Origin of the sequence: Pedobacter terrae, assembly GCF_900100705.1 — a bacterium.
Taxonomy (GTDB): Bacteria; Bacteroidota; Bacteroidia; order Sphingobacteriales; family Sphingobacteriaceae; genus Pedobacter; species Pedobacter terrae.
The window spans coordinates 115,343-280,307 of the sequence record NZ_FNCH01000005.1; the positions used below are offsets into that span (position 1 = coordinate 115,343).

147 protein-coding genes (1 of these 147 only partly in view) are annotated in these 164,965 nt (G+C 38.8%); 80 read left to right on the forward strand and 67 right to left on the reverse strand.

The window, feature by feature from the left end; translation table 11 throughout:
* On the reverse strand, positions 1 to 716 hold the 5' portion of the coding sequence (locus BLR60_RS08385; protein WP_090498718.1) for an SDR family oxidoreductase. The gene continues 187 nt to the left of window position 1, outside the view; 716 of the gene's 903 nt are visible here — the first part of the coding sequence; its start codon is at positions 714 to 716; its stop codon lies beyond the left edge, outside the window.
* Between the two features lie 94 nt (positions 717 to 810).
* Here BLR60_RS08385 and BLR60_RS08390 point away from each other — a divergent pair, with 94 nt between their 5' ends.
* The 20 genes from BLR60_RS08390 (at position 811) to BLR60_RS08490 (ending at position 21,824) form a co-directional block, all read left to right on the forward strand.
* On the forward strand, positions 811 to 1,329 hold the full coding sequence (locus BLR60_RS08390; protein WP_090498720.1) for a hypothetical protein: 519 nt from the start codon (positions 811 to 813) through the stop codon (positions 1,327 to 1,329).
* A gap of 202 nt (positions 1,330 to 1,531) precedes the next feature.
* Positions 1,532 to 3,034 (forward strand): F0F1 ATP synthase subunit beta, encoded by a 1,503-nt coding sequence (gene atpD / locus BLR60_RS08395; protein WP_090498722.1) that lies wholly within the window; start codon positions 1,532 to 1,534, stop codon positions 3,032 to 3,034.
* Between the two features lie 81 nt (positions 3,035 to 3,115).
* Positions 3,116 to 3,361, forward strand: coding sequence for an ATP synthase F1 subunit epsilon (atpC, locus tag BLR60_RS08400; protein ID WP_090498725.1), 246 nt, complete (start codon positions 3,116 to 3,118; stop codon positions 3,359 to 3,361).
* A gap of 1,037 nt (positions 3,362 to 4,398) precedes the next feature.
* Positions 4,399 to 5,289: a branched-chain-amino-acid transaminase gene (gene ilvE, locus BLR60_RS08410; RefSeq protein ID WP_090498726.1), complete on the forward strand. Its 891-nt coding sequence runs from the start codon at positions 4,399 to 4,401 to the stop codon at positions 5,287 to 5,289.
* A gap of 105 nt (positions 5,290 to 5,394) precedes the next feature.
* Positions 5,395 to 5,973, forward strand: coding sequence for an O-methyltransferase (locus tag BLR60_RS08415; protein ID WP_090498728.1), 579 nt, complete (start codon positions 5,395 to 5,397; stop codon positions 5,971 to 5,973).
* Positions 5,974 to 6,217: 244 nt separating this feature from the next.
* Positions 6,218 to 7,900, forward strand: a complete 1,683-nt coding sequence (ilvD, locus tag BLR60_RS08420; protein WP_090498730.1) for a dihydroxy-acid dehydratase — start codon at positions 6,218 to 6,220, stop codon at positions 7,898 to 7,900.
* A gap of 47 nt (positions 7,901 to 7,947) precedes the next feature.
* A complete protein-coding gene (locus tag BLR60_RS08425) occupies positions 7,948 to 8,508 on the forward strand; it encodes an ORF6N domain-containing protein (protein WP_090498732.1) in 561 nt (186 codons plus the stop codon).
* 21 nt (positions 8,509 to 8,529) lie between these two features.
* A complete protein-coding gene (gene ilvB, locus BLR60_RS08430) occupies positions 8,530 to 10,281 on the forward strand; it encodes a biosynthetic-type acetolactate synthase large subunit (protein ID WP_394333565.1) in 1,752 nt (583 codons plus the stop codon).
* Positions 10,282 to 10,410: 129 nt separating this feature from the next.
* Positions 10,411 to 11,049 (forward strand): acetolactate synthase small subunit, encoded by a 639-nt coding sequence (ilvN, locus tag BLR60_RS08435; protein ID WP_090498734.1) that lies wholly within the window; start codon positions 10,411 to 10,413, stop codon positions 11,047 to 11,049.
* Between the two features lie 81 nt (positions 11,050 to 11,130).
* Positions 11,131 to 11,529, forward strand: a complete 399-nt coding sequence (locus BLR60_RS08440) for a glyoxalase superfamily protein (RefSeq protein WP_090499005.1) — start codon at positions 11,131 to 11,133, stop codon at positions 11,527 to 11,529.
* Positions 11,526 to 11,987: a DinB family protein gene (locus BLR60_RS08445; RefSeq protein ID WP_090498736.1), complete on the forward strand. Its 462-nt coding sequence runs from the start codon at positions 11,526 to 11,528 to the stop codon at positions 11,985 to 11,987. Before BLR60_RS08440 ends, BLR60_RS08445 begins: the two co-directional genes overlap by 4 nt.
* Positions 11,988 to 12,104: 117 nt before the next feature.
* Positions 12,105 to 13,586 (forward strand): ketol-acid reductoisomerase, encoded by a 1,482-nt coding sequence (ilvC, locus tag BLR60_RS08450; RefSeq protein ID WP_090498738.1) that lies wholly within the window; start codon positions 12,105 to 12,107, stop codon positions 13,584 to 13,586.
* 59 nt (positions 13,587 to 13,645) lie between these two features.
* A complete protein-coding gene (gene leuC / locus BLR60_RS08455; protein WP_090498740.1) occupies positions 13,646 to 15,052 on the forward strand; it encodes a 3-isopropylmalate dehydratase large subunit in 1,407 nt (468 codons plus the stop codon).
* Positions 15,053 to 15,084: 32 nt separating this feature from the next.
* Positions 15,085 to 15,429: an antibiotic biosynthesis monooxygenase family protein gene (locus tag BLR60_RS08460; protein WP_090498742.1), complete on the forward strand. Its 345-nt coding sequence runs from the start codon at positions 15,085 to 15,087 to the stop codon at positions 15,427 to 15,429.
* A 77-nt stretch (positions 15,430 to 15,506) separates the two neighbouring features.
* Positions 15,507 to 16,091: a 3-isopropylmalate dehydratase small subunit gene (gene leuD, locus BLR60_RS08465; protein WP_090498744.1), complete on the forward strand. Its 585-nt coding sequence runs from the start codon at positions 15,507 to 15,509 to the stop codon at positions 16,089 to 16,091.
* Positions 16,091 to 17,554 carry an ATP-binding cassette domain-containing protein gene (locus BLR60_RS08470; protein ID WP_090498746.1) on the forward strand — a complete coding sequence of 488 codons (1,464 nt, stop codon included), beginning with the start codon at positions 16,091 to 16,093 and terminating at the stop codon, positions 17,552 to 17,554. Before leuD ends, BLR60_RS08470 begins: the two co-directional genes overlap by 1 nt.
* A gap of 126 nt (positions 17,555 to 17,680) precedes the next feature.
* Positions 17,681 to 18,772 carry a 3-isopropylmalate dehydrogenase gene (gene leuB, locus BLR60_RS08475; protein WP_090499007.1) on the forward strand — a complete coding sequence of 364 codons (1,092 nt, stop codon included), beginning with the start codon at positions 17,681 to 17,683 and terminating at the stop codon, positions 18,770 to 18,772.
* A gap of 10 nt (positions 18,773 to 18,782) precedes the next feature.
* Positions 18,783 to 19,943: a 2-isopropylmalate synthase gene (locus tag BLR60_RS08480; RefSeq protein ID WP_090498748.1), complete on the forward strand. Its 1,161-nt coding sequence runs from the start codon at positions 18,783 to 18,785 to the stop codon at positions 19,941 to 19,943.
* 273 nt (positions 19,944 to 20,216) lie between these two features.
* Positions 20,217 to 21,467 carry a threonine ammonia-lyase IlvA gene (gene ilvA / locus BLR60_RS08485; RefSeq protein ID WP_090498750.1) on the forward strand — a complete coding sequence of 417 codons (1,251 nt, stop codon included), beginning with the start codon at positions 20,217 to 20,219 and terminating at the stop codon, positions 21,465 to 21,467.
* A 138-nt stretch (positions 21,468 to 21,605) separates the two neighbouring features.
* On the forward strand, positions 21,606 to 21,824 hold the full coding sequence (locus BLR60_RS08490; RefSeq protein ID WP_208600602.1) for a cupin domain-containing protein: 219 nt from the start codon (positions 21,606 to 21,608) through the stop codon (positions 21,822 to 21,824).
* 205 nt (positions 21,825 to 22,029) lie between these two features.
* Here BLR60_RS08490 and BLR60_RS08495 read toward each other — a convergent pair whose 3' ends face one another.
* Entirely contained in the window at positions 22,030 to 22,935 is a 906-nt protein-coding gene (locus BLR60_RS08495; protein ID WP_090498752.1) for a S24 family peptidase, read from the reverse strand.
* Positions 22,936 to 23,031: 96 nt separating this feature from the next.
* Between BLR60_RS08495 and BLR60_RS08500 the strand changes: the two genes are divergently transcribed.
* From BLR60_RS08500 to BLR60_RS08590, 19 genes are all read left to right on the forward strand, one after another.
* Positions 23,032 to 23,265, forward strand: coding sequence for a hypothetical protein (locus BLR60_RS08500; RefSeq protein WP_090498754.1), 234 nt, complete (start codon positions 23,032 to 23,034; stop codon positions 23,263 to 23,265).
* Positions 23,265 to 25,358 (forward strand): hypothetical protein, encoded by a 2,094-nt coding sequence (locus BLR60_RS08505; protein WP_090498756.1) that lies wholly within the window; start codon positions 23,265 to 23,267, stop codon positions 25,356 to 25,358. Before BLR60_RS08500 ends, BLR60_RS08505 begins: the two co-directional genes overlap by 1 nt.
* Before the next feature lie 51 nt (positions 25,359 to 25,409).
* Positions 25,410 to 26,261, forward strand: coding sequence for an AAA family ATPase (locus BLR60_RS08510; protein ID WP_167354705.1), 852 nt, complete (start codon positions 25,410 to 25,412; stop codon positions 26,259 to 26,261).
* Positions 26,261 to 26,491 carry a hypothetical protein gene (locus tag BLR60_RS08515; protein ID WP_090498760.1) on the forward strand — a complete coding sequence of 77 codons (231 nt, stop codon included), beginning with the start codon at positions 26,261 to 26,263 and terminating at the stop codon, positions 26,489 to 26,491. Before BLR60_RS08510 ends, BLR60_RS08515 begins: the two co-directional genes overlap by 1 nt.
* Before the next feature lie 2 nt (positions 26,492 to 26,493).
* Entirely contained in the window at positions 26,494 to 26,871 is a 378-nt protein-coding gene (locus BLR60_RS08520; RefSeq protein ID WP_090498762.1) for a hypothetical protein, read from the forward strand.
* Positions 26,868 to 27,158 (forward strand): hypothetical protein, encoded by a 291-nt coding sequence (locus BLR60_RS08525; protein ID WP_090498763.1) that lies wholly within the window; start codon positions 26,868 to 26,870, stop codon positions 27,156 to 27,158. Before BLR60_RS08520 ends, BLR60_RS08525 begins: the two co-directional genes overlap by 4 nt.
* The gene (locus tag BLR60_RS08530; protein WP_090498765.1) at positions 27,148 to 27,540 is read left to right on the forward strand and encodes a hypothetical protein; all 393 of its coding nucleotides are present in this window, start codon (positions 27,148 to 27,150) and stop codon (positions 27,538 to 27,540) included. The genes BLR60_RS08525 and BLR60_RS08530 overlap by 11 nt, the downstream gene beginning before the upstream one ends.
* Positions 27,541 to 27,587: 47 nt before the next feature.
* Positions 27,588 to 28,250 (forward strand): DUF3164 family protein, encoded by a 663-nt coding sequence (locus BLR60_RS08535; RefSeq protein ID WP_090498767.1) that lies wholly within the window; start codon positions 27,588 to 27,590, stop codon positions 28,248 to 28,250.
* A 4-nt stretch (positions 28,251 to 28,254) separates the two neighbouring features.
* Positions 28,255 to 28,479, forward strand: a complete 225-nt coding sequence (locus tag BLR60_RS08540) for a hypothetical protein (RefSeq protein WP_090498769.1) — start codon at positions 28,255 to 28,257, stop codon at positions 28,477 to 28,479.
* A 61-nt stretch (positions 28,480 to 28,540) separates the two neighbouring features.
* Positions 28,541 to 29,143: a hypothetical protein gene (locus BLR60_RS08545; protein WP_090498771.1), complete on the forward strand. Its 603-nt coding sequence runs from the start codon at positions 28,541 to 28,543 to the stop codon at positions 29,141 to 29,143.
* Positions 29,144 to 29,299: 156 nt separating this feature from the next.
* A complete protein-coding gene (locus tag BLR60_RS08550; RefSeq protein WP_090498774.1) occupies positions 29,300 to 29,518 on the forward strand; it encodes a hypothetical protein in 219 nt (72 codons plus the stop codon).
* Between the two features lie 40 nt (positions 29,519 to 29,558).
* Positions 29,559 to 30,302, forward strand: coding sequence for a phosphoadenosine phosphosulfate reductase domain-containing protein (locus BLR60_RS08555; protein ID WP_090498776.1), 744 nt, complete (start codon positions 29,559 to 29,561; stop codon positions 30,300 to 30,302).
* A gap of 7 nt (positions 30,303 to 30,309) precedes the next feature.
* A complete protein-coding gene (locus tag BLR60_RS08560) occupies positions 30,310 to 31,059 on the forward strand; it encodes a P-loop NTPase family protein (protein WP_090498779.1) in 750 nt (249 codons plus the stop codon).
* A 72-nt stretch (positions 31,060 to 31,131) separates the two neighbouring features.
* Positions 31,132 to 31,560, forward strand: a complete 429-nt coding sequence (locus tag BLR60_RS08565) for a hypothetical protein (protein ID WP_090498781.1) — start codon at positions 31,132 to 31,134, stop codon at positions 31,558 to 31,560.
* 1 nt (position 31,561) lies between these two features.
* Complete coding sequence (locus tag BLR60_RS08570) at positions 31,562 to 31,996, forward strand: hypothetical protein (protein WP_143009045.1); 435 nt, start codon at positions 31,562 to 31,564, stop codon at positions 31,994 to 31,996.
* A gap of 20 nt (positions 31,997 to 32,016) precedes the next feature.
* On the forward strand, positions 32,017 to 32,229 hold the full coding sequence (locus tag BLR60_RS08575; RefSeq protein WP_090498785.1) for a hypothetical protein: 213 nt from the start codon (positions 32,017 to 32,019) through the stop codon (positions 32,227 to 32,229).
* Positions 32,198 to 32,602: a hypothetical protein gene (locus BLR60_RS08580; protein WP_090498787.1), complete on the forward strand. Its 405-nt coding sequence runs from the start codon at positions 32,198 to 32,200 to the stop codon at positions 32,600 to 32,602. The genes BLR60_RS08575 and BLR60_RS08580 overlap by 32 nt, the downstream gene beginning before the upstream one ends.
* A gap of 12 nt (positions 32,603 to 32,614) precedes the next feature.
* Complete coding sequence (locus BLR60_RS08585) at positions 32,615 to 33,118, forward strand: DUF4468 domain-containing protein (RefSeq protein ID WP_090498789.1); 504 nt, start codon at positions 32,615 to 32,617, stop codon at positions 33,116 to 33,118.
* A gap of 91 nt (positions 33,119 to 33,209) precedes the next feature.
* Complete coding sequence (locus BLR60_RS08590; RefSeq protein ID WP_090498793.1) at positions 33,210 to 33,518, forward strand: hypothetical protein; 309 nt, start codon at positions 33,210 to 33,212, stop codon at positions 33,516 to 33,518.
* A gap of 34 nt (positions 33,519 to 33,552) precedes the next feature.
* On the opposite strand, the gene BLR60_RS08595 is transcribed toward BLR60_RS08590, so the two are convergent.
* The 6 genes from BLR60_RS08595 to BLR60_RS08620 form a co-directional block, all read right to left on the reverse strand.
* Positions 33,553 to 33,981, reverse strand: coding sequence for a hypothetical protein (locus BLR60_RS08595; RefSeq protein WP_090498796.1), 429 nt, complete (start codon positions 33,979 to 33,981; stop codon positions 33,553 to 33,555).
* Positions 33,982 to 34,482: a phage virion morphogenesis family protein gene (locus BLR60_RS08600; protein ID WP_090498798.1), complete on the reverse strand. Its 501-nt coding sequence runs from the start codon at positions 34,480 to 34,482 to the stop codon at positions 33,982 to 33,984.
* Positions 34,483 to 34,609: 127 nt separating this feature from the next.
* Positions 34,610 to 37,327: a phage portal protein family protein gene (locus BLR60_RS08605; protein WP_090498800.1), complete on the reverse strand. Its 2,718-nt coding sequence runs from the start codon at positions 37,325 to 37,327 to the stop codon at positions 34,610 to 34,612.
* Positions 37,328 to 37,339: 12 nt separating this feature from the next.
* Positions 37,340 to 37,753 (reverse strand): hypothetical protein, encoded by a 414-nt coding sequence (locus BLR60_RS08610; RefSeq protein ID WP_090498801.1) that lies wholly within the window; start codon positions 37,751 to 37,753, stop codon positions 37,340 to 37,342.
* 4 nt (positions 37,754 to 37,757) lie between these two features.
* Entirely contained in the window at positions 37,758 to 39,260 is a 1,503-nt protein-coding gene (locus BLR60_RS08615) for a hypothetical protein (protein WP_090498803.1), read from the reverse strand.
* Complete coding sequence (locus BLR60_RS08620; RefSeq protein ID WP_090498805.1) at positions 39,257 to 39,721, reverse strand: hypothetical protein; 465 nt, start codon at positions 39,719 to 39,721, stop codon at positions 39,257 to 39,259. Before BLR60_RS08620 ends, BLR60_RS08615 begins: the two co-directional genes overlap by 4 nt.
* A gap of 165 nt (positions 39,722 to 39,886) precedes the next feature.
* Between BLR60_RS08620 and BLR60_RS08625 the strand changes: the two genes are divergently transcribed.
* The 13 genes from BLR60_RS08625 (at position 39,887) to BLR60_RS08680 (ending at position 54,796) form a co-directional block, all read left to right on the forward strand.
* Positions 39,887 to 40,939, forward strand: coding sequence for a hypothetical protein (locus BLR60_RS08625; protein WP_090498807.1), 1,053 nt, complete (start codon positions 39,887 to 39,889; stop codon positions 40,937 to 40,939).
* 65 nt (positions 40,940 to 41,004) lie between these two features.
* Entirely contained in the window at positions 41,005 to 42,102 is a 1,098-nt protein-coding gene (locus BLR60_RS08630; RefSeq protein ID WP_208600603.1) for a hypothetical protein, read from the forward strand.
* 65 nt (positions 42,103 to 42,167) lie between these two features.
* Positions 42,168 to 42,680: a phage holin family protein gene (locus tag BLR60_RS08635; protein ID WP_090498809.1), complete on the forward strand. Its 513-nt coding sequence runs from the start codon at positions 42,168 to 42,170 to the stop codon at positions 42,678 to 42,680.
* A complete protein-coding gene (locus BLR60_RS08640; protein ID WP_090498811.1) occupies positions 42,677 to 43,195 on the forward strand; it encodes a CHAP domain-containing protein in 519 nt (172 codons plus the stop codon). Before BLR60_RS08635 ends, BLR60_RS08640 begins: the two co-directional genes overlap by 4 nt.
* A gap of 125 nt (positions 43,196 to 43,320) precedes the next feature.
* Positions 43,321 to 43,698: a hypothetical protein gene (locus BLR60_RS08645; RefSeq protein ID WP_143009046.1), complete on the forward strand. Its 378-nt coding sequence runs from the start codon at positions 43,321 to 43,323 to the stop codon at positions 43,696 to 43,698.
* Positions 43,695 to 44,186: a hypothetical protein gene (locus BLR60_RS08650; RefSeq protein WP_090498814.1), complete on the forward strand. Its 492-nt coding sequence runs from the start codon at positions 43,695 to 43,697 to the stop codon at positions 44,184 to 44,186. The genes BLR60_RS08645 and BLR60_RS08650 overlap by 4 nt, the downstream gene beginning before the upstream one ends.
* 83 nt (positions 44,187 to 44,269) lie before the next feature.
* Complete coding sequence (locus tag BLR60_RS08655) at positions 44,270 to 44,785, forward strand: hypothetical protein (protein ID WP_090498815.1); 516 nt, start codon at positions 44,270 to 44,272, stop codon at positions 44,783 to 44,785.
* Positions 44,785 to 45,258 (forward strand): hypothetical protein, encoded by a 474-nt coding sequence (locus BLR60_RS08660; RefSeq protein WP_090498817.1) that lies wholly within the window; start codon positions 44,785 to 44,787, stop codon positions 45,256 to 45,258. Before BLR60_RS08655 ends, BLR60_RS08660 begins: the two co-directional genes overlap by 1 nt.
* 38 nt (positions 45,259 to 45,296) lie before the next feature.
* The gene (locus BLR60_RS24825) at positions 45,297 to 45,458 is read left to right on the forward strand and encodes a hypothetical protein (RefSeq protein WP_167354706.1); all 162 of its coding nucleotides are present in this window, start codon (positions 45,297 to 45,299) and stop codon (positions 45,456 to 45,458) included.
* Positions 45,459 to 45,461: 3 nt separating this feature from the next.
* On the forward strand, positions 45,462 to 49,511 hold the full coding sequence (locus BLR60_RS08665) for a hypothetical protein (RefSeq protein ID WP_090498819.1): 4,050 nt from the start codon (positions 45,462 to 45,464) through the stop codon (positions 49,509 to 49,511).
* Positions 49,508 to 50,494, forward strand: a complete 987-nt coding sequence (locus BLR60_RS08670) for a hypothetical protein (protein WP_090498821.1) — start codon at positions 49,508 to 49,510, stop codon at positions 50,492 to 50,494. The genes BLR60_RS08665 and BLR60_RS08670 overlap by 4 nt, the downstream gene beginning before the upstream one ends.
* 2 nt (positions 50,495 to 50,496) lie before the next feature.
* Complete coding sequence (locus tag BLR60_RS08675) at positions 50,497 to 52,650, forward strand: hypothetical protein (RefSeq protein WP_090498822.1); 2,154 nt, start codon at positions 50,497 to 50,499, stop codon at positions 52,648 to 52,650.
* Positions 52,651 to 52,714: 64 nt separating this feature from the next.
* Positions 52,715 to 54,796: a phage tail protein gene (locus BLR60_RS08680; RefSeq protein ID WP_143009047.1), complete on the forward strand. Its 2,082-nt coding sequence runs from the start codon at positions 52,715 to 52,717 to the stop codon at positions 54,794 to 54,796.
* A gap of 725 nt (positions 54,797 to 55,521) precedes the next feature.
* Here BLR60_RS08680 and BLR60_RS08690 read toward each other — a convergent pair.
* The gene (locus tag BLR60_RS08690) at positions 55,522 to 56,082 is read right to left on the reverse strand and encodes a DUF4230 domain-containing protein (protein WP_090498826.1); all 561 of its coding nucleotides are present in this window, start codon (positions 56,080 to 56,082) and stop codon (positions 55,522 to 55,524) included.
* Between the two features lie 134 nt (positions 56,083 to 56,216).
* On the opposite strand from BLR60_RS08690, the gene BLR60_RS08695 reads away from it, so the two are divergent.
* Complete coding sequence (locus BLR60_RS08695; protein ID WP_090498827.1) at positions 56,217 to 56,612, forward strand: hypothetical protein; 396 nt, start codon at positions 56,217 to 56,219, stop codon at positions 56,610 to 56,612.
* 99 nt (positions 56,613 to 56,711) lie between these two features.
* On the opposite strand, the gene BLR60_RS08700 is transcribed toward BLR60_RS08695, so the two are convergent.
* The 4 genes from BLR60_RS08700 to BLR60_RS08715 form a co-directional block, all read right to left on the reverse strand.
* Positions 56,712 to 57,704 (reverse strand): ABC transporter ATP-binding protein, encoded by a 993-nt coding sequence (locus tag BLR60_RS08700; RefSeq protein WP_090498829.1) that lies wholly within the window; start codon positions 57,702 to 57,704, stop codon positions 56,712 to 56,714.
* Positions 57,705 to 58,079: 375 nt separating this feature from the next.
* The gene (locus BLR60_RS08705) at positions 58,080 to 58,865 is read right to left on the reverse strand and encodes an outer membrane beta-barrel protein (RefSeq protein WP_090498831.1); all 786 of its coding nucleotides are present in this window, start codon (positions 58,863 to 58,865) and stop codon (positions 58,080 to 58,082) included.
* An 89-nt stretch (positions 58,866 to 58,954) separates the two neighbouring features.
* Complete coding sequence (locus tag BLR60_RS08710; protein ID WP_090498833.1) at positions 58,955 to 59,710, reverse strand: hypothetical protein; 756 nt, start codon at positions 59,708 to 59,710, stop codon at positions 58,955 to 58,957.
* A complete protein-coding gene (locus BLR60_RS08715) occupies positions 59,691 to 60,260 on the reverse strand; it encodes an RNA polymerase sigma factor (RefSeq protein WP_090498835.1) in 570 nt (189 codons plus the stop codon). Before BLR60_RS08715 ends, BLR60_RS08710 begins: the two co-directional genes overlap by 20 nt.
* Positions 60,261 to 60,305: 45 nt before the next feature.
* Between BLR60_RS08715 and BLR60_RS08720 the strand changes: the two genes are divergently transcribed.
* Entirely contained in the window at positions 60,306 to 60,536 is a 231-nt protein-coding gene (locus BLR60_RS08720; protein ID WP_090498837.1) for a hypothetical protein, read from the forward strand.
* Positions 60,537 to 60,654: 118 nt separating this feature from the next.
* Here the strand turns inward: BLR60_RS08720 and BLR60_RS08725 are convergent, their stop codons facing one another.
* The 12 genes from BLR60_RS08725 to hemA all read right to left on the reverse strand — a co-directional run bounded on the left by BLR60_RS08725 (position 60,655) and on the right by hemA (position 72,894).
* The gene (locus BLR60_RS08725) at positions 60,655 to 61,812 is read right to left on the reverse strand and encodes a hypothetical protein (protein ID WP_090498839.1); all 1,158 of its coding nucleotides are present in this window, start codon (positions 61,810 to 61,812) and stop codon (positions 60,655 to 60,657) included.
* A gap of 184 nt (positions 61,813 to 61,996) precedes the next feature.
* Complete coding sequence (locus BLR60_RS08730; RefSeq protein WP_090498840.1) at positions 61,997 to 62,557, reverse strand: CopD family protein; 561 nt, start codon at positions 62,555 to 62,557, stop codon at positions 61,997 to 61,999.
* Positions 62,554 to 63,279, reverse strand: coding sequence for an ATPase (locus tag BLR60_RS08735; RefSeq protein ID WP_143009048.1), 726 nt, complete (start codon positions 63,277 to 63,279; stop codon positions 62,554 to 62,556). The genes BLR60_RS08730 and BLR60_RS08735 overlap by 4 nt, the downstream gene beginning before the upstream one ends.
* A 17-nt stretch (positions 63,280 to 63,296) precedes the next feature.
* Complete coding sequence (locus BLR60_RS08740) at positions 63,297 to 63,530, reverse strand: hypothetical protein (protein WP_090498844.1); 234 nt, start codon at positions 63,528 to 63,530, stop codon at positions 63,297 to 63,299.
* Between the two features lie 45 nt (positions 63,531 to 63,575).
* Entirely contained in the window at positions 63,576 to 64,601 is a 1,026-nt protein-coding gene (gene hemE, locus BLR60_RS08745) for a uroporphyrinogen decarboxylase (protein ID WP_090498846.1), read from the reverse strand.
* A gap of 205 nt (positions 64,602 to 64,806) precedes the next feature.
* Positions 64,807 to 65,322 carry a hypothetical protein gene (locus tag BLR60_RS08750; protein ID WP_090498848.1) on the reverse strand — a complete coding sequence of 172 codons (516 nt, stop codon included), beginning with the start codon at positions 65,320 to 65,322 and terminating at the stop codon, positions 64,807 to 64,809.
* The gene (locus BLR60_RS08755) at positions 65,322 to 66,026 is read right to left on the reverse strand and encodes a response regulator transcription factor (protein ID WP_025146905.1); all 705 of its coding nucleotides are present in this window, start codon (positions 66,024 to 66,026) and stop codon (positions 65,322 to 65,324) included. The genes BLR60_RS08750 and BLR60_RS08755 overlap by 1 nt, the downstream gene beginning before the upstream one ends.
* A gap of 8 nt (positions 66,027 to 66,034) precedes the next feature.
* On the reverse strand, positions 66,035 to 66,901 hold the full coding sequence (locus tag BLR60_RS08760; RefSeq protein ID WP_090498850.1) for a sensor histidine kinase: 867 nt from the start codon (positions 66,899 to 66,901) through the stop codon (positions 66,035 to 66,037).
* A 122-nt stretch (positions 66,902 to 67,023) separates the two neighbouring features.
* Positions 67,024 to 68,394: a glutamate-1-semialdehyde 2,1-aminomutase gene (gene hemL, locus BLR60_RS08765; protein WP_090498852.1), complete on the reverse strand. Its 1,371-nt coding sequence runs from the start codon at positions 68,392 to 68,394 to the stop codon at positions 67,024 to 67,026.
* A gap of 175 nt (positions 68,395 to 68,569) precedes the next feature.
* Positions 68,570 to 69,538 (reverse strand): porphobilinogen synthase, encoded by a 969-nt coding sequence (hemB, locus tag BLR60_RS08770; protein WP_208600604.1) that lies wholly within the window; start codon positions 69,536 to 69,538, stop codon positions 68,570 to 68,572.
* A gap of 197 nt (positions 69,539 to 69,735) precedes the next feature.
* Positions 69,736 to 71,316 carry a hydroxymethylbilane synthase gene (gene hemC / locus BLR60_RS08775; protein WP_208600605.1) on the reverse strand — a complete coding sequence of 527 codons (1,581 nt, stop codon included), beginning with the start codon at positions 71,314 to 71,316 and terminating at the stop codon, positions 69,736 to 69,738.
* A gap of 351 nt (positions 71,317 to 71,667) precedes the next feature.
* Positions 71,668 to 72,894 (reverse strand): glutamyl-tRNA reductase, encoded by a 1,227-nt coding sequence (hemA, locus tag BLR60_RS08780; RefSeq protein ID WP_090498857.1) that lies wholly within the window; start codon positions 72,892 to 72,894, stop codon positions 71,668 to 71,670.
* Between the two features lie 136 nt (positions 72,895 to 73,030).
* Here hemA and BLR60_RS08785 point away from each other — a divergent pair, with 136 nt between their 5' ends.
* Together BLR60_RS08785 and BLR60_RS08790 are read left to right on the forward strand one after the other, a co-directional pair.
* Complete coding sequence (locus BLR60_RS08785; RefSeq protein WP_244155622.1) at positions 73,031 to 73,420, forward strand: DoxX family protein; 390 nt, start codon at positions 73,031 to 73,033, stop codon at positions 73,418 to 73,420.
* 195 nt (positions 73,421 to 73,615) lie between these two features.
* On the forward strand, positions 73,616 to 74,440 hold the full coding sequence (locus BLR60_RS08790) for an alpha/beta hydrolase family protein (RefSeq protein WP_090498861.1): 825 nt from the start codon (positions 73,616 to 73,618) through the stop codon (positions 74,438 to 74,440).
* A gap of 113 nt (positions 74,441 to 74,553) precedes the next feature.
* Here the strand turns inward: BLR60_RS08790 and BLR60_RS08795 are convergent, their stop codons facing one another.
* The 6 genes from BLR60_RS08795 to BLR60_RS08820 form a co-directional block, all read right to left on the reverse strand.
* A complete protein-coding gene (locus BLR60_RS08795; protein ID WP_090498863.1) occupies positions 74,554 to 75,828 on the reverse strand; it encodes a mechanosensitive ion channel family protein in 1,275 nt (424 codons plus the stop codon).
* Between the two features lie 186 nt (positions 75,829 to 76,014).
* Positions 76,015 to 77,994 (reverse strand): (E)-4-hydroxy-3-methylbut-2-enyl-diphosphate synthase, encoded by a 1,980-nt coding sequence (ispG, locus tag BLR60_RS08800; RefSeq protein WP_090498865.1) that lies wholly within the window; start codon positions 77,992 to 77,994, stop codon positions 76,015 to 76,017.
* Between the two features lie 617 nt (positions 77,995 to 78,611).
* Positions 78,612 to 79,223, reverse strand: a complete 612-nt coding sequence (locus BLR60_RS08805) for an RDD family protein (RefSeq protein WP_090498867.1) — start codon at positions 79,221 to 79,223, stop codon at positions 78,612 to 78,614.
* 95 nt (positions 79,224 to 79,318) lie between these two features.
* Entirely contained in the window at positions 79,319 to 80,296 is a 978-nt protein-coding gene (locus BLR60_RS08810) for a LiaF transmembrane domain-containing protein (protein ID WP_090498869.1), read from the reverse strand.
* 11 nt (positions 80,297 to 80,307) lie between these two features.
* Entirely contained in the window at positions 80,308 to 80,997 is a 690-nt protein-coding gene (locus BLR60_RS08815) for a PspC domain-containing protein (RefSeq protein ID WP_167354707.1), read from the reverse strand.
* 19 nt (positions 80,998 to 81,016) lie between these two features.
* A complete protein-coding gene (locus BLR60_RS08820; RefSeq protein WP_090498874.1) occupies positions 81,017 to 81,706 on the reverse strand; it encodes an SDR family oxidoreductase in 690 nt (229 codons plus the stop codon).
* 147 nt (positions 81,707 to 81,853) lie between these two features.
* Here BLR60_RS08820 and BLR60_RS08825 point away from each other — a divergent pair, with 147 nt between their 5' ends.
* The 7 genes from BLR60_RS08825 to msrA all read left to right on the forward strand — a co-directional run bounded on the left by BLR60_RS08825 (position 81,854) and on the right by msrA (position 86,738).
* Positions 81,854 to 82,588 carry an MlaE family ABC transporter permease gene (locus BLR60_RS08825; protein WP_090498877.1) on the forward strand — a complete coding sequence of 245 codons (735 nt, stop codon included), beginning with the start codon at positions 81,854 to 81,856 and terminating at the stop codon, positions 82,586 to 82,588.
* Positions 82,588 to 83,340, forward strand: coding sequence for an ABC transporter ATP-binding protein (locus BLR60_RS08830; protein WP_090498879.1), 753 nt, complete (start codon positions 82,588 to 82,590; stop codon positions 83,338 to 83,340). The genes BLR60_RS08825 and BLR60_RS08830 overlap by 1 nt, the downstream gene beginning before the upstream one ends.
* A 23-nt stretch (positions 83,341 to 83,363) precedes the next feature.
* Entirely contained in the window at positions 83,364 to 83,609 is a 246-nt protein-coding gene (vapB, locus tag BLR60_RS08835) for a type II toxin-antitoxin system VapB family antitoxin (protein ID WP_090498881.1), read from the forward strand.
* A complete protein-coding gene (locus BLR60_RS08840; RefSeq protein ID WP_090498883.1) occupies positions 83,609 to 83,998 on the forward strand; it encodes a type II toxin-antitoxin system VapC family toxin in 390 nt (129 codons plus the stop codon). Before vapB ends, BLR60_RS08840 begins: the two co-directional genes overlap by 1 nt.
* On the forward strand, positions 83,995 to 84,876 hold the full coding sequence (locus BLR60_RS08845) for an RsmD family RNA methyltransferase (RefSeq protein WP_090498884.1): 882 nt from the start codon (positions 83,995 to 83,997) through the stop codon (positions 84,874 to 84,876). The genes BLR60_RS08840 and BLR60_RS08845 overlap by 4 nt, the downstream gene beginning before the upstream one ends.
* An 87-nt stretch (positions 84,877 to 84,963) precedes the next feature.
* Positions 84,964 to 86,013, forward strand: a complete 1,050-nt coding sequence (locus BLR60_RS08850) for a hypothetical protein (RefSeq protein WP_090498886.1) — start codon at positions 84,964 to 84,966, stop codon at positions 86,011 to 86,013.
* Between the two features lie 182 nt (positions 86,014 to 86,195).
* On the forward strand, positions 86,196 to 86,738 hold the full coding sequence (msrA, locus tag BLR60_RS08855) for a peptide-methionine (S)-S-oxide reductase MsrA (RefSeq protein WP_090498888.1): 543 nt from the start codon (positions 86,196 to 86,198) through the stop codon (positions 86,736 to 86,738).
* On the opposite strand, the gene BLR60_RS08860 is transcribed toward msrA, so the two are convergent.
* From BLR60_RS08860 to BLR60_RS08880, 5 genes are all read right to left on the reverse strand, one after another.
* Positions 86,739 to 87,827: an acyl-CoA dehydrogenase family protein gene (locus BLR60_RS08860; protein ID WP_090498890.1), complete on the reverse strand. Its 1,089-nt coding sequence runs from the start codon at positions 87,825 to 87,827 to the stop codon at positions 86,739 to 86,741.
* Positions 87,828 to 87,847: 20 nt separating this feature from the next.
* On the reverse strand, positions 87,848 to 88,507 hold the full coding sequence (gene pnuC, locus BLR60_RS08865; RefSeq protein ID WP_090498892.1) for a nicotinamide riboside transporter PnuC: 660 nt from the start codon (positions 88,505 to 88,507) through the stop codon (positions 87,848 to 87,850).
* Between the two features lie 354 nt (positions 88,508 to 88,861).
* On the reverse strand, positions 88,862 to 91,762 hold the full coding sequence (locus BLR60_RS08870; RefSeq protein WP_090498894.1) for a DNA gyrase/topoisomerase IV subunit A: 2,901 nt from the start codon (positions 91,760 to 91,762) through the stop codon (positions 88,862 to 88,864).
* Positions 91,763 to 92,586: 824 nt separating this feature from the next.
* Positions 92,587 to 94,269 (reverse strand): PNGase F N-terminal domain-containing protein, encoded by a 1,683-nt coding sequence (locus BLR60_RS08875; RefSeq protein ID WP_090498896.1) that lies wholly within the window; start codon positions 94,267 to 94,269, stop codon positions 92,587 to 92,589.
* 179 nt (positions 94,270 to 94,448) lie between these two features.
* A complete protein-coding gene (locus BLR60_RS08880; protein WP_090498898.1) occupies positions 94,449 to 94,937 on the reverse strand; it encodes a cytidine deaminase in 489 nt (162 codons plus the stop codon).
* Positions 94,938 to 95,085: 148 nt separating this feature from the next.
* Between BLR60_RS08880 and BLR60_RS08885 the strand changes: the two genes are divergently transcribed.
* From BLR60_RS08885 to BLR60_RS08895, 3 genes are read left to right on the forward strand one after another with little or no spacing between them, the layout of a single operon-like run.
* Complete coding sequence (locus BLR60_RS08885; RefSeq protein WP_090499012.1) at positions 95,086 to 100,074, forward strand: translocation/assembly module TamB domain-containing protein; 4,989 nt, start codon at positions 95,086 to 95,088, stop codon at positions 100,072 to 100,074.
* The gene (gene tamL, locus BLR60_RS08890; RefSeq protein WP_090499010.1) at positions 100,058 to 102,373 is read left to right on the forward strand and encodes a translocation and assembly module lipoprotein TamL; all 2,316 of its coding nucleotides are present in this window, start codon (positions 100,058 to 100,060) and stop codon (positions 102,371 to 102,373) included. The genes BLR60_RS08885 and tamL overlap by 17 nt, the downstream gene beginning before the upstream one ends.
* 7 nt (positions 102,374 to 102,380) lie before the next feature.
* Positions 102,381 to 103,403: a YihY/virulence factor BrkB family protein gene (locus BLR60_RS08895; RefSeq protein WP_090498900.1), complete on the forward strand. Its 1,023-nt coding sequence runs from the start codon at positions 102,381 to 102,383 to the stop codon at positions 103,401 to 103,403.
* A 505-nt stretch (positions 103,404 to 103,908) separates the two neighbouring features.
* On the opposite strand, the gene BLR60_RS08900 is transcribed toward BLR60_RS08895, so the two are convergent.
* Complete coding sequence (locus BLR60_RS08900; protein ID WP_090498902.1) at positions 103,909 to 105,780, reverse strand: DNA topoisomerase IV subunit B; 1,872 nt, start codon at positions 105,778 to 105,780, stop codon at positions 103,909 to 103,911.
* Between the two features lie 522 nt (positions 105,781 to 106,302).
* Between BLR60_RS08900 and BLR60_RS08905 the strand changes: the two genes are divergently transcribed.
* Complete coding sequence (locus tag BLR60_RS08905) at positions 106,303 to 107,646, forward strand: APC family permease (RefSeq protein WP_090498904.1); 1,344 nt, start codon at positions 106,303 to 106,305, stop codon at positions 107,644 to 107,646.
* Positions 107,647 to 107,924: 278 nt separating this feature from the next.
* Positions 107,925 to 109,259, forward strand: a complete 1,335-nt coding sequence (locus BLR60_RS08910; RefSeq protein ID WP_090498906.1) for an MFS transporter — start codon at positions 107,925 to 107,927, stop codon at positions 109,257 to 109,259.
* 436 nt (positions 109,260 to 109,695) lie between these two features.
* Here BLR60_RS08910 and BLR60_RS08915 read toward each other — a convergent pair whose 3' ends face one another.
* Both BLR60_RS08915 and BLR60_RS08920 read right to left on the reverse strand, forming a co-directional pair.
* Positions 109,696 to 111,408, reverse strand: a complete 1,713-nt coding sequence (locus BLR60_RS08915; RefSeq protein WP_090498908.1) for a RagB/SusD family nutrient uptake outer membrane protein — start codon at positions 111,406 to 111,408, stop codon at positions 109,696 to 109,698.
* 18 nt (positions 111,409 to 111,426) lie between these two features.
* Positions 111,427 to 114,657 carry a SusC/RagA family TonB-linked outer membrane protein gene (locus BLR60_RS08920; RefSeq protein ID WP_090498910.1) on the reverse strand — a complete coding sequence of 1,077 codons (3,231 nt, stop codon included), beginning with the start codon at positions 114,655 to 114,657 and terminating at the stop codon, positions 111,427 to 111,429.
* Positions 114,658 to 115,240: 583 nt separating this feature from the next.
* On the opposite strand from BLR60_RS08920, the gene BLR60_RS08925 reads away from it, so the two are divergent.
* A complete protein-coding gene (locus BLR60_RS08925; RefSeq protein ID WP_090498912.1) occupies positions 115,241 to 116,539 on the forward strand; it encodes a DEAD/DEAH box helicase in 1,299 nt (432 codons plus the stop codon).
* Between the two features lie 200 nt (positions 116,540 to 116,739).
* On the opposite strand, the gene leuS is transcribed toward BLR60_RS08925, so the two are convergent.
* The gene (gene leuS, locus BLR60_RS08930) at positions 116,740 to 119,568 is read right to left on the reverse strand and encodes a leucine--tRNA ligase (protein ID WP_090498913.1); all 2,829 of its coding nucleotides are present in this window, start codon (positions 119,566 to 119,568) and stop codon (positions 116,740 to 116,742) included.
* Between the two features lie 365 nt (positions 119,569 to 119,933).
* On the reverse strand, positions 119,934 to 120,362 hold the full coding sequence (locus tag BLR60_RS08935; RefSeq protein ID WP_143009050.1) for a hypothetical protein: 429 nt from the start codon (positions 120,360 to 120,362) through the stop codon (positions 119,934 to 119,936).
* A gap of 200 nt (positions 120,363 to 120,562) precedes the next feature.
* Here BLR60_RS08935 and BLR60_RS08940 point away from each other — a divergent pair, with 200 nt between their 5' ends.
* The 6 genes from BLR60_RS08940 (at position 120,563) to BLR60_RS08965 (ending at position 125,350) form a co-directional block, all read left to right on the forward strand.
* Positions 120,563 to 121,441: a cell division protein FtsX gene (locus BLR60_RS08940; RefSeq protein WP_090499014.1), complete on the forward strand. Its 879-nt coding sequence runs from the start codon at positions 120,563 to 120,565 to the stop codon at positions 121,439 to 121,441.
* Complete coding sequence (locus BLR60_RS08945) at positions 121,441 to 121,668, forward strand: DUF3098 domain-containing protein (RefSeq protein WP_090498916.1); 228 nt, start codon at positions 121,441 to 121,443, stop codon at positions 121,666 to 121,668. Before BLR60_RS08940 ends, BLR60_RS08945 begins: the two co-directional genes overlap by 1 nt.
* A gap of 80 nt (positions 121,669 to 121,748) precedes the next feature.
* The gene (locus tag BLR60_RS08950; protein ID WP_090498918.1) at positions 121,749 to 122,543 is read left to right on the forward strand and encodes an undecaprenyl-diphosphate phosphatase; all 795 of its coding nucleotides are present in this window, start codon (positions 121,749 to 121,751) and stop codon (positions 122,541 to 122,543) included.
* Positions 122,544 to 122,677: 134 nt separating this feature from the next.
* Positions 122,678 to 123,409, forward strand: coding sequence for a tRNA pseudouridine(55) synthase TruB (gene truB / locus BLR60_RS08955; protein WP_090498920.1), 732 nt, complete (start codon positions 122,678 to 122,680; stop codon positions 123,407 to 123,409).
* Positions 123,406 to 124,266, forward strand: coding sequence for a YitT family protein (locus BLR60_RS08960; RefSeq protein WP_090498923.1), 861 nt, complete (start codon positions 123,406 to 123,408; stop codon positions 124,264 to 124,266). The genes truB and BLR60_RS08960 overlap by 4 nt, the downstream gene beginning before the upstream one ends.
* 97 nt (positions 124,267 to 124,363) lie before the next feature.
* The gene (locus BLR60_RS08965) at positions 124,364 to 125,350 is read left to right on the forward strand and encodes a bifunctional riboflavin kinase/FAD synthetase (RefSeq protein ID WP_090498925.1); all 987 of its coding nucleotides are present in this window, start codon (positions 124,364 to 124,366) and stop codon (positions 125,348 to 125,350) included.
* Here BLR60_RS08965 and BLR60_RS25435 read toward each other — a convergent pair.
* Complete coding sequence (locus tag BLR60_RS25435) at positions 125,347 to 125,607, reverse strand: PIN domain-containing protein (protein ID WP_090498927.1); 261 nt, start codon at positions 125,605 to 125,607, stop codon at positions 125,347 to 125,349. The genes BLR60_RS08965 and BLR60_RS25435 overlap by 4 nt on opposite strands.
* 128 nt (positions 125,608 to 125,735) lie before the next feature.
* Positions 125,736 to 125,987, reverse strand: coding sequence for a hypothetical protein (locus BLR60_RS08975; RefSeq protein WP_090498929.1), 252 nt, complete (start codon positions 125,985 to 125,987; stop codon positions 125,736 to 125,738).
* A 539-nt stretch (positions 125,988 to 126,526) separates the two neighbouring features.
* Between BLR60_RS08975 and BLR60_RS08985 the strand changes: the two genes are divergently transcribed.
* The 4 genes from BLR60_RS08985 (at position 126,527) to BLR60_RS09000 (ending at position 131,433) form a co-directional block, all read left to right on the forward strand.
* Positions 126,527 to 128,740: a cation:proton antiporter domain-containing protein gene (locus tag BLR60_RS08985; protein WP_090498933.1), complete on the forward strand. Its 2,214-nt coding sequence runs from the start codon at positions 126,527 to 126,529 to the stop codon at positions 128,738 to 128,740.
* 114 nt (positions 128,741 to 128,854) lie between these two features.
* Positions 128,855 to 129,889: a DUF2157 domain-containing protein gene (locus BLR60_RS08990; protein WP_090498935.1), complete on the forward strand. Its 1,035-nt coding sequence runs from the start codon at positions 128,855 to 128,857 to the stop codon at positions 129,887 to 129,889.
* Positions 129,890 to 129,946: 57 nt separating this feature from the next.
* Positions 129,947 to 131,005, forward strand: coding sequence for a PDDEXK nuclease domain-containing protein (locus BLR60_RS08995; RefSeq protein WP_090498937.1), 1,059 nt, complete (start codon positions 129,947 to 129,949; stop codon positions 131,003 to 131,005).
* A gap of 5 nt (positions 131,006 to 131,010) precedes the next feature.
* Positions 131,011 to 131,433, forward strand: coding sequence for a secondary thiamine-phosphate synthase enzyme YjbQ (locus BLR60_RS09000; RefSeq protein WP_090498939.1), 423 nt, complete (start codon positions 131,011 to 131,013; stop codon positions 131,431 to 131,433).
* 2 nt (positions 131,434 to 131,435) lie between these two features.
* Here BLR60_RS09000 and BLR60_RS09005 read toward each other — a convergent pair whose 3' ends face one another.
* The 17 genes from BLR60_RS09005 to surE all read right to left on the reverse strand — a co-directional run bounded on the left by BLR60_RS09005 (position 131,436) and on the right by surE (position 156,451).
* Positions 131,436 to 132,404, reverse strand: coding sequence for a YihY/virulence factor BrkB family protein (locus tag BLR60_RS09005; protein ID WP_090498941.1), 969 nt, complete (start codon positions 132,402 to 132,404; stop codon positions 131,436 to 131,438).
* Positions 132,405 to 132,552: 148 nt separating this feature from the next.
* On the reverse strand, positions 132,553 to 133,872 hold the full coding sequence (locus BLR60_RS09010) for an alpha/beta hydrolase (protein WP_090498942.1): 1,320 nt from the start codon (positions 133,870 to 133,872) through the stop codon (positions 132,553 to 132,555).
* Positions 133,873 to 134,084: 212 nt separating this feature from the next.
* Positions 134,085 to 134,342, reverse strand: coding sequence for a DoxX family protein (locus BLR60_RS09015; RefSeq protein WP_244155623.1), 258 nt, complete (start codon positions 134,340 to 134,342; stop codon positions 134,085 to 134,087).
* Positions 134,343 to 134,792: 450 nt separating this feature from the next.
* The gene (locus BLR60_RS09020; RefSeq protein ID WP_090498944.1) at positions 134,793 to 135,182 is read right to left on the reverse strand and encodes a LiaF transmembrane domain-containing protein; all 390 of its coding nucleotides are present in this window, start codon (positions 135,180 to 135,182) and stop codon (positions 134,793 to 134,795) included.
* 266 nt (positions 135,183 to 135,448) lie between these two features.
* Positions 135,449 to 136,138 (reverse strand): ribose-5-phosphate isomerase RpiA, encoded by a 690-nt coding sequence (gene rpiA / locus BLR60_RS09025; RefSeq protein ID WP_090498946.1) that lies wholly within the window; start codon positions 136,136 to 136,138, stop codon positions 135,449 to 135,451.
* Positions 136,139 to 137,046: 908 nt separating this feature from the next.
* Positions 137,047 to 139,008 carry a c-type cytochrome gene (locus tag BLR60_RS09030; protein WP_090498948.1) on the reverse strand — a complete coding sequence of 654 codons (1,962 nt, stop codon included), beginning with the start codon at positions 139,006 to 139,008 and terminating at the stop codon, positions 137,047 to 137,049.
* Between the two features lie 11 nt (positions 139,009 to 139,019).
* Positions 139,020 to 140,423, reverse strand: coding sequence for a 3-keto-disaccharide hydrolase (locus tag BLR60_RS09035; protein WP_208600607.1), 1,404 nt, complete (start codon positions 140,421 to 140,423; stop codon positions 139,020 to 139,022).
* An 84-nt stretch (positions 140,424 to 140,507) separates the two neighbouring features.
* Complete coding sequence (locus tag BLR60_RS09040) at positions 140,508 to 142,796, reverse strand: GH92 family glycosyl hydrolase (protein WP_090498950.1); 2,289 nt, start codon at positions 142,794 to 142,796, stop codon at positions 140,508 to 140,510.
* 37 nt (positions 142,797 to 142,833) lie between these two features.
* Positions 142,834 to 143,505 (reverse strand): basic secretory protein-like protein, encoded by a 672-nt coding sequence (locus BLR60_RS09045; protein ID WP_090498952.1) that lies wholly within the window; start codon positions 143,503 to 143,505, stop codon positions 142,834 to 142,836.
* Between the two features lie 520 nt (positions 143,506 to 144,025).
* A complete protein-coding gene (locus tag BLR60_RS09050) occupies positions 144,026 to 144,901 on the reverse strand; it encodes an ROK family protein (RefSeq protein ID WP_090498954.1) in 876 nt (291 codons plus the stop codon).
* 66 nt (positions 144,902 to 144,967) lie between these two features.
* The gene (locus tag BLR60_RS09055) at positions 144,968 to 147,235 is read right to left on the reverse strand and encodes a GH92 family glycosyl hydrolase (protein ID WP_090498956.1); all 2,268 of its coding nucleotides are present in this window, start codon (positions 147,233 to 147,235) and stop codon (positions 144,968 to 144,970) included.
* Between the two features lie 493 nt (positions 147,236 to 147,728).
* Complete coding sequence (locus BLR60_RS09060) at positions 147,729 to 149,372, reverse strand: RagB/SusD family nutrient uptake outer membrane protein (RefSeq protein WP_090499019.1); 1,644 nt, start codon at positions 149,370 to 149,372, stop codon at positions 147,729 to 147,731.
* Between the two features lie 10 nt (positions 149,373 to 149,382).
* Positions 149,383 to 152,433, reverse strand: coding sequence for a SusC/RagA family TonB-linked outer membrane protein (locus tag BLR60_RS09065; protein WP_244155624.1), 3,051 nt, complete (start codon positions 152,431 to 152,433; stop codon positions 149,383 to 149,385).
* A gap of 327 nt (positions 152,434 to 152,760) precedes the next feature.
* Positions 152,761 to 153,765 (reverse strand): LacI family DNA-binding transcriptional regulator, encoded by a 1,005-nt coding sequence (locus BLR60_RS09070; RefSeq protein WP_090498958.1) that lies wholly within the window; start codon positions 153,763 to 153,765, stop codon positions 152,761 to 152,763.
* A gap of 294 nt (positions 153,766 to 154,059) precedes the next feature.
* Positions 154,060 to 155,163 (reverse strand): lipid-A-disaccharide synthase, encoded by a 1,104-nt coding sequence (lpxB, locus tag BLR60_RS09075; protein ID WP_090498960.1) that lies wholly within the window; start codon positions 155,161 to 155,163, stop codon positions 154,060 to 154,062.
* Between the two features lie 170 nt (positions 155,164 to 155,333).
* Positions 155,334 to 155,603, reverse strand: a complete 270-nt coding sequence (locus tag BLR60_RS09080; RefSeq protein ID WP_244155625.1) for a stationary phase survival protein SurE — start codon at positions 155,601 to 155,603, stop codon at positions 155,334 to 155,336.
* Between the two features lie 8 nt (positions 155,604 to 155,611).
* Positions 155,612 to 156,451, reverse strand: a complete 840-nt coding sequence (gene surE, locus BLR60_RS09085) for a 5'/3'-nucleotidase SurE (protein WP_090498963.1) — start codon at positions 156,449 to 156,451, stop codon at positions 155,612 to 155,614.
* 221 nt (positions 156,452 to 156,672) lie between these two features.
* Here surE and BLR60_RS09095 point away from each other — a divergent pair, with 221 nt between their 5' ends.
* Positions 156,673 to 159,606, forward strand: a complete 2,934-nt coding sequence (locus tag BLR60_RS09095; protein ID WP_090498967.1) for a M16 family metallopeptidase — start codon at positions 156,673 to 156,675, stop codon at positions 159,604 to 159,606.
* A 148-nt stretch (positions 159,607 to 159,754) separates the two neighbouring features.
* On the opposite strand, the gene BLR60_RS09100 is transcribed toward BLR60_RS09095, so the two are convergent.
* The 7 genes from BLR60_RS09100 to BLR60_RS09130 form a co-directional block, all read right to left on the reverse strand.
* Positions 159,755 to 160,435 (reverse strand): SOS response-associated peptidase, encoded by a 681-nt coding sequence (locus BLR60_RS09100; protein ID WP_090498969.1) that lies wholly within the window; start codon positions 160,433 to 160,435, stop codon positions 159,755 to 159,757.
* A 21-nt stretch (positions 160,436 to 160,456) separates the two neighbouring features.
* Positions 160,457 to 161,701, reverse strand: a complete 1,245-nt coding sequence (locus tag BLR60_RS09105; RefSeq protein ID WP_090498971.1) for a Y-family DNA polymerase — start codon at positions 161,699 to 161,701, stop codon at positions 160,457 to 160,459.
* Positions 161,685 to 162,113 (reverse strand): LexA family protein, encoded by a 429-nt coding sequence (locus BLR60_RS09110; protein WP_090498973.1) that lies wholly within the window; start codon positions 162,111 to 162,113, stop codon positions 161,685 to 161,687. Before BLR60_RS09110 ends, BLR60_RS09105 begins: the two co-directional genes overlap by 17 nt.
* Before the next feature lie 309 nt (positions 162,114 to 162,422).
* On the reverse strand, positions 162,423 to 162,911 hold the full coding sequence (locus tag BLR60_RS09115) for a hypothetical protein (RefSeq protein ID WP_143009051.1): 489 nt from the start codon (positions 162,909 to 162,911) through the stop codon (positions 162,423 to 162,425).
* Complete coding sequence (locus BLR60_RS09120) at positions 162,898 to 163,461, reverse strand: C40 family peptidase (protein ID WP_244155626.1); 564 nt, start codon at positions 163,459 to 163,461, stop codon at positions 162,898 to 162,900. Before BLR60_RS09120 ends, BLR60_RS09115 begins: the two co-directional genes overlap by 14 nt.
* The gene (locus BLR60_RS09125; RefSeq protein WP_090498979.1) at positions 163,380 to 163,754 is read right to left on the reverse strand and encodes a hypothetical protein; all 375 of its coding nucleotides are present in this window, start codon (positions 163,752 to 163,754) and stop codon (positions 163,380 to 163,382) included. Before BLR60_RS09125 ends, BLR60_RS09120 begins: the two co-directional genes overlap by 82 nt.
* 64 nt (positions 163,755 to 163,818) lie before the next feature.
* The gene (locus tag BLR60_RS09130; RefSeq protein ID WP_090498982.1) at positions 163,819 to 164,457 is read right to left on the reverse strand and encodes a DUF6266 family protein; all 639 of its coding nucleotides are present in this window, start codon (positions 164,455 to 164,457) and stop codon (positions 163,819 to 163,821) included.
* Positions 164,458 to 164,965: the final 508 nt, after the last annotated feature.

Consider the following 164,965-nt stretch of genomic DNA (forward strand, 5'->3'; position numbering starts at 1 on the left):
TTTCTTACTAAATCGGCAATGCTCATGTAATCTTCGCCAGAGATATGGTAAATCCCTCTGGCATCTCGCTCAACAGCTAACAGGCAGGCCTCAGCCAAATCTTCAGCTAGGGTTGGCATTCGCCACTGGTCGTTCACGACATTGATGGGCGATGCTTTTTCTAAGGCGGCCTTAGCCCACAGCACAATATTGCTCCGGCTCATATCATGGCTAATGCCATATACCAATATGGTCCTTAAAATGGCATAATTTGCTTTTGAATTTCTGATCAGCACCTCAGCCATCACTTTCGATTCGCCATAATAACTAACCGGATTTACGGCATCTTCCTCTCTATAAGGTCCGTTTTTGCCATCAAAAACAAAATCGGTACTCAAATGGATCAACTGGATATTTTTTTCTTCACAGACAGACAATAAGGTGGCGACCGAATCAACATTTAACCGATTACAAAGATCCTTATTGGCTTCGCAGGCATCTACATTCGTCAATGCAGCAGTATGGATAACCGAATCAGGGCGATATTTTTCAATAACCGCTTTTACCTGTTCAGGGTTTAAGATATCCATTTCCGCATATTCATATCCTGCCTTAACAGGATAACGGTTTGCCCCTACTGAAGTAGTGATCAGCTTTACCCGCCCTTCAGCCAGTACTTTTTCTGTTATTTTTTGCCCCAAAAGCCCGTTGCTACCGGTAACCAGTATTCTTTTCATCCTTTATATTAAATTGATATTTGTCATTTACGACTAATTGTAATAGGTTTATGATAAAATTCCAAACTAATCCATTCGAGAACCAAATATAACGATGAAACCCATCTTAACTGCTCTATTATTTCTGTTTAGCCTTAAAGCGATTGCTCAGGATTCAACATTGACTCAACCTCACCTCAAAAAAAACAGTATTTATGCCGAACTTCTAGGAAATGGCGGTGTATATTCAGTCAATTACGACAGGATATTTCAAGTAAGTAATCAAATAAAAATTGTACCCAGAGTTGGTTTTTCAACCCTCGAAGATGTTTTGATTTTTCCACTGGAGGTAAACCTGCTCTTAAGCAAAAGCAACACATCTAAAAATTTCTTCGAAACAGGCATTGGTTTAACCATATTAAAACCGTTAAATGGTTTCTCCGGACAATTACTTACCATTAACGGATATGATTATAATTTTGATAACAAAGCCGTTAATACCCCGGTAATGATAAGGGCTGGTTTCAGACATCAAAAACCCACAGGAGGATTGATGTACAGAACCGGCGCACTCCTGATAACAGGGGATGAAACCCTATTAACCATAGGTATTGGACTGGGTTATACTTTTTAATGTTTTCATTGCGATTTAATGATTTAAAAATAAAAGGTTTTTGAGCGAATTTTTCGCTTAAATATGATAACATTTCGTGTGTTAAAAAATTTTGTAATATATATTTAAAATTCAGCAAGAATAACTTAACTTTGCCAACCGAATTGGAGCCCCTATAAACAGCTTTAATTCATTGACTGTAATAAATTTACTCACAACAGATATGCCTAACTTAGGAAAAATAGCACAAATTATCGGCCCTGTGGTTGACGTTAGCTTTGCTGATGATGCCCATCTACCTAAAATTTTTGATGCGTTAGAGATAACGAAAGAAAATGGACAAAAAATTGTTTTAGAAGTTCAACAGCACTTAGGTGAAGACCGTGTACGTGCAATTTCGATGGACTCTACCGATGGTTTGGTTCGTGGTATGCAAGTAGTTGATACTGGCGCTGCGATTAAAATGCCAGTTGGCGACCAGATTAAAGGTCGTTTATTTAATGTAGTTGGAGAAGCAATTGACGGTATCAACACAGTTGATAAAACAGATGGTCGTCCTATCCATGCAACCCCTCCTAAGTTCGAAGATTTATCTACTGAAACTGAGGTGCTTTTTACAGGTATCAAAGTAATCGATTTATTAGAGCCTTACGCTAAAGGTGGTAAAATCGGTTTGTTCGGTGGTGCTGGTGTAGGTAAAACGGTATTGATTATGGAGTTGGTTAACAACATCGCTAAAGCTTATGCTGGTTTATCAGTATTCGCAGGTGTTGGTGAGCGTACCCGTGAAGGTAACGATTTACTTCGTGAGTTTATCGAGTCTGGTGTAATCAACTATGGTGACGAATTCTTACATTCAATGGAAAAAGGTGGATGGGATTTGAAAGCTGTTGATACTGAAAAATTAAAAGAATCTAAAGCAACATTGGTTTTCGGTCAAATGAACGAGCCTCCTGGCGCACGTGCACGTGTAGCATTATCAGGATTAACGGTTGCAGAATATTTCCGTGATGGTGATGGCGAAGGCGCTGGAAAAGACATCCTTTTCTTCGTTGATAACATCTTCCGTTTTACCCAGGCAGGTTCTGAGGTATCGGCTTTATTAGGCCGTATGCCATCAGCCGTAGGTTACCAACCAACATTGGCAACGGAGATGGGTTTAATGCAGGAACGTATTACTTCAACAAAACGTGGATCAATTACATCAGTACAAGCGGTATATGTACCTGCGGATGATTTAACTGACCCGGCTCCGGCAACTACTTTTGCCCACTTAGATGCAACTACAGTACTTTCGCGTAAAATTGCCGAGTTAGGTATTTACCCTGCGGTAGATCCATTGGATTCTACATCACGTATTCTTTCTCCAGCGGTTTTAGGTGATGAACACTATAACACTGCACAACGTGTTAAAGAAACTTTACAACGTTATAAAGAATTACAGGATATCATCGCCATCTTAGGTATGGACGAATTATCTGAAGAAGATAAATTAGTAGTATCAAGAGCACGTCGTGTTCAACGTTTCTTATCTCAACCTTTCCACGTAGCTGAGCAGTTTACAGGTTTAAAAGGCGTATTGGTTGACATTAAAGATACCATTAAAGGTTTTAACATGATCATGGATGGTGAAGTTGATGAGTATCCTGAAGCTGCATTTAACTTGGTTGGTAGCATTGAAGATGCCATCGAAAAAGGTAAAAAATTATTAGCAGAAGCGAACTAAGAGAGACGTGAGACACTAGATATGAGATATGAGAGAGACTTGGTCTCAAATCTTATATCTCAAATCTCAAATCTATTCAAAATGAATTTAGAAATATTAACTCCAGATAAAAAAGTTTTCGAAGGTGAAGTAACAGCAGTTACGGTTCCTGGTACTTTAGGTTCTTTTCAGATTTTAAGAGACCATGCGGCGATCATCTCAACTTTGGAAGATGGAGAAGTTATTATTAAAGCGAACAAAGCTGACGAGCAACGCTTTTTTATCAAAGGTGGTGTGGTTGAAGCTATCCATAATAAAATTGTGGTTTTAGCCGAAGGTATCGCTTAATCAAAATAATCAACTCATTTGGAAAGCCTTCTGATTTTAAAATCAGAAGGCTTTTTTTTGTTTTTCATATATCCAAAAACAACTGCTTATCTTTGGCGTTAGTCAGCACTCGAAATCATGATATTGTCATTTGGATCCAAAGACACAGAAAAAATATGGAATGGTATCAGGGTTCTTAAAATGCCGCTAGAAATCCAAACTATTGGGCGCAAAAATTGAGGATGATTAGTCATTCACAAAAACATTCATGACTTAACGATAACTCCATCCAATAAGTTGGAAAAGAAAGGCAATCAAAATGAACTAAATGAAAACAGAAGGCGTTCGAAAATATTAAACCATTTGCAATTGCCACGTAATTCTATCTTTATTACTTAATAAGCTGCCAACAGAAGCACAATGCTTTATTTTTATTAATAAGCGAGTATGTGCAAACTTGCTAACTGTACGACTTTCTGATTATAAATTTATAATCGTTATTAACCAATAAGCAACAAGCTGATTCAGGTATGCATTAATTTCCTACTTGGAATCATCAATAAATACCTCAATTTACCCTCAAAATTTTCAATTTTTAACGCACTTTTACTCATTTCAGGCAGAAAAATAGAAATTTTATAATGCAAGCATAACAAATAGACTATATACCGTTTTGATATTTAGTCTACATCAATCGGCATTAAATAACTAATTCAATCCCTATAAAGAATAATATTCCGATAAAAAAACAAATTAAAGAATAATATTCCGAATTAACTTTTTTTTGATTTCTCTTGCATATTAATGAACCAAAAACTAAATTGGTTTTATAAACAATAAGATAATCATGACGATTGAAAATCACACCTTTAACCCAAAAGCATTAGCCGCTACGGTTGTTAGCGTGGTGTTGTTTCCTGTCATTTTACTTAACCTTCTACTCCTAAATATTTTAGGCAGGAAGCGGACGCAGTTTAAATAGATTTAAAAAAACTAAATATACTTAAAGCGTCCCGATACAAACGGGACGCTTTTTTTAAATAACAAAACACAGTATTATGAAATACTATAATTCTAATACGATTATTTACCTTAATGGGGCTTTTGAAAAGGCGGTAAACAGTAGTACCGATCTTTACGGACAATCGTTGCATTACGGTTATGCTGCCTTCGAGGGTATTAGAGCCTATAAAACGCACAATGGTAACCGCATTTTCAAAGCTGCAGCCCATTTCGACCGCCTGGAGCGTTCCTGCCAATTGGCAAACATTCCTTTTCCATGGGATAAACAGGAATTAATTGCTGCAACCTATAAATTGCTTCAGTTAAACAAGCTGAAAGATGCCTATATCCGCCCCTTGGTGTTTTGCCACCCTAACATGAAATTAAATGAACCAAGTGGAGTTTCAATCTTAATATGCGCTTGGGAATGGGATGCCTATTCGGGTAACAAATTATTAAAATTAACTGTTTCTGATTACGAAAGACCAAATCCAAAATCGGTTCCGATGGAAGCGAAACTGAGTGGAAACTATGTTAATTCTATTTTAGCTACTACAGCAGCAAATATTAATGGTTACGACGAAGCTTTACTTTTAGATATGCATGGCTTTGTCGCTGAAGCCTCCGGAGCAAATATTTTCCTCGAGAAAGATGGCAAATTATATACCCCATCGCCAGGCAATATTTTACCTGGTATTACCAGAGCAACAGTTAAAGAATTGTGCAATGTTTTGGATATAGAATGTATCGAGAAAAAACTCACCATAGAAGACCTTAAAAATGCCGATAGTGCTTTTTTATGTGGAACAGCAACCGAAATAGCAGGCATTGCTTCTATCGATGATATTGTTTATCGCCCGTTATGGAGAGAATCTGTTGGTTATACCATACAACGTGCCTATAAAAACCTGGTGCTTGAAAAAGTAAATTACGAAGTGATCATTTAAAGTGGGTTAATAGTTTATGGTCAAATGGCTCATACCAGATGAGTATACATGCTATTAAAAGATGAGCCAAAAGAAATTGAAACAACAACGCGCAATTAAAAAAAGATGACTGAAGAAATCAATCAAAATTATCCAAAATCCTATCAGCAAATAAATGCTGCCACTAAGGCGTCTGGATTTGATATGGCTTCTGACGTGTTAACCTGCTCTTTACTTAAAACACTCGCCGCGTCTAAACCTTCGGGTAAATTTTTGGAACTTGGCACCGGAACAGGCTTATCTACTTCGTGGATATTGGATGGCCTGGATAAGGATAGCACGTTGATATCAATAGATAACGACGCTAAATTTTTAGCCATTGCGAAAGATTATCTTGGCCATGATGATCGTTTAAGCTTAGTTAATATTGATGGCGCAGTTTGGTTCGAAGAAAATGAAGGCAAAAAATTCGATTACATATTTGCAGATACCTGGCATGGAAAATACCTGCTTTTAGACGAAGCAATTGCTATGCTCAACAAAGGCGGCCTTTATATCATTGATGATATGTTGCCTCAACAAAATTGGCCTGATGGTCATCAGGAAAAAGCAATTAAGTTGATTAAGGATTTAGAATCCCGTGATGATTTGCATTTAACCAAACAAGTTTGGGCAACAGGAATTGTAATCGGGGTAAAAAAATAAGAGAAATACAGTAAAATAGTTCTTTGCATTTTTAAAGAAGTTAGTATGTTTGTAGTTCAGTCAACGACATGAATACAAATACAAACATCATTAGCAACTTAATTATTGTCATTTCTAAAAAAAGAGGTGGAAATCGTTGCGTATAATATAAAATATACAGTATCGAAACCGCCTCCTAAAAGAGGCGGTTTTTTTTTGCCTCAAAATATGATAACTAACAGAACCAGAATATACATTTTAAACAATGAGCGAATTAAACAAGTACAGTAAAACATTTACACAAGATCCAACCCAACCTGCTGCTCAGGCTATGCTTTATGGAATCGGTTTAACCGATGCTGATATGGCAAAAGCACAGGTAGGTATTGCAAGTATGGGCTACGATGGCAACACTTGCAACATGCACTTAAACGACCTTGCAAAAGACGTCAAAGCAGGGGTTTGGAAAAATGATTTAGTGGGCTTGGTTTTTAACACCATTGGCGTAAGTGATGGAATGAGCAACGGTACAGATGGTATGCGTTATTCATTGGTTAGTCGCGATGTAATTGCCGATAGTATTGAAACCATTTGCGGCGGGCAGTATTACGATGGCATCATTTCTATTCCTGGATGTGATAAAAATATGCCAGGCGCCATTATGGCCATGGCGCGTTTAGATCGTCCCTCCATTATGGTTTATGGCGGTACAATTGCTCCAGGCCATTACAAAGGTGAAGAATTAAATATTGTTTCGGCATTCGAGGCATTGGGACAAAAAATCTGTGGTAATCTTTCTGATGAAGATTATCAGGGCATCATCAAACATACCTGCCCTGGTGCAGGCGCATGTGGCGGGATGTATACCGCCAATACCATGGCATCAGCCATTGAGGCCTTGGGTATGAGCTTACCTTATTCATCTTCAAATCCAGCCATAAGCCCGGAGAAAAAACAAGAATGTTTAGATGCAGGTAAATACATCAAAATATTATTAGAAAAAGATATCAAGCCATCAGATATCATGACGCGCAAAGCATTCGAAAATGCTATTCGTTCAATCATTATATTAGGTGGAAGTACCAATGCCGTATTGCACTTTATTGCGATGGGTAAAGCTATCGGAGTAGAAATTACACAGGATGATTTCCAACGCATGAGCGATGTAACACCGGTACTTGCCGATTTTAAACCTAGCGGAAAATACCTGATGCAGGATTTACACCAATATGGCGGTATCCCTGCGGTATTAAAATATTTGCTGAATGAGGGTTTACTTCATGGCGATTGCTTAACCGTTACCGGTAAAACAGTGGCTGAAAATCTTGCTGATGTAAAATCCATTATGGATTACGATCAGAAAATCATTCAAAAACTAAACGAACCCATCAAAGCAACAGGTCACCTACAAATTCTTTATGGAAACCTGGCCGAAAAAGGTTCTGTAGCAAAAATCAGCGGTAAAGAAGGTGAAAAATTTGAAGGTCCGGCGCGTGTTTTTGATGGTGAGCACGATTTAATTGCTGGTATTTCGAGTGGTCGTGTTCAACCAGGTGATGTTATCGTAATTAAAAATTCTGGTCCGGTTGGTGCACCTGGTATGCCAGAGATGTTAAAACCAACTTCAGCCATCATTGGTGCCGGCTTAGGTAAATCGGTAGCTTTAATTACTGATGGCCGGTTTTCTGGTGGTACACATGGTTTCGTTGTTGGTCACATCACACCTGAATCTTACAAAGGTGGTTTAATCGGCCTTGTCGAAGATGAAGACCGCATTTTGATCGACGCGGTAAACAACATCATCAGTTTACAGGTGAGTGAAGAAGTAATTGCCGAACGCAGAAAAAAATATGTACAACCGGCATTGAAAGTAACAAAAGGTGTTTTATATAAATATGCTAAAACAGTTTCAGACGCAGCAAGTGGTTGCGTAACTGACGAATACTAAAATCAAAAAATCATCCCTGGATTAGTTGATTACTAAATAAACAGATTATGCAAATAATTAAGAGTATTCAAAATAGGATTTATGAAATCCGGGGAGAAAGAGCAATGCTCGATTTTGATCTGGCAGTACTTTATGAAGTGGAAACCAGAGTATTAAATCAAGCGGTAAAGCGCAACATCAAACGTTTTCCAGATGATTTTATGTTTCAGCTCACCAGACATGAGTTTGAGGGCATCATGACTCAAATTGAAAACCTAAATCTGGGTATGTCATCACAATTTGTGATGACATACCCAACCAAAAGACCAAACTCAGCTTTGCCATATGCCTTTACAGAGCAAGGCGTTGCAATGCTAAGTGGCATTTTAAAAAGTGACAAGGCCATCAACATGAATATTGCCATTATGAGGGCTTTTGTTGATGTCCGTAAAATATTGCTGAAACAAAGCAACATTAACGAACAGTTAACCGAGATTAATGAACGGATTGGGGAACATGATGTTCAGCTGAACGAACTTTATGATGCCATGGAAAACCTGATTGATGAGAAAATTGCTCAGATAAAGTGGAAAGACAGGGAAAGAATAGGGTTTAAAATTAAAGAATAATAGAACCGCAAAAACATAACTATGGAAACTGCACAAGAAACAATGCAACAAACCGGGGCGAAAGCAGAAACCTCAAAAACCTTATTTAAAGGTACAGGCTCTCAGGTGTTGTTGAATGGATTAATTGAAGAGGGTGTAACCACCATTTTTGGTTATCCTGGAGGAGCAATCATGCCTATTTATGATGCTCTTTATGATTATGCCGATAAATTAGAACATATATTAGTTCGCCATGAGCAAGGTGGTATTCATGCTGCTCAAGGTTTTGCACGTGCAAGCGGCAAAGTGGGGGTTTGTTTCGCCACCAGCGGACCGGGCGCAACCAACCTGGTTACTGGTTTAGCAGATGCACAAATAGATAGTACACCATTGGTTTGCATTACAGGACAGGTTTTTGCTCACTTATTGGGAACAGATGCCTTCCAGGAGACTGATGTGATTAATATTACTACTCCTGTTACCAAATGGAACTACCAGGTTACCGATGCCAAAGAGATCCAGGAAGTACTGGCTAAAGCTTTTTACATTGCTAAAAGCGGCAGACCAGGTCCTGTATTGATCGATATCACCAAAAATGCACAGTTACAGCTTGAGGAATTCCCTGAATATGTAAAATGCAACCACATTCGCAGTTACCGCCCAAAACCAAAAGTTAGGGTTGAATATATTGAGCAAGCTGCTGAAGTGATTAATGAAGCTAAAAAACCTTTTGTATTGTTTGGTCAAGGCGTTATTTTAGGAAAAGCTGAAAAAGAGTTTAAAGCCTTTATTGAAAAAGCTGGTATCCCTGCTGCCTGGACGATTATGGGCGATGGTGCCATTCCAACAGCTCACCCGCTAAACGTAGGCATGTTGGGCATGCACGGTAATTATGGTCCAAACGTTTTAACAAATGAGGCTGATGTAATTATTGCCATTGGTATGCGTTTCGACGACCGCGTAACCGGCCGTTTAGATAAATATGCTAAACAGGCTAAAATTGTTCATTTAGACATCGATCCTGCCGAAATTGACAAAAACGTTAAGGCTGAAGTGGGCGTTTGGGGCGATTGCAAAGAAACCCTACCCCTATTAACCAACTTGGTAAACGAAAACACACACGAAGACTGGTTAGCGAAATTCAGACAATATAACCAGGAAGAAATAGACCAGGTTATTACACCTGAGCTTTACCCTGTCGGTGATGAAATGACCATGGGCGAAGTATTGCGCAATATTAACGAAATCTGTGGTGGCGAAGCTGTAATTGTTACCGATGTTGGCCAACACCAGATGGTGGCCTGTCGTTATGCTAAATTTAACAATACCCGCAGCAACATTACTTCTGGTGGTTTAGGAACCATGGGTTTTGGTTTACCGGCCGCAATTGGTGCTAAATATGGTGCCCCAGATAAAACGGTTATCGCCATTATTGGTGATGGTGGTTTCCAGATGACCCCTCAGGAACTGGGTACTATTATGCAGTTTGGTGCAGCTGTTAAAATTCTGATCCTGAACAACCGTTTCTTAGGGATGGTTCGCCAGTGGCAACAATTATTTCATGATAAACGTTATTCATTTGTTAACATCACCAGCCCTGATTTTGTGGCTTTAGCAAAGTCATACTACATCGAGGCGGCTAAAGTTGATGAACGTGTAAACCTAAGACAGGCCTTAGAAACCATGATCAATCATGAAGGTTCTTACCTGCTTGAAGTTATGGTCGGCAGAGAAAATAATGTTTTCCCGATGGTGCCACAAGGAATGAGCGTAAGTGAAATCAGATTGAAATAAGCGGATAAGGTGAAAGCTGGCGTAATCGTCACCTCGACTGTAGCGCAGCGAAACGGAGAGATCTTCCTTTAGCCACATTTAAAGACTTCTTCACAAGACCGAAATGAAGAATAGATAAAAGAAATTATCATGAGTACTGAAAATACATTAGAACATAAAACAGCAAAAGCCGATTTTGACGGTAAGCAGGAGTATACCATTACGGTTTATGCTGAAAACCGCATCGGTTTATTAAACAGGATTGCGATTATTTTCTCGAAAAGGAAAATCAATATCGAAAGCCTTAACACCTCCCCTTCGGAAATTGATGGCATCCACCGTTTCAATATCGTGATTCAGGAAAGCTACGAAGTAGTACGGAAACTGGCCCGCCAGATTGAGAAGCAGATCGAAGTATTAAAGGTTTATTTTAATACCAACGATGAGATTATCTGGCAGGAACTGGCTCTTTATAAGGTTTCTACTGATGAAATTGCAGAAAAAGTAACCGTAGAGCGTCTGTTAAGACAATATGGTGCCAGCGCAGTCGTAATCCGTAAAGATTATACTGTTTTCGCCGTAACCGGTCACCGCGAAGAAACAGATGCTTTGGTAAAAGCTTTAGAGCCGTATGAGCTAATTGAATTTGTTCGCTCAGCAAGAGTAGCCATCATTAAAGATAGCAGTGGTTTTCACGAAAAATTAAAAGAGTTTGAAGCATTTGAACCAGGGGAAGAATTAGTAGAAAACGAGTTTTTAGATAAAGGAGAGAAAATTTTTACGATGTAGTAGAAAGGCGGAAGGGAAAAGTACAATACTTTGCGGCCTTTGCGAAAAAACTTCATGCCCTTTGCGGTTAAACTAAAAAATATGAAATGCAATAAAACCATACCGATTTTAAGAATATTCGATTACGATAAAGCAATCGAATTTTATGTAAACTGGCTTGGATTTAAAATAGACTGGGAATACCCCTTGGAAAAGAATTCCCCGGTTTATATCCAGGTTTCATTGAACGGTCTTGAACTTCATTTAAGCGAACACCATGGAGATAGTGCCCCTGGTGCGCACGTTTATGTTGACTGTGTAGGTTTAAAGGAATTTCATAAAGAAATAACAGCAAAGAATTACAAATATAACAGACCAGGCTTAGAAGAAACTTTTCATGGAACCTGGGCGGTAACCGTAAACGACCCGTTCTTTAACCAAATTACTTTTAACGAAGAGCGAAACGAAGCTGAAAATACAGAGATTAAAGAAAAAATATGAACGAAGTATTTGATTTTATCATAAACTCAAGAACGGCCTTCATTAAGCTGGTTGATAGCTTAACGATCGAACAGTTGAATAAAATTCCCGATGGTTACAATAACAACATCATCTGGAACTTTGGCCATATCGTGGTGAGCACGCAAACGCTTTGTTATGTTAGAACAGGTATTTTGCAAGATGCTGCTTCGGTAAAATTTAACGAGTTTTATAAAAAGGATACAAAGCCATCTTACCTGGTAACAGAACAGGAAGTAGCCGAATTTAAAGTCATCGCAATTGAAAGCATAGAAAAAATAAAAGCGGACTATGAAGCAGGAAAATTCGGCAGCATTACTCCTTTTACAACTGCAACTTATGGCGTGCAATTGAACAGTATAGAAGAAGTATTGATTACAACCATCGGTCATGATAACGTGCATTACGGATATGCATCAGCGCTGAAAAAGCATTTGTAAAATGGAAGATGGAAATAGATAAAAATCTGCGTTATCAAACCATCTGTGTAAATCAAACCGAAGGAAAAAAATAGAAATATAAAACGATAATTAAATAGAAATTAACCAATAAAAACAATGGCAAATTATTTTAACACATTACCTCTTAGAGAAAAATTAAACCAATTGGGTGTTTGCGACTTCATGGACAGTTCTGAATTTTTAGATGGCGTTAGCGCATTAAAAGGTAAAAAACTGGTAATTGTAGGTTGTGGCGCACAAGGCTTAAACCAAGGGTTAAATTTAAGAGATAGTGGTTTAGATGTAAGCTACACTTTACGTAAGGAAGCAATTGAAGGCAAACGCGATTCTTGGAAAAATGCAACTGAAAATAATTTCACCGTTGGCACCTACGAAGAACTTATCCCAAATGCAGACGTTGTAATCAACCTTACTCCAGATAAACAACACACAGCAGTTGTAAATGCAATTATGCCTTTAATGAAAGAGGGCGCTACTTTGTTATATTCTCATGGTTTTAATATCGTGGAAGAAGGCATGCAGATCCGTAAAGATTTAACTGTGATTATGGTTGCACCTAAATGCCCGGGTAGTGAAGTTAGAGCAGAATATGTCCGTGGTTTTGGTGTTCCTACTTTAATTGCAGTTCACCCTGAAAACGATCCGCAAGGTAAAGGATTGGCACAGGCAAAAGCATATTGCGCTGGTACAGGCGGTCACAGAGCTGGTGTATTAAAATCATCTTTTGTAGCTGAGGTAAAATCAGATTTAATGGGTGAGCAAACCATTCTTTGCGGTTTATTGCAAACAGGTTCTATCCTGTCATTCGATAAAATGGTAGAAAAAGGAATCGATGCAGGTTATGCTTCTAAATTGGTTCAATACGGAGTTGAGGTAATTACCGAAGCCTTAAAACAAGGTGGTATTACGGCTATGATGGATAGATTAAGCAATGTAGCTAAAATTAAAGCTTTCGAAATTTCAGAAGAATTGAAAGATATCATGCGTCCATTGTTTCAAAAACACCAGGATGATATTATGAGTGGCGAATTTAGCCGTACCATGATGGAAGATTGGGCAAACGGTGATCAAAACCTTTTAAAGTGGAGAGCTGAAACTGGAGAGACTGCATTCGAAAAAACACCTGCGGGCGATGTTAAAATCGGTGAGCAGGAATATTTCGATAACTATACTTTAATGGTGGCTTTTGTCCGTGCCGGTGTTGAATTGGCTTTCGAAACCATGGTACAAGCTGGTATCAAACCAGAGTCGGCTTATTACGAATCCTTACACGAAACACCACTTATTGCCAACACCATTGCGCGTAAGAAATTGTTCGAAATGAACCGTGTAATTTCTGATACCGCTGAATACGGCTGTTACTTATTCGACCAGGCTTGCAAACCACTTTTAGGTGATTTCATAAAAAAAGTAGATACCGATTTAGTTGGTAAAAACTTTAACGAGGGCAAAGACGGCGCTGTAGATAACAGACAATTGATCGAGGTGAACGAAGCAATCCGCTCCCATCAGGTTGAGCAAATTGGTGCTACATTACGTAAAGCCATGACGGCTATGAAAGCCATTAAAACTGCATAGTAAACTTACAAACTCGCAGGTTTTTAAAACCTGCGAGGTTTAAATAATTATATAAAAAGATGTCAAAAACATTAGTAGAAAAAATTTGGGATGCTCACGTTGTAAAAAGTGAAGAAGGATTTCCTGATATTTTATACATTGATACACACTTAATACACGAGGTTACCTCACCGCAGGCATTTGATGGCTTACGTAAAAGAGGATTGCCTGTTTTTCGTCCGAAACAAACGGTGGCCACTGCCGATCATAATGTGCCTACGTTAAATCAATTACTGCCGATTAAAGAAGAGCTTTCACGCTATCAGGTAGATATGCTCACTAAAAACTGTGCGGAATTCGGGATAGAATTGTACGGATTAGGCCATCCTTTTCAGGGTATTGTACATGTTATCGGTCCAGAATTAGGCATTACCTTACCAGGCAAAACAATGGTTTGCGGCGATAGTCATACCTCAACACATGGTGCTTTTGGTGCCATTGCATTTGGTATCGGTACCTCGCAGGTAGAGCAGGTTTTCGCTACGCAATGTTTACTGCAATCGAAACCTAAAACCATGAAAATTGAAGTAAACGGCGAGCTTGAAAAAGGTGTTGGTGCAAAAGACATTATCTTATACATTATCGCACAGATTTCTGCTGCCGGTGGTACCGGTTATTTCATCGAATATGCAGGTTCGGCAATCGAATCGTTAAGTATGGAAGCCCGCATGACCATCTGTAATATGAGTATCGAAATGGGTGCACGTGGTGGATTAATTGCACCAGATCAAACTACATTCGATTACATTAAAGGAAGAGAATTTGCTCCGGCTGGCGAAGAGTGGGATAAAGCTTTAGCTTACTGGAAAACATTATATAGCGATGCTGATGCAAAATTTGATAGCGTGTTAACTTTCGATGCTGCAGATATTGCCCCAATGATTACTTACGGTACCAACCCAGGCATGGGAATGGGTATTCAGGAACATATTCCGGCAACCACAGCACAACCAGAAACGGAAAAGGTATCTTACAAAAAAGCTTTGGATTACATGGGTTTCGACGATGATTCATCATTGATCGGAAAACCTGTTGATTATGTTTTCATTGGAAGCTGTACCAACTCACGCATTGAAGATTTACGTGAAGTGGCCAATTTTGTTAAAGATAAACGCAAAGCGGATAACGTTACGGTTTGGATTGTTCCAGGCTCAAAACAGGTAGAACAACAAGCTAAAAACGAAGGTCTGGATAAAATTTTCGAAGCCGCCGGTTTCCAGTTACGCGAACCGGGATGCAGTGCCTGTTTAGGCATGAATGAAGATAAAATCCCGGCAGGTAAATATTGTGTGTCCACTTCAAACAGAAACTTTGAGGGTAGACAAGGACAAAATGCACGTACCTTATTGGCCAGTCCACTTACAGCCGCAGCTGCAGCCGTAACCGGAAAAATTACCGATGTGAGGGAAATGCTCGAAAAGGTTTAACCCCAAAATCCCCTAAAGGGGACCTAATTGCGATGAAGAATGATATAGCCAATATACAATCAAAAGCCCCCTCAAGGGGGTTGGGGGTTCTAGAAGTTGCCATATTAAATGTAAAAGCCGGCTTATCGGCTGATTTTGAAAAAGCTTTCAGCGAAGCGCAAAAAATCATTTCTGATGGGGAAGGTTACATTTCACATCAGCTTCAAAAATGTGTAGAGGTAGAAGATAAATATATTCTGCTGGTAAACTGGGAAACACTGGAGGCACATACTGAAGGATTCAGAGGATCAGCAGCGTACCAGGATTGGAAAAAGTTATTGCATCACTTTTACGATCCTTTTCCAACAGTAGAGCACTTTACTAAGGTAGAAGGCTGAAAGTTTATAATAAATATTAAATCAATGAATCACCCCAATCGGTGAAATCATTTAAATCTGTGTAATCATCATTAATAATGAAAAAATTCACAAAATTAACATCGGCAGTAGTGCCTTTAAACATAGAAAACATTGATACCGACCAGATTATACCTGCCAGGTTTCTAAAAGCGACTACCCGCGAAGGTTTCGGTGAAAACTTATTCCGCGATTGGCGCTACAATGGAGATAATACACCAAAACCAGAATTTGTATTGAACAACCCCACCTATAGCGGTCAGGTTTTAGTTGCAGGCAAAAACTTTGGTTGTGGTAGTAGTCGCGAGCATGCCGCCTGGGCTATTCAGGATGCTGGCTTTGATGCGGTAATCAGCAGCTTTTTTGCCGATATTTTTAAAGGCAATGCCCTGAACAACGGCTTGTTACCTATCCAGGTAAGCGATACCTTCCTGGCACAAATTTTCAAAGCGGTTGACAGCAATCCAAAATCAGCCCTAGAAGTTGATCTGGAAAATCAAACCGTTACCATTGTAGAAACTGGTGCTAAAGAATCTTTCGAGATTAATCCTTACAAAAAATCGTGCCTGATAAATGGTTACGATGATATCGATTTCATCTTAAACCAAAAACAATTAATTGAAGAATTTGAACAAGCCAGGTAATGGATAAACCATTCGTTTACATACAGGATTTAAATTTGGGTTACCGCAACAAAGCGGTACTTAAGGATTTGTATTGGGAAATGAATATTGGTGAAAACTATGCTATAGGAGGCAAAAGCGGAACCGGAAAAACATCTTTGGCCAAATCCATTGCAGGCCTCGTCTCTTACCAGGGAAGCATAGAAATTAATTTTGATCAGCTGCGTGAACTTCCTCAAGAGGTACTTTATGTGGAAAGCTGGTACCAGTTTAAAAATTTAGAAGGTGTAGCCAATTTTTATTATCAGCAACGGTACACCAGTTTACAGGCTAATGATACTTTAACCGTTCATGCAGAATTGGTGAGTTATGGCAAAGAAAAAGACCTTCAATTCGATCAGGTTGAACCGATTTTAGAAGCTTTGGGCTTTGCAACATTTGCCAGTTCGCAATTAATCGAATTATCCAGCGGCGAACATAAAAAATTACAACTGGTAAAAGCACTTTGGTTAAAACCGCAATTGTTAATTATCGATCAACCTTATACAGGTTTAGATACTGCTTCGCGTAAAAACCTGAACATTCTATTGGATCAGGTAGCTGAAGAAGGCGTGCAATTGATATTGATCAGTAATGATAGCGAATTACCAAATTCCATTCATTCTTTTGTTGAAATAAGAGAGGGGAAATTGGTTGAAGCAGACACTTTAGAAAATTCAACTACCGAAATCCATTTAAGAGAAATTCCGGAATTTTTAAAAGCATCACCTCTTTACAGTTCTCAGGATATCGTTAAAATGGTTGATGTAAACATCAGCTATGGTGAAAAACAGGTATTAAAAAACATCAATTGGGAAATTAAAGCTGGAGAAAAATGGCTTCTACAGGGGCATAATGGTTCAGGAAAATCAACCTTACTAAGCCTGATCAACGGTGATCATCCACAATCTTACGCCAACGAACTTTATTTATTTGGCAACAGACGTGGAAGCGGCGAAAGCATTTGGGACATTAAACAACATATCGGTTTAATATCACCTGAGTTTCATTGGTATTTCGATACCACGGCTACTGTTTGGCAAAGCATTGCCTCTGGTTTTTACGATACTGTAGGTTTATTCCAGCAGTTGCCTTATACCAAAAGCACCCAGGTAGATGAACTGATAGCATACTTTGGCCTCACTGAAAGTAAAAATGAATTATTAACCGCGCTCCCACTTGGCAAACAACGGCTGGTATTGCTAGCGCGGACGATTATAAAAAACCCGGAGCTTTTAATTCTGGACGAACCCTGCCAGGGCTTAGACCAACAGCAGACAAAACATTTTAACCAATTGGTTGATGAATTGAGCAGCAATGGGATGACCTTAATTTACGTTGGCCATTTTGAATCGCAGCTGCCAACCTGCATAGAAAAAAGAATATTGTTAGAAAAAGGCGGGGTAAAAGTCGTCGAAAGTTTAAATACAGAAATATTAAGCTGATGCAAAATTAACCAGATTAAAAGGATGGACCCAGATTAAATTTAATGGTTTGTAAAGATACAACCATAGCAGAAATTAATCTTGAAAATTCATGGTAAAACTGTAACAGCAAAAGAGAAGTCAACAATGAAGAAGAACATTTTAGTAATACCTGGAGATGGTATCGGACCCGAAGTTACCACTTGGGGAAAAGCAGCATTAGAAAAAATTGCTGAGATTTTTGGTCACGAATTCGTATTTGAAGAGGCTTTAATGGGCCATGCAGCGATTGAAGTTACGGGTGAGCCTCTGCCGGATGAAACTTTAGAAAGTGCCAGAAAAAGCGATGCCATCCTTTTTGGAGCGATTGGCCACGCTAAATACGATAACGACCCCAGTTTAAAAGTTAGACCAGAACAAGGATTGTTAAAAATCCGCAAAGAACTGGGCCTATTTGCCAATCTCCGCCCGATATTACTATTTGATGAACTTCTTCAGGCATCAAGCATTAAACCCGAAATTTTAAGGGGAACGGATATTTTGTTCTTCCGCGAGTTAACCGGCGATGTTTACTTTGGTGAGAAAACACGTTCTGAAGACAGAAATACGGCTTCTGACTTAATGATTTACCATCGTTATGAAGTTGAGCGTATTGCGCACAAAGCTTATCAGGCGGCTCAACAGCGCAACAAACGGTTATGCTCAGTAGATAAAGCCAATGTTTTGGAAAGCTCACGCCTATGGCGTGAAACCGTTCAGGAAATTGCCAAACAATATCCTGATGTAGAAACGGAGCATATGTTTATCGATAACGCGGCCATGCAACTGATCAAAAATCCGAAAAAGTTCGATGTAGTATTAACCGCCAACTTATTTGGGGATATTTTAACCGATGAAGCTTCGCAAATTGCAGGTTCGATGGGGATGCTGGCTTCGGCTTCTGTTGGCGAGAGCACTGGTTTCTTCGAACCCATCCATGGTTCTGCGCACGATATTGCCGGTAAAGATTTAGCTAATCCGCTAGCCTCTATCCTATCGGCAGCACTGATGCTGGAAATTGGTTTCGGACTAAAAGAAGAAGCCAAATTATTGGTTGACACCATAGACCAGGTATTAAAAGAAGGCTTTAGAACGCACGATATTGCCGACCAAAGCACTAACCGTTTTAAAGTTTTGGGTACCGCCGAAATGGGTAAACTGGTACTTAAATTCTTATCTCAAAAATTAATCAACTCCTAAACGCAAGATTATGATTCACGACCCAAACAAAGTTTATATTTTCGACACGACGTTACGTGACGGTGAGCAGGTTCCAGGCTGCCAGTTAGATACAAACCAAAAAATAGAAATCGCAAAATCGCTCGAGCTTTTAGGTGTTGATGTGATTGAGGCTGGTTTCCCGGTATCAAGCCCAGGCGATTTCAACAGTGTAATTGAATTATCAAAAGCAGTTACCAACCCGATTATCTGTGCTTTAACGCGTGCAAATAAAAACGATATCGATGTTGCTGCAGATGCTCTGCGTTATGCCAAAAGGCCACGTATTCATACCGGTATCGGCTCATCTGATTTCCACATCAAGCATAAATTTAACAGTACCCGCGAAGAAATTTTAGAACGCGCTGTTGAAGCCGTAAGGTATTCGAAAAAATTCGTGGAAGATGTGGAGTTCTACGCAGAAGATGCCGGCCGTGCCGATATTGAATTTTTGGCCAAAATGGTTGAAGCGGTAATTGCTGCCGGCGCTACTGTGGTAAATATTCCAGATACCAATGGGTATTGTTTGCCAGATCAATATGGTTCTAAAATCCTTTATTTAAAAGAAAACGTAAAAAATATCGATAAAGCCATTATCTCGGTGCATTGCCACAATGATTTAGGCTTAGCTACGGCAAATTCTATTGCCGGCTTACAAAATGGTGCCCGCCAGGTAGAATGTACCATTAACGGCATTGGTGAGCGTGCAGGCAATACATCAATGGAAGAAGTGGTCATGATTTTGAAAACGCACAAAGTTCTAGGTTTGAATACCCAGATCGATACCACCCGTTTTTACGAAATGAGCCATATGGTGCGAAACCAGATGAATATGCCGGTACAACCCAACAAAGCGATTGTTGGCGGAAACGCATTTTCGCACAGTTCGGGTATCCATCAAGATGGCTTCTTAAAAAACCGCGAAAACTACGAGATTATTAAACCGGAAGATGTTGGTTTTCCTGATGCGACTATTGTTTTAACAGCAAGAAGCGGTCGCCATGCTTTAAAACATCATTTAGAGCGATTAGGGCATCAATTGGAAAAAGAACACTTAGATATTGTTTACAAACAGTTTTTAATTTTAGCCGATAGCAAACAAGGCATTAACGACCAGGACTTAAATCAATTGGTTGCGTTGCATTTGGCCTAAAAGCTGAAAGGTTAAAGACTAAAGCTTAAAGCGACAAACGAACGGCCTAAAGGCTCAGGGTTTGGCGTTGAGCGGTAAGCGTCTAACTTTATTGCACTGAATAAGCTTCTTAAACCTGATCCGATAGCTATCGGATGAAATGAGCATGAAGCGCAGCGGAATAAAATGTAAAGCAGGACAGCCGCAACCGATGAAATACCGAACCCTGCTTTACAAAAAATATAAGAGAAGACCAGTCTAGATACCTGATTCTCTCTACTTGATACTAAAAAAATGAATACGACAACACCACATACATTAGATTTTAAATCTGCATCAGAAAGACTCAAAAACGTGGTAAAACGTACCCCACTTGAGTTTAATGCCGGACTTTCTTCTTTCTATAATGCCAATATTTATTTAAAAAGGGAAGATTTGCAGATTGTACGTTCTTATAAACTTCGTGGTGCTTACAATAAAATCAGTTCCTTGCCTCAGGAATTGTTGATAAACGGAGTGGTTTGTGCAAGTGCCGGAAACCATGCACAAGGTGTGGCTTACTCTTGCAAAAAACTGGGCATTAAAGGGGTAATATTTATGCCCGAAATTACCCCCAAACAAAAAGTAAAACAAACTTATATGTTCGGTGGCGAAAATGTGGAAGTAATTTTAGTTGGCGATACTTTTGACGATTGTTTAAAAGAAGCTTTGGCTTATAGTGCCGAAAAATCGGCCACTTTTATCCCTCCATTTGATGATGAAAAAGTAATAGAGGGACAAGCTACCGTAGGCGTAGAAATTTTTGAAGATCTGCCAGATTTAGACATGGTGGTAATGCCTGTAGGCGGTGGTGGCCTGGCATCAGGCGTGAGTGCTTATTTGAAAACTGTAAAACCAGAGGTAAAACTGGTTGGTGTGGAACCCCTGGGTGCACCATCCATGGTTACAGCTATGGAACATGGTGGCCCGTATACATTAGATGAAATAGACCGTTTTGTGGATGGTGCTGCTGTAAAAAGGATCGGCCATATTACTTACGGGTACTGTAAGGACCTGCTTGATCAGATGCATTTAATTCCTGAAGGAAAAATCTGTACTACTATCTTAAAACTATATAATGAGGATGCCATTGTGGTAGAACCTGCCGGCGCACTATCTGTGGCTGCATTAGATCAGCTTAAAGACCAAATTGTGGGTAAAACAATAGTTTGTATTGTTAGCGGCGGAAACAACGATATAGAGCGCATGCAGGAGATCAAAGAGAAGTCTTTACTTTTCGAAGGTTTGAAACATTACTTTATTGTTCGTTTCCCACAAAGACCAGGTGCTTTAAAATTATTTGTAAATGAGGTTTTAGGTCCGAAGGACGATATTACCCGTTTTGAATTTATTAAAAAAACCAACAGGGAAAATGGTCCGGCGCTGGTGGGCATAGAACTTTCTAACAAAAACGATTACGCCAGTTTATTGCAGCGCATGAAAGATTTTAAATTCGAAATTATTGAACTAAACCAGGATCAGACTTTGTTTGAGTATTTGGTTTAAGGGTCTAACATTTAACCCCAAAGGGCGTAAAGTTTTTCGCAAACAGAATTAAGCCTAGTCCGTCATTTCGAGCGGAGTGCAACAAAGTAGCTGCGCTTCAGTCGAGATGACGCTTTTTTTTAAGCAAAAAATAAAAAAATGAACTTCAAAGATTTAACCAACAAAACCTTAATTTCCGATCAAGATATCAGCTGGGAAGATTTAGGGGCTGGCGTAAAACGCAAAATCATGGCTTACGATAACAACCTGATGTTAGTTAAAGTAGCATTTGAAAAAGATGCCATTGGTACCATTCACAATCACCCACATTTGCAGATGAGTTATGTAGCCAAAGGCAGTTTTGAAGTAAGCATGTAAGGGGGTTAAAACCAAATGTTCCATTATCAATATATAAAAAAGTGCAAAATTTGTGCGATTCTAAAGCCTAAACGTATATTTAGGCAAAAAGCAAAATAAAACGACTTGTTCTATTTTCTTGTATTTAGTTGGATTTATCTTGTAATCTTTAAATAGGTTTTAAAAGATTATTAAAGTTATCTTGTATAAGCCTTAAAAATGTGCGCTATTTAGATAAGTTTTGAAGTTGTTCTGCCATTAAAGTTACTTTAGCCTCCAGATCATTAAACCGTCCGTATAGTTCGCCTGGCTCTGGGAAATCGAACAAAACACCAGCCCGTAAATACCATAATTCCAAAACATCAGATTGATCTAAAATTATATTCGGGTAATCTCTTTTATTTTGATTGTCAGATATTAAAATAAGCTTTCCAGTATCGTGAACGCGGTTTAATACTCTTTTAATTACAATCCCTTCAGACTTTGTAACTACGATATAGATGCGTCTATCGCGTATATCTTCAATGCTTTCAGTCCATCTGCCAACAGCAATAGATGAATTTGGAAGCGTTGGCATACTATGGCCTTTTACTTCAAATGCACGATGTGTACCACCTCGCACGCCTGGCATTTTAATAGTTGGAAGGTTACCAATATATTCAGGATCGCCGTAGCCATTTAAGTAGCCAGCCGCCGCTTTTGCTCCTACAAGCGTTACCAAGTCTTCATTATTTTCACTAATTGCGATAACCTTTGGTAAGCCTAAATTGGTAGTTGGGGGGGCAGTTGGGGGGGCAAAATTGCCAGAAGTTGGGGGGGCATTTCCATCCGATTCTATGCCAGTAAGTATTGTTATTGCATTATTATCTTCAGGGGTATTCGCTTTTTCTGTGTTGCCATTATTTGGGGCAGCCAGCATATCACCATTTCCAGTAATTAGCCAAATTAGATTTAAGTCTAAATATTCAGTCGCAAGCTTCTGAAGTATCGAACTTCCTATTTCACCCTTCCTATTATTAGAATTTTGTATATAAGCATTGGCCACACCTAACGCCTTTTCAGCCTTACTCGGAGAAATATTATTGTACTTAAGATATTCGAGAAGCCTATCTATAGGGCGTTTTGAAGCCATTAGTTAAATAAAATAGATTATTGTATAAATAAATTTGTTTTATATAGATTATTGTCTAATATTTGTGTCGCAAAGAAACACTTTTGCAACGAAGATATGAAAAATCAAAACCAAATGTACCAAAAACAAAAAAAGGCTGAAATCAATATACCAGCCTCGGTTACGGCTGAAATCGTTGGTTGTAGCGAAAGTTTAGTAAAGCAGGTACGTACGGGAGACCGTAACGCATCAAAAGGCGCTGGCGCTAAAGTGGCTGTTGTTGATGATTTATTGACTACTGGCACAAATGCACTGATTCAACACATTAAAGAGGTTGTAAAACTAGGGTAATGCAGTATTTAAACACAAATATCCTTTGTTTGAGTTACGATGAATATATCGCATACTTTGGGCTTGAAAGCTACAAAAGCGATAAGAAACGTAACCTGATGACCGTTCACGGCATTGGAGGCAATGGCCGTAAAGTGTTTATTGAATTTGAAAGCTTGCAGCCAAAGCGTAAAGAAGTCATAGTAAAAAAGATAGGTAGCCCCTACGAATACATGGCAAAACAGCCGATACTAGACTTAATTGACTGGGATTACATGGCTCAATCTTTCTACTCCGATTTTGTACTCCCTAACGGCGACAAATTACCAAATACCAATATTAACGCGAAGGGTAAAGAGCAAATCAACTATGTTGAGCGCTATACTAAAGCCGCCAGCTGGTTAAATATGATAGACCGTTTAACAAATGATAAAAGGGCTTTAAAACAGCTTTTAAATCTATCGGTAATGGATTTTTGGGATACGGTTAGTGAGCTGATTTTAAAGGAGGGTGTTAAACTTCCAAGTGCGCCAAAAAGACTTAAAGAAAAAGTTAAAGAATATAAAGCTTTTGCTGATACGGAAGATCGTTATGCATCATTAGTGGATTTAAGCAAGTTTGGCAATAGTCATTCTACTAAAATCAAAGATGAAGAAAGCGAAGCATTGCTTTTAAAAATGCTTAGTGATCCACGCAAACAAGATAATACTGTTATTGCTGCTGCCTATAACCTTTGGGCTAAGAAAGCAGATAAACCAACCATAAGCGTTGGGGCTGTTGGCTATTTCGCCCGTAATAATGAGCATATTATTGCGCCTTTAAGGGATGGTTTAAAGAAAGCCGCTAATACTTACACCAAAGATATACAGCGTAAACGTGCTACTGCACCACTGCTATTTATTAACGCCGATGATAACTGTTTAGATTTATTCTTTGAAGTTGAGAAGCTGAAGGCTGATGGTAAAGTACAAAAAAGCAAGCATTACCGCCCGATGTTATACGTGATCATTGACACTTACAATGATTATGTCTTAGGTTATGCCGTTGGTGATACTGTTACTCATGAACTTGTTTATTCAGCATTTAGAAATGCTATTAACCATATCGCTGAACTTACTGGCGGCTATTATCTTCCACATCAGTTACAAACTGATAGATGGGGATTAGATGTAAAACATAAAAATGAATTAGGTCAGTTTTATAAAAAAGTTGCCCGTTTTACGCCTCAATCTCATGGCGTGCCGCAAGGTAAATACATTGAAAGATCATTTGGCGTAGAGTGGCACCAAGTATTAAAGGTAATGCCAACTAATAACTATGCAGGTCAGAATATTACCGCTAAAGAGCGGTTGAGCGCTGAATACATTGTAGAAGCAAGCAAAAACTATCCAAGCATTGACAGAATGCCGGAAGTTGTAGCCAGTTTCATCAACGTTATGCGCATGAAAGCTAACCCTAAAACGGGTATTAGCCGCCAATCTGAATGGCTAAATGCTTTCCATGCATCTGAAAAAAGCCAGCAAAAGGCCATTGATGTTAGCTTAAAACTTCAATTATTTGGTAAAAAGTACGAACACGATGCAACAATTACCAAAAGCGGCTTAAAACCAGTTATAGGCGGCGAAAAGATCACTTTAAACATTCCGCCCGAAGTAATCTGGCAAAACAACGGTAAAAAGGTGGATATCATTTATGATCCTCAAAACCTTAACGAAATGATGGTAACGGATGGTAAAGGCTTAAGCTTTATCGCTCCAAAATACGACTTCGTACCATCCAATTTCGCTGACTATAAAGAAGGTGACCATGCCAGAATACAGGGGCTGTTTGACGAAAAGAAAAACATTAACCGCTTGATGGCAGAAACCATTCAAAACCGACTAAAATCTTTACCAAACATCAACGTAGAAGGCTTAATGCAAGGCGGGGTATTGCTTAAGGATTTGAAAAACGAAGCGGAGCGTGAATACTTAGAAAACCTTTACCAGCCGCAAGAAATCGAAGCGCCAACAGTGGTGCTACCTGAAGCTAAGAAAAAAATTAAAGCATCTAAGAAAGTTTTAGCTATTGCTGAAGCGGAAACTGAAGATGTAGATATAAGAGATTTTTATTAATAAAAAAGCCGCCACGGTGGGCGTGGCAGCTAAACTTTTAAAATGTGTATTATGAATACGGTAACAAAAGAACAAATTAAAAATGAATTAGCCAATTACGTGGCTAAAATCGGTAGCCAGAATGCAGCAAGCAAAAGGTTAACCAATGTTTCAAACGCTACGATTAGCAATATTCTGGCTGATAAATGGGATAATATCGGTGAAACGATGTGGTTATCCATTCAAAAGCAAGTAACTGTTTCTTTAGATGGCTGGCAGGTTGTTACAAACGTTCGCAGGGTAAAACAATTGCATCAGCTATACTCTGATGCCAAAGATTTTAGCGAAGTGTTTTGTGTAGTTGCGCCAGCTGGTAGCGGAAAATCTCAACCTGCTACATTATTTACTGAACACCCGAATGTTTACCGCGTGGTGTGTAAAGAGCATTTTAGCCGCAAAACTTTCTTAGTTGAATTACTTACCGCAATGGGTAAAGACGGTAGCGGCTACACCATTCATGAATTAATGAATGAGGTTTTAAATTCTATTCTAAAAGCCGAAAAACCGCTAATTATTCTGGATGAAGTTGATAAGCTGAATGATCAGGTATTGTACTTCTTTATAAGCATCTATAATACTACTGAAGATAAATGCGGCATCGTGCTTCAGGCTACAGATTTCTTTAAAAAACGAATTACTAGAGGTGTTAGCGCTAACCGTAAAGGGTACAAAGAAATTTATAGCCGTTTCGGTAGAAACTTCGTTGAGTTGCCGAATAATACTGATAGAGATTTAGCCGAAATCATTAAGGCCAACGGCGTGAAAGAAGAAGGCGAAATAATCAGGATCACTAACCAAAGCGAGGGCGATATACGCCGTATAAAACGCCTTGTTAAGGCTTTTCTAAGAAAGGAGGCTGCATAATGGAACTTCAGGTAGGAAAAAGGTATTTAACTCGAAACGGTAGGGAGACTGGAGTTTTAATATTTGAAGAATGCTCATTCGGGTATTCCTTTAAAGACCCTACGAGGGTAGACTGTGAAGGTAAAAAGCAATGCTGGAAAAAAGATGGCTTTGCAATTTCACACAGAATAGAGACAGAAAACGATATCATTTCACCACTAGAATACACTCAAACTAAAATACCTTTTTAAATATGAACGCACAAAAATTTATAACCGAAGCTAACAAACAAAGAGTTTGCCAGCTGTTGGGTTGGTCATTAGATGACTACACCCAATACCAAGAAAATAAAGGGCTTGAGTATTTACGCGAAGTGGTTTGCTGTGATTTGTGGAGCGTTAACAACGTGGCTAAAGCCCCGCTTTTCTGGAAATGGTGGGTTAACCATTGGAACGCAAGGGATGCCGAATTTGTAGCTGATGCCAGTAGCTGGCCTTTAGACTGGCTACGCCGCAAATACAACGATTTGAATGCGGTGGATGGCTTTACGTTCTGGCCTCATAAAATCATCATGGAGCAAAGCTACGCGTACATGATTGGCGATGTAAATAAGGAATCTGTACGGGTATGAAAGGCACTGATGTTATTGCAATTGTAGAAAAGCAAACGGGCTTTACAGTAGCGCAAATGAAGGCTACACGTAAGGATGAAGTAATTAAGCCCCGTTATCTTTTAACGCTCCTATTGCACGAAGAAGGCTGGAGTGCTGGCAGGATAGCCGAATTATTTACCCGCAATAGAACAGGTACAGGGCAAGCCCTTAAAAATGCAGATAGGCTGTTAGGTAACGACAAATCATTTAAAGAAAACTATTTGGCATGCGTAGCCAAAATAACGGAAATAGAAGATGCGATTTAAAGCAAATCAGGAACAATTGGAAGGGGTGGTAAAGATGTTGGGTTTGATGCTGGATAGCTTCCCCGCTGAAACGATTGAGCAGGAGGTTTTTGAGGAAATTGTAAATAAGGTTTTCATCAGGCTTCAGGCTAAATCACTTCAGATATACTGCAATAATAATAGTTGGGCTTTTTCGCTCAACGCAATCGAAGCTAAATGCATCCATATTTTTTGCAAAAACACCTATATGGATGATGTAAACTACCACTACGAATCACACCAATTAAGAAAAGTATTCAACGAAATAGATAAAGTTTATGGAAGAATTAAACCAAAAAATAGCCCAAATAGAGGCATGGTTACGGGATCACCCGTATATAGACTGGATAGCCCGTCACGATAAGATCACAGAATTAGCAGAATTAAAAGAACAGTTAAAAACAGAAGAATATGAACACAGCAACATTAAGTAAACCAGCAAACGAATTATCAGCAGCAGAATTAAAAGCCCTATTGGCTGATAGAGAAAGTGAAGAACAAAGCCAGCGTATCCAAAAACGTAAAGATTACGAAATACTTAGGGATGGTACTGTAAATGAATTGGTAGGCGGTGCGCTGCATTTTAACGGCGCTTTAAAGGCTTTTAAAACCAATGCTTACAATGATCTTGAAGCAATGTATAAGCTGCTTCAGGAACACAGTTCACGCCACGAGAAAGGCAAAGGTACTTTCACTATTGAAAACAGTGAAAGCACAATGAAGGTGCAGTTTAAAAGGCACGATGCAACTATGTTCGATGAACGTGCTACGCAAGCGGAAAAATACATTCTGGAGTTTTTAACAGATGAATTTGGTGATGACAGCGAATCTGATCCACGCAACAAATTAATTAAAAAATTGCTGGAGCGTAAGAAGGGTAAAGTAGATAAAGACAATGTATTGCTTTTAGCTGGAATGAAGGATGATTTTGCTAATGCAAATTGGCATAAGGGAATTGAACTTTATTTAGAAAGTATCGTGCCAGCGCATACTAAATATTACGCTCAATTCTACTACCGTGATAGCGTTGATGATGCCTGGTTATCTATCGTTTTAGACTTTGCCAAACTATAAGGATATGGCAAAATTATTTCAAGTCAAATTAAGATTGTTCGAGCCAGATAAGCCCAACGTAAGATTTAAGCCAGCGCTAACAACAGCGCTGGTTAAAGCGAAAACAAAAGCGGAAGCTGAACAAAAAGCAAAAGATCAGTTACTAGTCATTGTTCGAAAACAGTTTACTACGGCTGATGCGAAAATAGTTAACAGCATTAGCATTCCCTTTACCCACTACTTTAAATAGCCCGATTGGCAATCTCCACGGTTCGAGACCGTGGCGGGTGCAAACTTTTAATAAAACAATTATGAACACAAAAACACCAATCAACGTACACGATAGTGGAAAAGGTATGTTTAATACCCGCAGTGGGCTGCTGGTAGATTTTAACAACCCTAAAGCTGAAATGATTATCAGCGAAGATATTGCACACGCACTAAGTAGGATTTGCCGTTTCGGCGGTCACACTTTAGGACATTACAGCGTTGCTGCACATAGCTTGCTGGTTGCCGCTTTAGCGCCTGAAGGTATGAAGCTGGAAGCGCTAATGCATGATGCAGCTGAAGCGTACGTAGGCGATGTAATAAAGCCGCTTAAGAATCTGTTAGGCGAAGTATATGAAAGCATAGAACATGCATTTGAATCGGTAATTATCGAAAAGTATTATTTAGATGGTCAGCTTTTAAAAGAAATTAAAAAATATGATCGTTGTGCTTTAGAAATGGAACATGCCGCTTATATCAAAGATGATCTTTCGGCCTACCATCATATTCATTCACTAATAGTGTCAGAGATAGGCGGCAATTTTCAGCAGTACCAGCTACCAGAAATATTCATGTGCCAGTTAGATAAATATCAACAGCAGCGGCTTAGAAACATGGAAGCGCCTGATAACATCTATTTTATTTAAAACCCATTTAAAACTCTTTAAAATGAAGCAAACAATAATCTGTTTAATTCTTGCAGCCGCTTTAGTTGGTTGCAAGAAAGAAGTAATTACCCCGTGTGATTGCAAGTGTGCTAAAGATAGCGTGCATCTATCCATAAAAGATAAGCTGATAATGAAATGAAAAGGAATGAGTTAACTACAGCGGGCGCTTTAGCAATTGGCGATACTTTCTATAAAGCCAGCGATAAAACTAAAAAGGTTTTTGAACGGATAACAGGCGAAGCCAAAGTAACTGATTTTGCAACGTACAACGTTACCGCTCGCAAGCATGGAAGTAAGTTTCCTGAAGCAATGAAAAGTAATACAGCCGTGGTGTTCTTGCGCCATATCGGCTAAAAACCCGATAATCTAAAATATCGGCTAATTACACGATAATATGAAAAGAGTATTCAATTTTTCAGGGGGGGCAACATCGGCACTCATGACAATATTAGGTAAGCCTACGCCAGATGATATAGTGTTGTTTACAGATACTAAGTGGGAAAGTCCTGAAACGTATAAGTTTATAGATGAATTTGAACTGTACGAAGGAATAAAGGTTCATCGTGTCGCTTATACGCATAGGAAAAGCCCAGGTATGGAAGGGTTTCCTGCATATCTTAATCACAAAGTGTATTTACCTAATAGAGAAAGAAGGATTTGTACAGAGGATTTGAAGGTTAGAACGGCAAAACGATACTTACGGACTTTAGGTGTTAGAAAATTTGAAAACCTTATAGGGTTTAGATTTGACGAAAAGCATAGAGTTGATAGAAATCAAAAAAGATTTGTTAATGTTTTCAATAAATTTCCACTGTATGATATGGGTGTCACAAAAGAAATGGTGGATCAGTACTGGCTGACTAAGCCGTATAGATTACAAATCCCAAGAATTTTAGGAAACTGTGATTTGTGTTTTCTGAAAGGGAAAAATGCAATTATAACAATATTGCAGCATCATCCAGAACTGGCTTCCAAATGGATAGATGCTGAAAATAACAATCACAAAAAAGGGCATAGCGCAACATTTATAAAAGGTATTTCATATAAAGAAATGCTTCATATCGCAAACTCACAAAGAACATTATTTGATATTGATTTAGCAGAGCCAGCATTTAGCTGCTCATGCAGTAACACTTAAATTTATTATGAAACCATTAGGAATAAAACAATTTCATCAGAAAACATTTAGCCTTTTAGATTTAAAAGGCAGCAAGTTCGCAGGGGTTTTGGGTAATGTTACCCGCCACTTTACATGCGTTATTTACGGGTACAGCGGCAATGGCAAAACAGAGTTCTGTGTACAGTTGGCTAAAGAACTGGCTAAGCATGGGCGGGTAGCATGGTTGAGTTACGAACAACGCCACGGCTTCGATTTGCAGACTGCTACACGCCGTAATAACATGGAAGAACAAAGCGGGAACTTTATCCCTATTGATCCGCTGGCTAACATTGAAAAGGGTGTAAGCTTGTTAGAGGATTTATATAATTACCTATCAAAGAAAGCAAGCCCTGAATATATTTTTATTGATAGTCTGGATTATACAGGTTTCACGTTTGATGATTACAAGCTTTTGAAAGAAAAGTTTGATGGTAAAAAGACTTTCATATTCATTACTCATGCCGATAAATCTGGCAATCTTAAGAAGTCCGTTAGCCGTGATGTTTTGTTTGATGGCGGTATGGGTATCCGCGTAAAAGATTTCATTGCTGAAGCTGAAAAGAATAGATACGGGGGCTTTGAGCCGCATATCGTGTACGAACAAAAAGCTAGGGAGCGCAATCCGGCATTCTTTACCATGAGGCTAAAAGGCCAAACAGCCCTGCCATTAGCGGGGGGTGCTGATGCTGTACCCGCCCCTAAAGATGGGGGTAATTTGCCAATACCCCCCCACTGAAAGTGTAGGGGTAAAAGCCAAACAGCCCCCTAAAGTAGATGGGCTAAAATTGTCAAAAACACCTATAGCGGTATGTTAAAGTACATTTTAACCAGTCCTAAGTTCACAGGAAGTGTAACTTTTGGCTATGATGGCGGTGGTTTCCTCGTTTACTTCCTAAATGAAACGGAAATGACACCCGTTCAAAAAGAGTGGTTACTTAGAAAATTGCCTTTAGGCGATGGCAGTTTAAAGGAAATTAGCAAGCTGATTGAAGGCAATTTAAAAGAAGTGCCAGCAGATTTAAGTTTTGAAACCTTTTGGGATAAGTACGATAAGAAGATAAACCGAAAGCGTACAGAGCCGATGTGGAAGAAAATGAGCGATGCTGAACGGATGGCGGCGATAATGAATATAAAGCCTTACGATAGTTATATACAACGCACGGGGATAGGGAAAGCACACCCTGAAAACTATTTAAAGAAAGAATATTTTAATGTTGAATGGCATAGAGAAAAGTAAAATGAAAAACACATATAAGAATAAAGTAAAATTCAGTTCCAGATATATCTATCAATCTGTTTATGTAAATCCTGTTCTAGGGGATGAAGCATGTATGTTCACAGAAGCGAATTTAATTGACATTGATAATAACGATTATTTACTTCTAAAATCACTTTCGTTCATAACAGATGAAGATTTAGAACTATTGCTGCCAATTGTTCAACCCACTTCTTACATGGGTTCTCTTACGAGGCCAAACATGGTAAAACAAATATTTAGGGAGTATTTAAATAAAAGCAGTTCCTTGCACGGTTTACAGTGGTGGCATATATCTGATTTTCTATGCTCCAGAGGCTACGCCATTCCTTACATGGGATTAAGCGTTGAAAAACAAATTGAATATGGATGGATAAAAATTTCGGCAACTACGGAAACCCGTAATGTTCAGAATTAACAACTATTTAGATTTGCAGCATGAAGAAAGATTTAACCGGATGGATTGAGATTAAAATAGAAAGCGATCTACCTTCACTAAACATAGATGTTTATTTGTGCTATAATGAACGTGATAATTTTCAGTTCAGAATGCCAAAATCAGCAGGGTTGATAGCTAAGATGTTTAAAGCAAAAGAAGTAACTCATTATAAAATGAACGATGGAAAAGATAACGACACCCCAACTAGTTAAGATTAAAATATTGATGAATCAACAGGGATTAATAGAATTTAGCCCTGAATTAGCCAAATCATTTAGCGATGGCCGTACAACAAGTGTTAGAGAGATGTACGGCCATGAAGCGTGGCTACTTATAAAGCATTTGGATGATGGAGGTAAAGAGCCAACGGCAAAAGAAAAGATGCAGCGTAAGATATTAAGCATGGCACATGAACAAGGCTGGAAGTTGCCTGGTGGTAAAATAAATATGGCTAAGGTGAATGGCTGGTGTATGAAGTACGGTGTGCCAGTTCATAAGCCGTTTAACGATTACAGTGAACTTGAATTACCTGCATTAGTTACCCAATTTGAAAAAATGTATGCAAAGCATTTGAGTTCAATTTAATATCTTCACAGCATGAAAAAGCTTACTTTATTTTTGATCTCAATTCCTTTTCTAAGTTTCTCGCAAACTTTTAAGTCAGATGATAGTATTGAAAGTGCTTACAAAGATCAGCCAGCGCATACTTTAGATACCGTTGTTATTTCAAGTTTAACGAAACAGCAGTTGTATAGTAACACGCTCAATTACCTTACTACTTCTTTTAAAGATTCCCGTTCGGTAGTTGAAATGAAAGATTCTGATTTAGGTGAAGTTTCTTTTAACGGTGTAATTGAATCTGATATCACTAATTTATATTTCAAATGTAAAGTGTATAATAAGGATAACAAGTTTAAGGTAGTTCTTTCAGCTTTAGAGTATAGTAAACCTATTGAGGGCTTAAACCTTTCAAAACGTCAGCTAAGGATTGCTAATAAAAACTTTGATCCAGAACAAAATAAAGTAGCAAGGCAAATAGCAACATCATTGATAAAAGATATAGCCTACCGGATCAACAAAAAGCCCGAAAATGATTTTTAATTTAAGCCCCAATTGGGGCTTTTTTTATGTTCAAAATCCATTTTGTAAAATGGATAACTAGATGTTATTTTTGTGCAACCAAGCACTATTAATGATACGCGGCTCACAAACACTGACCTCTATTTTTCCACCTGCATTCGAAGCCAAAAACAAGGGCAAAAGAAACGTATATGCATTAGATCGGGATGCATGTATGAGTTATCGTTTTTACTATTACTATCATCTGGAGCGTAAAAGATTTGATGATGCTATCTTAGATATGGAACGAGAGTTTTTTATAAGTGGCCGTACGATTGCAGACAGATTAACTGAAAACAACGACCTATTGAAAGATATCGCTAGAAACGCGCCAAGCCGTAAACAATTAAAACAACGATACCCACACTTTAACTGGAATTAGATAAATGAAAAGCCCCGAAATTTCGGGGCTTTTTTTAATCAATCTGTTTGGTGAATCCTGTTTTAAAAACAAACCTCATTACATCTAAATCCGCTCTTTGTTCTTCAATGCTGCTGATGCACTCCCAACGGTTCATTTCATTATCTCCAAAGCCTTGAAATAAAGCCTCTACTTCTTCAATTGTGTCATAATACTGCAAAGCTAAGTTAAGGCGCTGTGTGTCGCTTAAATTGCTGCTATCGGCAAATCTTTCGTGTGCTATACGAATGGTAACATTGCATTCGCATAGCTGTAAAGTTTCTGCAAGGTTTTTGCGCCGTGGTAGTGATATAGAAATCAATGCGCAAGGAAAGCGAACTGCTGGCCTTTCAGTCGTATCTATTTGCGCCCTGTCTTTATCTACGAATTTGATTGAAGGCATTTCCTTGAAACGCTCCAATGTTTTTAAATATATCTTTTTCATTTAACGTGTTTTTAAGTGGTTTTTAGCCCTTGCTTCAATCAGCGCAAGAAGAGCCTTGCTTTTGCCCATAAATTGCCGCTTAGGCATCATGTAATCCATTTTGCGGCTGAATCCCTGTATCTGTACTCTTTTGCCTTTTCCCATAAAGTTAGAGTTGTGGTGTGGCCTGACATATTGCACCCCTCGCATCCTTAAGCCTTCATTGTGTGTGCGGGCATAAGGAACTTTCGCGCTGCCAGCGTTAATGCGTACGCGTGACGATGTTACTAGCGATGGCCTTACGCTCATCATCAGATTATTGCTACGCATCATTAGAGAGCCTTTTTTAGGTTCGCGTTTCGGGTTCTTGTATGGTTTCCATGCTTCGCCATCCCAATTTTTCTGAATGAATCTTTCTTTGAAATGCTCTGTAGCGGTTTCGGCAACAATGTTTGGGAAACTTTGCAGCCGCCCGTTCAAGCTTAAGAAAAAGGCATTCAATTTGCTGTCAAAGTCTTTCATTTGCTTTTAATTCAATTAGTTGTATATTTGTATATGCTATTTGTGGTGAAAGCAACCGTAATACGGCATCTGCTGAAAAATGCAGGGGTAGCAAATCATTAAAAGCCATGTTTTAATTAACATGGCTTTATTTTTTTACTGGCAATCCACGGCGATGGCGGTACAGGTCGTTTAGCTTTTTGTTCTTGTTTGTTAAATCTTCTAGCGCCAGATTGTACCATGTTCTAATTTCCAGATCGCCCGTATTTGTCAGTTCTGCAATGACCTTTATAATGGCGTTTTTAAAGAATTTTAAATACACGTAGCTATCAAACTTGCTACCCTCATCATTTACCCAAACTTCATCAGGTGCTTTCAAAACATCTTCAACTGCTGTTAAATACTTATGTCTGTCACCATAAATATCATTGTCGGCTGTATGGCCTTGAAGCCTGTTTTTTTCTAAAATAAGTTCACGGCCTTTATAGTCTTTAAGCATCATTTTGCGTGTGCTTATTTTATGCTTGCGGTAGAAGTCCTGTATAACATCTCTGCTTTCTGCTTCTTTAAATTCAGTTTTGGCCGCGGCTTGCATTTCCTGTATCGGCTTTAAATTCCAATCATCGTAATACATCTGGCCAACATTTTTCAGTACCTTTTCAGGTGTGCTGCTGTATTGCTGACTATCTGTAAAAACCTCTTTTGTGTTTGCTCTATTGATGCCAAAACCACTTTTTTTAGCCTTCGCCCATTCTTCAGTTTCAAAATAGGCTTTAACCATGTTCTGGCTTTCTTCCAATTCTCCAGCGCTTAGTTCGCTTTCCATCACCGGAACGATGTAACAGCGGCAACCCCATCCATTAGGCGGGAAAATCTTATCCCAAACAGGATCATCCCACGCGAAAACAAGCCCGTGTAATAATCTATGTTCAGGCCGTACCCTGCTATCCTTTACCGTCAGATAGCGCCAGTATTTGAATGTTTTTCTTTGCTCCAGTAATCTGTAATAAGTGGCAGCGCTTTCGGCAACTGCATTAGCTGTATTCCATTCGGTTTGCAAATATTCTTTATTAGGCTGAACTAATACGCCGTTTTCGTAGCTGCTGAACTTCTTTTTAAGCGTTCTAAAGAAATCATCAAAGCTTTTGCTATTCCTGTATATTTCGTTCACTTCAGTAGACTGATAAGCAGCTTTGCCAGCAGAGAAACGAAACAAGTTCGTTTCCCATGCTGTATGCATTTTAGGATCAGTAATCCCGTAATCAAAACCAATATCGGTAAGCTTAACGCCTTCTTTATTTTTCCAGCCTTCTTCAAAGCCATTGATTACATTTTCTGCATTCCAGTAAAACAGATTGCTATACAAGTATGCTTTACCTTGTGCTTTGTCTATTGCTTCAGCCAAAGATTTTATATCGAACTCTTTAGGTTTAAAGCTTAAGTTAAGCGTGTGGGTTTCTCCACACTGGCAGGTTTTCGCCCCGATCATCGCTGTCGGGGCGGATTGAAAAAGCTTTACTAACATCCTTTTCCAAAAGGTAGGGCTAACGCTTAGTTCTTTTTTGTTGTTCTGTGGGGTTTTAGCTTTCTTTACTTTTGAAGGTGTAGGGGTATCGTCTTTTTCTTCAGCCTCTTTATCTTCAAAAAGTGCGTTTGCGCTATCTTGAATGGCTTTTTTTAGCTGATTGTAATTTTTAGGCCGTGGCATCCCGTATTTTTCATAAAAGAAATCATCATCAAAAGGAATCTTCAGTTCCTTTGCCATTTTAAAATGCAGATCAAATTCTTCTTTTAGGCTTAATCCGGTTCTACTCTTTAAAATGAAAGTGCCGCCTTTGGTATCAAAGCCAGCAGCCTTTAAAACAGTTATAAAACGGCTGTTTAAATTTCTTCTTACAAAATTTAAATCTGTTTCATGTTTCCTGTTATCGGAGTTCTGGTGTATTTGTGCTTGTGCGTAGCCGCTGCTTTTACTGCTGTCTGTAGTTTCGGTGCTGCCTAATAAAACCTTACTGATGTAAGCATCCATTTTGCTGATAAAACTATCCTGTAGCTGGCCGCTGGCATTACCCGTATTTTGATGGATTTCTAATTTTGTTCCATCAGGCCGGATAATCACGCCACCCCCGCCCATTTCCTGAAATGTCTTAGCCAGTTCTAATCGCTGGTTTTCATCGAATCCATCCCAAGTGGCATCAATGATACCGCGGCCAAAAATCTCAATAAATTCAGCCCAATCACTTGTAGTGCCACGTTTTAAAATAGCATACATGGCCGCGGAAAGCAGTAAGCCTAAATCATTGCTTTTGCCAAACTCCATTATTGTTTTAGCGTAAATACCCTCACGGATATTAATGCCGTCAGTACTCATAGGATCATAAGCAATCATGCCAGCTTCCGGCCTCATGTGCTTAGGTGGTACTTCGTAAAGTGAAAATTCGTTTTGTTCGTTATCATTAATAAAAAACGTAGGTTCAGCCATGCTGTAACCCCATGCTTTACTTTTGATAATTACGGTAAGTAAATCTTCGAAACCAACACAATCAATTAGTTCGTTAATTTCGTCAACGGGATTTCCGTCTCTGTCTGTAAAAATCCATTCAGCTGTAGTAATTGCTTCAACACGTTTGCCCCAAACGGCAATTACCTGACCATCTGTAGTGCTGATATCATGATACAAATCGTATAACGTCACCCTTCGCGGCGCTGATCCTTCAGCCGATCTGGTTGCGTTTCTCCAGTTGGTTAAATCGAGACTTCTACGGTTATGTGGCTGTACGCTTAAGCGGTTCATTACTGCTGGTGGTGTTGGAACTCCAGCGGTAGGCTTAATAATTCTTTTGTTTTTATTTTTCTTGTTGCTCATCTGGCTTAAGTGTTAAAAGTAATTGCCTCTTTTGGTTCTGCTGGTTACGCTGAATACGCCGCCACTAAAATCTTCTTCAGCTAACGGCCATCCTTTCGGAACGGTTCTGCCACTTTGTATTTTGCCTAATTCAGCAATAGCGGCCTTATAGCGTTTTTCAGCTATTTCAAAATCAACATTTACATTACAGATATTTATAAAGTGCCATTTGGACATATCTTTAATGTAGGTTCGAAGGTTGGCGTACTTAATTTTATCCTCACTGATGAAAATAATATCGGTGTTGAAGCGGCTTAGGTAGCCTGAAGCTTCAGCCATTGCGGTGGCAATGGCATCGTTTAGTATTTCATCATCGTTGTCGCTAATCGCATCTATACTACCTTCGTACATGTGCGTTAAAAAATCTTGTTTAGTTATAAAATCCATGTTGTTAAATTCTTCTGCTGCCTTTACGGCTTGCGTTAATGGTTTGAATATTACTGGTGTTGTTCATTGCTTTGTTGTTGACTACGAATATTGCGCCCTCTACTGCATCCGGTGCATCATCATGCGCCCTGCTGGTTGGGCTTAGTGCTAAAAATTGCCCTTCAGTATTTTTCATGTGTTGGGTTTCTTTTTCCGCTTCATTAAAAATCAATTCGCCATTTCGGTTAAGTGGTTCTAATGTGCTTTCTATCCGGTGGTATTTATCCGGCTTATCCCTATCATCAGGTTTCGGGTGTAAGGTCATGCCGTGGCGTAAATTGGCTGCTGTTATGTCCAGTTTCAACATATCATCAATCCACGGCCATTCTATATAGAAGTACACCGGAACTTCACCTTTTACATAATCCAAAATCTCATAATTCCAATCCAGCATTTGGGCTGTAGTGGTTTGGTCGCAATAGATTTTAATTACATGGTATTCGTTTTTCCAGCGCCCAACTAACATGGTGGCCTTGAAATCCCCTTTCTTTTTATAGGATGGATCAGTATAGGCAACTAAATATCTATAGTCTTTAAGCTTGCGCATTTTGCCGTATCGAAGGCTTTTAAATACGCGACCTTCAGTAACGGGGTTGTTGTAGTATTCACCTTGTATAGCCTTATAACTAAGGTTTCTCAAAGCGGTATCTATCATTTCTTCCGTGTTTTTTTGTGGCCACGTAGATTTGCCGTTTTTATCCCGAATATTTACAATCTTATAATAGTCGGCGGCTTTCATTGCCCGAACGGTGCAGCAATCTTCAGCAATAATATTTCCACACCACAGAATTAATAGGGGTACAGATATAGATCGTGTTGGGATTAAAGCCTTTTCAAACCAGTCATATTTTTGTGTGACGGTGTCGGGGTTCCGGCAATCTTCATCTGTATCAAAATCATCAACAATAATCCCGTCTGGTCTTACTTCATCATTACGGCTACCTCTGGGGCTTTGTCCTGCTCCAATGGCTCTAAATGCCACACCTTTAAGGGTGATGAATTCGCCTTCACTCCAATTGCCATAGCTTTTCTGTATGCCGTAATCAGCAATTAAACGGGCGTTGTTTTCTAAAATTGATTTATATGGCCGCAAAAGTCTTACTGCATTATCATAGCTGTTTGAGCCTAAAAACCAATTTTTCTTTTTGCCTGTTACGGATAGCTTAATAGCTGCCATCATGGCTCTGCCAGATTTTGATAATTCCCTAGCCCATGGTGTTACCTCAAACCATTCGGGGTTATTCATTATCCGCCTTGTGCTGGCTTTGTGCCAATCAGTCGGTTCAGAGGTGTAGAAATTGGCAAAGTATTCTTTAAACCAAGCTTCATCATCGGCTTCAAGTTTTTCAATGCGATTACGTTTATCTAACTCTGAATTATCCTGTCTTACTGGATTGGTTCTATTTCCATCTTCTACGAACTTATCCCAATCGAAAAGCGCGTGTTTTTCGGCTGACGTCAAAATCATCGCAGTAGTGATTTAATAAATATGTCAGCCCATTTCGTGATAATTTTAGCTTCTTCAGCATTTTCAGGCCGTACGAATCTTATCAAATCCATACAGGCGGCAATAATTTCTGGCTTGCTTGCGGTGACTTCCAAAGCTTTAATGTCATTTACCAGCATACGGCGAACTAGAGCTGTTTTGTGGTCGGCAAACCTTGCGCCTTCCTTTTGGCCTTTAATCACTTCCTGAATCTCTGTTAACTCATCCAGTAAATCGCTCATGCGTTCTTCCCTCGTTAAAAGGAAGTTTTTTTTAAGGCTAGCCCATTTGCCTTCTGTAACCCATTTGCTGATAGTGTTGCCACTGGTTCCTACACGTTCAGCCAGGGCTTTTTGATTGGTGATGTTTTCGTGTAGGTACAGTACTTTGGCGTGCTCCTTAAGCCGTTCCAGTTCCTCTTTTGTAAGTCGTTTTTTTGCCATAACACTTCAAAAATGCACGCTATATATAGGCTAAAAAAACTGGGTTGCGCTATCACGTCACCTATTGCCGCAATAACGTAAACATGGCGCTGTGATGCTGCAAACCGATTTTTTTGCCTGTTTTTGTAGAAGTACGTTTGTGCCAACAAAAAGAAAAAGCGGCAAATGAAAAGAGCAAGCAAGCGTATTATTCTTACCAGTGAAAATGTTAACCGCCACGGCTTTCGTGTACTAACTGATGGGATTGATTTAACGCAATTTGAAAACAACCCCGTGATGTTGTGGATGCACAATAGGGCGTGGGGTAATAAGGAAAACGATATCCTGCCTTTAGGTAATGTAGTTGAACTTAAAAGGGAAACTGATCCGGTATTAGGAAAGATTATAACTGGTTTGCCTGTCTTTGATGATACTGATGATTTTGCTATGCGTATTTGCAATAAATACGAAAACGGAACTATCCGCATGGCATCAGTAGGATTAAACCCGACCGAATGGAGTGAAGACCCCGAATTGCTACTGCAAGGCCAAAGAGCGGCCACACTAACAAAATCTATTCTGGAAGAATTAAGCCTTTGCGATATCGGTAGCAATGATAACGCTTTGCAGATAGCCCTTTATGATGATAATCATAAACTGGTTCAACTTTCATTTGAAGGCGAAAACGCCACCGTGCCACTAATTAAACACCCACTTATAACATTAGAAATGAACAAAATTGAATTAACATCTGCTAAAGCAGCAGTACTGTTGGGCTTAAAGGAAATTGGCACTACAGATGAATTTGAAACGAAGGTAGCGGAAGTTGTGCAGCTGGCGCAAAACCAAAAAACCCAAATCGAAACCTTAACCCGTGAAAAATCGGAGTTGCAGAAAAAAGTCGATGATGAAGCGGCTATTCAGCTAACTGTAAAAATTGAAACCTTAGTTCAGGGGGCTGTTGAGAGCCGCAAAATTACTGCTGACGAAAAGCCGCTATATGTTGAGTTGGCAACGGCAAATTATGGCAATGTAGAAAAGTTGCTTAACGCTAAAAGCGGTACGCCTACAGCCGCGGAAATCCTGAAAAACAAAGAAGGTGAAACGGTAAACCTTTACGCTGGTAAAACATGGGATCAGCTGGACAGAGAAGGGCTTTTGGTAAAGCTAAAAGCTGCTGATTTCTCCCTGTTTAAATCTCTTTTCAAAACTGAATTTAACAAAGAATACAAAGGCTAAGCCGCTTTTGGTTTAGCTGGATTTACAAACAACAAAAACTTAAAAAACCATTAATAAAATAAAAAATGAAAAACTTAAAATTAAAACCTTTAAACCTGCTTTACAATGTTCTGGTATTTGCAGTATTGTTTGCCTTCATGCAAATCAATTTACTTTATGCCGTTCCTGCTGGCCTTATTACTGGTTTCGCGTTAGGGTTTTGCAAACCAAAATTAGTTGCTCTTTTTATGGCGGTTCAGGTTGAAATCTGGGAAAAGGATATTGAATCAAACCTGAAGCAAGATAACATGTTTCTTTCCACATTTAAGCAAGCGGAAAAGGCGAATATACAAGGCCGTACCGTTCATATCCCACAAGCTGGAAAAGGTGGAAACGTGGTTAAGAATAGAACTCAATTACCTGCTGAAGTTAAAAGACGTACGGATACGGTAGTAAGTTATCAAATCAATGAGTTTACCAGTGATCCGATGTTAATCACCAACGCTGAAGATGCAGAACTTTCATATGACAAACGTTCTGACGTTTTAGAAGATGAGCGTAGAAACTTAGCTGAAGATGTTGCTGAAGATGTATTACAGTCAATCGTTCACGCACAAGTTGGCGTAAGTGCTGATCTGCCAGCATCGTCAATCATTGTAACCAGCGGCGCTGATGTGCAAGCTACTGCTATGGATGCTACAGGAACACGTAAAGCGTATGCTTTAGGTAATCTACAGACCGCCAGAACATTTTTTATTAAGCAAAAGATGTGGACAGAAGGCAGAATGTTTGCTTTGTTGTCGGCTGAAGCTGCTGCACAAATCTTTCCAGCTGATAGCTTAATCGCTGCCACTTACATGGCTTCGGTATCTGAAGCTGAAAGACGTGCTGGAGTGATGTACAAAGCTTACGGATTTACCATCATGGTACGTTCAACCGTTTACACTCTTACTGGTGCTGGAGCATTCAAGCCGTTCGGCGCTGAAGGTGCTGCAACTGATTGCGAAGGTATTGTATTCTACAATGGTAACGCGGTTGAGTTCGCTATGGGAGATGTTGAGTTTTTCGCTAACGAGAAAGAAGCAACCTTTTACGGTGATGTGTATTCGTTCTTAGTGCGTTGTGGCGCAAGGGCTAGAAGGGCTGCTTACGAAGGTATTTTAATCTTCAAACAGGGCGCTTAAAAATAAAGGTTAATCAATCTAATAGCGGGGCGGCTTAGTGCCACCCGCTTAACCTAAAAAATCCAATGAAGTTTTTAAATAAGATGCTTGCTACGTTCGATTATCATAGCTGGCCAGAATTTGGACAAAGTTTGTTGCCATCTTCAAAATACGGGTGGACGGTGCTAAGTGCTGGTTTTAGCCTTTCAGTATTCCCGTTCGTAGATAGGGTTTTCGGGTTGGATGCCTATGCGTTCGCTGTCTTAATCCTGGTCTTTATTGCGGAATTGACTAGCGGCCTGATTGCTGCCAGTATTCGTAAGGAAGCAATTAGCAGCATGAAGCTAAGCCGCTTTTCCTTTAAGGTTTTTTATTATCTGGTGCTGATCGCGTTGCCTTACGTAATGGCTGAAAGCTTCAAATCGCATGGAAGAACGGCGGCTGCTTTTATGTTCGATTGGCTGCATTTGTTTTTACTGGCTCAAATCATTCTCGAAAACGTAGTAAGTATTCTTGAAAACTTAGCCGTGATCAGCGGTAAGGATAAAACGCACTGGATCGCAAAAATTCAACAAAAATTCAACAATCTAATATCATGAACAGAGCAGAAAAAATAATCTCCATAGCTAAAAGCTACATTGGCATAAAAGAAAAAACAGGTAACAAAGGTTTCTGGAATGCAGCCTTTGAAAAGTTAATGATTGCGGTAGGCTGGTATGTTGGTGCTGCATGGTGTGCCTTCTTTACAAAAAACGCTTACCTGCAAGCATATTCCGATAACAAAGCCTTCGTTGCTGTGATTAAAAATTGTTTCACTGGTGGCGCTGTTGACACCTTTAACCGTGTGAAAGCAAACGGCACATTCGCGACCGGATCAACCCCCAAAAATGGCGCTATAGTTGTTTTTAGGATGGGTAATACTTCGCGTGGTCATCACGGAATTGTAGTTAATTCTGCTTATGCCACTAACACCATGCAAACGGTCGAAGGTAATACCAATTCTGCTGGCAGTCGTGAAGGTGATACGGTAGCAATTAAGCTTAGAACAATCACCCGCGACTTTAAAGCTGATGGCCTGAATGTCGTTGGATATATCTATCCATTTGAAGTATAGCCATGAAAGATATGCAAGTTAAATGCTGGCAATTATTAGCCTTTCTTGTTTTCGGCCTATTGGCGCTATCTAGTTGCAGGGTTCGGGAAAAAAGCCTAAGCACGCAAATATCAAACTCTTTACTTGTGGATAGTAATAGCCTGCATTATAGCAAGGCAAAGCTTGTAACCTCTTTTTACGGCGATGTGCTTACAGGTACTTATAATCCCGATAGTTTGGATGCTGATAGCGCTGTTTTTGAAAGTGCCGGAATAAAGGTCACGTTTAAAAAAAGGGCAAAAGGCAAAGGTTTTGATTTCGCGGCCAAAGCTAAGCCCGTGGCGCGATCAGAGTTGACGGCGTTAGACAGCAATACAACAAAGGTTAACAAACAACAGCATTCAAGTTTTAACCAGCAAAGTGATTTAAAAGTTAAATCCCCCCAATGGGCAAAGTGGCTACCCTTAATATTTATAGTGGCAATTATTTTACTGGTTTATTGGGCTTACAAAAAGTTTATATGAAAAAAGAATATTTAGAAAGAGCCAAAGAGTTCTTTGAGAAAAACACTGAAACAAAAGCGGTTTATTTCACCAGTGACGGCAATATGTTCAAGGCTGAACACTACGCTTCAAACTGGTCGGTTGGTTTAGCTGATAAGGCTGTTACGCCAGTAACAAGGGCTTCAATCCTGATATCAGAAACCATAACAAAAGCCTTAGCAAACAAAGCAGCTGCTGGCTTGAATGGCGACACTGAAGTTCAGAATCCAGTTGTTCCGGCAAGTGATGTTCAAAACCCGATTGCTCCAGTAATTGAGGTTCAGGATCCGATTGTTCCAGTGGCTCCAAAATCTGAATTATCAGAAGTTGATGAAAAAGCCGAATTGGTTAAGCGCTATATCGAATTATACGATACAAAGCCAAATCACCTTACTGGTATCGAAAAATTAAAATTAAAAATCGCAGAGAAAGAAGCTGAATTAAGATTAGCTGAAGGCGCTGGCAAATAACCCAATCAATCAATTTAAAAAAAAAGCCTCTAATGTCATTTTAAAGGCTTTTAAAACCCATTTAAAACACAAGTAAAAACAATATGGCAACTACTTATTCACATGGTTTAAAAGTTGACGGCGTACTTATCGGCGCTATTGCTAATGATGGCGGTGCAGGCACCGTATTAACCAGTCCGGGCAAAGTTAGAGAGGACACAATTAACGTAAATCCTGTAACCAACACCGATACAGAATTTTTTGCACAAGGTGAAACCAGCCCTGCAATTATCGTTACTAAAAAAGGCGTTAAAGAAGGTCAGTTTGATTTATTGACTTTTGATCCTGAAGTTATTGCAGATTTAACAGGTGGTACTACTACTGGTGTTGGCGCGAACATGCTTTATCATGAATCTAACGAGCCAACGGATGTGCGCAAAACTTTGAAATTCATTGATTCGCAGGGTAACGAATGGCTTTACCCACACGTAAAACTTAACGCTGATTTAGTAGGGATGTTCCGTACTGGTGATGTGAACGTAGTTCGTGTTCAGTTTAAAGTTTTAGCGCCAACTAAGGCAGGTGTAGCGCCTTTTACTTACGGTAAACCAGCAGCATAATGAATGATGTAGCTATCGAACTCGAAGCAGCCGATACGCTATTAGACAGCGGCGTTCCATTTCCAATACGAGCGCCGCTGTTTTTGCGAATATTCGGCAAAAAAACAGTTATCCTGATGCTTCATAATCCTTTCTTAGATACAGCCGTTAGGGCTGGCCGGATATATCTTCAGGTTCAACAAATGGGCATTGAGGTTGACACTGTTACTGAAGCGATTAAACTACGCGAAAAATCAGCGGTGCTAGTTTCCAGAATAGTAGCATTAATTGTGTTAAGAAGCCCGTTGATGGGGTGGCTATTTGGCCGCTTATTGGCTCGCTACTTAAGGAGAAATGCAAAAGAGAAAACACTTTACAATATATCCAGAGTGATCGTAAGTAGCGGCATTTCGGATTTTTTGAATACTATCAGATTGACCAGTCACCTACGGATGACGAAACCGAATCTGAGTCCGATGGAAAAGAGGAGTTAAAGGCCACTGGCCTAAATAGCCTTTCAGGTATAATTTTCATGATAGCGGAAAAAACCGGATGGACTGAAAAATATATCATGCAAAAAGTAACATGGGAAAGTTTACGCCGAATGCTGGCCGATGCTCCAGCCATGAAAAAAGTCAAACCAAAACCAAAAGTAATGGAAGGCGATGAACTCGCTAAAATCTTAGGAATGTAACCAATGAACAACGATTTAGAATTAGGTATTGATTTTGTTTTTAACACGCCTGAAGCGGAAGCTGAATCTAAGCGTATAGAAACCAGCATTAGCAGCATTGGCAAATCCGCTGATGGTGCTGCTGCTAAATTAAAAAGCAGCGTTAGTAAACTTGCAGCACCGACTAAAGAGCAAATTGGTTTAATGGAGCGGCTAAAGATTAAGCTGGCCGAATATCAGGAAAAAGCAAACAAAGCCACAAGTGTAAGGAGTATTGAACTTGCGAACGCGCAAATACAGGAATTTCAACAGGAAATTGCCCGTTTAACTAACGTGGGTAAGGCTGGCTTTGATGATTTGGGCAGAAATATCACCAAGTCATTTGAGCGGCCTACTGGCGAACTTAACAGGGCAAAAGAAGCCTTAAAGCTTTACCAAAGGTATGCGGGCGAAACATTCAACCCGCAACTGTTGGCGAAGTATAACGCGAAGATTGAACAAACCACCGCAAAAATCAAACAGCTTAAAAGTTTAGGCACCAGCGTTGATGTTTCGGGCGGTTCTTCGCCTCGAACATTAGGCCGTAAAGAAACACTTCAGGAACTGGCAAAAAGCTATGTCGCTAAAGCCAATGGTTCGAACGACTTAACGGAAATCGCACGTTATAACAAGAAATTAGAAGAAACCCGTGCGGAAATCGAAAAAACATCAAACGCTGGTAAGACTGGTTTTGATGAATTTGGTAATTCAATCGCTGAAAGTGGTGGTAATCTGTTGACCAAAGTTTTTCCTGCTTTAAATAAAGTAGCAATGATATTGCCAGGCATTGGCGTTGCTGGTTTATTGGCCTTTGCCATTGATCCTATTATGGAATATCTTTCTGCCTTGTGGGAGGGTAAAGACGCGTTGGATACTTTAAAGATTTCCGCGGAAAACCTTAATGATGTAAGGAAGAAATCATCTGAAGCATTATATACGGAGCAAAGCAATTTACAGGTTCTTTTGGATGTAGCCAGAAATGAAAATGTATCTAAGGATTTAAGGGCTGAAGCTTTAAGAAAAATCAACCGGATATCCCCTGAATACTTAGGTAATATCACTTTAGAAACTATCAAAACTAAAGAAGCAACAGCAGCTATTAATTTGTACGTAGATGCCTTGAAAAGGCAGTCTGTTGAAAAAGCGATATCCGATAAAAGACAGGATTTAGTTAAGTCTCGTATTGACCTAAAGCAGGATTATGAAGATGCCACCGAAAAAGTTAACAGCTTAGCTGATCAGGTAAAAAACCAGCGGTTCAAAAATAAAGCATCAGATGAAGAAACGGCTGTTGAGGCAAAATACAGAGAGGCTAAAGATGCTTTGCAGAAACAATACGGAAAAGATAAATCTATCCTTAAGCAAATAGATGATTTGGATGCTTTTGCTAAAAAGCAATATGAAAACTTTAGTAAGAAGCCTATTAAGTCAGGCCGAAAAGATAAAGGCTATTTTCAACAGATTGTTGATGATGCGCAATTTCAATTAGACAATCTGGATAAATCTAATGCCGATTTCAAAACTAAGAAAGCCGCTTTAGAAGTGAAAATAAAGGAGACCAGTAAGGAAATAGAAGACTTTGAAATTAAAGAGGATAAGCCGAAAAAGGAAAAAAAGGCTAAATCAGAAACGGGGATCATTAACCAGCAACGTTCGTTACAACAAAAAATAACTGATGTAAATAACGAATATGCCAGAAAAGCAAAAACTGGTGATGAAGCCGAACTGCAAGCGGTTAGGGATAAGTTCGCGAAACTTTCAAAAGAAATCGAGGCGTTCAATGCTAATCCAAAAAACAAGTATAAAGTTGACTATTCAGAATTAGCAACTACCATGCGGAATGCTATTGATGATTTGAGGTATAAAATAGATACCGAAAAAGCTACGATAGCTTACGAAAAGCAAAAGCAGCTATTTGAAGATTACGAAAACTATAAAACCAATTTCGGTAAACAGGCCGCTGATAAGCGTTTCGGTACTGAAGTAAAAAGCAGCGCTGATCTGTTGAAGCAAAAGCAAGCGGAATACGTAAAGTTAGCTTTGAAATCCGCTGTTGGCGGGGGCTTAACTGGTGGTGAGCAATCACGTATGGATAATGGCGAAAAGCAAATCAAAGAATTACAGGCAGTTGAGGCTAAACGCTATCAGGATGCTTACAATGCGGCCTTGACGTATAATCAAAAGGTAGAACGTATAAACGAAGAATATCGCGGTAAAGCTGCTGATTTAGGTAAGAATATTACAGATGATCAGAAAAAAGTTCTAAACGAGCAAAGGGATAATGCCATAAATGCGGCAAAAGATGAAGCCTTAACCAAAACCGCCATTTATAAAAAGATGGCACAAGAAACTTTAGAACTCACTAAAAAAGAGGCTAAAGATCAGGTTGGTGTATTAAAAAAATTGCTGGCAGATGGATCAGTTACAGGCGATATTAAAACCCGAATTGAAAAGGAGGTAAATAGCCTCGAAGTGTTCTTAAAAGTTGGTGTTGATGCCGCAAATTTAAACATCCTAAAGGATAAGCTTAAAGGTAAAGTAGAAGAACTCAATGCTAGTGATGGTGCCGGAAACAGCCTGCTTTCACCTAATGAGACTAAGCGAATACTTAAAGATATAGCCACTATTCAGGCAAAGATAAAAAGCATTGATACCAACGGTAATGGTGTGGTTAGTTGGGGTGATAAGGTATCTAAAAACTTTGAATATCTAAAAGGTGATGCCGCAAGCGTTGCAGGTGGTGTATCTAAAGATTTAGGCGCGGTGTCTGGATCGTTCGGCCAGCTTTCTGAAGCTGTTGGAGGTGTGAACACTGAAACTGGTTATACGCTTGATACAATAGGTAGGCTGGCTGCTGTTGGTTCTGATGCTGCTGGTGCATTTGCAAGCTTTGCCAGTGGTGATATAGTTGGCGGCGTTACCAAAGCTATCAGCGCTGTTGCTGGCCTTTTCTCAATAGGGAAAAAGGTTAAAGAAATGAATGCAGCCGCCCGTAAAGAGGTTGAAGATTTTTATATCAATGCAATAGCTGGAGAACGTGAATATCAGGATTTATTAAAAGAACGCCAATTGCAAACCGTTCGTAACAATAAAGCCGCTTTACAGGGTATTCGTGATGAATTGGCATTAAGAAAATCGCAGGATGCAGAATATGCAAAGGAATCCGCGGAAATCATGGCAAAGCTTCAGGGGCAATCTTTTATTCAAAGTGAAAGCTATACGCACGGTACATGGTTTAGAAAAGCGAAAGTTGAAAAAACGTATAGCAGCCTTCAGGGTATGAATTTCGAACAGCTTAGTTCGTTACTGGCGCAAGGCAAATTAGAAGGTGAAGCTAAGGCATTAGTTGAGCGGTTAAAAGAACTGGAGCAAAAGGGTTTTGATGCACAGCAAGCGCTTGCTGATCTGGCTAAGGAAACGCAAGAAATATTTACTGGTACAACTAGAGACAGTTTAACTGATACGCTTTTAGATATGTTTAAATCTGGTAAAACAGGCGTTCAGGATTTAGCTGACTTTTTTAAGAAAACGATGGATGGTGCGGCCTTATCGATATTCAAAAATAAAGTGCTTTCTGATCTGATGAATAAGTTTTATGATGAGTTTGCTAAAAAGGCCGAAAGCGGTGATGAACTTACAAACGCTGAAACTGAAGAATTGCAAAAGCTTTTTACCTCATTGACTGATGAAGCTAAAACTAAATTCGAACAGTTCAAAAAAGTAGCTGGCTCTGATCTGGGTTCGTTAGGTGGAGATACCGGATTAACGGGGCAAATTACCAAGTCAATTACTGAACAAACTGGTTCGGAATTAGTAGGGTTGCAACGCTCCATGTATGACATTACAAAACAAGGCGTAGTAGTGGCAAAGGATAGCTTAGCATCAATCAAACAGCAAACGCTATATCAATACCAGATTGAGATAAATACGCGGGAAACGGCCACGCAAGTTAAAAATGCGGTTTCGGAATTGAAAACCATAAACAGCAATATGAAGGGTTCTGGTTCTACAGCATACGATAGGGGGTTTATATGAAAAACTACTATTTAAATGGTAAGAATCTAAAAACTGCCTACGGTATTACCGCCCTTCAGGCCGAAGGAAGTAATCTTGCTATTTCGGGTGCATGGGATTTTCCGGTACGTACGGGCAAATGCTTCCATGATTGGGGCGATGATGATGGAATAGAACCTTATGTGTCTCCTGAAGAAATACGCTTTGCAGGGCGTGATATCGTTTTCGTTGGCATGGTGTCAGCCGCTAACGAGAAAGAAGCGCTGGTAAGCTGTTATAAGCTTTACGATGATATTGGCGGGTTTAATTCCTTAGTTCCTTTTGAAGCTGAAGGGTTAGGCCAGTGGATGGTTTTGATTAAGTCCGAAATAAAGGCTGAATACGTGGGTTCAGGTCACTGCAAAATCACCATTACATTACGTGAGCCTGTTTGTGATTTATCTGGAGCGATGCCAACTAATAAACCCGAATATAATGCAGTTGCAGATCACTTGAATAATCCGATCTATATCAATAACCAGTCTTTGCAAATAGGCTCAATTAATTTCGATGGGTACGGTATTGATGGTATAATGTTTCGCCACTTAGGTTTGATCATATTGGCGTTTACAGGCCATTTCGGAAGGCCAGCGCCAAAAGATGGTGAATACACTTCTTATCAAAATGAAGGCTTTAAGATAACCCGCCACGGCGCAAGGGAAATAACAATGAAAGCTTTGATTGTTCAGCCCGATTATCAGTCTTTTAAAACGGCTTTAAAAGGCTTTTATAAACTTTTTTCAAAAGAGGGCTTACGATACATCACAAAGGAAAATGATTTTTTGCGTGACTTCTTTGTGAAAGATGGCTTTGCGGTCAGTAATGTAAATATCGAAGCTAAAAGGGTTGTGGCTACTTTAGAAATGAAGCTTACTGAAGCTAAAGCGTGGCAAAACTGGAGCATCTTAACTGATGCTAATAACAATGGAATAGTAACTGAATTAGGAAATATTATAATAACATAAAAATGGAAACTCCACAAAGATTTTGGCAAGGAATGACGAAAGCGGCTAACGTTAGTGCGCTTGATAAAATTATGATCGGCATTAATGCTGATGGATCAACAAAGTACGGAGACATTAACCAACTAGCCAATTTAATTAGTGCTGTTGGCGGTGCTTCATTTAAAGGAAATATTACCCCTGCATCTAGTCCGGTTGTTTCTCAAACGCCCGTTTTTTATGTCGCTACAAAAGGCGTTTATGCGAATTTTGGCGGCAAAGAAGTAACTGGTGCAGCTGCGATAATTGGTCAGGTTGGTAATGAGTTTACGGTAACTAATTTCGATGTTGATTTATCTGATTTGGCTAAAAAAACAGCTTTATTACCTGACTTCATAACTAGTAAAGAAATTGCATTTAATGCAAAAGAGGTGAATATTTTACAGGCAATTAAACAATTAAGTATTCAGCCCATTTCTGATGAAAAAGAGCATGACTGGATTGTGTTACTGGTAACTACCCAGCCATCAACACCAGGGCTAGAATACAACTATCATTACAGCATAATAATAAGAAATAAAACGGCTGGCGCGAATTGGGATATTGTTAAGCATGTAGCTAATTTGGATGATATAAACGGGGTTAAATATTATAGCGGTGAAATTTATTATCCTTACGCTAACGGTGTATTAAAATACAGTGTAGCCATTGATTGGGCATTACTGCCATCTAATTTTGAGTTTAATTCAAATGAATCAAAAATTTCTATAAAAACGGGAACACAGGATTCGTATGCTGACTTGTTAAATGTTTTGGCGTTGGATAAAATTCCTTTATACCTAAAAGAAAAAGCTAAATCCGATTATTCGAAGGATGCGCTTAAGGTTATAAGAGCGCTGTCAATTTGCGACATAACGGTAAATCCCGCCTCTCAAAATGATGACTGGAGGTTGTCACTTATTGCGACTAACACAACAGCGCCGTTAGATAATGCATATAATTTTACCATTCAGATCAAAAATGTAACCAGTGGAGAAGTTTTTAATGTGGTTCAGTACTTGCAGCCAATGGTGAACATTATGAATGTGCAAGGTCAAAACACTTATCAAGGGCGTTGTTTGGGTAGTAATGGAGTTAATTACATTGATTATAATGTTGCGGTAAACTGGCTAATTTTAGGTGCATATTTTCAATATTATCCGGGTTTTTCTGAATTAAAATTAAATGTTGGAAATCTAACAAGTGTATCAGGGGTAAGATCAGGCTATTATGAAAGTAACATCAGGTTTCCTCAATCCAAAATAAATAAAGAATTAGTAGGAGTTTTCGGAAATTCAATAGTTGAGAAAACATTTGATATCTACGAAGCGATAATGAAAAACGGTGGATTTTGGAAAAACAATGCAATTAGTTCTAGTTGCGCCCGTAAAGCTGATCCTACCGTAGATAAAAAACTCCCTTGGCCGATAGTATTAAGGAGTATGGGGCATACAATTGCTGAAAAGGTTTATATTCTTGAACATTGGGATGCGGACTATAGGTCAAATTGCACGCTTAATCCTCCAATGAGAGCTGATTTTGAGGCTTCAACAATTGTTGCGGGTATGACTGATGCGCAATTTTACATAAACTGCAGTTACGAAAATGTATTGATACCTTACCTAGATGGTAGAAAGCCATTGCTGAACAGGTTTATTTTTAATCATGGATTTAACGATGAGAAGCCTTTTTTTGACTTTGAAACGGAATTAGCGTTTATTAGTCAGCCAAATGATCCCTTTGATCTTTCGACTTATCAAGGGGCTATGAATTTTTATATATCAAAAATTTTGGAAGCAAACCCGTATGCAAGAATTGGTTTACTAGGTCATTATGAAAATCAGTTAAGACCACGCGTTTCAAAAGGGCAACTAGCTTTGGCAGAACATTGGGGAATCCCTATTTTAAAGACGTGGGAAAAAACAGGGTGGTCACAAAACAGGATACCTGGAACGCAAAAGTATTGGAATGATCCGACTTCAGGACGAATCCCATTTAAAGATTTAGATGGAACTGATTCTACAAAGGATTTTACCGTTTTAAATTGGTGGTTGCCCGACAATATTCACCCAGCCACTTCGGCTCAAGCGCAATATTTGCTAAGAGACATTTACGCAGATTGGTTGAGTAATCTTTATTAAAATGGAACTTAAGATAAAAAGGAAAGGCAATATTGTTGCTGCTGTTGAAATTGATGAAAACACCGTGTTTAATCAGGAATGGATGGGGGTTGAAAAGATTACTTCAACCTTCATTTTATCCAGCCCTGTTGATATTCGGGTTAACGATTATGTTGAGTTTTTAGGCGAAAAATACACTATTAAAAATGGCGTGCCTTGTGATCAATCTAATGGCTCAACATTTAAGTATAATCTTGAGTTCTTTAGCCCAACATATTATTTGTACAACGTGCCAATGATGCATTTAGATCGCGTTAAGTTTTCGTATGTAGGTACGCCGTTGGAAGTGCTTTCTTTAATTATCGATAATTTAAATAGTGAAGAAGCTGGATGGAGCATCGGGGATTGTTCTTTGATTTCAGAGCCTGAAACCTTCAATTTCGATCAGCAAAGTTGTAGAACGGCATTAACAACTTTGGCCGAAACATTTAAATTAGAATATAAAGTTAAAGGCAAAAAGATTTATTTGCTGGAAAAATTGGGCGAAACGCAAAACATTGTTTTGAAGTATGGCCGTGGGCATGGCCTTATCAATGCGGCACGTCAGGCGGTTGACAGGGAATATGCAACTGTTTGGCGTTTTTATGGTGGCTCAACAAATTTGCCGGAAGGCTACCGAAATGGCATGGATAGGATTGCTTTAGATTCGCCCTATTTATTAAACGATGATATTTATGGCCGTAAACATGGAAGTGTGATCTTTGAGGATGTTTTTCCGCGCCGTACAGGTTCGGTAACGTCAATTGACGGGTTAAATGCGATTATCGATAATACTTTATATTTTGATTTAAATATTCAGTCAATAAGTGATGGAGGCGCTAGAATCGTTTTTAAATCCGGTGAATTAAGCGGGGGCGAATTTGTAATTAAATCCTATAACCCAACAACTAAAAAAATAACCTTTGGAGATAAGAAGGATGAAACAACAGGTTATATCACCCCAAATGCAAGCTTTTCCGCAGCTGTAGGCGATAAATATACTTTGATCGGTATAATTATGCCGCAAACATATGTTGATGCCGCTGAAGCGGAGGTATTGGCGTTAGGGACTGAACACGCAAAAGCAAATAGTTTCCCGCCAGTGGCCTTCCCTTTAAATATTGACGAAAAGTTTATTCGTGATATGCAGCTGACTTATAAAATAGTTGCTGGTGATTATGTTTACGTTATTTCTGAAGCTTTGGGTATCAATACCAAAATAAGAATGCAGTCAATTTCTTATCCTTTGGTTAATCCTGCCAATATTGTTGGTGTGGTGTCTGATGTTGCGCAATATTCAATAGTTGAAAAACTTAAAAAAGATGTTATTCAGAATAAAAAGGAAACGGCAAAAAGCGTGGCAGTTGCGCTATACGCCCGTCAATTGGCTGATGAAGTAAGCAATGCAGCTATTTTAAATCAATTCAAGCATACTTATGTTGGCGATCAGGCTATTTTAACAGGTGCTTTCGTTGCTGGCAATCCTGAAGCTGGTGCGGTAGCAGGTATCAATGGTGCGGAAAACGATCCTGAAACTATTCGTTTTTGGGCTGGTTCATCATTTGCAGATAAAGAAAACGCACCTTTTAGGGTTTCCCAAAACGGTGATGTAGTTATGCGTAACGCGACACTTCAATCATCCGCAGCAGGAAAGCGTATTGAAATAAATAGTGACGAAAATAATTTAAGGTTTTTTGGCGCTGATGGTAACATGTTAATTGACTTTGATGATGATAGTGCGCTCGAAGGTGTTTCAATTACTCCTAATGATCCGCCGTTGCCTCCTACGCTTCATTTTACTTATGGTCCAGGTATAAGGGTTGGTAATTTTGAAAATGGCTTGGGCGGTTCGTCAATTAGTCGTAAAGGCTTCTTTTCGAATGGAGTAATTGAGTGTAGGGATATCGCAACTAAACAAGTTGTTTTTAAGGTTGAAAACGGTAATATCATGCTTTCTGGTAACATTGTTATGGCTGGCGCTATAGAGATATCAAATACTACTTCAGGCGGTATAACGATGGGTACAGAGCCGGGGTTAAGCACAAGTTATGATGTTCGTGTCGGTGGTGATTCTTTCGTTAGATTAAAGTGGGTTAAAGGCGTTTTGGTTGGAATAACTCCTTTGTAGCTTGAAAATAAAAAACCGCAATACCTCGTCAAGTATTGCGGTTAAACCGTAGCAGGTATTCACTTCTAATTTTTGAACTGCTAAATTAAAATATTCTTTTGAAATAAAATTACGGGTTTCCGGAACTGCTGTTAATATTTCTATTTAAAAGTACTTCGCTTTATTACTTGCTTAAGTATATTTAAAAAAAAATATTCCCTTACATCGATTCTTTTAGGGTTTTAAATATTTATTTTTATAAAGCAGCATAATAATCAACTACTTTCTATTTCTCTTTTTATTCTTTTAAGTTCTTTTTAAAAGGTTTTAAAATAGTTTTAATCTACCCGTTTAAAATAGGACATTTGGTTTTGATTTTTTCAAAAAAAAATGGAACATTTAGTTTTGGCGATCTTACATGGGTGATGACAAGAAAATCTTAAACGAAGGAGATGTTTTTTTCGCGCCATCAAATGTATTTCATGGTGTGGTATGTTTGGAAGCTGGATTATTGATTGATGTTTTTAACCCACACCGGGAAGATTTTTTGAAATAATACGGAGGTCAGGAGTCGGGGAGTTTGGGTGTATATTAATAAATGCCGTCATTTCGAGCGGAGTGCAACGCAGTTGAGAAATCTATCTATAAAGAGCCTTTTTAATTTAGATCTCTCCATTTCGCTGCGCTTCAGTCGAGATGACGACCGTTCAACGTGGCGGTCGCTTCGCCCCCCTCCATCTTAAGCCCTACTCAAACGTAAAACGCACATTCTTATAACCCAAACCTTCAATAATTGGCTTAAGCACAGCTGTAGCATTGGTTTTAGTCTGCGGTAAAATGCTCGATTTTTTAACTTCAGCGGTAATTTGCCTTTCGGCGGCTTTATATGCTTCATCTACCAAACCGGCTTCGCGGAAAAAAGCCATCTTGGTATCGTAAACACGTGAGTTTTTATGGTCGATTTTTACATAACAGATTTCAGGCTGTGGTAAATTTACTACAGCAGTGTCCGCATCAATGTTAATATCTTCTTTGGTAATTTTAGTCAGATCGATACAACCTACCGCTTCTGCCTTAACAATCAATAAAACACTGGCTTCGGGTAAAAAATCTGTTTTATTTTTATGTTCTAAAACATCACTAATCTGGTATCTTACCAGTTCTAATTTACCTATAGCCTCAATTTTCTCTACCAGGAGCTGATGTTTGCTTTCTACAGTGGTATTGATACTGAACTTTTTGGAGATAAAAAAGTAAGCTGCAACCAAAAGAATTAACCAGGGCAAAAGACGGAAAAAGAGCTTCATATTTTAAAAATTTCGGGTATAACATGTGTGTATTTAATCTGTCGCACAATAATTAATCCATTTATTTACATTAAATATTTTTTTGGCAAAAGATTTGTAATACCAATATCACACACACAAATAAACAAATCAACATGAAAAAATTTACCATCTTAATGCTTTGCATTGCCACACTAGGTCTGGCTTCGTGCAAGAAAGATCCAATTGTTAATCAAACTACACCGAACCGAACAATTATATTTGATAAACCGGCTAATAGCTGGAGGCTGTTAGCGGGAACAACAAATACTTATTATGTTGATTTAGTCGCTAATGAAATTGATAATATTAATGTTCAAGATGAAGGTGTTCTCGTTTATATTGCTACAGACGGAACCAATTCTACAGGATACTTTCAAATTCCTAATCAAGCCCAAAGTTATGATTATGATATATATACCGGTTCAATCCGTATTTATTCTTATGGGCCACCACCAACAAATACAATTCGGATAAAAGTTGTTTTAGTGGCTGCAGAAAATGTAACATAGAAAAATATTAAAATACTAAAAAAGGACCATGTTTAGCTAAACATGGTCCTTTTTTCGCCTTATTTCTGATCAGAAAAAGCAGAGAAATTATACCTATGATTAAAACTCCAGGTATCTGCTAATATTCAACTGAACGTGGTCGTTTTTTTGATGCTCGCCCCTATTTAATTGTAAAGCGCGTACATTCACACCGTTTCTTTCCAACAGCAGTTCCTCGTAAAAACCTTTATAGTATACATCTTTTACTTCAAAACGCCTGCTGCTCCAGTTGTTGCCGATTTCAGCCCATTCAGGATAAAAAACCACGTGATCTTTTTGTGTTTTCAAACCGATTTTTTCCGCATCATCTCGCGTTAAAACTACAGCATTACCTAAAATTTGTGCAGTATAAATGTGTTTTGGTTGCTGGTAAATTTCAGCCGGCTTTCCCGTCTGCAAAAGTTCTCCATTCCGCAAAATCAATAACTGATCGGCCAGAAACAAACCATCGGCCGGATCGTGCGACACCAATATCACCGTTACACCCGTTTCGGCAGCTATACGTTTGATATCGGCACGAAGCTGGTTTTTTAACAGGGCGTCAACCTGACTAAAAGGCTCATCTAAAAGCAAAACCTGCGTATCCGAAACCATGGCTTTAGCAATAGCCACGCGCTGTTGCTCACCTCCACTTAATTCGATGATTTTCTTGTTCTGTAGCAGTGAAATCCGTAAATGCTCCATCATGGCCAAAGTTTTTTCGGCTTTGGTTTTTAGGTCAGTATTGGATAATTGCGAGGCAATATTATCATAAACTTTCGCATAAATGTTAAGCGAAAAGTCCTGTGTAACCATTTTCATCTGCTTGTGTCCAGGAATCAACTGCTCATCTGGCCCCTTAACACGCTTATCTTCGAAATAGATTTCGCCTTCATCGGTTTTTAATAAACCATAGATGGATTTTAATAGGGTCGATTTTCCACTACCGCTTTCGCCAATAATGGCCACCACATCGCCGCTGTTGATATCGAAACTTACATTTTTAATGCCACCAGCCTGTTCTGCCTGATATTGCTTGGTTAAATTTTTAACACTGATTAAGGTATTGCTCACAGGGTAAAGATAAGAAAAAGGTGGAGGGTTTTGAGGCTGAAGGTGTAAGGTTAAAACATGTATAATTGTTAGTATTGTATTTTGATCAGTTTTTTCCCCCTTTTCCTAACGCGATCGTCACCCTGATCCGATAGCTATCGGATTTATTTCAGGGTCTTTCATGCTAAAAAGATGCTGAAATAAATTCAGCATGACGATCGATCTGGACTAGGCTTTTTTAAAAAACTTTTTAACAAATAATTATCGAATTCAGGCTTATAAACAAAAAATCCTGTTCCGCCTAACCGAAACAGGATCTGTTCACTTGTGTTTGTTTTATGCTGCTAAGTTATCTCATCTAAATAGATTAACCTGTCCCTTTAAGGGATTTAGGAGTTAGTTTAACCCAAAAGTAACCCCGAAGCTCATATTCTTTAAGCCAGCTTGCTGTGTAGTGGTAAACATATCGTTAAAGTAATACTTGGTAAACAAACCTAAACCGCCATAACCAAACCTAACGGTACCACCGTAACGAACTGATTGAAAGTGGTAGCTATCATATTGTTTCTCTTTGCCGCGTTCTTCGCTAATCTGTTTAATTTTTCCGTTTAATAAAAAGCTAACCTCCGGACCTAATACTAGGTAAAACCTTTTGCCATTTTTGTTTTCTGCAGTGCGGAATTCAAAGTTTAATGGAATGTGTACATAGCTGCTCGAGAAACGGTTTTTAGAAAAATGTACCGGCGATTGGTCAGTGTAGACAAACTCATTTGAGTTTTTAGCAATGGTGATGTCTTTCCTCAAACGGATTAAAGTCCAGTCAAACCCACCCGCTACATAAACCTTAAAGTTTGAATTAAAACGGTATCCAAACTGTAAAACATCAAAAGAGAATGTACTGGTTTTGCCACCTTTGTAATCTAAGAAATCGTTATTTGGAGATAAATTAAAGCTGCCATTATCAATTAACCTGGAGAAACCCAAATCTACCCGGGTAAAGGTAATTCCGCCTACAAAACGGCCCCTTTTAACTGAATCTGTAGATTTGGTTTTAATGATTATGCCATGCCCTTCACTATAATCCGTTTTCTTTTTGGTACTATCTTGTTGAGCAAAAGCACCAGGAGCCATAACACCGGCAAGCCCGCTTACCATAAGTGTTGTATAAATTAGACGTTTCATATGAGTGTGTTGTTGAGTTATTAAATGAGTGAATTATTGAATGTTGAATACTGTTAACTAAAAACTGTTAATTGTAAACTGGAAACTGTTTACTTCTTACTGCGTTTACCAAATTTAAAAGGCCCGATATTAATTGATGACAGGGATGAATCGTCATCATCAGTACGGAACTGAATCAGTTTATCTTTTCTTTTATCCATTTTGTTAACGATAAGGTTTACCACATCGCCCACATTACGGATGCCCTTATTACTTTGTTCATTATCATTAACAGGCTCGTCTGTTTTAACCGGTGTTGCAACAGTTGCAGTGACAATCTCTTCCTTCGGGTGCAGAATCGCCTCTTCTATTTTCGTTCTGATATCTTTTTTAGGTTCCTCCACTTTCGCTACAACGGTTTCCTGTTTTAGCGTTTCAGGTGCGGTAATCATGCTATGCCTTTCCTTTAACGTAATGGGCTTCGCTTCATTTTTAACCTTTGTTCTGGCAATAGCGCTAACCACCTCAGGTCTAACCGGTAAAACCGGCTCCATATTTTCAACTACCCCAGCTGTTGTATCTTTAACAATTGGTTCTTTTACTTCAAGTTTAGTTTTTTCTATAGTATTATTTGCCAATTGTTTATCCTCATTGGTTGTATTTTGTTGTTGATAAAGCAAAATCCCAATCGTGGCGATCAGTAAAACCGCTGCAGCTGACAACCAATATATTGGTATCATTCTTTTTTTCTTTGGTGTGATTTCGCTTTCTATATTGCTCCACAAATCTCGCGAAGGTGATACTTCCGCATCAGTAAAAGCATCTTTAAATAACTGATCAAAATCCTTATCCCGTATAGGTTGCATAACCAAATCCCTCCATTTTTATAATTTCTTCTTTTAATATTGCTCTTGCTCTCGATAATTGCGATTTGCTCGCCCCTTCTGAAATGCCTAATGTTTCGCTAATTTCCTTATGAGAGTAGCCCTCAATTACATACATGTTAAAAACCATCCGGTAACCATCTGCTAATTTTTGTATCACTTTCATCAGGTCTTGCATGCCTAAACGGCTAAAATCAAACCCGGTTGATGGTTGCTCGTAAGCTTCATCTATTTCCACTACGTTTAAGCTGCGTAAATTCTTTCGGTAACTCTCAATAGCCGTATTCACCATTACTCTTCTAATCCAGCCTTCAAAAGAACCCTCACCCCGGTATTCCTTAATTTTCTGAAAAACTTTAATGTAGCCCATCTGCAATACATCTTCAGCTTCCATTCTATCTTTGGCGTACCGCATACAAACCGCCAACATCTTCGATGCCGTTTGCTTGTAAAGCAACTCTTGCATCTTCCGGTCGCCAGCCTTGCAGCCTTCCATCAAATCGTTTATTGTATAGCTTCGCGTCAATTTCATTGTGTGTTTGTATATAGAAGATGGCAGATTACAAACAATGGTTGCATGGAGAGAGAGAAAAAGTTAAATAAAATTAAATTCAGAAATAAACATATTGATTATCAAACATTTACAGTTAAAATAATTTTCAAGAAAGATATAGATTTTTTATTTGAAAATGAACATACAGCATTCCATCGGGAGCAGCAGTCCCGCTATTCGCTTCAAAGCCTCGGTTCGTTCCTCACCTTCGTGTTTTTCGCTGCTATCGCCTGCCTGCAACGGGCAGGAGTTTAGGAGGCAGTGGCAATGCTTAAAATAACTAAACCCATAGCTTTTTTAACCTATGGGTTTGAAATGGATGAATTTCAACCCTAAACCCTAAACCTCTTACCCTCTACCTTCCATCCTTTTTCTACCTTCCACCTTGCCTCACTTTAAACAACTTGAAATCCTGTTTATAGGTCAAAAAGAAGGAGTGGTTAAACTGAAGTTGTTTATCGGTATGATCAAGATCGATATGTGGTTCGAAACGAACATCAAGGTATAAATGCGGAATCAATTCTTTTTGATACGCATATCGCAACGAAACAATATTCCGCGAACTTTGTCTTAAGCCTGGACTATACAGGTTATCAGAAACAGATTCATACAGAGGCATACCTTTAATCGAAATAAAGTTATTGCCTTTCCAGTAAGAAGCTACCAAACTGCCCCATTTACTTTCTACACCTGCATTTAACCATAAACCAAAACCACCTTGGTAGGCCCTTCTTTTATCAGGAGAAAAATCTTTGTAAACAGCGACATAGTTATCCGTATAGACCTGTTTAATATTGCTATTAATGTCTTTATGCAACTTTATACCCGTTGCACCATTAAACATGGTGGTAATCGGGATTTCTTTTAGCACATCTATCTGCCCGCCTTGATGGAAAGCTAAAAACTGTGCGGGAATGCTCAATTTCCACTCGTCATTTTTGATCAAAAAACTCTCCGTAGATAATCCACCGATAATTTCCTCTTTGGTCGGATCACCCTTATAAATCATTTTCTGCCAGGCAATCCAGGCATCTAAAGTAAATCGCTTACGCTCAACCAATAATTGTGTTCCATATTCAATCGGTGTAGTTAAAATCCTTTCGAAATCGTATAAAGGCTCGATATACTTATGCTGGATATTTCCTTCTAGACTACCAAAAATTAAGGTGAGATTACGCTTATGGTATTTTACACTAAACAATGGTTTGGCATCAGAAATTCCGTTCCGCCCGAAATCTTTCCTGATGAAAGCACCAGCGGTGATGGCCAGGTTTGGATGTGCATAATACACCAACTGAGGCTGTAGCTGTGTTCCATATAAGGTATAACCATCATGAAAATCGTTGGTATATTCATAATTACGAACGTAGTTTAAGTTGTAGAAGTTAAAATGAACTTCGTTAGTTAAGCTGCTATCAGGACGGATCCTGTTTTCGAAAGCCGATTGATTAAACTGTGCCGAAGCAAAATAAGAACTAAATAAGAAAGTTATTAGTAGTAAGGACTTTTTCAGGTCCGGGGTTGTAAACATGAGCTTGGATTTTATCGCCCAAATTTAGAATAGTTTTTGATTTATTTAACCGCAAAGTACGCGAAGTTTACGCAAAGGAAACAAAGTTAATAGGGGTTGACCACCAGTGCACAATGAGCAGTGTTTTAACACTATTAATTACTAGCAATATTTTTTATGCCTCAGCAACTTTTTGATTTAAAGATTATTGACCACGCTTTTTACGATAGTTTTTATAGAGTTTAACGGCAATCATTATCGCCATCGCAACGCCCATAATGCCGATTAAACCATAAATCCAGTTAATGGCACTTTGAAGGATCACCACAAATACAATGGCAATCATAAAAATGGTAGCTAGCTCACGCCATAATCTTAACTGAAAGCTAGTTAGCTTGTATTGATTATTTTTAAGCTGTTTAACAATATTTTGGCAGATGAAATGATAGATGAGTAAGCCAACCACAAAGCCCAGCTTAACCCACATCCAATCGGCTTGAAGCAAACCTGAATTTAAAGTCAGCATAGATACCCCCGCCAAAACAGAAATAATCATAGCTGGGGTAGCAATAATTTTCCATAAAGTAGCTTCCATTTTAACGAACTGTTTTTGGAGGATACTTTTTTCAGGTTCGGGTTTATCGTTTGCTTCTGTGTGGTAGATAAAAAGACTTAAAATATAAAATAAACCAGCCATCCAGCTGATTACAAATACGATATGCACTGCAAGAAAATAGCGGTAATATGGTAATAAGGTTTCTATCATTTTTTGATTTTATCCAAAATATATTTATCAATCCAGTTTGGGATATTGCTAAGTTGCAAATCTAAGGTACCATCACAAATTTGACCGACATAATCCTGCGTTTCAGAATTATCCCAAAGATAAGTCTTATCTACATTTTTTATCATTTCGATTAATAAATCCATTGTTAAAAAATAGCGCTTCTCAATTTTATCTTGATTAACCAAATGTCCTCCTTTTAAAACCCTGTCCTTTACTCGCTCAACATTCATTTTCGGGGTTTCTGTACCTATAAAATAAAGATAGATCTTATAATTATTTTGATGAGCAAAATCAATAAGATCTAATTTTGAAGGATGAGAAAATACAGTTTCAAAACTAAAGGATTTTTTGCTTTTGATTAAAGAGTACCGTATAAAATCAGCGATAATGGCAAAATGGTAAGAATTGTAAATTACTTGTGCTAATGTGTTTCTAACAATTACATTTTCTTTAACTACCAGATTCCAACTGGCAGCATTAAAACCAGCTTTTACAAAAAGTCCACTTTGAAAGCAAAATGATTCAAAATCAGTATTAGTAATGTTAATTTCGAAATCAGATAAGTTTATAAAGTTTTTCCTTTTAAAATCTTCTTCCAGCAAATCTGCATTGATAAATATTCTTGTTGAGAAATAACTTGATTTAATAGAATCAAATAAAGTTGTTTTACCTGAGCCATTTGGTCCTGCAAAAATTCTCAATTTAGACTTCCGAGGCATTAAAAAAGCTTAATTCTTTTTTCAGAAACTTTTCTTCTTTTAAAATTACCTTCAGCTATTTTAACTGTTTCTCCGTTATTAAATATCCGGTAAATCCCGTCGGCTTTTACTTCGGTTCTACCCAAATTTAAAGCATCAACAACTCTTAATACATCTTCCATTTTCTTATTAACTGCCTTAATTAATTGCTTAATTGGCAATTCATCCTCGTCTTCTAATAATTTAACAGTCATAATATTTGAGTTATAAAGCTAATATACGAAAATCAAATGATTTGATTAATACCTAAACTCCTTTACTACCTCAATTGCATACTTCACATGATCGAAAGGAATATCAGGCATAATACCATGACCTAAATTAAAGATAAAACCTTCGGTACCGCGCATGCGCTCAAACAATCTGTGAATCTGGGCTTTAATTACTGCTTTATCCGCATATAAAATATGTGGATCTAAATTCCCCTGAACAGCGATACCAGCTGGCAAAGCATTCTTAATGTTCAATAAATCAGCATTCCAGTCAACCGAAATTACATCTGGTTTAGCTTCGGCCATCATTGGGGCAAAAACCGAACTTCCTTTACAGAAAGAAATTACGGGAATATCTTTTCTATTTAAGTTGGCAATGATTTCCTGGATATAACGGTGCGAAAATTCCTGATAATCGTTCCATGATAAAGCCAGGGCCCAGCTATCGAAAATCTGAACCGCGTTAACACCAGCAGCAATCTGAAGGTTCAGGTAATCGGCTGTTACTTTTGCAATTTTAGCCAAAAGTTTGTGTGCTAATTCTGGTTGGTTGTGTATAAAGAGTTTGGTTAATTTAAAATCTTTAGAAGAGCCTCCCTCAATTAAATAGCTCATTACCGTAAACGGTGCACCAGCAAAGCCGATTAACGGAATACTTCCATTTAAACGTTGCTGGATCACTTTAATCGCATCGGCAACATATTGTAAGTTGTCTAAACAATCTACATTTAGGTTTTCAATGTCCTGGGCAGTACGCACAGGGTTTGCAAATTTAGGGCCAACGCCTTGAGTAAAGCTTAAATCGCCTCCCATAGCCTCGCCGGTTACCAAAATATCACAGAATAAAATCGCAGCATCAATATCCAATAAATCAACAGGTAACATCGTTACATCGGCTGCAATTTCAGGAGTTTTACACATATCTAAAAAAGAGTATTTGTTTTTAATTTCCCAATATTGTGGCATAAAACGACCTGCCTGACGCATCATCCATACTGGTGGGCGCTCGGTTTGTTTTGAAAATGCTGCGTCTAAAAATAAATTATTCTTCATGATTTGTATTTGGTATCTGACTATGCGTCATGCTGAATTTATTTCAGCATCTTTTTTCAGTTAGATCCTGAACTAAATCCGATAGTTATCGGATCAGGATGACGGGCGGCCTAATTTAATTTTGCAAAGGTATAAATAAAAAAAAAACGAAGTACCTTTTTATTCCTAAACTGGTGCTTCGTTATTCAAAATGACAATATTAGTATTATAACTTACTTATTTCTTTTTCAATTTTGACAATAATATCTTTCGAACGTTGGGTTTCAGCAAGTTCTTTGGCCTTCCTGGTATAGGCTTCTGCTCTTTCTCTATCTTTTTTCCGCAAAGCGAGATTAGCCAGATGGATCAGTACATACGATTTTTCATTCTTACCTCCTACGGGAAAACGGCTGGCCAGCTGAAAGTGATATTCGGCCTTATCATAGTTTTCCTCTTTCAATGCCATATTCCCCTGCATAAATTCGTAATAACCCCTGCGGCTTTTGGCCAAACGCTCTGGTTGAGTTACTTCAGCCAGCAAGGCTTTGGCTTTGCCAAAGTCGTTATTTTTGAAATGTTTCGAAGCCATCAAAACCGAACCATGTCTAAAATGGCTCCAAATCACAAAGGCTATTAATAGTGCCGAAAGTGCTGCTAACTGGTATTGATCGTAAAAAACACAAACTAAGCCAGCAAGCAAAAAAATTGCCATTAAAGCATACCTGCCCTTATTATTGTACATTAATGACTATCTGTAAATTTGTAGCCTACACCACGGATAGAGTGGAAATAAACCGGATTTTTCTGATCTGGCTCAAAATACTTACGGAACGTTAAAATAAAATTATCGATTGTTCTGGTTGATGGATAAACATCATAGTTCCAAACTGTTTCTAAAATCTGCTCTCTTGAAACCGCATCGTTTTTACGTTCGATTAATAGTTTCAACAACATGGTTTCCTTTTTAGTTAACGGCGTGATGGTACCATCATCATGTTTTAATTCGAAAGAATTGAAATATATTGTTTTATCACCGATTTTATAAGAGTTTAATTCTTTTAAATCATCAGATTTTAAGCTGCGTTTAACCAGAATACCAACACGAAGAATTAATTCTTCCAAGTTGAATGGTTTAACCAAATAATCATCAGCACCTTTTTTCAAACCTAAAACACGGTCTTCAGAAGTGTTTTTAGCTGTTAAAAACATAATTGGAACTTCTGCATTTTCTAAACGTATGGTTTCGCAAACCTGGAAACCATCCATCTCCGGCAACATTACATCTAAGATAATTAGATTAAAGCGTTCTTCTTTAAAAATTTTAAGAGCGGTTTTGCCATCTTTAACGGCGTGAACTTTATAACCCTCAAGTTCGAGGTTTAATTTGATAGCATCTAACAAGTGATCCTCGTCTTCTACCAATAGAATTCTTAATTTTTGTGACATAATTGAGATTAACTAAATGTTACTTCAAAAATACTTCCCTGAGGCAAATTGTCTTTTACTGTAATATCTGCATCATGGTATTGTAAAACCTCTTTCACAATAAACAAGCCTAAACCTGTTCCTTTCGCTTTTCTGACATTCTCGTTACCAACGCGGTAAAACTTATCAAATATCAACATTTTTTCGGCATCTGAAATACCTGGTCCTTTATCAATTACGCTGAACTGAATATGTCCATCTACTTTGTTTAAATGCACATTTATCTCATCACACGGACTCGAATATTTAACCGCATTTTCAATCAGATTGGTTACCACTGACGATAAGGCAAATTTGTCACCCATAATCTGCAAATTTGGCTGAATGTGGGCAGTAATTAATTGTTCGTTGCCACACGAGTGGACCTGAAGCCTATCAGTGATCTTATATACCAGTTCAGAAAAGTTGAACTCCTCTTTCGGAAAGGTATATGAACGGTTTTCGATTTTAGTGGCCAACAACATATTTTCGACCAGATCATCCAAACGTTCTATATCTTTCAATGAATTATTTAACAGTGAAATTTGCCGGGCTTTATCCAAATCTCTTTTAACAATGGTTTGGATAGAAAGTTTAATGGCCGCTAAAGGAGATTTTAACTCATGCGTAATCGACATTAAAAAGTTTTGTTGCTGTTCACGCAATTTATCTTCACGTTTTAAGGATTGATGGAGAAAGTAGCCGCCGATACAAAGTAAGAATAAAAATACCGACCCCTCACCCATAATCATCGTCATGCGGCTGGGCTGTAAGCGCACCACCAAAGTACCCCACGAAATGAGTTGTACCAGCGCGTAAAGCAATAAGGCGTAAAATATGATAATGGACTTCTTCATTTCCTTTGGGTTGATAACATAAGTTTTAATTAGTAAGTTGTCGTACAAGGCACTTCGACTCCGCTCCGTGTGACAATCGGTTGATAAATAGATTCGTTGTCATGCTCAGCGGAGTCGAAGCATTACTTCTTAAAAACCAAATCCAACGCTTCAAAAATAGCACGTTTAGCTTTCTCCAATTCGATCTTGGTGTGAGCTGAAGATACGAAACCAACTTCATATCCCGATGGACCTAAATATATTCCTCTATTTAATAATTCACGGTGCATAACCTTAAATTTCTCCATGCTGCCGGCATCAATATCGTCAGCCGATTGGATTTTATCCTTATCGGTAAAGGCAAACCAGAAGATAGAGCCAATGGTAAACACTTTAAACTTATAATTACGTGCAGTTGCAAAACGCTGAATGCTGGCTACAAATTCTTGTGCCTTATTATTTAAATCTTTATAAAAGCCAGATTTGCTCAGCTCGGTTAAGGTGGCAATTCCTGCCGCCATGGCTACAGGATTACCCGATAAAGTTCCGGCCTGGTACACGCCTCCATCAGGAGAAATGTGCGCCATAATTTCAGCACGGGCACCATACATACCAACAGGTAATCCGCCGCCGATAATTTTGCCATAAGTAACAATATCAGGCGTAATACCATAGTGTGCGGCAGCACCTTCAAAACCAACCCTGAATCCGGTAATAACCTCATCAAAAATCAAAAGTGAACCATTATCGGTACAGATTTTACGCAAGAAATGAATGTATTCTTCATCCTGCATAATTAAACCGTTGTTCGCTGGAATACCTTCTATAATTACCGCTGCAATCTGATCTTTAAATTGGGTAAATGCCTGCTCAATCGCGGTCTTATCATTCAATGGAACCACAATGGTTTCTTCTGCAAAAGATTTAGGCACACCTGCTGAAGAAGTTTCGCCAAAAGTAACCAGGCCCGAACCTGCTTTAACCAAAAGCGAGTCGCTATGTCCGTGGTAACAACCCTCGAACTTTAAAATCTTATCACGACCAGTGAAACCACGGGCCAAACGTATGGCCGACATTACCGCTTCGGTACCAGAACTGGTAAAACGGATTTTCTCTACAAAACGGTTATTTTTGATAATCAGCTCTGCCAATTCATTTTCTAAGGCTGTTGGTGCACCAAAACTCATTCCGTTTTGCATCACTTCGGTAACTTTCTCACGGATTTTAGGATTATTATGTCCCAAAATTAGTGGACCCCAGCTACCGCAGAAATCGATAAACTGATTACCATCGGCATCCCAGATATAACAGCCATCACCTTTTTCGATAAAAAGCGGCGTACCATAAACAGACTTGAAAGCTCTTACAGGTGAATTTACGCCACCAGGGAAATATGTTTTTGATTTTTCATACAATTCGGCAGATTTTACCCTCGAAATATCAGGTTTACTCCCTGTATTTACCGGAATATCGGCTTCGTTGCCTGAAAACATTTTCTTTAATGAATCTAACATTTTTTAAAGGTTGAAGGTTAGAAGGTAGAGGGTGCAAGGCTTAGGGCGCATAAACCCTCTATCCTTGAAAATCTCTATCTTATACCATGAATTATTAGGGTTAAAGACTAAAAGGCAGAAATTGAAAGATTTTGGACACATAAACCCTCAACCTTAAAACCTTCTGCCATCTACCTTAAAGCCAGTTGTTATTTAAAATATCTTTAATATGGTAAGTGGTAATGATACTGGCACCCGCTCTGGCAAAGGCATGCATGGTTTCCATAACCACTTTTTGTTCGTCAATCCAACCGCGCTCTGCCGCCGCTTTTACCATGGAGTATTCGCCGGATACGTTGTAAACTGCAATAGGTAAATTGGTATCCTGTTTTAACCGTTGGATAATGTCCAGATAAGCTAATCCTGGTTTCACCATTAACACATCAGCGCCTTCCTGCTCGTCTAAAGCCGCTTCGCGTAAAGCTTCTAATGGATTTCTAAAGTCCATTTGATACGCCTTTCTATCGCCTTTGCTTGGTGCGCAATCTGCGGCCTCTCTAAAAGGGCCGTAATAGGCTGAAGCAAATTTTGTGGCATGGCTCATAATCGCTGCATTTACAAAACCATTTTCATCCAGAAGGTTACGCATAGCTTCAATCCGTCCATCCATCATATCAGATGGGGCGAACATATCGGCACCAGCTTCAGCGTGAGTTAGTGCCATTTTAGCAATTACTTCAACTGTTTTATCGTTTTGAACGTAATCGTTTTCTAAAATACCACAATGACCGTGGGTGGTATAAGAACATACGCACACATCGGTAATTACATATAAATCATCGCCAAATTCTTTTTTTAACTCACGTACAGCCGTTGGCACTAAAGAATGATCGTGGTAAGCCGATTTAGCATCTGCAGATTTCTCATCACCAACACCAAAAAGCATTATTTTATTGAGCCCCTTTTTCATTCCCGCTTCTACATCTTTTACTAAAGTATCAACCGAATAATGGTTTACACCGGGCATGGCATCAATGGCATGGGTAATATTACTGCCCGGCACCACAAAATAAGGGTACACAAACATATCTTTCGATAACCGGGTTTCGGCTACCATCTCTCTCACTAACGGATTTTTCCGTAATCTTCGCGGACGGTTTAACATATTTATTTACTAATTTTTAGTATCAAGATTTAGTATCGAGTATCAAGACCTGAATATCTTTTAATTTTTTCGTTACGGAGTAATTGCATAAGTTTTTAGATTTATTAGCAAGATTACAGTGTGGGGTATCAAGACGTAATTATTTTACACCTTCAACCTTTCAACCCTCCACCTTAAACCCTATCCCCCTAAACCCTCTACCTCATCTCTATTCCAAACACCGCTTCTGCCAACCCAATTTCATCAGGAGAATAAGGCAAAGCATATTTTACGCCCATTTCATCAAATTTCTTCCCTGTAGAGTTTCCTATGGCAATTACCTGCTGGCCTGGTTCCAATAAATTATCTGCGAAATACGCATCAACATTTGATGGACTGGTAAAAATGAGTATATCGGCATAACTTTGATCTATATCTTCTTCTATCACCGTTTCATAAATCGGTAAATCGATTACTTTAGCATCAGCTGGTAATGATTTTTGAATAGATTGCAGGGAATCCTGCGCTCTTGGAAATAATATTTGCTGACCACCAACCAGTTTTGCAAAATCTTCTGCAACTTCCGTAATATCTCCACTTTCACCAACAAAATCAGCAATATGTCCAAATTTACGCAAGGCATCTTCCGAGCCTCTACCCACAACACCAAATTTGGTTTTCTTTGGCAGTACCGGTTTTAAGTTGAAAAAATATTCTACGCTATTACGGCTACTGAAGAAAACCCAATCCACATGCTTTAAAATAAACTGATCTAAAACAGTTACGATCGGGAACGTACGGATTAATGAACGTCCTTCTATTTCAATGTTATTATTTTCTAATGCCCTACGGAAATAACTGTGCTCACCAATTTCGCGTGAGATGAAAACCTTTGCCGGTTTCTTTCTTTCCATATTAAACTTGGCTACAATTTTCTCTGCCAGTCCCTCAGTACTTTCTGCACGTAAAAATAAACGTTCAGGAAAATGATCTGCGGTTTCGGCCTTTGAAGTCCAAATTTCGAATTTTCCATTTTCCTTTTTGCAATAACAGCCTAAAGGCATGTGGCAACCACCTTCGAAAAGATTTAAAACCTTACGTTCTACAGTTACAGTTTCGGCTGTCGCCGGATCGTGCAATTTTTGTAGTGAATCAAAAAGCTCGGCATCATTTTCCCTGATTTGAATCGCTAAAGCACCTTGCGCAGGTGCAGGGATAAACTCAGTGGTTTCCAATTCTTCTACATGTAAATCGGTCACATCAAGGTTTAAACGTTTAACACCAGCTTTGGCAATCAAAATGGCATCATAATCTTCATCACGGAGCTTTTGAATCCTGGTAGGTACGTTTCCACGTAAATCTACAATCTCTAAATCGGGGCGTAAGCCCAATAATTGAGCTTTGCGACGGTTAGAGGAAGTGCCTACCATTGCACCCTTTTTTAGTGAAAGCTTCTGTGTAACATCTACACAGTCTTTTAAAATCAAAAGATATTCACTTGCTTCCTCTCGCGGTGGTAAAGCAGCGATGGTTAATCCTTCGGGATGCGCAGTAGGTAAATCTTTAAGGCAATGTACAGCCAGGTCAATTGTTCCTCCTAAAAGTTCTTCTTCCAATTCTTTGGTGAAAAAGCCTTTGCCTTCGAGTTTATCTAATCTTAAGTTCAGGATTTTATCACCCTGAGTTTTAATGATTTTGATTTCTGCATCAATTCCGATGGCGGCCAATTCATCTTTGATATGATTTGCTTGCCATAAAGCCAGGTCGCTACCGCGTGTTCCAATGGTTAATTTCTTCACTATTAAGATTAAATGAGCTACAAATTTAATTTAAATAGTGGTTTATCCCATGAATTGTTTAAAAATGAGACAGTGAGGTTACAGAAAGGAGAATTTAAAGGATTTCTATGACATTAGGGTACTCGGTGCTGCGTTACTTTGTCATTCTGAAATAGAGGAATTAATGCGTACACTCTTTAAAAATACCGTCATTTCGAGCGGAGTGCAACGCAGTCGAGAAATCTGCCTCGGGATAGGTCTCTCCACGCCTGTACGGGCAGGGGTTCCACTGTGTTTCGCAGATGACGCCTTGTATTAAAGTAGATGATAGAAAAAAGGAAATTAAGCTTTTGTGTTCTTTGTGGTAAAACCTTAAGGTTGGTTAACCAGAATTTCTTTTGCCATTACCATAGGCACGCTGATATATTTTTTCTCCATGTAGTTCATCACGCGTTCTAAAACTTCGCGGGAGGCTTCATCCATCTGACTGATTTCTTCAGCAAAAACACCATGTATGGCTGTATTTTTGATTTCTTTAATCTTTCTTGGCACTTCCTGCATCGCCAGTTCGATACGGCGTTGTTTTAAAACAGAGAAAAATTCGGTAATGTTATTGCTGATAATTTCTTCCGCATGCACCAGTTCGTTATAACGTTCCTGGATATTTTTGCGTGCTACCTCTTTTAATGATTCTACCTCAATGTAATGTACAGGATTGTTATGGATCACTGCAGGCATAACGTCATTCGGAATAGCCAAATCTACGATCACTTTTTTGCCCTGATCACCATTTAACAGCTTAGCGTATAGCGCTTCATTAATAATTGCTTCGGTAGAACCTGTACAGGTAATGATCACATCAAACCCTTCATTAAAATCTTCAAGTGCGGCTAACGGATAAGCTTTACCACCCAACTCTGCTGCCAAAGATTCAGCTTTAGAGAACGTACGGTTGAAAATGGAGAAATTGGAGTATTTATGTTTATTAAGATATTTTGCAATGTTCTGATTGGTTTCGCCAGCACCTATAATTAAGATACGCGAGTTGCCACACATGTTCAGTTCTTTTAGCTTACGGTAAGCCAATGAAACAACAGAAACCGGATTTTTGGAGATGTTGGTATGGGTATAAACTTCTTTTGCCGTTTTCACCACACGTTCCATAATCATACGCATATAATCGCCGGTAAATCCAGCATCGCGACAGTTTTCGTAAGCTTTACGGATTTGGGCAAGGATTTCCTTTTCTCCAACAACCAAACTCTCTAAAGAACATGACGTTCTAAGCAAATGGTTAAAAGCTTCTTCGTTTTCGTAAACCGTAACATTATCCAGAAAACGCTCCATAAATTCAGGAGGCAGCCCCATGTCTAAAACAGTAAGAAATCTGGTTACAAATTCTTTGTCGGTTTTCTCTTTGGTCAGGAAAACAAACTCTACACGGTTACAGGTTCCGACATAAAAGATTTCGCTAACGGGAAGCTCTGCTTGAACATTCTTCAACCTGCTATCTAAACTCTGGTCACAAATAACTAATTTCCCTAAAGATTTCAGGTCGATGTGATGATGCGTAAAAGCTATTACTTTTAAATATTCCAAGTGCTTCCGTTATTAACTATTATCGGGATACAAAAGTAACATGGTGAAGGCATGTGACTGTCATTAACCTGTAATTTACATCAATTTAGAACGGTTTTAAATAGCAGACCTAAAGTTTAAAACAATATATTGATCCATGATGAACAGCCCAATTTATAAATTTTTCCTTTGGCTTTATGCCCTTTTCTACGTTCTGGCTGGATATAACCACTTTTTATCCACTCAAGTATATTACGTCATCATTCCAAAATGGTTGCCTGCACCTGAGTTTTTAATTTATTTTTCGGGAATATTAGAAATTGTTTTAGGGCTTTCATTGTTGTTTGATAGAACCAGAAAGTTTGCCGCGCTACTCATTATTTTGATGTTGATTGCCTTTATACCTGCGCATATCTACATGATCCGGAAAGCACCGTTTATGCTGGGACAAATAACGGTTACGCCATTAATGGCGTGGCTGAGGTTGCCTTTTCAGTTAGTTTTTATTGGCTCGGCATGGTATTATTATAGAAATCCTATCAATTAAAAATTTGTCATTTCGACCGAAGCGGAGAAATTCTATACAATAGTCTAAGAATAGATTTCTCCCCGCCTGTACGGGCAGGCCTGTCCGCACAGGCGGGCATTTCGTTTCACTACAGTCGAAATGACGCCATCACTCAAAAAACATACAACAAAATCAAATTTCGTAGGTTTATATTTTACATCAATCCTTTAAATTATGATTACACAAAGTAATTTTAGCCTTAGCGGTGCAGACGGAAAATTAATTATTGGCGACATCACCTTTGATGAAAAAAATCCTAATACCCCCATTGTACTCTTTGTACATGGCTTTAAAGGTTTTAAAGATTGGGGTGCCCATAACTTAGTAGCCAGGTATTTTGCCAGCAATGGTTACCGTTACGTTAAGTTTAATTTATCGCATAGTGGCGTACCGGTTGATGACCCAAAAGATGTTACCGATATGGAAGCTTTTGCCAGCAACACGGTATCGAAAGAACTTTTTGATGTAAATGCAGTATTGGATTTTATGGAGAAAGCATATGGCGCAAACACTAAAGTAAATTTAATTGGCCATAGCCGTGGCGGTGGTTTGTCCATCATCGAAGCAGCAAACGATTTAAGGATCAATAAACTGATTACCTGGAGCGCCATTGCCGATTTTAATAGCCTTTGGAAAAAGGAACAAGAGGCAGAATGGAAAAAAACCGGGAAGATTTTTGTTACCAATGCCCGTACTAAAGAACAGATGCCATTAAATGTTACCTTATTGGAAGACCTGGAAGAAAATGCGGCAACATTAAATATTATAGATGCCGCAAAGCGCATCAATATTCCATGGTTAATTATCCATGGTGATGATGATATAAATGTTCCTTTCGAAACCGCGCAAACCTTGGCAGAAGCCAATCCGGGCAGCAGGCTGGTTAAAATGGAAGGTGCAAACCATGTTTATGGGGCAACACAGCCTTACACTAATGAAACTTTACCACCGCTATTATTTAAAGTTTGTGAAAAGGTGCTGACTTTCTTAGGAGAATAGGCTATTGTCCTGCTTGGTAGAACGAAGAATCCGTAGATAGAGGAATGCTGTTAAATTTTATAACCAGGCGCTCTTTAGCAGATTCTTCGCTGTGCTCAGAATGAAATCAAATTCTAATCATCCCCTCTCCTTACAAAATTCCGCATATCGCTGCCGCTGGGGCTTTGGAAAATCTCGAGATCGAAGTAGGGTACCGCAGCCAAGAGATGGTCAAAAATATCGGCAGCCACTTCTTCAAAACGTTTTAATCCTTTCTCTTTCGAGAATACGTAAATTTCAATCGGTAATCCGTTTTCTGTAGCCTGCAACTGGCGCACCATAAAGGTGAGTTCTTTATTAATATGTGGATTGCTTTCGAGGTATTTTTCGGCATAAACCCTAAAAGTGCCTATATTGGTCATGTGCCTACCATTCACAAGGTTATTGGGGTTTACCGTATTTTCGGCATTATACCGTTCAATAAATTGCTGCGTTTCTTTCAGGTAATCTTTAAGAAAGTCAATGCTTTGCAGTCTTCCTATCAACTCATCATCGCAGAATTTAATACTGGAAATTTTAATATTGATGTGCCGCTTAATCCTACGCCCCTCACTTTCTTCCATTGCCCGCCAATTCTTAAACGACTCACTAACAATGGCATAACTTGGCACAATGGTTACCGTTTTATCCCAGTTCCGCACTTTAATGGTGGTTAAATTAATTTCAGTTACCTCCCCATCCGCGCCGTATTTTTCAACAGTGATCCAATCGCCTACCCTAACCAGATCGACAGCACTCATTTGTACCGATGCCACAAAACCTAAAATCGGATCCCTGAAAATCAGAATAAAAACAGCTGTAACTGCACCAAAACCGCCGAAAACGTATACAGGTGACTCACCCAGAATAATCGAAAGAATAAGTACGAAACCAACAATGTAGAATACAATTTTGGCTACCTGTTTATAACTTCTGATGGGTTTATCGGCATATTGCTTTGATGACTCCATGATGGAAACCACCGCATTCAAAAATGCATTTACGGCAAACATCACGGCCAGAACCATATAGATTCTGGCAAAAATCAAAGCATAGAAATGCCAGTTTTTAAAATAGACAAAAAGGTATGGAACAACATTATAGATAATGTAGGCTCCAAAAATTAACGCAAAAGCCCTAAAAACACGAAATTCGAATAATGCCTTTTGCCAGTCGGATTTGGTTTTGGCACTTTTTACCATCACAATAAAAACCTGACGTGTTACAAAAATGGTGACAAACAGGAATAAAATAACTGTAACAAGCCCGATAAAAAAATAGGAATAAATAAGTTCGTTACCTGCAAGGCCTCTACCAGCCAACCAGTTTCTAAGTTCGTTAAAAAGGTATTGAAACTCCGGGATTTTCATCAAGGCAATTTAGGATTTATTGGTTAGAAAATTTAATGGTGTTCCATTCTTTGTCGTGCTAGATATATCATTAACCACAGATAAAAAGGCTGCACACAGATAAAATCCGTGTTTATCTGACTCCTCGGTCTAATTTATATAAAAGCGGTTTGTGGGGACACAAACCACGGCTCGCATTATTAACGATTAAACCTTTTCTACCCAGTTCCCATCACCTTTGATGATATCGATCAATTCATCCAAAGCATAAGCGGTGGTTACATTTTTCTTTACTACTTCTTTACCTCGGTATAAGGTAATTTTATCTGGGCCGGTACCTACATAACCGTAATCTGCATCAGCCATTTCTCCAGGACCATTAACGATGCATCCCATGATACCAATTTTTATCCCTTTTAAATGGTCGGTTCGCGAACGGATCAGCTGTGTAGTTTCCTGCAAGTCGAAAAGCGTTCGGCCACAGCTTGGGCACGAGATATATTCGGTTTTACTAATCCGTGTACGGGTAGCCTGTAAAATCCCAAAACTGGTCGAATTGATCAAGGAAAGGTTTTGTCCTTCCGCATCAATCCATACACCATCGCCAAAACCATCGGTAAGCAATGCACCAAGATCAGTAGCGGCATAAAGCATCAGATGATCGGCATCTGCATCCTGGTAAGTTCGCTTTATAATTACAGGAACCTGAATGTTTTTCTCCTGTAACAATACAAAAAATGCTCTTTGTTCAGCCATTCCATGAGTTGAACTGGTTTCAAGGATTAAAACAACTGTGTTATCCAATTGTGCAATTGTTGTATCGTTAAATTGTTTTGAATCCATCTGAACAAAGTTCAATACTTCATCCAGAACTTCACTTTCAATAAATTCTTCCAAAGAAAATAAGGGATGACAATTGTTCTTATCTTTTAATTTTAGCCAGGTTGCATAATTATAAACCTGCTTTAAATTTCCAGGAAATGAAAAAGATGGCAAATGATCTCCTAAAAAGGCTAAATCACATGCCTGATCGGCTAAATTGTATTTATCTAAACCAGCACTATAGTTATAACCTACCGAACTTAAAAAGTAAGGATCTTTTAAATTTTCTTTCGAAACATCAATCATTACTACCGGATGGTGATGCCCACCAATGTGCTGTACTGGAGTGGTGATGCGGCGGTTGTATTCGTAAGGGCTGTAAGTTGGGCGCGGAGCGTGGAGCGTAGAGCGTAGCTGAATTGACTCCGGACTTTGGACTTCGGACTTCGGACTTCTTAAAGCATATCGGTCTGCCAAAGCTTTTGCTACAGGCGCTTCAAATTCAGGATCTTCGGTTAAAGAAACACGGATGGTATCACCTAAACCGTCTTCCAATAAAGTTCCAATGCCAACTGCTGATTTAATACGACCGTCTTCACCATCGCCTGCTTCAGTAACACCTAGGTGCAAAGGATAATTCATACCTTCTTTGGCCATGGTTTCTACCAGCAAACGGTAAGCTTGTACCATTACCTGAGTATTGCTGGCTTTCATGGAGATCACCAGATTATAATAGTTCTGGTCTTCGCACATGCGGATAAATTCCATTGCCGATTCGACCATGCCACGCGGTGTATCGCCATAATGGCTCATAATCCGGTCGGAAAGGGAGCCATGGTTGGTGCCAATGCGCATCGCAGTGCCATACTCTTTACAGATTTTCACCAAAGGGATAAACTTTTTATAAATCCGGCTTAACTCTGCATTGTAAGCATCCTGCGTATATTCTATATTCTCAAATTTCTTTTTATCTGCGTAATTACCTGGATTAACACGCACTTTTTCTACAATCCTTGCGGCCATTTCGGCTGCATTTGGTGTAAAATGGATATCGGCAATTAACGGCACATTGTAGCCACGGAAACGTAGTTCTTTTTTAATATTGGCCAGATTTTCGGCTTCTTTAATACTTGGAGCAGTAATACGGACATATTCGCAACCGGATTCTACCATGCGGATCGTCTGTTCTACCGTACCTAACGTATCCATGGTATCGGTAGTCGTCATAGACTGGATCCGAATAGGATTATGGCCTCCCAAGGCTATATCGCCGATATTTACTTCGCGGGTTAAATACCTCGAATAAGTGGTTAAACTGTTGCAATATCCGCCAGCTAAATCATGTTTTGCCAATATATTTTCCATCTGTTTGCAAAGATAAGGATTGTTGGAATGTTTTAATGTTGTAATGTTGTAATTAAAATCGACCCGGTGCTTCAGGGGAAATGAAGTTTTTTGAAAACTGAAAAGTAGTAATGCTTGGCAAATACAGGGGTTTGGCATGTTTGCACCGACCCAGGTTTCGTAAACGGGATGGCAGCGGCATCCTTTGGCTGTCAGCCTGAGCGGCGAAGGTCAGACAAGATACAGCGTACAGCCCGGGTGACGCAGATAGTTGCACTAATCTTGCTTTCCTATAAATATCAGAGCCTATTTTTTTTTCCGAGAGCAAAATTGGCATTCTCCTTTTGAAGAGCAAGGTCAGTAATAATGGGTTGAGTTCGGTCCTGCTGTTTGTTGCAATCCTTTTGGAAGAAATCTTTATTGAAACAAACCCGTTTAATCCAAAAGGGATTTCCACTCCCATCAGGTCTATATTTTAACGTTAAGTGGGTTTGGCATCATTGCACTGACCTAGGTTTCATAAACGGGATGGAAGCGGCATCCTTTGGCGGTCAGCCTGAGCGGAGTTGGGGCCCTGCAAAAGATATAGCGCACAGCCCGACTAACCATAACAAATGCATTGACCCTGCTTTTCTAACTTATATTAACCTGTCTTTTATTACCAAAGTATTAGCCGCAATATCGTGCCAGCACTGGTTTTTCTTATTCAAAAAGCTGTAGAGATAGCCAAAAAAAACAGGAATTACAGATAATATTTTTGAGAAATTTCTAACAAGCGAAACACCAAAAGAAACCTGGCTACCTTCTAAATCGGTTACTTTAATATTGAGGAGTTTTTTACCAATGGTTGCCTGGCTTTTAGTTGCTTCGGTAATACTGCCATAAACCAACTTGACTAAAAATATTACCGGAAAAGGAACTAAAAAAGCCATAATCCGCTGGTCTTTCCCTTCTATAAAAATATAACTCGTTAAAATAATTAGGGTATAGAAACCGAAGATAATAAAGTGATCAATCACTGAAGCCAATAATCTTTGATCAAAAGCGGCAAAATACTGGGGCGCTGTTTTTTGATAGGTAAAACCCAAAAGCTCACGCAGTTCGGGTATCGCGTGAGCTTCTTTATAATCGTCCATTCCAGGTTTGCGGATAAAAGTATTCGCACCGATGTTTAAATCTTTAAGTTCGTTTAAACTATACGGCCCCGTTGGCTTTCCATTAATTACAACTGTATATTGATCAGGATTCATTAGATTGGATCAGGATTGTTCGGAGTTTAGATCAGCGTTTACAAGGTTAGATCGAATAGGGCCTTAAACCTTCCACCATCAAACCTTTATCCTTTCTAATATCTGCTCACTTCAAAGTTACTCAATCCGCCATCTAAATTGATAAAGATTTTTTTGGTTGAGGTTTTATAGTTCGAAGTTTCGTAAACACCATCACTCAATTTTTCAAAACCATCAAAATCCTTTGCAGATAAGCCAGTTTTGGTTTTAATCCGGCATCCAGAATTGGTAGGCACCTTAATTTTTACGTCGGCCACACCAGATTTTACAATTACATCGGTGATTGGCAATAAATCTCCGAATTGAATATCCAGAGCTGCAGCCCCACCATCAAAGCGGAAAGTACGCACTTTGTAATCGGTAAAATCAAAGTTCGCTTCGCCAGCGCCCAGTTTCATCAAAATATCCCAGTTGGCTTCTTTATTCAATTTAAAATTAACATCGTTACCACCATCACCAAAATTCCATTTATTCTTTTTATCGTCCATCTGGAAAGTAAGTACGGTTGCACTATCGGTAAGTAATTTCTTTAAAGAAAAGTTACCATGTTTCTTTTTTACATCAGCATTGATCAACTGATTGGTCTCTCCCTCTAGATTAAATGAAATGCCACCTCCGGAAATATTTAATACTGTTTTTTTCGCATTATCTGCCGCCACAAATGGCTCAGATAAACTTAAGTGATTATATGATGTGTCGTTATCATTGTCATCGTCATCATCATTATTGTGTTCAATATTAATGTCGACATCTTTTTTAAATTGACGCCCCCACCAACTGCCGCGTTCAGGAACCTGTTGACCTTTATAAAAAAGGAAAGAAAGGGCTACCACCAAAACACCAATAGAGATGATGCTACCTGTTTGCGAATTATTTTTATTAAACAGGATATTTAGACCTGCAATAATTAAAAATACCGGCCAGAAGCTCCAAACATTACGCCAATAAAAAGTAATTACACCAAAGTTTTCGAGTAGAAGTACACCGCCAATAAAAAGCAGGATGATACCCCATATTAATCTATCTAATTTCATTTTATTTATACTTAAGGGTGAGCAGGTGTTGAATGATCATCTTTGTTTACGGATGTTGTAGGTTCACTTTCTACAATCGTTTCAGGAAAATCAGCTGTTTTTTGTTGTTCAGCTTCCTGTTGGTGCTGAAAAGCCGCCCAGTCATTTTTTCTTTTTGATTTGGCTATAATACTTATACCTAAAGCAATAAATATTAACGGCCACATGTATCTGAATAGGTTACGGATACTAAACCAATCAGGTATAAAATCCATTTCGCGCATCAGGAAAAAACATCCGATTACCAGCAATACCAATCCGCCGATGGTGCGGCCAGTATCATTAGATTTGTTGAATTTACTAAAATCGGGCTGTGTTTCGAAAGGTGTTTTAGGTGTGCCGTCCACAGGTTGTGTCCAATTCTGATTTCCCTGATTAGCAGGTCCGGCAAAAGGATCGGCGTTTCCAAACGGCTGTGCATTTGGATTTTTATTGCCAAAGTAATCATTAAATTTAGAGAACCTTGCTGCCGGATCGTTGTTCACCGGAACAATAATCCACATGATAACATAGGCAATTAAGCCACCTCCTGCCATAAATATGGCCGATAATGCAAACAATAACCTAATTATGGTAACCTCCACCTGCATGTAATCTGCAAGTCCCGAAGCTACACCGGCAATCATCTTATCGTGTTCGTTTCTAAAAAGCTTCTTTTCCATAACGTTGTCCATTTTGTGTTTAAAAATCAAGCGGAGTAATTAAAACCTCGTCTACATTTACCCCTTTACTTAAGTTTAAAATGGTAAATAAAGTTTCTGCAATATCTTCAGGCTGTACAAATTTTTCATCCGGAATCGTTGTGCCTTCCCAGGATGAAGTTTTAGTGGAGCCTGGCAAAAATGCTGTCACTTTAACATGGTGAGGTGCTAACTCTTGCCGCAATACATGATTAAGACTCAACATCGCTGCTTTTGTTACACTATAACTGCCTCCGTTTTTTACGGGTGCTTTACTGGCCACCGAACAGATATTGAATATATGGCCCCGTTTAGCTGAGCGCATTTTTTTTCCAAAGAATTTACTCAAATAATAGGTGGCATTGGTATTTAAATGTTGCTGTTTTTCGAAGGTTTCGTCATCTTCGTCAAGTATACTGCCGGGTGAAAAGACCCCTACGTTGTTGACTAAAACATCTACATGATCAAAATTTATAGCAGTTGAATTTAAAAAAGCATACACTTCTTCTTTAACCGAAAAATCTGCTACATGGGTAAAAACAACATTTCCATAAGGGCTTAATTCCTCCCGAAGCTTATTGAGGTCATCTGCGCCCCTTGCTACCAAAACTAAATCGTACCCATTTTGGGCAAATTTAATTGCAATAGCTTTTCCAATTCCCTTACTTGCACCTGTTATTACAGCTTTCATTATTTATGGTTTAATTTTTGTTGACAAAAAACCATAATTATATTCAAAACCACGAATATTTTTGTAATTAGCAAAGCGCTCCAACTTTTTTATCGTTTCTTTGTAGTAGTATAGAATGATCATTTAAATTAAGCAAATACATACGGAATGAATTTTACCAATTTCGGCAGATACATCCTGCTACTCAAGTCTGTATTCAGAAAGCCGGAAAAACTGAAAATTTACCTGAAAGAAATCGCCAAACAAATGGATTATGTTGGTGTGGGCTCTTTAGGTTTAATTGCTATTATTTCTACTTTTATCGGTGCAGTAATGACTTTACAAATTGCTTTCCAGTTGGTTAGTGATTTTATCCCCAAAACCATTATTGGTTCTGTAAACCGCGACTCCAGTATCTTGGAGTTAAGCCCAACGATTAGTGCAATTGTACTCGCAGGAAAAATAGGGTCGGCCATTTCATCAGAAATTGGTTCGATGCGGGTTACTGAACAGATTGACGCTTTAGAAATAATGGGCATAAACGCACCTGGCTACCTTATCCTTCCTAAAATTATTTCAGGCATAACCATGGTACCCATGCTGGTGATCATTTCTATGTTTTTAAGTATTACTGGTGGTTATATTGGCGGTTCAATCTCTGGGGCCGTTACGCCAGCAGAATATATGCAAGGTATTACAACTGATTTTAATCCTTATACCATCGTAGTAGCACTGGTAAAAGCCTTTGTATTTGGGTTCATCATTACATCAGTTCCGGCGTATGAAGGTTTTTATGTTCGTGGTGGTGCTTTAGAAGTTTCGCAGGCCAGTACAAGAGCAGTTGTAATTAGCTGTATCTCTATTCTTGTTTGCGATTATTTAGTTACTCAACTTTTATTGTAATGATCGAAATTAAAGATATTTATAAATCTTTCTCCGGAAACGACGTATTACAAGGTATTTCCGGAAAGTTTGAAGAAGGTGTTACCAACTTAATTATTGGTGGTTCGGGATCGGGAAAAACAACCCTGCTGAAATGTATGGTAGGTTTGCACCAGCCAGATTCTGGCTCGGTACTGTATGATGGGCGCGATTTTACGCCAATGACCTACGAGCAGCGCATTGAGGTACGTAAAGAAATCGGCATGTTATTTCAAGGCTCTGCCCTGTTCGATAGTATGACCGTTGAAGAAAACATCATGTTTCCTTTAAACATGTTCACCGATCAAAGCAGAAAAGAAAAGCTGGAAAGAGTTGATTTTTGTTTAGAACGGGTGAACCTGGCGGGTAAAAACAAATTATTCCCGGCAGAATTATCTGGTGGTATGAAAAAACGTGTAGGTATTGCACGTGCCATTTCGATGAACCCGAAATATTTATTTTGCGATGAGCCTAACTCGGGTTTAGATCCGAAAACTTCCATCGTAATTGATGAACTGATTCAGGAACTTACTGAAGAATATAAAACCACAACTATTGTAGTAACACATGATATGAACTCGGTTATGGGTATTGGCGATTATATTTTATTCTTACATGAAGGAAAAAAATTCTGGGAAGGTAGTAATAAAGAAATTGCACATACCGATATTAAAGAATTAAACGATTTTGTATTTGCCAGCCGCTTCATGAAAGCCGCAAAAGATAAGTTTTAAGAAAATTCTTATATTTGTTTATTATGACTTCGGCTACCAAAAATATCATTCACAAATTGGAAACCTTACCAGAAAGCATGGTAAATGAGGTAGAAGATTTTATTGATTTTTTAAAAGCCAAGCATTCAAAAAGTTTCCCTAAATCAGCAGGTGAAAAAGCAAATGTTGTTGAAGAACCAAAAAGCTTATATGGTGCAGCGAAAGGTACAATTCTTTATATTTCTGATGATTTTAACGAGCCATTAGACGAGCTAAAGGATTATATGTAATGCGTTTTTTATTAGACACACACATATTTCTTTTTTTTATTAATGGAGATAATGCTATTTCAAAAAAGGTTATAGAAATCATAAACAATACCGATACTGAAAAACTTATCAGTATTGTTAGTATTTGGGAAATCACAATTAAGCTAAATATTGGAAAACTGAAGTTAAAAGACGATATAAACTCCATTTATCAATTGCTCGACCATTATCAGGTAAAAATTCTTCAGCCTTCTAAATACGATTTTACTACTTATTCTAAATTACCATTAATACATAAAGACCCTTTTGATAGGCTTATTATTTCACAAGCAATAGCTAATGATTTAACGCTGATAACTGATGATCAATATATCAAAAGCTACCCAAATTTAAAGTTATTTAATACATGATACAATTACTTGCCCCAACCCATTGGAAAGATTATGAACTGATTGATTGCGGAGATTTTGAAAAATTAGAACGTTTTGGAAATGTAACCCTTATCCGTCCTGAGCCTCAGGCGGTATGGAAAAAAACATACTCTGAACAGGATTGGAAAAAAACGGCCAACATCACTTTTAGGGGCCGTTCGGCTACTTCGGGCGAATGGGTAAAGAAAAATCAATCTATTCCTGATCGCTGGCATGTAGAATATAAAAATGATGAAGTGGCTATTAAACTTCGTTTAGGTTTAACTTCTTTTAAACACGTGGGCGTATTCCCTGAGCAGGCAGTAAACTGGGATTTCATCTCTTCTTCGATTAAAAAATTTAAAACACCACAGCCTAAAGTTCTAAATCTTTTCGCCTACACCGGTGCTGCATCGCTAATTGCCAACGCGGCAGGTGCAGAAACTACCCACGTAGATTCGATTAAGCAAGTAGTTACCTGGGCAAATGAAAACCAGGAACTTTCAGGATTGAAAGATACCCGCTGGATGGTTGAGGATGCCTTAAAATTTGTAAAGAAAGAATTAAAAAGGGGCAAAAAATACAATGGTATTATTCTAGACCCACCAGCTTATGGCCACGGTCCTAATGGCGAAAAGTGGAAACTCGAAGATCATATCCAGGAAATGATGCAGGATGTAGTACAATTATTAGATGAAAAAGAACATTTCCTTATCCTAAATACCTACTCACTTGGTTTTTCTTCAGTAATTGTTGAAAATTTAATCCGTACTTCTTTTCCTGCTGTTAAAAATCTTGAGACGGGAGAACTGTTTCTACAGGCTACATCAGGCATTAAATTGCCATTAGGTGTTTTCGGTAAATTCTGTAATGTGTAAATGTTGATTACTTTATTTTAAACTATCAGATTTCCGAACTACTTTCATCGGTCCGGAAAAAGACTAAATTTTAATTATTAAATATCTATGAAATTCCCTCAATTAGCAGGCACCGTAATACTTGGTTTTGCTGCAATCAGCTTATTTGCCAACTGCAATTCAGACAGTAAAGGCGGAAGCGGCATTGGCAAAATCTTCTCATCTGATACCACTAAAAAGAAAACCGATTCAACCGTTAATGTAATGAAACCGGTTGATCCAAAACTTTATGATTCGTTGATGAAAAAATTGGCAAACGGAGATACTACCGGAAAGTGGCCAGTTAAAAAACAACCTTATCCTTTAGCCGGAGCTATTTTACCTTTCAAACGTATTGTTGTTTATTATGGAAACCTGCATTCAAAAAAAATGGGTGCACTCGGCGAGTATGCACCTAAAGAAATGTGGCAACGCCTGAATGCTGAAGTTAAACATTGGGAAAAAGCTGATCCTTCTACCCCGGTACAACCTGGATTGCATTACATTGCTGCAGTAGCGAGTGGAACTCCTGGAAAAGACGGAAAATATATCAACAGGATGGGTAACAAACAGATCGATTCTGTTTTAAAAATTGCTAAAATGCAACCTAATACCATCGTATTTTTGGATCTTCAGGTCGCTTTAAGCACGATAAAAGCGGAGTTACCTCATATCGAAAAATATCTTGAACTGCCTTATGTACATTTAGGTATAGATCCGGAATTTTCGATGAAAGACGGTTCATTGCCTGGTAAAAAAATCGGCACTTATGATGCTGTCGATGTAAATTATGTAACGCAATACCTTGCAGATATTGTTAAAAAGCATAATTTACCTCCAAAAGTATTTGTATTGCACCGTTTTACAAAAAAGATGGTAACCAATTCAGCTAACATTAAACTACGTCCTGAAGTACAGGTAGTAGTGCACATGGATGGATGGGGCGAACCCGATTTAAAAATTGGCACCTACCGCCACTTTATACAAAACGAACCGGTACAATTTACAGGCTTTAAACTTTTCTATAAAAATGACCTGAAAAAAGAACCTAAGCGTTTAATGACGCCAGAAGAACTGCTAAAGCTAAAACCAAAACCGATATATATCCAATATCAATAATAAAAAAGCCTGTAATTGCGATTACAGGCTTTTTTATTATTTATTTATAACAGATTGATATAAAACGCCGTACAATCAAAACAATTAGGAAAAATCAACCATTAATCCTATTTTAATATCAAAAAAATGTCTTTTTTTAAATATGATCTAAAAGTTGGAATAGATTTTATATAGTGTAGGATATGCAAATAGCAACATTTGGCGGGGGCTGTTTTTGGTGCACCGAAGCCGTTTTTCAGACTTTAAATGGCGTAAGCCAGGTTACATCGGGCTACATGGGCGGAGATTTAAAGCATCCCACCTATATGGAAATATGCAATGGCGATACCGGCCATGCAGAAGTGGTTCAGATCTCATTTGATGAAAACCTGATCTCATTTTCTGAACTTTTATTGGTATTCTTTAAAACCCATAATCCAACAACTTTAAACAGACAGGGTAATGATGTGGGTACACAGTACCGCTCGGTAGTTTTTTATGAAAATGAAGAGCAGAAAGAGCAGACACAGAAAATGATAGCAGATTTAACGAAACAGCATATTTTCGATAAGCCCATTGCTACAGAAGTTTCACCGGCAGCTGAATTTTATGAAGCAGAAGATTATCATCAAAACTATTATGGACATAACCCGTCAAAACCATATTGCGCTTTTGTAATACAACCTAAACTAAATAAATTTGTTGCAGATTTTAAAGATAAAGTTAAATCGGCGCTTTTGGAATAATTAGCTTTCGAAAGTAAGTAAGGCATGCTGGCTGGCTGTATAAATATCCCTCCAAACCCTGTTAATCTCAGATTCTTTTTTTGCAGCCGCTAAACCACAGTATGGGAATAAGGTTGCTGCTAATCTCCAACAGGCACGCGCCAATTTACGGCTGTTAGAACTTACCGCCATTAATTTGTCACCTGTAATTTCACCATTACTGATTAACTGATTCCAAGATTCATCAAAAGCATGGTAGAATTTGGTTCGAAGGGTTAACAGTTCATCTTTACAGCGCTTAAGTTCATTATTAAAAAATAAAATCTGCGCTTCGCTATATCTTCCTAATCCAGATCGGGCATAAAAAGATTGTTCTACCAGTTTAATAAAATGATTGGTCATTCCTAAACTATTTACCGTTAAGGTAGCTTCTGCGAGCTGTAAAAAGGGATAATCAAAACCGTAATCAGCCACTTCAATTTGCTGATTAATTTTAAAGGCCCGATTTTCATTAACGTTTAAATCGCAAACTTCAAAAGCATGGCTTCCTGTAGCTATTAAGCCAAAGTAAGACCAGCCCGGCAAAATATTCACTTCCTCTTTTTTAAGAATGAATGACTTAACTTCTGGCGATCCATTTTCGTCCAGAATATCATCACCGTTTTCGTTTTTAAGCGTACAGTTAGCAGTAAAGATAGTAGCATGCAATGCACCGCTGGCATAACTCCATTTACCACTAAGCAGATAACCTTGCTGTGTTTTAACAGCCACTCCGCCAACGGCGCCACTCCCTGCAAAACAAACTTTACGATCAGCAAAGATCTCAGTAGCCAATTCGGGGTTTAAAAAACCGGCAAACCAACCTGCGCCGGCACAAAGTGTAACCGTCCATCCTAAACTTCCATCAGCTTCTGCCAATTCTTCTTCTAACCTTAAAATTTCTGGAAGCTTTTTGCCAGGCCCACCGTAAGCCTTGGGTACAAAAAGTTTAAACCAATTTTCCTGATAGGCCAGTTCCAAAATTTCTGGGTGTAACTTACCCATTTCTTCAGAAAGTGCGGCATAAGCTTTAACTTTTTCCTGCCAGGTAGTTGCCAATGTTTCACTCATTATTTTTTATGTAGAAGTTATTAAGCCAACTTGAGTTTATTTTCATTAATGATCTTTTTCCATTCAAAAAAACCAAATACGGCTACAATGAACAAAAACGTTGTTAAACAGGCCATCAGTGGCAGCTTTTTATGAAAAAGCAATGGAATGGCCACAATGTTGGATATGTTCAGAAATATCCAGTTTTCTACTTTGCGTTTAGCCAACAACCACATGCCTGCCCATGCAAATGCAGAAACAAAGGCATCAGCGATTGGAACATCAGATTTGGTAAAGAAAATATCAATTTTAGCAACTACAAAATGCTCAGGTAAATTTATTAGAGCGGTGTAGAAAATCCCGAATCCTATTACGGAAATTGAAACAGCTATAACTATTTCTTTTCTTGTTGACCATCGGACTTCCTTATGGTGATGATTTTCCTGATTTTTCCAAATTAACCAACCATACACGCTCATTACCAAATAATAAATATTCAATACAATTTCTGCATATAAATTTGCGCTGTATAGTAAAGTCATTACCAATAAAATAGATATGATACCGGTTGGATATAGCCAGATGCTATTCTTCTTCGCCAACAAAACTTCAGTTACACCGAAACCCACGGCCAACCATTCGATTAATGAAGTGTTTAAAATCTGCTCCTGAAAAAGCTTAAACCAGTCTTGAAAATTCATTTACAATAATTTGCCTTGCGGCCGGTAAAAATAATTAGATACCGTTTTCGGGGCGAAACAGTTTGTAAATTTAACCTCTTCCTACGGCGGCATTATCCGCATCAGGTTCATTTAAGGTTGAGGGGTGGAGGGTTGTAAGGTCGAGGGGGAAACCCGCTGCCTTCTACCTATCTGCCTTTTGCCTTAAAATGGGTATAATCTCAGCAAGTTGGACGCAACAGAAATTGCAATACCAAAAAGCACCCCTTTGAGCAAGGCAAATATAGGCTTTAAAATGAAATGTTTTGATTGAAATGTGAAGAGTTGTCAACTTTCTTACCGTTGGCTATGAAAGTTGACCACTCTTAAATCTATTTAGAACAGGCCTAATTGCCCTTTATCATCAATATCGATATCATCTGGATTGGTGATTTCGAAATCTACCTTTTTAACGGTTTTTTCGGCTGTTTCGGGCTTATCCCCGGTCTTAACATCTTCTTTTTTAACTTTTTCAGTTTCTGATTTCGGTTTTTCTGTTGCAGGTTTTTCTACTGCAACAGGCTTTTCTTTTGTCTCTGGCTTATCAACATTGACGATGGGCGCTTCTGCACGTTCAAACTTTGGTTTTGGCGGCGTTGCAACAGGCTCATTAATTACGGTTGGTTCAGTTACTGCATTATCGGCTTCTGGTTCTTCATTCGCAGCTTCTTCTTCAGGTATTGACTCGCCATCGCCATTTTCTTCTTCCGAAGTGGTTCCTTCTGCTTCTTCAACAACTATTTCCGGCTCTTCCAATACCACTTTCTGAACATCATGCGGCGATAACCTATTGCCGTTCGCCTTCAATCCTTTAACATCAATTAGTTCTGCCAGGGTCAAGTCTAATGTTTCAGGAATTTGTGTTTTGCCTTTTAACACATCAACAATAACTTTTGCTGCCGGATTTGAAGTCAGGTATAGCAACTTCGATTTCTGCTCTTCACTGATAAAAATGGTTTTTTTGCCATTAGCTTGCAGTTCGAATACAAAACGTTTGATAAAATAGTTTTGCGCTTTCCCTTCAAAATGTACTGCAGCAAAAATCTGTTCAGGATTAAACTTCTGGATCAAGATTAATCCATCATCAAAGTGATTACTTAGTTCGAAAGAGCTTAATTCATAATATCCATCTTTATGTACCTGTAAAATACGATCATCGCCATCAAATTCACCGAGGTACTTACCACGACCATCAACATTCAGGCGTTTTAACAAATCATCGTACCAAATTTTTAGTCCTGATAAGGTAGAAACACCTTTACTCTTCAGAATAATTTTTTTAACCGGATATTTGGATACGATATTTCCTTGCGATCCCCGTCCTTTAATGGCCACTTCGGCAAAATCAAGATCAAACTGCAGCTTACGCAATTTAGAATGCGGCTTTAAGGATACATTTATCACTTCGGCCTCTCCGTTTGGATTAGCGGTAAAGTATAAAACCTTCGATCCTTTTGATCCCTTGGTTAAATCATATTCCTTATCGCGTGTAACCCCAACTACGGCAAACCTTTTAATGTATGAAGTACCGCTTGCTCCATCTTTATAAACCATGTTATAAATGGTACGCTCGTCGTTTTTCTTGAATACCTGCACATGGATAATGCCTTTACCCACAAAAGTTTTATCGGCCACTTTGGTAATCATGCATTTTCCATCCTCACGGAAAACGATTATTTCATCAATGTCTGAACAATCGGCCACAAATTCATCCTTACGTAAGCCTGAGCCCACAAAACCATCGTCACGGTTTACATATAGTTTTACGTTGGCCAGGGCAACTTTAGATGCCTCAACCCGATCGAACAAACGGATTTCGGTTTTACGTTCACGTCCTTTTCCGTATTTATCTTTCAGTTTCTGGTACCAGGCAATGGCGTAATCGGTAAGATGTTTCAGGTGATTTTTAACAACTTTAATCTCATCTTCCAGGTTTTTCATCTGCTCATCGGCTTTTTTCACATCAAAACGCGTGATGCTACTCATCGGCTTATCAATCAGCTTCTTAAAGTCTTCAGGTAATATTTCGCGGTAAAGCGATGGTTTAAACGGATCGAATAAAACGTGTAAAACCTCAACTACGGTTTCAAAATTGGATGAGTTTTCATATTCAGGATTTTTGTACATACCCTCCTGAATAAATATTTTAAGCAATGAACTAAAGAAGATTTTCTCCTGTAATTCGTGCAGACGGATTTCGAGTTCTTTCTTAAGTAAACTCTTGGTGTGTCTGGTATTTTCGATCAGGATATCGTTCACACTTAGAAAAAGTGGCTTATCACCCTGAATAATACAGGTATTGGGTGAGATCGATACTTCACAGGCCGTAAAGGCATAAAGCGCATCAATGGTTACATCGGGCGATATACCAGGTGCCAGATGCACTACAATTTCTACATTGGCCGCCGTGTTATCTTCAATCTTCTTGATCTTGATTTTGCCCTTATCGTTCGCCGATAAAATACTATCAATCACAGAGCCTGTTGTGGTACTGAAGGGTACCTCTGTGATGACCAGCGTTTTCTTATCCTTCTCGGTTATTTTGGCACGCACACGGATTTTACCGCCACGCTGACCTTCGTTATAGTTCGAAAAATCGGCCATACCACCCGTAAAAAAATCGGGTAGGATATTTGGGCGTACATCGCGCAATGCTTCTATCGATGCATCAAGCAATTCAATAAAATTATGCGGCATTACCTTGGTAGCCAAACCTACCGCAATACCTTCTGCACCTTGTGCAAGCAACAAAGGAAATTTAACCGGTAAAGTAATCGGTTCATTGTTACGCCCGTCATAACTTAACTGCCATTCGGTAGTATCAGGATTGAATACTACTTCGTTGGCAAATTTTGATAAACGCGCCTCAATATACCTTGGCGCTGCAGCGCTGTCGCCAGTAACCGGATCGCCCCAATTACCCTGCATGTCGATCAATAAATCCTTTTGCCCAATCTGCACCATCGCATCGCCAATGGAAGCATCACCATGCGGATGGTATTTCATGGTGTTACCAATTACGTTTGCGGCTTTATTGAAACGCCCGTCATCCATCTCTTTAAGAGAGTGCATAATGCGTCGTTGAACGGGCTTTAAACCATCATTGATATGCGGAACTGCCCTATCGAGAATTACATAAGACGCATAATCGAGAAACCAGTTTTCGTATAAACCGTTGATTGGGGTTATGGTATGTTTGTGCTCTTCGTTTACGTTTTGATCTAATTCTTCACTCATTTATTTACAGAAATTGGCAGCCGTAAATATAATAAAAATGATGGCACAGCGTGAAGAGAGGTTATTCACATTTTGCAAAGCGCATCTATCCCATCGACTGATGCCTCACCTACCGAAGTTCAGACTTGCTTGTTGATTTTGGAAAGCAGGGTTCTGTAAGTTCTATTTATCTATCGGCTGATGTCTCACCTGCAGAAATCTAAATATATTTTATTGATTTGGAAAGCAGGGTTCTGTAAGTATTATGAAGTGTTAATCCGGCTTTCCGATACGATCTTTTTTTGCCCATGCCATACACCCGGCCCCAAAAAAAGGATCTCCTCTTCAATCCGGTTTAGAAAAGTAGGGTTGTACTACTATTTAAGGTTGCATGGCGCATAAAAACCATCACAATTGACATTCTTAAAAGTTAAACTGTTGAGCTTATATTACCTTAAATATCCTATGTGGTAAAAGTAAAGCAAATAAAAGATCCTTCTACCCATCGGCTGGTGTCTTATCTATTGGCTGGTGTCTCACCTGCTGAAATTTAAATGTATTTTATTGATTTGGAAAGCAGGGTCTGTAGGTTTTGTTATTGTTACTTCCGGCTTTCCGATACGATCTTTTTACCTACAGCCCACCCCACCCAAAAAAGGATCTTCTCTGCAATCCGGTTTAGAAAAAAGGTTTTGTGGAACTATTTAGGGTGGCATAGTGCATAGAAAAATCGGTCGTCATTGCAAGAAGGAACGACGAAGCAATGTTTAATGCCTTTGTGCCCCTACTTTAATGATTGCTTCACCCGATGAAAATCGGTTTCGCAATGACAATCTCCATATCCATTATTCCTCCCCCAACAGCACACCTGAAACATTCCAGGCACTGGAGCTGCCACCCTCAGGTTTTCCCATGGGTATAGTTACTTTTATGGTATGTGTACCAGCCTTTAAATCACCTAAACTAATCCAATTTGGGTTAGTAACCATACCCGGACACCAATTAGAACGGCTTAAATCTGATGAAGAAAGTCCATTTTCAAAATTACCTGAGGCTGGGTTTGATAAACGGTATGATCCGCAATCCTGTCGCCATGGCGTGAAAGCAAAAGCTTTTTTTTCATCTAACCAAATCGTATTTTTCCGTGGCACAAACTCATCGCCATTGCTCCAGCCGCCATGTCCGGTGGTAATATAACGCAGTTTCGCATCCTTTACATCTTTTGTTAAAGTAAAAGAAACTTCCAAACCTTTTTCGCTGCTAAACATGGTGGCATATTCTTGTCCGGCCATTTCCATTACATTAGTCGAATTAAATAAAGGTAAAACCACATTCTTAGTTTCTTTTGACCGATCCCCGTTATGCAGGGTAATATTTAATGAAACCTGATGTCCACCTTTATCATAATTACCAATAAAAACAGCTACCCAGGCTTCTTTTCCGTTCACTAAAGGAAATAACTCCGAAACATCCTGACGGTAATAAACTTTCTCCGCCCAGTTTTTATCCTTTAATTTTAAGGTATTGTATTTACCCACGCCGAAAGGGGTAAAAAAGCGCATTAATTCAATTACCGGATTATAATCTGCCATAGCTACCACACCCTGATACTGTTTCCCGTTCCCATTATCATAAACAGGTAGCGCCTTAACCGAATTTTTGAGCGCATCCATCAAACTGATCTTTTTATCAGTTGGGATAATAAATACCGAACCTGTCCTGTCGTAAGCATCACCATTTGATTGTTCCGTTAAGTCGACAAATACATTTGGATTGGTTAATTGAGGAAATTTAACTTTTCTTGCGATTACGGTTCCGCCTGCAAAGCGAAAAATAGAATCGTTTGATTGAGGTTTATCAATAAAATTAATCGTTTCTTTATTAAAAACATTTAAAGTGGTAAATCTACTTTTCCAAAGCAAATCTTTATAAGTTAATCCATCGGTAAGCTTAGCGCTTATTCTTTGTATATCTACCGGCTGCGCTTTTTTAACTTCTTCAATTTTCGTAGCCGTGATATAACTATTCCCGTTGCGAACCTGTTCTAAAACCAGCCCTAAACTTTGCCCTAAACTCGTTGGTGCAGCTTTTATACCAGCGCTAGTCGTATACCATAAATCGATACGGTTAGAATTTACCACCGTTGTTGCTTTTTTACAAGTGTAGCCTAAAATTACTTTTGTTTCCTGGCCAAATTTAAATACCTGCTTAGCAATTGAAGTGCTATCGGCAGTGGCGATCTGATTATTAAGTGCTAAATCGGACACCTGAAATAAAATTTGCCCGGGCTTTGTTACAATTGTCTGTTCGTAAGGATATTTTGCCTTATGATCAAGAACGGACGCATTACTGATTAAGTTCTGCTTTGCAGAAGCAATAACCACTGCTGGGTTTCGATCTTCTTTTGGTTTTCCATCAGCCGAGCGGAAATAAGTTATTTTGTAAACGGCATTACCCTTAAGTAAACCCTGCGCATGCAGGTTAAAAGATATAAAAGCAAAGAAAATCAGGGTGTAGAGGTATTTCATTGTAGTTAAAAAACCAAATATAGAGAATAGTTTATATAGTGTAGGTTAGTGCGGCACCAACCGATAGACTAAGGTAGAAATCGTCATCTCCAAGCAACGCGGAGTGGAGAGATCTAACAAGATAGATTTCTCCATTCCGCTCGAAATGTCAACAATCCAGAGAAGAAATACTTCTGCGACTATCGCTCCAACCTATCCTCAACAAAAGCAAAGGGTATTAAACTCTTTACACTAGGCACTTTTAAAACTTCTCCATTTAAACAATAAAAAATTACCTCAATCGGTGCATTTTGTTTACGCTCAAATTCTACCATTACCTGTAAGCAGCCTCCGCAAGAAGTTACTGGCTTTAAAATCTCAAAATTATCGGTCTGCGCAGTAATCGCCATGCTTTCTATCACGGCGTCAGGATAAGTAGAGCCAATACTAAAAAGCGCAACACGCTCTGCACAAAGCCCTGATGGATAGGCTAAATTTTCCTGGTTGCTGCCCAAAACAATTTCGCCCGAGGCCAGTCTGATAGCTGTACCCACCCTGAATTTAGAATAGGGAGAATAAGAAGTACGGAGCGCCTGTTCTGAACGTTCGCAAAGCGTTCTATCGGGTAAGGTTAATTCTGAAATATCGGCATACCGTTCAAAAGTTATATTAAGATTTATTGAATTCATTTTGAAGTAATTATATAACCGCCATTGTTAAATTTTTATGGCGGGCGAACAATTTAGTTTATTTTTTGTATTATTTAGTAAACCTGCCTTAAAATTAATTTTACTGGCATGCTTCAAGCATTTATCAAAATACCAAACACGCTTAGCTTTGAATAAATACGTACGCAAAAGTCTTAAAATTTTATTGTGGGTAATTGCCTCCATCATCATCCTGGTGGTTAGTGTAGCCCTGTCCCTAAATATTCCAGCTGTTCAAAATTTTGTCAAAGGGAAAGCCATCAACTATCTTAAAAACAAAACTAAAACGGAAGTGAGTTTGGAAAGCATCAAAATTGCTTTGCCCAAAGATGTGGTTTTGAACAAATTCTACATCGAAGACCGAAAAGGCGACACCTTATTATATGCCGAAAAACTTGCGGTAGACATTAGTTTATTTAAGCTGTTAAAAAACACGGTCGAAATCAATAACATTGAACTAAAAAATGTGCGTGCCAATGTGAAGCGCATTACTCCAGATACCACCTTCAATTTTTCTTTCCTGGTTGATGCTTTTGCAAGCGACCAGAAAAAACCAGAAGAGAAAGTAAAAAAGGATACCACTTCTACGCTAAAATTCTCTGTTGATAAAGTTTCTTTCGAAGATATTGGCATTAATTACCGGGATGATGTTGCCGGTAATGATGTGAAATTATATTTAGGTGCTTTTAAAACCAAAATCAAAGATTTCGACCTGGCCAATCAGCACTATATTATTAAAGAGTTAAGCCTGGTGAATACTTCGTTGCGTTACTTACAGCAAAAACCATTGGTTAAATTGGCGCAGCATATTACCAACAGCGTAGATAGTACTGAAAAAAAACAGGGTAAACTCCCATTAATTGAAGTGCAGAATTTTGTTTTCAGCAATGTAAAGGTTAACTACGACGATCAGATTTCGACTACCAAAGCAGTTGCTGATGTAAACGATCTGGGACTGGTAAACCTTAAAGTGGATTTAACTAACAGTAAATATTCGGTAGATGATGCCCATTTAAACAAATCCAATATTCTTTTCGCCTTTAAGCCTGCTGCAAGTAACAATTTAGAGAAAGTTAAAGATACTGTCGTTGCCGAAAAATCGCCTTTGGGTTTAATCATCAAAAATATCAGTTTAGCCGATAACGCTGTACAATTCGATAACCTGGGCGCAAAACCTGCTCCTAAAGGCATGGACTTTAACCACCTAAAAATAAATCAATTAAACTTAGGTGCCAGCGATATAAGCTATAGTGCAGCAGGAATAAAAGCCAATGTTAAAAATGGCTCATTAAAGGAAAAAAGTGGCTTTGTTCTGGATGAATTACGTGGCGATGCAGTGTACAATGATAAACAGATCAAGCTGAGCAATTTCATCCTGAAAACACCAAATACTGCCATTGAGAACGCTACGGAGTTAAATTTTACCTCAATGGAGGATTTGACCAAACATCCTGAACGTGTAAAATTGAATATTGCCCTTAAAAATACCACTATTGGCTTAAAAGATGCCGGATACTTTAGTAATGCTGTACCAGCAAATTATCGTAACGAAAAAATAAAAATCAATGCTGATGTTAATGGCTATCTGAACGACCTGAATATTCCTAAACTGCAAATTAGCGGCTTAAAAAATACACAGATTGATATCAGTGGAAAAGCAAAAGGTTTACCTGATGTTAAAAAAACCTTTCTCGATTTAAACATCAAAAAACTCCATGTTACCAAAGGTGATATTTTAGTGGCGGTGCCTAAAAAATCGCTTCCACCTTCAATTGAGCTGCCAAACGTAATTGATGCGAAAGGTAATTTTCAAGGTTCAATGACCGATTTTAACACCAACCTGAATATTAATACCGATATGGGTGGCGCTGTGGTAGTTGCGAGCATGAATGGCCCTAAAGGTAAAGAAAGTTATAAGGCAGATGTCAGTTTAAATAACTTCAACGTAGGCAGGTTGTTAAAAATGCAACCTAAATTAGGCCGCGTTTCAGTTAAGGCCAATGTGGCGGGTAAAGGGCTTGATCCTAAAAAAATAAATGCAAGGTTTAATGCCAAAGTATTAAATGCTTATTACAATAAATACACCTACCGCAATTTAGTTCTTGCAGGTGATTACAGCAACCAGCGCATCAACATCAAAAGTAGCATGCCCGATAGCAATGCCAACTTTAATTTAAATGCGAAAGTAAATCTTGCAGGTAAATATCCATCGATAAAAGCCGATCTGAATTTAAAACAGGTAAACCTTCAGGCTTTAAACTTTAGTCCAACGCTTTTGAGTGCTGCCGGAGTAGTTAAAGTAGACCTGGCTACTGCCGATGCTGATTATTTGAACGGATCGGTTGATGTTACCAGATTACAACTCGTAAAAGATAAACAAAGAATTAGTGTTGATACGATTTCGATCCGTGCAAAATCTACCGCAACCGAAAACGAGCTCACACTTAAATCGGAAATACTTTCCGCAAAAATCGACGGAAAATACCAGCTTACAAAAGTGGGCAGTGCAATCATTAACGAAATCAATAAATATTATGCGTTTGGTACGGTTACAAAGGTTCCCGATCAGCGTTTAAGATTTTTTGTTCAGATTTATGATTCTAAATTATTAAAGAACTTTGTGCCTGAATTAACGGTATTTAAACCATCTCAGTTTTACGGATTGATTGATACGCAAAAAGATAGCCTGCAGATTAAAGGTAATTTTCCTCAGATAGTTTATGGAGATTTTAAAGTAGACACCACGGTTTTAAACATCAATAACGATAACAATAAATTAGACTACAGTTTAACTGTTAAAGCTCTTCAAAGTCCATCTGTTGCGCTTTTCAATACCGAAGTAAGTGGCGATGCTGACAATAACAATTTAGGTGTTAACATTTTCTTGCGGGATAGGCAGAAAAAAGACAAATATGTTATTGGCGGTAATTTCCAATCGATCAATAAAGACTTTAAATTCTCTTTAGATCCGCAGAAACTATTGCTCGATTATCAAAAATGGGTGGTTTCGCAAGATAACTATATCCAGTTCGGTGCGTCCGGCATATTGGTTAATCAGTTTCAGATCAGCAACAATGGGCAGTCATTATCCATCAACAGCAATCCTACTCAACCCAATGCACCTTTAGCTGTCGCATTTAAAGATTTCCAACTGGAAACCTTAACTAAATTTGCCGAAACCGATACGACTTTGGTTGGTGGCCGTTTAAACGGAACCGCAAATGTTAAAGATTTGGCCAGCTCACCAAAATTTGAAGCAAATCTAACCGTCGATCAGTTGCGTTACCAGAAAGATCAGCTGGGTACCTTACGTTTAGCAGTAAACAACAATACTGAAAATGCCTTCGAGGTAAATGTAGCCTTAACTGGTGTACATGAACTAAGGGTAAATGGATTTTATTATACCGCACCGAAAAGTGCTTTAGATCTTACCGTGAATATCGATAAGATTGAAATGAAAAATATTGAGAGTTTATCTGCAGGTCAGCTTAAAAACGGAACAGGTACCCTAACAGGTGCACTAAGTGTTAAAGGGGAATTAACCGCGCCAAAAATATTAGGCGATTTAACTTTCAACAACGCAGGGATCAGAGTGGCATACGTAAATTCATATTTCCGCTTGCCTAACGAGAAGATTTCTTTTACAAATGAGGGAATCAGTTTTAATAATTTTACGCTGATCGATTCCTTAAATCAGAAAGCCATCATTGATGGAAAAGTTTACACCAGTAATTTCAAAGATTACCGTTTCGGTTTAGACATCAAAATGAACAACTTCAGGGCAATCAATTCGACCGCAGCGGATAATGACCTCATTTATGGAACAGTATTTTTAACCAGCGATATTAAAGTGCGTGGCGATTTGAACCAGCCTGATGTGAACATGAACGTTAAGGTTAACAAAGGCACAAAATTCTTCTTTGCCTTGCCGTCAAACGATCCTTCAGTTATAGATCAGGAAGGGATTGTGCAGTTTATTGATGCTGATGCGCCACCATTTAATGGTCAGAAGGCATTAAAGGTAGATAGTGTTAGTAAATCCGCCATGAAAGGGATTAACCTGGTTGCAGCCATCACCATCGATCCTGAAGCAGAACTGAATGTGGTGGTAGATCCATCAAATGGCGATGCCCTGAATATCAAAGGTGAAGCTGATCTTAACGCAACGATGGATCCCAGCGGTAAAATCAGCTTAACAGGCCGATACGAAATTATCGATGGTTCTTACAACCTATCGGTTGGTCCGCTTGGCAAAAAAGCTTTTAAACTGGTTAAAGGAAGTACCATTGTGTGGACCGGTGAACCTACCTCGGCGAATGTAAATTTAACTGCATTATATGAGGTGAATGCGGCACCTATCGACCTGATCAATGAACCGGATAATATCCAGGCCAAAACTAAATTGCCTTTCCAGGTTTATTTAATGATGAAAGGGGAGCTATTAAAACCGATCATTTCATTCAAACTTGATTTGCCAGAAAACGAACGAGGGGCATTAAATGGAACGGTTTACACCAAATTAATCAACGTAAACCGCGATGAGAGTGAATTAAACAAACAGGTTTTTGCCCTGTTGGCATTGAACAGATTTATCGCCAATAATCCTTTCCAAAGTTTGGCAGGCGGTGGCGGCGGGGTTTCTACCCTGGCAAGATCGAGTGTGAGTAAATTATTAACGGAACAGTTAAATAACCTGGCTTCCGATCTAATTCAGGGTGTAGAATTGAATTTTGGCGTAAATTCGTCAGAAGATTATTCTACCGGATCACTTCAGCAGAAAACTGATCTCGAAATTGGTTTATCTAAAAAATTATTAAATGATAGGCTAACAGTAACAGTAGGTAGCTCTTTTGCATTGGAAGGGCCGCAGGCACCAGGCGAAAAATCGACAGATATCGGCGGAAACGTAAACGTTGAATATGCTTTATCAGCCGATGGAAGATATAGATTAAGGGCTTACCGACGCAACCAAAACGACGTAATTGTACAGGGACAGATTATCGAAACCGGTTTGGGTTTCACCCTCGTAGTAGATTACAATAAATTCAGAGAGATTTTCCAGAAAAAACGCAACAGAAGAAACATTGAACAAAAACCTAAAAATGAGACAACTAATTAGACCAATTTTATTTGTACTGGCCTGCTTAGTTTGGGCTGCGTGTAGCTCTACCAAATCCTTAAAGCCTGGCCAACATTTATATACAGGTGCTGAAGTAAAGATCAATCCGGATTCATCAGGCAAAATTGATGATGAAAAACAGGTGAAGCGCGATTTAGAAAGCAAAACAAGGCCGCGCCCCAATAGTTCTATTTTAGGCATAAAGTTTAAACTTGGTATTTATAACCTGGCTGGAGAACCCAAAAAACCGAAAGGTTTTAGAAATTGGTTACGCAAGCAGGGAGAAGCCCCTGTACTTCTTAACGAAGTTAAATTGAAATATAATAATGATGTGCTGACCAGCTATCTAATTAGCGAAGGTTATTTACAGGCCACTGTTACCGGCGATACAGTAGTGAAAGATAAAAAAGGTAAAGCCGTTTATACTGCAGAGACTGGTAACCGATATAAAATCAATAAAGTTACTTTCCCGCCTGACACCGGGGCTTTAACCAAAATCATTAATCAGAATAAAAATAAAACTTTAATAAAGGCAGGCGATTATTACGACCTCGACAATTATAAAAATGAGCGCATCAGGATCGATAATGACCTTAAAGAAAAGGGTTATTTTTATTTCAGTCCGGATTACCTGATTATGCAGGTTGATAGCACCATTGGTAAGAACCTGGTAAATGTAACTATTAAAGTTAAAGACATTGCACCTTATGCCGGATTAAAACCTTACACCATTAAAGATATCAACATTTATCCAAGCTATAGTCTGCGCAGAGATACTATATTAAGAAAGCTAAAACCGCTTGAATATCACGATTTCAGTATTTATGATGATCGCAATACTTTTAAACCAAGGTTATTTGATCGTTTGGTTTTCTTTCAAAAGGGCGAACGTTACAACCGTAAAGATCATAATCAATCGTTAAACAGAATGGTAAATATCGGCGCTTTCAGGGATGTAAGGGCTGAATTTTTACCAGTTGATAGTTTTAAAAATAATGAGTTAGACCTAAATATTTACCTTACCCCATTAAAGAAAAACTCTTTAAGCTTTTCGGTTACAGGTACAAGTAAATCGAACAATTTTGTGGGATCAGAAGTAAAAGTTACCCAAACCACCAGAAATCTGTTCAGAGGTGCCGAGCAATTAGATGTTAGTGTTAGCGGTGGTTTCGAAACACAGGTTAGGGGAACGTCTTTAGGCCGCAACTCCTTATCATTTACAGCTGAAGGAAAACTAACCTTCCCAAGGTTTATTGTACCATTTTACAAGCCTAACAGTACAACTGCCTTTATCCCAAAAACTATTGCATCGCTTTCTTATCAGATGCTTAACCGTGGGTCAGAATACACCTTACATGCCATAAAAGGTGAATATGGCTACAATTTTAAGGAAAACCAGTACAAAGAGCATAACTTCAACCCCATCTCAGTGAGTTATATTTCAACAGGTTTTCCAGATTCTAATAGAAGGGATAGCTTATTTAGAGTAAATCCATTGTTAAGAAGCACTCTTGAAAACCAATTCATTATTGGTAGTAATTACAACTTTACCTATACCAACCAGATGGAAACCAATCGACGTAACAATGTTTATTTTTACGGTGGTTTAGAAACTGGTGGTAATGTTTGGGGATTATTTACACCAACAAACGATAAAGGACAAAAAACTTTATTTAATACACCATTAACTCAATTTATCCGGGCAGAGGCCGATTTAAGAGATTATTATAAAATTAACCGCAACCTGATCTGGGCAAACCGATTAAATTTGGGTTATGGTTACGCTTATGGCAATAGTACATCATTACCATTTGTAAGACAGTTTTTTGCTGGTGGTAGTAACGATATCAGGGCCTTTCCGGCACGTACCTTAGGTCCGGGTACGTATAAAGTTCCTGATAACGCAATTTTTGCCGATCAGGGTGGTGATATCAAGTTAATGCTTAATTCAGAACTTCGGTTTAAGCTTGTGAGTGTGCTTTACGGCGCCTTGTTTGTAGATGCCGGAAATATCTGGCTCAGGAAAGAAGATCTTGGAGAGCCAGGTAAGCCAGAAACGGCCAGACTGGGATCAGGCTTTAAATTAAAAAATGCTTTTAATGAATTAGCGGTAGGTACAGGCGCCGGTTTACGTGTAGATGCAACAATCTTTGTAGTGCGTTTAGATGTGGCCTTCCCGGTGCGCAAACCGTATCTGCCTGAAGGACAAAGATGGGTATTTGATGATATTGCCTTTGGCAACAAAGATTGGCGCAGACAGAATTTAATTTTTAACATAGGCATAGGCTATCCGTTTTAATTTTCCGATGAAAGTAATCAACAAGATCAAAAATTTCTTTATAGCACTTTATCACCTTTTTATTGCTGCCGGAAAAGGTTTTGTAGAAGATCGGGTAACTAAATTAAGTGCTTCACTTGCCTATTACACCATTTTTTCGCTTACGCCACTAATTATTATCCTACTTTCGGCAGCCACTTTATTTTTTGGCGACGCAAGAAACCAAAAAACAAGAGTTCAGTTCTATGGTCAGGTTACCGAAATGGTTGGCAAAGATGCAGCCGCACAAATTCAGGGTTTTGTAGAACATGCCAATAAATCGGGGCAATCTACCATTGGTTTAATCATCGGTATAGGTACACTGATCATCGGATCTACGGCCATTTTTATCGAAATACAAGACAGCATCAACATGATCTGGAAAGTTAAGGCAGTACCTAAAAAAGGCTGGCTAAAAATGCTTTCTAACCGGTTATTGTCTTTTTCTTTAATTGTATCCATGGGCTTTTTATTGCTGGTATCGCTGGTGGTTAATAGTATAGTGGTGGGTTTGGGTTCCAAATTGGGCAACTTGCTTTCACAAAGTGAAATAGATGAAGTTATTCCGGTTGCAAATGACACCATGGCCTTATTGATTTATATTTTGAATAATGTAATTACCCTGGCTGCAGTAACGGCCGTTTTTGCGGTTATTTTTAAGGTCTTGCCCGATGTGATCATCCGTTGGAAATCTGCCATCATCGGTGCTTTATTTACGGCTATCCTCTTCAGTTTAGGTAAATACCTGATTGGGATTTATATCGAAAAAGGCAATCCAGGTTCTGCCTTTGGTGCTGCCAGTTCCATCATCGTTATTTTATTGTGGATTTATTATACCTCGATTATCCTCTACTTCGGTGCTGAATTTACACAAGCCTATGCCGAAAAATATGATAATGGCATCGTCCCTAGTAAATATGCCGTATTTACAAAAATCACCATTGTAGAAAAAAAGGTAGATGTATTGCCTCCTCAGCATCCGGAGAATACGGTAAATGCACCTAAAGAATAATTACCAGCATAGTCGTCATCCTGAACTTGTTTCAGGATCTTTAAAAAAAACGGTTATCGCTATCAAATGCAGTTCTCAAAAAAGCTAAATAATTGATTAATAAAAACCTAAAAGATCTCTCCCCGCCTGTTCGCACAGTCGCTCCATTCGGTCGAGATGATGTTTTTTTATTAGAATTATTCAATGGATAGCGGAGCCATTAACTAAAGGAAGTCAAGTTTTTTTAAAAAAAACTTGACTTCCTGCATCTTATCATTAATTTATTTGTATAAAATCAATTAATGACAGATAAATTTTATTAGTTAATATTCCTCAAGATATCATCATTCCCAACTTGATCCAATAACCACCGGATGGGAACCCCGAAGTGCTTATGAATGCCACTGATAAAAGCAAACCCTTATGAATAATCTTGATACAATCGCTTTAAGATTCCCGCATTCGCGAGAATGACGACCGCACTAGTGGAGTCTGTCAATGGTAACGTAGCCGAAAGATCTTTCGCTTAAGCCACTTCTTCTGTAATCACTTTAGGTTCTTCGGTTACCTCATCCTTCTCTATCCTCAGATTACGAATAATATGCTGCTGCCTGTCTGGCGTGTTTTTTCCCATATAATATTCTAACAGGCTTTTAATGGTTTGATCTTTTAAAATAACAGGATCTAATCTGATGTCTTTTCCAATAAACAAACCGAATTCATCCGGAGAAATTTCACCCAGTCCTTTAAATCGGGTTATTTCTGGTTTATTGCCCAGTTTTGCAATGGCGTTTTTGCGTTCTTCATCACTGTAACAATAAATGGTCTCTTTTTTATTCCGAACCCTGAAAAGCGGTGTCTGCAAAATATAAACATGACCTGCTTTTACCAGATCAGGGAAAAATTGCAGGAAAAAAGTCATCATGAGCAAACGGATGTGCATGCCATCCACGTCGGCATCAGTAGCAATCACGATATTGTTATAATGCAAGCCATCCAAACCATCTTCAATATTTAAAGCGTGCTGTAGCAGGTTAAATTCTTCATTTTCGTACACCACCTTTTTGGTCAGCTCGTAACAGTTAAGCGGTTTCCCTTTCAAACTAAATACCGCCTGGGTATCTACATCTCGCGATTTGGTAATCGAACCCGATGCCGAATCACCTTCTGTAATAAACAAGGTGGTTTCATATCGTTTCTCGTGCGTAGTATTAAAATGAACCTTACAATCGCGCAATTTTTTATTGTGTAAAGAGGCTTTTTTAGCCCTGTCGTTGGCTAGTTTTTTAATGCCTGCAATATCCTTACGCTCCCGCTCCGATTGCATAATCCTTTTTAACAAGGCATCGGCAACATCAGGGTTTTTGTGCAGATAATCATCCAGTTCTTTTTTAACAAAATCGTTAATGAAAGTAGCTACAGATGGTCCTTCCGGCCCCATATTCTGCGAACCCAGTTTAGTTTTGGTCTGCGATTCGAAAACAGGTTCCTGTACACGTACAGAAATGGCTGCAATAATGGATGAACGCACATCAGCAGCATCAAACTCCTTTTTGAAAAACTCGCGAATAGTTTTCACCACCGCTGCTCTAAAAGCTGCCTGATGGGTTCCACCTTGGGTAGTATGCTGGCCATTCACGAAAGAGTGGTAATCCTCACCATATTGCTGCCCATGGGTCATGGCAATTTCGATATCAGGTCCAATCATGTGGATAATCGGATATCTGATTTCCTCGGGTTTATTAAATTTAGAAAGCAGGTCGTAAAGGCCTCTTTCTGAAAAATATTTCTGGTTATTAAAATTTATCGTTAAACCTGTATTTAAGAAAACATAGTTCCAAACCATGCTTTCCACAAAATCTGGTATATAATGATAATTCCTGAAAATCGTTTCGTCTGGATAAAAAGTAATGGCGGTGCCGTTACGTTGCGTGGTATCGATTACTGGATTTTCGGTTACAATCTCACCTTTAGAAAACTCTACTTTTTTAGTTTTTCCATCGCGGTACGATTGAACGGTAAAACTGGTCGACAATGCATTTACTGCTTTTGTACCTACACCATTTAAACCTACCGATTTCTGGAAAGCATTGCTATCATATTTACCACCGGTATTGATTTTGCTTACACAATCAATTACTTTGCCCAATGGAATACCCCGGCCATAATCGCGAACATTTACTTTTTGCTCAGATAGTGTAATTTCGATGGTTTTTCCGGTCCCCATTACAAACTCATCGATAGAGTTATCTACAATTTCCTTTAACAAAACATAAATACCATCATCCTGTGCAGAGCCATCACCAAGTTTACCGATATACATACCCGGGCGTAACCTGATGTGCTCTTTCCAATCCAATGAGCGTATACTGTCGTCGTTATAAATTACTTCTGCCATAATGTGTTCATCTGTTCTTCAATGAAAAACCCTGCATTTTTTTTGATTTGCAAAGTGATGAAGAATTTGTAGAAATAACCCTGATGATTGAAATAAAAATATTTTCAAATAAGTTCCTCAGAATTATTATACAATAATAGATTTATTCTGTGAGGCAAACAAAAGAAAATTTCAACATAAGGATGGAAGAAGTATATTCTCGTTCAATAGTTCATTCGTTATTCGTTAAATAGTTGGTTGATCGCTTAATGATTGACATTTCATGTTTTGACGGTCAATAGTAAGAAGGTTGATCATTTATGTTTTTATATATTCAATTGGTTATTAACCATGAACCAATAAACAAATCACATCGAAAATATTTCAGCTTTAAAACATGCTGGCATTTCGCAATGATGCCTGGGAAAACTGTCCGTTCACTAACGCACTAATGACCAGTGAATCAAAAAACCATAAACCATCATTCATCTACATCTTTACATAATTTCCCTATCTTCATCCTTTTATTTAATATCCTTATTAATGCAACCGAAAAAACAGCTTTCGCTATTCGATTTATCCATGATTGTGGTGAGTTTAGTTATTGGAATGGGTGTTTTCCGTACACCTGTAAATGTAGCTGCGAAAGCTCAAATTCCCGAATTGTTTTACCTGGCCTGGTTTATCGGCGGTTTTGTAGCTTTTTGCGGGGCATTAACTTATGCCGAAATCGGATCTCGCTTTCCGGTAACCGGCGGCTATTACAAAATCTTCTCGGTGGCTTACCATCCTTCCATTGCCTTTGCCATTAACTGCATTGTGATTATTTCAAGCGCGGCATCTGTAGCGGCGATATCTATTATTGGAGCAGAGTACCTGAGCAAGATTATTTTGCCACCAGCTATACAAACCGAAACGTCAAGGGTGGCTATAGCCATCACTACTATTCTGGTATTCTATTTAATTAATTTGCTAGGTTTAAAAGCAAGTGCAAAAACGCAAAATATATTAACGGTAATTAAAATCGGGATGATTTTAACGTTGATCTGTGCGGTATTTTTTGGCGGACAAACAGAAAGTGTTACGCCCGTTTTTAAAACAGCCCCGGGTGCTTTACCAACCTGGTCTGATTATGGAAAAGCTTTAGGCCTATGTTTAATTGCTGTTTCATTTTCTTACGCAGGTTATGCACAAACCATAAACTTTGGTGGCGAAGTTAAAGAAGCCAAAAAAGTAATTCCACGTTCCATTATTATTGGTTTAACCATTATTGTGATTCTCTACCTTGTCATCAATTATGTTTATGTAAAGGTAATTGGTTTCGAAGAGTTAAAATCGGCAGAAAGTATAGCGGCGATATTAGCTTCAAAAATATTTGGCCCGGCAGGATTTAGTGCACTTTCTGTCATCATATTTTTCTCGGTAATGGGTTATGTAAATGTAAACCTGTTGAGCAACCCAAGGGCCATGTTTGCCATGGGCGAAGAAGGTGCCCTGCCAAAAATATTTAGCAGGATGAATAAAAAAACAGGAGTAATTTCCATTAGCTTAACAGCTTTTACCTTGGTTGCGGTAGTAATTATTTTCTATGCCAAAACCTTCGATAAAATTTTAAACTATACCATTTTCCTGGAAAGCATTAGTATGGCCAGTTCGGCAGCCACAATTTTTATTCTTCGAAAAAGAACAGCGCATCTTGATAAAAAAAACATCTATACTGTTCCTTTATATCCTATATTGCCTATCATATTTATTGCTGCTTATACTTTTGTTGCCTTCAGCATTTACGCTGATGATCAAAATGCAGCACTTAATGGTTTATACATTTTTGCTGGCTTTCTGGCGATTTATTTTGTGAGCAGCTGGTTTAAGAAAAAAAAGTTTTAATATTTTGACTTGAAAAGCAGTTACATTGCTGGTCGGTTTCGATAGTCCCGCCATACGCTACAATCTTTTTGTCATTGTCATCCTGAGCCTGTCGAAGGAGCTACAAAAAGTATTTCTGCTACTGTCGGGTTTAAGATAGAAAGGCAGACCTAAGTAAAATAAACCTGATTGGAATGAACATGAAGCGCAACGAAATAAAATGGAAAGCAGGACTGATCTGACCTATAAACACAGAAACCCGCTTTTCAAAAAATAAAGATTTTAATTTTAAAATTTTAATGAACAAAACACTCTCCTTAAAACAAGAAATTGCTTACGCTGCCGGTATGATTGGCTGGAGCACGATGACCAACATTATCATCGTCATGCTTCCCTATTTCTACCTTCCCCCAAGTAACGCTGGCTTACCACCTTTGGTACCACAGCTTGTTTTATTGGGTGCCTTTAACATCCTTTCTATCATTGCTGCCTCGGGCAGGTTGGTAGATGCCATTTACGATCCTTTCATCGCCTCAAGAAGCGATGCAAGCACCAATAAAAACGGCCGCAGAATGCCTTTTATGAAATGGGCTATTGTACCGGCCATGATTTTCTGCGGACTGGTTTTTTATCCCATCCAAAAAACAGAAAGCTTGCATAACGCCTGGTGGCTCACCATTACCCTTTGTTTGTTTTTTATATCGGTTACCACCTATATTATTCCCTACAATGCTTTACTGGCCGAAGTAACCAATACACCGAGACAAAAAGTTAAACTATCCAGTTACCAGCAGGTAGGCTTCGTTATCGGCATTATTTTATCGGCCTGTACCAACAACTTTGCCGATCTGGTTGAGGCTAATTTTCATTTGGATAACCGCAGCGAAGCCATTCAGGCGGCTATATGGGGTTTGTGTATCCTATCCGGATTGGTGATGTTATTACCGGTTTTTTTCATCAACGAAAAAGAATTTACGGTAGCCAAACCTACGCACGTTCCGTTATGGCCGGCTATAAAAAACACATTTAAAAACAGTAATTTTAAATACTACCTGATATCTGATTTTGCCTTTTATACTGCACTAAGTATTATATCAAGTGGTTTATTATTCTTTTGTACGGTTTTATTGGGTTTGCCAGAATCAGAAGGTGGCAAATTTATGGGTGCGATGGTAATAGCTTCCTTGTTATTTTATCCACTGGTAAATTTTGGTTCTGTTAAAATTGGTAAAAAGCCTTTCGTATTGCTTGCCTTTGGCGTTTTGTGCTTAATTTTCGTTACTATTTTCTTTTTAGGTAAACTACCAATTGGGCCATATACACAAATATATATTCTGGTATTATCAGCCTCTTTTCCATTGGCAGCACTTGGCATTTTACCTACTGCGATTTTAGCCGATATTGCCCAAAAAGACACTTTAAAAACAGGCGAAAACCACGAAGGTATGTTCTTCGCTGTAAAATATCTTTTTGTAAAACTTGGTCAAACCCTGGGGATTGCCATTTTCGCTATGCTTACCATTTATGGTAAAGATCCGGGTAATGATTATGGATTAAGGTTAAATGGTGTGGTAGGTTTCGGGCTTTGCTTAATAGCGCTGTTGTTTTTCAGCAGATTTAAAGAGGAGAAATAATTTTAAGAAAAGCAAAGACCCCTCTTTAGAATATCCAGATTTTTATGAAAAGCAATTTCTGTGCATCTTGGGTCACTGTAGTACCCGCCCTTAGTTAAATCCCGATAAGGTAACCTTCTGAGTTAAACGCTCGCTATTCGGGATAATGCTGTCGGTCGCCTGCCTGCAACGCCCAGGGGTTTATTTTACTCATCGCAGTAGCCATATTTCAAACGCCTAAAAACTGCTTCTAAGCAAGATGTTTTTTCCAATCGGCAGAGACTGGGAATGAGCGGCAGAAGGATAATTACCTATTATCAAAAAGATAGCTTCACAACTATACAAGTTCCTTCTAAAGTTTAAAATAACAAAATCAAGGCTTAAAAACAGGTAAAAAAACATCAACGGAGCAATGTTGATGTTCATCGCTCCGCTAATGTTTCCATTTATAATTAGCCTAATATCCAGGACTTTGTTTCAATGTACCTTTACTTCTGTCAATCTGATCTTGAGGTAAAGGAAAATGATCATCCCTGGCTTCAATGGTAATTCCATTTAAGTAGTTAAAGTATCCACCTTCAAAAGCAAAATAGCTCTCAAGCGTTTGTTTGGCTACTCCCCAACGCACAAGGTCGAAAAACCGGTGGCCTTCCAATGCCAATTCCAACCTGCGTTCGAAACGTACCGCATTTCTGGCATAAGTATCATCCGGAAATGCCAGGTACTGACTAACTTTATATGCAGCTGCTGGTGTTCCGTTTACCGTTTGTGGCGTTATTTTAGATGCACGTGCCCTTACTGCATTTACAAGAGTTAATGCCCTGTTTAGATCTCCTTTTTCTACCGCACATTCTGCTGCCATTAAATAAACATCACCTAAACGAATTAAATTCACATTTAATCCACTTACGTTGGTAGAGCCAGGCGCTGTTCCGCTAGTTAGCTGAGCAATATCGATGGTATTTTTAACTCCAATAAAGGGACCCCCATTACTGGAATCGCGAATCCAGGTATCGCCTTCCATTAAACCCCAATCACGGTAAGGAACGCCCCTTCTTCCTATTGTAGATTCAATCCTAGGATCTAGCGGTAAAGTTTTATCTACCATATAATTATCCTTGGCTGCTCCAGTCAGTCCTAGATCAGATTTATATGGATTATCTCTATAGCTACCATCCAATAATGGTAAACCTAAAGCATTAACTTTAAAAGAGTTGGCTAAATCAATAGAAGGCTGAAAAAAGCCGCAACAGTTAATTGGTGCATTACCATATGGAAAATTAAGCATATCGCCCACGTTTCCATTTTCCCCTCCTGTTCCGTCTGTTCCAACCGAATGTTGAACAGACATAATCGTTTCCGGACCGTCCTCTTTGGTAATATCGAAGTTATCACCATAAGGCATTGTCGTGAGATCTGGTTTTGCCAAAATTACGGCATTCAACAAATCGTAAGCTTCAGAATATTTCTTTTGATATAAAAATACTTTTCCAAGATAAGCCTGTGCAGCATATTTATCAACTCTTCCTTTTTGGTTTTTAGGTTTTGTGGTACTCAAATTGGCTACAGCAAACTGAAGATCATCTACAATGTTTGGATAAATATCCTTATCATTTGGAACAAAAGCACCATTGCTAGTTTCTGTAACATAAGGTACTGATTTAAATACGCGTACTAAAAAGAAATAATAATGCGCACGCAGCAATCTGGCTTCGCCCTGAATTTCTTTTGCACGGGCATCGCTAAATTTAGCAGAACCTACACCGGCCTGCAAACTGGCCAAAACTCTGAGTGTACTGTTACAGCGCTGGATTCCTTCAAAACAACGGTCCCAAAGATTTGATAAATTATCATTCGTACTGGTTGGAGAATGCTGTTCAATGGCATTCATTGGTGGCTGATCGCCCGTGCTACTTCCTTTATGTGCATTGTCTGAAGCTACTTCGCCAAATAACCACTGGCTTGGTGCTGCGCCGTAATTGCCCCAGGTACCATTTACATTGCCATTTAACAGGCCATATGCACCTATCAAAAGCCCTTCAACTCCATCCTGGCTCATTAGCTGCTCTTCCGAGAGTTGGCCTTGAGGCTGAACTGCCAAAAATTCCTTCTTGCATGAAAATGTAATACAAATTAATAAGGACAGAAGAATATATTTTATGTGTTTCATCTTGATATCTTTTAATAATTAAAATCCAACATTAATACCGATTAAAAATTGACGGGGCGACGGGTAAACACCTTGATCTACTCCCGGAGCAGTAAAAGTATCTACGATCTGACTAATCTCGGGATCCAGGCCTGTGTATTTTGTAATGGTAAATAAGTTACTCGCACTAACATATACTCTCAATTTATTGATACCAGAATTTTGACCAAAAGCTTTAGCCGTTGGGATAGAATAGCCAATTTGTAAATTTTTCAACCTCAAAAAGCTTCCTTTTTGGATGTAATAGCTTGAAGAAGCAAACTCCAGATCTGAAGCTCCTGCATAAGAAGACGGGATCAGACTGGAGGTATTGGTTGGGCTCCATGCATTAAGTAACCTTACACTTTTCGCACCATCAAAGGAAGGGAAATCGGTAAAATAACGTGTGGCTTCAAAAATGTCATTTCCCTGTACACCATATAGGAAAGCAGAAATATCGAAGTTTTTGTAAGATGCATTTAAGTTTATACCATAGGTAAAATCAGGATTCGGATCTCCAATGATGGTACGGTCTTTCGGATCAATAATACCATCACCGTTAACATCCTGATAACGTAAACCGCCAACCCTTGCACCTGAATAAGAAGGATTATTTTGAATATCAGCTGTACTCTGATAAATTCCTGCTGTTTTATATCCAAAAAATGAGCCAAGAGGTGAACCTTCCTGTAATACACTGGTTTGTAGACTCCTGTAATTACCATATACCTGATTAAAAATACCAGGTGCCAGCTTTACAATCTTATTTTCATTTTTCGAGAAGTTTAAACCAATATCAAATTTAAAAGGGCTATCGGCATTTCTTCCATAATGATAAGCTACATTAAATTCAATCCCTTTATTGCTCATATCGCCAATATTTACGAAAGGCGAACTCCCTAAACCAACTACACTTGATGGTAAAGGCACAGGGTAAAGCATATCAGTTGTTTTTTTGTTATACCAATCAACCGATCCATCAACGGCTCCACCTAATAAGGTAAAATCAAGACCAATATTTAGCGATTTTACTGCTTCCCATTTTATATCAGGGTTTTGATAAGCATTTTGGCGCACACCTGTAGTAAGGCCATTGCCACCACCAACAGCATAGGCTGAGTTTACAATAGAACTTTCGTACCTATTCATGTAATTATATGGCGGTATCCGCTGGTTACCGGTTTCGCCGTATCCGGCACGAAGTTTTAAATCGGTAAGCCATTTAACACTTTTCATAAATTCCTCTTCAGATACTCGCCATCCCGCACTAACCGCTGGGAAATTACCATATTTATTAGCTGCTCCAAAGTTAGATGAACCATCCCGGCGGATAGTAACACTAGCCAGGTAGCGATCTTTAAACGAATAATCGAGTTTACCAAATACGGAGAATAATGATCCTACAGCTCCTGTACTAGAGTTGCTAATGTTTGAAGAACCAGTAGTTAGGTAATAATAATCAGGATTACCTAAGAGAAAGAAATCATTCCGGCCTCCATTTAATTGTCTGGATCTCGATCTAATTGCCTCGGTACCGATTAATGCATTTATTTTGTGTTCTTCGTTGAATACTTTACTATAATTTAAGGTATTTGTCCAGGTCCATTCTGTATTATATCCTTGATACTCATTTAAATTATTTGAGTTATTACCCTCAGAAAATTCGAGGTTTGGATAACGCATAGATAAACCATTATAATTTTCATAACGTATGCCAAAATTAGTTTTTAATACTAACCCGGGAATGATATCACCTTCGCCAAAAATATTACCAAAAAAGAAATTGTTTCTATTAATATTATCTTTTGCTCTATATAGAAACGCAAGCGGGTTTTCTGCATTACCTAACTGACTACCACGACTACCCGCAAAGTTTCCGGCAATATCATAAACAGGAATAATTGTAGGGATCCTGTATGCCCAGCCTAAAGCACTTCCTTGGTCCTGGTATCCACCGGGAGTATTCGGATTAACCCCAAATCCGTAACCTTCGGTATAACTATATTGGGCATTCTCTCCAAAACGTACACGTTTATTAAACGCAGATATACCGGTATTGGATCTAAAACTATAACGTTTAAAATCCGTATACTTTATCGTTCCTTTTTGATTCAGATATCCGGCGCTAACTGCATAAGTCGCATTTTCTCCGCCACCTGAAGCACTAAGCTGATAATTTTGAACCGGCGCAGCCTCCGTAATTTCCCTAAACCAATTGGTACCTTCTTTATTGGCCCTAGTAATTTGATAAAATAAATTTGGATCACGGCTGTAATTATATTTGGCAGGGTCTGCGTCTGCAGCCGTAACGTCCTGACCAAGTTTTAAACCTGCCACTAAATATTCGGGTAATACAGGCGTAGAACCTGTACCATAGTTTTTACCGGCAGCAATTGGTTTACCCGCATTGGTGTATCCATCAAATACATACTGTGCATATTGCTGAGGATTCATCATTTCAGGAAAGCTGCTTCGTCTTGGCACTTGTGTGCCATAGTAAGAATCAAGTGTAATTTTTGGCGCACCAGATATCCCTTTTTTTGTAGTAATAATAACCACACCATTATTTGCCCGCGCCCCATAAATAGATGCTGAAGAAGCATCTTTTAATACCTGCATGCTTTCAATATCATTTTGGTTGAGCCAGGATAACTTTCCTTCAAAAGGTACACCATCAATCACATAAAGCGGGTCGTTATTATTAATGGTACTGTTCCCTCTGATTCTAATTTGTGGTGTAGAGCCCGGGGCACCGTCATTTACAATCTGTACCCCTGTAGCTTTACCTTGAAGCGCCTCTATAGCACTTGCGGCAGGTTGGGCTTTGAGTAAATCCATACTTACTACCGCAACGGCACCGGTTAAGTCTTTTTTCCTTTGAGCTGAATAACCGGTTACCACCACTTCGGTTAAATTATTGTTTTCGGCCTGTAAAACAACAGTAATATTGGTTTGTGAGCCCACTGTTACTTCTTTACCCCCATATCCTATAAAAGAAATCACTAATACATCACCAGGTTTTGCGCTTAAAGAAAATGTGCCGTTAGTGTCTGTGGTGGTGCCACCAGTCCCGTTCTTAATTTTGATTGTTGCACCAACAACAGGTAATTTGTCATCACTTGCAATAACTTTACCAGTGATTTTTGTCTGGGCCATTGCACCAAGTGCAAATAACATCCCCAAACACAAGAGAAGAAACCCTCTCCTGATACAGAATAAATTTTGTTTCATAGGTTTATATTGATTAGTTAATAATGCGTAATTATACTCCGATGCATTTTAGCCTGACAAGCCAAACAGCACCAGTTTATTTCAATCAGTTTATGATGAAGTATGTATTAGGTGGTTTTGCCTGGTTGCACGATTTTTAAAAAAAAGACAGGCATGAAAGAAGAATGGATTTCTCCTGTGAGTAAGTAGTTTTTTTCTCATAAGTAGTTGGTTAGACAGGTTTTTTTAGTTATTTTAATTTATAGTTTACATAATGGTTTATTCAAAGTAACTAGTTCATTAGTGTAAAGTATACACTTAATTAAAAATAAAGATACATATAAAAATAATTATACTACAAATTATGCATTTATAAAATACTAATTAAAAATAATAGCAAGTAACAGTACCATCAGACATGTGTTTATCACGGTGATTGAGATCAGATTTATAAGAAAATATGTTAGTCGTACATTTTTTTGTATCTTTGCCGCCGAAGCAGGAATAAGGGCTTGCCATTCTGAATGGCATATTCTCTCCGCAAGTTAGTCCTTCAACAAATGATTGTTCTAGCTTCTTCAATAAATATTATACAAAAACATACATGTTATTCAAAGAATTAAACCTCATTGAGCCTATTTTAAAGGCCCTTGAGACCGAAGGTTATACACAACCCACACCCATACAGGAGCGATCCATTCCAACCATACTAAAAGGCAAAGATTTACTAGGCTGCGCACAAACCGGTACCGGAAAAACAGCTGCCTTTGCCATCCCAATGCTGCAATTACTGCACGAAAAACACATCAATACCAAAGCCAACAAAAACATTAAAGCCTTGGTTTTAACGCCAACGCGCGAACTGGCCATACAAATTGAGGATAGTTTCAAAGCTTACGGAAGCAATTTAAATTTGCGTCGTTTGGTAATTTTTGGCGGCGTAAATCAACACTCACAGGTAGAAGCCCTGAGGAAAGGTGTTGATATTTTAGTGGCAACACCAGGCCGTTTATTAGACTTGATGAACCAGGGCTTCATCAGTTTAAATACCATCGAACTTTTCGTATTAGATGAAGCGGACCGTATGCTTGATATGGGCTTTATTCACGATGTGAAAAAAGTAGTAGCTAAATTACCAGCTAAACGCCAGACTTTATTTTTCTCGGCAACCATGCCAGATGAAATTCAAAAATTGGCCAATACCATTTTATCTAGTCCGACGAAAGTAGAGGTTACCCCTATTTCTTCTACAGCAGAAACCATTGTTCAGTCTGTTTATTTTGTAGATAAACCAGATAAAAAGAAATTATTGATCCATCTTCTGGAAGATAAAAATATCCAGACCGCCCTGGTTTTTACCCGTACCAAACATGGTGCAGACCGGATTGTGAAGGATTTAGCCCATGCCGGGATCAAAGCTGCCGCGATCCATGGTAATAAATCGCAAAATGCAAGACAAAGGGCATTAACTGATTTTAAAGACAGAAAAATCCGTGTTTTGGTTGCTACCGATATTGCTGCACGTGGTATTGATATTGATCAGCTATCACATGTTTTCAATTTCGAATTGCCGAATATTCCTGAATCTTATGTTCACCGGATTGGCCGTACAGGCCGCGCAGGCGCAAATGGTATTGCCATTTCGTTCTGTGATGCTGAAGAGAACGAGTACTTATTGGATATTCAGAAACTGATTAAAATTACATTGCCAGTGGTAGATGACCACCCTTACCCTTTAAGCTGGGAAAGTATGTTAGCTAAAAACCAGGTTAAACGCAAACCACAGGCGCAATCGAAAGGTGGAAGCGGTGCTAAAAAAGGTGATGGCAACATGAGCGGCAAACCACGTAATGCAAGCAATAACAGGAGATTTGGTGGAAACAGGAAAAGAGGAGAAAGATAATCCTGGTCGTCATTCTGAACTTGTTTCAGAATCCATTTTGCAAAGATGCTGAAATAAATTCAGCATGACGTATTGCGGGAATGACGAAACCTTTATCAAACAAAAAACCCGATCTGCAAAACGCAAATCGGGTTTTTATATTTCTAGCTCAGGCAAGCGAAAGTAAAGCTTTCAGCTTTACTCTTTTAGCTTTGGACTCCTTAAACCACTACATTAATAATCTTTCCTTTAACAAAAATGATTTTTTTAGTTGGCTTTCCATCTAAAAATTTCTGGAATTGCTCATCTGCCAATAAAATGTTTTCTACCTCTGGCTGTGCTAAAGTTAAGCTCAAATTCAGGTTCATTTTCATTTTACCATTAATGGAAACCGGATAAGCAAACTCATCTTCTACTAGATACTCCGGATTGAATGTTGGGAAAGCTGTATAGGATAAAGTTCCGGCTTCGTTACCCAATAATACCCAAAGCTCTTCGCAGATATGTGGTGCGTAAGGCGAAAGGATAATCACCATATCTTTCAAAATCTGGCGGTTTTTACATTTCAGATCCGTTAATTCATTTACCGCAATCATAAAACTTGATACAGAAGTATTGAATGAGAAACGCTCGATATCGTCCTGCACCTTTTTAATGATTTTGTGTAATGATTTCAATTCTGCCTTAGTCGGCTCAATATCAGAAACGGTGAATTCCCATGCCTCGTTGTGGAATAATCTCCAGAATTTACGTAAGAATTTAAATACGCCTTCAATACCATTCGTGTTCCAGGGCTTGCTCTGTTCCAACGGACCTAAGAACATTTCGTACATGCGTAAAGTATCAGCACCGTAACGTTCAATCAAATCATCTGGATTAACCACGTTGAATTTTGATTTCGACATTTTTTCTACTTCAACGCCGCAAATGTATTTTCCGCCTTCCAAAATAAATTCGGCATTAGCATACTCTTCTCTCCACGCTTTGAATTTTGTCAGGTCTAAAGTATCGTTTTCAACAATATTCACATCAACGTGCAATGCAGAGGTTTTATATTCTTTTCTTAAGCCAGCAGATACATAAGTATTGGTTGGTTTTCCGTTTTCGTCGTTAACACGGTAAACAAAGTTACTTCTTCCCTGAATCATGCCCTGGTTGATCAGTTTTTTGAAAGGCTCTTCTTCTTTGGTGTAACCCAAATCTTTCAAAAATTTGTTCCAGAAACGGCTGTACAATAAATGGCCGGTGGCATGTTCAGAACCACCAATGTACAAATCCACATCTTTCCAATATTCTACCGCTTCTTTTGAGGCAAAATCGCTATCGTTATTTGCATCCATATAACGGTACCAGTACCAGCTGCTTCCTGCCCAACCTGGCATGGTACTTAATTCATAATGTCCGCCATCTTTTGGCAACCAGTTTTCAGCTCTCGCCAATGGCGGTTCTCCGGTATCAGTCGGTAAATATTTATCAATTTCAGGAAGCAACAATGGCAATTCTTCTTCTTTTACCAAATAAGGCAATCCATCTTTAAAATAAACCGGAATCGGCTCACCCCAATAACGCTGGCGACCAAAAATCGCATCACGCTGACGGAAGTTTACCTTCGCCCTGCCAGCACCACGTTCTTCCAGCCAATTATTCAAAAAAGCAACAGCCTCTTTATATTCCATTCCGTTAATGAAACCAGAGTTGATGTATTTTCCTTCTTTTGTTGGGTCTGCCTGTATATCAATATCTTTCTGTGCATCTAAAATCTGCACAATTGGCAAATTAAAATGTGTAGCAAATAACCAGTCGCGTTGATCGCCGCTAGGAACACCCATTACTGCACCTGTTCCATAGCCTGCCAATACGTAATCGGCAATCCAAAGTTGCACGCGCTCGCCACTTACCGGATTAACTACATATGTACCCGTAAAAGCACCAGATACCGTTTTGGTATCGGCCATACGGTCTAATTCTGATTTCTTTTTGGTTAAAGCAATATAATCTTCAACAGCTTGTTTTTGTTCAGGAGTGGTCAATTCGGCCACCCATTCGTGTTCCGGAGCCAATACCAGGTATGAGACACCAAAAATAGTATCCACACGCGTGGTGAAAACCTCAATATATTTTTCAGTTTTCGGTGCTAAGTTTTCAGTTTCTTCAACTGCCAACTGCAAACTGTCGACTGCAAACTTTACAGATGCCCCTACACTTCTACCGATCCAATTGCGTTGCATTTCTTTAATCGGCTCTGGCCAATCGATCGTATCCAAACCTTGTAAAAGGCGATCGGAGTAGGCTGTAATGCGCATGCTCCACTGCATCATTTTCTTTTGCTCAACCGGGAAACCGCCACGCTCAGAAAAACCGTCTTTCACTTCATCATTCGCTAAAACTGTTCCCAATGCCGGACACCAGTTTACCGTACTCTCGCGAAGATAGGTTAAGCGGTATTTTAGTAATTCGATCTGTCTTTCTTCTTCGGTAAAGGTTGCCCAGTCACTTGGCAAAAACACCCTGGTATCTTCATCACAAACCGCTTTTACATCGGCTGTGCCGGAAGCATTAAATTTTTCGATCAGTGTGCTAATATCTTCGGCCCTATCATTTTCGATATTGTACCAGGAGTTGAACAACTGCATAAAAATCCATTGCGTCCATTTATAATACGATGGCTCACTGGTACGTACTTCTCTGCTCCAATCGAAAGAAAAACCAATCTGGTCTAACTGACGGCGATAGGTCGCAATATTAGCCTCAGTAGTAATGGCTGGATGTTGCCCCGTTTGTATGGCGTATTGCTCTGCTGGTAACCCGAAAGAATCGTATCCCATGGGGTGCAATACGTTAAAGCCTTTTAGGCGTTTATATCTTGAAAAAATATCTGATGCAATGTAACCCAGCGGGTGCCCAACGTGTAAGCCTGCTCCTGATGGGTAAGGGAACATATCTAACACATAATATTTTGGTTTCTCAGAATTGCTTTCGGCTTTAAACGTTTGATGATCTGCCCAAAATTTTTGCCACTTTTGTTCTATTTCTTTGAATTGGTAATCCATTGCAAGTTTTAAATTTTTAAAGGGGCGAAAATACGGAAATTAAGGGGCTTTAAAAAGTAGATTCAGGATAATATTTTGACGATAGATGCGCAGAATGAGAATAAGTTAAGGCTAAAATCCAGACTTTTTGTGTGTAATCAGATGTTTCTATTTAACTATCGGAGCAGATAAGTGAAATCTTAATTATGTTTTGTGTCAATTGGTAATAACTGACACCATAGTTAAACTGATCTATGTGTGCCCTAATCTAGCAGTTTCATGCAAAATAATCTTCGTTTAGCGTCGGTTGTTACCAACCGACGCCACAAAAAAGCGCCATTGATCTTAAAACCAATGGCGCAGCAAATAATCGGGGGATTAAGTTCTTATCTTGATAAAGAATATACTTTAGTTACGTTTGTTTTATCAATTTTAGCGGTAAACTCTAATTTGTTTGCCGTAATACTGTTTATCTTACAATAATTTAAACCATCGTTAATATCCATGCTAAACTGATCAGAATATATGATCACATAAGTTCCGATGGTTCTGTTACCTGATAAACTCAACTCTACCTGGTCATCATCATTTGGCTTAAAGTCAATATAATCACTTGTGGTACCATAGTTTACTGTGCCGTTTATCTTTTTTGGGTCTTTTAATGTTTCTTCAGCAGTGTAGCCAGAAGTTACAATCTTATTTAAGGTCCACTTACCTAACATTTGCGCTTTTAAAGATGTACTGTCTTTTTTGCACGACATAAAAGTTGAAGCGATAAGTAAGAATAGGCTCAGCGCGGTAATTTGTCTTTTCATAGTTAAATTTAGTTTTAAGATATCCATAATTAACGCCGTTTTAACAAATTTCGTACCGCCTTTAGAAAAAGAATCAGATTTGCACAAGAATTTAATCTCCAAACTAAAAGCCAATCGCTTACGTTAGTATTCATTTAGCAATCATTAATTGGTGTTTATCAGGTATAATTTATATTTTCGCAGAAACAAAAATGAAATACATGGAAGAATTCGAAGTAAGTGATGCATCTAAAAAAACCAAAACCGTTTATATCTCTACTATCATTAGTATTGCATTGGTTTTATTAATGCTGGGGCTACTTGGTTTAGTACTTGTACATGCCAAAAACCTCTCTAACTACGTTAAGGAAAACATTGTTTTAAACATTATTGTCGATGAAGGTGCAAAAGAAGCCGATGTTTTGGCTTTCCAAAAAGAGCTCAACGCCAATCCGGCAGTAAAGCAGACTCAATATGTTAATAAAGAACTCGCGGCCAGAAATTTAACCCAGGATTTAGGTGAGGATTTTGTTAATTTCTTAGGTTACAATCCCCTAACTTCTACCTTCGATGTATACTTAAAAGCAGAATATGCAAACAATAAAAGTATCGATGCCTTAAAAACCAGTATTTCTAAAAACCCTGTAGTTAAAGAAGTGGTTTATCAAAGTTCTTTAATTGATATGGTAAACAAAAATATCAACACCATAGGTTTAATTATTTTAGCCTTTGCGGCACTACTATTAATTATTTCTATAGCACTGATTAACAATACGATAAGGTTGGCAATTTACTCACAGCGTTTTTTAATTAAAAGTATGCAGCTGGTTGGTGCAACGAAAAACTTTATTCGACGTCCTTTCTTATTGTATGCGGCCTTACATGGCTTAATTGCTGCATTTATAGCCATTATTATTTTATTGGCCACTTTAATTTATGCCCGCAAAGAGGTACCTGAAATTATTATTTTAAATAATTATCAGGAATTTGGCTTTGTGTTTATAGGCCTTTTAATTGTGGGTATTTTTATAACAGGCATTAGCACATGGTTTGCAGTAAGCAGATATTTACGTTTAAAATCTTATCATCTTTATAGATAATGGCAGAAAAAAAAACAGGTCCGGTGGTAAAGGACGTTAAAAGCGAATTGGTTTTCACCAAAAAAAACTATCAGTTATTGTTAATCAGCATTGCAATCGTAGCAGTTGGTTTTATCCTGATGATGGGCACCACTGGTGATATTTATGATTTCAGAAGAACTTTGCTGGCGCCATTGGTGGTATTAGCTGGTTTTGCTTTTGGTATTTATGCCATTTTAAAAAAATAAATTTATCCGATTAGGATCATATTAAAATGCTTAATTAATTGGTTGAGCGTTTTTTTTATTTCCTTTCTTTCCTAAAAAATATGAACGCTTTTGAAGCTATTGTCCTTGCCATTGTTGAAGGATTAACTGAATTTTTACCAGTATCAAGCACTGGCCACATGATCATTGCTTCATCGTTTATGGGCATTGCATCAGAACCATTTGTAAAACTTTTCACCATTGTAATCCAACTCGGTGCAATACTCTCTGTTGTTGTACTTTATTTTAAACGATTCTTTAAATCAATAAACTTCTATATTAAATTGCTTGTGGCCTTTATTCCGGCAGCGGTATTCGGTTTGTTATTGAGTAAAAAAATCGACGAATTATTAGAAAGCCCTATGGCTGTTGGTATCTCTTTACTCGTTGGTGGTATTATCTTATTGTTTGTAGACAAATGGTTTAATAAACCAACAATCGAGGAAGAAGAGCAAATAACCTATTTAACAGCGCTTAAGATCGGCTTTTTCCAGTGTATTGCCATGTTACCAGGCGTATCCCGTTCTGGTGCAACTATTGTGGGTGGCATGAGTCAGAAATTAAGCAGAAAAATAGCTGCAGAATTTTCATTTTTCCTGGCAGTGCCAACGATGTTTGCAGCAACTGCCAAAAAACTGTACGATTTTTACAAGGAAGGGCATACCATTACCCACGATCAAACCAATATGTTGATTATTGGAAATGTTGTTGCATTTATTGTGGCACTCCTGGCGATAAAAAGTTTCATCGGATACCTGAACAAGCATGGTTTCAAAGTTTTTGGATGGTACAGAATAGCTGCAGGCCTTATCATTATTATCCTGTTGCTGAGCGGCCACAACTTACAGATCATATAATTCATTTAAATATTTTAATCACAGATAAAATAGACACATACAGGTAATATCATCCGTGTTTATCTGAGTACATCTGCGGTTAAAAAAACTTAGGCAAACCGCATTGAATCCTTATCTTTGCGCAAAAAAGATTTGTGAGTACCGAAAATTCAAAATTCAAAGATTTCAATTTTGCTGAAGGCGAATTGCTTTTAATCAACAAGCCATACAAATGGACTTCATTTGACGTGGTTGGCAAAATCCGTAATTCTTTAAAACCGCTAAAACTAAAGGTTGGCCACGCGGGCACTTTAGATCCTCTTGCTACGGGACTGTTGATTATCTGTACCGGTAAACTGACTAAGCAGATTGATACTTTTCAGGCTGAGGAAAAAGAATATACCGGCACCATGATTTTAGGAGCTACTACCCCATCATTCGATATGGAAACGGAGGTTGATGAAACATTCGAAATCAGCCACATTACCGAAGAAGAAATTTATGCGGCCTGCAAACCATTTATTGGAGATATAGAACAATATCCACCTGCCCACTCTGCAGTAAAGGTAAATGGCGAACGTTTATATGTAAAAGCAAGATTAGGCGAAGAGGTTGAGTTAAGGAAACGTTTTGTCAGTGTTCCGGAATTTGAAATTACCCGAATCGAACTGCCAGAAATCGATTTCAGGATTGTATGTAGCAAAGGCACTTACATCCGTTCATTAATATCCGATTTTGGTAAAACGCTAAACAATGGTGCTTATCTTTCTAAACTTACCCGTACCCGAAGCGGAAACTTTTTACTAAAAGATGCATTTGAGGTATTAGATCTTGTTAGTTATATTCGCAGTAAGAAAGAAGAAGCTAAAACTGAAGCAGGAGTATGAACCATATCAAAAACAGGCATACCAGGTTAATAAAAGAAATTCTTTTAATTATAGCAGGTGTAACTTCGGCATGTTTTGGGTTAAAAAGCTTTTTAATGCCCAGCCACTTTATTGATGGCGGCGTTACCGGCATCTCCCTGTTAGTAAGCACCTTAACAGGGTGGAATTTATCTTACCTTATCGCCATCATCAACATTCCGTTTGTTATTTTAGGTTATAGGCAGATTGGTAAGGGCTTTGCCTTTAAAACTGCTATTGCCATTGCCGCACTCTCACTCGCACTAATTATCCTGCCCTTTCAGCCCATAACACACGATAAGTTACTGATTGCATTTTTTGGGGGTTTGTTTTTAGGTGGCGGAATCGGGTTGGCCATGCGCGGTGGCTGTGTAATTGATGGCACAGAAGTTTTAGCACTCTATATCAGTAAAAACAGCATTTTAACCGTCGGGAATATTATCCTGATTTTAAATATCATTATTTTCGCTTTCGCTGCTTATTTCTTAAACATCGAAACTGCACTTTATGCCATTCTAACCTATTTATCCGCCTCAAGCACTATCGATTTTATCGTAAATGGATTAGAGCAGTATACAGGCGTAACGGTAATTTCAGACCATCAGGAAGCCATAAAAACGTTCATTATTAACGAAATGAAACGTGGTGTAACCATTTATAAAGGCGAAGGTGGCTACGGAGAAAAAAAAGATATCGATATTATTTTTACCGTTGTGACCAAACTAGAGATGAGCAAACTACAAACGGCTATCAGGCAGATTGATCCGGATGCCTTTGTAATCCAACAACAGATTGCAGATTTAAAAGGCGGGGTGGTAAAACGCCATGCTTTACATTAATAACAGAAATTTGGGCATTCCCCTAAGCTATGCGAAGGGTCGGGATGGAAGCGATATCCCTTATGCAAAACCCACACCAATAAAATAGATTTTACCATTGAAGATATACAATAACCTTTCGGATTTTAAAAAATTAGATAATGCCATTGTTACGATTGGCACTTTTGATGGTGTGCATTTCGGACATCAAAAAATCATCAAACAACTGGTGCAAAAGGCGAAGGCAGATAACGGAGAAAGTGTTATATTAACTTTTTTCCCGCATCCGAGAATGATTATCGATCCTGAAAACCAGGATTTGAAAATGATTAACACTATTAATGAAAAAGCAGCAATTTTAAAGGGTTTAGGTGTAGATCATCTGATTATTACCCCATTTACCCGTGATTTTTCCAACCAGCTGCCAGAAGATTATATTAAAAATATCCTGGTTGATCATATAGGTACCAAACACATTATTATTGGCTATGATCATCGTTTTGGTAAAGACCGCTCTGGCAATTTAAACGTTTTAAAAGCTGCCGGCATACATTTCGGTTTTACCGTTGAAGAAATTATGGAACAGGATATTCATGATGTGGCAGTAAGTTCAACCAAGATCCGCGAGGCACTTTTGGCCGGTGATGTTGGGTTGGCTAACGATTACCTCGGCTACCCTTTTTCTATTTTTGGCAGGGTAATTAAAGGCGATAAAATAGGCAGAACGATTGGCTTCCCAACAGCAAATATCTTCGTAGAAGAAACTTATAAACTAATCCCAAGCGATGGTATTTATGCCGTTACTGTTGAAATGAGTCCTGAATTTAATGAAGAATTGGGATCGACAAGCGGACATCCGACTTCGGACTCCGGACTCCTGACTTATAAAGGTATGGCCTATATCGGGCAACGACCAACCATTAATGGGATGACACGAAATATTGAGGTTAATATTTTTGATTTTAACCAGGAAATTTATGGACAGGATATTAAGATGAATTTCCTGAAATTTCTTCGTCACGATGTAAAATTTACCGGATTAGAAGCACTGACCGTTCAATTGCAAAAAGATAAAGAAGCTACTCTAGCATATTTTAGCAGCTAGTCTTTTAGCGGATATAAGGTTAAATCAGCAATAAATTTAAAATCTCTTATATTATAGGAAAACAACTTTAGTTTGGTTTCAAGAGCTGTAGCGGCAATCAATGCGTCAGCTAAGGCGAGTCCGTGACTTAATTTATAGTCTTGTATTAAACTAATTGCAGTTAAGTTTATCCTTTCATTAATTAATATAATACTAAATCTGCTTAGCTTTTTATTGATAATATAAAGATCAGGCTTATTTGTCGCCCCAAACAGCAATTAAATTTTAGTAATGGATGAAATGATAATATTATCTAAGCCGATATCTCTTTCAAGAAGAGTAGCAGTAGATGCGCTACGGCTGTTATTTTTATCAAAATAATCTATCAATACATCCGTATCACAAATTATTTTCTCCGTTGCCATGCAATTTCTCTAAGTTGTTTAGCGCTTAAATTCTTATTGGTAAATACATCATGTAGTTCGGAAATATCTATTGATTTATCGCCCGCTATTATTGGAATACCATTGATATCTCCACGACTTTCTATCACGGCCTTAGCGTTCTGATCGGCAATAGAAAAATTCAGATATTTACCTAATTCTCTCAATGCTGCTAAAGTTTTATTACTCTTATATTTAATGGTCACTTCTTTCATTGGATCTAGATTTTCAATATCTTTTAAAACCTGCTCTATACAAATTTACTGAATATTTCCCTTTCAAAAAAGCCTTATTTTCGTTATATTAGCAGCAATGAGGCTTTTTTACATCATTTTCTTTCTATCTATCTCCACTAATTTTGCGGTCTTCGCATTGCATGATCAAAGAAATAATGCCTCATTAAAAAATACTAAAATCAGTTTTATTTCCTGTAAAAAAATCACCAAAAACCATTTCGATTTCAATCAGGATAACGAAAGCCTGCAAAAAGATTTGATTAATGTTTCCGTTGTCAAAATATCTTCGAACGCTTTTTTACTGATCAGTCTTTTACTATTCCTTCTTTTTAAGAACAAAAACATCAATACCAAAGTTGTAATCAAAAGATTAAAGTATAATTATTGGTGTTTGTTTAAGATGCTCTATCCGAAACACGTGTTTTGGTAGGTAATTTTATCTTATTAAATTTTAATACTGTCGGGATGTACATGATGTCCGGAGATAGATTATTTACATCATTAATCATTTTTTATAGATGCACTTACCTGATTTAATAGCCGATTTAGGCTTAATACTTGCTGCCGCAGGCATAACCACACTTATATTTAAAAAAATTAAGCAGCCCCTTGTTTTGGGCTATATATTGGCCGGCTTATTGGTTGGCTCACATTTAGATTTTTTCCCATCTGTTACCGATACCAAAAGCATCAACATTTGGGGCGAAATTGGGGTTATTTTCCTTTTATTTAGCTTAGGGCTGGAATTTAGTTTTAAAAAACTGTTTAAAGTTGGAGGTTCAGCTTCTATTACTGCCATTGTAAAAGTTTTATTTATCATCCTGGCCGGCTATCTCGTAGGGAAAGCCATGGGCTGGAAAGATATGGACAGCCTCTTTTTGGGTGGAATCCTATCCATCTCATCAACCATGATTACCATTAAGGCTTTTGAAGAACTAGGCTTAAAACACAAAAAATTTGCAGGCTTAGTATTTGGAGTATTAATCGTTGAAGATTTAGTGGCCATCCTTCTCCTGGTATTGTTCTCTACACTCGCAGTTAGTCAGCAATCGGCTGGTACAGAAATGCTATACTCCATCCTTAAACTGGCTTTCTTTTTAGTACTTTGGTTCTTAGGCGGAATATTCGTAGTTCCTTCTTTTCTCAAAGCAACCAAAAAATTAATGAATGATGAAACCATGTTGGTGGTATCATTGGCTTTGTGTTTGGTAATGGTTTTACTGGCTGATAAAGTTGGTTTCTCTCCTGCCCTTGGTGCATTTATTATGGGTTCCATTTTAGCCGAAACTACACAGGCCGAGCGGATAGAACATTTAACCAAATCAGTAAAAGACTTATTCGCTGCGGTATTTTTTGTTTCAGTTGGTATGCTGATTGATCCTGCTATGCTGGTTAAATATGCTGTTCCTATTTTGGTCGCTACTGTGGTTATCATTTTCGGAAAAATCATTTTTACCATTTTAGGTGCATTATTGTCCGGACAGCCATTAAAAACTTCAGTACAATCGGGTATGAGTTTGGCACAAATTGGTGAGTTTTCATTCATCATTGCCTCATTGGGATTAACCCTAAAAGTAACCAGCGATTTTCTTTATCCTATCGCGGTAGCAGCAGCTGCAGTTACAACATTTACCTCCCCCTATTTAATTAAGCTCTCCGAACCTTTTTATCAGTATCTGAACCGAATTTTACCAAAAAAATGGCTTGATGGTATCGAAAGATATAGCTCGGGTACCGAAGGGATTACCACTTTAAGCGATTGGAAGGTTTTATTGCGGTCGTATATCTTTAATACGATTATCCACTCAGTAATTATCATTGCGATAATCTTTTTGGCGTACCGTTATGTACAACCGTTTATTATGAACAACATTGCCAACAGTTTAGCTTCCATTATCATTAGCGTGGTCGTATCTTTTATACTGATGTCGCCATTTTTATGGGCCTTATCTATCCGAAGGATCCAACGTACAGCATATGCTCACCTCTGGTTGAACAAAAAATATACCCGTGGACCATTGATTGCGATCGAATTTTTCAGGATTGCATTGGGGATTTTCTTTGTGGGATTTTTGATGTACGAGTTTTTTGATACCTGGGTGGCCGCAGTGATTGCACTTGGATTGATCGTATTGGGCATGGTAATCTTCTCAAGAAAACTTCAATCATTTTATGATAAGCTGGAAAGAAGATTCATGTTGAACTTAAATGCTAGAGAAAATCAGAAGCCGGATATTTTACCCTGGGATACCCACTTAACAGAGCTCAGGGTTTCTCCTGAATCGGAGGTAGTTGGTAAAACATTGACGGAATTAATGATCAGGGAAAAATATGGGGTAAATATTGCTTTAATAGAACGGGGAAGAAACAACATTCCAACTCCGGGAAGAGATGAACGACTTTATCCGAATGATAAGTTATTGCTGATCGGTGCCGATGATCAATTAGCTGCGGTTAAAGCACTTTTAGAAATTGATACGCCTGAAATTGCAGAAGAAGACAACTTCCCGAATAAGGAAATGACGCTGCAAAAAGTAGTTGTTCATGCCGAATCGCCTGTTTATGGCTTGAGTATCAGAAATGCCGGTATCCGCGAAAAAGCACAGGCTTTAATTGTGGGTATTGAAAGAGGGGCCAACCGCATCTTAAACCCATCGTCAGATTTTGTATTCGATAAGGGTGATGTAATCTGGATTGTAGGGAACAATAAGAAAATTAAAGAGGTTATATAGATTAGTCAGGAGTCATTAGTCCGAAGTCGGAGGTTAAGTTATCTATTTTTTGAATCTTGTCAACGGACCTCGGACTTCCGACCAAAAAGCATATCTTCGTGTATAACCTAACCTATGAAAGTTGACAGAGAAAAGAGTGAGTTTCTTGATGATATGATTGAGCAATGGCAAAGCGATGGCTTAATTGATAATGAAACAGGCAATAAACTCCGTAAAAGTTATGAAGCCAAGAACTTCGATTGGTTACGCCTGGCACAGTATGCTTTTTGGGTAGCTTTGGCTTGTGGGTTTATTGCACTGGGATCGCTCCTCATTGATAATTCCATTTTAAACTATTTGAAACGGGTTTACAATACGCCAAATATTGTTATTGCCATTGTTTCAGGCGCGTTGGCGGGATGGCTTTACATTTTAGGTTTTCGGCGCAAAAAGAAACTGGCGCATCTAAAGTTTAGCAATGAGGCTATTGTATTTTCAGCCATTTTACTCACGGCAAATGCCGTCGCTTATTTTGGAAAGGCCTTAGATAATGGTTCAGGCAATTTCTCTATCCTGATTTTAATATCTGTTTTTATTTATGGGACTTTAGGTTATATTTTCAATTCGCGTTTAATCTGGATTTTTGCCCTAATCTCCTTAGGCGCTTGGTTTGGCACAGAAACAGGTTATTTAAGCCGTTGGAATTACTATTTCTTTGGGATGAACTATCCCTTGCGTTTTGTCGTTTTCGGCGCTTTATTAACCGCAGCATCGTTCATGATGAAGGCTTTCCCCAAAACAAAAAATTTCTTTCAGGTTACCTATATAGCTGGGATGGTTTATTTGTTTATATCACTTTGGGCCTTATCGGTGTTTGGCAATTTTGCGAGTCTTGAAGAATGGTATCAGGTTAGGCAATTAAGTTTGTTTTACTGGGCATTAATTTCTGCAGCCATTTGTGTAGCCAGTACGCTATTTGGCTTAAAATACCATGATGATATTGCCCGCGAATTTGGAATCACTTTTCTATTTATCAATCTCTATACACGATATTTTGAATATTTTTGGGACAGTTGGCATAAAGCCCTATTCTTTTCTGTACTTGCAGCCTCGTTTTGGCTGATTGGCAGAAAAGCAGAGAAAATCTGGAATGTGGAGTTTTTGAAGTAATCTTAAAAACTAATTCATTTGATAAAATGCTAATTTATACATTCTATTGATGTAAAAATGCAAGTTGAAAAGCAAAATTTATATACTAAAGTAATTGAACTGCTTAACCGAGCGAGGCAAAATGTAGTACAAACCATTAATAATACAATGGCTATGACCTACTTCGAAATCGGCAAGATGATTGTTGAAGAGGAACAGGACGGCAAAGAAAAAGCTGAATATGGCAAACAAATTTTGAGAGAGCTTTCAGAAAGGCTAGTTTCAGAGTTTGGCAAAGGTTTTTCTGAAACAAATTTAAAACAAATGAGGTATTTTTACCTTACCTATTCAATTCGTCAGACAGTGTCTGACGAATTCGAAAATAATGAAATTCTAGAAACATCTCCTAAAACTTCAGATTCAATTCAGCAGACAATGCCTGCGCAATTCAAACTTACATGGTCTCACTACCTTAAGTTAATGAGAATAACCGATGTAAACGAACGTAATTTTTATGAAATAGAAGCAATAAAAAATAACTGGAGTCTGAGGGAGCTACAACGTCAATTCGATTCAGCATTATATACGCGCCTGGCGTTAAGTAAAAATAAAGAAGAAGTATTATCTCTTGGTCAAAAAGGGCAGATTATTGAAAAAAGCAAGGACTTAATAAAAGACCCTTATGTACTAGAATTTTTAGGCTTGCCTGAACAAAATTTTTATTCAGAAAGTGAGTTAGAGCAAAAATTAATTGATAAACTGGAACATTTTTTATTGGAATTAGGTAATGGGTTCACCTTTGTAGCCCGTCAAAAAAGAATAACTTTTGAAGAAAGGCATTTCAAAATAGACTTAGTTTTCTACAACCGTATTTTAAAATGTTTTGTACTTATTGATTTAAAAATCGGAGAACTCAAACATCAGGATATTGGCCAGATGCAGATGTATGTAAACTATTTTGACAGAGAAGTAAAACTTGAGGATGAAAACAAAACCATCGGTATTATCCTTTGCCAGGATAAAAGTGAATCTGTGGTAAGATATACACTTCCTGAAAACAATGAACAAATTTTTGCAAGTAAGTATTTAACTGTTTTACCTAGCGAAAAGGATTTCATCAAAATCATCGAGAATTAATTCAAATGAAAATATTTCAACAAGCCTTAGCCCTTAGAGAACGTAGAAGAGGTTTCCATATCATTACCAATGAGGTTGAAGATGCACTGGCACAAATTAATGAGATTAATATTGGAATTTGCCAGGTTTTTATACAACATACTTCTGCTTCCCTTACGATTAACGAAAATGCCGATCCAACTGTACGTATAGATTTTGAGATGTTTTTTAATAAAACGGTTAAGGAAAACGACCCCAATTATGAGCACGACTATGAAGGATCTGACGATATGCCTGCACATTTAAAATCTGCACTTTTGGGTAGCTCCGTAACTATCCCGATCAGAAATGGCAGGTTGGCACTTGGTACCTGGCAAGGTATTTACCTTTGTGAACATCGCAATCATGGCGGACAAAGAAGGTTGATTATTACTGCCTGGGGAGAATAAATTTATGCTTTCTCCACTTCTTCTTTAATTTCTGGGTGATTATCCTGAATAGATTTACCATCGGATTCTACTTCAATTTCTTTTGTAGTAACGGCATAATGTGAAGGATAAATCTCTGATCCGAAAGCAACTGCATAAGCCTTGGTAAATTCTGCACCAAAATATAAAATGATTGAAGAATAGTAAGTCCATAACAGCACAACCACTAATGAGCCTGTTGCACCATAAGTTCCCCCAACATTGCTTTGCCCAATATAAATTGAAATGGCAAATTTACCGATCATAAACAATATAGCAGTAACTATTGCTCCCGCAATTACATCACGCCATTTGATAATCGCATCTGGCAATACCTTAAATATTACACCAAATATCAATGAAATAACCGCCAGGGTTACAATCTGGTTGACGATGTAAAATACAATAACAGATACTTCTGCAAATCTGGCCTGTAAACGACCGCTAAAAGCATCTAATACCGAAGTAACAGCTAGTGAAACTAATAGTACGAACCCCAGGCTAATAATCACCGAAAAAGACAAAAAACGGTTCTGCAACATTTTCACCCAGCCTCTTTTAGGTTTGGGTTTTAATCCCCAAATGGTATTGATAGAATCCTGAATATCGCCAAAAACAGTAGTTGAACCGATTAGCAGGGTAATGATACCAATAATTAAAGCAATAGTGCTTTTTCCATCCAAATAAGCATTTTTGATCAACTGTTGTAAGGAACCAGCCGATTCCCTACCTAAAAACCCTTCGAGTTGAGCATAAACCTGTCCTTCTGCTATTTCTCTTCCTAAAAATATGCCACACAAAGAAATAATTACCACCAGTAATGGCGCCATTGAAAACACGGTATAATAGGCTAACGAGCCACTAAGTTTCGTTACCTTATGATTATTAAATCCTGTAAACGACGCTTTCAAAACGCCCCATATTCCTTTTAAAGTGATTTTCCGCTTTTCCATAACTATTTTTAGATGAGATACTCTAAATTTAAACCGCTTGTTTTTTGAATTGTTTGTGAATTCTTAACAAAGAAGAATATTAAGAAAACTGGACGCACAAAAAAAGCTCCTGGTTTTGACAGGAGCCTTACTTCGTGCGATAATTATATTATTTGGACTTAATCCATGATGCAAGATCGTTCACCAATGTTTCGGATACGCTTACCGCTGCCTGATACTGAGCCATAGTACCCTTTTCAGTTTGGGAACTTAACAGGTGGTTTAAATCCGGATAAAATTTAAGTAGCACATTTTTCTTTTTACCTAAAGCATCATTCCATAAATCAAAATCTACTTTACCTACCTGAAAATCATTACCCCCCTGCAGTATATAAATTTTAGGTTTCGAAAGGCTTTTAGCTACAGTAACCTGATTGTAGCTATTTAAATCTGCCCAGTATTTTGCCGGCAATCCTAAAATGATAGAATCCGGCTTTATCGTAGTTCCCAACTGCGAAATTCTGCTTTTATCAATTTCCACAGCAGCATCTGCCAATTGTTTCTTAAAAGCAGCGGTTGTGTCATTAGCCTGATCGAACATATATTTATTCTGATCAACAATAATATCGGTTAATTTTCTTGCAGGTGTTGCCGCCAAAATAATCCCTGCCAAATCTGGTGTTATGGTTGCTATTCTAGGAGCTAACATTCCACCTAAACTATGACCGAATACATAAACAGCTTTTGGATTGGCTCCAGCGACTGTTTTTGCAAGCGTTATAGCTGCAGCTGCATCATCCAGCACCTCTTCTTTTACGGTGAAAGCTTTGTTAAATTCGTTAGGATAGATTAAAGTTCTTTTTACGTATCGAACGGAGGCAATTCCCTTAGAAGCTAAGCCGCCGGCAATATCTTTAAAAGGCTTATTCGCACCAATGGTTTCATCCATATCGGCAGGTCCGGAGCCATGCACAAAAACCACAATAGGAAAGTTTTTAACATTTTTTGGCGTGGTAATAATAGCCGCTAATTGTTTTCCTGCCGGACCAATATATACTGATTTTTCTTGGTATAAACTGGTATCTACATAGGTCGGTTTTAGATAAGAGGAAGTTTTTCTGGAGGGTGCCAGAAATATTCCGACAATTTTCTGTTGTTTATTAAAACCTAAAATAAAGTTCTGATCACCGTTGGCAAACTTACCTTCAACCGTTACAGCAAAAAAATCGCCCTGCGCTTTACTTTGAATGGCATCCAATGATTCTGCCTTTCCATATTTGGTTCCAATGTCACCCCAAAGTTTCTGTAAATTTTCTTCTGTTAATTTCGTTTTTAAAGTATCGTCAAAGAAAGCATGTGCATCTTTAAATTTTTCTTCCTGTAGCAGTTTAAAAAAGTCGTTTGCGCCGTTGAACAGCTGGATCACATTCTGAGAAAATGCAGTGGTTGTAAATAATAAAGCAATTATGAATAAAAGGCTCTTTTTCATTCGTATATTTTGTTTAATGGTAATGAGGCATCATGATTATCCTTGTCAGAATTTAAAAATCATGATCGTTTCATGTATTGTGTTTGGTTGTTTACAATACCCAAAGTTAACAATATTTGGTTCTGAAAAGCCTTTAACTAAACAAGCCGTTTGGTTTTAACTAATTTTAACATTTGACATCAGTTTCTTCCATAAAATACACGGGATAAACATCATGATAACGCAATAACAGGAGGAATTAAAAGCGAAATGCCATCACCAATAAATACCCTGGAGGCAAATGCACCAATAAAATTAATGGCAAAGCCTGCATAAGCCCATTCCTTAACCGTCTTAAATTTATTTTGAAGAATGTCAACTGCCCCTAGCAGCTTTGCAATTCCCACCATGATCAGCAGTACATCGGATACCCCAGATGTTAATACCCCCTTACCAACCTCCTGTTGTGTTATTCCACCAAAACCATCCATAATCATTATTTAAGCGAAAATAACGGTTGCAATCCAATACCAAATTGTTACTGTTTCATATTCATCTGCTTTTGTATACCGACACCAAATCGTTTAGGGATATTTTAAAACAATAACAGGTTTAACACCTATTGAGTATCGGAATAAATACCATAAAGCTATTCCTGTTTTACAGGTTTAACCACATTTTTTAAAAAAACAAAAAAAAATAAGGCTGCACACAATATATTCTATTTACAGCGTTTATGTATGTGAGAGCGTTAATTTAGATGACGGGGATACTGCCTGAGGGTGGAATCCCCGTTTCTTTTTTAAGCAGAGGGCTAGATGCACGGAGCAGCGCCAATGGCGATCAGATCCTCAAGCTCCTCGTGCGCTGCTTACTAAGCACAAAAAAGGGACATTGTTCAAAAATGTCCCTTTTTAAGATATATGATGGAGTTAAGAATTTTAGCTTTCTTTATCGGTAAAATCAACTGGTTTCTTCTCAAAATACTGATCGAAGTTTTGAACTTTTTTAGGCTTTAAGATTATATATAAGCCTAAGCTGATCAATACCATTGGAATGCTAATCCTAAACAGATCAAAATCAAATAGGTTTATCGCTTTAAAAGTAAATAAGCCTCCAATAATAGTCAATGCTAACCAACCGCTTCCTTTAAAGTCTTTACGGTAACCCATCCACAAACCAATACCTAACATAATGGTGTGCCATCTCAAGATCCAATATGGAACATCTATTCCTGAGTTTCTTAATAAGAATACCGAACCGATGGCAATGATTAAAATGCCTAGACCAACTTGTTTATCTGCGTGATTTTTTTTGATTAAATTTTCCATGACCGTTTGTTTTATGAATCAAATGTATCACGAATACCAATGCTGGAGAATGGTTTTTCCCTTAGTTATGATGTTTTATCGGTGAGTGAAATAAAACTGTCGGTAAAAATTTTTGGGAAATTTGCAAGAAGGGAATTTTTATCGGTGAAATTTTTGATAAGTCTGAAGCCGGCAGTCGGGAGTCCGAAGTAGATAGGTCAATTTAAAAAATGTATGAATGAAAAAATTTCCAATAAACCAATGACTAATGAACAGCTTAACTAATGTTATTCAAAAATTATAATATCTGCCCCATCACTCATGATTACTTTTGAAGTCATATTAACGAATAAGCCATGCGCCAGTAATCCGTTAATCTGATTTAGATCAGAAGCTAATTTAGCGGGATCATCAATAAGTCCAAAATCAGCATCTATAATCACGTTTCCATTGTCGGTAATAAATGTTTGGCTTTCTACAGTTCTTAATATACCCTTTCCGCTAAGTTTGGTAATTTGATCAAATACATATTGATAAGCTAACGGAACTACCTCAACAGGGACTGTAAAAGCGCCTAATTCTTTAACTTTTTTTGAAGCATCGGTAATGATGATTGCATTTTTACTCAATGAAGCAATTATTTTCTCTCTAAAAAGTGCTCCGCCCCCGCCTTTAATCAGATCAAGCGATGCTGTAAATTCATCAGCACCATCAATACTGATATCAATTTGGCTTAGGCGTCCAAGGTCGAGAATTTCAATGCCTAACGATTTCGCAAGTTCTTCTGTTCGAATAGAACTTGCAGCTGCTTTGATTTGAAGTCCGGTTTTGACAAGTTTCCCCAATTCAATAATAGCAAAGGTTGTGGTAGAACCCGTGCCTAAGCCAACTACATCGCCATCTTTCACAAATTTTACCGCAGCCTGGGCAGCTGCTAATTTCTCTGCATCTTGTTGAGTTTTATCTGTAGTAGCCATAAAGTAAAAATAGGTTTAATTGATAAACATCCAAAAATGAAAAAAATTTTACAGCTGATGCAATAAATCGTTTTTATAGCGTTTATGTATATGAGAGCGTTAATTTAGATGATGGGGATTCTGCAATAGTGGAATCCCCATTTCTTTTTTAGGCGTTATAACCACACTGTCAATCCTGAGGGATAATTTATTTTATAAAAATCAATATAAATGGACAGATGGATAAAGAAAGTGAATGGTCTTGAAGTATCGTCATTTCGATCGCAGTGCCTGCCCGTACTGGCGGGGACAAATCTTTTTACATAGTTCAAAGATTTCTCCATTTCGCTGCGCTTCAGTCGAAATGACGACAACGAGCAACAACCTAGCGCACAATTAAATCGAAAAAAAATTGCTCCAAACACAATAAATCGTTTTTACAGCGTTTATGTATATGAGAGCGTTAATTTAGATGATGGGGATTCTGCAATAGTGGAATCCCCATTTCTTTTTTAGGCGTTATAACCACACTGTCAATCCTAAGGGATAATTTATTTTATAAAAATCAATATAAATGGACAGATGGATAAAGAAAGTGAATGGTCTTGAAGTATCGTCATTTCGATCGCAGTGCCTGCCCGTACTGGCGGGGAGAAATCTTTTTACATAGTTCAAAGATTTCTCCATTTCGCTACGCTTCAGTCGAAATGACGGCGTTTTTTTTAATCTGTCATTGATAGCGTAGTCGAAGGATCTTTTCATTTAATAGACCCTGAAATAAATTTAATCGTAGCTTTCCGCTTCGCTACAGGTCAGGGTGACGCTTCAATTAAAAATTTCTCCTCATCTCCTCCCACACCAACACACCTCATTTTCTTATAAAACAAAAAACGGCTGGCATTTCTACCAACCGTTCCCTAACAATCAACTTATTTATTTAAAGAGTTTATCCAGGCTGCAATTTTTAAAGCTTCTGCTTTGGTTACTTGCGGCATTGGTGGCATTTCTGTTGAATAACCCGGCCAGTTTTGTGGTTGCGGATTGTGGATCAACTGAAATATTTTCTCAGGTGAATATTTACGTTTTGCAATTTCTGCGAATGGCGGGCCAATCTGTCTTTTGGTTTGGTTATGGCAAGCCAGACAAGTATTTTTAGTTAGCAAACCTTCAACCTCTTTAAAAGTAGGTGCTTTCGCACTAGCCACGGGCTTAGCTGGTGTTGCAGTTCCTTTCGCTTCTGGTGCTTTTCCTGTTGTTGCCTTTGGTACGGCAGTTTTCCTGGCAGGCGTATTTACAGGCATTGCTGAGTTTTTGGTACTCAGTTCGCTGGCAGAAAGTTTATTTCCATCAGGAATTTGATTCAAGGTGTAATAAGCCACCGGATGAACTAGAGAATAAAAGCCATCTTGGGATCTTAAACCATCTAATGTTAAAGTATGGATATAATATTGGCGAAGGTTTTTAACCACAATCCTGGCTTTTAAACCATCTGCAGAAACTTTAACCCCTGAAATTTTTAACTTTTCTGTGTTTACAGGAGGCGAACCATACACCGGGTGGTATTTGTAAATAAAACTTTCTGCATCGTATGAAGCCAGATCTTCAGCCGATTTACGATCAACAGGCATCGTAAATTCCACTTCAAAACCATCTGGCATTGCCCTAACGGCTTTCATTTCGAAAGGGGTTTTATTGTTATAAACCAGTCTTTCTAAACCTTCGTTAGCGTCACCGGCCGATCCCCAACCACGGTTGGTTTCACCAACAAATAAGGAGCCGTCAGTTCCCCACTCCAATCTCAATACCCCAGAACGGAAACCCTTACGGAAAAGGAAGGCGGCACCTTGTTCTTCACCTTTTACAGTCTCCATAAAAATTCTCGAAATAATACTCATCCCCTGATCGCCAACCAAAATCTGTCCGGCAAATGGCCCGAAGGTATTGGCCGGAATTTTAACAGGCTCTGCAGAAGAAATACCCAAAATACCATAAGGCAACCAAACGGATGGCAAACGCAATTCAGGAAACACTTTTTTCATTTCGAATAAGGTTTTAAATGTTTCGTTTACCCTATTCTCTGGTTTAATGTATCTTCCCTGTTCATTTTTGGTTCTACGCTCATCTATTTGTGAGTAAAAGAAATCTGACTGCAGTTTAACCGGAGAGTTAGGCAGGTTAGTCCACCTTAAACTGGCCGGGTGCCCCATAAAATCACCTTTATTTACCTTCCATAAACCACCTGACCCAACCCAGTCGCCCTGGTTTTCGGTATAATAAAACTGGCCATCGATACTTCCAATCCCGGCTGGCGAACGAAAACCCGCAGCATATGGGCTCATTTTGCCATCTTCGGTTATATTCATCGCCCAACCACGCATGGGTACACGGCTTTCGGCACGCCACCATTCTTCGTCGCCAAAGGCCACATTTGCGGTTACCATAAAGCTTCCGTCAGGCATTAATTTCGGACCAAAACTATATTCGTGGTAGTGACCGCTTAAAGGCCAGGCATAAACAGTTTCGTAAACATCGGCTTTGCCATCCTGGTCTTTATCTACCAATTTGGTTAATTCGCCACGCTGCGCCACATATATTGCACCATTTTTATACGCAATACCCAAAATTTCGTGCAAACCATAGGCAAATCTGCGCCAGTAAGGTTTTGCACTGGTAGGATTTTCTACGATATAAACCTCTCCCCTACGGGTTGAAACGCCTAAATCGCCATTTGGCAGGGTAACCAGACCACCAACTTCTAAAATCGGGCCTTCGGGCACGCGTACTTTATTTATTTTGAAAAAATCTTCTTCTTTCGGTGTTTCTTGTGCAAAAACGGTGGTAAGACTAAAACTTAACGCCAGTAATGCTAATTTTTTAAATGTATTTCTCATGATGATCACGACTAAAACAAAATGGTATAATTCAACTTACTTCCAATGGCTGCAATGATTTCCCATTTGCCATCAATATTTCTAATTACTGGCTTTCCAGAACCTTCGCCAAGCTGTATATAATATGCTTTATCGTCAATTAAATACAAGCCCTTACCCGCCTCTTCAATGTTTGAAGCAGTAGCTAAAAGGAAGTACAGGTCTTTCGAAGCTTTATCCACAGTAATTTCCCTGCTTAAACCTTGTCCGTTTTCCATCACTTTAACCGCATCGGTAACATTTGTGCCGTTAATGATGTATTTAAACTCCGGACGGTCTTGTTTATCCATTACGTACCCCTTTGTTCTGAAACCTGTACCAGCCGTATCGGTAACCCACTTGGCCTGGTCATTTGCCAACTTTGAAATCGCCAGAAAAGGCTTTTTGGTAAAACGGGTAACACTGCCCAAAGCGCGTGAGGTTCCGTTTCCACGGCCATCCCACATGGGCGTAGCATCAATAAAATCGCCATGCCATCCCTGTAATAAGGTACCGTTATCCAAATCGTAGCTGTAGGCAACTTTTTCAGGTCCGCCTACCGAAATAGCATGTACGGAACGTACTCTTGGTGCTACGTCTACAAAACTTCTGATCATATTGTTGCTTGCTGCTTCAATATATATCGGATCTGCACCACCGTTTTGGTTTGTTGCTGGAATTTCTGATAGTTCAGTGATCTGAATATTTCTGAACGCTACAGATCCATGATCGCCTTGCAAACGTAAAGGTCCTTTTGCTTTTTCAGCACCCGCTGCACCTCTTGTCGCGCCAAATAATTCAACATTTTCGTGAATCAGCACGCCGTTTAGCTCTGCACTGACAATTTTAGCATTTTGTGTTTTTTTTCCTGAAGCATCGAATTTAGGCGCCTGGAAAATAATTTTAATATGTTGCCATAAACCTGGTGCCTTGCTTGCATTCTGGCGGGGCGCAACACCACCAAATCCTTTCTCGGCTTCTGGTTTGCTATCATCCCAGCGCTGATAGATCCCACCATTATTTGAAGAACTTGGGTTTTTAATTCCCCATGCATCGTCAATCTGGATTTCATAATTACCTTGAAGATAAATCCCTGAATTTGTTCCTTTTGCAGTTAAATAATCCAGTTCTATTGCTACATCACCATATTCATTGATGGTGTATAAATCGGACCCTGCTTTTTTTGCTGTAGATTGGTTAACTAAAATGCCTTCACCTTTGGTTGTTTTTAAAACATTTTCGGCGTTAAGGTCGGCCACTACGTTTTGTGCCAGCGACCACGAATTGGAAGGATTTTTAAAGGCTGAAAGATCTTTGAGATCAATACGCTGGCCAAATGCCAACAAGGTTCCGCAAAGCCAGAAAATGGCTGTAAAACCCATCTTTGAGATGTTCATATATTTGATTATTAGTTCTAGCTTAAAGCTAAATTTGGTTTAAAATCCATCGGATAATTGCTTTACCCGATGGATCATTTTTATCTATTTTTCTGTTGATAATGAATAAGGAAAGTCAGCTGGATTCGACCCTCTGGTTTTGTTCGGCGTTGCCGTCATGTTGAAGTTTAATACCGCACCTTTCTGCATACCACTGTGGCTGATCCAGTTTTTAGAATATGGCTTACCATTCATTTGTAACGACTGAACATAACGGTTGTTATCGCTATTGGCTGGTGCATTAATCACTACCGTTTTGCCATTTTCCAAAGTGATGGTTACCTTTTTAAACAAAGGCGCACCCAAAACATATTGGTCAACAGCTGGGGTTACCGGGTAGAAACCCATTGCAGAAAAAACGTACCAGGCAGAAGTTTGCCCGTTATCTTCATCACCACAATAACCATCTGGCGTAGCTTTATACATTCTGTTCATGGTTTCGCGTACCCAATATTGTGTTTTATAAGGCGCACCGCCGTAGTTATACAGGTAAATCATGTGCTGGATAGGTTGGTTACCATGTGCATATTGGCCCATGTTTGCAATCTGCATTTCTCGGATTTCGTGAATTACCCCACGGTAAGCACTCTCATCAAATACCGGAGGCATAGAAAAGACCGAATCTAACTTGGTTACAAATTTATGGTGACCACCCATTAGCTTGGCTAAGCCATCAATATCCTGAAAAACCGACCAGGTATAATGCCAGCTGTTACCTTCAGTAAATGCACCGCCCCATTTAAACGGACTAAACGGACTTTGGAAAGTTCCGTCCTGGTTCTTACCACGCATTAAGCCTGAAGCCGGATCGAAAAGATTTTTGTAGTTCATAGCTCTTTTCTTATAGATATCGATTTCTGAAGCGGGTTTACCTAAAGCTCTTCCCAATTGGTAAATGGTAAAATCATCATAGGCATACTCTAATGTTTTAGCTGCATTTTCATTCTTTTTCACATCAAAAGGTACATAACCCAATTCATTGTAATATTTAACCCCATCGCGGCCAACAGCTTCCATCGGGCCTTCATTATTGGCACCATGTTTTACCGCCTGCCACAAGGTTTCGATATCGTAACCGCGCATGCCTTTAATGTATGCATCAGACACTACAGAAGCTGAGTTATTACCCACCATAATGTTGGCATAACCCGGACTGCTCCACTCTGGCAACCAACCACCTTCTTTATAATCGTTGATTAGACCTTGTTGCATCTCTTTATTAATAGAAGGATAAACCAGGTTTAAGAAAGGATATAATGCCCTAAAGGTATCCCAAAAACCAGTACCAGCGAACATATAACCTGGCAAAACCTGTCCGTTGTAAGGACTCCAGTGCACGATCTGATTTTGTGCATCAATTTCATATAATTTATTCGGGAAGAATAAGGTGCGGTACATGGCAGAATAAAATGTCCGGGTTTGATCAATCGTCCCACCTTCAACTGCAATCTTACTTAAGGTTTTGTTCCAGGTAGCTCTACCTTTTGCTTTTGTAGCATCAAAACCATCGTTAGCCAATTCTCTTTTCAGGTTTAAATCGGCCTGCTCAAAGCTGATGAATGAAGAAGCCACTTTTGCAGTTACCTGCTCACCTTTTTGCGTAGCAAAACCAATAACGGCACCGGCATGGTCAACCGTTAATTCTAAATCTTTTTCGTTAAGTTTTTTATCATCCCAGGTTTTAGCCAGTTTGAAATCTTTATTGAAATAGATTACGAAGTAGTTTTTGAAATTTTTAGGCAGCGGCCCGCGGGCATATTTAGTGGTATAACCAATAATTTTTCTTTCAGCCGGAATGATTTTAATATAAGAGCCTTTGTTCTGGGCGTCTACCACTACATAGGCACTATCTGTTTTAGGGAAAGTAAACCTAAACTGGGCAGCACGTTCTGTAGGCGTGATTTCGGTAGTTACATCAGCATCGGCCAAATAAACACTGTAATAATAAGGCTTGGCTACCTCTGCTTTATGGCTGAACCAGCTTGCGCGGTCATCATCTGTGAATTTTAATTTACCAGTAACCGGCATGATAGAAAAAGCACCATAATCGTTCATCCAGGGTGAAGGCTGGTGTGTTTGTTTAAAACCGCGGATTTTGTCGGCATCGTAAACATAAGCCCACCCATCGCCATTTTTACCGGTTTGTGGTGTCCACATGTTCATTCCCCAAGGCAAACCAATTGCCGGGTAAGTATTTCCGTTAGATAAGGATGGCTTAGAGGCCGTTCCCATTAGCGGGTTTATCCAATCTACCGGATCAGTAATTTTGCCTATTGTTTGCGCGAAACTGGTTGATGCCGCAACACTCAATAAGGCGATAAATAATCTTTTCATTTGTTGTGTTTGTGTTTTATATGCTTGTATTTATTATTTAAACTTTAGAATTTTTAACATAATCTGCCCAAAGTGCATCTAAATCTTTACCTGTTAATTTTACCCAGATATCTTTGGTATAGGTATGATCTCTTAAAGAAGCATCAACGGTTTTAATAATGCCAGGTTTTACACTTTTCTCCATCCAGGCGAAAAAACCAGCGGTAATGCGGTAACTGTTTTTATAACTATGTTCTGGCTTTAAAGCAGGCAGCGACCATTTAGCGCCTTCATTATCTACACCAAATTTATAACGGGCGTAATCGGCAATGCCTTCTGTTAACCAGCCCGGGCCAACGCTACGACCATAATCCTGCACAATGTGCATGACCTCATGGGTTACTACATCAATATCTTCTGGATGTTTCACCATCCACATCGAACTAAAGGTTACTTTTCCATCGGCAGTTGCCGCCACTCCTTTGTAGGCCGTATCTATAAAAAACTTTACTTCTTTGATCGTAGAAGGATTATATTCTTTGGCCAGTTTTGGATAAACTTCAAAAAAGGTTTTGATCAAACGTTTCTTCAATTGGGGATCTAATTCCTTAAAATTGCTTTCGAACGATAAGGTATAACCGCTCTTTTTGATGATTTCCTGAGCCCTTAGCGGCATAGACAGCATGGAGAGGAGTACTGCAAAAATCGAAATGGCGAATATTCTTTTCATTATTCAGGGGTTATGGCTTTGGTTAGCATGTTTGGTTCTGCAAAATAAATATAATATATGTAAAACGTTTTACTATATCAGCAAAATTTTATATGCTATCTTTTTTTAAAAACAAATGGGCGTATTCTTTTCAACCAATAAGGCAAAAAGCTAAATTAAAATTTCAATAGACAGGCAAATAACACTTTAACACGATACTAAAACGTTTAAGTAACAATAATAAGCATATTACTACATAAGCAAAAATTTAATTCAGGTATTTTGTTATTATAATGGGTTAAGTGTACGGCAAAGCAATACTGCAGCGATTGGAAATAAAAATATTACATTCTTATCGGGCGAGTAAAACAATAGATTTGATTTTAAATGGTATGAAGCAATCTTGGAGTGCCCGCCAATAGCGGTTGTGCTCAGATTGCTTCATTTAGTGGGATAAGATTTATCACCATGGTGGTTTCTCATGTTGATAGAACACCAGCCATTCAGATACAATTGATCGGGAAATAAAACGAAACGGACCTTAAGTAAGGCTCAAATCGCAGCAACTTGCAGCGCCGATTAATGCCGCATGCTCTTTTAATTCTGAAATTTTAATCTCAGCATCTATTCCGTTTCCTTTTAGTGTTGCAGTCAATTCTGGAGCGAATGCGTTAAATGACTGTGCAATATTCCCTCCAACAATTACGGTATTTATTTTATATTTCTTAATCACAGGGATCAGGAACTGTGCCAGGTTGTAGCCAAATTCCATAAAAACCATGGTTGCAAAATGATTGCTTTCTACAATCGCTACCAATTCTTTAACGCCTTCTACCTCTTCACCGCTCAGTTGCTTAAAACGTTTTACGAACCAACGCGTAGATAAATAATCTTCGGCAATTCCATCTAAAAAAGGAGAGTTCCACAAGTCTGCATCATAAGCTTTATCATTTAAACAAAGTGAAGATCCAAGTCCGGTTCCCAACGTTAAACCTAATACGTTTACATTTCCTTTGGCTGCCCCTGCAAAAACTTCTCCCTGTAAAAAGCCAGCTGCATCGTTTATAAAGTGAATGTTGTCTATCGCAATATCCAACCGTTTGGCAAGCTCTTCTTTTACATTAACCTGGTAAAGCGATTTAAACTTTTCCTGATCTTTAATCAACGAAATTCCTTCTTTATAATTAAAGGGCCCGGGCATGGCTATGCCCACATTTCTATTCCCGTTTTTGATGTCCTGGAAAGCATTATTGATAATATCGCACCAAGCCGATAAAATCACTTCCTTATTCTCCTGTGAATTCACAGGGCTACGTTTGATAGAATTCTTCAATAAAGTTCTTGTTTCCAAATCTACCAATGCGGCCGTAATATGCGAGCCGCCAATATCTACACCTAATGCAACAGGCTTTTCCATTCTATATATATTTCTGTTCTATTCTTTATTAATTTGAATAATTCGCCAAAAGTAGTCATTCAATAGCTATTTACTGATTGAAAATGGCTTATCTTCTTCCAATATTCCTCTATTTAACGAATATTTAACACTCATCTCCAGTTTTAACACACCGCCTTTTAACAAATCGCTATGATTTAAATAATTTTTGGTATAATTTTTACCATTTAAGCTTGCCGATTTTATGTAAACATGCCGAACATCATTTGCCGGCGCTTCGATGATGAATTTTTTACCATTTTCTAAGTTGATGGTCGTTTTTTTGAATACCGGACTTCCTAAAACATACTCACCAGATCCTGGGGTTACACTATAAAACCCTAAAGCGCTTAACACATACCACGAAGAGGTTTGCCCCTGGTCTTCATCTCCCGGATAACCGTTTTCTGTTGCATCATACAGTTTATGCATTACCTCACGGGCATGAAATTGTGCTTTCCACGGCTGGCTGGCATAGTTGTATAAATAAACCATATGCTGTATGGGCTGGTTACCGTGCGCATACTGGCCCATATTGGCCATTACCATTTCGGTCATTTCATGAATCATCCCCCCGTAAGAGCCCACATTAACTTTATTGGGTTCGCTAAAAACAGAATCCAGCTTGGAAACAAAATTTTTGTTTCCGCCCATCAGGTTAATTAAACCTTTGGTATCGTGAAAAACCGACCATTGCCAATGCCAGGCATTTCCTTCGGTAAACGGGCCTCCCCATTCAGTTGGATCAAAATTTGGCGACCATTCGCCGGCTGCATTTTTTCCACGCATAAAACGTGTAGCTGGATCATAAACATTTCTGTAATTGAACATCGGTTTCTCAAAAACCTTCATGTAATGTTTATCGCCAATCATTTTGGCTAAGGCGTAAGCGCAGTAATCATCGTAGGCATATTCCAATGTTTTTGCGGTAGCTTCTCTATATTTTGGATAAGGAACATAACCCAATTGGTTATACGCCGTTACACCATCCCTACCGTTTGCAGGCCCCCACGGCCCCTTATTCATCGCTTCATGGTAATAAGCAGCTAAAGCCTTCTCCGGATCGAATGTTCTGATGCCTTTTGCCCAGGCATCTGCAAACAAAGATATGGCATGGTTACCAATCATACTTCCGGCCTCACTTGGGAAAGACCAGGAGGGTAACCATCCGCATTGCGTATAGGCATCGAGCATGGCCTGCATATAACGTCCGTGCATTTCTGGCTGTACCAGTGTATTTAGCGGAAACTGTGCCCGGAAAGTATCCCAAAAACCGGTATCGGTAAACATATAGCCCTCGTGCACCTTACCATCATACGGACTAAAATAACAGGGCTTTCCCGCTTCGTTAATTTCGTAAAACTTTCTGGAGAATAAACTTGCCCTAAAAAAGCAAGAATAAAAAGTCTCCATATCTGCTCTGGATCCACCTTCTACTTCTATCTTACCAAGCGATTTATTCCATACCGCAGCAGCCTTGGCCCTGGTATCTTCCAACGCTTTATCACTGCCCAATTCCCGTTTTAAATTAAGTTCGGCCTGTTGTAAACTGATATAAGACGATGCTGTTTTTACCTGTACCTTTGTACCTGGTTCGAACTGTACAAATGCACCTTTACCTAAACCCTCTGCATAAACAGAATCTTTCGAAATGGTATTCCCTTTGTTTTCCCAGGTACCAAAAGCTTTAACCGGTTGATCAAATTGAACGACAAAATAACTCTTCCAGCCCTTTTTAAAGCCTTCGCCATTATTTACCCAACCTGTTATTTTGTTTTCTTTTGGATAAATCTGAATGCCGCTGAGTCTGGTGTAGCCATCTAAAATTAAAAAGCTTCTTTTGCCCTTTGGATAGCTGAACCTAAGGTGTGCACCACGTTCTGATGGTGAAATTTCGGTAGTAATATCGTTTTCGAATTTAACTTTGTAATAGTTTGGTTTGGCAATCTCATCCTGGTGACTAAATTTAGTTTCACGCTTATCTTCGTTTACCTCCAACTCATCAACCATGGGCATTAAAGAAAATACAGCATAATCTCTCGTCCACGAACTACATTGATGCGCTTGCTGAAAGCCCCTTATTTTATCTTTAAAGTATTGATATTTCCAGCCATCGCCATTTCTGCCGGTTTGAGGGGTCCAGGTATGCATGCCAAATGGCAATGCGGTTGTTGGATAAGTGTTGCCCCGCGTGAGTTCGTGTTTAGAATTGGTGCCCTGCAACGTGTTAACGTATTGAACCCAATCTTTCTGCTGCGCCAATACACCTTTGGCAAAAAGGCAGCAAAAAATGGATACGATTAATTTAAGTTTCATTTGTGTGTTTGCTTTTTTTCGCTTAACCAATAATATTTACCAGGGAAATTAAAAAGATTTTCATCCATCCTAACGTTTAGCAGGCAATGGCCAGGTAATTATTATGAGGGGTATTACATCATTGATAGATAAGCGGGTACCTTATAATTTTGTAATTAAACTAAAAAGCCAGGGTTTATTAAAAGGAATTTTTCTCATAACTCATATTTGGTTTTGCTATAAATCGTTTTACCTAATCCTGCCATTAATTCCTAATTTCCTAAACAAAGAAAAATGTCAAATCACCGCAGTTTAAAGGATTATGGATGTTTTGGCTGATGGTTTAACGTAAAACGTTTTACTAATTCAATATTAATAAAAATTTATACAGTTTTACTTTGCCGGAACGTAACATGTAGGTTACAAGAGACAATTCAGTATTACTACTCATTAAATGAAAAAGCCGCATCATAGTTGAAATTTATGATGCGGCTTTTTTTATCTAAATTATTTATTAATTGTAACCTGGGTTCTGTTTCAGGTTGGTATTAAGTGTTAGTTGTATTAAAGGAATTGGGTAGAGCGCCTTGGTGGCTGTGGATGGTGTATGATCCCACCAGCTACCTGTTGCAAATTTACCAAAGCGGATCAGATCATCCCTTCTCATACCTTCAAAAATAAACTCTCTTCCCCTTTCAGCCAAAAGCTCATCTAAAGTTAAACTTGTTGTAGTATAAGCACGGCTAGCAAAATTTGCCTCTGTAAACGCCCGTTTTTTACAGTCGTTTATTAACTGAACGGCTTCTGCCGTAGCTACTCCTCCATTTTTACGCATAATGGCTTCAGCTTTAGCAAAATAAATCATAGTTAAGCGATAAATATTCCAGTCGCCATTATTATAATTCACATCAACAGCCGGAACCCCGCCTGGGCCAGGGAACTGGTTACCTAATTTGTATTTGTTAAAACGTACACCCGAATTTTCTTCACCTTCGCTCATGTTACTCACTGTTGAACCTGCTTTGTTTTTCCTGATATTATCAACAAACACCAATTGCGATCCATTATATTCTTCAGATGCCAGAACTGGTTTGGTTGGGTCTACGAATTGAAACATTGGTCCTTCTAAAAGCCATTCTCTTTTTCTCAGGTCAGCATCTTCATAGGTGGTAAAAACACCAGGAACCACTACTATTCCGTCGTTACCATTTCTGCCGCCACCATAAATCTGCTGTTGTTTAAAGTGATAGAATTCTGCAGGCCATGAAGGCTGGAAATTAGCTATGGAATAATTATACGCAATAGAGAAAATAGCCTCCTTGGACAAATCATTGGTTGTTTTAAACTGATCTGTAATGTTAGGATCAAGCGCCATAACACCGTTTTGTGAACCTGCTTCACCAGATATTATTTTATTTGCTGCGGCAATACAATCATCCCAACGTGGGGTTCCTGTCCATACCTCTGCATTTAGATAAAGTTCTACCAACATGGCATAACCAGCAGCCTGGCTTATCCTGCCCACCATTGCACGCGAAAGCTTAGGCGCTTTATCAATATTGGTTTTAATCTCCGATTCGATAAAGTTGAATACCTCTTTTCTCGGCATGGTTTCAGGTCGTTCAGGAACTCCTACTTTGGTTACCACAGGGATATTGCCGAAGAGATCCATTAATTTAAGATAATGGAAGGCCCTTAAAAGCTTTAATTCAGCTATATACGCATCCTTTTCAACTTGGGTGATGCCCATCTGTCCGATATCTCTTTTTTCGATATTCTCAATAGGATCATTACATAAGCCCATCCCCCAGTTCATTAAAACCCAAGCGTTGTTAACACCAACCTCATCTACTGTCCAGGTGTGGTAATGTAATCTTTTCCATTTACCTCCGTCTTCACCGTGGCGGCCCTTTGTAGGCCACGCCAATTGGTCGCCTGATAACTCCGCTAAACGCCACCAGCCATCCTGACCAGAAGGAGTAACCCAGGCATTGGCATGTGTATAAGGTCTTAATACAGCCGATAAAACCTCCGTTTTATTATTATAAAAATTATCCGTTAATAACTGACTGTATGCGTTTTCATCCAGTTTAGTACAAGCACTTGTCATGCTTAATACGCCAGCAAGCACACCATATATGATTGATTTATTTTTCATTTTTAAGTTCTTAAAATCCAACATTTAAACCGATTACAAATGACCTGGTACTAGGATATGGTCCCCTTGTATCAATACCTAAACTTTTACCATCGATCTCGTTTCCAATACCGTTATCCTGTATAAAATCAGGGTCATTTCCGGTATAACCAGTAATGGTTCCAAGATTTTGACCAGTTGCATAAAGACGCAGCTTGCGGATATACTTATTCTTAAATTTAAAGTTGTAACCCAAAGTTACCTCATCCAGTTTTACAAAGCTTCCACTCTCTATATAGTAATCAGAATACATGTAGGTATCGTTAATATCTTTATATTTATCAAAAGTGCTCCTCAATAAATTACCAGACCATGTTTTGTTTGCGTAGGTTAACGCCGTTGTGTTTAATACATCAAATCCAAATTTACCTCTTAAAAAGATACGAAGGTCGAAATTCTTATAGGTAAAACTATTTGTCCACGAAGCATAGTATTTAGGAATGGCGTTACCAATAACAGCCAAATCGGTAGTGTTTAAGTCGTTAAGCGAAATATTAATTTGATTATTTAATACTTTTTCACCATTTCTGTTATAAAACAACCACTTTCCTTCTGGTGTGAAACCAGCAAACCTTTTACCATAGAACTCACCAATTTTACCACCCTCGAAGATAGCAAAGGCCTGACCTAATGCACCGGCACCGCCAATATCGCCTCTTGTGATATATTTAACTTTATAAACATCGTTTGAATAGCTATCTAATTTATTGCTCAGGGTACTTGCTGTAGCATCCATATTCCAGCTAAAGTTATCGTTTTTAATTACCATATAACTTAAGCCCAATTCGATACCTTTCGAAGATATTTGTCCAACATTCGTTTGGATAGTATTTCGAACAAACGGTGGCTGAGGAGTGGTGTATAGATCTAACAAATCTTTAGTTGTTCTTTTATAAACATCGATTGATCCAGTTAAACGACTGTTAAGCAAGGTAAAGTCTAAACCAATATTTGCCTCTTGTTTACGCTCCCACCTCAAGTTTGGGTTAGGGTTTCTGTCAGGGCCATAAGTTTCGTAATAATTACCATCAGGATATAAATACTTTCCGCCGCCACCAAGTGTAACACGCGATAAGTTATTGTCTGTAGGCGCATTACCGGTAACACCATAACCCGCTCTTAATTTCAGGTAATTAACAAAAGGAATGTTTTTCATAAAACTTTCTTCGGTTATATTCCACCCGGCAGAAACAGCCGGGAAATTACCCCATTTGTAGTTTGCGCCAAATTTCGATGAACCTTCTCTTCTTAAGATAAACTGAACCAGGTATTTGTTATCAAAAGCATAGTTTACCCTACCAAAGAATGCAATGAGCGTATTATCATTTTTATTACTAGACATGGTCGCTTTACCAACGCCTAATGCTGCTCCCTGAGAGATATTATCCTCATGAAAAAGATCGTTGATGAAGCCGCGGTTAGACATATCTGCCCTTTCTTCCATGTAATAACGGTAGCTATAACCTGCCAAAGCTGTGATATTGTGCTTCTGTGCAAATGTATTGGTATAATTTAAGGTAGGTTCAACAGCATACGCCTGCGAAAGAAAATTGCCCCTGTAAGCATAACCACCGTTAGGAAAATCGGTATTTTCTACAGAATTTTCACTCGCCTTTAAACGGTACTGGCCGTCCAGGTACGAATTTCTCACTACCGAACCAAAAATCGAGGCCTTTAAGCCTTTAATAATATCTAAATCGGCCTTTACATCACCAGATGTGGTCTGTTGTTTTCTGTAACTTGTTTCCTGGAATAAACGCGCATATTCATTGGTACTCGTTAAATCAAAACGGTATGAACCATCCGGATTAAAATTAGAAAGCGTAGGGTTTTTTGCTGATTCGCTTTCCCAACCGCCCCCACCCAGTAAATTAGCTCTGTTAAAATTGGTAACCAAGTTCATTTGAATATTTAAGCGGTCATCCAATCCTTTTTGGTTTACATTTAACCTTAAGGTATATTCCTCTCTACCATTCTCTTTAGAAATACCTTCTAAATCGCGATAGTTTAAACTTGCTCTGTAGTTTGTTTTATCGGTTCCACCACTGAAAGAAAGGTTATGATTCTGAGAAAGATTATCGTGATTGATCAAATCGTTATAAAAGTCGGTTGAGCTACCAAAATTCTGTTGTTTAATCTGTCCTGATGCTATTTTTTCTCGATATTCATCAGCTGTTAAATAATCTGGACGGCTCTGCAGATATTCCTTTCTCAAATAGCTAGAGTATTCAAACACGCCAGGTCCTGCTTTACCCTTTTTGGTCGTAATCAAAATTACACCAGCATTGGCGCTGGTACCATATATTGCTGCTCCAGAACCATCTTTTAATACATCGATTGAAGCAATATCGTCCTGCTGCAACAAATCAGGGTTACCACCGGGTATGCCATCAATTACAAATAAAGGACTACGGCTTCCACTTACGGTTACTGACCCCCTAAGTTGTACAGAAACATTACTATTTGGATTACTACCACCTGGTCTGGTTAAGTTTAAACCAGCAATTTTACCCTGAATAAGATCTAAAGGATTTCGTGAACCACTTTGCCTAAAATCTTCAACTCCGGCATGGCCTACTGCAGAAGTAGTCTCTTTGATACCCTGTGTACCATAACCAATAGCAACAACAGTTACTTCCTTTAGGTTTGTATTTTTTGATACTGCAAATTTTACATTGATAACTGACGATTGGCCAACAGTTATATCTTGTGTATCGTAACCAATGTATGTAAAACGAAGCACCTGCCCCTCACTGGCTTCAATAGAAAATTTTCCGTTACCATCGGTAACAGTGGCTTTACCGGTGGCCTGATTTTTTATACCTGCACCAGGTACCGGCAAACCACTGTCGTCAACTACCGTACCGGTAACATTTTTTTGCAGCAGAAACCCAGCACTTCGCATATGCTCATTCAAGAACCCGCGTGTGCCTTTCCACTCCGAATTCATTGAAAACGCAGGACTGTTTAGCAACACGATTGCAGCCGACAGCCCCGTAATTTTAAGTAAATTAATTTTCATCAACGGTTTTGTTAAATTATAAAATGATTAGTTATTTTTTTTCCTGGTAATATTTATCTGAGGTTAAAATGACCGGACCTAGTTAACTGCCGAACATTTTTGGGTATGATATGATTTAAGGGTTTGGATTTGGTGACGACATAAACGAATGGAAATAAGCAATTCTATTTTGCGGTTAAAATTTTGTAAAGAGCTGCTGTAATTTTCATGAAATCAGATTGGTTAGCCTAAAACGATTTAGCGCATCAATAATAGTGATTATAAAGCGAAATAAAACGATTTAGTATGTAAAAAAAATATTACAACAACCCGGAAGGAGTTTTGTAATTAGTTTCTAAGAACCAAACGTGTAGGGATAATCAGTTCTTCAGCCGGTAGTTTCCCTTTTGAAGAAAGACGGTTTAAAATGAGTTTGATGATTGCTTCAGCTATCTCTTCCAAAGGTTGCTGGATGGCTGAAATGCGGGGGGTATGTAATTCGAATGCTTCGTGGTCATCATAGGCAATAACGGCAAAATCGCCGCCTATTTTTTTATCAATCTGCTTCAGCGCCTTTAAACCGCTAATGGCCAGATAATTAGTTGCAAACAATACAGCATCTATTTTTTTGTTTTCAAAAAGTGCCTTAATCTGTTCAATGGTTTCGTTTTCTTCCTGGTTAAAATGGATTTTTAACACCAGGTTGTCGTCATATTTAATACCATTATCTTCCAGCGCTTTTTTATAGCCATCATGGCGTTCTGTAATCTGTGCTACATTGATATCAGTGGTAACCAGGGCAATGTTCTTTTTGCCCTGATCGATGAAACTCTGTATGGATTGATAGGAGGCGTTAAAATGATCTGCCCCCACATAACTGGTCTCCACGTTTGGCAAGTTTCTGTCAAAAAAGATCACCGGGTTGCCATCATCAAGCAACATCTGAACATCTTCTTCTATCCCTTTTATCGGAGAGATAATATAAGCATCAACTTTCCGCGATTTGAACAGGTTGATCAGTTCTTTTGCCTTATCAATATTATTTTCGGTACTGGAATAAATAATTTTGTAGCCTCTTTTATAGGCTTTATCTTCAATTAACCTGGCAATCCTCGAAAAGAAAGAATTGGAAATATCCTCGATAATCAGGCCAATGATGTTAGAATTGCCCGTTCTTAAACTTCTGGCAATCTGGTTAGGTTTATAACCGCTTTCTTCTATAATTTTCTTTACCTTCTCTATTACGGCTTCGCTAATCGATTTCTCTTTTGCTTTGCCATTAATAATGAATGAAACTGTGGTAATGGATACATTTGCTTTTACGGCTATATCTTTGATAGAAAGCGATTTCATTTGGTTGGAATTTCTGTAAGTTAATTAATTCAAAGCTAATTAAAAAATGTAGCTTTTAAATTTCTGCCATTTATAATGGCGCAATTTAACATTTTTTGCATTAATCGTCTTATGAACGTTTATTAATAAGCTGTTCTGAAGAAACTTTACCCCACAATTTATTTTGTGGTTGTCACTTTGCGTAATAATCTATTGTTTAATAACCGGTAATGTAACGGTGTTTTGGTAATGCAGTGTAGTCTAACCTTGGCCGGGCTTTTTTTTAACGTTCTGCATTAACTTATTCAAAACTGTTTATTTTAGATAACTGACAATCAATCTGGCCGTTTTTGCCGATGCACCTGGTTGTCCCATCAGTAAAAGCAGTTCATCGTAATGTTTTAACATGGTATCCCGGCCTGCTCCTTCCGTAATCATGTTCAGTTCTTCGTTTACCTTTTTGGTATTACAATCTTCCTGAATCAGTTCGGTAACAATTTTTTTGTTAACGATCAGGTTAACCAATGAGATAAATTTAATTTTAACCAATAGCCGCGCAATGCCGATTGAAATGGCCCCTCCTTTGTAAACCACCACCTGCGGCACTTTAAATAAAGCGGTTTCTAACGTAGCCGTGCCAGAGGCTACCACTGCAGCATGGGCATGGTGCAACAAATTATAGGTATGGTTAAAAAGCAGTTTTACTTTTTTAGCGCCAATAAACTGATGGTAATAGCTTTCGGTAAAGTTTGGGGCAGCGGCAACGGCAAATGTATAATCAGGAAAATATTCAGTGATGCTTAACATTACCGGCAACAGCCGTTCTATTTCCTGCTTGCGGCTGCCCGGCAAAAGGGCAATAATTTTTTCATCGCCCAGCTGCTGGTTTCTACGGAAATTCAGATCTGGTGTAAACTGCGCAATCTCGTCCAATAGCGGGTTGCCCACATAGTTTACCTCCATACCCCATTCCCGGTAAAAATCTACTTCAAAGGGCAAAATGCAGAACATATGATCTACCACCTTTTTAATTTTCAGTACCCGTTTCTGGTTCCAGGCCCAAACCTTGGGCGAAATGTAATAACACACTGTTATGCCGCTGGCCTTTGCAAATTCCGCTATTTTTAAGTTAAAACCCGGAAAATCGATCAAAATCAATACATCCGGCTTCCATTGTATCAGATCTTCCTTACAGGCCTTCAGGTTTTTAAAAATGGTGCGTAAATTTAAAACCACTTCGGTAAACCCCATAAAGGCCATATCGGCATAGTGTTTAACCAGCGCACCACCTTCGGCCTCCATTTTATCGCCCCCAAAATACCTGAACACCGCTTCGCTATCCTCCGCTTTTAAGGCTTTCATTAAATTGGCGCCATGTAAATCGCCGGAGGCTTCGCCGGCTACGAGGTAGTACTTCATTTTATATTTTTAATTCGTTATTGCGGGGTGGCACAACAGCCTGTCCCCGACCGTTCGGGGAAGCAATCTCTTATGCTATCATTTATTTCCTGATCTGCCTTATCTTAGAAAGATTGCTTCACCCAGCCCCATCATCCTCTTCTTCAGTTCGCAATCACGGCCGGTCTTATCTAAAAAACTTTATAGGCAAAAAACACAAAAGCGCACAAAAACGTTGCAGCCAATATGCCCCTGCCAATATTTTCTTTGTTGTATTTAAAAAATGTTTGCATGGTGTAAGCGTTCAGCGCAATACCGCCAATATATAACAGATCGGCTTTTGCCAATGATGCCACATGGTGTATAACATACCAGGCAACAAAGCAGCAGATTGCCGGTACCAGCAACCCAATGCCCAAACCCAACCACACAGAATTATTTAATTTCCTTAAGCGCTCCATTATTATGGCTAACCTAAATTAGTACCATCAGCTGCCGATACTTTAGTGCCTGCAGTTTTTGAATTGCTGCTGCCTGTAAAGTCCCAGCTATTTAAGGTCTGTATGGCATGGTGTGCCGTTAAATCAAACTGTACCGGCACAATCGAAACATAACCGTGTTCCAATGCCCAAACATCGGTATCTTCCCCTTTGTCGAAATTTTCGAAAACACCGGTCAACCAATAATACGGGCGTTTGTAGGGGTCTGTCCGCTCATCAAACTCTTCCATCCATTTGGCATTGGCCTGGCGGCAAACCTTAACCCCTTTTAAGTTTTCCCCTTTCGGAAAATTCACGTTTAAAAGCGTACCTGCGGGCAAACCGTTGACCAAAACCTGCTCACATATATTTTTAATGTATTTTTTGGTATGGCTAAAATCGGCATCGGCAGCAAAATCATCGAGCGAAAAACCGATAGACGGAATTTTTTCTATTGCCCCCTCTACCGCGGCAGACATTGTACCCGAGTACAGTACATTAATGGAATTATTTAAGCCGTGGTTAATGCCCGAAACACATAAATCGGGTTTTTTACCCTTAAAAATCTTATTTACGGCAATTTTAACGCAATCAACAGGGGTGCCGCTACATTTGTACATCTCTACCCCTTCGTAAAGCGCCACCTTATCAAAACGGATCGGTTTGCCAATGGTAATGGCATGCCCCATTCCACTCTGCGGGCTATCTGGTGCCACTACCACCACATTGCCCAGCCCCTGCATTACTTCCATCAGGTTTTTTATCCCTGTAGCGGTAATACCGTCGTCATTTACCACTAAAATAGTTGGTTTTGTGCCCTGCTTTGTCATGCCGGTAAAAATACAGATTATAATTTCAAGGTACAATAAACCACCGTTTATATACTAAAACCTTTTATTCCTGGCTTTTTAGTTTCCAGATCAAAATTATTTCTTTCCCTGCAATAAAGCATTTATATTTGAGCAAATAACTTATTAAAAATGAATACGGTATTAAGCTAGGCCTTAAACCAGCAGGTACCTGTTCGTGCTCATAAACCAAAAACAATTCAATGAAATTTAAATTATTTACTTTGGCTTGTTTTCTCATTACAGGTGCTGCCGCTATGGCGCAAACCACCTACCAATGGAAAACAGGAACCTCTGGTGGTTACACGTACAAATACGTAACCAACGATCCAACCAAAACACGTTTTTATACCTTAAAAAACGGTTTAACGGTTATCTTATCACAAAACAACAAAGAGCCTAACATTACCTACAAAATGGCCGTAAGAGCGGGCAGTAATACCGATCCGCGTACCAACACCGGTTTGGCGCACTACCTGGAGCACCTGTTGTTTAAAGGTACAGATAAGTTTGGCACGCTTAATTATGCCAAAGAAAAACCACTTTTAGATAAGATCCAGGCACTATACGAAACATACACCAAAACTACCGATCCGGCCAAACGTAAAGAGATTTATCAGGAAATCGATAAAACTTCGGGCGAAGCTTCCAATTATGCTATCGCTAATGAATACGATAAAATGATGAAATCAATCGGCAGTAACTCTACCAACGCACATACCGCGGTAGAAGAAACCGTTTACGAAGAAGACCTTCCTTCAAACGCCATCGATAAATTTTTGGCCGTGCAGGCAGAGCGTTTCCGCGCCCCTGTTTTCCGTATCTTCCATACCGAGTTAGAAGCGGTTTACGAAGAAAAAAACATCGGTATGGATAACGATGGCCGTAAAATGTACGAGAAAATGCTTTATACCCTTTTTCCAACACATAACTACGGGCAGCAAACCACCATTGGTACCATCGAGCATTTAAAAAACCCTTCACTGGTCGAAATCAGAAAATATTACAACAAATATTATGTGCCCAATAACATGGCCTTAATTATGAGCGGTGATATCAATTACGATCAGCTGATTAAAAAAATCGACAAAGATTTTGCCTACATGGTTCCTAAGCCACTTGCCCTTTATAACCCGGCACCAGAAAAACCCTTAACACAAGTGCAAAAGGTTGATATTTATGGTCCAAGTGCAGAAAACCTATATATTGCTTACAGGGGCTTTGCGCAAAACACCCGCCAAAGTTTACTGTTAGATCTTATCGGAAGCATCCTATCCAACGGTAAAGCCGGTTTAATGGATATCAACATTAACCAGCAACAAAAAATGTTGCGTGCCGGTGCGGGTTATAACTCCATGAAAGATTACGGTATCTTCATTCTATCAGGATCGCCAAAAGCCGGCCAAAGTTTAGAAGATGCGCAAAAACTATTGTTAGAGCAGGTAGAACTGCTTAAAAAAGGCGAGTTTGATGAAAGCCTGATCAAAGCTACCGTAGCCAACATTAAATTTGCCGAATTGCAGGGTTTTGATAATAACGACGTACGTGCAAACGCTACCATGAATGCTTTTATCTTAAACCGTGGTACCCAGTGGGATAAAATGCTGGCCTCTACTGATGATATGGGCAAAGTAACCAAAAAAGAGATAGTAGATTTTGCCAATAAATTTTTCATCAATAACTATGCGGTTATCTTAAAACACAAAGGTGAAGATAAAAGCATCATTAAAGTAGAAAAACCAACCATTACCGCGGTAAAAACCAATTCAAACGAAGTTTCGCCATTTACCAAAAACATTATCGATGCACCGGTAACCCCTATTGCGCCTAAGTTTTTAGATTACAGCAAAGATCTTAATTTTGGTAAAGCAGGCATTGCTGATGTAATTGCCATCCAAAATACCGAAAATGGCATTTTCCGCATGAGTTACCGTTTCGATATGGGTTCTTACAACTATAAATTATTGCCTTATGCAGCACAATACCTATCTTTTCTAAGTACCGATAAATATTCGGCTGAAGCCATCAGCAAGGCCTTTTATAACATTGCCTGCAGTTACAGCGTTAACGTAGGTACCGATGTAACAACGGTATCTATTACCGGTTTACAAGAAAATTTCGATAAAGCAGTAGCTTTGGTTGAAGATGTGCTGGCCAATTGCAAACCAAACGAAAAAGCTTTAGAAGATTTAAAAGGCCGTTTGTTAAAATCAAGAGAAAATGCCAAACTGAATAAATCGTCTATTCTAAGTGGTTTAATGAGTTATGCACAGTATGGGGCCAATAATCCTTTCAACTATGGCCTAACCAATGATGAGATCAAGAATATGAAATCAGCAGATCTGATTTACCTGTTGCATAACCTTACCAATTACAAACACACCATTACCTATTACGGCCCTAAAACGTTAGCGGCATTTTCTGCTGATATTGTAAAGGCACACCCCCTGGCAAAAGAATTTACCGATGCCGCCCCGCTTAAAACATTTGTGTACACCAAAACCGATTCGAACAAAGTTTACTTTGCCGATTACGATATGGTACAGGCAGAAATCCGTTGGGTACGCAACAGTGGTTTGTACGATCCGGCCAATACCGCTAAAATCGCTTTGTTCAACAATTATTTTGGTGGTGGTATGGGTTCTATCGTATTCCAAACCATCCGCGAATCTAAGGCCCTGGCTTACTCTACCTTTGCGGTATATTCTACGCCAAGAAGTAAAGATAAAGAAAACACCGTGGTGGCCTATGTAGGTACACAGGCCGATAAAATGAACGAGGCCGTAGCCGGCATGAACGATTTGTTAACCACTTTGCCAGCATCTGATAAATCTTTCGCACTTTCTAAAGCCAACTCGTTAAACGGCATAGAAACCAGCCGCATCACTAAAGATGATATCATTGCCAGCTACCTGGCCGATCAAAAATTAGGGTTCGATCACGATTCGCGCATTGATGAATATGCCAACCTTAAACCGCTTACTTTTGCCGATGTTAAATCGTTCCACCAGGATTACCTTTCGGGCAAACCTTACAACTATTGTATCGTAGCTTCCGAAAAGAAAATCAACATGGCCGATGTAGCCAAATTTGGCCCGGTAACCAAATTAACCTTAGAGCAGATTTTTGGATACTAAGCAGGTTGAAGGTAAAAAGGTTGAGGGTTGAAGGTAAAAACCAAAACCTGAAAACTAAATTTACAAGCGATTTCCGGAAACGGGGATCGCTTTTTTGTTTTGCGGATATTTAAACTATTATTTATCAAATACAACCAGCAAGCTAAACTTAATCAAACAGGGTAAGATCTGGCCCGGATGGCCTGTTATTGTCGTCATCCTTATTACGGGCATTGTTAATCCTGGAATCAACCTGCCAGCCCTTTAATAAAGCATTATCTACAGGATGAAGCACTTTTAACCGCTCGTTAACAGGCAACTCACGGTCTAACCATACTGCGCTCTCGCTTTGCGATAAAATGCAGGGCATCCGATCATGGATTTTCCCAACGTAAGCATTTGCCGGCTGCATAATCATTGTACAAGATGGTATCACGATTCCGGTCTTCGGATCTTTCCAGCTATCCCAATAACCCGCCAGTAACAGTATTGCCCCATCATTACGCTCAAAATAATATGGCTGTTTTTTACTTCCCGTACGGTCCCATTCGTAAAAACCCTCAACAACAAATACGCAATGTCTCCGTCCAATCAGATTTTTATAGCTGGGTAGTGAAAACATGGTTTCAATGCGGCAATAAGTGGTAGAAAATTTAGGTAATTCCTTTGATCCCGAAGGAATCAGGCCCCATTTTACATAGTGTAATCTGCCCGGTCTCGCATCCAGTATTACCGGCATATCCGTCCCGGGCGGGCGGTTGGTGTCTTTTTCACGTGTATCGCCGCCAAGCAGCAGGCCTGCCTTTGCAGCCATTGCCAAACTTTCCCCAATTAATGTTCTTCCGCACATATCATTTTATTTTGGCCGTTTCTATTTTACCTTTATAATATCGCTCCACCTTGTGGTGTAACCTTGTGAGAGGTATTCATGTTTGAGGCGCCACTTTTTCTCGTATCCTTCAGTAGCCATACGCAACGTTCCTCTGCCATAGGCCAGGTTAAGCTTATCCAGCACTGCAGATACCACATCCTTTTTGCCATGGTCATGATCATAAAAGGCGTTCAGCTGCAGTTCGCTTTCCGGCACAAGCCCCGTTGCTATTACACCGGCCTTCCTGTACTTTACGCCGGGCCTAAAAAGCCTGGCTGATACCCTCACAGCAATACTCACCAGATCGGTGGTACTATTGCTTGCAATCAGCAATTTGTGGGTATGGCTGGGAAAGTGCTGGGGGTGGTCTTCCCTGTTCTTGTTCGTATAAAGAAATACCTGCAAATAAAGGCAACGTAGTTTCTCATTGCGCAGCTTCTCTGCCAAACGGCTGGCGTATAGCGTAAGCGCTTCTGCGAGTACGCCAGGGTCCTCTATATAATTCCTAAAAGAACGGCTTACCGTAATACCTTTTTTCACTTCCCGCATTACTTCAAGCGGAATAGCGGGCCTGCCCCAAAGCTCGTTCCACATCCGTTGCCCCATAATGGTCATGTTTTGCTTAAACCACATTTCGGGCATGTTTCTCAATTCAGCTGCTGTACGTATGCCCAGTGCTTCAAATTTTTTATAATGTTGCCTTCCAACGCCCCAAAGATCATGAACAGGGAATTCTTTTACTGCCGCTGTTATTTTTTCATCATTATCAAGCACCATTACACCATTTGTTTTTTTTGAAAGCTTATTGGCCAGTTTGGCCAGGGTTTTGGTGGGTGCAACACCTATCGAAACCGGAATACCTGTATTGCGTACAACCGATTTTCTAACCTCTGGTATGTAATGCTGCAGGCCCTTAATGCCGCCTAACCATCCAAATGCTTCATCAATACTGTATACATCAAGCTTGGGAAACCACCTGGCCAAATTATGCATTACCCGTTCACTCATATCGCCATAAAGAACATAATTACTGGAGAAAACCTCAATTCCAAACTTTTTAATCAGGTCTCTAACTAAAAATTCCGGATCGCCCATTTTAATGCCACAGGCTTTTGCCTCCTCGCTCCTGGCAATTACGCAGCCGTCATTATTACTTAGCACAACAATTGGTTTGCCATTAAGCTCCGGGCGGAAGAGCCGCTCGGCCGAGGCATAAAAATTGTTACAATCACAAAGTGCAAACATTACTATACCTCCCCTGCTTTAATGCTTTTGGTAATAAATTTCTACATACCGCAGTTACTACACCCCAAATCTGTAAAACATCAACTTCTGTTTCGGTTATGGTGTCATGATCATTTTTCAGCACCATCCCATTTTTTTCCAACAGGCAAACCCTACACGTAAAACAACCTGCTGAAAATGCAATTACAAATGCACCATGAACAGGTTTTAAGGAACGGTCGGTAATGAGGATATCGCCATCTAAAATTCCAAAAGATTGCAGTTCCATACCCTGCATCTGAAAATAAAAGGTTGAGTGTGGATCAATCACCAGCTTCTCGCCGATATCCAGTCTACCCTCCAAATAATCTGCCGCGGGAGACTGAAATCCTGAAATTTTCTGTTCTGCTCTTTTTTCGAATGATCTGATCATAAACCGCTTTCATTTATCAGACACAAAATTATGCTAAAAATTTTAGCAAAAGAAATTCAAATCTATATAATACACAACTGGCCGGAATAACGCTGTCTATAAGCCTATAGCCTTGTTGTTACACCAGTTTTTAGATGGTAGAATAATGATAGCATGAGAAATAATAATGATCGTAATTATGCACTGTTAACGGACCCCAACTGGCGTTGGCTTCCTATCTTTTGGTTTTTCCACTGCATTATAAATTCTAATCCCGTTTGAAAGATAAATGTAAATGCTCCCTAATTTTACCCAGGGAGCATTATGTGTTCAGATCAACCGCCATTTTCTCCATATCCAGTAAGCCAGCACAAATAACATTACCATCCCAATTAGCGCAAATCCCCAACGCGGCTTAATACGCTTATCAACTTGCTGCACTTTTATCTTTGAATTTTCGTGCTCGGTATTGTTATTTTGACGTACAAGCTGGTGTTCAGTCTCCTTATGCCTGTGTACTACCTGCCTTTTATTGGCTCTGCCCTTCACCACCACTTTCCTGGCCATGCCTTCAAAACCTTTTTCGGTACTGTAGAAAAATTTTCCCATTGGGGTAATTTGCACCACATATTCACTGTTACTGGTATCGAGCAAAAGGGTGTTATCTTTCTGCCAGCTTTGCTCGGCGCTGCTATCCTGGTTTTGGCGTACAGATTCATGTTCTTGCGTATGCAGCGTTTTTTTCTCTTTAAACGATCCACAGGCCGAAAGTAGTACTGTACAAGCTACCAAATACTTGATCAGCTCAATTTTCATCATCGCCTCCTTTCCTTTTCATCCAATCGGCAAAATATTTAACGGCTTTTAAATGCCTGCGTTTGCGGTACACGCCATCCCCTTCCCTGCTTCCTGCCCTATTGGTGTTTCCTTCAATGGTAACCAGCCAATCGCCATCCTGCCCATCAACCAGGCCACAATGGGCTATGCGTTTCAGGTGGCTAAAGTAGATGCCAAATACCATGGCCGGCCTAATCTCTTGGGTACGTTTGCTGAGCGGAAACAAGGCCGGGCTCCAGGCGGTGCGTGGCGCAGGGTAACCGGCCTGGCCAAAAACCCAGCTTACAAAAGCTGCACACCAGGCACTGCCCTCCGGTACATGTACATAGCTTAGGTATGCGGTAACCCGCGGCCCATCATTGTTGCCAGAAAGTTCGCGCACACCCAGTTCCTTTTCAGCAACCTGCAAAAGCTTTTGCCTATCGGCAAGTGTGGGGCCTTGCAGTAGGTTTACACTACCGCTGCCAGGCAGGCTATAGCTGCCAGCAAGAGCAAAGCAAATGATGCCCAGAAAAAACTTAACTGTTGCCATGATGTTAACTGTTTAAATAGTGAAACCATATCTGTTATTTTATGCAGGCCAAGGCTTTGCCAAAAACGGTACAAAAACCACCATGATAGTTGCAACAGGCCTACATAACAGAGCAGGGCCAGCAAAATCAGTTGCCAAATGCCTGCATCAAGTAGCGCCGCGGTAGGTTCAATGGTTCTTAATACTTTAGGGAGTGTATGCCAGCCCAGCACTAAAATAATAGCCAGCATCAGTTTTTCGAGTATTTGCTTTGTCGGCACCAGTGCCGTTAAAGCCAGTTTTAATGTTTTCATATCTTTTGTGTTTAATAGCCCAAACCTTTAGCATGGCTCGGTTTGGGCTGGTTAATAATCAGAACTAAGGAATGGTGTAGGTGCCCAGGTATTGGCTGTTTGCTACACCGGTAGCATCACGGTTTACTGCGAAACCCCATACATGCAAAACATCACCGCTAAAGTTTGCGCCAATCACCGCCGTATAAGTTAGTGCAGCACGCTGCGCCTCTTCATACACCAAATACATATTTTTGGTGGCGTTAAAGATTACAACCGTAAGCACATCATCGGCAAATGCATTATAACGGTTTAAAATACTCTGCCAGTTAAGCAGCAAGTCAGCTCCCTGCAGGCTTGCGTTCAGGCCATGCATCGCCGAAAGCGAACCTTTGCTGATCACCACTTTCGAAAAATCGATCTGAAAATCGGGGTAGTTGCCTGTAACGGCCTGGTTTAGAAAGATCTTTACTGCAGCATTGTAGCCTGTAATCTTGTTCAGCTGCTTATCTTTAAAGCCAGTGTTTAAAACATCCTTAATAGGGCTCAGGTACTGAGCGGCCAGGGCAAACTTGGCCCGCTGTGCCAATTGAGGTTCGGTACTGGGTTTGCTGCTTTTTTTAGGAAGGCCCCTCAGGTAATCTACACTGCGCCAGTTGCTGCCGATTACACTACCTACCTTGCCAGAGAATGCGCCATTTGCGCCTTTTGAATACGTTGCCATAATTTTGTTTTTTTAAGTGAAAAAATTGTTTAACTAATCGGATTTCTGTTATACCGGTATTTTCAAATCCATGCATCAAACCTAGCTGCATCAGGGCAATGGCACCTCATTTTGGACTCAATTGAGCCAAATTGGGCCGATTACGAACCATCATGAGCTAAAATGAGCCATCCCAAATTCCATATTGGCGGGCAAAACAGCAGGCATGCGCGGGTAGCATGCCTTAGGGCAACATCACCAAAAACACACCCAGTTTTTACCATAAAAAAACCCATTCTTTACCTTTTAGGTAACGAATGGGTAATGAATAGGTAACCAATGGGTAAACAATAGGTAAAGAATTGGTAACCAAAAGGTAACCATGGGGTAAGCTTGGTACCAACAAAGGGTAAAGAACAGGTAAAAAAAGGGGTATGTCCTATACTGGAATAAGTTTACAGTAAAAAGTCTTATTACTGATTTGTGTTTACTATCGAATTTGTTTTTACTGTATTGGGTTTACAATGTT

What these genes read in the sequence shown, in the direction of transcription:
- tamL (WP_090499010.1), top strand. Translation starts at nt 100,058, where the DNA reads ATGAGACAACTAATTAGACCAATTTTATTTGTACTGGCCTGCTTAGTT.
- atpD (WP_090498722.1), top strand. Translation starts at nt 1,532, where the DNA reads ATGCCTAACTTAGGAAAAATAGCACAAATTATCGGCCCTGTGGTTGAC.
- BLR60_RS09020 (WP_090498944.1), bottom strand. Translation starts at nt 135,182, where the DNA reads ATGGAAAATTTAATCAAAAAAAATCACGCAGATAAACAAGTTGGTCTA.
- hemL (WP_090498852.1), bottom strand. Translation starts at nt 68,394, where the DNA reads ATGTTAGATTCATTAAAGAAAATGTTTTCAGGCAACGAAGCCGATATT.
- BLR60_RS08390 (WP_090498720.1), top strand. Translation starts at nt 811, where the DNA reads ATGAAACCCATCTTAACTGCTCTATTATTTCTGTTTAGCCTTAAAGCG.
- BLR60_RS08920 (WP_090498910.1), bottom strand. Translation starts at nt 114,657, where the DNA reads ATGAAACAAAATTTATTCTGTATCAGGAGAGGGTTTCTTCTCTTGTGT.
- BLR60_RS09125 (WP_090498979.1), bottom strand. Translation starts at nt 163,754, where the DNA reads ATGAAAACATTAAAACTGGCTTTAACGGCACTGGTGCCGACAAAGCAA.
- BLR60_RS09080 (WP_244155625.1), bottom strand. Translation starts at nt 155,603, where the DNA reads ATGGAGCGCTTAAGGAAATTAAATAATTCTGTGTGGTTGGGTTTGGGC.
- BLR60_RS08795 (WP_090498863.1), bottom strand. Translation starts at nt 75,828, where the DNA reads ATGAAAATCCCGGAGTTTCAATACCTTTTTAACGAACTTAGAAACTGG.
- BLR60_RS08910 (WP_090498906.1), top strand. Translation starts at nt 107,925, where the DNA reads ATGAACAAAACACTCTCCTTAAAACAAGAAATTGCTTACGCTGCCGGT.
- ispG (WP_090498865.1), bottom strand. Translation starts at nt 77,994, where the DNA reads ATGGAAAATATATTGGCAAAACATGATTTAGCTGGCGGATATTGCAAC.
- BLR60_RS08810 (WP_090498869.1), bottom strand. Translation starts at nt 80,296, where the DNA reads ATGAAATTAGATAGATTAATATGGGGTATCATCCTGCTTTTTATTGGC.
- BLR60_RS08445 (WP_090498736.1), top strand. Translation starts at nt 11,526, where the DNA reads ATGAACGAAGTATTTGATTTTATCATAAACTCAAGAACGGCCTTCATT.
- BLR60_RS08790 (WP_090498861.1), top strand. Translation starts at nt 73,616, where the DNA reads ATGATTACACAAAGTAATTTTAGCCTTAGCGGTGCAGACGGAAAATTA.
- BLR60_RS08840 (WP_090498883.1), top strand. Translation starts at nt 83,609, where the DNA reads ATGCGTTTTTTATTAGACACACACATATTTCTTTTTTTTATTAATGGA.
- BLR60_RS08530 (WP_090498765.1), top strand. Translation starts at nt 27,148, where the DNA reads ATGCGATTTAAAGCAAATCAGGAACAATTGGAAGGGGTGGTAAAGATG.
- BLR60_RS08425 (WP_090498732.1), top strand. Translation starts at nt 7,948, where the DNA reads ATGCAAATAATTAAGAGTATTCAAAATAGGATTTATGAAATCCGGGGA.
- BLR60_RS08710 (WP_090498833.1), bottom strand. Translation starts at nt 59,710, where the DNA reads ATGCAACCTATACGGGATAAGGATTTTGATCAGTTATTTAAAGATGCT.
- BLR60_RS08600 (WP_090498798.1), bottom strand. Translation starts at nt 34,482, where the DNA reads ATGAAAGACTTTGACAGCAAATTGAATGCCTTTTTCTTAAGCTTGAAC.
- BLR60_RS08845 (WP_090498884.1), top strand. Translation starts at nt 83,995, where the DNA reads ATGATACAATTACTTGCCCCAACCCATTGGAAAGATTATGAACTGATT.
- BLR60_RS08725 (WP_090498839.1), bottom strand. Translation starts at nt 61,812, where the DNA reads ATGTTTACAACCCCGGACCTGAAAAAGTCCTTACTACTAATAACTTTC.
- leuD (WP_090498744.1), top strand. Translation starts at nt 15,507, where the DNA reads ATGAAAAAATTCACAAAATTAACATCGGCAGTAGTGCCTTTAAACATA.
- BLR60_RS08905 (WP_090498904.1), top strand. Translation starts at nt 106,303, where the DNA reads ATGCAACCGAAAAAACAGCTTTCGCTATTCGATTTATCCATGATTGTG.
- BLR60_RS08535 (WP_090498767.1), top strand. Translation starts at nt 27,588, where the DNA reads ATGAACACAGCAACATTAAGTAAACCAGCAAACGAATTATCAGCAGCA.
- leuB (WP_090499007.1), top strand. Translation starts at nt 17,681, where the DNA reads ATGAAGAAGAACATTTTAGTAATACCTGGAGATGGTATCGGACCCGAA.
- BLR60_RS24825 (WP_167354706.1), top strand. Translation starts at nt 45,297, where the DNA reads ATGATAGCGGAAAAAACCGGATGGACTGAAAAATATATCATGCAAAAA.
- atpC (WP_090498725.1), top strand. Translation starts at nt 3,116, where the DNA reads ATGAATTTAGAAATATTAACTCCAGATAAAAAAGTTTTCGAAGGTGAA.
- pnuC (WP_090498892.1), bottom strand. Translation starts at nt 88,507, where the DNA reads ATGAATTTTCAAGACTGGTTTAAGCTTTTTCAGGAGCAGATTTTAAAC.
- BLR60_RS08500 (WP_090498754.1), top strand. Translation starts at nt 23,032, where the DNA reads ATGAAAAATCAAAACCAAATGTACCAAAAACAAAAAAAGGCTGAAATC.
- BLR60_RS08520 (WP_090498762.1), top strand. Translation starts at nt 26,494, where the DNA reads ATGAACGCACAAAAATTTATAACCGAAGCTAACAAACAAAGAGTTTGC.
- ilvC (WP_090498738.1), top strand. Translation starts at nt 12,105, where the DNA reads ATGGCAAATTATTTTAACACATTACCTCTTAGAGAAAAATTAAACCAA.
- BLR60_RS09030 (WP_090498948.1), bottom strand. Translation starts at nt 139,008, where the DNA reads ATGAGAAATACATTTAAAAAATTAGCATTACTGGCGTTAAGTTTTAGT.
- lpxB (WP_090498960.1), bottom strand. Translation starts at nt 155,163, where the DNA reads ATGAAGTACTACCTCGTAGCCGGCGAAGCCTCCGGCGATTTACATGGC.
- BLR60_RS08875 (WP_090498896.1), bottom strand. Translation starts at nt 94,269, where the DNA reads ATGAAATACCTCTACACCCTGATTTTCTTTGCTTTTATATCTTTTAAC.
- BLR60_RS09130 (WP_090498982.1), bottom strand. Translation starts at nt 164,457, where the DNA reads ATGGCAACGTATTCAAAAGGCGCAAATGGCGCATTCTCTGGCAAGGTA.
- BLR60_RS08590 (WP_090498793.1), top strand. Translation starts at nt 33,210, where the DNA reads ATGATACGCGGCTCACAAACACTGACCTCTATTTTTCCACCTGCATTC.
- ilvN (WP_090498734.1), top strand. Translation starts at nt 10,411, where the DNA reads ATGAGTACTGAAAATACATTAGAACATAAAACAGCAAAAGCCGATTTT.
- BLR60_RS08925 (WP_090498912.1), top strand. Translation starts at nt 115,241, where the DNA reads ATGTTATTCAAAGAATTAAACCTCATTGAGCCTATTTTAAAGGCCCTT.
- vapB (WP_090498881.1), top strand. Translation starts at nt 83,364, where the DNA reads ATGACTTCGGCTACCAAAAATATCATTCACAAATTGGAAACCTTACCA.
- BLR60_RS08975 (WP_090498929.1), bottom strand. Translation starts at nt 125,987, where the DNA reads ATGAAAGAAGTGACCATTAAATATAAGAGTAATAAAACTTTAGCAGCA.
- BLR60_RS08750 (WP_090498848.1), bottom strand. Translation starts at nt 65,322, where the DNA reads ATGTACAATAATAAGGGCAGGTATGCTTTAATGGCAATTTTTTTGCTT.
- BLR60_RS08560 (WP_090498779.1), top strand. Translation starts at nt 30,310, where the DNA reads ATGAAACCATTAGGAATAAAACAATTTCATCAGAAAACATTTAGCCTT.
- BLR60_RS08985 (WP_090498933.1), top strand. Translation starts at nt 126,527, where the DNA reads ATGCACTTACCTGATTTAATAGCCGATTTAGGCTTAATACTTGCTGCC.
- BLR60_RS08490 (WP_208600602.1), top strand. Translation starts at nt 21,606, where the DNA reads ATGAACTTCAAAGATTTAACCAACAAAACCTTAATTTCCGATCAAGAT.
- BLR60_RS08565 (WP_090498781.1), top strand. Translation starts at nt 31,132, where the DNA reads ATGTTAAAGTACATTTTAACCAGTCCTAAGTTCACAGGAAGTGTAACT.
- BLR60_RS08820 (WP_090498874.1), bottom strand. Translation starts at nt 81,706, where the DNA reads ATGAAAGCTGTAATAACAGGTGCAAGTAAGGGAATTGGAAAAGCTATT.
- BLR60_RS09105 (WP_090498971.1), bottom strand. Translation starts at nt 161,701, where the DNA reads ATGTTTGCACTTTGTGATTGTAACAATTTTTATGCCTCGGCCGAGCGG.
- BLR60_RS09040 (WP_090498950.1), bottom strand. Translation starts at nt 142,796, where the DNA reads ATGAAAAGATTATTTATCGCCTTATTGAGTGTTGCGGCATCAACCAGT.
- BLR60_RS08555 (WP_090498776.1), top strand. Translation starts at nt 29,559, where the DNA reads ATGAAAAGAGTATTCAATTTTTCAGGGGGGGCAACATCGGCACTCATG.
- BLR60_RS08595 (WP_090498796.1), bottom strand. Translation starts at nt 33,981, where the DNA reads ATGAAAAAGATATATTTAAAAACATTGGAGCGTTTCAAGGAAATGCCT.
- BLR60_RS08440 (WP_090499005.1), top strand. Translation starts at nt 11,131, where the DNA reads ATGAAATGCAATAAAACCATACCGATTTTAAGAATATTCGATTACGAT.
- BLR60_RS08870 (WP_090498894.1), bottom strand. Translation starts at nt 91,762, where the DNA reads ATGAGTGAAGAATTAGATCAAAACGTAAACGAAGAGCACAAACATACC.
- BLR60_RS08470 (WP_090498746.1), top strand. Translation starts at nt 16,091, where the DNA reads ATGGATAAACCATTCGTTTACATACAGGATTTAAATTTGGGTTACCGC.
- BLR60_RS09010 (WP_090498942.1), bottom strand. Translation starts at nt 133,872, where the DNA reads ATGAAAAAGAGCCTTTTATTCATAATTGCTTTATTATTTACAACCACT.
- BLR60_RS09070 (WP_090498958.1), bottom strand. Translation starts at nt 153,765, where the DNA reads ATGAAATCGCTTTCTATCAAAGATATAGCCGTAAAAGCAAATGTATCC.
- BLR60_RS08615 (WP_090498803.1), bottom strand. Translation starts at nt 39,260, where the DNA reads ATGATTTTGACGTCAGCCGAAAAACACGCGCTTTTCGATTGGGATAAG.
- BLR60_RS08960 (WP_090498923.1), top strand. Translation starts at nt 123,406, where the DNA reads ATGAACCATATCAAAAACAGGCATACCAGGTTAATAAAAGAAATTCTT.
- BLR60_RS08850 (WP_090498886.1), top strand. Translation starts at nt 84,964, where the DNA reads ATGAAATTCCCTCAATTAGCAGGCACCGTAATACTTGGTTTTGCTGCA.
- leuC (WP_090498740.1), top strand. Translation starts at nt 13,646, where the DNA reads ATGTCAAAAACATTAGTAGAAAAAATTTGGGATGCTCACGTTGTAAAA.
- BLR60_RS08945 (WP_090498916.1), top strand. Translation starts at nt 121,441, where the DNA reads ATGGCAGAAAAAAAAACAGGTCCGGTGGTAAAGGACGTTAAAAGCGAA.
- BLR60_RS08990 (WP_090498935.1), top strand. Translation starts at nt 128,855, where the DNA reads ATGAAAGTTGACAGAGAAAAGAGTGAGTTTCTTGATGATATGATTGAG.
- BLR60_RS08695 (WP_090498827.1), top strand. Translation starts at nt 56,217, where the DNA reads ATGAAAAAATTTACCATCTTAATGCTTTGCATTGCCACACTAGGTCTG.
- BLR60_RS08505 (WP_090498756.1), top strand. Translation starts at nt 23,265, where the DNA reads ATGCAGTATTTAAACACAAATATCCTTTGTTTGAGTTACGATGAATAT.
- BLR60_RS08815 (WP_167354707.1), bottom strand. Translation starts at nt 80,997, where the DNA reads ATGGAAAAGAAGCTTTTTAGAAACGAACACGATAAGATGATTGCCGGT.
- BLR60_RS08640 (WP_090498811.1), top strand. Translation starts at nt 42,677, where the DNA reads ATGAACAGAGCAGAAAAAATAATCTCCATAGCTAAAAGCTACATTGGC.
- BLR60_RS08635 (WP_090498809.1), top strand. Translation starts at nt 42,168, where the DNA reads ATGAAGTTTTTAAATAAGATGCTTGCTACGTTCGATTATCATAGCTGG.
- BLR60_RS08715 (WP_090498835.1), bottom strand. Translation starts at nt 60,260, where the DNA reads ATGAAATTGACGCGAAGCTATACAATAAACGATTTGATGGAAGGCTGC.
- BLR60_RS08585 (WP_090498789.1), top strand. Translation starts at nt 32,615, where the DNA reads ATGAAAAAGCTTACTTTATTTTTGATCTCAATTCCTTTTCTAAGTTTC.
- BLR60_RS08480 (WP_090498748.1), top strand. Translation starts at nt 18,783, where the DNA reads ATGATTCACGACCCAAACAAAGTTTATATTTTCGACACGACGTTACGT.
- BLR60_RS08785 (WP_244155622.1), top strand. Translation starts at nt 73,031, where the DNA reads ATGATGAACAGCCCAATTTATAAATTTTTCCTTTGGCTTTATGCCCTT.
- BLR60_RS08525 (WP_090498763.1), top strand. Translation starts at nt 26,868, where the DNA reads ATGAAAGGCACTGATGTTATTGCAATTGTAGAAAAGCAAACGGGCTTT.
- BLR60_RS08805 (WP_090498867.1), bottom strand. Translation starts at nt 79,223, where the DNA reads ATGAATCCTGATCAATATACAGTTGTAATTAATGGAAAGCCAACGGGG.
- BLR60_RS08995 (WP_090498937.1), top strand. Translation starts at nt 129,947, where the DNA reads ATGCAAGTTGAAAAGCAAAATTTATATACTAAAGTAATTGAACTGCTT.
- BLR60_RS08580 (WP_090498787.1), top strand. Translation starts at nt 32,198, where the DNA reads ATGGAAAAGATAACGACACCCCAACTAGTTAAGATTAAAATATTGATG.
- BLR60_RS08940 (WP_090499014.1), top strand. Translation starts at nt 120,563, where the DNA reads ATGGAAGAATTCGAAGTAAGTGATGCATCTAAAAAAACCAAAACCGTT.
- BLR60_RS08900 (WP_090498902.1), bottom strand. Translation starts at nt 105,780, where the DNA reads ATGGCAGAAGTAATTTATAACGACGACAGTATACGCTCATTGGATTGG.
- BLR60_RS08625 (WP_090498807.1), top strand. Translation starts at nt 39,887, where the DNA reads ATGAAAAGAGCAAGCAAGCGTATTATTCTTACCAGTGAAAATGTTAAC.
- BLR60_RS08515 (WP_090498760.1), top strand. Translation starts at nt 26,261, where the DNA reads ATGGAACTTCAGGTAGGAAAAAGGTATTTAACTCGAAACGGTAGGGAG.
- BLR60_RS09035 (WP_208600607.1), bottom strand. Translation starts at nt 140,423, where the DNA reads ATGAACATCTCAAAGATGGGTTTTACAGCCATTTTCTGGCTTTGCGGA.
- BLR60_RS08720 (WP_090498837.1), top strand. Translation starts at nt 60,306, where the DNA reads ATGGAGAGAGAGAAAAAGTTAAATAAAATTAAATTCAGAAATAAACAT.
- BLR60_RS08610 (WP_090498801.1), bottom strand. Translation starts at nt 37,753, where the DNA reads ATGGATTTTATAACTAAACAAGATTTTTTAACGCACATGTACGAAGGT.
- BLR60_RS09005 (WP_090498941.1), bottom strand. Translation starts at nt 132,404, where the DNA reads ATGGAAAAGCGGAAAATCACTTTAAAAGGAATATGGGGCGTTTTGAAA.
- BLR60_RS09050 (WP_090498954.1), bottom strand. Translation starts at nt 144,901, where the DNA reads ATGGAAAAGCCTGTTGCATTAGGTGTAGATATTGGCGGCTCGCATATT.
- BLR60_RS08830 (WP_090498879.1), top strand. Translation starts at nt 82,588, where the DNA reads ATGATCGAAATTAAAGATATTTATAAATCTTTCTCCGGAAACGACGTA.
- BLR60_RS08730 (WP_090498840.1), bottom strand. Translation starts at nt 62,557, where the DNA reads ATGATAGAAACCTTATTACCATATTACCGCTATTTTCTTGCAGTGCAT.
- surE (WP_090498963.1), bottom strand. Translation starts at nt 156,451, where the DNA reads ATGACAAAGCAGGGCACAAAACCAACTATTTTAGTGGTAAATGACGAC.
- BLR60_RS08690 (WP_090498826.1), bottom strand. Translation starts at nt 56,082, where the DNA reads ATGAAGCTCTTTTTCCGTCTTTTGCCCTGGTTAATTCTTTTGGTTGCA.
- BLR60_RS08540 (WP_090498769.1), top strand. Translation starts at nt 28,255, where the DNA reads ATGGCAAAATTATTTCAAGTCAAATTAAGATTGTTCGAGCCAGATAAG.
- BLR60_RS08740 (WP_090498844.1), bottom strand. Translation starts at nt 63,530, where the DNA reads ATGACTGTTAAATTATTAGAAGACGAGGATGAATTGCCAATTAAGCAA.
- ilvE (WP_090498726.1), top strand. Translation starts at nt 4,399, where the DNA reads ATGAAATACTATAATTCTAATACGATTATTTACCTTAATGGGGCTTTT.
- BLR60_RS08575 (WP_090498785.1), top strand. Translation starts at nt 32,017, where the DNA reads ATGAAGAAAGATTTAACCGGATGGATTGAGATTAAAATAGAAAGCGAT.
- ilvA (WP_090498750.1), top strand. Translation starts at nt 20,217, where the DNA reads ATGAATACGACAACACCACATACATTAGATTTTAAATCTGCATCAGAA.
- BLR60_RS09060 (WP_090499019.1), bottom strand. Translation starts at nt 149,372, where the DNA reads ATGAAAAATAAATCAATCATATATGGTGTGCTTGCTGGCGTATTAAGC.
- hemB (WP_208600604.1), bottom strand. Translation starts at nt 69,538, where the DNA reads ATGTTAAACCGTCCGCGAAGATTACGGAAAAATCCGTTAGTGAGAGAG.
- BLR60_RS08510 (WP_167354705.1), top strand. Translation starts at nt 25,410, where the DNA reads ATGAATACGGTAACAAAAGAACAAATTAAAAATGAATTAGCCAATTAC.
- BLR60_RS09100 (WP_090498969.1), bottom strand. Translation starts at nt 160,435, where the DNA reads ATGTGCGGAAGAACATTAATTGGGGAAAGTTTGGCAATGGCTGCAAAG.
- rpiA (WP_090498946.1), bottom strand. Translation starts at nt 136,138, where the DNA reads ATGGCTACTACAGATAAAACTCAACAAGATGCAGAGAAATTAGCAGCT.
- hemE (WP_090498846.1), bottom strand. Translation starts at nt 64,601, where the DNA reads ATGAAGAATAATTTATTTTTAGACGCAGCATTTTCAAAACAAACCGAG.
- BLR60_RS09065 (WP_244155624.1), bottom strand. Translation starts at nt 152,433, where the DNA reads ATGAAAATTAATTTACTTAAAATTACGGGGCTGTCGGCTGCAATCGTG.
- BLR60_RS08620 (WP_090498805.1), bottom strand. Translation starts at nt 39,721, where the DNA reads ATGGCAAAAAAACGACTTACAAAAGAGGAACTGGAACGGCTTAAGGAG.
- BLR60_RS09120 (WP_244155626.1), bottom strand. Translation starts at nt 163,461, where the DNA reads ATGGCAACAGTTAAGTTTTTTCTGGGCATCATTTGCTTTGCTCTTGCT.
- BLR60_RS09115 (WP_143009051.1), bottom strand. Translation starts at nt 162,911, where the DNA reads ATGATGAAAATTGAGCTGATCAAGTATTTGGTAGCTTGTACAGTACTA.
- BLR60_RS08630 (WP_208600603.1), top strand. Translation starts at nt 41,005, where the DNA reads ATGAAAAACTTAAAATTAAAACCTTTAAACCTGCTTTACAATGTTCTG.
- BLR60_RS09055 (WP_090498956.1), bottom strand. Translation starts at nt 147,235, where the DNA reads ATGAAACTTAAATTAATCGTATCCATTTTTTGCTGCCTTTTTGCCAAA.
- BLR60_RS09095 (WP_090498967.1), top strand. Translation starts at nt 156,673, where the DNA reads ATGAAATTTAAATTATTTACTTTGGCTTGTTTTCTCATTACAGGTGCT.
- BLR60_RS08650 (WP_090498814.1), top strand. Translation starts at nt 43,695, where the DNA reads ATGAAAAAAGAATATTTAGAAAGAGCCAAAGAGTTCTTTGAGAAAAAC.
- BLR60_RS08660 (WP_090498817.1), top strand. Translation starts at nt 44,785, where the DNA reads ATGAATGATGTAGCTATCGAACTCGAAGCAGCCGATACGCTATTAGAC.
- BLR60_RS09110 (WP_090498973.1), bottom strand. Translation starts at nt 162,113, where the DNA reads ATGATCAGATCATTCGAAAAAAGAGCAGAACAGAAAATTTCAGGATTT.
- BLR60_RS08880 (WP_090498898.1), bottom strand. Translation starts at nt 94,937, where the DNA reads ATGAATTCAATAAATCTTAATATAACTTTTGAACGGTATGCCGATATT.
- BLR60_RS08655 (WP_090498815.1), top strand. Translation starts at nt 44,270, where the DNA reads ATGGCAACTACTTATTCACATGGTTTAAAAGTTGACGGCGTACTTATC.
- ilvD (WP_090498730.1), top strand. Translation starts at nt 6,218, where the DNA reads ATGAGCGAATTAAACAAGTACAGTAAAACATTTACACAAGATCCAACC.
- BLR60_RS08550 (WP_090498774.1), top strand. Translation starts at nt 29,300, where the DNA reads ATGAAAAGGAATGAGTTAACTACAGCGGGCGCTTTAGCAATTGGCGAT.
- BLR60_RS08605 (WP_090498800.1), bottom strand. Translation starts at nt 37,327, where the DNA reads ATGAGCAACAAGAAAAATAAAAACAAAAGAATTATTAAGCCTACCGCT.
- BLR60_RS08495 (WP_090498752.1), bottom strand. Translation starts at nt 22,935, where the DNA reads ATGGCTTCAAAACGCCCTATAGATAGGCTTCTCGAATATCTTAAGTAC.
- BLR60_RS09000 (WP_090498939.1), top strand. Translation starts at nt 131,011, where the DNA reads ATGAAAATATTTCAACAAGCCTTAGCCCTTAGAGAACGTAGAAGAGGT.
- BLR60_RS08760 (WP_090498850.1), bottom strand. Translation starts at nt 66,901, where the DNA reads ATGAAGAAGTCCATTATCATATTTTACGCCTTATTGCTTTACGCGCTG.
- BLR60_RS08950 (WP_090498918.1), top strand. Translation starts at nt 121,749, where the DNA reads ATGAACGCTTTTGAAGCTATTGTCCTTGCCATTGTTGAAGGATTAACT.
- BLR60_RS08705 (WP_090498831.1), bottom strand. Translation starts at nt 58,865, where the DNA reads ATGAAACGTCTAATTTATACAACACTTATGGTAAGCGGGCTTGCCGGT.
- BLR60_RS08570 (WP_143009045.1), top strand. Translation starts at nt 31,562, where the DNA reads ATGAAAAACACATATAAGAATAAAGTAAAATTCAGTTCCAGATATATC.
- BLR60_RS08860 (WP_090498890.1), bottom strand. Translation starts at nt 87,827, where the DNA reads ATGAGTGAAACATTGGCAACTACCTGGCAGGAAAAAGTTAAAGCTTAT.
- leuS (WP_090498913.1), bottom strand. Translation starts at nt 119,568, where the DNA reads ATGGATTACCAATTCAAAGAAATAGAACAAAAGTGGCAAAAATTTTGG.
- BLR60_RS08935 (WP_143009050.1), bottom strand. Translation starts at nt 120,362, where the DNA reads ATGAAAAGACAAATTACCGCGCTGAGCCTATTCTTACTTATCGCTTCA.
- BLR60_RS08460 (WP_090498742.1), top strand. Translation starts at nt 15,085, where the DNA reads ATGAAGAATGATATAGCCAATATACAATCAAAAGCCCCCTCAAGGGGG.
- BLR60_RS09015 (WP_244155623.1), bottom strand. Translation starts at nt 134,342, where the DNA reads ATGGATGGTTTTGGTGGAATAACACAACAGGAGGTTGGTAAGGGGGTA.
- BLR60_RS08675 (WP_090498822.1), top strand. Translation starts at nt 50,497, where the DNA reads ATGGAAACTCCACAAAGATTTTGGCAAGGAATGACGAAAGCGGCTAAC.
- msrA (WP_090498888.1), top strand. Translation starts at nt 86,196, where the DNA reads ATGCAAATAGCAACATTTGGCGGGGGCTGTTTTTGGTGCACCGAAGCC.
- BLR60_RS08895 (WP_090498900.1), top strand. Translation starts at nt 102,381, where the DNA reads ATGAAAGTAATCAACAAGATCAAAAATTTCTTTATAGCACTTTATCAC.
- BLR60_RS08670 (WP_090498821.1), top strand. Translation starts at nt 49,508, where the DNA reads ATGAAAAACTACTATTTAAATGGTAAGAATCTAAAAACTGCCTACGGT.
- BLR60_RS08755 (WP_025146905.1), bottom strand. Translation starts at nt 66,026, where the DNA reads ATGTCACAAAAATTAAGAATTCTATTGGTAGAAGACGAGGATCACTTG.
- BLR60_RS08915 (WP_090498908.1), bottom strand. Translation starts at nt 111,408, where the DNA reads ATGAAACACATAAAATATATTCTTCTGTCCTTATTAATTTGTATTACA.
- BLR60_RS08545 (WP_090498771.1), top strand. Translation starts at nt 28,541, where the DNA reads ATGAACACAAAAACACCAATCAACGTACACGATAGTGGAAAAGGTATG.
- BLR60_RS08825 (WP_090498877.1), top strand. Translation starts at nt 81,854, where the DNA reads ATGAATTTTACCAATTTCGGCAGATACATCCTGCTACTCAAGTCTGTA.
- BLR60_RS09045 (WP_090498952.1), bottom strand. Translation starts at nt 143,505, where the DNA reads ATGAAAAGAATATTCGCCATTTCGATTTTTGCAGTACTCCTCTCCATG.
- BLR60_RS08665 (WP_090498819.1), top strand. Translation starts at nt 45,462, where the DNA reads ATGAACAACGATTTAGAATTAGGTATTGATTTTGTTTTTAACACGCCT.
- BLR60_RS08415 (WP_090498728.1), top strand. Translation starts at nt 5,395, where the DNA reads ATGACTGAAGAAATCAATCAAAATTATCCAAAATCCTATCAGCAAATA.
- ilvB (WP_394333565.1), top strand. Translation starts at nt 8,530, where the DNA reads ATGGAAACTGCACAAGAAACAATGCAACAAACCGGGGCGAAAGCAGAA.